Origin of the sequence: Pseudomonas urethralis, from assembly GCF_021602465.1 — a bacterium.
Lineage (GTDB): Bacteria > Pseudomonadota > Gammaproteobacteria > Pseudomonadales > Pseudomonadaceae > Aquipseudomonas > Aquipseudomonas vlassakiae.
The window spans coordinates 1-224170 of record NZ_BQIJ01000002.1 but is presented as its reverse complement, the minus strand read 5'-3'; the positions used below and the strand labels follow the sequence as shown (position 1 = coordinate 224170).

The 224170-nt window shown below is 62.8% G+C and carries 215 protein-coding genes, 6 tRNA genes and 3 pseudogenes (1 of these 224 cut by a window edge); 92 read left to right on the top strand and 132 right to left on the bottom strand.

Annotated features, from left to right (window positions below; genetic code table 11):
• Positions 1–876, top strand: partial view of an acetyl/propionyl/methylcrotonyl-CoA carboxylase subunit alpha gene (locus L6D64_RS03830; protein WP_176507488.1) — the 3' portion only. 1077 nt of this gene lie to the left of the window's left edge; 876 of the gene's 1953 nt are visible here — the last part of the coding sequence; the start codon falls outside the window, past its left edge; it ends in the stop codon at positions 874–876.
• Positions 877–1208: 332 nt separating this feature from the next.
• Here the strand turns inward: L6D64_RS03830 and L6D64_RS03825 are convergent, their stop codons facing one another.
• Positions 1209–1916 (bottom strand): LexA family transcriptional regulator, encoded by a 708-nt coding sequence (locus L6D64_RS03825; RefSeq protein ID WP_176507487.1) that lies wholly within the window; start codon positions 1914–1916, stop codon positions 1209–1211.
• 87 nt (positions 1917–2003) lie between these two features.
• Here L6D64_RS03825 and L6D64_RS03820 point away from each other — a divergent pair, with 87 nt between their 5' ends.
• Both L6D64_RS03820 and L6D64_RS03815 read left to right on the top strand, forming a co-directional pair.
• Entirely contained in the window at positions 2004–2315 is a 312-nt protein-coding gene (locus L6D64_RS03820) for a DUF6124 family protein (RefSeq protein ID WP_176507486.1), read from the top strand.
• Positions 2316–2744: 429 nt separating this feature from the next.
• Positions 2745–3260 carry a DUF4880 domain-containing protein gene (locus L6D64_RS03815; protein WP_176507485.1) on the top strand — a complete coding sequence of 172 codons (516 nt, stop codon included), beginning with the start codon at positions 2745–2747 and terminating at the stop codon, positions 3258–3260.
• Here L6D64_RS03815 and L6D64_RS03810 read toward each other — a convergent pair.
• Positions 3234–4454, bottom strand: a complete 1221-nt coding sequence (locus tag L6D64_RS03810) for an MFS transporter (RefSeq protein ID WP_176507484.1) — start codon at positions 4452–4454, stop codon at positions 3234–3236. The two genes, L6D64_RS03815 and L6D64_RS03810, sit on opposite strands and share 27 nt — an antisense overlap.
• A gap of 254 nt (positions 4455–4708) precedes the next feature.
• Between L6D64_RS03810 and L6D64_RS03805 the strand changes: the two genes are divergently transcribed.
• Complete coding sequence (locus L6D64_RS03805; protein WP_176507483.1) at positions 4709–5857, top strand: M14 family metallopeptidase; 1149 nt, start codon at positions 4709–4711, stop codon at positions 5855–5857.
• A gap of 118 nt (positions 5858–5975) precedes the next feature.
• Here the strand turns inward: L6D64_RS03805 and L6D64_RS03800 are convergent, their stop codons facing one another.
• The 7 genes from L6D64_RS03800 to L6D64_RS03770 all read right to left on the bottom strand — a co-directional run bounded on the left by L6D64_RS03800 (position 5976) and on the right by L6D64_RS03770 (position 12305).
• On the bottom strand, positions 5976–6935 hold the full coding sequence (locus L6D64_RS03800; protein WP_176507482.1) for a Csu type fimbrial protein: 960 nt from the start codon (positions 6933–6935) through the stop codon (positions 5976–5978).
• Positions 6932–9172: a fimbria/pilus outer membrane usher protein gene (locus L6D64_RS03795; protein ID WP_371870303.1), complete on the bottom strand. Its 2241-nt coding sequence runs from the start codon at positions 9170–9172 to the stop codon at positions 6932–6934. Before L6D64_RS03795 ends, L6D64_RS03800 begins: the two co-directional genes overlap by 4 nt.
• A gap of 162 nt (positions 9173–9334) precedes the next feature.
• Positions 9335–10111, bottom strand: a complete 777-nt coding sequence (locus L6D64_RS03790) for a fimbrial biogenesis chaperone (RefSeq protein WP_176507480.1) — start codon at positions 10109–10111, stop codon at positions 9335–9337.
• A gap of 39 nt (positions 10112–10150) precedes the next feature.
• Positions 10151–10654: a Csu type fimbrial protein gene (locus L6D64_RS03785; protein ID WP_176507479.1), complete on the bottom strand. Its 504-nt coding sequence runs from the start codon at positions 10652–10654 to the stop codon at positions 10151–10153.
• 15 nt (positions 10655–10669) lie between these two features.
• Positions 10670–11203 (bottom strand): Csu type fimbrial protein, encoded by a 534-nt coding sequence (locus L6D64_RS03780; RefSeq protein WP_054886267.1) that lies wholly within the window; start codon positions 11201–11203, stop codon positions 10670–10672.
• Positions 11204–11222: 19 nt separating this feature from the next.
• Positions 11223–11759 carry a Csu type fimbrial protein gene (locus L6D64_RS03775; protein WP_176507517.1) on the bottom strand — a complete coding sequence of 179 codons (537 nt, stop codon included), beginning with the start codon at positions 11757–11759 and terminating at the stop codon, positions 11223–11225.
• Between the two features lie 18 nt (positions 11760–11777).
• Positions 11778–12305 (bottom strand): Csu type fimbrial protein, encoded by a 528-nt coding sequence (locus L6D64_RS03770; RefSeq protein WP_054886266.1) that lies wholly within the window; start codon positions 12303–12305, stop codon positions 11778–11780.
• Positions 12306–12575: 270 nt separating this feature from the next.
• Between L6D64_RS03770 and L6D64_RS03765 the strand changes: the two genes are divergently transcribed.
• Genes L6D64_RS03765 through L6D64_RS03755 form a run of 3 tightly spaced genes read left to right on the top strand, consistent with a single transcriptional unit; the run spans position 12576 to position 17703 of the window.
• On the top strand, positions 12576–14825 hold the full coding sequence (locus tag L6D64_RS03765) for an ATP-binding protein (RefSeq protein WP_176507478.1): 2250 nt from the start codon (positions 12576–12578) through the stop codon (positions 14823–14825).
• Positions 14826–14840: 15 nt separating this feature from the next.
• A complete protein-coding gene (locus L6D64_RS03760; protein ID WP_054886264.1) occupies positions 14841–15302 on the top strand; it encodes a response regulator in 462 nt (153 codons plus the stop codon).
• Positions 15303–15315: 13 nt separating this feature from the next.
• On the top strand, positions 15316–17703 hold the full coding sequence (locus L6D64_RS03755; protein WP_176507477.1) for a hybrid sensor histidine kinase/response regulator: 2388 nt from the start codon (positions 15316–15318) through the stop codon (positions 17701–17703).
• A gap of 175 nt (positions 17704–17878) precedes the next feature.
• Here the strand turns inward: L6D64_RS03755 and L6D64_RS03750 are convergent.
• A tRNA-Gln gene (locus L6D64_RS03750) sits at positions 17879–17953 on the bottom strand.
• Between the two features lie 270 nt (positions 17954–18223).
• On the opposite strand from L6D64_RS03750, the gene L6D64_RS03745 reads away from it, so the two are divergent.
• Positions 18224–18466: a hypothetical protein gene (locus L6D64_RS03745; protein ID WP_176507476.1), complete on the top strand. Its 243-nt coding sequence runs from the start codon at positions 18224–18226 to the stop codon at positions 18464–18466.
• Positions 18467–18572: 106 nt separating this feature from the next.
• Positions 18573–19661: a cell division protein ZapE gene (gene zapE / locus L6D64_RS03740; RefSeq protein WP_176507475.1), complete on the top strand. Its 1089-nt coding sequence runs from the start codon at positions 18573–18575 to the stop codon at positions 19659–19661.
• Positions 19662–19756: 95 nt separating this feature from the next.
• Here the strand turns inward: zapE and L6D64_RS03735 are convergent, their stop codons facing one another.
• Positions 19757–21646, bottom strand: a complete 1890-nt coding sequence (locus L6D64_RS03735) for a propionyl-CoA synthetase (RefSeq protein ID WP_176507516.1) — start codon at positions 21644–21646, stop codon at positions 19757–19759.
• A gap of 180 nt (positions 21647–21826) precedes the next feature.
• Between L6D64_RS03735 and L6D64_RS03730 the strand changes: the two genes are divergently transcribed.
• The gene (locus L6D64_RS03730; RefSeq protein ID WP_176507474.1) at positions 21827–22693 is read left to right on the top strand and encodes a LysR family transcriptional regulator; all 867 of its coding nucleotides are present in this window, start codon (positions 21827–21829) and stop codon (positions 22691–22693) included.
• Here L6D64_RS03730 and L6D64_RS03725 read toward each other — a convergent pair.
• The 5 genes from L6D64_RS03725 to L6D64_RS03705 all read right to left on the bottom strand — a co-directional run bounded on the left by L6D64_RS03725 (position 22667) and on the right by L6D64_RS03705 (position 26589).
• On the bottom strand, positions 22667–23824 hold the full coding sequence (locus L6D64_RS03725; protein WP_176507473.1) for an HPP family protein: 1158 nt from the start codon (positions 23822–23824) through the stop codon (positions 22667–22669). The two genes, L6D64_RS03730 and L6D64_RS03725, sit on opposite strands and share 27 nt — an antisense overlap.
• Positions 23825–23980: 156 nt before the next feature.
• Positions 23981–25300: an ATP-binding protein gene (locus tag L6D64_RS03720; RefSeq protein WP_176507472.1), complete on the bottom strand. Its 1320-nt coding sequence runs from the start codon at positions 25298–25300 to the stop codon at positions 23981–23983.
• Entirely contained in the window at positions 25297–25965 is a 669-nt protein-coding gene (locus L6D64_RS03715) for a response regulator transcription factor (RefSeq protein ID WP_176507471.1), read from the bottom strand. The genes L6D64_RS03720 and L6D64_RS03715 overlap by 4 nt, the downstream gene beginning before the upstream one ends.
• A 1-nt stretch (position 25966) precedes the next feature.
• A complete protein-coding gene (locus tag L6D64_RS03710; RefSeq protein ID WP_176507470.1) occupies positions 25967–26281 on the bottom strand; it encodes a PepSY domain-containing protein in 315 nt (104 codons plus the stop codon).
• Positions 26281–26589, bottom strand: a complete 309-nt coding sequence (locus tag L6D64_RS03705; protein ID WP_176507469.1) for a PepSY domain-containing protein — start codon at positions 26587–26589, stop codon at positions 26281–26283. Before L6D64_RS03705 ends, L6D64_RS03710 begins: the two co-directional genes overlap by 1 nt.
• Before the next feature lie 151 nt (positions 26590–26740).
• Here L6D64_RS03705 and L6D64_RS03700 point away from each other — a divergent pair, with 151 nt between their 5' ends.
• Positions 26741–27820: a patatin-like phospholipase domain-containing protein gene (locus L6D64_RS03700; RefSeq protein ID WP_176507468.1), complete on the top strand. Its 1080-nt coding sequence runs from the start codon at positions 26741–26743 to the stop codon at positions 27818–27820.
• A 53-nt stretch (positions 27821–27873) separates the two neighbouring features.
• Positions 27874–28230 carry a 6-carboxytetrahydropterin synthase QueD gene (gene queD, locus L6D64_RS03695; RefSeq protein ID WP_176507467.1) on the top strand — a complete coding sequence of 119 codons (357 nt, stop codon included), beginning with the start codon at positions 27874–27876 and terminating at the stop codon, positions 28228–28230.
• 51 nt (positions 28231–28281) lie between these two features.
• Here the strand turns inward: queD and L6D64_RS03690 are convergent, their stop codons facing one another.
• Positions 28282–28929, bottom strand: a complete 648-nt coding sequence (locus tag L6D64_RS03690) for a hypothetical protein (protein ID WP_176507466.1) — start codon at positions 28927–28929, stop codon at positions 28282–28284.
• A gap of 74 nt (positions 28930–29003) precedes the next feature.
• Positions 29004–29471 (bottom strand): DUF1289 domain-containing protein, encoded by a 468-nt coding sequence (locus tag L6D64_RS03685; RefSeq protein WP_176507515.1) that lies wholly within the window; start codon positions 29469–29471, stop codon positions 29004–29006.
• A gap of 403 nt (positions 29472–29874) precedes the next feature.
• Here L6D64_RS03685 and acnB point away from each other — a divergent pair, with 403 nt between their 5' ends.
• The gene (gene acnB, locus L6D64_RS03680) at positions 29875–32484 is read left to right on the top strand and encodes a bifunctional aconitate hydratase 2/2-methylisocitrate dehydratase (protein WP_054883583.1); all 2610 of its coding nucleotides are present in this window, start codon (positions 29875–29877) and stop codon (positions 32482–32484) included.
• Between the two features lie 174 nt (positions 32485–32658).
• Here the strand turns inward: acnB and prpD are convergent, their stop codons facing one another.
• The 6 genes from prpD to L6D64_RS03650 form a co-directional block, all read right to left on the bottom strand.
• Positions 32659–34143 carry a 2-methylcitrate dehydratase gene (gene prpD / locus L6D64_RS03675; protein WP_176507465.1) on the bottom strand — a complete coding sequence of 495 codons (1485 nt, stop codon included), beginning with the start codon at positions 34141–34143 and terminating at the stop codon, positions 32659–32661.
• A 68-nt stretch (positions 34144–34211) separates the two neighbouring features.
• Positions 34212–35402, bottom strand: a complete 1191-nt coding sequence (gene prpF, locus L6D64_RS03670) for a 2-methylaconitate cis-trans isomerase PrpF (RefSeq protein ID WP_176507464.1) — start codon at positions 35400–35402, stop codon at positions 34212–34214.
• A gap of 13 nt (positions 35403–35415) precedes the next feature.
• Complete coding sequence (gene acnD, locus L6D64_RS03665) at positions 35416–38004, bottom strand: Fe/S-dependent 2-methylisocitrate dehydratase AcnD (RefSeq protein ID WP_176507463.1); 2589 nt, start codon at positions 38002–38004, stop codon at positions 35416–35418.
• A gap of 165 nt (positions 38005–38169) precedes the next feature.
• The gene (gene prpC / locus L6D64_RS03660; protein WP_060483892.1) at positions 38170–39297 is read right to left on the bottom strand and encodes a bifunctional 2-methylcitrate synthase/citrate synthase; all 1128 of its coding nucleotides are present in this window, start codon (positions 39295–39297) and stop codon (positions 38170–38172) included.
• 61 nt (positions 39298–39358) lie between these two features.
• Positions 39359–40249, bottom strand: coding sequence for a methylisocitrate lyase (prpB, locus tag L6D64_RS03655; RefSeq protein ID WP_176507462.1), 891 nt, complete (start codon positions 40247–40249; stop codon positions 39359–39361).
• Complete coding sequence (locus L6D64_RS03650; protein ID WP_054883577.1) at positions 40246–40962, bottom strand: GntR family transcriptional regulator; 717 nt, start codon at positions 40960–40962, stop codon at positions 40246–40248. The genes prpB and L6D64_RS03650 overlap by 4 nt, the downstream gene beginning before the upstream one ends.
• A gap of 299 nt (positions 40963–41261) precedes the next feature.
• On the opposite strand from L6D64_RS03650, the gene rloA reads away from it, so the two are divergent.
• From rloA to L6D64_RS03625, 5 genes are all read left to right on the top strand, one after another.
• On the top strand, positions 41262–41798 hold the full coding sequence (gene rloA, locus L6D64_RS03645) for a retropepsin-like aspartic peptidase RloA (protein WP_176507461.1): 537 nt from the start codon (positions 41262–41264) through the stop codon (positions 41796–41798).
• Between the two features lie 5 nt (positions 41799–41803).
• Positions 41804–43339, top strand: a complete 1536-nt coding sequence (gene rloB, locus L6D64_RS03640; RefSeq protein ID WP_176507460.1) for an osmotic stress tolerance membrane protein RloB — start codon at positions 41804–41806, stop codon at positions 43337–43339.
• Positions 43339–44319, top strand: coding sequence for an alpha-L-glutamate ligase-like protein (locus L6D64_RS03635; protein WP_176507459.1), 981 nt, complete (start codon positions 43339–43341; stop codon positions 44317–44319). Before rloB ends, L6D64_RS03635 begins: the two co-directional genes overlap by 1 nt.
• 222 nt (positions 44320–44541) lie before the next feature.
• Complete coding sequence (pabB, locus tag L6D64_RS03630) at positions 44542–45885, top strand: aminodeoxychorismate synthase component I (RefSeq protein ID WP_176507458.1); 1344 nt, start codon at positions 44542–44544, stop codon at positions 45883–45885.
• Positions 45886–45974: 89 nt separating this feature from the next.
• On the top strand, positions 45975–46709 hold the full coding sequence (locus L6D64_RS03625; protein ID WP_176507457.1) for a phosphoadenylyl-sulfate reductase: 735 nt from the start codon (positions 45975–45977) through the stop codon (positions 46707–46709).
• 54 nt (positions 46710–46763) lie between these two features.
• Here the strand turns inward: L6D64_RS03625 and cysB are convergent, their stop codons facing one another.
• The 3 genes from cysB to L6D64_RS03610 all read right to left on the bottom strand — a co-directional run bounded on the left by cysB (position 46764) and on the right by L6D64_RS03610 (position 49416).
• The gene (gene cysB / locus L6D64_RS03620) at positions 46764–47738 is read right to left on the bottom strand and encodes an HTH-type transcriptional regulator CysB (protein ID WP_176507456.1); all 975 of its coding nucleotides are present in this window, start codon (positions 47736–47738) and stop codon (positions 46764–46766) included.
• A 129-nt stretch (positions 47739–47867) separates the two neighbouring features.
• Positions 47868–48365, bottom strand: a complete 498-nt coding sequence (locus L6D64_RS03615; protein WP_176507455.1) for a universal stress protein — start codon at positions 48363–48365, stop codon at positions 47868–47870.
• A 103-nt stretch (positions 48366–48468) separates the two neighbouring features.
• Positions 48469–49416, bottom strand: a complete 948-nt coding sequence (locus L6D64_RS03610; protein ID WP_176507454.1) for a putative 2-dehydropantoate 2-reductase — start codon at positions 49414–49416, stop codon at positions 48469–48471.
• 202 nt (positions 49417–49618) lie between these two features.
• On the opposite strand from L6D64_RS03610, the gene L6D64_RS03605 reads away from it, so the two are divergent.
• Positions 49619–50695 carry a 3-deoxy-7-phosphoheptulonate synthase gene (locus tag L6D64_RS03605; RefSeq protein ID WP_054883569.1) on the top strand — a complete coding sequence of 359 codons (1077 nt, stop codon included), beginning with the start codon at positions 49619–49621 and terminating at the stop codon, positions 50693–50695.
• A gap of 64 nt (positions 50696–50759) precedes the next feature.
• Here the strand turns inward: L6D64_RS03605 and L6D64_RS03600 are convergent, their stop codons facing one another.
• Positions 50760–51041, bottom strand: a complete 282-nt coding sequence (locus L6D64_RS03600; RefSeq protein WP_008095521.1) for a GNAT family N-acetyltransferase — start codon at positions 51039–51041, stop codon at positions 50760–50762.
• A 520-nt stretch (positions 51042–51561) separates the two neighbouring features.
• On the opposite strand from L6D64_RS03600, the gene oprI reads away from it, so the two are divergent.
• On the top strand, positions 51562–51813 hold the full coding sequence (oprI, locus tag L6D64_RS03595) for an outer membrane lipoprotei OprI (protein WP_003259780.1): 252 nt from the start codon (positions 51562–51564) through the stop codon (positions 51811–51813).
• A 138-nt stretch (positions 51814–51951) separates the two neighbouring features.
• Here the strand turns inward: oprI and L6D64_RS03590 are convergent, their stop codons facing one another.
• From L6D64_RS03590 to L6D64_RS03580, 3 genes are all read right to left on the bottom strand, one after another.
• On the bottom strand, positions 51952–52929 hold the full coding sequence (locus L6D64_RS03590; RefSeq protein WP_054883568.1) for a L,D-transpeptidase family protein: 978 nt from the start codon (positions 52927–52929) through the stop codon (positions 51952–51954).
• A 131-nt stretch (positions 52930–53060) separates the two neighbouring features.
• A complete protein-coding gene (locus tag L6D64_RS03585; RefSeq protein ID WP_054883567.1) occupies positions 53061–53342 on the bottom strand; it encodes a hypothetical protein in 282 nt (93 codons plus the stop codon).
• A gap of 58 nt (positions 53343–53400) precedes the next feature.
• Entirely contained in the window at positions 53401–54006 is a 606-nt protein-coding gene (locus tag L6D64_RS03580) for an arylesterase (RefSeq protein WP_176507453.1), read from the bottom strand.
• A gap of 10 nt (positions 54007–54016) precedes the next feature.
• Here L6D64_RS03580 and L6D64_RS03575 point away from each other — a divergent pair, with 10 nt between their 5' ends.
• Positions 54017–54700: an ABC transporter ATP-binding protein gene (locus tag L6D64_RS03575; protein ID WP_176507452.1), complete on the top strand. Its 684-nt coding sequence runs from the start codon at positions 54017–54019 to the stop codon at positions 54698–54700.
• Positions 54700–57207: an ABC transporter permease gene (locus tag L6D64_RS03570; RefSeq protein WP_176507451.1), complete on the top strand. Its 2508-nt coding sequence runs from the start codon at positions 54700–54702 to the stop codon at positions 57205–57207. Before L6D64_RS03575 ends, L6D64_RS03570 begins: the two co-directional genes overlap by 1 nt.
• A gap of 67 nt (positions 57208–57274) precedes the next feature.
• Here L6D64_RS03570 and greB read toward each other — a convergent pair whose 3' ends face one another.
• The 3 genes from greB to L6D64_RS03555 all read right to left on the bottom strand — a co-directional run bounded on the left by greB (position 57275) and on the right by L6D64_RS03555 (position 59680).
• Positions 57275–57748, bottom strand: coding sequence for a transcription elongation factor GreB (greB, locus tag L6D64_RS03565; protein ID WP_176507450.1), 474 nt, complete (start codon positions 57746–57748; stop codon positions 57275–57277).
• 11 nt (positions 57749–57759) lie between these two features.
• Entirely contained in the window at positions 57760–58068 is a 309-nt protein-coding gene (locus tag L6D64_RS03560) for a hypothetical protein (RefSeq protein ID WP_176507449.1), read from the bottom strand.
• A gap of 205 nt (positions 58069–58273) precedes the next feature.
• A complete protein-coding gene (locus tag L6D64_RS03555; RefSeq protein WP_176507448.1) occupies positions 58274–59680 on the bottom strand; it encodes an MltF family protein in 1407 nt (468 codons plus the stop codon).
• A 158-nt stretch (positions 59681–59838) separates the two neighbouring features.
• Between L6D64_RS03555 and L6D64_RS03550 the strand changes: the two genes are divergently transcribed.
• From L6D64_RS03550 to L6D64_RS03540, 3 genes are all read left to right on the top strand, one after another.
• The gene (locus L6D64_RS03550) at positions 59839–60636 is read left to right on the top strand and encodes a TatD family hydrolase (RefSeq protein WP_176507447.1); all 798 of its coding nucleotides are present in this window, start codon (positions 59839–59841) and stop codon (positions 60634–60636) included.
• Between the two features lie 88 nt (positions 60637–60724).
• Positions 60725–62203, top strand: a complete 1479-nt coding sequence (locus tag L6D64_RS03545) for a methyl-accepting chemotaxis protein (protein WP_176507446.1) — start codon at positions 60725–60727, stop codon at positions 62201–62203.
• Between the two features lie 87 nt (positions 62204–62290).
• Positions 62291–62659: an Mpo1-like protein gene (locus L6D64_RS03540; RefSeq protein ID WP_176507445.1), complete on the top strand. Its 369-nt coding sequence runs from the start codon at positions 62291–62293 to the stop codon at positions 62657–62659.
• A gap of 3 nt (positions 62660–62662) precedes the next feature.
• On the opposite strand, the gene L6D64_RS03535 is transcribed toward L6D64_RS03540, so the two are convergent.
• From L6D64_RS03535 to L6D64_RS03525, 3 genes are all read right to left on the bottom strand, one after another.
• Positions 62663–63460, bottom strand: coding sequence for an acyl-CoA thioesterase (locus L6D64_RS03535; protein ID WP_176507444.1), 798 nt, complete (start codon positions 63458–63460; stop codon positions 62663–62665).
• An 87-nt stretch (positions 63461–63547) separates the two neighbouring features.
• Positions 63548–64315 carry a CHAD domain-containing protein gene (locus L6D64_RS03530; RefSeq protein WP_176507443.1) on the bottom strand — a complete coding sequence of 256 codons (768 nt, stop codon included), beginning with the start codon at positions 64313–64315 and terminating at the stop codon, positions 63548–63550.
• Between the two features lie 14 nt (positions 64316–64329).
• The gene (locus tag L6D64_RS03525) at positions 64330–64608 is read right to left on the bottom strand and encodes a hypothetical protein (RefSeq protein ID WP_054883555.1); all 279 of its coding nucleotides are present in this window, start codon (positions 64606–64608) and stop codon (positions 64330–64332) included.
• 167 nt (positions 64609–64775) lie between these two features.
• Between L6D64_RS03525 and L6D64_RS03520 the strand changes: the two genes are divergently transcribed.
• Entirely contained in the window at positions 64776–65816 is a 1041-nt protein-coding gene (locus L6D64_RS03520; RefSeq protein ID WP_176507442.1) for a patatin-like phospholipase family protein, read from the top strand.
• 74 nt (positions 65817–65890) lie between these two features.
• Here the strand turns inward: L6D64_RS03520 and L6D64_RS03515 are convergent, their stop codons facing one another.
• The 11 genes from L6D64_RS03515 to L6D64_RS03465 form a co-directional block, all read right to left on the bottom strand.
• Positions 65891–67762: a SurA N-terminal domain-containing protein gene (locus tag L6D64_RS03515; protein ID WP_176507441.1), complete on the bottom strand. Its 1872-nt coding sequence runs from the start codon at positions 67760–67762 to the stop codon at positions 65891–65893.
• Between the two features lie 181 nt (positions 67763–67943).
• Positions 67944–68216: a nucleoid-associated protein HU-beta gene (gene hupB, locus L6D64_RS03510; protein WP_003250246.1), complete on the bottom strand. Its 273-nt coding sequence runs from the start codon at positions 68214–68216 to the stop codon at positions 67944–67946.
• Between the two features lie 152 nt (positions 68217–68368).
• A complete protein-coding gene (lon, locus tag L6D64_RS03505; RefSeq protein ID WP_176507440.1) occupies positions 68369–70765 on the bottom strand; it encodes an endopeptidase La in 2397 nt (798 codons plus the stop codon).
• Positions 70766–70931: 166 nt separating this feature from the next.
• Positions 70932–72215: an ATP-dependent Clp protease ATP-binding subunit ClpX gene (clpX, locus tag L6D64_RS03500; RefSeq protein WP_054883550.1), complete on the bottom strand. Its 1284-nt coding sequence runs from the start codon at positions 72213–72215 to the stop codon at positions 70932–70934.
• Positions 72216–72323: 108 nt separating this feature from the next.
• Complete coding sequence (gene clpP / locus L6D64_RS03495; RefSeq protein WP_003259400.1) at positions 72324–72965, bottom strand: ATP-dependent Clp endopeptidase proteolytic subunit ClpP; 642 nt, start codon at positions 72963–72965, stop codon at positions 72324–72326.
• Positions 72966–73056: 91 nt separating this feature from the next.
• Positions 73057–74370, bottom strand: coding sequence for a trigger factor (gene tig, locus L6D64_RS03490; RefSeq protein WP_176507439.1), 1314 nt, complete (start codon positions 74368–74370; stop codon positions 73057–73059).
• A 248-nt stretch (positions 74371–74618) separates the two neighbouring features.
• On the bottom strand, positions 74619–74918 hold the full coding sequence (locus tag L6D64_RS03485; RefSeq protein ID WP_176507438.1) for a DUF6388 family protein: 300 nt from the start codon (positions 74916–74918) through the stop codon (positions 74619–74621).
• Between the two features lie 270 nt (positions 74919–75188).
• Positions 75189–75264, bottom strand: a tRNA-His gene (locus L6D64_RS03480).
• A gap of 36 nt (positions 75265–75300) precedes the next feature.
• A tRNA-Leu gene (locus tag L6D64_RS03475) sits at positions 75301–75385 on the bottom strand.
• A gap of 57 nt (positions 75386–75442) precedes the next feature.
• Positions 75443–75518: transfer RNA gene (locus L6D64_RS03470), tRNA-His, on the bottom strand.
• A gap of 43 nt (positions 75519–75561) precedes the next feature.
• Positions 75562–75638, bottom strand: a tRNA-Arg gene (locus L6D64_RS03465).
• 270 nt (positions 75639–75908) lie between these two features.
• Between L6D64_RS03465 and folD the strand changes: the two genes are divergently transcribed.
• From folD to L6D64_RS03425, 8 genes are all read left to right on the top strand, one after another.
• Complete coding sequence (folD, locus tag L6D64_RS03460) at positions 75909–76763, top strand: bifunctional methylenetetrahydrofolate dehydrogenase/methenyltetrahydrofolate cyclohydrolase FolD (RefSeq protein ID WP_054883547.1); 855 nt, start codon at positions 75909–75911, stop codon at positions 76761–76763.
• Positions 76764–76964: 201 nt separating this feature from the next.
• Positions 76965–78029, top strand: a complete 1065-nt coding sequence (locus tag L6D64_RS03455) for an ornithine cyclodeaminase (RefSeq protein ID WP_176507437.1) — start codon at positions 76965–76967, stop codon at positions 78027–78029.
• A 75-nt stretch (positions 78030–78104) separates the two neighbouring features.
• Complete coding sequence (locus tag L6D64_RS03450) at positions 78105–78596, top strand: Lrp/AsnC family transcriptional regulator (protein ID WP_176507436.1); 492 nt, start codon at positions 78105–78107, stop codon at positions 78594–78596.
• Between the two features lie 66 nt (positions 78597–78662).
• On the top strand, positions 78663–83465 hold the full coding sequence (locus L6D64_RS03445) for a dermonecrotic toxin domain-containing protein (RefSeq protein ID WP_176507435.1): 4803 nt from the start codon (positions 78663–78665) through the stop codon (positions 83463–83465).
• 336 nt (positions 83466–83801) lie between these two features.
• Positions 83802–85112: a C4-dicarboxylate transporter DctA gene (locus L6D64_RS03440; protein ID WP_099815308.1), complete on the top strand. Its 1311-nt coding sequence runs from the start codon at positions 83802–83804 to the stop codon at positions 85110–85112.
• A gap of 44 nt (positions 85113–85156) precedes the next feature.
• The gene (locus L6D64_RS03435; RefSeq protein ID WP_176507434.1) at positions 85157–85861 is read left to right on the top strand and encodes a FadR/GntR family transcriptional regulator; all 705 of its coding nucleotides are present in this window, start codon (positions 85157–85159) and stop codon (positions 85859–85861) included.
• 16 nt (positions 85862–85877) lie between these two features.
• Positions 85878–86558, top strand: coding sequence for a GntR family transcriptional regulator (locus tag L6D64_RS03430; protein WP_176507433.1), 681 nt, complete (start codon positions 85878–85880; stop codon positions 86556–86558).
• An 88-nt stretch (positions 86559–86646) separates the two neighbouring features.
• On the top strand, positions 86647–87711 hold the full coding sequence (locus tag L6D64_RS03425) for a hypothetical protein (RefSeq protein ID WP_176507432.1): 1065 nt from the start codon (positions 86647–86649) through the stop codon (positions 87709–87711).
• A gap of 19 nt (positions 87712–87730) precedes the next feature.
• On the opposite strand, the gene L6D64_RS03420 is transcribed toward L6D64_RS03425, so the two are convergent.
• On the bottom strand, positions 87731–88159 hold the full coding sequence (locus L6D64_RS03420; RefSeq protein WP_176507431.1) for a PACE efflux transporter: 429 nt from the start codon (positions 88157–88159) through the stop codon (positions 87731–87733).
• Positions 88160–88256: 97 nt separating this feature from the next.
• On the opposite strand from L6D64_RS03420, the gene L6D64_RS03415 reads away from it, so the two are divergent.
• The 4 genes and pseudogenes from L6D64_RS03415 (at position 88257) to L6D64_RS03405 (ending at position 92168) form a co-directional block, all read left to right on the top strand.
• On the top strand, positions 88257–89135 hold the full coding sequence (locus L6D64_RS03415) for a LysR family transcriptional regulator (RefSeq protein WP_236192330.1): 879 nt from the start codon (positions 88257–88259) through the stop codon (positions 89133–89135).
• A gap of 144 nt (positions 89136–89279) precedes the next feature.
• Positions 89280–90308 (top strand): annotated as a pseudogene (gene mcpA / locus L6D64_RS28420) (methyl-accepting chemotaxis protein McpA); the annotation flags it as partial.
• Between the two features lie 117 nt (positions 90309–90425).
• Entirely contained in the window at positions 90426–91166 is a 741-nt protein-coding gene (locus tag L6D64_RS28415; protein WP_371263233.1) for a methyl-accepting chemotaxis protein, read from the top strand.
• 216 nt (positions 91167–91382) lie between these two features.
• Complete coding sequence (locus L6D64_RS03405) at positions 91383–92168, top strand: sulfite exporter TauE/SafE family protein (RefSeq protein ID WP_176506190.1); 786 nt, start codon at positions 91383–91385, stop codon at positions 92166–92168.
• A 19-nt stretch (positions 92169–92187) separates the two neighbouring features.
• On the opposite strand, the gene L6D64_RS03400 is transcribed toward L6D64_RS03405, so the two are convergent.
• Positions 92188–92727, bottom strand: coding sequence for a histidine phosphatase family protein (locus L6D64_RS03400; protein WP_176506198.1), 540 nt, complete (start codon positions 92725–92727; stop codon positions 92188–92190).
• 140 nt (positions 92728–92867) lie between these two features.
• Between L6D64_RS03400 and L6D64_RS03395 the strand changes: the two genes are divergently transcribed.
• From L6D64_RS03395 to L6D64_RS28360, 3 genes and pseudogenes are all read left to right on the top strand, one after another.
• Positions 92868–93443: a biliverdin-producing heme oxygenase gene (locus L6D64_RS03395; protein ID WP_176506189.1), complete on the top strand. Its 576-nt coding sequence runs from the start codon at positions 92868–92870 to the stop codon at positions 93441–93443.
• A gap of 155 nt (positions 93444–93598) precedes the next feature.
• Positions 93599–94882, top strand: a complete 1284-nt coding sequence (locus tag L6D64_RS03390) for an arsenic transporter (protein WP_176506188.1) — start codon at positions 93599–93601, stop codon at positions 94880–94882.
• A 339-nt stretch (positions 94883–95221) separates the two neighbouring features.
• Positions 95222–95308: pseudogene (locus L6D64_RS28360) on the top strand (helix-turn-helix domain-containing protein); the annotation flags it as partial.
• Between the two features lie 174 nt (positions 95309–95482).
• On the opposite strand, the gene L6D64_RS03385 reads toward L6D64_RS28360, so the two are convergent.
• Entirely contained in the window at positions 95483–96769 is a 1287-nt protein-coding gene (locus L6D64_RS03385; protein WP_371870287.1) for a Y-family DNA polymerase, read from the bottom strand.
• A 127-nt stretch (positions 96770–96896) separates the two neighbouring features.
• Here L6D64_RS03385 and L6D64_RS03380 point away from each other — a divergent pair, with 127 nt between their 5' ends.
• Positions 96897–98099: an MFS transporter gene (locus L6D64_RS03380; RefSeq protein ID WP_176506186.1), complete on the top strand. Its 1203-nt coding sequence runs from the start codon at positions 96897–96899 to the stop codon at positions 98097–98099.
• On the opposite strand, the gene L6D64_RS03375 is transcribed toward L6D64_RS03380, so the two are convergent.
• Complete coding sequence (locus L6D64_RS03375; protein WP_176506185.1) at positions 98096–98524, bottom strand: LexA family protein; 429 nt, start codon at positions 98522–98524, stop codon at positions 98096–98098. The two genes, L6D64_RS03380 and L6D64_RS03375, sit on opposite strands and share 4 nt — an antisense overlap.
• Positions 98525–98626: 102 nt before the next feature.
• Between L6D64_RS03375 and L6D64_RS03370 the strand changes: the two genes are divergently transcribed.
• Complete coding sequence (locus L6D64_RS03370) at positions 98627–99331, top strand: SOS response-associated peptidase family protein (RefSeq protein WP_176506184.1); 705 nt, start codon at positions 98627–98629, stop codon at positions 99329–99331.
• 76 nt (positions 99332–99407) lie between these two features.
• Here the strand turns inward: L6D64_RS03370 and L6D64_RS03365 are convergent, their stop codons facing one another.
• The 9 genes from L6D64_RS03365 to L6D64_RS03325 form a co-directional block, all read right to left on the bottom strand.
• The gene (locus L6D64_RS03365) at positions 99408–101213 is read right to left on the bottom strand and encodes an ABC transporter ATP-binding protein/permease (RefSeq protein ID WP_176506183.1); all 1806 of its coding nucleotides are present in this window, start codon (positions 101211–101213) and stop codon (positions 99408–99410) included.
• Positions 101214–101414: 201 nt separating this feature from the next.
• Positions 101415–101618, bottom strand: coding sequence for a formate dehydrogenase subunit delta (locus L6D64_RS03360; protein ID WP_176506182.1), 204 nt, complete (start codon positions 101616–101618; stop codon positions 101415–101417).
• A complete protein-coding gene (gene fdhF / locus L6D64_RS03355) occupies positions 101615–104485 on the bottom strand; it encodes a formate dehydrogenase subunit alpha (protein ID WP_176506181.1) in 2871 nt (956 codons plus the stop codon). The genes L6D64_RS03360 and fdhF overlap by 4 nt, the downstream gene beginning before the upstream one ends.
• Complete coding sequence (locus tag L6D64_RS03350; protein ID WP_176506180.1) at positions 104482–106041, bottom strand: formate dehydrogenase beta subunit; 1560 nt, start codon at positions 106039–106041, stop codon at positions 104482–104484. The genes fdhF and L6D64_RS03350 overlap by 4 nt, the downstream gene beginning before the upstream one ends.
• Positions 106035–106517 (bottom strand): formate dehydrogenase subunit gamma, encoded by a 483-nt coding sequence (locus L6D64_RS03345; RefSeq protein ID WP_176506179.1) that lies wholly within the window; start codon positions 106515–106517, stop codon positions 106035–106037. The genes L6D64_RS03350 and L6D64_RS03345 overlap by 7 nt, the downstream gene beginning before the upstream one ends.
• Before the next feature lie 256 nt (positions 106518–106773).
• The gene (locus L6D64_RS03340; RefSeq protein ID WP_176506178.1) at positions 106774–107931 is read right to left on the bottom strand and encodes a glutathionylspermidine synthase family protein; all 1158 of its coding nucleotides are present in this window, start codon (positions 107929–107931) and stop codon (positions 106774–106776) included.
• A gap of 2 nt (positions 107932–107933) precedes the next feature.
• On the bottom strand, positions 107934–108665 hold the full coding sequence (locus L6D64_RS03335) for a DUF1190 domain-containing protein (protein ID WP_176506177.1): 732 nt from the start codon (positions 108663–108665) through the stop codon (positions 107934–107936).
• 16 nt (positions 108666–108681) lie between these two features.
• Entirely contained in the window at positions 108682–109107 is a 426-nt protein-coding gene (locus L6D64_RS03330; protein WP_054883523.1) for a DUF350 domain-containing protein, read from the bottom strand.
• 12 nt (positions 109108–109119) lie between these two features.
• Entirely contained in the window at positions 109120–109719 is a 600-nt protein-coding gene (locus L6D64_RS03325; protein WP_176506176.1) for a DUF2491 family protein, read from the bottom strand.
• A 357-nt stretch (positions 109720–110076) separates the two neighbouring features.
• On the opposite strand from L6D64_RS03325, the gene L6D64_RS03320 reads away from it, so the two are divergent.
• Entirely contained in the window at positions 110077–111831 is a 1755-nt protein-coding gene (locus L6D64_RS03320) for a phosphoethanolamine transferase CptA (protein WP_176506175.1), read from the top strand.
• Positions 111832–111899: 68 nt separating this feature from the next.
• Here the strand turns inward: L6D64_RS03320 and L6D64_RS03315 are convergent, their stop codons facing one another.
• On the bottom strand, positions 111900–112559 hold the full coding sequence (locus L6D64_RS03315; RefSeq protein ID WP_176506174.1) for a hypothetical protein: 660 nt from the start codon (positions 112557–112559) through the stop codon (positions 111900–111902).
• 1547 nt (positions 112560–114106) lie between these two features.
• On the opposite strand from L6D64_RS03315, the gene L6D64_RS03310 reads away from it, so the two are divergent.
• Positions 114107–115216 carry a two-component system sensor histidine kinase NtrB gene (locus L6D64_RS03310; RefSeq protein ID WP_176506197.1) on the top strand — a complete coding sequence of 370 codons (1110 nt, stop codon included), beginning with the start codon at positions 114107–114109 and terminating at the stop codon, positions 115214–115216.
• A 158-nt stretch (positions 115217–115374) separates the two neighbouring features.
• Here the strand turns inward: L6D64_RS03310 and L6D64_RS03305 are convergent, their stop codons facing one another.
• The 5 genes from L6D64_RS03305 to L6D64_RS03285 form a co-directional block, all read right to left on the bottom strand.
• Positions 115375–115833 (bottom strand): GNAT family N-acetyltransferase, encoded by a 459-nt coding sequence (locus L6D64_RS03305; RefSeq protein WP_176506173.1) that lies wholly within the window; start codon positions 115831–115833, stop codon positions 115375–115377.
• Positions 115834–116335: 502 nt separating this feature from the next.
• Positions 116336–116770 carry a hypothetical protein gene (locus tag L6D64_RS03300; RefSeq protein WP_176506172.1) on the bottom strand — a complete coding sequence of 145 codons (435 nt, stop codon included), beginning with the start codon at positions 116768–116770 and terminating at the stop codon, positions 116336–116338.
• Between the two features lie 884 nt (positions 116771–117654).
• A complete protein-coding gene (locus L6D64_RS03295) occupies positions 117655–118776 on the bottom strand; it encodes a site-specific integrase (protein WP_176506171.1) in 1122 nt (373 codons plus the stop codon).
• Between the two features lie 342 nt (positions 118777–119118).
• Positions 119119–119352 carry a hypothetical protein gene (locus tag L6D64_RS03290; RefSeq protein ID WP_236192329.1) on the bottom strand — a complete coding sequence of 78 codons (234 nt, stop codon included), beginning with the start codon at positions 119350–119352 and terminating at the stop codon, positions 119119–119121.
• Positions 119353–119454: 102 nt separating this feature from the next.
• The gene (locus tag L6D64_RS03285; RefSeq protein WP_158238184.1) at positions 119455–119598 is read right to left on the bottom strand and encodes a hypothetical protein; all 144 of its coding nucleotides are present in this window, start codon (positions 119596–119598) and stop codon (positions 119455–119457) included.
• Between the two features lie 51 nt (positions 119599–119649).
• Here L6D64_RS03285 and L6D64_RS03280 point away from each other — a divergent pair, with 51 nt between their 5' ends.
• Entirely contained in the window at positions 119650–120837 is a 1188-nt protein-coding gene (locus L6D64_RS03280; protein WP_176506170.1) for a hypothetical protein, read from the top strand.
• Positions 120838–120898: 61 nt separating this feature from the next.
• Here L6D64_RS03280 and L6D64_RS03275 read toward each other — a convergent pair whose 3' ends face one another.
• The 32 genes from L6D64_RS03275 to L6D64_RS03120 all read right to left on the bottom strand — a co-directional run bounded on the left by L6D64_RS03275 (position 120899) and on the right by L6D64_RS03120 (position 147988).
• Positions 120899–123349: a hypothetical protein gene (locus L6D64_RS03275; protein ID WP_176506169.1), complete on the bottom strand. Its 2451-nt coding sequence runs from the start codon at positions 123347–123349 to the stop codon at positions 120899–120901.
• Positions 123350–123415: 66 nt separating this feature from the next.
• Positions 123416–125971 (bottom strand): hypothetical protein, encoded by a 2556-nt coding sequence (locus tag L6D64_RS03270; RefSeq protein ID WP_176506168.1) that lies wholly within the window; start codon positions 125969–125971, stop codon positions 123416–123418.
• Positions 125971–127938: a hypothetical protein gene (locus L6D64_RS03265; protein WP_176506167.1), complete on the bottom strand. Its 1968-nt coding sequence runs from the start codon at positions 127936–127938 to the stop codon at positions 125971–125973. Before L6D64_RS03265 ends, L6D64_RS03270 begins: the two co-directional genes overlap by 1 nt.
• Positions 127935–129974: a hypothetical protein gene (locus tag L6D64_RS03260; protein ID WP_176506166.1), complete on the bottom strand. Its 2040-nt coding sequence runs from the start codon at positions 129972–129974 to the stop codon at positions 127935–127937. Before L6D64_RS03260 ends, L6D64_RS03265 begins: the two co-directional genes overlap by 4 nt.
• 2 nt (positions 129975–129976) lie before the next feature.
• Positions 129977–130438 (bottom strand): hypothetical protein, encoded by a 462-nt coding sequence (locus L6D64_RS03255; protein WP_176506165.1) that lies wholly within the window; start codon positions 130436–130438, stop codon positions 129977–129979.
• The gene (locus L6D64_RS03250) at positions 130438–130881 is read right to left on the bottom strand and encodes a hypothetical protein (RefSeq protein WP_236192328.1); all 444 of its coding nucleotides are present in this window, start codon (positions 130879–130881) and stop codon (positions 130438–130440) included. The genes L6D64_RS03255 and L6D64_RS03250 overlap by 1 nt, the downstream gene beginning before the upstream one ends.
• Before the next feature lies 1 nt (position 130882).
• Complete coding sequence (locus L6D64_RS03245; protein WP_176506163.1) at positions 130883–133207, bottom strand: phage tail protein; 2325 nt, start codon at positions 133205–133207, stop codon at positions 130883–130885.
• The gene (locus tag L6D64_RS03240) at positions 133204–133839 is read right to left on the bottom strand and encodes a phage connector family protein (RefSeq protein ID WP_176506162.1); all 636 of its coding nucleotides are present in this window, start codon (positions 133837–133839) and stop codon (positions 133204–133206) included. The genes L6D64_RS03245 and L6D64_RS03240 overlap by 4 nt, the downstream gene beginning before the upstream one ends.
• A gap of 54 nt (positions 133840–133893) precedes the next feature.
• The gene (locus L6D64_RS03235) at positions 133894–134337 is read right to left on the bottom strand and encodes a hypothetical protein (RefSeq protein ID WP_176506161.1); all 444 of its coding nucleotides are present in this window, start codon (positions 134335–134337) and stop codon (positions 133894–133896) included.
• A 9-nt stretch (positions 134338–134346) separates the two neighbouring features.
• Positions 134347–134793, bottom strand: a complete 447-nt coding sequence (locus L6D64_RS03230; RefSeq protein ID WP_176506160.1) for a Bbp16 family capsid cement protein — start codon at positions 134791–134793, stop codon at positions 134347–134349.
• Between the two features lie 37 nt (positions 134794–134830).
• Positions 134831–135829, bottom strand: coding sequence for a major capsid protein (locus L6D64_RS03225; protein WP_176506159.1), 999 nt, complete (start codon positions 135827–135829; stop codon positions 134831–134833).
• A 10-nt stretch (positions 135830–135839) separates the two neighbouring features.
• Complete coding sequence (locus L6D64_RS03220) at positions 135840–136544, bottom strand: hypothetical protein (protein ID WP_176506158.1); 705 nt, start codon at positions 136542–136544, stop codon at positions 135840–135842.
• Positions 136541–136846 (bottom strand): Bbp19 family protein, encoded by a 306-nt coding sequence (locus L6D64_RS03215; protein ID WP_176506157.1) that lies wholly within the window; start codon positions 136844–136846, stop codon positions 136541–136543. Before L6D64_RS03215 ends, L6D64_RS03220 begins: the two co-directional genes overlap by 4 nt.
• Positions 136847–138541 (bottom strand): portal protein, encoded by a 1695-nt coding sequence (locus tag L6D64_RS03210; RefSeq protein ID WP_176506156.1) that lies wholly within the window; start codon positions 138539–138541, stop codon positions 136847–136849. It lies immediately after the preceding gene.
• Between the two features lie 2 nt (positions 138542–138543).
• Positions 138544–138807 (bottom strand): hypothetical protein, encoded by a 264-nt coding sequence (locus tag L6D64_RS03205; protein ID WP_176506155.1) that lies wholly within the window; start codon positions 138805–138807, stop codon positions 138544–138546.
• Between the two features lie 10 nt (positions 138808–138817).
• Positions 138818–140320 carry a terminase gene (locus L6D64_RS03200; protein WP_236192327.1) on the bottom strand — a complete coding sequence of 501 codons (1503 nt, stop codon included), beginning with the start codon at positions 140318–140320 and terminating at the stop codon, positions 138818–138820.
• The gene (locus L6D64_RS03195) at positions 140292–140834 is read right to left on the bottom strand and encodes a terminase small subunit (RefSeq protein ID WP_176506154.1); all 543 of its coding nucleotides are present in this window, start codon (positions 140832–140834) and stop codon (positions 140292–140294) included. The genes L6D64_RS03200 and L6D64_RS03195 overlap by 29 nt, the downstream gene beginning before the upstream one ends.
• Positions 140835–140841: 7 nt before the next feature.
• Positions 140842–141102: a hypothetical protein gene (locus L6D64_RS03190; protein ID WP_176506153.1), complete on the bottom strand. Its 261-nt coding sequence runs from the start codon at positions 141100–141102 to the stop codon at positions 140842–140844.
• Complete coding sequence (locus L6D64_RS03185) at positions 141099–141551, bottom strand: lysis system i-spanin subunit Rz (protein WP_176506152.1); 453 nt, start codon at positions 141549–141551, stop codon at positions 141099–141101. Before L6D64_RS03185 ends, L6D64_RS03190 begins: the two co-directional genes overlap by 4 nt.
• 11 nt (positions 141552–141562) lie before the next feature.
• Complete coding sequence (locus L6D64_RS03180) at positions 141563–142027, bottom strand: crAss001_48 related protein (RefSeq protein WP_236192326.1); 465 nt, start codon at positions 142025–142027, stop codon at positions 141563–141565.
• Positions 142024–142251: a hypothetical protein gene (locus tag L6D64_RS03175; RefSeq protein WP_176506151.1), complete on the bottom strand. Its 228-nt coding sequence runs from the start codon at positions 142249–142251 to the stop codon at positions 142024–142026. Before L6D64_RS03175 ends, L6D64_RS03180 begins: the two co-directional genes overlap by 4 nt.
• Positions 142248–142757, bottom strand: a complete 510-nt coding sequence (locus L6D64_RS03170; RefSeq protein WP_176506150.1) for a glycoside hydrolase family protein — start codon at positions 142755–142757, stop codon at positions 142248–142250. The genes L6D64_RS03175 and L6D64_RS03170 overlap by 4 nt, the downstream gene beginning before the upstream one ends.
• Entirely contained in the window at positions 142744–143031 is a 288-nt protein-coding gene (locus L6D64_RS03165) for a holin (RefSeq protein ID WP_099815487.1), read from the bottom strand. The genes L6D64_RS03170 and L6D64_RS03165 overlap by 14 nt, the downstream gene beginning before the upstream one ends.
• 175 nt (positions 143032–143206) lie before the next feature.
• Positions 143207–143605 carry a hypothetical protein gene (locus tag L6D64_RS03160; RefSeq protein ID WP_099815486.1) on the bottom strand — a complete coding sequence of 133 codons (399 nt, stop codon included), beginning with the start codon at positions 143603–143605 and terminating at the stop codon, positions 143207–143209.
• Positions 143606–143751: 146 nt separating this feature from the next.
• Positions 143752–144420, bottom strand: a complete 669-nt coding sequence (locus L6D64_RS03155; protein ID WP_099815485.1) for a HEPN domain-containing protein — start codon at positions 144418–144420, stop codon at positions 143752–143754.
• Positions 144421–144457: 37 nt separating this feature from the next.
• Positions 144458–145087 (bottom strand): hypothetical protein, encoded by a 630-nt coding sequence (locus tag L6D64_RS03150; protein WP_236192325.1) that lies wholly within the window; start codon positions 145085–145087, stop codon positions 144458–144460.
• 43 nt (positions 145088–145130) lie between these two features.
• On the bottom strand, positions 145131–145571 hold the full coding sequence (locus L6D64_RS03145) for a RusA family crossover junction endodeoxyribonuclease (protein ID WP_099815483.1): 441 nt from the start codon (positions 145569–145571) through the stop codon (positions 145131–145133).
• Positions 145564–145941 (bottom strand): hypothetical protein, encoded by a 378-nt coding sequence (locus L6D64_RS03140; RefSeq protein ID WP_099815482.1) that lies wholly within the window; start codon positions 145939–145941, stop codon positions 145564–145566. Before L6D64_RS03140 ends, L6D64_RS03145 begins: the two co-directional genes overlap by 8 nt.
• Entirely contained in the window at positions 145934–146458 is a 525-nt protein-coding gene (locus L6D64_RS03135) for a hypothetical protein (RefSeq protein WP_236192324.1), read from the bottom strand. The genes L6D64_RS03140 and L6D64_RS03135 overlap by 8 nt, the downstream gene beginning before the upstream one ends.
• The gene (locus L6D64_RS03130) at positions 146448–147431 is read right to left on the bottom strand and encodes a DnaT-like ssDNA-binding domain-containing protein (protein WP_143524250.1); all 984 of its coding nucleotides are present in this window, start codon (positions 147429–147431) and stop codon (positions 146448–146450) included. Before L6D64_RS03130 ends, L6D64_RS03135 begins: the two co-directional genes overlap by 11 nt.
• Before the next feature lie 3 nt (positions 147432–147434).
• Positions 147435–147695 carry a CII family transcriptional regulator gene (locus L6D64_RS03125; protein WP_256239398.1) on the bottom strand — a complete coding sequence of 87 codons (261 nt, stop codon included), beginning with the start codon at positions 147693–147695 and terminating at the stop codon, positions 147435–147437.
• A 53-nt stretch (positions 147696–147748) separates the two neighbouring features.
• Positions 147749–147988, bottom strand: a complete 240-nt coding sequence (locus tag L6D64_RS03120) for a helix-turn-helix domain-containing protein (RefSeq protein WP_099815480.1) — start codon at positions 147986–147988, stop codon at positions 147749–147751.
• On the opposite strand from L6D64_RS03120, the gene L6D64_RS03115 reads away from it, so the two are divergent.
• The 21 genes from L6D64_RS03115 (at position 147967) to L6D64_RS03015 (ending at position 160877) form a co-directional block, all read left to right on the top strand.
• The gene (locus L6D64_RS03115; protein WP_236192323.1) at positions 147967–148743 is read left to right on the top strand and encodes a LexA family protein; all 777 of its coding nucleotides are present in this window, start codon (positions 147967–147969) and stop codon (positions 148741–148743) included. The genes L6D64_RS03120 and L6D64_RS03115 overlap by 22 nt on opposite strands.
• 2 nt (positions 148744–148745) lie before the next feature.
• Positions 148746–149090, top strand: a complete 345-nt coding sequence (locus L6D64_RS03110; RefSeq protein WP_099815478.1) for a Rap1a/Tai family immunity protein — start codon at positions 148746–148748, stop codon at positions 149088–149090.
• A gap of 386 nt (positions 149091–149476) precedes the next feature.
• Positions 149477–149809, top strand: a complete 333-nt coding sequence (locus L6D64_RS03105; protein WP_099815477.1) for a hypothetical protein — start codon at positions 149477–149479, stop codon at positions 149807–149809.
• Between the two features lie 189 nt (positions 149810–149998).
• Positions 149999–150418: a hypothetical protein gene (locus L6D64_RS03100; RefSeq protein ID WP_099815476.1), complete on the top strand. Its 420-nt coding sequence runs from the start codon at positions 149999–150001 to the stop codon at positions 150416–150418.
• Positions 150415–150618, top strand: a complete 204-nt coding sequence (locus L6D64_RS03095) for a hypothetical protein (RefSeq protein ID WP_099815475.1) — start codon at positions 150415–150417, stop codon at positions 150616–150618. The genes L6D64_RS03100 and L6D64_RS03095 overlap by 4 nt, the downstream gene beginning before the upstream one ends.
• Complete coding sequence (locus L6D64_RS03090; RefSeq protein WP_176506149.1) at positions 150615–150764, top strand: hypothetical protein; 150 nt, start codon at positions 150615–150617, stop codon at positions 150762–150764. The genes L6D64_RS03095 and L6D64_RS03090 overlap by 4 nt, the downstream gene beginning before the upstream one ends.
• On the top strand, positions 150761–151111 hold the full coding sequence (locus L6D64_RS03085; RefSeq protein WP_143524248.1) for a hypothetical protein: 351 nt from the start codon (positions 150761–150763) through the stop codon (positions 151109–151111). The genes L6D64_RS03090 and L6D64_RS03085 overlap by 4 nt, the downstream gene beginning before the upstream one ends.
• 122 nt (positions 151112–151233) lie before the next feature.
• Positions 151234–151995, top strand: a complete 762-nt coding sequence (locus tag L6D64_RS03080) for a recombinase family protein (protein WP_099815473.1) — start codon at positions 151234–151236, stop codon at positions 151993–151995.
• The gene (locus tag L6D64_RS03075; protein WP_176506148.1) at positions 151982–153631 is read left to right on the top strand and encodes a YqaJ viral recombinase family protein; all 1650 of its coding nucleotides are present in this window, start codon (positions 151982–151984) and stop codon (positions 153629–153631) included. The genes L6D64_RS03080 and L6D64_RS03075 overlap by 14 nt, the downstream gene beginning before the upstream one ends.
• The gene (locus tag L6D64_RS03070; protein WP_099815471.1) at positions 153631–153831 is read left to right on the top strand and encodes a hypothetical protein; all 201 of its coding nucleotides are present in this window, start codon (positions 153631–153633) and stop codon (positions 153829–153831) included. Before L6D64_RS03075 ends, L6D64_RS03070 begins: the two co-directional genes overlap by 1 nt.
• A 9-nt stretch (positions 153832–153840) precedes the next feature.
• The gene (locus L6D64_RS28290) at positions 153841–154839 is read left to right on the top strand and encodes a DNA translocase FtsK (RefSeq protein ID WP_099815470.1); all 999 of its coding nucleotides are present in this window, start codon (positions 153841–153843) and stop codon (positions 154837–154839) included.
• A gap of 91 nt (positions 154840–154930) precedes the next feature.
• Positions 154931–156724 (top strand): DNA cytosine methyltransferase, encoded by a 1794-nt coding sequence (locus L6D64_RS03060; RefSeq protein WP_236192321.1) that lies wholly within the window; start codon positions 154931–154933, stop codon positions 156722–156724.
• Positions 156725–156764: 40 nt separating this feature from the next.
• A complete protein-coding gene (locus L6D64_RS03055) occupies positions 156765–157400 on the top strand; it encodes a hypothetical protein (protein ID WP_099815469.1) in 636 nt (211 codons plus the stop codon).
• Positions 157401–157551: 151 nt separating this feature from the next.
• On the top strand, positions 157552–158115 hold the full coding sequence (locus tag L6D64_RS03050) for a hypothetical protein (RefSeq protein ID WP_099815468.1): 564 nt from the start codon (positions 157552–157554) through the stop codon (positions 158113–158115).
• Between the two features lie 84 nt (positions 158116–158199).
• Entirely contained in the window at positions 158200–158829 is a 630-nt protein-coding gene (locus L6D64_RS28410; RefSeq protein WP_096010127.1) for a hypothetical protein, read from the top strand.
• Positions 158826–159047 carry a hypothetical protein gene (locus L6D64_RS03040; protein ID WP_099815467.1) on the top strand — a complete coding sequence of 74 codons (222 nt, stop codon included), beginning with the start codon at positions 158826–158828 and terminating at the stop codon, positions 159045–159047. Before L6D64_RS28410 ends, L6D64_RS03040 begins: the two co-directional genes overlap by 4 nt.
• Positions 159044–159355 (top strand): DUF551 domain-containing protein, encoded by a 312-nt coding sequence (locus L6D64_RS03035; RefSeq protein WP_099815466.1) that lies wholly within the window; start codon positions 159044–159046, stop codon positions 159353–159355. Before L6D64_RS03040 ends, L6D64_RS03035 begins: the two co-directional genes overlap by 4 nt.
• A complete protein-coding gene (locus L6D64_RS03030; RefSeq protein ID WP_176506146.1) occupies positions 159352–159771 on the top strand; it encodes a DUF2591 domain-containing protein in 420 nt (139 codons plus the stop codon). Before L6D64_RS03035 ends, L6D64_RS03030 begins: the two co-directional genes overlap by 4 nt.
• A 43-nt stretch (positions 159772–159814) precedes the next feature.
• Positions 159815–160033, top strand: a complete 219-nt coding sequence (locus tag L6D64_RS03025; protein WP_099815464.1) for a hypothetical protein — start codon at positions 159815–159817, stop codon at positions 160031–160033.
• 51 nt (positions 160034–160084) lie between these two features.
• Entirely contained in the window at positions 160085–160561 is a 477-nt protein-coding gene (locus L6D64_RS03020; protein WP_099815463.1) for a hypothetical protein, read from the top strand.
• A gap of 37 nt (positions 160562–160598) precedes the next feature.
• Positions 160599–160877: a pyocin activator PrtN family protein gene (locus L6D64_RS03015; protein WP_099815462.1), complete on the top strand. Its 279-nt coding sequence runs from the start codon at positions 160599–160601 to the stop codon at positions 160875–160877.
• On the opposite strand, the gene L6D64_RS03010 is transcribed toward L6D64_RS03015, so the two are convergent.
• Positions 160846–161988 carry a site-specific integrase gene (locus L6D64_RS03010; protein ID WP_099815461.1) on the bottom strand — a complete coding sequence of 381 codons (1143 nt, stop codon included), beginning with the start codon at positions 161986–161988 and terminating at the stop codon, positions 160846–160848. The two genes, L6D64_RS03015 and L6D64_RS03010, sit on opposite strands and share 32 nt — an antisense overlap.
• Positions 161989–162087: 99 nt before the next feature.
• On the opposite strand from L6D64_RS03010, the gene dusA reads away from it, so the two are divergent.
• From dusA to L6D64_RS02995, 3 genes are all read left to right on the top strand, one after another.
• The gene (gene dusA / locus L6D64_RS03005) at positions 162088–163098 is read left to right on the top strand and encodes a tRNA dihydrouridine(20/20a) synthase DusA (protein WP_176506145.1); all 1011 of its coding nucleotides are present in this window, start codon (positions 162088–162090) and stop codon (positions 163096–163098) included.
• A 295-nt stretch (positions 163099–163393) separates the two neighbouring features.
• Positions 163394–164320 carry a transaldolase gene (gene tal / locus L6D64_RS03000; protein ID WP_176506144.1) on the top strand — a complete coding sequence of 309 codons (927 nt, stop codon included), beginning with the start codon at positions 163394–163396 and terminating at the stop codon, positions 164318–164320.
• A gap of 96 nt (positions 164321–164416) precedes the next feature.
• Positions 164417–166258 carry an alkaline phosphatase D family protein gene (locus L6D64_RS02995; RefSeq protein WP_176506143.1) on the top strand — a complete coding sequence of 614 codons (1842 nt, stop codon included), beginning with the start codon at positions 164417–164419 and terminating at the stop codon, positions 166256–166258.
• 139 nt (positions 166259–166397) lie between these two features.
• On the opposite strand, the gene rssC is transcribed toward L6D64_RS02995, so the two are convergent.
• Positions 166398–166880, bottom strand: a complete 483-nt coding sequence (rssC, locus tag L6D64_RS02990; protein WP_027919583.1) for an anti-sigma factor antagonist RssC — start codon at positions 166878–166880, stop codon at positions 166398–166400.
• Positions 166877–168061: a two-component system response regulator RssB gene (gene rssB / locus L6D64_RS02985; RefSeq protein WP_176506193.1), complete on the bottom strand. Its 1185-nt coding sequence runs from the start codon at positions 168059–168061 to the stop codon at positions 166877–166879. Before rssB ends, rssC begins: the two co-directional genes overlap by 4 nt.
• 270 nt (positions 168062–168331) lie before the next feature.
• Between rssB and L6D64_RS02980 the strand changes: the two genes are divergently transcribed.
• Complete coding sequence (locus L6D64_RS02980) at positions 168332–168631, top strand: PilZ domain-containing protein (RefSeq protein WP_176506142.1); 300 nt, start codon at positions 168332–168334, stop codon at positions 168629–168631.
• Between the two features lie 51 nt (positions 168632–168682).
• Here L6D64_RS02980 and L6D64_RS02975 read toward each other — a convergent pair whose 3' ends face one another.
• Positions 168683–169390, bottom strand: coding sequence for an MlaA family lipoprotein (locus tag L6D64_RS02975; protein WP_054883510.1), 708 nt, complete (start codon positions 169388–169390; stop codon positions 168683–168685).
• A 189-nt stretch (positions 169391–169579) separates the two neighbouring features.
• On the opposite strand from L6D64_RS02975, the gene L6D64_RS02970 reads away from it, so the two are divergent.
• Together L6D64_RS02970 and L6D64_RS02965 are read left to right on the top strand one after the other, a co-directional pair.
• Positions 169580–170143 carry an HAD superfamily inactivated hydrolase PcrP gene (locus L6D64_RS02970; RefSeq protein ID WP_176506141.1) on the top strand — a complete coding sequence of 188 codons (564 nt, stop codon included), beginning with the start codon at positions 169580–169582 and terminating at the stop codon, positions 170141–170143.
• A gap of 123 nt (positions 170144–170266) precedes the next feature.
• On the top strand, positions 170267–170530 hold the full coding sequence (locus L6D64_RS02965; RefSeq protein WP_054883508.1) for a DUF4404 family protein: 264 nt from the start codon (positions 170267–170269) through the stop codon (positions 170528–170530).
• 39 nt (positions 170531–170569) lie between these two features.
• Here the strand turns inward: L6D64_RS02965 and queF are convergent, their stop codons facing one another.
• Both queF and L6D64_RS02955 read right to left on the bottom strand, forming a co-directional pair.
• On the bottom strand, positions 170570–171400 hold the full coding sequence (gene queF, locus L6D64_RS02960) for an NADPH-dependent 7-cyano-7-deazaguanine reductase QueF (RefSeq protein WP_176506140.1): 831 nt from the start codon (positions 171398–171400) through the stop codon (positions 170570–170572).
• 68 nt (positions 171401–171468) lie between these two features.
• Complete coding sequence (locus L6D64_RS02955; protein WP_176506139.1) at positions 171469–171996, bottom strand: cupredoxin domain-containing protein; 528 nt, start codon at positions 171994–171996, stop codon at positions 171469–171471.
• Positions 171997–172147: 151 nt separating this feature from the next.
• Here L6D64_RS02955 and cinR point away from each other — a divergent pair, with 151 nt between their 5' ends.
• Positions 172148–172828, top strand: a complete 681-nt coding sequence (gene cinR, locus L6D64_RS02950) for a two-component system response regulator CinR (protein ID WP_176506138.1) — start codon at positions 172148–172150, stop codon at positions 172826–172828.
• The gene (locus L6D64_RS02945) at positions 172828–174171 is read left to right on the top strand and encodes a heavy metal sensor histidine kinase (protein WP_176506137.1); all 1344 of its coding nucleotides are present in this window, start codon (positions 172828–172830) and stop codon (positions 174169–174171) included. The genes cinR and L6D64_RS02945 overlap by 1 nt, the downstream gene beginning before the upstream one ends.
• A gap of 40 nt (positions 174172–174211) precedes the next feature.
• Here L6D64_RS02945 and L6D64_RS02940 read toward each other — a convergent pair whose 3' ends face one another.
• The 3 genes from L6D64_RS02940 to L6D64_RS02930 are packed head-to-tail and all read right to left on the bottom strand — an operon-like array spanning position 174212 to position 177454.
• On the bottom strand, positions 174212–175453 hold the full coding sequence (locus tag L6D64_RS02940; RefSeq protein ID WP_176506136.1) for a lipoprotein-releasing ABC transporter permease subunit: 1242 nt from the start codon (positions 175451–175453) through the stop codon (positions 174212–174214).
• Between the two features lie 59 nt (positions 175454–175512).
• The gene (lolD, locus tag L6D64_RS02935; RefSeq protein WP_176506135.1) at positions 175513–176196 is read right to left on the bottom strand and encodes a lipoprotein-releasing ABC transporter ATP-binding protein LolD; all 684 of its coding nucleotides are present in this window, start codon (positions 176194–176196) and stop codon (positions 175513–175515) included.
• A gap of 7 nt (positions 176197–176203) precedes the next feature.
• Positions 176204–177454: a lipoprotein-releasing ABC transporter permease subunit gene (locus tag L6D64_RS02930; RefSeq protein ID WP_054883502.1), complete on the bottom strand. Its 1251-nt coding sequence runs from the start codon at positions 177452–177454 to the stop codon at positions 176204–176206.
• A 93-nt stretch (positions 177455–177547) separates the two neighbouring features.
• Here L6D64_RS02930 and L6D64_RS02925 point away from each other — a divergent pair, with 93 nt between their 5' ends.
• Together L6D64_RS02925 and L6D64_RS02920 are read left to right on the top strand one after the other, a co-directional pair.
• Positions 177548–178132: a PilZ domain-containing protein gene (locus L6D64_RS02925; protein WP_176506134.1), complete on the top strand. Its 585-nt coding sequence runs from the start codon at positions 177548–177550 to the stop codon at positions 178130–178132.
• A 30-nt stretch (positions 178133–178162) separates the two neighbouring features.
• Positions 178163–178879, top strand: a complete 717-nt coding sequence (locus L6D64_RS02920; RefSeq protein ID WP_176506133.1) for a glycerophosphodiester phosphodiesterase — start codon at positions 178163–178165, stop codon at positions 178877–178879.
• Positions 178880–178927: 48 nt separating this feature from the next.
• On the opposite strand, the gene sthA is transcribed toward L6D64_RS02920, so the two are convergent.
• From sthA to L6D64_RS02905, 3 genes are all read right to left on the bottom strand, one after another.
• On the bottom strand, positions 178928–180322 hold the full coding sequence (sthA, locus tag L6D64_RS02915) for a Si-specific NAD(P)(+) transhydrogenase (protein ID WP_054883499.1): 1395 nt from the start codon (positions 180320–180322) through the stop codon (positions 178928–178930).
• A gap of 201 nt (positions 180323–180523) precedes the next feature.
• Positions 180524–181522 carry an FAD:protein FMN transferase gene (locus tag L6D64_RS02910; RefSeq protein ID WP_176506132.1) on the bottom strand — a complete coding sequence of 333 codons (999 nt, stop codon included), beginning with the start codon at positions 181520–181522 and terminating at the stop codon, positions 180524–180526.
• Positions 181523–181699: 177 nt separating this feature from the next.
• Positions 181700–183163, bottom strand: coding sequence for a glyceraldehyde-3-phosphate dehydrogenase (locus L6D64_RS02905; protein ID WP_099815453.1), 1464 nt, complete (start codon positions 183161–183163; stop codon positions 181700–181702).
• A 168-nt stretch (positions 183164–183331) separates the two neighbouring features.
• Here L6D64_RS02905 and mfd point away from each other — a divergent pair, with 168 nt between their 5' ends.
• The 3 genes from mfd to L6D64_RS02890 are packed head-to-tail and all read left to right on the top strand — an operon-like array spanning position 183332 to position 190676.
• Entirely contained in the window at positions 183332–186781 is a 3450-nt protein-coding gene (gene mfd, locus L6D64_RS02900; RefSeq protein ID WP_176506131.1) for a transcription-repair coupling factor, read from the top strand.
• Between the two features lie 9 nt (positions 186782–186790).
• Positions 186791–187363 (top strand): CsiV family protein, encoded by a 573-nt coding sequence (locus L6D64_RS02895; protein ID WP_176506130.1) that lies wholly within the window; start codon positions 186791–186793, stop codon positions 187361–187363.
• Positions 187364–187367: 4 nt separating this feature from the next.
• A complete protein-coding gene (locus L6D64_RS02890) occupies positions 187368–190676 on the top strand; it encodes a DEAD/DEAH box helicase (protein ID WP_176506129.1) in 3309 nt (1102 codons plus the stop codon).
• 109 nt (positions 190677–190785) lie between these two features.
• Here the strand turns inward: L6D64_RS02890 and nagZ are convergent, their stop codons facing one another.
• Genes nagZ through L6D64_RS02875 form a run of 3 tightly spaced genes read right to left on the bottom strand, consistent with a single transcriptional unit; the run spans position 190786 to position 193079 of the window.
• On the bottom strand, positions 190786–191784 hold the full coding sequence (nagZ, locus tag L6D64_RS02885) for a beta-N-acetylhexosaminidase (RefSeq protein ID WP_176506192.1): 999 nt from the start codon (positions 191782–191784) through the stop codon (positions 190786–190788).
• 25 nt (positions 191785–191809) lie between these two features.
• On the bottom strand, positions 191810–192331 hold the full coding sequence (locus L6D64_RS02880; protein ID WP_176506128.1) for a L,D-transpeptidase: 522 nt from the start codon (positions 192329–192331) through the stop codon (positions 191810–191812).
• A 40-nt stretch (positions 192332–192371) separates the two neighbouring features.
• Entirely contained in the window at positions 192372–193079 is a 708-nt protein-coding gene (locus L6D64_RS02875) for a TetR/AcrR family transcriptional regulator (RefSeq protein WP_176506127.1), read from the bottom strand.
• A gap of 212 nt (positions 193080–193291) precedes the next feature.
• Between L6D64_RS02875 and lexA the strand changes: the two genes are divergently transcribed.
• Together lexA and sulA are read left to right on the top strand one after the other, a co-directional pair.
• The gene (gene lexA, locus L6D64_RS02870) at positions 193292–193900 is read left to right on the top strand and encodes a transcriptional repressor LexA (protein WP_176506126.1); all 609 of its coding nucleotides are present in this window, start codon (positions 193292–193294) and stop codon (positions 193898–193900) included.
• A 13-nt stretch (positions 193901–193913) separates the two neighbouring features.
• A complete protein-coding gene (gene sulA, locus L6D64_RS02865; RefSeq protein WP_099815448.1) occupies positions 193914–194390 on the top strand; it encodes an SOS-induced cell division inhibitor SulA in 477 nt (158 codons plus the stop codon).
• Between the two features lie 39 nt (positions 194391–194429).
• On the opposite strand, the gene L6D64_RS02860 is transcribed toward sulA, so the two are convergent.
• From L6D64_RS02860 to L6D64_RS02830, 7 genes are all read right to left on the bottom strand, one after another.
• Positions 194430–194663 carry a hypothetical protein gene (locus tag L6D64_RS02860; protein ID WP_054883489.1) on the bottom strand — a complete coding sequence of 78 codons (234 nt, stop codon included), beginning with the start codon at positions 194661–194663 and terminating at the stop codon, positions 194430–194432.
• A gap of 50 nt (positions 194664–194713) precedes the next feature.
• Complete coding sequence (locus L6D64_RS02855; RefSeq protein ID WP_176506125.1) at positions 194714–195229, bottom strand: DUF6586 family protein; 516 nt, start codon at positions 195227–195229, stop codon at positions 194714–194716.
• 188 nt (positions 195230–195417) lie between these two features.
• Positions 195418–198030: a type I DNA topoisomerase gene (gene topA / locus L6D64_RS02850; protein WP_176506124.1), complete on the bottom strand. Its 2613-nt coding sequence runs from the start codon at positions 198028–198030 to the stop codon at positions 195418–195420.
• 100 nt (positions 198031–198130) lie between these two features.
• On the bottom strand, positions 198131–198382 hold the full coding sequence (locus tag L6D64_RS02845) for a DUF1653 domain-containing protein (protein WP_054883486.1): 252 nt from the start codon (positions 198380–198382) through the stop codon (positions 198131–198133).
• A 79-nt stretch (positions 198383–198461) separates the two neighbouring features.
• A complete protein-coding gene (fadA, locus tag L6D64_RS02840; RefSeq protein WP_054883485.1) occupies positions 198462–199637 on the bottom strand; it encodes an acetyl-CoA C-acyltransferase FadA in 1176 nt (391 codons plus the stop codon).
• A gap of 31 nt (positions 199638–199668) precedes the next feature.
• On the bottom strand, positions 199669–201816 hold the full coding sequence (gene fadB, locus L6D64_RS02835; protein ID WP_176506123.1) for a fatty acid oxidation complex subunit alpha FadB: 2148 nt from the start codon (positions 201814–201816) through the stop codon (positions 199669–199671).
• Between the two features lie 470 nt (positions 201817–202286).
• On the bottom strand, positions 202287–202724 hold the full coding sequence (locus tag L6D64_RS02830; RefSeq protein WP_176506122.1) for a hypothetical protein: 438 nt from the start codon (positions 202722–202724) through the stop codon (positions 202287–202289).
• Between the two features lie 110 nt (positions 202725–202834).
• Here L6D64_RS02830 and L6D64_RS02825 point away from each other — a divergent pair, with 110 nt between their 5' ends.
• On the top strand, positions 202835–203275 hold the full coding sequence (locus L6D64_RS02825; RefSeq protein ID WP_110631251.1) for a universal stress protein: 441 nt from the start codon (positions 202835–202837) through the stop codon (positions 203273–203275).
• A gap of 57 nt (positions 203276–203332) precedes the next feature.
• On the opposite strand, the gene L6D64_RS02820 is transcribed toward L6D64_RS02825, so the two are convergent.
• A complete protein-coding gene (locus L6D64_RS02820) occupies positions 203333–205261 on the bottom strand; it encodes an ATP-binding cassette domain-containing protein (protein ID WP_176506121.1) in 1929 nt (642 codons plus the stop codon).
• A 222-nt stretch (positions 205262–205483) separates the two neighbouring features.
• Between L6D64_RS02820 and L6D64_RS02815 the strand changes: the two genes are divergently transcribed.
• The gene (locus tag L6D64_RS02815; protein WP_176506120.1) at positions 205484–207412 is read left to right on the top strand and encodes a transglycosylase SLT domain-containing protein; all 1929 of its coding nucleotides are present in this window, start codon (positions 205484–205486) and stop codon (positions 207410–207412) included.
• Between the two features lie 121 nt (positions 207413–207533).
• On the opposite strand, the gene L6D64_RS02810 is transcribed toward L6D64_RS02815, so the two are convergent.
• Both L6D64_RS02810 and L6D64_RS02805 read right to left on the bottom strand, forming a co-directional pair.
• Positions 207534–208337: an MOSC domain-containing protein gene (locus L6D64_RS02810; protein ID WP_176506119.1), complete on the bottom strand. Its 804-nt coding sequence runs from the start codon at positions 208335–208337 to the stop codon at positions 207534–207536.
• Between the two features lie 56 nt (positions 208338–208393).
• Positions 208394–209329: a chemotaxis protein CheV gene (locus L6D64_RS02805; protein ID WP_176506118.1), complete on the bottom strand. Its 936-nt coding sequence runs from the start codon at positions 209327–209329 to the stop codon at positions 208394–208396.
• Between the two features lie 349 nt (positions 209330–209678).
• On the opposite strand from L6D64_RS02805, the gene L6D64_RS02800 reads away from it, so the two are divergent.
• From L6D64_RS02800 to L6D64_RS02790, 3 genes are all read left to right on the top strand, one after another.
• Positions 209679–210188 (top strand): histidine kinase, encoded by a 510-nt coding sequence (locus L6D64_RS02800; RefSeq protein WP_176506117.1) that lies wholly within the window; start codon positions 209679–209681, stop codon positions 210186–210188.
• A 367-nt stretch (positions 210189–210555) separates the two neighbouring features.
• The gene (locus L6D64_RS02795; RefSeq protein ID WP_176506116.1) at positions 210556–211446 is read left to right on the top strand and encodes a sensor histidine kinase; all 891 of its coding nucleotides are present in this window, start codon (positions 210556–210558) and stop codon (positions 211444–211446) included.
• The gene (locus L6D64_RS02790; protein ID WP_176506115.1) at positions 211443–212102 is read left to right on the top strand and encodes a response regulator; all 660 of its coding nucleotides are present in this window, start codon (positions 211443–211445) and stop codon (positions 212100–212102) included. Before L6D64_RS02795 ends, L6D64_RS02790 begins: the two co-directional genes overlap by 4 nt.
• Here L6D64_RS02790 and yegS read toward each other — a convergent pair.
• Positions 212086–212973 carry a lipid kinase YegS gene (gene yegS, locus L6D64_RS02785; protein WP_176506114.1) on the bottom strand — a complete coding sequence of 296 codons (888 nt, stop codon included), beginning with the start codon at positions 212971–212973 and terminating at the stop codon, positions 212086–212088. The genes L6D64_RS02790 and yegS overlap by 17 nt on opposite strands.
• 308 nt (positions 212974–213281) lie before the next feature.
• Here yegS and L6D64_RS02780 point away from each other — a divergent pair, with 308 nt between their 5' ends.
• Together L6D64_RS02780 and L6D64_RS02775 are read left to right on the top strand one after the other, a co-directional pair.
• Positions 213282–214736, top strand: a complete 1455-nt coding sequence (locus tag L6D64_RS02780; RefSeq protein WP_176506113.1) for a mannose-1-phosphate guanylyltransferase/mannose-6-phosphate isomerase — start codon at positions 213282–213284, stop codon at positions 214734–214736.
• 51 nt (positions 214737–214787) lie between these two features.
• Positions 214788–216035, top strand: coding sequence for a glycosyltransferase family 4 protein (locus tag L6D64_RS02775; protein ID WP_176506112.1), 1248 nt, complete (start codon positions 214788–214790; stop codon positions 216033–216035).
• Here the strand turns inward: L6D64_RS02775 and L6D64_RS02770 are convergent.
• Both L6D64_RS02770 and moaB read right to left on the bottom strand, forming a co-directional pair.
• The gene (locus L6D64_RS02770) at positions 216024–217250 is read right to left on the bottom strand and encodes a molybdopterin molybdotransferase MoeA (protein ID WP_176506111.1); all 1227 of its coding nucleotides are present in this window, start codon (positions 217248–217250) and stop codon (positions 216024–216026) included. The two genes, L6D64_RS02775 and L6D64_RS02770, sit on opposite strands and share 12 nt — an antisense overlap.
• Positions 217234–217773 (bottom strand): molybdenum cofactor biosynthesis protein B, encoded by a 540-nt coding sequence (gene moaB, locus L6D64_RS02765; protein ID WP_176506110.1) that lies wholly within the window; start codon positions 217771–217773, stop codon positions 217234–217236. The genes L6D64_RS02770 and moaB overlap by 17 nt, the downstream gene beginning before the upstream one ends.
• Before the next feature lie 168 nt (positions 217774–217941).
• Between moaB and L6D64_RS02760 the strand changes: the two genes are divergently transcribed.
• Together L6D64_RS02760 and L6D64_RS02755 are read left to right on the top strand one after the other, a co-directional pair.
• Entirely contained in the window at positions 217942–218163 is a 222-nt protein-coding gene (locus L6D64_RS02760; RefSeq protein ID WP_027596642.1) for a YgdI/YgdR family lipoprotein, read from the top strand.
• A gap of 80 nt (positions 218164–218243) precedes the next feature.
• Positions 218244–218320: transfer RNA gene (locus L6D64_RS02755), tRNA-Pro, on the top strand.
• A 120-nt stretch (positions 218321–218440) separates the two neighbouring features.
• Here L6D64_RS02755 and L6D64_RS28405 read toward each other — a convergent pair.
• The 3 genes and pseudogenes from L6D64_RS28405 to L6D64_RS02745 all read right to left on the bottom strand — a co-directional run bounded on the left by L6D64_RS28405 (position 218441) and on the right by L6D64_RS02745 (position 222010).
• Positions 218441–219145 carry a methyl-accepting chemotaxis protein gene (locus L6D64_RS28405; protein WP_371263232.1) on the bottom strand — a complete coding sequence of 235 codons (705 nt, stop codon included), beginning with the start codon at positions 219143–219145 and terminating at the stop codon, positions 218441–218443.
• Positions 219146–219373: 228 nt separating this feature from the next.
• Positions 219374–219484, bottom strand: a pseudogene (locus tag L6D64_RS28400) (hypothetical protein); the annotation flags it as partial.
• Positions 219485–220246: 762 nt separating this feature from the next.
• Positions 220247–222010: an ABC transporter transmembrane domain-containing protein gene (locus L6D64_RS02745; protein WP_176506108.1), complete on the bottom strand. Its 1764-nt coding sequence runs from the start codon at positions 222008–222010 to the stop codon at positions 220247–220249.
• A 203-nt stretch (positions 222011–222213) separates the two neighbouring features.
• On the opposite strand from L6D64_RS02745, the gene L6D64_RS02740 reads away from it, so the two are divergent.
• A complete protein-coding gene (locus L6D64_RS02740) occupies positions 222214–222387 on the top strand; it encodes a PA1571 family protein (RefSeq protein ID WP_176506107.1) in 174 nt (57 codons plus the stop codon).
• A 56-nt stretch (positions 222388–222443) separates the two neighbouring features.
• On the opposite strand, the gene pdxB is transcribed toward L6D64_RS02740, so the two are convergent.
• Together pdxB and tusA are read right to left on the bottom strand one after the other, a co-directional pair.
• A complete protein-coding gene (gene pdxB / locus L6D64_RS02735) occupies positions 222444–223586 on the bottom strand; it encodes a 4-phosphoerythronate dehydrogenase PdxB (protein ID WP_176506106.1) in 1143 nt (380 codons plus the stop codon).
• A 60-nt stretch (positions 223587–223646) separates the two neighbouring features.
• The gene (tusA, locus tag L6D64_RS02730; RefSeq protein ID WP_054883466.1) at positions 223647–223889 is read right to left on the bottom strand and encodes a sulfurtransferase TusA; all 243 of its coding nucleotides are present in this window, start codon (positions 223887–223889) and stop codon (positions 223647–223649) included.
• Between the last annotated feature and the right edge of the window lie 281 nt (positions 223890–224170).

Sequence of the window (224170 nt, the reverse complement as noted above, 5' to 3'; positions counted from 1 at the left end):
ACGCTGTACCGCGAGTCGGCACCGGGCGAAGGTCGCCGGGTGGACAGCGGGGTCAGCGAAGGCGACGTGGTGTCGCCGTTCTACGACCCGATGCTGGGCAAGCTGATCGCCTGGGGCCAGGACCGCGAGCAGGCGCGCCTGCGCTTGCTGGCCATGCTCGACGAGTTCGCCATCGGCGGGCTGAAGACCAATATCACCTTCCTGCGCCGCATCCTGGCCCACCCGTCCTTTGCCGCCGCCGAGCTGGATACCGGTTTCATTCCCCGGCATCAGGACGTGCTGCTGCCTGCCCCCCAGGCACTGCCTGCGGGCTTCTGGGAGGCTGCAGCAGAAGCCTGGCTACAAGGCCAGTCGCCACACCAGCGGGCCGACGATGGGCGTTCGCCGTGGGCCGCGCGCAATGGCCTGCGCCTGGGGCTGCCGGCGCGCAGCAGCCTGCACCTGGTCAGCGGCGGTGAAAGCCAGGCGGTTGCCCTGGAGTGCAGTGCCGCGTCGATCTGGCAGCTGGAGGGCGAACAGCTGGGCCATGACCAGGGCGGTATCCGTCGCCGCTATCTGGCGGTACGTCGCGGGGGCACGCTGTTCCTGCGTTGGGATGGCGAGGTACATGCCGTCGAAGCCTTCGACCCGATCGCCGAGGCCGAGGCCAGCCACAGCCATCAGGGTGGGCTGGGTGCGCCCATGAACGGCAGCATCGTGCGGGTTTTGGTGGAGCCTGGGCAAGTGGTGGAGGCTGGAACGGCACTGGTGGTGCTGGAAGCCATGAAGATGGAGCACAGCATCCGTGCGCCCCATGGCGGGACCGTGAAGGCGCTGTTCTGTCAGGAAGGGGATATGGTCAGCGAAGGGACGGTGCTGGTCGAACTGGTGGAGTGAGGTGGTGGGTTGGATTGCGGCCGACGGGTGTGGGTCGCAGCATTTTTAGCGCCTGTAAGATCGAGCGCCGCCCGCGCGGCGCATCGCGGATAAATCCTACATCTGTTTCGGGCCAATCATTCCTGTGCCGCCAACAGGGACCGCCTTGGTGCCCACCTCGATATCGAAGGGAACAAACAAGGCGAACAGCGATGACCTCGCAGGAGAGACTGGCCCGAAACAAACTGTAGGAGCGGATTTATCCGCGATGCGCCGCGCGGGCGGCGCTCGATCTTACAGGCGCTAAAAATGCTGCGGCATGCACCTGCCAGCCCTCAATCGAATGCCACGCCCTAAAAGACCCCATGCACCCGCACGACCACCCCGAGAAACTCGCACCCCTCTTCACACACCAGCGTCGGATAACTGCGGTTCAGCGCCTTCAGGTACTGCTGCCCACCCTCCTCGGTCAGCTCACGCAGGATCGCCGTCTTCCCCGGCTGCCGGGCAATCACCAAGCGCCCCGGCTCCGCTTCCAGCCCCGGATCCACCAGTATCCGCATGCCCTGCGGCACACTGCGGCCACTGGCTGAGCTCATCGTGTCGTTTTCCACCGTCAACCAGAACGCCTTGCCCTGGGCCAGGTAGTCCGTCTGTTCGAATACGCCAGGCTCGACAACCTCTGCGGCACCTAGCTCATCCCACGCCAAAACGGGGTAGCGAAAACACACGATGTATTGCATGAGATCAAGTTCGTCATCGTCGTCATCCACCTCGTAGCTGCCACGCTCCTCACCCACTTGCCCCTGAATGCGCAACTGCAGGCTGACGCTGTAATGAGGCATGCCAATCTCGACGAACGTGCGGTTCATCGACTCGATCTTCGGCTGGCGCCGCTTGTTCACCCAATGCCCCACGCTGCCTTGAGACACGCCAACGCGCTCGGCAAGCTGCTCTTGAGTGAGCTTCAACTCCTCCATCCTGTCACGGACGAGGGCAATCCATTTATCCATATTCATCGCTGGCACGATACGGACTGCCTTCTGGCGCTCAATAAACATTCAGTATTATTTCTAGAAAAGCACATAAATACCCAAGGTATTAAACTCAGGCAGAACCCTTTCCCATTGGCCTGCGCAGGTATCAGGATGAAACCACCGAAAGACGACGTAACAGATCTCGACAGCGAAGCGGCCCGCCGCGCGCTCGATTACTACCTCAATCCGAACCCCACGCGCCCTAGCGCGAACAACCGGATCTGGACCCTGCACGAAGGCGTCACCGTCGAGCAGGCCCAGGATCACGCCACCGAGCTGCTGCGCTGCGCCGCCGCCACAGCCCACGAAACCGCCACCCATCAGGAAGGCAGCACCCGCGAATTGACGTTTGCGCTGATGCACATGATCGACATGGCCAGGGCCCTGCTGGAGCACAGACGCGCCCTGCAGAACGGCTTATAGGCAAAAAAGACGGGAGAAACGTGATGGCCGGATCTCGGCAAAAGGCCCCATTTGCCGGGATCAGGAAGCGCGCCGGTAAAATCTTTTTACCGGATAACTGAAAATTCATTTGACTGGCAAATGATAACGATTATTATTGCACTCAGCTGATCGCAAGATCTGCTGGATAACCCGGAGCTTAGGTCGCTCCAGATTATCTCCTCATCAGGCTAATCACGGTTTTGACCCGGCTTTTGTCGGGTCATTTTTTTTGGCTCTTCAGGCTAATGAAGATCGTTGATGGCGCGCATGATAGCAAAAGTGTTTCAGAGCGTGAACGCTCATTACAAATCTTTGCGGAATCAGCACTTGAGAATCAATCTCGTTTTGACTAGGCTGATTCTGCATCAAGGACGATGCCCCCACCCTACCCCGAGCAAGGAGCTGTCCATGAGCCGTCTGCTGCTGCCCCTCGAGCACCCTACGCCCTCCAGCGACCATGCTGCCGAACATGAGCTGCTGTTCGCACTCAAGCGCCTGCCCCGGCGCGTGCAGCAAGTGTTCCTGCTCAACCGCCTCGATCAACTGGACTTCGCCAGTATCGCCACCCGCCTCGACCTTCCGCTGCTCAGCATCGAACGCCACATGAACCAGGCGCTGCAAGTGCTGCAACCACGCGGGGATGCGTTGGCCAGTGTGGCCGGGCAATGGTATGTACGCCTGCAGAGCCCGGACGTGACGTCGTGCGAGCGTATCGACTTTCGCCGCTGGCTGGATGCAGCACCTGCGCATCTGCAGGCGTTTCATGATACCGAGCTGCGCTGGCGCAGCCTGCTCGCCCCGGCCCGGGAGCTGGGGCAGGATGGCTGGTATCGGCAAGGGCGTGCGGCGATTTCGGTGGGTGGGTGTTCGGTGGCGGTTGGTTTGGGCTTGGCTGCGCTACTGTTGTTTGGGTATTGGGCCTGAGTCACAAACCCGCTGGCGCCGCTCCAAACCTTTCAGATAGATAAGCAAGCACCAGCCCGCAAGGCTGCAGGCGACAAAGCCCAGTGCCAGGCTCATCGGCAAGCTACTCCTCATGGATGCCACCAGCATGCTGGCGCCCCCACCGAATGCAAACAGCATCGTATTGTTGAGCGACGCCGCAGCACCAGCACGCTCCGGGTGCAACCCCAGCGCATGACTCGTTGCAGCTGGCCGCACAATGGTTGTACCGATGGTACAGAGCACCAATGGAAGCATAAGGCTGAAAACCCCAAGCTCATGCAGGGTGACAACCAGGCAAAGAGCTAGCCCAGCCAGACCGATGAGTGCAAATCCCCACCCCACCTGCGCATGCATCGCGATGCGGCAATTCAGCCAACTGGCAATGAAGCCGCCGATCAGGTAAGCCAGCCCATATCCGATAAAGACCATGGAAAAGGCGAACTCCGTCAGGCCAAGTTGCTCGATGAGCAACAATGGGGAAACGACCACAAATGAAAAATGGCAAGCGAACGCCAAGCATGAAAATAGCGAACCGACGAGAAAAGCGCGGTCCTTGAGTAAAACCTGATAACTATCTAAAACGCCTGCACTGCCAGATGATGTCGGCTTCTCTTGCAGTAACTTCAACACAAGCGCCAGCACAACAATGGCCAGCACTACAAAGACCTGAAAGCTGCCTGCCCACCCCAGATACTGCTGGAGCACGCTGCCTGCAAGCGGTGACAACGAAATAAACAAGCCACTTGCACTGGTCATCAGGATTCGCATCGCATTGCGTTCATGGCCACTGAACTTGTCCTGCACCAGCGCCTGGCCAAGTACGAAGCACCCGCAGCCCACCGCCTGTAGAAAACGAAAGGCCATGAAGCCTTCGTAACTGGTTGCGAAGATGCACCCCACGGCCCCTGTAATGGAAACCATCAGACCAGCGATCAGCAGTCGTTTTCGCCCCATTCGATCAGAAAGCGGACCGATGATGCTTTGCGAAATGGCGACACCGACCGCGAAAAGGCTGATCGAATACGCAATGTAGTGCGCATCAACATCAAAGTCCCGGGCCAGCAACGGCACGGAGGGCAAAATCACATCGAGCGGAAACACCCCGAGGAGGCTGATGAGGAGGAGCAATAAAACATAACAACGGGTGGACCGCGAAGCGTCTCGCCTATTCATCGTGCCAACCTTTTTTCTCAAACCCTATAAATAGGATGCAATCGAACCCGACCACTTCATTTAGCAGCGCGCCATTGCAACGCCAGATAATTCGCCGTTAAAGCAAGAAGCACAAGATGCAACTTTGAAGGAAAAGCCATTAGTACTTGTAGGAAACTTCCCGCACCTCAGACACGCGCACCCGATAGTCCACCCACACGCCCACCTTCAAGCGGTGTACAGTACGCCCACAACAAATCCCAAGGAGCCCGCCCATGACCGTGACGCTGTCCCCCCTGCAAATCGACTGCGATTTCGACTCCGGCAACATCCAGGTCCTGGATGCCAGCAACCCGGCCCAGGTGCACCTGGCCATCCGCCCGGACACGAACAGCGGCCACTTCCAGTGGTTTCACTTCAAGGTCAGCGGCCTCACCGTGGGCCAGGTCCACCGCTTCAGCCTGGACAACGCCGGCGAGTCTTCCTACAAGAACGCCTGGAGCGGCTACAACGCCGTGGCCTCCTACGACCAGCAGCGCTGGTTCCGCGTGCCAAGCCAGTTCGATGGCAAGGCGTTGTCGTTCGAACTCAAGGCCGAACATGCGCAGGTCTGGTTCGCCTACTTCCAACCTTACCCGCGTGCCCGCCACAACCAGTTGATCGAACGGGCGCAGCAGATCCCTGGCGTCGAACTGCTGGCCCACGGCCGCAGCGTGCAAGGCCGGGATATCCCACTGCTGCGCGCCGGCAATGGCGCGGCAGGCAAGCGCAAGCTGTGGCTGATTGCCCAGCAACACCCGGGCGAGCACATGGCCGAGTGGTTCATGGAGGGGGTGATCGACCGGCTGCAAGCCAATGACCCGACCGTTCAGGAACTGCTGGCAAAGGCCGACCTGTACCTGATCCCGAACATGAACCCGGACGGTGCGTTCCTCGGCCACTTGCGGACCAACTTCAAGGGCAAGGACCTGAACCGTGCCTGGCAGGATGCCAGTGTCGAGCTCAGCCCGGAGGTGTTCTTTGCCCAGGCACAGATGAAGCAGTACGGGGTGGATGCATTCATCGATGTGCATGGGGATGAGGAAATCCCCCATGTGTTCACGGCGGCCTGCGAGGGTAACCCGGGGTACACGCCGCGGCTGGCCAAGCTGGAAGAGCAGTTCCGTACGACCTTGTGCAGCATGACCAGGGACTTCCAGACGGTGCATGGCTACACGCGGGACGAGCCGGGGCAGGCGAATACCACGCTGGCGTGCAATGCCGTGGGGATGGCGTATGACTGCCTGTCGTTGACCCTCGAGATGCCATTCAAGGACCATGATGATGCACCGGAGCCGCTGGCCCAGTGGTCTGGGGCGCGGTCCAAGGCGTTGGCCGGGGCGGTGCTGGAGACGTTGCTGACGATGATCGACGACTTGCGCTGAGCAGGATCGGCCTCTTCGCGGGCAAGCCCGCTCCCACAGGAAAGCACCACACTCAAGACCTGTATTTCACCTGTGGGAGCGGGCGTGCCCGCGAAGAGGCCGGTGCAGGACTACACCATCAGAACTGCACATCCAGAATCACATTGTCGATGTAACTGGCCGCTGGCGGTGTGGCCTGGTCGGTGTAGACCTTGGCGTTGTAGTTGAATAACTGGCTTCCGGTCCCGGTACCGTTACCGGGGTTCACATCGGCATCGCTGCTCGCTCGCCGGGCGGTGGTCAGCGAGCCCCAGCGCACGGTGCCTGCGCTCTTGAAGATGTCATAGGCCAGGTAGTTGCCCGCCGAGGACTTCATCCGCCGCCGCCCGCCGGACACATTCTCCCCATCATTCAAGCCCACCGTATAGGCACTGCCCTTGGTGCACGACAGGCTCACGCTCTGGCTCACGGTGCCAAACCCGGCCACCACCGGGGCGCTGCCGAAGCTGATACTGGGGGTGGTGATCTGGCAGTCGTTGCTCACCGTCAGGTTGACGGTCATCGTCTGGGTGCCGGAGCCGATATCCCGCCCCAGGCAGAGGCTGCCGGCACCGATCCCGGAGCAGTAGTTCCAGCTCCAGGCGATGGTCAGGGTTTCCTGGTACAACCCCGCCGCGACATTGCTGCCGACCTGGGTCTTCATGTAAAGCGGCACCGCCTTGGGCGTGGTGCCATTCAACAACCCCAGTAGATCGAGGATGCCATTTCGGGCGAAATCGAAAGCGACACCGCGGGTGATCGGATAGCTGGTGCTGTTGTCTGCATACAGGGTGTACGCAATGACGTCGCCCGTTGGGCCAACCAGCCCACTGGTGGACGAGGTGATGGTCGCATAGAAATGGTCGCTGGCACTGAGCAGGCTCAGCAGCGAACCGGTGCATTGCAGCCCGGAATTGGTGCTCGATGCGCTCTGTATCGTGGTACGTACCAGGGTCGAGTTGATCGTGCCGAACGCCGCCGGCGTGGTGGCCACCGACGAGCACAGCGCCCAGGCCGAACCTGCCGGCAACAGCATCAAGGCACACGACAGCCGCTTCATCGGCACACCAGTGGGCCGATCAGCGGAACACTGCCTGGCGAATCGGGCAAATCGAATTCCACCTGGCACTGCCCTCCTCCTTCCACCGTCACGCGCAGGCGGTTGTGCGCCGACAGGTTCTCCAGGTAGACCAGCCCGTCCCAGCCCACCACAGCCTGGCTGCCGCTTTCCTGATGGCTGACCTTGCTGCCGAGCTTCAGCGGTTGCTGATCGGCGTCGACCAGCTCGATGCTCGCCGCCAGCACACGCTTGAGCGCAAACTCCAGCAGGTAGCCGCTGCCACGGCGCACCGCCACCCGCTGCTCGACCTCGGCGGCCAGCACGTCGGGCGGCAGGTTCATCGGGTCGATTTCGTACTTGCCGCGGTAGTAGCCGCTGCTGTACGGCACCAGCAGGTGGCCGCTACGGTCGGTGCGGCCGATTTCCTGGTTCTCGTAACGCACCGGCACATCGGCGTAGCCATTGGTGCTGACCACCACGAAGGCATCATCGATGCGGTTGGCGGCGTATACGCCGGAATCCATCCACACCAGCGAACCACTGGCGTCCGCCCAGCGGGTCATCTCACCGCTGCTGCCGTAAACGCCGGCCTGCAATTGCACCGATTGCAGGCGCCAGGTGACGTCAGCCTGGCGATAGGCATCGCGGTCGCTGCCGCTGGCATAGCCGAGGTTGTAGCCGACGCCGCCGCCCACCGGCACGGCGCGGCTGTAATTGACCCGTTGCAGGCGCTCGCCATCCTTGCTGCGTTCAGTACCCACCGCCAGGGTGCCGCCGAAGTCGAACGGCATCACCACCTGCGCCTGCACCGCCCAGTTGCTGTCGCCGACCTCGCGGTTGGCCGACAGGTACAGGCTGCTGTTGCCCCACAGCGGCTTGCTCCAGCTCAGGTTGATCAGCCGGGTGCGCGTGTCGTCGCCAGCACGGACATCGAAATAGCCGGCGCCGAGGCTGCCGTACTGGTCGAGGTTGACGCTCAGGGTCACCTGCTCGCTGCGCTGGCTCAGTTGCATGTCAGGGGTGTCGACCCGGGTCAGGTCCGAATACTCGCCATGGCGCTGCAGGCGCTGGTAATTGAAGCCCAAGCGCTGGCTGTTGTACTGGTAGCCGAGGGCGACCTGGTGGCCATTCTCGCCCTCGAACTGGCTCTGTGCCAAGGCGGCATTGAGCACGCCGAAGTTACCCAGGCGCATGTTGCCGCCCAGGCCGCCGAGCAGCAGCGATTGCGCGGTTTCAACATGGGTTTCCAGGGTGATGCTGTCGCTGAGGCCATGGCGCAGGCTGGCCGAGGCAACGCCGTTACCGTAGCTGAAATCTTCCACGGCGTAGTCGCGGCGCAGGCTGCCGGCGGCCACCGAGAAGTCCGACAGGCCTTTCTGCAGCAGGCTGCTGGTGACGTAGAACGGCAAGGTCGTGGACACCTGCCGGCCCAGGGCATCGGTGGTCACCACCACGGCCTCGCCGGCACCGTTGATGAACGGCACGTTGGTCAGCGTGTAGGGGCCTGGCTGCAATTCGGTGGTGCTGGACTTGTAGCCATTGATGAACAGGTCCAGCGAGGTCGGCACCGCGGCTTCACCAGCGAAGGCCGGCAACGGGTAGGTCACCAGATCCGGGCGGGCGCCAAAGTCACGCGACAGCTGCACGCCCCCCACCCGCACCGAACTGGTCCAGGGCAAGGCGCCGGTCACGAAGTCACCGGCTTCGTACGTGAGCAGGCGCTGTTCATCGGTGAACCGCCAGGTGGTGTCATAGCGCAGAAAGCCCTGGCGATTGGCATCGCTCTGCGCACCATTGAACGACTGGCGCCACTGGCCGGTGGTCGAGAACGTGCCCCAGCTGTCGAACACGCGCAGCTCGTTCCAGGCTGCCAGGTAGGAACCGCCATCGTCGGTGTCATTGAGGTACAGGTCGTAGTTGAACAAGGCGCCGAAACTGCTGCGCGCCTCGGTGGCCGGGTACAGCCCGCGATCACCGACCTGCTGGTCCGGCAGCCAGGCCGGCGGCACCTGCAGCAGCAGGCGCTGGTTCTGGCTGTCGTAATCGCTGTGCAGGCCCGGCACATCGTCCAGCGAAATTTCACCCTGCGGATCGCCCGGCAGCTGAATGCCCAGGTTGCGCAGCACATCGCTGTCCAGGTACAGGCGCCCGGCACGTTGCTGCACGGCCACCAGCTCAGCCCTGGGCATCTGGTTCACCAGCAAGTCGAGGTACAGCGTAGCGTCGGCAACGGCCATGGTTTCGCTGGGCGGGGGTGGCAGGTCGTCGGCCAGCGCCAGCCAGGGGCCGAACAAGGTCAGCCCCAGGCACCAGCGGCGCGAAGCCCGCGACAGCCATTTCACACACGGATTCCGACCATTGCCACGTCCTCCATGGCGCTTGCCGCTCATTCAGCGGGCTCATTGCCCTTGCCGGATCGCTTCGGCCACCTCCTGGCCGTTCACCCTCCCCTTGATCACGCTGCCCGCGTTCGGCACCACAGGCGCCGGCCAACGCATGCTGGCCCCGGGTAGCACATAGCCAAGCAGGCCTTCGGCCAAGGGTTTGCCCTGACCACCCTGCTGCACCACCACATCGGTCAGGCGCGCATGCACCGGGCCGGTATTGCGCATTTCCACATAGGGTTTGCCCTGCACCGTCACCGCGCGCCAGCTGAGCTGCGGCTTGCCGACGCTGTCGGCGTTGCGCTTGCCTTGCGGGTCGGGCTTGCCCCACAAGCCTTCGCCATAGACGAACAACGGCACCGAATAGCGCATCTGCAGGCGGATCGCTGCGGTGGTGCCCTGGCTGGCAGTGTCGGTGGGCATCGGCGAGGGGATCTCGTCGATGATGATGCGGTAGGCCTGCTCCTGGCCGGCCGGCGAACTGCCCGTGCGGGTCAGGCGGATCAGCTGCTTTTGCCCGGGGGGGATAGTGGCCACCGGCGGGCTGCCGATGATCTCGCGCTGGGCCTGGAACTGCTCCTGATAGTCACCCTGGCGCCAGGCGAACACCCGTACCTGCAGGCTGGCCGGCGCCGTGCCGCGATTCTCCAGCCACAGGGCGCCGGCCTTCTGGTCAGCCTCCAGCACCGGGTCGATCGGCCAGATCAGCACCGAGGTGGCCGCCCCTGCCGGCAGGCTCGCCAACAGCAACAGACCGACCGCACCTTGCGCCCACTTCGCGCCTCCCCCCATGCCACTCTCCTTGGTCTTTTTTCTTGGGTGCTGGTGTGCTCACCAGGTCACCGATACCTGCACCACATCGGTGTAGGTCCCGGCCGGCAAAGTGCCGGGCAACTGGGTGCGGCCATACACCGGCAACTTGATGGCCGTGGCGTCGGTGTAGCTCACCGTCACGCTCTGGCCGATGCCCAGGACCTGGCTGTAGGCCGCGTCCCGGTACAACTGGTAGGCCAGCACCTGGGTGCCGCCCGAACGCTTGAGGTTGCGCGTACCACTGGTGCTGTTCTGGCCGCCGTCCAGGCTCATGCTCATGGTCACCCCCGGGGTGCACTGGAAGGTCACCGTGGCACCGCCCAGCGAGGTACTGAGAAGGCCGGTGGACAGTGCCGACTGGGTGCCGTAATCGAGCGCGCCGTAGCTGGTCACCCCGCCCACCACCAGGCAGCCGGCAACGACCTGCGCGCTGACCTGGAAGGTACTGCTGGTCGCGGCATCCAGGGGCACGGGCAGCCCCATGCCGAGCCCCGTCAGGCAACCCGTGAGCCAGTAACGCATGGCGCTGAGCATGGTTCAGAACGACAACTCGACTGCCACGGTGTCGGTGTACGTCCCGGCAGGAAGGCCCGCCTTGCCCCGCGCCTGGCCATACAGGTTGACGGTCTGCGCCACGCCAGTGCTGGTCGGCAAGGTGATGGTGCCGTCGATGGCCAGCAGCGTGGTGCGCCCGGCATCGGTGTAGAAGTCGTAGGGCACGAAATTGCCAGCGCCGTCAGCCAGCGCACGCGTGCCGCCGGTCGACTGGCCATCATGTGACCCGGCACGCACACGGATCGCCGGCACCGTGCCGGCCGAGCAGAGGATGCTCATGGCGCCACCGCCACCGCCCAGCACCTGGGCATTGGCGGTGGTGAACAGGGCTTCCTGGGTGCCAAAGTTCAGGGTACCGAAGTTCAGCCCCGAGGTACCGCCGGCGCCGTTGACCTGGCACGCCGAGGTCAGGGTCAGGGTCGAGGAGATGGTCCCGGTCACCGTAGCGGCCTGGGTGTGAGCTGCCATGGCCAGGCCGAGGCCGGCGAGCATGCAACGGGAAAAAGTCGTGCGCATCGGAGTCTCCTTGCGTCGTTTACCAGTCCAGGGTCACTCTCAGGGTGTCGCGGTACAGCCCAGCCGGCAGTGCGCGCGGCTGCGCCACTACCACACCGTAGATGGGAATAGGGATCTGCTCGGAACTGCTGACGGTAAAGGCACGGGCCTGGCCGATGCCGTAGCGGCTGTTGCCACCCGGATCGACTGCCAGTTGATAGGGGATCATTTCTCGGCCATTGCTGAGACGACGGACGCCATCGTCGCCATTGAGGCCACCATTGATGCGCACATTGAACGCCCGCACCTCTGGCGTGCAACTGATCCGCAAACTGCCCTCGCCACCCGCCTCGTCGACCCGACTGCGCAGCGGCGTGTCCCAGTTCGGGCCGCGCTCGCCGAAATCCATCAGGCCTGGATTGCCCAGCGTGGCTGGCGGCTGGTCACCGCTGTTGATCTGGCAGGCAGCGCTGATCACCAGCCGCGCCTGGATGAACCCTGTGGTGGTGCCATGTGCCGCGCTACTGGGCAACAGCAACGGGCCAAGGCTGAGCAGCAGGATCGAGGTACGGTTCAACATGTGCCGGGTGCCTCGCTACCAGGTGACCGTGACTTTGAGCCGGTCGGCGTACTGGCCGGCGCGTGGCACCCAGGCCAGCTTGTCGATGCGGGCGTAGAGCGGCAGCTCGACCGACCCGGTATCCGGCACACGCGCGGCATGCGCTTCACCGACAACCACCGGCTCGCGCCAGGCAGCATCACGGAATAGCCGATAAGGGATCGGTCTGGCCTTGGTGTCGTCGCTGGCGAGAAAGCGCAGCTCGCCGACGCCGCCATGCTGGCCACCGTCGACGCGCACTTGGTAAGCTGTGTCAGGGTTGCACTCGAGCCGTGGCGGGCGCTGGCTGAGCAATACGCCACTCAATGGCGCATCCGGGCCGTCCAGGCGTGCGGCAGCACCCAGGTCGATCCGACCCAAGGCCTGGGCGCCCGCGTCACGCTGCTGGGTAATCAGCATGCAGCCGCGCTGCACCAGTACCCGCACCTCGACCAGGAAGTCCGCCGCTACGGCACTGCCGCTCAACAACAGGCCAAACAGCGCGGCCAGAAAGCGTTCCGTCACTGGATGTTCCTTGTTTCTCTCGTGTGATTCTGAGCGTAGCAGCAGGTGACAGAACCGTGATGGCTGGGTGCCATTCTTTTGTGCTAACGCCAAAGCGGTAGCAGGCCAGCAAGAAATTTCCCAATCCCGGCGAACCCCGGGCCATCCCATGCCTCCAATGGCCATGGGCCGACAAAGCGATCGGCATTCTGCTAGGGTGGCCGGTAGCCAACCGCCCGCGTCCGTTGCCGGCGGCATGCATGGAAGAACTTCACAGGAGCGTTTCCACCAATGACTGCAGACAAAGCGCTCGACGCCGCCGTGGAGCGCTGCGCCGAAGAGCCGATCCAGGTGCCCGGCAGTATCCAGCCGCACGGCTTTCTGCTGGTGCTGGATGAACACGACCTGCGTATCCTCCAGGCCAGCGAGAACATCGAGCGCTGGTTGGGTGTACCGGCCAGGGAGCTGATCGGCTGTACCTTCGCTGACTTGGTCAGCGAGCGCTTCGACCTCCGCGCCCAGCTCGAACGCCTGCCGGACGACGAAGCGTTCCCGTTCCACATCGGCGATGTGCGCTTGCGCGAGGGCGCGCCGTGCAGCGACACACTGCGCCTGCTGACCCACCGTCACGACCAGGTGCTGATCGCCGAGTTCGAACCCTTCCGCCTGCCTGCGGACGTGACCGACCAGGGCGACTACTACCCACTGGTGCGCGGGTTCGTCAGCAGCCTGCACAACGCCGACAGCCTCGAAGAGCTGCTCCAGCAATGCGTGGTGCAAGTCAAGCGCATCACCGGCTTCGGCCGGGTCCTGGCCTACCGCTTCGACGTCGAGGGCAATGGCCAGGTGCTCGCCGAACTGGCCGACGCCGGTTACCCGAGTTACCTTGGCCTGCGCTTCCCTGCGACGGACATCCCGCGCCAGGCCCGCGACCTGTACCGGGTCAATCGCATCCGCGTGATCGAAGATGCCAACTACCGCGCCTCCCCCCTCCTGCCGGCGAACAACCCGCGCACTGGCAAGCCTCTGGACATGAGCTTCGCCGCCCTGCGCAGCGTGTCGCCGGTGCACCTGCAATACATGCGCAACATGGGCACCCTGGCTTCGATGTCATTGTCGATCGTGGTCGATGGCCAGCTCTGGGGCCTGATCTCCTGCCACCACGCCCAGCCGCGCGCGGTCGAGTTCCGCACCCGCACGGCCTGCGAACTGCTGGCCAGCGTGCTGTCGCTGCAGATCGAGAGCCGCGAATCGCACGCCAAGACCCGCCAGTTGCTCGAGCTGCGCCAGCACATCGTGCGCATGATCTCGTCGATGGCCGACCACGACAGCGTCAGCGATGGCCTGTGCGACTTGCCCGAGGTGCTGCTGGCATTCGCTGGCGCCAGCGGCGCGGCGATCATCTCCGCCGAGCGCTGCGAGCTGGTCGGCCAGACCCCGCCTGCGGCGCAGGTCACGGCCCTGGTGCACTGGCTGGAACAGCGCGGCGAAGAAACGGTATTCCACAGCGACAACCTGCGCCGTGACATCGATGAACTGCCAGAACTGGCCGCCTATGCCGGCGGCGTGCTGGCCGTGGCCATCTCGCAGATCCACTCGCACTACCTGCTATGGTTCCGCCCCGAGCAGGTGCGTACCGTCGACTGGGCCGGGCGCCCCGACAAGCAGATCGACGCCCAGGGTACGCTCAACCCGCGGCACAGTTTCGAGCGCTGGCGAGAACAGATCAGCGGCTACAGCGCCCCCTGGGACCCGCTGGTCATCGAAGGCGTGCTCGAATTGCGCACGGCAGTGCTGGGTATCGTGCTGCGCAAAGCCGAGGAGCTGGCGCAACTGGCCAACGAGCTGCGCCGCTCGAACAAGGAACTCGAAGCCTTCTCCTACAGTGTGTCCCATGACCTGCGCGCCCCGTTGCGCCACATCGCCGGCTACACCGAGCTGCTCGGCGAGATCGAGGGCCAGGGCTTGAGCGAGCGCGGTAAACGCTTCCTGCAGCACATCGAGGAAGCCGCGCGCTTTGCCGGCAGCCTGGTCGACAACCTGCTCAATTTCTCGCAGATGGGCCGCTCGGCCCTGCGCCTGTCGGATGTCGACCTCAATGCGCTGGTCGACGCCATCCGCCAGGACCTGGCCCCGGACTATGCAGGCCGCGAAATCGTCTGGGATATCGCGCCGCTGCCCAAGGTCATCGCCGACCCGGCGTTCATCAACCTGGCCTTGCACAACCTGATCGCCAACGCCATCAAGTACACCCGTGGCCGTGAACCCGCCCACATCGCCATCGGGTCCGAGCAAAACCACGACGAGACGCAGATCTACATCCGCGACAATGGTGTAGGCTTCGATATGGCCTACGCCAACAAGCTGTTCGGGGTGTTCCAGCGCCTGCACCGCATGGAAGACTTCGAAGGCACCGGGATCGGCCTGGCCAGTGTGCGGCGGATCATCGAGCGTCATGACGGGCGAGTCTGGGCCGAAGGCCATGTCGACCAGGGTGCCTGCTTCTACTTCACCCTGCCCCGTCACCCCGCAACCACCTGAGGTACCCGTATCACCATGCTCAAACCAATCTTGCTGGTCGAAGACAACCCCCGGGACCTGGAGCTGACGCTCCTGGCCCTGGAACGCAGCCAGCTGGCCAACGAAGTGATCGTCCTGCGCGACGGCGCCGATGCCCTCGACTACCTGTTGCGCCGCAACACTTACCACGAGCGTGCCGACGGCAACCCGGCCGTCCTGCTGCTGGACCTCAAGCTGCCGAAAGTCGACGGCCTGGAAGTGCTCAAGGTGGTGCGTACCACGCCCGAGCTGCGCAGCATCCCCACAGTGATGCTGACCTCCTCGCGGGAAGAGCCCGACCTGCTGCGCGCCTACGAGCTTGGGGTCAACGCCTATGTGGTCAAGCCCGTGGAGTTCAAGGAGTTCGTCGCGGCGATTTCCGACCTTGGCGTGTTCTGGGCGGTGCTCAACGAACCGCCTCCCGGTTCGCTGCGCCTGAACCGCCGTGGCAGCCACTGAGGCCCCCGCAGAGATGTTGCCCACACCACTCAAGTTGCTGATGGTCGAAGACAGCTCGATGGACGCCGAGCTGACCCTGATGCGCCTGGAGCGCAGCGGATTGCAGGTGCAATCGCAGCTGGTTTTCGACCATGTCGGGGTCGAGCACGCCCTGCTTGAAGGCAGTTTCGACCTGATCCTGTGCGACTGCGTGCTGCCCGGGTCGTCCGGTACCGAAGTGCTGGCCATCGCCCAGCGCCTGGCGCCAGACACGCCGTTCATCTTCCTCTCGGGCATCTATGGCGAAGAGCATGCGGTCGAGATGATTCGCCTGGGCGCCACCGATTATGTGCTGAAGAAGAACCTGCCGCTGTTGCCCAAGGCCGTACGCAGGGCCTTGTCCGAAGTGCAGGAACGCCAGCGTCGGCGCCGGGCCGAGGAAGCCCTGGCTGATGTCGAGGCACGCGCGCGCATCGCCATCGATGCCGCCGGCATGGGCACCTGGGACTTCCGGCCGCAACAAGGCCACCTGGTGTGGGACGTGCGCTGCAAGACCCTCTTCGGCCTGCCGGCCGAGACCGAGATGAGCCTTGAGGTGTTCTACGCCGGCATCTACCCCGACGACCGCGCCAAGGTGCGCGAGGCCGTCGAGCAGGCCATGCGCCCGGACAGCGACGGCCTGTACCGGGTCGAGTTCCGCATTGCCCAACCTCATGGCCTGGAACCGCGCTGGCTGCTCAGCAGCGGCCAGTGCCAGTTCGTCGATGGCCAGTGCACGCGGTTTACCGGTGTATTGCAGGACATCCATACCCAACGCCAGGCGACCCTGGCGCTCAAGCAGCTCAACGAGATGCTCGGCGAACGGGTCGAGCGCCGTACCCGTGAGCGCGACCGCGCCTGGGAGCTGTCCCAGGACTTGCTCGCCGTGCTCAACAAGGACCTGACCCCGGTGGCCCTCAACCCGGCCTGGGAGGCCAGCCTGGGCTTTTCCCGCGAGCGTCTGAGCCAGGCTTCGCTGCTGCACCTGCTGCCTGAGGCGGATCAGGAAGCGCTGCTGACCGAACTGGCCGCCCTCGCCCATGGCCGCACCAGTGCGCGCTTCGTCGGCCGCATCCAGCACGCGGGCGGCCAGTTGCGCTGGCTGTCCTGGGTCGTGGTACCGGAAGATACCCTGCTCTACGTGGTGGCGCGGGACATCACCAGCGAACGGGAAACCGCCCTGGGCCTGGCCGAAGCCAACAACCGCCTGCGCGAACAGATCGCCGAGCGCGAACGCATCGAGGCGGCACTGCAGCAAATGCAGCGGCTGGAGGCCGTCGGCCAGCTCACTGCCGGGGTCGCCCACGATTTCAACAACCTGCTCACGGTCATCCTCACCGGCGCCAGCTTCCTGGAGCGCGACCTGGCCAAGGGGGACCTGGCCAAGGCCCGCAGCCGCCTCACGCATATCCGCGAAGCCGGTGACCGCGGCGCCAAGCTGACCTCGCAACTGCTCGCGTTCTCCCGTCGCCAGCGCCTGGAGCCGGTGCCGCTGAACCTGAACCGCACCCTTACCGGCCTGGAAGAACTGCTGCGCCGCACCCTCGGCGGCAATATCCGCGTGCGCCTGGACCTGGACCATAGCCTGTGGCAGGCGCTGACCGACCCGACCCAGACCGAGATGATCATCCTCAACCTGGCGATCAACGCCCGCGACGCCATGCCTGAAGGCGGCCAGTTGACCCTGTCGACCCGCAACACGCGCATCAATGCCCGCCCGCAGCGCCCGGAAGACCCGGAGCCCGGCGAGTACGTGATGCTGAGCATTCGCGACACCGGCTGTGGCATGAACGAAGAGGTGCTGGCCAAGGTGTTCGAGCCGTTCTTCACCACCAAGGACATCGGCAAGGGCTCTGGCCTGGGCCTGGCCCAGGTGTTCGGCTTCGCCAAGCAGTCCGGTGGCGGTGTGCGCATCGATACCGAGCCTGGGCATGGCACCCTGGTGGCGGTGTACTTGCCGGCAGTGAAGCAGGAGGTGGCCATCGATCCCGTCGCGCCGATCGCCGCACTGACCATCGACGACAGTGGCAGGGACCGCACGGTGCTGCTGGTGGATGACGATCACCTGGTGCGCGACCTGCTCGGTGACGTGCTGCGCCAGTACGGCTACCAGGTGCGCCAAGCGCACAGCGGGGAGCAGGCGCTGGCCTTGCTGGACGACGATATCGACCTGCTACTGACCGACTTTGCCATGCCCGAATTCAACGGCGGGCAACTGGCCATGGCGGCGCGCGACCGCTACCCGCAATTACCGGTGGTGTTCCTGACCGGGTATGCGGAACTGCAAGGGCTGGAATTACCGGGGAGCCTGGTGATGCAGAAGCCGGTGCAGGCCGATGAGCTGGCCAGGATGTTGAATGAACTGCTGCGCGCAACCGGTTAGATTCGCTTTGCCTGCACCGGCCTCTTCGCAGGCACGCCCGCTCCCACAGATACCGCGCTGTAATCACTGTGGGAGCGGGTTTACCCGCGAATAGGCCGGAGCAGGAAACAGAAACGACAAAACCAGCGCTGACGATCGTCTGCACTGACTGGGAAATTTCTGACTGAAGAGAAAATGGCAGGGGCGGCTGGATTCGAACCAACGCATGGCAGGATCAAAACCTGCTGCCTTACCGCTTGGCGACGCCCCTGTATCGGATGCAGCTGACGCTGACCTGACAATTCCAACTGAGTGACAACCGGGTTGTTGTCTTGGAATGCGCGGCACTTTAACACATTGATTCAGCCTGTAAACCCCCTTCGTGAAAAAAAATGCCTTAAAACAGCAAGTTAGTGTTCACGAGCCGATTCTGCAGGCCGCTCCGGCAACCATTCGTCGTATTTATACCGCTGCGCTTCAACGCAATCGCATTCCTCCCTTCCAATCAGTTAAGTGAATTGAACCGACCAAGGAGGACCCCATGCCCGTTTCCCACGACCTTTACCAGGACCTGCACTACCCCCGCGAAATCGTCCAGCAGCGGCGCCAGCAGGACAAGACCCTGGACCGGCTGCTCGACGAGTATGTGGATATCGACAACCAGGTGCTGGCCGCCGAATCGATCTCGGCCGGCAACTTCGTCGACGAAGACCTGCGACACCTGAAGGAGCGCCGGTTGGCCGTGAAGTACATGATCGAGCGCCAGCTGGAGCGCAAGGCCTGAACACATCGTGCCAGGCGATAGATGCCTGGCACTTTTTGTATTGGTCAAAACCGCTCGCCTCGGGCAAGCTGCGCGCAGCCCCGCATTTGCCCAAGGAGGCTTCACCTTGCCCGCCTGGATCCCTGCACCCTTGCGCCAGCTCAGCCAGCGCCTGCGCACTGCCGCGCCTCAACAGAGCGAATTGCTCAGCTGGTTCGAAGACAAGGCCGCCAGCCGCGGCTATCAGCTCAGCGATGGCCAGCGCCGGGTCATCGACAGCATGGCCGCGCAGATTGCGCGTCTGCTGGAGGGAGGCCAGCCTCGCAGCCTGTACCTGTACGGCTCGGTCGGCCGTGGCAAGAGCTGGCTGCTCGATGGCTTTTTCCAGGCGGTGCCGGTAGCGGCCAAGCGGCGCCTGCACTTCCACGACTTTTTTGCCCGCCTGCACCAAGGCATGCACCAGCACCGCCTGCTGGACGATGCGTTGGGCGCCACCCTGGACGAGCTGCTGGGCGGCTGCCAGGTGCTGTGCTTCGATGAGTTTCACGTGCATGACATCGGCGATGCCATGCTGCTCACCCGACTGTTCAACGCCTTGTTCGCCCGCGGTATCTTCCTGTTGGTGACCTCCAACTACGCGCCTGAAGGGCTGCTGCCCAACCCGCTGTACCACGAACGCTTCCTGCCGGTGATCCGCCTGATCAACGGTTCGATGGAGGTGCTCGAAGTGGGCGGCGACACGGACTTCCGCAGCCTGCCAGCCAACCGTGAGCAGCAGCGCTTTACCCAAGGGCACTATGTGTGGCCGGGGGATGCGGCGCAGCGCCAGGCGCTGAACGTACCCGATGAGCAACCGGTGGTGCTGGAGGTGAACAAACGCCCGCTGCGCGCCCTGGCTATCGATGGCCAGCGCGTGGTGCTGGCCTTTGACGACCTGTGCGAGAAGGCCACGGCGGTGATCGACTACCTGGTGCTGGCCGGGCAATACGACGAGTGGATCATCGATGGGCTGGATGATCTGTCGGAATGTTCGCTGGCGGCGCAGCAGCGCTTCGTCAACCTGGTTGACGTGCTGTATGACCAGGATCGGCAAGTGACCGTGATCGGCAAGCGGCCGCTGGAAGAAAGCCTTGGCGGGCCACTGGCCGACCTGATGCGGACCCGGAGCCGGCTGGGGCAGCTACATCAGGCTGGCCCCGAAAGCTTTATTGCCTGACCCGGCCTCTTCGCGGCTAAAGCCGCTCCTACAGGGTCAGCGCCGTCCCTGTAGGAGCGGATTTATCCGCGATGAGGCCGTAACAGGTCAACCCATCAGCCAGCCCTGGGCAGATCCGCCAACACCACCTCGATCTCCCCCAACACCGCCGGATCATCCAGGGTCGAAGGCGGTACATAAGCCTGCCCATCGGCAATCTTGCGCAGTACCGCCCGCAGGATTTTCCCCGAACGGGTCTTGGGCAAACGCTTCACCAGGCGCACCCGGTTGAAACACGCCAGCGCGCCGATTTCCTCACGCACCCTGCCGACCAATTCCACCAGCAACTGCGCTTCGGCTATGCCCTCGCCATCCTTGAGCACCACCAGCGCCAGCGGCACCTGGCCCTTGATCTCGTCATGCACACCGATCACCGCACACTCGGCCACCGCCGGGTGACGGGCGACCAGGTCTTCCATCTCCCCCGTGGACAGCCGATGCCCGGAGACGTTTATCACGTCGTCGGTGCGGCCCATGATGTAGACGAAGCCCTCCTCATCGAGGTAACCGCCGTCACCCGTGTGGTAATAGCCAGGGTAGGTCTGCAGGTAGGCTTGCAGGTAACGTTCATGGTCGCCCCACAAGGTCTGGCTGCACCCGGGCGGCAGTGGCAGGGCAATGACGATGGAGCCCTGTTGGTCGGGCCCCAGCAGATGCCCGTCGTCATCCAGCACGCGCACGTGATAACCCGGCACCGCACGGTTGCTCGAACCCGGCCGCGCCGCACTGCCTTCCAGCCCCACGCAAGGCGCGGTGACCGGCCAGCCAGTCTCGGTCTGCCACCAGTGGTCGTGCACCGGTTTGCCGGTGACTTGCTCCAGCCACTGGTGCGTACTGGAATCGAGTTTTTCCCCGGCCAGGAACAGCTGGCGCAACGAGCTCAGGTCATGCTTGCCGATCAGCTCGCCTTCCGGGTCTTCCTTGCGGATCGCCCGCATGGCCGTCGGCGCGCAGAACAAGGCATTGACCTGGTACTGCTCGACCACCCGCCAGTACGCCGAGGCGTCCGGCGTGCGGATCGGCTTGCCCTCGTAGAACACCGTGGTGCAACCGCTCATCAGTGGCCCGTAGACGATCAGCGAATGGCCAACCACCCAGCCGACATCGGAAATGCCCCACCATACATCCCCGGCCTGCATGCCGTAGATATGACGCATCGCATAGCAAAGCGCGACCGCGTTGCCACCATTTTCGCGGACGATGCCCTTGGGTTTGCCGGTGGTACCGGAGGTGTACATGATGTACAGCGGGGCGCCGGCCTCCAGCTCGACGGGCGCCACCGGCTCGGCACCGGCCAAGGCCTGCTGCCAGTCCAGGTCACGGCCTGCCAGCAACTGCGCACGGGCCTGGGGCCGTTGCAGCACCAGCACATTACGGGGCTGATGGCGGGCCAGCTGCAGGGCGCGGTCGACCAGCGGCTTGTATTCGATTACCCGGTCGAACTCCAGGCCACAGGACGCGGTGAGCACCAGCGTGGGCCGGGCATCATCGATGCGCAGCGCCAGCTCGTTGGCGGCAAAGCCACCGAACACCACCGAATGCACCGCGCCGATTCGCGCACAGGCGAGCATGGCCATCGCGGCCTGCGGCACCATCGGCATGTAGATGATCACCCCGTCGCCCTGGCCCACGCCCAACTGCCGCAGCAGGCCGGCCAGGCGCGCCACTTCGTCGCGCAGCTGGTGGTAGGTGAAGGACTGTTGCACACCGGTCACGGGGGAGTCGTAGATCAGCGCCAGCTGCTCACCCCGGCCCAGTTCGATCTGCCGGTCCAGGGCCAGGTAACAGCTATTCAGGCGACCGTCGGCGAACCAGCGGTGGGTACCGTCAGGGTTGTTCTGCAAGGTCTGCGAGGGTTGCCGATACCAGGCCAGGGCTTTGGCCTGCTCGGCCCAGAAAGCCGCAGGGTCGGCAATGGATTGGGCGTAGCTGTGCTGGTAGGTCATGTCGATGAAAACCCGGTACTTGTTGTTATTGAAGGGCGGATAGTGAGTATGGCCTGCCACACCGGGGCCGCCAGGGGACTAAAGTCACAACGGACCTGCAAATTTGCAGACCTGACAGAAATGCCCCACGACGGTGCCAAGCCTCTAGAATAGGCCGCCACTCCCGCCACAGAGCAGCTCATGGACATCGATCAGGCCCGAACCTTCCTGGAAATCGTGCGTTGCGGCAGCCTGGTCGCCGCTGCCGAACGCCTCTTCGTTTCGCAGACCGCGATCACCGCCCGTGTGCAGCGCCTGGAGCGGCAACTGGGCTGCCAGCTCTTTGTGCGCAGCCGCAACGGCGCCACCCTGACCAGTGATGGCGAAGCCTTCGTCAGCTATGCCAACCAGCTGGTGCAGACCTGGGAAGCGGCACGCCGCGACCTGCCGCTGCCCGCAGGCTGCCGGCAGGTGCTGCATGTGGGCGCGGAGGTGAGCCTGGGCAACCCGATGCTGCTCGACTGGGTCGGCGCCTTGTACCGCGAGCTGCCCAGCCATGCCATCCGCAGCGAGGTGAGCGATGGCGAGTCGTTGCTGCACAAGGTGGAGATGGGCCTGCTCGACGCCGCACTGGTCTACCAGCCGACCTACGGCCCGGGGCTGCAGGTGGAGCAACTGATGGAGGAAAAGCTGATCCGCGTGCGCCGGGTCTCGCAACCCGAGCCCTATATCTACATTGACTGGGGCGAAGCCTTCCGCCGCCAACATGACGCCGCCCTGCCCGACTGCGCACGCCCGGCGCTGAGTTTCAACCTCGGGCCGTTGGCCCTGCAGTTCATCCTCGAGCAAGGTGGCAGCGGCTACTTCCGCACCCGCGTGGTCCAGGCCTACCTGGAGAGTGGTGTGTTCGAGCGGGTGCCACAGGCGCCGGAATTTACCTACCCGACCTACCTGGTCTACTCGCGCAAACGCGACAGCGAAGCCCTGCAGCAGGCCTTCACGGTGCTGCGCCGGCAGTTGGCAGCCGGCGCCAGCGACTGGTCACAACGCTGGGACCCGGCTATCTGAGGTATCGCCGGCCGCACTGAGCAACTGGCGCTTGAGGCCGGCGATCAGGTCGGTCTGGGTGACCACGCCAACCAATTGCTCGCCATCGAGCACCGGCAGGCAGTGCAAACCCTGCTCGCACAGCAGCGGCAACAGGCGCTCCAGCGGGTGCTGGCTGCTGACGCTGACCACCCGCCGGCTCATCACCTGCTCCATGCGCACGGCCTTGCGACCGAACAGGCCGCGCCAGCTGAATTGGCCACGCTGCATGGCCGCGCCCGCCAGGTCACTGAGGCTGACAATGCCCACCAGCTTGCCCTGCTGCAACACCGGCAAGGTTTTCAGGTGATGGTCAGCGAGCATTGTCCAGGCCTGCTCCAAGGAGGTGTCCGGCGTAGCGAACTGCACGTCGCGGGACATGACCGCGCCGGCAGTGATGCCGCCCAGGCTACGCTGCAGCGCGTGCTGTTCCGTGGCAAGAATGATGCGCTCCAGTTCGTCGCGGGTGACATCGACAAACTCACCCAACTCTTCCAGGGCCTGGTCCAGGTCAGCGCCACTGATACCCACGCGCTCGCTGGGCAGCGGGTCGTGGGTGTGGTGCATGTCCTTGCGCGGCGCCCCGGCTTTCGGGTACTGCACACCGGTGAGCCGGTTGTAGATCACGGCCACGGCCACCAGGATCAGCACATTGAGCAGTACCGGTTCGAGCAGGTGATCGCCCATGGCCGTCAGGCCCGGGTCGGCCAGGACCGCGCTCACCGCCACCCCACCTCCCGGCGGGTGCAGGCAACGCAGCAGGCACATCACCAGGATCGAAAGCCCCAAGGCAACGGCCGCTACCCAGAGCTCTGGGCCAAACCCCTGGCGCAGGGCCAGACCGACTGCACCGGCCAAGGCATAGCTGCCGAGCACTGGCCAAGGCTGCGCCAAGGGCCCGGAATGCACGGCGAACACCAGCACTGCCGAGGCCGCCAACGGGCCGAGCAGGTGCAGGGCAATGCCCGGCCCATAGGCCAGGCTGGTCAGCCAGCCGGCGAGGAACAGGCCGAGCAACGCACCGATAGCGGCACGCAAGCCTTGTTTGGGAGGGATGTTCAGGGGGGCTGGCAACAGCCGCTGAAGACGACTTTCAGAACGCATGGCAGACATTCAAGTAATCGGGATCTGTAGTTTTCTGTTTAAAAACAAGGGCATTGTGCCGGCAGGAGGAAGACAGGGCTAATTCAAAAAAATGCGCCTGTACTGCAATTTTTTTGCAGTACTGAACGGGCACCGGGGCATCGGGGCACGCGGCGTGCCCTGGCACTACCGAACCTTGCGCGGCAACTCGATGCTCACCCGCAGCCCGCCCAAGGGGCTATCCAGCAACGCCAGTTGCCCGCCCCAAGCCTCGACGATGTCGCGCACGATGCCGAGCCCCAGCCCGTGCCCGTCGACCTGTTCATCCAGCCGCGAGCCGCGCTCCAGCACCTGCAGGCGCTGGTTTTGCGGAATCCCCGGGCCATCGTCATCGACCCATAACCGATAGCCCCCGGCTGTCGGCGCGATCTTCAGCCGCACTTCGCTGTCGGCCCATTTGCAGGCGTTGTCCAGCAGGTTGCCGAGGAGCTCCAGCACGTCTTCGCGATCCCAGGGCAGCAGCAGGCCCGGTGGGGCATCGTGCTCGAGCAGCAAGCCCTCGCCATGGATCATGGCCAAGGTCGAGAGCAAGCCAGGCAGTTCGGCATCACAGTCGAACTGCGCCCCAGGCAAGGCATCACCGGCCAGGCGGGCGCGGTTCAGCTCACGGGCCAGGCGCTGCTGGATCTGCTCCAGCTGTTCACGCAACTGCGCCTGCACCTCAGGCAGGCCCTGCAAGCGCTCACTGGATGCCAGGCTGAGCAGCACCGCCAGCGGCGTCTTCAGTGCATGGCCGAGGTTGCCCAGGGCATTGCGCGAGCGGCGCAGGCTGTCTTCGGTATGGCTGAGCAAGTGGTTGATCTGGTCCACCAGCGGCGCCAGCTCGCTGGGCACCTCGGCATCGAGTTGCGAGCGTTGGCCTTGCTGCAGCTGGGCGATCTGCTGGCGTGCGCGCTCCAGCGGGCGCAACGAGCGGGTGACGGTGATGCGCTGCAGCACCAGCACGATCAGCAATGCCACCAGCCCCATCCCCAGGCCGATCTGCTGCAAGCGGCGGAAACCGTCGCGAACCGGCGAGTAGTCCTGTGCCACGCTGATCGAGATGTCTTGGCCCAGGCGCCGGTAATCGGCGCGCAAGGCCAACAGTTGCTGGCCTTCCGGGCCCAGCTCGTGACTATCGGACAAGCCCGGCGTGGCCGGCTTGGGCATGTCCAGGTCCCACAGCGAGCGCGAACGCCAGGTGCCCTGGTCTAGATCGATGCGGAAGTAGTACCCCGAAAAAGGCCGCTGATAGGCAGCGGAAATGCGCCGCTCATCCAGCTGCAGGCCATTCGGCCCGCGCACCAATGCCACCAGCAGGTTCTTGCTTTCCTTGCGCAGGCCGTTTTCCAGGTAGCGTTGCAAGCCTGCCTCGAACAGCCACAGGGTCAATTGCGCCAGTACCACCCCGACCAGCACCAGCACGGCGACCAGGCCCAGGCTCAGGCGCGCCTGGATGGACTTCACCCGGCGCTCCCGGCATAGATGTAGCCTTGCCCGCGACGGGTCTCGATGACGCTGCGACCCAGCTTGCGCCGCAGGTGGTTGACGTGCACCTCCAGCACATTGGAATCGCGCTCGGTCTCGCCGTCGTAAAGGTGCTCGGCCAGGTGGCTCTTGGACAGGATCTGCTGGGGGTGCAGCATGAAGTAGCGCAACAGGCGGAACTCCGCAGCGGTGAGCTGGATGTCGACGCCCTCGCGGCTCACGCACTGACGGCTTTCATCCAGTTGCAGGCCTGCAGCTTCCAGTGTCGGCTGGTTGGCCAGGCCGCGGGCACGGCGCAGCAGGGCCTGGATGCGCAGCTGCAGTTCCTCGGGGTGAAAGGGCTTGCTCAGGTAGTCGTCCGCCCCGGTCTTCAAGCCCTCGATACGTTCCGCCCACGACCCGCGCGCCGTGAGGATCAGCACCGGCGTGGCGAGACCGCCGGCACGCCATTGCGCCAGCACCTCCAGGCCCGGCAAGCCCGGCAAGCCGAGGTCGAGGATGATCAGGTCATAGGGTTCGCTCTGGCCCTGGTACACCGCGTCGCGGCCATCGGCCAGCCAGTCCACGGCATAACCCTGGCGCTGCAGGCTGGTGGTCAGTTCGTCGGCCAAGGGCACGTTGTCTTCGACAAGCAGCAAGCGCATGTCAGTCGTCTTCCTCGTCTTTGAGCAGGGCGCCGCTGCTGGCATCGAGCTTGACCTCGCGCACCACGCCGTCCTGGGTCAGCAGCTCGACTTCATATTCGTAGCGGCCGTCGTCTTCTTCCAGCTCGGCCTCCAGCAGGCGCGCCCCGGGGTAACGCCCCAGGGCGGTATCCAGCAATTGCTCGAGCGGCAGGATGATGCCCTTCTGCCGTAGCTTCAGGGCTTCGTCCTGGTCCAGGTCGCGGGCAACGGCCAAGGAGCACACGGCCAGCAACGACAGCGCCAGGTATCGCGCCGGCCGGAGTAAGTGGATCATCAGCGGTCCTGCTCGTCCTTCAGCACTTCACCGGTCTTGGCATCCAGGTCGACGTCCCACTCGACGTTCTGCGTGTCGCGCAGTTCGACCTTGTAGATGTAGCGGCCATATTCGTTTTCCAGCTCCGAGTCGGTGACGGTGGCGCCTGGGTGCTTGGCCACGGCAGCGGCCTTGAGTTCATCGAGCGACTTGATGGTCTTGGCATTGACCAGCTTGACCACTTCGTCAGGCTGGACGTCCTTGGCGAAGGCGGCATTGGCGCCCAGGGCAAGGGCGGCGGCGGTGAACAGGGCAGTCAAAGTTTTCATGAGGCTCTCCTGAGCGAGGTTCAAGTTGTCTACGGGGCTAAGACTAACCAGCGGTCCTTAATTCAACCTGAAAACAGCTGGCGCCATGATAGCGCAGCTGTAACGGTCTCAAGCCCCTATAATGACCGCCTTGTTACCTGCGAGATCCGTCATGAGCGCCATTCACATCAAATACCCTGCACTCACCTTCAAGGCTGGCCAGCGCGCTATACGCCAGATTCGCGAAAAGGGACTGCAGGCAAGCGATGTCGGTGTGCTGCCAGGCGCGGCAGGTGGCCCAAAGCCGCTGGGCATCCAGGGCCTGGACCTGGCACTGTTCGGTGAATGGCTGCCCTCGGCACCTCGACAACGCGCGCTGATCGGCGCCTCGATCGGCTCCTGGCGTTTCGCCAGTGCCTGCCTGGACGACCCGGTCGCCGGCATCCGCCGCCTGGGCGAGCTTTATACCGAGCAGGACTTCGCCAAAGGCGTCACCCCCGCCGAGATCAGCCGCAGTTGCCAGCGCATGCTCGACGACCTGCTGCAGGGCCGCGACGGGCAGATCCTCGCCAACCCGCACTACCGCCTGAACATCCTGGTAGTAAAGAGCCACGGCCAGCTCGCGCATGACCATCGCGGCCGCCTGAGCATGGGCCTGGGCTCGGTGATCGCCAGCAACCTGCTGGGGCGCTCGCGCCTGGCGCGGCATTTTGAAAGGATCATCCTGCATGATGAGCGCAGCGCGCCGCCGCTCGATGCGCTGACCGACTTCCCCTCGCGCTGCCTGCCACTGGACCTGGCCAACCTGCGCCAGGCCCTGCTCGCCTCGGGTTCGATCCCGATGGTGATGGAAGGCGTGCGCGACATCCCCGGTGCTGGCGCCGGCACCTATCGCGACGGCGGCCTGCTCGACTACCACCTGGACCTCCCCTACCGCGGAGATGACCTGGTGCTTTACCCGCATTTCACCGACAAGGTGGTACCCGGCTGGTTCGACAAGGCGCTGCCCTGGCGCCGGGGTGATGCCACGCGCTTGCAGAACGTGCTGCTGATGACGCCTTCGCCGCAGTACCTGGCCGCCCTGCCCTTCGGCAAGCTGCCCGACCGCAACGACTTCAAGCGTTTCATGGGTGATGCGCCGAGCCGCAAGCGTTACTGGTACAAAGCGATCGCCGAAAGCCAGCGCCTGGGCGACGAATTGCTCGAACTGATCGCCACCGGGCGGTTGCACGAACGCCTGCAAGCCTTGTAGCGGGCATGCTGGTAGACTGCGCGCATTATTGATTCATACAGAGTTACGATAGCGTGGAAATCTTCAAGGAATTTACCTTCGAATCGGCTCACCGCCTGCCTAACGTCCCTGCCGGGCACAAGTGCGGCCGCCTGCATGGCCACTCGTTCAAGGTCGGCCTGCACCTGACCGGTCCGCTCGACCCGCACACTGGCTGGATCCGTGACTTCGCCGAGGTCAAGGCGATCTTCAAGCCGATCTACGATCAGCTGGACCACAACTACCTGAACGACATCCCTGGCCTGGAGAACCCGACCAGCGAAGTGATCGCCAAGTGGATCTGGGACCAGGTCAAGCCGCTGATGCCGGAGCTGTCCAAAGTCCGCATCCACGAGACCTGCACCAGCGGCTGCGAATACAGCGGCGACTGATCCGCCCTTGGCCAGCCTTCGGCCCTGGCGGACCGAGGGCTGGCCATGCACTCAGAGCTCTTCGAAATGGTGAGGCATGCTGAGGATCTGCATCGACACCAGGCCGGCCTCGCCTTTTCGGCTATTGAAGAAGCGGTCACTGTAGCGGGTGTAACGCAGGATCTTCTCACCGCCCGGGGTGAGCAGCTGAAGATTGAAGAGCTGGTCGCCCTCGCCGATCTTCTCCTGATCGAAACCCTCGATCCGCCACAGCCGCGCGTCACCTGCCTTGGACTGCACGCCCTGGGCTTCGCTGGCTTCCCAGATGCCGACATAACCTGAGAACACGCTGGCGTTGTAATCCAGCACCCAGTCGGAAACCTTGTGGGCGCGGTCAGCCGGCCGTATCTCGTAGAACAGTGGCTTGTCGGCGGCATAGCTGCCCTTGGCGTAGGCGCCAAACCAGAACAGCTCGTAATAGCGCTGGCCAGGGTTGGCATAATCAGAACGGTCCAGGGGCTTCTCCAGCACGCCGTCCGGTTCGGCCTGCAGATACCGGTCATAGTGCCCGTTGGCGCCGCGGCTGCCTGTCTGCACCCAGATCGCCCCCAGCTGGCGCTCGCGTGCTGGCGTCGCCGCTGTCACGCTGCGCACACCGGAGCCCTGCCACCAGCAGCGGGCCAGAAAGGTAAAGCGGGGATTGAATACATAATGGCTCATGCTGACTCTCCTGGTCAGACTGAAAGAGCCGCTACGCTAGTGAAGTTGCGCTCACCCGAGCAGCAGGAAGCCGCTCACTGCATGCCCTGCTTGAGGAAGGCTGGCGCGATGTAGCGCTGGTAGTGCGCCTCGGACAACAGGAAGAACTCGCGGTCGATGGCATCGCGCAGTTGCGGCAGCTCCCAGCCACGAAACTCCGGCAGCAGCACCATGCCGTAGGCTTCCAGGTCGCGGATCATGCGGGCGCCACGGGCAATCAGCTGGTACGCCCAGCAATATTCCGACTGCTGCTCGACGAAGCGGATCGAACGCTGCTGCAACTGCTGGCGCAGGAGGTTTTTATCGAAAACTTCGAGCTTGGCCATCATCACCTGTACCAACAGTTGTTCCAGGCGCAGCCAGACGGCGCGCTTCTGCTCGTCGTCGTAGCCGTTCCAGTTGATCACCTCGTGGTGGAAGCGCTTGCAGCCACGGCAAACGGTGTCCCCATAGACGGTGGAACAGAGGCCGACACACGGGGTCTTGATGGACTGGTTGGACATTGAAAACAACGGCTTGGCGGTGGAACACGGGGTCATGTTAGCCCTTTGTCTAACCAGGGTCACCCGTTAAAGTCATGATCGCTGCCTTACCTTCGGGCTTTTTTTGCCGTAGAATCATCCCGCCTTTTCAAGGCAACAATGTCCGTTGGAAGCTGTTTTCAAAGCGTCACGAGCACAGTTCATCCGGTAGAACGGCGTTGGCCCGGGCCATGCACCCTCGCATGCCCGTGCCAGCCCTCATCAGCTCCCGTTCTGCAGGCGTAAAACTTTGAAAGCAGCTTCTGTAAGGATTCTTTGCGACTCTGGCTGGGCGGCCCACAAAGCCGTGGCAGCGCATGGGTGCATCGAATGCTGGATGAGCGTCCCGGACCCCCTTTAGGGACCACTGATGAGGGTAATAACTGTGCTTGAAGCCTACCGCAAACACATCGAAGAGCGTGCCGCCCTGGGTATCGTGCCCCAGCCGCTGAACGCCGAACAAACTGCAGGCCTGGTCGAGCTGCTGAAAAACCCGCCGGCCGGCGAAGAAGCCTTCCTCGTAGACCTGATCACCAACCGCGTTCCGCCAGGGGTCGACGAAGCTGCCTACGTCAAGGCCGCTTTCCTCTCCGCCGTCGCCAAGGGCGAAGCCAAATCGCCACTGATCGACCGCAAGCACGCTGCTGAACTGCTGGGCACCATGCAGGGCGGCTACAACATCGAGACGCTGGTCGCGCTGCTCGACGACGCCGAACTGGGCGCCGTCGCGGCCGAACAGCTCAAGCACACCCTGCTGATGTTCGATGCCTTCCACGATGTGGCCGAAAAAGCCAAGGCCGGCAACGTTCACGCCAAGGCCGTGCTGGAATCCTGGGCTGCAGGCGAGTGGTTCACCTCGCGTCCGGCCATCGCCGACAAGTACACCCTGACCGTGTTCAAGGTGCCTGGCGAAACCAACACCGACGACCTGTCCCCTGCCCCGGACGCCTGGTCGCGCCCTGACATCCCGCTGCACGCCCTGGCCATGCTGAAAATGGCCCGTGATGGCATCGAACCACAGCAGCCTGGTTCGGTCGGCCCGCTGGCACAGATCGAAGCGGTCAAGGCCAAGGGCTTCCCGGTTGCCTACGTCGGTGACGTGGTCGGTACCGGTTCTTCGCGTAAATCCGCCACCAACTCGGTGCTGTGGTTCTTCGGCGACGACATCCCGTACGTGCCGAACAAGCGCGCCGGTGGCTTCTGCTTCGGCACCAAGATCGCCCCGATCTTCTACAACACCATGGAAGACGCCGGCGCCCTGCCGATCGAATTCGACTGCACCAACCTGGCCATGGGCGACGTCATCGACGTCTACCCGTTCAAAGGTGAAGTGCGCCGTCACGGCAGCGACGAGCTGGTCACCGAGTTCGCGCTGAAAACCGAAGTACTGCTGGACGAAGTCCGCGCTGGCGGCCGTATCCCGCTGATCGTTGGCCGTGGCCTGACCGAAAAGGCCCGAGCCGAACTGGGCCTGGGCCCTTCCGACCTGTTCAAGAAGCCAGAGCAGCCTGCCGACACCGGCAAAGGCTTCACCCTGGCGCAGAAGATGGTTGGCCGCGCCTGTGGCCTGCCAGAAGGCCAGGGCGTGCGCCCGGGTGCCTACTGCGAGCCGAAGATGACCACCGTCGGTTCCCAGGACACCACTGGCCCGATGACTCGCGACGAACTGAAAGACCTGGCGTGCCTGGGCTTCTCCGCTGACCTGGTGATGCAGTCGTTCTGCCACACCGCAGCCTATCCGAAGCCGATCGACGTCAACACCCACCACACCCTGCCAGACTTCATCCGCACCCGTGGCGGCGTGTCGCTGCGCCCAGGCGATGGCATCATCCACAGCTGGCTGAACCGCATGCTGATGCCTGACACCGTAGGTACCGGTGGTGACTCGCACACCCGCTTCCCGATCGGCATCTCGTTCCCGGCCGGTTCCGGCCTGGTGGCCTTCGCCGCCGCCACCGGCGTCATGCCGCTGGACATGCCAGAATCGATCCTGGTGCGCTTCAAGGGCAAACTGCAACCTGGCATCACCCTGCGTGACCTGGTTCATGCCATCCCTTACTACGCGATCCAGAAGGGCCTGCTGACCGTCGAGAAGAAAGGCAAGAAGAACGCCTTCTCCGGCCGCATCCTGGAAATCGAAGGCCTGGACGACCTGACCGTCGAGCAAGCCTTCGAGCTGTCCGACGCCTCGGCCGAGCGTTCCGCCGCAGGCTGCACCATCAAGCTGCCGGAAAAGGCCATCGCCGAGTACCTGCAGTCCAACATCACCCTGCTGCGCTGGATGATCGGCGAAGGCTACGGCGATGCCCGCACCCTGGAGCGTCGTGCCCAGGCCATGGAAGCCTGGCTGGCCAAGCCTGAGCTGCTGTCGGCCGACGCCGATGCCGAATACGCCGAAATCATCGAAATCGACCTGGCCGACGTCAAGGAGCCTGTGCTCTGCGCGCCGAACGACCCGGACGATGCCCGCCTGCTGTCCTCGGTACAGGGCGAGAAGATCGACGAAGTGTTCATCGGTTCGTGCATGACCAACATCGGTCACTTCCGCGCTGCCGGCAAGCTGCTGGACAAGGTCAAGGGCGGTATCCCGACCCGTCTGTGGCTGGCCCCGCCGACCAAGATGGACGCCCACCAGCTGACCGAAGAAGGCTACTACGGCATCTACGGCAAGGCCGGTGCACGCATGGAAATGCCAGGCTGCTCGCTGTGCATGGGTAACCAGGCACGTGTGCAGACCGGTTCGACCGTGGTTTCCACCTCGACCCGTAACTTCCCGAACCGTCTGGGCGACGCCACCAATGTGTACCTGGCCTCGGCCGAGCTGGCTGCGGTCGCATCGATCCTCGGCAAGCTGCCGACCGTCGAAGAGTACATGCAGTACGCCAAAGACATCGACAGCATGGCTGCCGACGTCTACCGCTACCTGAGCTTCGACCAGATCGCCGAGTTCCGTGAAGCGGCTGCCAACGCCAAGATCCCGGTGGTTCAGGCGTAAGCTGAGTTGTAAGCAGTAAAACAAAGCCCCGGCAGCGATGCCGGGGCTTTTTTGTGCCTCCTGTACAGGCCTCTTCGCGGCTAAAGCCGCTCCCACAGGGACCCCACAGTTTTCAGGACCTGTGGAGAACCTGTGGGAGCGGCTTTAGCCGCGAAGAGGCCGACGCAGGCAACCTCAGATCACGAACAGATCCACAAACCTGTGCACCGCCATCTGCTCCAGCTTCTGCTGGTCCTTGCACAGCTCGAAAATCTGCTGACACCGCTGCCGCACAAAGCGCGTTGCCAGGTTGCTCCTGAACTTGGCCTCCAGCAGCGGTATCCCCTCCTCACGCCGCCGCCGATGCCCGATCGGGTACTCCACCAGCACCTGCTCGGTACAGCTGCCATCCTTGAAGAACACCTGCACGGCATTGGCGATCGAGCGCTTGTCGGCTTCCAGATACTCGCGACTGAAGCGCGGGTCTTCAACCACCTCCATTTTCTCGCGCAGGCGATCGATGCTCGGGTGATTGGCATGGAAGGCATCTTCATAATGCTCGGCCACCAGGTGGCCGAAGATCAGCGGCACCGCCACCATGTATTGCAGGCAATGGTCACGGTCAGCGGCATTGGCCAACGGGCCGCTCTTGGAAATGATACGGATCGCCGATTCCTGGGTGGTGATGACGATGCGGTCGATCTCATGCAGGCGGTTACGCACCAGAGGGTGCAGGGTGACCGCCGCCTCACAGGCGGTCTGGGCGTGGAATTCGGCCGGGAAGCTGACCTTGAACAGCACATTCTCCATCACGTAACTGCCCAGGGGTTGCGGCAGACGCAGCTCATACTGGCCGGAGGGCTTCACCGCCAGGTCCTTGTTGGTGTGGCTGAACGAGACGTCATGAAACCCCCACTGCGGCGCAGTCAGCACGCCCGGCACGCCCATCTCGCCACGCAGCGCGATATCGGCCAGGCGCACGCCGCGGCTGGAAGCGTCCCCGGCCGCCCAGGACTTGCGCGAGCCGGCATTGGGGGCATGGCGATAGGTGCGCAGCGCCTGGCCATCGACGAAGGCATGGGACAAGGCCGATAACATCTGCTCGCGGTTGGCACCCATCAGCCGGGCGCACACGGCGGTGGAGGCTACCTTGACCAGAATCACGTGATCCAGGCCGACGCGGTTGAATGAGTTTTCCAGCGCCAGCACGCCTTGGATCTCGTGGGCCATGACCATCGCTTGCAGCACCTCACGCATCAGCAGCGGCGCCTCACCAGCAGCCACGCGCTTCTGTGACAGGTGATCGGCAACGGCGAGGATGCCGCCAAGATTGTCCGAAGGATGCGCCCACTCGGCAGCCAGCCAGGTGTCGTTATAGTCCAGCCAGCGCACGGTGCAGCCGATGTCCCAGGCGGCCTTGACCGGGTCGAGGCGATAGGCGGTACCCGGTACGCGCGCACCATTGGGCACCACGGTGCCTTCCACCAGCGGGCCAAGGAGCTTGGTGCACTCGGGGAAGCGCAAGGCCAGCAGGCCGCAGCCGAGGGTGTCCATCAGGCAGTTGCGTGCGGTGTCCAGGGCTTCAGGGGATTCGACGCGGTAGCCGAGGGCGTAGTCGGCGAGGGTTTGCAGCACCCGGTCGTAGTCCGGGCGGTCGTTCAGGTCCACGTTGGCGCTCATAGCCAGCTCCTGTGAAGTTGGGGCCGCTTTGCGGCCCTACTCATCCCAAGCCGAGCGCCAGTGGTGCGTTAGAAGCTGTCGCCAGGCACGCGAACCCAGCCCTCCATCAGCACGCGAGCACTGCGGCTCATGATTGCCTTGGTCACCGTCCATTCGCCATCCACCTGGCGCGCCTCGGCACCAACCCGCAGCGTGCCGGACGGATGGCCAAACCGCACGGCACTGCGCTCGCCCCCGCCCGCGGCGAGATTGACCAGCGTGCCCGGAATGGCAGCAGCGGTGCCGATGGCCACGGCTGCGGTCCCCATCATCGCGTGGTGCAGCTTGCCCATCGACAGCGCACGCACCAGCAGGTCGATGTCACCGGCCGCAACCGCCTTGCCACTGGACGCAGTGTAGGTGCTCGGCGGCGCAACGAAAGCCACCTTCGGCGTGTGCTGACGCCCGGCAGCCTGGTCGACATGCTCGATCAGGCCCATGCGCACGGCTCCGTAGGCACGAATGGTCTCGAAGCGCTGCAGCGCCTGGGGGTCGCCATTGATCGCATCCTGCAACTCGGTACCGGTGTAACCGATGTCGGCGGCATTGACGAACACGGTCGGGATGCCAGCGTTGATCAAGGTCGCCTTGAAGGTGCCCACCCCCGGCACTTCCAGGTCGTCCACCAGGTTGCCGGTGGGGAACATTGCCCCACCGTCGCCATCCTCGTCGGCGGCCGGATCGAGGAACTCCAATTGCACTTCGGCGGCCGGGAAGGTCACGCCGTCGAGTTCGAAGTCGCCGGTTTCCTGCACTTCACCTTCGGTGATCGGCACATGGGCGATGATGGTCTTGCCGATGTTGGCCTGCCAGATGCGCACAGTGGCGATGCCATTGCGCGGAATGCGCGCCGGGTCGACCAGGCCGTTGCTGATGGCGAACGAGCCGACCGCCGCAGACAGGTTGCCGCAGTTGCCGCTCCAGTCGACGAAAGCCTTGTCGATGGCGACCTGGCCGAACAGGTAGTCGACATCGTGCCCGGGCTTGATGCTCTTCGACAGGATGACCGTCTTGCTGGTGCTCGAAGTGGCGCCGCCCATGCCGTCGATCTGTTTGGCATAAGGGTCGGGGCTGCCGATTACCCGCAGCAGCAAGGCGTCGCGGGCCGGGCCCGGGACCTGGGCCGTTTCCGGCAGGTCTTGCAGGCGGAAGAACACGCCCTTGCTGGTGCCGCCACGGATGTAAGTGGCGGGGATTTTCACTTGCGCTACATGTGCCATGTTCAAGTCCTGTTCAAGCGGTCGCTTCGAGGAAGTCCTGGGCAAAGCGCTGCAGCACCCCGCCCGCCTCATAGATCGACACTTCCTCGGCAGTGTCCAGGCGGCAGGTCACTGGCACTTCGACACGCTCGCCATTGCGTCGCGTCACCACCAGGGTCAACGTCGCCCGTGGCTTGCGCTCGCCGAGCACGTCATAGGTCTCGCTGCCATCCAGGCCCAGGGTCTTGCGGTCGGTGCCCGGCTTGAATTCCAGTGGCAAAACGCCCATGCCCACCAGGTTGGTGCGGTGAATGCGCTCGAAGCCCTCGGCGACGATCGCCTCGACACCCGCCAGGCGCACGCCCTTGGCCGCCCAGTCGCGGGACGAGCCCTGGCCATAGTCGCCACCGGCCACGATGATCAGCGGCTGCTTGCGCGCCATGTAGGTCTCGATGGCTTCCCACATGCGGGTCACCTTGCCTTCCGGCTCGATGCGCGCCAGCGAGCCTTGCTTCACGCTGCCGTCTTCGTTGCGCACCATTTCGTTGAACAGCTTGGGGTTGGCGAAGGTGGCGCGCTGGGCGGTCAGGTGGTCGCCGCGGTGGGTGGCATAGGAATTGAAGTCCTCTTCCGGCAGGCCCATCTTCGCCAGGTACTCACCGGCGGCACTGTCGAGGAGGATGGCGTTGGATGGCGACAGGTGGTCGGTGGTGATGTTGTCCGGCAGTACCGCCAGCGGGCGCATGCCGCGCAGGGTACGCTCGCCAGCCAGGGCGCCTTCCCAGTACGGCGGGCGGCGGATATAGGTGCTCATCGGGCGCCAGTCGTAGAGTGGCGCGACTTTCGGCCCGCGCTCTTCCTCGATGGCGAACATCGGGATATAGACCTTGCGGAACTGCTCCGGCTTGACCGCCGCACGCACTACCGCGTCGATTTCCTCGTCGCTCGGCCAGATGTCCTTGAGGCGGATTTCCTTGCCGTCGACCACGCCCAGCACGTCCTTTTCGATGTCGAAACGGATGGTGCCGGCAATCGCATAGGCCACCACCAGCGGCGGCGAAGCAAGGAACGCTTGCTTGGCATACGGGTGGATACGCCCATCGAAGTTGCGGTTGCCCGACAGCACGGCGGTGGCGTACAGGTCCCGGTCGATGATTTCCTGCTGGATCACCGGGTCCAGTGCGCCGGACATGCCGTTGCAGGTGGTGCAGGCGAAGGCGACGATGCCAAAGCCCAGTTGCTCCAGTTCCTTTTCCAGCCCCGCTTCTTCCAGGTACAGCTGCACGGCCTTGGAGCCGGGTGCCAGCGACGACTTGACCCACGGCTTGCGGTTGAGGCCGAGCTTGTTGGCGTTGCGCGCCAGCAGGCCTGCGGCAATCACGTTGCGCGGGTTGCTGGTGTTGGTGCAGCTGGTGATGGCGGCGATGATCACCGCACCGTCAGGCATCTGCCCCGGTACTTCTTCCCAGGCGCCAGCGATGCCCTTGGCCGCCAGGTCGCTGGTAGCGACGCGGGCATGCGGGTTGGACGGGCCGGCCATGTTGCGCACCACGCTCGACAGGTCGAAGCTCAGGCTGCGTTCGTATTCGGCCTTGGCCAGGCTGTCGGCCCACAGCCCGGCGACCTTGGCATAGATTTCCACCAACTGCACCTGCTGGTCATCACGGCCGGTCAGCTTGAGGTAGTCGATGGTCTGCTGGTCGATGGCGAACATCGCAGCGGTGGCGCCGTACTCCGGGGCCATGTTGGAAATGGTCGCACGGTCGCCCAGGGTCAGGGCACGTGCGCCTTCGCCATGGAACTCGAGGTAGGCGCCAACCACTTTCTGCTTGCGCAGGAACTCGGTAAGGGCCAATACCAGGTCGGTGGCGGTGATGTTCGGCGCCAGCTTGCCGGTCAGCTCGACGCCGATGATTTCCGGCAGGCGCATCCACGAGGCACGGCCAAGCATGACGTTTTCGGCTTCAAGGCCACCGACACCGATGGCGATAACGCCCAGGGCATCGACATGCGGGGTGTGGCTGTCGGTGCCGACGCAGGTGTCCGGGTAGGCCACGCCGCGGTCGCTGTGAATGACCGGCGACATTTTCTCCAGGTTGATCTGGTGCATGATGCCGTTGCCGGGCTGGATCACGTCGACGTTCTTGAACGCCTTCTTGGTCCAGTTGATGAAATGGAAACGGTCTTCGTTACGGCGGTCTTCGATGGCGCGATTCTTCTCGAACGCCTGCGGGTCGAAGCCACCGCACTCCACGGCCAGGGAGTGATCGACGATCAACTGCACCGGCACCACCGGGTTGACCTGAGCCGGGTCGCCGCCTTTGTCGGCGATCGCATCACGCAGGCCGGCGAGGTCGACCAGAGCGGTCTGGCCAAGGATGTCATGGCACACCACGCGCGCCGGGAACCAGGGGAAGTCGAGGTCGCGCTTGCGCTCGATCAGCTGGCCTAGCGAGGCGTCGAGGCTGGCCGGGTCGCAGCGGCGCACCAGGTTTTCGGCCAGTACGCGGGAGGTATACGGCAGGCTGTCGTAGGCACCGGGCTTGATGGCCTCGACGGCGGCGCGGGCATCGAAGTAGTCCAGGGCGGTGCCTGGCAGGTTCTTGCGAAATGCAGTATTCATACGTTATCAGGCTCGGTCACGGTATTCGGGTGTGCAGGTCTGGCCCTTGGGGGCGCTGCGCGCCCCTTTCGCGACGCAAGGCCGCTCCCACAGGGACTGCGCCGCACCTGTGGGAGCGGCCTTGCGTCGCGAAAGGGCTGCGCAGCAGCCCCGGCACTCTAGGGTTCAGCGCTGCTCGATCGGTACGAACTGGCGCTGTTCGACGCCGACATACTCGGCGCTCGGGCGGATGATGCGGTTGTTGGCGCGCTGTTCGAACACGTGCGCGGCCCAGCCGGTCAGGCGCGAGCAGACGAAGATCGGGGTGAACAGCTTGGTCGGGATGCCCATGAAGTGGTACGCCGAGGCATGGTAGAAGTCGGCGTTGGGGAACAGGCGCTTCTGCTCCCACATGGTCTTGTCGATGGCTTCGGAGACCGGATACAGGACCGTGTCACCGACCTGGTCGGCAAGCTGCTTCGACCAGCCCTTGATCACCTCGTTGCGCGGGTCGGACTCTTTGTAGATCGCGTGGCCGAAGCCCATGATCTTGTCCTTGCGCTCGAGCATGCGCAGCAGTTCGGCGGTGGCCTCCTGCGGGCTCTGGAAGCGCTCGATCAGCTCCATCGCCGCTTCGTTGGCACCACCGTGCAGCGGACCGCGCAGCGAGCCGATGGCGGCGGTGACGCAGGAGTACAGGTCGGACAGGGTCGACGCGCAAACCCGCGCAGTGAAGGTCGAGGCATTGAACTCATGCTCGGCGTAGAGGATCAGCGACACGTTCATCACCTTGACGTGCAGCTCGCTTGGCTTCTTGCCATGCAGCAGGTGCAGGAAGTGGCCGCCGAGGGTGTCTTCGTCGCTGGTGCAGTCGATGCGCACGCCATGGTGGGTGAAGCGGTACCAGTAGCACATCACCGCAGGGAACAGCGCCAGCAGGCGGTCGGTCTTCTCGCGCTGGGCGTCGAAGGTCAGCTCCGGCTCCAGGGTGCCGAGCACCGAGCAACCGGTGCGCATCACATCCATCGGATGGGCGTCGCGGGGGATGCGTTCGAGCACCTCTTTCAGCGCCTGGGGCAGGTCACGCAGGCCCTTGAGCTTGCGTTTGTAGTCGGCCAGCTCCGCCTTGCTCGGCAGCTCGCCGTACAGCAGCAGGTAGGCGACTTCCTCGAACTCGGCACCGGCGGCCAGGTCACGGACGTCGTAGCCACGGTAGGTCAGGCCTGCGCCGGCCTGGCCCACGGTCGACAGAGCAGTCTGGCCGGCCACCTGGCCGCGCAGGCCAGCGCCACTGAGTACTTTTGCTTCGGCCATGGTGTTTCTCCTTTCTTGAACTTGTTATGGAAGCGATCTGGCTGATTCGGGAGCGGTGCGCTCAACCTCTCTTCTGGGCAAACAGCGCGTCGAGGCTCTGCTCGAAAGCGTGGTAGCCAATGGCGTCGTAAAGCTCCATGCGGGTCTGCATGGTGTCGATCACGTTCTTCTGGGTACCGTCGCGGCGCAGTGCGGTATAGACGTTTTCAGCCGCCTTGTTCATGGCCCGGAACGCCGACAGCGGGTACAGCACCAGCGACACGTCGACCGAGGCCAGTTCTTCGGTGGTGTACAGCGGCGTGGCGCCAAACTCGGTGATGTTGGCCAGGATCGGTGCCTGCACGCGGTCGGCGAAGGTCTTGTACATCGACAGTTCGGTGATGGCTTCCGGGAAGATCATGTCGGCGCCGGCCTCGATGCAGGCAGCAGCCCGGTCCAGGGCGGCGTTCAGACCTTCCACCGCCAGGGCGTCGGTGCGCGCCATGATCACGAAGCTGTGATCGGTGCGGGCATCCACTGCCGCCTTGATGCGGTCGACCATCTCCTGCTGGCTGACGATTTCTTTGTTCGGGCGGTGGCCGCAGCGTTTGGCGCCAACCTGGTCCTCGATGTGGATGGCCGCAGCGCCGAACTTGCACATCGAACGCACGGTGCGGGCGACGTTGAAGGCCGAAGCGCCGAAACCGGTGTCGACATCCACCAGCAAGGGCACGTCGCAGACATCGGTGATGCGGCGCACATCGGTCAGCACATCATCCAGGCCACTGATGCCCAGGTCAGGCAGGCCCAGTGAGCCGGCAGCAACACCGCCACCCGACAGGTAGATGGCTTTGAAACCGGCACGCTTGGCCAGCAGTGCATGGTTGGCGTTGATCGCGCCGACCACTTGCAGCGGGTGTTCGGCGGCAACGGCGTCGCGGAAACGCTGACCGGGGGTGCTGTTCACAGTCATTTCTCACCTCGTGGGCTGTTGTTGTTGGCGTCCAGATAGTGACGCTCGATGTTGCGCTTGGACGCGCCGATATGGCGGCGCATCAGGAGTTCGGCCAGTTCGCCGTCACGGTCGGCAATGGCATCGAGAATGCGGTGGTGTTCGGCAAAGGCCTGACGCGGCCGGTTGGGCGTGGCGGAAAACTGGATGCGGTACATGCGCACCAGTTGATACAGCTCGCCGCAGAGCATCTTGACCAGGGTCTGGTTGCCGCTGCCCTGGATGATGCGGTAATGGAAGTCGTAGTCGCCTTCCTGCTGGTAGTAGCCAAGCCCGGCCTGGAACGCGGCATCGCGCTCATGGGTATCGAGCACCCGGCGCAGCTCGTCGATGTCGGCCTGGCTCATGCGCTCGGCTGCCAGGCGGCAGGCCATGCCTTCCAGCGACTCGCGGATTTCGTACAGCTCGATCAGTTCGGCGTGGTTGAGCGAAACCACCCGCGCGCCGACATGCGGTACCCGCACCAGCAGGCGCTGCCCCTCCAGCCGATGGATGGCCTCGCGCAGCGGGCCGCGGCTGATGCCATAGGTGCGTGCCAGCTCGGGCTCGGAGATCTTGCTGCCGGGGGCAATGTCGCCCTTGACGATCGCCGCCTGGATACGCCGGAAGACATTCTCGGACAAGGTTTCCGTTTCGTCTGCTTCAGCAGGGCTTGGGGTGGTGATGTCCAGCATATTGTCGACACCTTGCTAATCACTTGAGCAGAAACTAGCGAATCAGCGGCCCACAGTCAAAGACAAAATCAACATTGTCGACAATCGTCTAAGAACGAACTTACCCAGTGATGGCGTTGTCAGATCGCTTCACGCTGGCGTCAAGACGTCGGCGTGATAGAATGCCGCGCCTCCAAGGGGGTATCGATAGTGTATTTGTCATCAATTCATGTTGTTGACAGATGAACGAGGAAGCTTGTGCAGCCGTTGCCAGTCACCGTTGCCCCGCACCCTGCACAGCTCAGCATCGCGCCAGGACTATGAGACTTACACCCGTATTATTGCTGTTATGCCTCGCCCTGCTGCCGGCCCTTGGCCAGGCGGCGGGCAAGACCGTGTACGGTCTGAACGAATACGCCCGGCTTGGCGACCTCGACCTGGAAGTGGCCGCCAAGCTCGACACCGGGGCCAAGACTGCGTCGCTCAGTGCCCGTGACATCAAACGCTTCAAGCGCAACGGCGAAAGCTGGGTGCGCTTCTACCTGGCCATCGACGCCGCCCATTCGCACCCCATCGAGCGCCCCCTGGCCCGCGTGAGCAAGATCAAACGCCGCGCCGGCGACTATGATGCGGAATCCGGCAAGGCCTACACCGCCCGCCCGGTCATCGAACTGGAAATCTGCATGGGCCAGGCCCGGCGCACCATCGAAGTCAACCTCACCGACCGCAGCGCCTTCCAGTTCCCGTTGCTGATCGGCTCCGAGGCGCTCAAGCACTTCGACGCGCTGGTCGACCCAAGCCTTAAATACGCGGCCGGCAAACCTGCCTGTGCCACCGACGCTACCAAAGCAGAGTAATCCCGATGCGCTCTCTTACCCTCCATCTGAAAGTCCTGATCACCGTGCTGGTGTTGCTCGGCGTGGCGGTCACGGCCTATCAGATCTTCGTGCTCGGCATCCCGGTGACCGAAGACGAGACCGATGACCTGTGGAACATCGACGCCAAGGTCGAGTTCATCGCCAGCTCCAAGGACCCGGTCAAGATCCAGATGTTCGTGCCGCCGCTGAACCGCGACTACGTCAGCCTCAACGAGAGCTTCATCTCCAACAACTATGGGGTGAGCGTCAACCGCGCCGACGGCAACCGCAAGGTGACCTGGTCAGCGCGCCGTGTCAGCGGTAATCAGACCCTGTACTACCGGCTGGTGCTGACCAAGCGCTACAGCAACGAAAAGTCCGCCATCAAAGGCCCGACCTTCCGTGACAGCCTGGCCATCGAAGGCCCGGAAAAAATCGCCGCCGAAGCCCTGATGGCCCCTATCCGCCAGCACTCGGCCGACGTCGAGACCTTTGTCAGCGAGACCATCAAGCGGGTCAACAACCTCAACGACGACAACGTCAAGCTGCTGCTGGCCGGTGACACCTCGCCAATGAAGAAAGCCCAGGTCATCGACCTGCTGCTGTCGATCGCCCATGTGCCGATGGAAAAGGTCCACACCATCCGGCTGGTTGCCGATACGCCCCAGACCCCGGAGCTGTGGCTGCGCAGCTTCAACGGCAACGACTGGCTGTACTTCAACCCGGACACCGGCGAACAGGGCCTGCCGGCCGACCGCCTGCTGTGGTGGACCGGGGATGACAACCTGATCACCGTCGATGGCGGCAAGAAAGCCAACGTCACCTTCAGCATGAACAACAGCGAGATGAACGCCATCCGCCTGGCCAAGCTGACTGACGAGAACACCGACGCCGACTTCCTCGAATACTCGCTGTACGGCTTGCCGCTGCAGACCCAGCAGACCTTCATGATCATGGTCATGATCCCGATCGGGGTGCTGGTGATCCTGATCCTGCGCAACCTGATCGGCATCCAGACCCTGGGTACCTTTACCCCGGTGCTGATCGCCCTGGCGTTCCGTGAGACCCAGCTGGGCTTCGGCATCATGCTGTTCACGGTGATCACCGCCCTGGGCCTGTCGCTACGTTCGTACCTGGAACACCTGAAGCTGCAGATGCTGCCGCGCCTGTCGGTGGTGCTGACCTTTGTCGTGGTATTGATCGCCGCCATCAGCCTGTTCAGCCACAAGCTGGGCCTGGAGCGCGGCCTGTCGGTGGCACTGTTCCCGATGGTGATCCTGACCATGACCATCGAGCGCCTGTCGATCACCTGGGAAGAGCGCGGCGGTGGCCATGCCATGAAAGTGGCGATCGGCACCCTGTTCGCGGCCTCCCTGGCGCACTTGCTGATGATGGTGCCGGAGCTGGTGTACTTCGTCTTCACCTTCCCGGCCGTGTTGTTGATCCTGGTGGGCTTCATGCTGGCGATGGGTCGCTACCGCGGCTACCGCCTGACCGAGCTGGTGCGTTTCAAGGCATTCCTGAAGAAGGCTGACGCCTGATGTTTGGCCTGATCAAGACATGGAAAGCCCTGGAGGCCCGGGGCATCATGGGGATCAACCGGCGCAACGCGGACTACGTGCTGAAGTACAACAAGCGGCACTTGTACCCGATCGTCGACGACAAGATCATCACCAAGGAGCGTGCGCTCGCAGCCGGCATCCATGTGCCGGAAATGTACGGCATCATCGAGACCGAGAAGCAGATCGAAAAGCTTCACGAGATCATCGGCGGGCGCAACGACTTCGTCATCAAGCCAGCGCAAGGCGCTGGCGGTGACGGCATCCTGGTGATCGCCGACCGCTTCGAGGACCGCTACCGCACGGTGTCGGGCAAGATCATCAGCCACGAGGAAATCGAGCACCAGGTGTCGAGCATCCTCACCGGGCTGTACTCGCTTGGCGGCCACCGAGACCGGGCGCTGATCGAGTATCGGGTGACCCCCGACCAGATCTTCAAGAGCATCAGCTACGAGGGTGTGCCGGACATCCGCATCATCGTGCTGATGGGCTACCCGGTGATGGCCATGCTGCGCCTGCCGACCCGCCAGTCCGGCGGCAAGGCCAACCTGCACCAGGGCGCCATCGGTGTGGGTGTCGACCTGGCCACCGGCGTGACCCTGCGCGGCACCTGGCTGAACAACATCATCAGCAAGCACCCCGACACCACCAACGCGGTGGACGGCGTACAGCTGCCGAACTGGGACGGCTTCATGAAACTGGCCGCCGGCTGCTATGAGCTGTGCGGGCTGGGCTATATCGGCGTGGACATGGTGCTGGACCAGGACAAGGGGCCGCTGATTCTCGAACTCAATGCCCGCCCTGGCCTGAACATCCAGATCGCCAACGATACCGGGCTGACTCAGCGCACCCATGCCATCGAAGCGCACATCGAAGCGCTGGCCAAGGACGGCATTACCGAAGACGCCGAGCAGCGTGTGCGGGTGGCCCAGAACCTGTTCGGGCACGTGCATCCGCGCTGACCCTCAAGGGCCTCCCCGCCGGCAAGCCGGCTCCCACAGGTACCGCACTGCCCTCAGGGCCTGCGCTCCCTGTGGGAGCGGGTTTACCCGCGAAGCAGCCACCGCAGTGGATGGCACCGGCTTCGCCGATGTTCGCGGGCAAGCCCGCTCCTACAGGGCTAGGCGCTTTTTCTGCACAGGTCTACAATCGCCCTCCTTGCTTTTTCATCGCCGTCCACACTGATGCCGACCTGTACGCTCCACCCCCTGCCCTACCAGCCTGACCCCGCTGCCTATTTCGCCCGCCTGCGCCAGGCCCCCGGCGCGATCCTGCTCGACAGCGCCCGCCCCGGCGCCGAGCGCGGCCGCTTCGACCTGCTCAGCGCCTGGCCCGTGCAGCACCTGCAGGCCCAGCCCGACGAGGATGGCCGCGCCTTCCTTGAACGCCTGCGCGCCAGCCTGGCACAACTGGGTGAAGCACAGCTGCCCGCCGGCATCGAACTGCCCTTCGTCGGCGGCCTGATCGGCTACCTGAGCTACGACTTCGGCCGCCGCCTGGAACAGCTGCCGCAGCTGTCGACTGACGACCTGGGCTTGGCCGATTCGCAACTGGGCCTGTACGCCTGGGCACTGCTGACCGACCACCAGCTTGGCACCAGCCAGCTGGTGTTCCACCCGAGCCTGGCCCCAGAAGAGCGGGCTCGCCTGGCGGCGCTGTTCGAGACTGTCGACACTTCGACGTGCGGTGATTTCCAGCTGCTCGCGCCCATGCAGGGTGACCTGCAGCCGGAACAGTACAAGGCCGCCTTCGACCAGGTGCAGCGCTACATCCAGGCAGGCGACTGCTACCAGATCAACCTCACCCAGCGCTTCCGCGCCCCTTGCCAGGGTGACCCGTGGCAAGCCTACCAGGCCTTGCGCAAAGCCTGCCCGACGCCATTTTCCGGTTACCAGCAACTGGCTGATGGCAGTGCGCTGCTGAGCTTCTCCCCGGAACGCTTCATCCGTGTCGGCCGAGGCCAGGTGGAAACCCGCCCGATCAAGGGCACCCGCCCGCGCTCGGCCGACCCCGCCGAGGACGCCCGCAATGCCGAGGAGCTGCGCCACAGCGCCAAGGATCGCTCGGAAAACCTGATGATCGTCGACCTGCTGCGCAACGACCTGGGGCGCACCTGCGAAATCGGCTCGGTGAAGGTGCCGGAGCTGTTCAGCCTGGAAAGCTACCCCAACGTCCATCACCTGGTCAGTAGCGTCACCGGCCGGCTGGCCCGCAACAAGGACGCCCTGGACCTGATCGGCGACAGCTTCCCGGGTGGTTCGATCACCGGCGCACCGAAAATCCGCGCCATGCAGATCATCGACGAGCTGGAACCGACACGTCGCGCGCTGTACTGCGGCTCGCTGCTGTACGTGGACGTGCGCGGCGAGATGGACAGCTCCATCGCCATTCGCAGCTTGCTGGTCAAGGATGGCCAGGCCAGTTGCTGGGGCGGCGGCGCAGTGGTAGCCGACTCGAACTGGCAGGCCGAATACGAAGAATCGATTGCCAAGGTGCGGGTACTGATGGAAACGCTGCAGAGCCTTTGAGGCTCTCGCCAGGCGTCTGCCCGGCCATTTTTTGTTACCATCACTCGATTACGAGCGCACAGCGCCACAGCCAAGATGGAAACCGCCTGATGAGCCAACCCTTCGACGTCGCCGCCCTGGCCGCGACCTATGCCAACAAGTCCCCGCAGGACATCCTCAAGCTCGCCTTCGAGCACTTTGGCGATGACCTGTGGATCTCCTTCAGCGGCGCCGAGGATGTGGTGCTGGTCGACATGGCCTGGAAGCTGAACAAGCAGGTCAAGGTGTTCAGCCTCGACACCGGCCGCCTGCATCCGGAGACCTACCGCTTCATCGACCAGGTGCGCGAGCATTACAACCTGCCGATCGAAATCCTCAGCCCGGATCGCGCCAAGCTCGACCCGTTCGTCAAGGAAAAAGGCCTGTTCAGCTTCTACAAGGATGGCCACGGCGAATGCTGTGGCATCCGCAAGATCGAACCGCTGCGGCGCAAGCTTGCCACCGTCAGCGCCTGGGCCACCGGTCAGCGCCGTGACCAGAGCCCGGGCACCCGCAGCCAGGTGGCAGCACTGGAGATCGACGCTGCCTTCTCCACCCCTGAACGCCCCCTCTACAAGTTCAACCCGCTGGCGCAGATGACCAGCGAGGAAGTGTGGGGTTACATCCGCATGCTCGAATTGCCGTACAACAGCCTGCATGAGCGCGGCTTCATCAGCATCGGTTGCGAGCCTTGCACGCGCCCGGTGCTGCCAAACCAGCACGAGCGCGAAGGCCGCTGGTGGTGGGAAGAGTCGACCCAGAAGGAATGCGGGCTGCATGCCGGCAACCTGATCAGCAAGGCCTGATTCGCAGGTAAAGAAAAACCGGCCATTGGGCCGGTTTTTTCATGCCTGGTGCACTCAGTGCACCGGCAGTTCGACGCCTTCGAACAGCTCTTCGAGTTCCTGCTTGTTGTGGCACTGAATGGCCTTGGCCATCACTTCACGGGTCAGGTGCGGTGCGAACTTCTCGATGAAGTCGCACATGAAGCCGCGCAGGAAGGTGCCACGACGGAAGCCGATCTTGGTGATGCTGGCTTCGAACAGCTCGCTGGCATCCAATGCCACCAGGTCGCTGTCGAGCTTGGTGTCGACCGCCATTTTGGCCACGATGCCCACGCCCAGCCCAAGGCGCACATAAGTCTTGATCACGTCGGCGTCAGCCGCGGTGAACACCACCTTCGGCGTCAGGCCACGGTGATTGAAGGCTTCGTCCAGCTTCGAACGGCCGGTGAAGCCGAACACATAGGTGACAATCGGGTATTCGGCAACCGCTTCCAGGGTCAGCTTCGGCAGCTTGGCCAGCGGGTGACCTTGCGGTACGACCACGCAACGGTTCCACTTGTAGCACGGCATCATGATCAGGTCGCCGAACAACTCCAGCGCCTCGGTGGCAATGGCGAAATCGACGGTGCCGTCGGCGGCCATTTCCGCGATCTGCATCGGCGAGCCCTGGTGCATGTGCAGGGCGACTTCCGGGTACTGCTTGATGAAGCTGCTGATCACCGGCGGCAACGCATAGCGGGCCTGGGTGTGGGTGGTCGCGATGGACAGCGTGCCCTTCTTCTCGTTGGAGAATTCCTGGGCGATCTGCTTGATGCTCTCGACCTTGCGCAAGATCTCACCAGCGGTGTTGATGATGCGCTCACCGGCCGGGGTCACCCGGGTCAGGTGCTTGCCGCTGCGGGCAAAGACTTCAACACCCAATTCGTCCTCGAGCAGGCGGATCTGCTTGCTGATGCCCGGCTGTGAGGTATACAGGCTCTGCGCCGTCGCGGAGACGTTGAGGTCATGGTGCGCCACTTCCCAGATGTAGCGCAGTTGTTGAAGCTTCATAGGTTTCCCTCGAATCGGCGGTAAGTCAGCGGCAGCAGGCAGCGACGAGATATAACTATATTAGTGGTTCTCGAAATAAAACTAGAACTATTTTGTTACACGCGCCTCCGAAACAGACTACAGCCAGCTTCACGATTTCCTACGCCCTAAGTGCTGCGAGAGCGGTACCATGTACACCGGCACCGGCGACAGTTGCAGCAGGCGCACCGCCGTCCGCCCAATCGGCACATCCACCCCGGCACCGGCACTGTGGCTGCCGAAGATCAACAGGTCGACGCTCAGCCGCTGCGCCTGGTCAAGGATGACCTGTGCCGGGTCACCCTGACGCACCCGCACCGCCCTGATCAGCGCCAAGTCAGCGTCCTCGCCCAATTCGTCACGGAAGGTCTCCAGCACCCGCTGTTCGATATTGGCCATCACCGTGTTGACGCCTTCACTGTGCAATGCATCCAGCGTCTGCTCATCGAGGTAACTCTGCAGCAGCGACTCAGCGAACTGGCCCATGGGCTCCACCGCGTGAATCACATAGAGTTCTGCGTTGAAGGCCCGAGCCAGGGTCAGGGCGTGCTGCATGACAAAAGGTGCGTAGACACCGAGGTCGGTGGCGTACAGCATGGAGCGGATCATTCGACCTCCTCGACTGCCGTGGCGGCAGAGCAAGCTTCAGCTTAGCAGTGCACCGGACCCGCGCTCTGCCGTCCGGCGCACTGCCGATGCGGCCTGCAGAGCATCAGCCAGCTCGGTTGGCGCGATCGATGAAGGCCAGGGCCTGATACAACATTTGCATCCGCGGCAGACTGCAGCCGGCCGCCCCGGCACGGGCAATCGGCTCGGCATAGATCGCCTGCAGTTCCAGCGGGCGTTGCTGGGCATGGTCGTGGTACATGCTCGGCCAGTAATCAGGCATCTGCTCGGTCATGCGGAACAGTTGCTCAGCATAGCCCGCTGGCAGCTCATACCCGCACGCGGCAGCGCCTTGCACCACTTCAGCCATCAGCGTCTGGATCAGGTCGCGACTCTCGTCAGCGGCCATCAGCGGCGCGGTGCTGGCCCCCAACAATACCGAAAGGCCGTTGTACGGCACGTTCCATACCAGTTTCTGCCAGCGCGCCTGAGCCAGGTTGGCCATCGGCTGGGATTCGACGCCCGCCGCACGGAACAGCCCGGCGCCCGCCGCCACGATCGCCGCACCGCCATCTTCGGCCGGCCCACTGTGGTAACCGAGGTTGACCGCTCCCAGCGCCTGGTGGCGGATCACCCCCGGGGCCTGGCGGTTGACGCAGATGAAACACAAGCCGCCGAGCAGGTGCAGGTTACCCGGCAAGGCCACCCTCAACTGCTCCTCCACGCCCAGGCCATTCTGCAACAGCACCACCTTGGCATCGGCTGTGGCGGCCTGGACGATCAGCGGTGCGAGCTCGACGTTGCTGGTTGACTTGGCACCCACCAGCAGCCAGTCGCAGGGCGGCATGTCGGCAGCGCTGGCGTAGGCATTGACCGGCATCTGCAACATGCCATGCACGGCATGCTCCAGCTTCAGGCCCCGTTCGCGCACCACGTCATATTCGCTGCGCAGCAGAAAATGCACATCGAAACCAGCGCGCGCCAGCATCAGCCCATAGAAGCCACCGATAGCACCGCTGCCAATGATGCCGATGCGTGGTTTACGAATAGCCATGGAAATCTCCTGAGTAGGTTGGTTGGCTTTTTTACACCCTTCAGGGCCTTGCAGGCGCACACAAGTGTGTCAGCGCGTACCAAATCCCATTGTCGCGCCCCCTGTAACGCGCTAAGGTTCGGCTCCCCGCTGCGAACATTATTGCTGCTGGGCCGCACGGGGATTGCTGGCGGCCGGCACCCGTGACCTGACGAGTAACACGATGGCTGATTTACCGATCGACGACCTTAACGTTGCCTCCAACGAGACCTTGATCACCCCCGATCAGCTCAAGAAGGAGATCCCCCTCAGCGCCAAGGCCCTGCAGACTGTGACTGCCGGCCGCGAAGTGGTGCGCAATATCCTCGACGGCAAGGACCATCGCCTGTTCGTGGTAGTCGGCCCCTGCTCCATCCATGACATCAAGGCCGCTCATGAATATGCCGAGCGCCTGAAGGTGCTGGCCGAGGAAGTGTCCGACACGCTGTACCTGGTCATGCGCGTGTACTTTGAAAAGCCACGCACCACCGTTGGCTGGAAAGGCCTGATCAACGATCCCTACCTGGATGACTCGTTCAAGATCCAGGACGGCCTGCACATTGGCCGCCAGCTGCTGCTGGACCTGGCCGAAATGGGCCTGCCGACCGCTACCGAAGCACTCGACCCGATCTCCCCGCAGTACCTGCAGGACCTGATCAGCTGGTCGGCCATCGGCGCCCGCACCACCGAATCGCAAACCCACCGCGAGATGGCCTCGGGCCTGTCATCGGCGGTCGGCTTCAAGAACGGCACCGATGGCGGTTTGACCGTGGCCATCAACGCCCTGCAGTCGGTGTCCAAACCGCACCGCTTCCTCGGTATCAACCAGGAAGGTGGCGTATCGATCGTCACCACCAAGGGCAACCCGTATGGCCACGTGGTGCTGCGTGGCGGCAATGGCAAGCCGAACTACGATTCGGTGAGTGTCGCCCTGTGCGAACAGGACCTGGCCAAGGCCAGGATCAAGGCCAACATCATGGTCGACTGCAGCCACGCCAACTCCAACAAGGACCCGGCCCTGCAGCCGCTGGTCATGGAGAACGTCGCCAACCAGATCCTCGAAGGCAACCAGTCGATCATCGGCCTGATGGTCGAGAGCCACCTGAACTGGGGCTGCCAGTCGATCCCGAAAAACCTCGACGAACTGCAGTATGGGGTGTCGATCACCGATGCCTGCATCGACTGGTCGACTACTGAAAAGACCCTGCGCAGCATGCACGCCAAGCTCAAGGACGTGCTGCCGCAGCGCAAGCGCGGTTGAGTCAAGCGCGATGAAAAACGCCGGGCATTGCCCGGCGTTTTTGTAACAGGTGTCGCTGGCCCGTTCAGGCCTTGCTCGAATGGCGCTGCTGGCGCTCCATGTAGCGCTCCACATACGAGCAGGAAGGAATCACCGTGTAGCCCATCTGGTCTGCATACTCGAGGGCTTTCTCGGTCAATGCTGCTGCGATCCCGCGGCCACGCAGAGCGTTGGGCACAAAAGTGCGATAGATGTCCAGTGTCTGCTTGCCCAGGTCCATGTAGGTCAGGTAGGCACGATGACCGTCCACGTTGGTTTCGAACTGATGACCGGCCTGGTCATGGTGGATGGTCAGCGCTTCACTCATCACTACTCCTCGCAGGCCTTTCTGGCAGACCCTTACCTTAACCGTGTGGTTTATCCGGCGGAGGAACCTCAACGCCACCTCATGCCCCTTGGACCACCCGCCGACAGCAATTGTTCGACCGGGTCGGGCACTCACAAATAGTAGGCGCCGCAAGCGGGATTGCTCAAGGTGGTCAGCGTTAAAAAGTAGCAGCAGGCCACCCCTGGAGCTTGCACACCCTGCAACAGCAATCACGCCCTGAACAGCAACCGGATGTTGTTGTGCTTAAGACGCTAGGAGACAGTTAAAGTCACCGCTAGTTCAGCAAAAAAGTTCCTGTAGCACAATCGCTTGCACCGGCTGTACGGTTTTTTCACAAAACCCCGGCAAATCTTGTCGGCGTGACCCATAGCAACATTTTTTTTGCAGTTCTTGCGCTCAGTCAGTTTACTTACTACAAGTAATGGGTACTATGTACGCCGGCCAGTTTCTCTTTTCCGAGAGATGGCTATTTAATAGAAAGTCCTTGAAGGGGAACACGATGAACAACGTTCTGAAATTCTCTGCTCTGGCTCTGGCCGCAGTTCTGGCTACCGGTTGCAGCAGCGTATCCAAAGAAACCGAAGCTCGTCTGACTGCGACTGAAGACGCAGCAGCTCGCGCTCAAGCTCGTGCTGACGAAGCCTACCGTAAGGCTGACGACGCACTGGCAGCCGCTCAGAAGGCTCAGCAGACCGCTGACGAAGCCAACGAGCGCGCTCTGCGTATGCTGGACAAAGCCAGCCGCAAGTAATAATCCTCACGGATTGTTATGGAGCCGACCCACTTGTGGGTCGGCTTTTTTATTGCCTGAAGGAAAGGTCTCCAGCGGAAAGCAAAAGGCCCGCATCAGGCTGTTAACCCGAGCGGGCCCGAAGGTGTTACAAAAGCGTTACTGCAGTTCGGGTGGGATGCTCGACACCATCGGTGCGGCACCCTGGTTATTGACCGGTACGGCAATTTCCACCGGCATGCCGTCTTCTGCAGCCACCACGTCACGTACCATGTCCCAGTTCATGCGCAGGTTGTTGGCCAGGTCTTCACGCTTGAGCAAGGCATTGATGACTGCCGTGTGCTTGTCGACCACGGACGGGTTGCCATGATCGTCCAGCGGCGTATGGGCCTCGAGATAAACCTTGCCGCCACTGATGCCGAACTTGTAAGGCTCGTTGATGATGCGCACCGGCGTGCCCACCGGGACCATCTTCGACAGTTCCAGCACGTTGTTGTTGAGCATGCGGAAGCAGCCATGGCTGGTGCGCATGCCGATACCGAACTTCTTGTTCGAACCATGGATGAGGTAGCCCGGCACACCCAGGGTGAACTTGAACGGCCCCAGCGGGTTGTCAGGGCCGGCCGGCACCACGGTCGGCAGGATGTCACCGTCTGCGGCGTGCTCGGCACGGATCGAGGCGGGAGGCGTCCAGGTCGGGTTCGGCGTCTTCGCGGTGATCTTGGTCATGGCCACCGGGGAACCCCAGCCTTCGCGCCCGATGCCCAGCGGGAAGGTATGCACCACGTTCTGCCCTTTCGGGTAGTAGTACATACGGTACTCGGCCAGGTTGATGACGATGCCTTCACGCGGGCCCGGCGGCAGGATATAGCGGGTCGGCAGGATGATTTCGGTGCCAGCGCCCGGCAGCCACGGGTCGACACCCGGGTTGGCAGCGATCATTTCCAGGTAGCCGAGGTCGTTGGCAGTGCCGATGTCGGCAAAGGTGTCTTCGTACTTGGCCTTGATCGTCTGGACCTGGCCAACGACGTCTTCACCGGGCGGTGGCAGTGGCAATTCCAGCGCAGCAGCGGGGCCCGCTACCAGCAGGGCGGCCAGGGACAGGCAACGGGTGACGGCGGGAAAGCGCGGCAACATCCGGTAAATCCTTCGAAAGGTAGTCAAGAAGCACGATTGTACACCCGCCTCGCTGCAAGCGGGAGGCATTGGCGTCTTACATGCGTTTCAGATGATGAAAGGTGCGCGCAGTTTCGTACCTGCCCTTCACCTCAGAGTTCGGGCCAGACCGGCCGCATGCCGCGGCGCTGGGCATCGAGGATCGCCCGGCACAGGTCGCACAGGCGTCCGTCACGGTAAATGCTGCGCGACACACCGGACCAGCGCGGTTGCGCCGGCAGCAGGCCACCGCACAAGGTACGGTCGACCGGCACGCCGAGTTCGAGCTGACGGGCCACGAGGTGGACGCGGATTTCCTGGCAAGCGAACAGGTCGAGCTGCTCATCAGGCTCGATCAGTTGATAGGCAAACAAGGACCAGGCAGGGCGCGGCATCGGGGGCTCTCGAAACGGGGGGCGCAACATTAGCCGAAAGCCGGCCCCGTTTAAAGCGTCACAGCAAGGGTTTTATCTTGGGCCAGGCATTTTCCAGCAACCGCTGCTGCGCAGCCTGTGCCGGATGGATGCCATCGGCCTGCATCATCCCCGGCACACCGCCGACCCCTTCGAGGAAGAACGGCACCAGCGCCACCTGCTTTTCCGTCGCCAGCTGTTCATAGACGTTGGCGAAGGCCGTGGTATAGCGCACGCCATAGTTCGGTGGCAGGCGCATGCCCAGCAGCAGCACCTTGGCCCCTGCCTGATGGGCATTCTCGATCATCGAGGCAAGATTTTGTTGCAATTGCTGCGGAGGCTGACCGCGCAGGCCATCGTTACCCCCCAACTCCAGCACCACCAGGCTCGGCTTGTGCGCTGCAAGCAGCGCCGGCAGCCGGGCCTGGCCGCCTGCACTGGTGTCGCCACTGATCGACGCGTTGACCACCTGATCGTCGAAACCTTCGTCCTTGAGCCGGGTCTGCAACAGAGAGACCCACCCCTGGCGGGTATCCAGGCCAAAACCGGCGCTGATACTATCGCCGACGACCAGCAATGTTCCCGCCGCCGCGCTCTGGGCCAGGCAATACAGGGCTAGACCGGCACTCAACCACCACATTCGCATCGGATTCTCCATGGGCCCCAGCATTCTCGTTGCGCAGAACCTTAGCAAAGTGGTCCCCAGCGCGGAAGGTGACCTGACCATCCTCCACGCCCTTTCCGTCGACCTTGCCCAGGGCGACAGCCTGGCCATCGTCGGTGCCTCCGGCTCGGGCAAGTCGACCCTGCTCGGGCTGCTCGCCGGCCTCGATCGCCCCAGCGCCGGCCAGGTCATTCTAGCCGGGCACGACCTCGGCCCGCTGGACGAGGACCAACGCGCCAGGGTACGCGCCGAGCATGTCGGTTTCGTCTTTCAGTCGTTCCAGCTGCTCGACAGCCTCAACGCCCTGGAGAACGTGATGTTGCCGCTGGAGCTGGACGGCCGGCGCGACGCCCGCGAGCATGCCCGCACCCTGCTGGAGCGGGTCGGCCTGGGCAAGCGCCTGGCCCACACCCCACGCCAGCTTTCCGGTGGCGAGCAGCAGCGTGTCGCCATCGCTCGCGCCTTCGCCGCACAACCGGCAGTGCTGTTCGCCGACGAACCTACCGGCAACCTCGACAGCCACACCGGCGAGCGCATCAGCGACCTGCTGTTCGAGCTGAACAAGGAGCGCGGCACCACCCTGGTGCTGGTCACCCATGACGAGCGCCTGGCCCGGCGCTGCCGCCGCCAGATCCGCCTGGACGCAGGCCGCCTGGTGGCGCCGGTGGAGGCCTGATGAAGCACATGCCACTGTCTCGCCTGTGCGGCCTGGCCCTGCGCCAGCTGCTGCGCGACATCCGCGCCAGCGAAGTGCGGGTGCTGTTCTTTGCCCTGCTGGTGGCCGTCGCCGCCAGTACCGCCATCGGTTATTTCGGCGCCCGCCTGAATGGCGCGATGCAACTGCGCGCCAGTGAATTCCTCGGTGCCGACCTGGTACTGCAAGGCAGCACGGCGGCCCGTGAAGACCAGCTCAGCGCGGGCCGGGCGCTGGGCCTGCGGCATGCCCAGGTCGTCGAGTTCACCAGCGTGGTGGGCGGCGATACCGGCATCCAGCTTTCCAGCATCAAGGCGGTCGATGGCGCCTACCCGTTGCGCGGGCAGGTACGCAGTGCCGCAGCCCCGTATGCCGAGGAAACCCCGGGAGGCGGCCCCGCCCCTGGAGAAGCCTGGGTCGAACCTCGCCTGCTCGCGGCGCTGGGGCTGAAAGTCGGCGACCGCATCGACGTCGGCATGAAGACCCTGCGCATGAGCCGCGTGCTGACTTACGAGCCGGACCGCGCCAACAACTTCTATAGCCTGACGCCCCGGCTGATGATGAACCTGGCCGACCTGCAAGCGACCGGGGTCATTCAGCCCGGCAGCCGGGTTACCTACCGCGACCTCTGGCGCGGCGATGCCGAAGCCCTCGTGCAGTACCACAAGCACGTGGCAAAGCACCTTGCTGCCAACCAGCGCCTGCTCGACACCCGCGATGGCAACCGCCAGATCGGCGGTGCCCTGGGCAAAGCCGAGCGCTACCTGAACATGGCTAGCCTGGTGGCCGTGCTGCTGGCAGGCGTCGCCGTGGCGCTGTCCGCCAGCCGCTACGCTGCGCGGCGCCTGGACGCCAGCGCCTTGCTGCGTTGCCTGGGGCTGTCGCGGCACCAGGCATTGGGGCTGTATTGCCTGCAACTGGCGATGCTCGGGCTGGTCGCTGCACTGGCTGGCGCCCTGCTCGGCTGGCTGGCGCAACTGGGCCTGTTCCGCCTGCTGCATGGCCTGTTGCCCAGCGAAGTGCCGGCCGGGGGCATGCTTCCGGCACTGGCCGGCATCGCCACCGGCCTGGTCGCCCTGGCCGGTTTTGCCTTGCCGCCGCTGGCCGCGCTCGGCCAGGTGCCACCGCTGCGCGTGCTGCGCCGTGATCTGCTGCCCGTGCCACCGAGCAGCTGGCTGGTGTATGGCGCCGCCCTGCTCGCCCTGGGCCTGATCATGTGGCGCCTGAGCCTCGACCTGCTATTGACCTTCGCCCTGCTCGGCGGTGGCCTGATCGCCGCACTGCTGCTGGGCGGGCTGCTGTTGCTCGGTTTGCAGAGCCTGCGCAAGGCACTCGCCGGCGCGCCACTGGCCTGGCGCCTGGGCCTTGGCCAGTTGCTGCGCCACCCCATGGCCGCTGCCGGGCAAGCCCTGGCATTTGGCCTGATTCTTCTGGCAATGGCAGTGGTGGCGCTGTTGCGGGCAGAACTGCTCGACAACTGGCAGGCACAACTGCCCAAGGACGCACCCAACCACTTTGCCCTGAACATCCTGCCCACCGATCGCGAACCGTTCGCCCAACGCCTGCGCGAGGTGAACGCCAGCTCGGCACCGCTGTATCCGGTGACACCGGGCCGGCTGATTCAGATCAACGATCAACCGGTGCAGCAGGTCGTCAGCAAGGATTCCGCCGGCGAGCGGGCGGTACAACGCGACCTCAGCCTGACCTGGGCTGCCGACCTGCCCGAGGGCAATGCGCTGAGTGCAGGCAGCTGGTGGCAGGCGTTGCCTGCTGGCGACGAAACCCCCGGCGTGTCGGTCGAGGCCGAACTGGCTGCCAGCCTGAAGCTGCAACTGGGCGACCTGCTGACCTTCGACATTGGTGGCGAGCAGCGCCAGGCGCGCGTCAGCAGCCTGCGCAGCGTGCACTGGGACAGCTTTCAGCCGAACTTCTACATGATCTTCCAGCCGGGCACCCTGCAGGGGCTGCCAACCACGTACCTGACCAGCTTCTACCTCGCCCCCGGCCATGATCTGGACGTGGTGGCACTGTCGCGGGCGTTCCCGGCAGTGACCATCCTGCAGGTCGATGCCTTGCTCGAGCAACTGCGCAGCATCCTCGCCCAGGTCACCCTGGCGGTCGAGTATGTGTTGCTGTTCGTGCTGGCGGCAGGGCTTGCCGTTTTGTTCGCCGGGTTGCAGGCAACGCTGGACGAGCGGATTCGCCAAGGCGCCTTGCTGCGGGCACTGGGCGCCGCGCGCCCCTTGCTGGTCAAGGCGCGGCGCATCGAGTTCGGTTTGCTGGGGGCGGCCAGTGGTGCCTTGGCGGCGCTGGGGTGCGAGCTGATCACCCTGGTGCTTTATCGTTATGCGTTCGACTTGCAGTGGAGCCCGCATCCGTGGCTGCTGCTGTTGCCGCTGATCGGGGCGATGCTGGTGGGCGGGGCCGGGGTACTCGGGACTCAGCGAGCCCTGAATGCCAGCCCATTGGCGGTTTTACGGGAAAGTTGATGTCGACAGTGCCGGTCTCTTCGCGGCGGTTCGACGCCTCGAAGAGGCCGGCACAGGCAATACTGATTCATTGCCCGTAATGGATACTGTTCACGTACCAGGTCGCTTGACCGGTGGGGGTGTTCACCAGCACTTCGTCGCCCTCCTCCTTCTTGAGCAGGGCCCGGGCCATTGGCGAGTCGATGGAGATATAGTCGTTGCGCCCATGGATCTCGTCATACCCGACAATACGAAACTTCTTGGTCTCGCCGTCATCGTTTTCGATTTCGACCCAGGCACCGAAGAAGACCTTGCCTTCCTGCTGCGGCGAGTAGGCGACCACCTTTACATCCTCGAGGCGCTTGCGCAGATAGCGGACCCGGCGGTCGATTTCGCGCAGCAGCTTCTTGTTGTACTGGTAGTCGGCGTTCTCGCTGCGATCGCCGAGCGAAGCGGCCCAGGCCACTTTCTGGGTGATTTCCGGGCGGTACACCCGCCACAGATGATCCAGCTCCTTCTTGAGGGCCTCGTGACCTTCCGTGGTGATGATATTGGTGCTCAACGGCGCGCTCCTCAGCGTCGGGTAATCAGGCCCTGGCGCGCGATGCGGGTCAGCTGGCCAATCACTTCGGCCGCGTCCTCGCGGGTTGGCGCCTGGATCACCGCCAGGTCGAAGCGATCGTTGCCGAACTGCTCCAGGCAGCATGCGTCTTCGGCGAACTGGATGAGAAAAGCGCGGGCCTGCCCCTTGCGGCGCGACAAGCCTTCAAGTTGGCGCAAGAGCGTTGGCTGATGCTGGCCACCGAGCAGAATGCGCGGTGTGCGGGAAGCCTGGCCGGCAGGCAACGGGCTCAAACAGACACTGGTACGTGGACAACTCATGGAGTTTCTCTCCGCCTCGCGACTCCCGCTGGGCAGCGGTGGGAGGCGTCACCGAACCAGCGCTTTAGCGGTATTTCGGACGACCCGGTGAGCGTGCCAGTCCCGCGCCCCGCAAGTAGCTGTTTAAATCGGCGCAGGCGGTATGCTAGAGCGACCAGCCGCAAGCTGCAAGCCCCAAGCTGAAATGCGTTCGGCTGGCGGTTGGTCAGCGACTGACCACACGCTCCAGCGCCGTGCGCTCGCGGCTGAACGCCAGGAAGTACTTGTTGACGCTGTTGACGAAATTGACCGGCCCCATGCCGACCTGCTCCATGGCGATGCGCTCGGTCTGGAAGAACCATTGGTTACCGTTGAGGCCGCGCTTGCGGGCCTCGGCGCGCATGGCCTGGACCCGCTCCGGGCCGAGGTTGTAGGCCGCCAGCACAAACGCCATGCGCTCGCGCTCGTTGATCTGCGGGCTGGCGAAGAACTTGCGGCGGAGCAACGCCAGGTAGCGCGCACTGGCCTGGACATTGCCATCGACCGAGCCAGTGTCGCTGACCCCCACCCGTTGCGCAGCCGACGGGGTGATCTGCATCAGCCCGTGCGCCCCGCCGCTGCCGCGCGCCGCAGGGTTCAGGGTGGATTCCTTGAAGGCCAGGGCCGCCAGGTTCAGCCAGTCGATCTGCTGCGCCTCGGCATGCTTCTGCAACACCGGGCGCAATGAGTTCAGGCGCTGGCGGTCTTTGCCGGCCAACGGGTTGTGTACCCGGTACTGGCGTCGGTAGATGCGTTCGAAGGCCGCATCCTGGTTTTCCGGCGCATGGTACCCCTGGAGAAAGCGATCAACCGTGGCCAACAGCATCGTCGCATCACGCCGCACATACCAGCGCATGGCCTGCGCCTGCCCCAGTTGCACGCGGGTGTCCAGGCGCAGGTTCGGCATGACCCTGGCCCAGCGCTGGGCGATCGGGCGCTCCACCATGGTCAACGGATAGATGCCGGCCTGGACCATCTCCAGCACGTCTTCCACCGCCAGCGTCGCATCGACCCATTCGATCTTGATCGGCGCCCGTTTACGCAGCGCCAGCTGCTGGTTGAGCTGCTGTATCACCGCCCCTGCCGCGCTGGCGCTGGTCAAGGCCACCGTACGGCCGGAGAGCTGTTCGGCGCGGGTATAGCTGCGCTCCCCCTTGCGCCCGACCAGCAGCAGCGGCACCTGGTCGAGCACCGGCGCACTGCTGTTGACACCGCCGGTCAGGGCCGGGTCGAGCAACTCGCCTGGTGCGGCCAGGTCACCTTCACCGCGCTGCAGAGCACCCAGCAGCTGCTCCTTGGCCCGCGGAATGATCTTCAGGCTGATCTGCTGGCCATCACCGGCCCGGGCATTGAGGTAGTGCTCGAGGCCACGCAGCCGGTAATACTCGATACCCACCGGTTCACCCTTGATCTCACCGGAGCTGTTGCGGCTCTGGTTGACCAGCACCCGCAGCACCTTGGTACTGCGGATCTGCTGCAAGTCTCGGGCACCGTTCACCGGCACGTGCTGCTGTGGCCCTGGCAGCCGTGCGTAGGCCGGACCGACCGCGGTCAGCCCGAGCATCAGCATCAGGGTCAGCAGGTATCGCAGCATGCGAAATCGTGTCCGTGGTCGGTGGGCAGCAGCCATGGCGGAACGTGCGGTCGTAAGAAATGACGCTAGAAGACCACGACAACTGCCTGAAGTTCTTGGTTTTTTCCGAATATCACGCTTTTTGCTATGCTGGCCGCCCCGCGGCACGAGGTAGCACCATGCAACTGATCGATATCGGCGTCAACCTGACCAACAGCAGTTTCCACGACCAGCAGGCCGCCATCGTCGAGCGCGCCATCGAAGCCGGCGTGCTACAGATGGTCCTGACCGGCACCAGCCTGGAGGTCAGCGAGCAGGCGCTGGAGCTGTGTCAGCAGCTCGATGGCGACGGCCAGCACCTGTTCGCCACGGCTGGCGTGCACCCACACGACGCCAAGTCATGGGATGGCGACAGCGAGCGGAAGCTGCGCCAGCTGCTGGCTGAATCCCGGGTGCGCGCCGTGGGTGAATGCGGGCTGGATTTCAACCGTGACTTCTCCCCTCGCCCCCTCCAGGAAAAGGCCCTGGAAGCCCAGCTGGCCCTGGCAGCGGAACTGCGCTTGCCGGTGTTTCTGCATGAGCGCGATGCCAGCGAGCGCCTGCTGGCCATCCTCAAGGATTACCGCGACCACCTTCCGGCTGCCGTGGTGCATTGCTTTACCGGCGCGCGCGAAGCCTTGTTCGCCTACCTGGACATGGACCTGCACATCGGCATCACCGGCTGGATCTGCGACGAGCGTCGCGGCACCCACCTGCATCCGCTGGTGGGCAACATCGCCGAAGGCCGGCTGATGCTGGAGAGCGACGCGCCCTACCTGCTACCACGCAGCCTGCGGCCAAAGCCGAAAAACGGCCGCAATGAGCCGGCATTCCTGACCGAGGTGTTGCGTGAAGTGGCGCTGCATCGCAACGAGCGCATCGAGCACTGCGCCCAACACACCACTGCCACGGCCAAAGCCTTCTTCCAGCTTCCTTGACGCATGTCATGAACGTTTCTCGAGTGCGCGGGCACAATGATGGCATCTTGCCAATAATGTTTCCGCTCAATTCAGAGAAGACCTACCCATGGGTGCCTGGCTTAGCAATATTTCCCTGAAGTACAAATTCTGGGCCGTCAACGCGGTGGCCTTTGTCACGACATTGCTGCTGGTGCTCTATGCGGTGCACCTTGAGCAACGCGCCCGTGCCGAGGCCGCGCAGGCCCAGGCGCAAGCCCAGGCCGAACTGCTGGCGGCCTGGCCTACCGGTCAGGCCCTGCCGCGCCAAGCCAACCTGATTACCTGGCAGCCCGGCCAGACCCCTTCTCATGCGGGTGAAAGCCTCGAAGCCTTGACCACTGCACAAGGCTGGGTAGCCTTGCCGACGGCCTGGATCCTCGGCGACAACCCGCTGCGCGGCGCTCAGGTGCTGCGCCATGGTTCGCAGCAACTGGCCGTACTGGCCATAGCGCCAAGCCTGCGCCAGGTGTTTTTCGACCGCTTCAGCAACTACGCCTTCTGCGTGCTGATCCTGATGCTGGCGATGCTCGGCGCATCGCAGCTGCTGATCCGCTTCCTGCTCAGCCAGCTCAACACCCTCAAGGACGTGATGCTGCACGTGGAAAAGACCGGCGACCTGTCGGCCCGCGTCCCGCTGGCCTGTGGCGACGAAGTCGGCCAGATGGCCGGTGCCTTCAATGCCATGCAGGCCACCTACCACCGTGTGGTCAGCACCGTCGCCCAGACTGCGGCGCAGCTGGACTCCGGTGCCGCACGCCTGGCCGCAAGCATGAGCGAAGTGCGCCATGGCATGCTCGGCCAACAGAGCGAGACCGACCAGGCGGCCACGGCAATCAATGAAATGTCGGCCACCGTGCACCACATTGCCCAGCATGCTGGCGCCACCCGTGACCTGTCGCAGACCGCCGACACCCTCGCCGGCAGTGGCAAGGACGTGGTCAGCCGGGTGCAGGACTCGATCTCCGGGCTTTCCAGTGGCGTTCAGCAAACCGCCGAGATGATTCGTCAGCTCGCCGACGACAGCCAGAAGATCAACAGCGTGGTCGGGGTCATTCACAGTATCGCCGAGCAGACCAACCTGCTGGCACTCAACGCCGCCATCGAGGCCGCCCGCGCAGGTGACCTGGGCCGTGGATTTGCCGTGGTTGCCGACGAGGTGCGCAACCTGGCCAAGCGCGTGCAGACCTCCACTGACGAAATCACCCGCATGGTCGCCGACCTGCAGGCTGGCACCCGTGACGCCGTGGAGTTCATGCAGGAGAGTTCGTTCAAGGCCGACGACTGCGTCCGCCAGGCCCAGGAGGCTGGCGCGGCGTTGGCCGAGATTACCGGCGCGGTTGCCCAGATGCGCGAGAGCAATACACAGATTGCCGTCGCCGCGGAGCAGCAAAGCCAAGTGGCCGAAGAGATGAACCGCGCGGTGGTGAGCATCCGCGATGTCACCGAAGAGACCGTCCAGCAGACCATCGACTCGGCCACCACCAGCAGCCACCTGGCGACCCTGGCCGGTGAGCTGAGCAAGGCGATTGGCCAGCTCAAGCTATAGTCGCCATAGCCAGCCTCGATTGGCCCCGTAACCGGGGCCACACTAAGCTTTGGGCATGCCTGCAAGAAAAAGCGCGAGGAGCTGACCATGAGCAAACGACTGCCCAACCTGCACGCCTGGCAATGGCGTGGCTACCACCACAATCACCGGCACCCGACCAATCTGGTGTTGCACCTGATTGCCGTGCCGCTGTTCATCCTCGGTGCGCTTCTGGTGTTGTCAGGCCTGTTCGGCCTGGACCTGGGCCAGATCGCCGTCGGCGTCATTGCCGTGATTGCCGGCCTGGGCCTGCAGCGCCAGGGGCATCGCCTGGAAGCCGAGCAGCCTGAACCGTTCGCCAATCGCAAGGACGCGGTGCAGCGGCTGCTGACCGAGCAGTTCGTCACCTTTCCACGCTTCGTGCTCAGCGGCGCCTGGTGGAGAGCCTGGCGCGAGCGGCACAAGCACCGGCGCTGATGATCAGGCGAACACCGTGACCGTCTGCCGGCTCAGCGCCAGCAACTCCCCTTCGGCACTCCACAATGCTGCCGCCGCATGGCCATAGCCATCGCGCGCATGTTCGGTCTCGACACGGTAATAGCACCAATCCAGCGTTGACAGTTTCACCGTCGGCTGGATGAATTCGATGGTCCAGGTCAAGGTACTGCCCGCGGCAGGCTGCTTGAGAAACGGCATCAGGCTCGGTGGCCAGGCGTCCACCAGCGCCAACAGGTGCGCCTCGTTGACCTGCTCTTCAGCAACATCGCGCAGGCGCACCCAGCCGCCCATGTGGCGCGACGGGTTGCCACTGAACGGCAGGCCTCCGACCGTCCAGCGCAACGCAACATGGCGCATGAACTCCGGGGTGACGCCCTTGATGTAGGGTAACTCCGGAGCCGCTTGCTCAAGCGGTGTCATCGCCACGGCGGGCGCAGCGGCAACATTGATCACCGATGATCGGCCCGCACCAAAATTACCCTGCACCAGCGTCACCACCTGGCCATTCTGAATGGCACGGCCCAGCAAGGTGCTGACTGCCTTGCCCTCACGCAGCACTTCTACCTCGAAACGGATGGGCACATCCGCTGCCGCCGGGCTGACGAAGCTGATGGCCAACGAGCGCACCGGGCGATCGTCGGCGAGCTTCAAACGCATACGCTCATAAACCATGGCCGCCATCAGGCCGCCGAACACGGCGCGCCCCTGGGCCCAGCTGGGCGGAATGCTGACCGTCTCGGGGTTTTCCCGCACCGCGTCGAGCAATTGGTTGAAATTCATCGGCCGGCTCCTGCCTACAGCGAAAGGTTTGCCAATACTAGCCAGCAATCGCCGACCGATCAGCCCGCATATCGGTCATTTGCCGGGCTAACGTCGCTTGAGCGAAGCCTGCAGCGCATCGAGGGTGAGGTCGGCGTTGCGCTCTGCGTCGCGCAGTTGCCGCTCCCAGCCTTCCTTGCAAGGCGCCAGGTCCGGGTGATCCTTGGCCTGCAGCAACCACTGCAGGTGGTCATGCCAATCACCCAGATCGCCCTGGGCCTTCTTCAACAGACGCTGCAGCTTCTTGCCGGCATGGTCGAGCTGCGGATAAGCCTCGTCGCCGTACCGCACCCGCTTGATCAGCAGGCGCAAACGATGGCGATCATGGCCTGGGTCCTGCAGGGCTTCGTGCAGCTTGTGCCATTGCTTGACCAGGCGCTTGTCGACCCGCTTGACCAGCGACCTGGCCAGCCCCTCGCGCTCCGCTGCCCGCAGAAACAGCGGGAACACATCGACTATCGCCAGCACCCGGGTCAGCTGCGGGCTGGCGGCAACACTGGCGAATGCACTGTCCCACCTTGCCAGGCGCCGTTGCCCGGCTTCGGCATAGCCGCGCGCGATGAGCTCGCCAGCCAGCACCTCTCGATCCCGCAGGGGCGTGGTCAGCGCCCCCAACGACCGCGCCGCCGCCTCCAGCTGCTCCACTCCTGGCAGCCCCCGCAGCGGCCGCAACAGGCTGCGCAGGCGCCGCAAGCTGGTCCGCAAGTCGTGCAGCGCCTCGCTGTCAGTATTGGCAGCCAGGCGCTCACGGCAGGCCAGCAGACGCACCTGCAAGGTCAGCAACTGGGCAACGATATGATCGAGCATGGCTGACATGTGACACTCCTTGATCAACGCCCGGCGCGCGACTCACGAATGTAGAAGCGGGCCTTCTCGGACTTGTGGGTGCACCCTTCGTACCCCTCGAACTGCTGCTGCGTCTTGGCACCCGTCAGCAACGACAGCGCCTTGGAATAGCTGACGGTGCCGGCGAAGCCCTCGGCCTTGGCCAGGTCCAGCTCCTTCCAGGCGGCATCGAGCTGAGTCGCGCAGCTCTCACGGTAGGCCGTCTTGCCCGCGCAGCCTGCAAGGGCCAGGGCAATCAGTGGAAGGCAGATCCAGGCTTTCATCGGTAGTACCTCAAAGGTCAAAAAACAGTGGCTGTTCGACGCCAGTGCAACTGAAAAGTGCCCGGCTCGATATGCTTTGCTTAGCGTAGTTCAGCGCCGTCTGGATTGAAGCACAGGCAGCGATGAGTGCATTGTAGAACCATGGTGGCACAAGCCGGGGATCGCTCATGAGCAAACGCGTGGCATTGGTGTTGGGATCGGGAGGCGCTCGTGGGTATGCCCATATCGGCGTGATCGAGGAAATCGAACGGCGCGGCTACGACATCGCCTGCATTGCTGGCTGCTCCATGGGCGCAGTGATTGGCGGTATCTACGCGGCAGGCAAACTGGAGGAATACCGCAACTGGATCGAAAGCCTGGACTACCTGGACGTACTGCGCCTGGTCGATGTCAGTTTCCGCCTTGGCGCCATCCGCGGTGACAAGGTGTTCGGCCAGATCCGCAAGATCGTCGGCGACATGAACATCGAGCAGCTGCGCATCCCTTACACGGCAGTGGCGGCCGACCTGACCAACCAGCAGGAAATCTGGTTCCAGGAAGGCTGCCTGCATCAGGCCATGCGTGCCTCGGCGGCGATACCGAGCCTTTTCACACCGGTGATGCAGGGCAATCGCATGCTGGTCGACGGTGGCATTCTCAACCCTCTGCCGATCGTACCGGTGGTGTCCAGCCACTGTGACCTGATTATCGCGGTCAACCTTAACGCGACCAACCAGAAGCAATACCAGCTGCCGGTGATCGAGCGGCCCGCCGCTTTCAAAATGCGCTTCGATGCCCTGCTCAGCTCACTGGGCTCGCGCCTGCCGTTTCGGCGCAAGCCTGCCGAAGAGCTGATTCGCATCGAGCAGGAGATCGTCGCCGAGGGGCTGGCACCGCCCAACCCGTGGCTGGCCGACACGGCCGACCCCGAGGCCCAGCAACCCGCCGCAGCGCCCGAGGGTGAAGGCGCACCCAAGTCAGCGACCGGCTCGTTCATCATCGACAACGTCGGGCCGGCCTCGCTGCTCGACCTGATCAACCAGAGCTTCGAGGTGATGCAGACGTCACTGGCGCAGTACAAGATCGCCGGGTATCCACCGGATGTGCTGATCAACGTGCCAAAGCGGGTCTGCCGCTTCTTCGAGTTCTACAAAGCGCCGGAGCTCATTGCGCTGGGGCGGGAGATTGCGCGGGATACGCTGGATAACTACGAAGGGATCAAGCGCTAGGTATCGGCCCCTTCGCGAAGGGTAGAAATGAAACAGGCCGCATCGCGCGGCCTGTTTCGTCATGCTTCCATCACTCAGTAACGGGTGATGTCGGCAGTGCCTTCCAGTTGCTTGCGGTAGGCCGCAAAGTCCTGCTGGCCAGCACGCGATGCGAGGTAGCGGCGGATCTGCTGCTTCTCGTCGTCGCTGGCGGCGGCACCTTCGTTGACGCCCTTGAGCTGCAGCACGACCAGGCTGCCGTCGGCCAGGACCACGCTGCCGTACACCGGCTTGTCCTTGGCTTGCGGCTTGGCCAGGCGGAACAGCGCCTGCAGCTCGGCCGGATCGATACCGTCCTGACCACGGGTCACGGCTTCGTGAGCCTTCCACTGCTGACCATCGTGTGCACCAGCGGCAGCGATGGAACCGTCACGCAGGCCGGCAATCAGCTTGTCCGCCTTGGCCTTGAGTTCGGCAGTCGCCTTCTCCTTGGCCAGGTGCTCGCTGATGTTCTTGGCAACGGCTTCCAGAGGCAGTTGCTCCGGCTTGCGGTGTTCCCTGACGCGCAGCACCACGGTGGTTTCCGGGTCGAGTTCGATGGCGGTGCTGTTGGCACCTTCATCCATCACCTCTTCGGAGAACGCCGCCTGAATCACGCCACGGTTGGCCGTGATGCCCTCGCCGCCTTCGCGGCCGAACGGTGCGGACGTCTGCACCTTGAGGTTCAGGTCCTGAGCCGGCTGGGCCAGGTCGGAAGCCTCGTAGGCAGCATCCTGCAGCTGCTTGCTGGCGTCGACATAACGCTGCTCGACCAGAGGGGTCTTCAGGTCGCGGGTCAGCTTGTCCTTCAGGCTGGCAAAACTCGGTACTTCCGGCGCTTGCTTGCCCAGCAGCTTGATCAGGTGGTAGCCGAACTCGGTACGTACCGGGGCCGACACCTGGCCGTCGTTGAGCTTGTACAGCGCGTCTTCGAAGGCCGGGTCATACACGCCTGGGCCTGCGAAGCCCAGATCACCGCCATTGCTGGCAGAACCTGGGTCCTGGGAGAACTCCTTGGCCAGCTTGGCGAAGTCTTCACCCTTGGCCAGGCGCTGCTCGATCTCTTCGGCCTTGGCCTTGGCCTGGGCGTCGGTGACCTTGTCGTTGACCTCGATGAGGATATGCGCGGCATGGCGCTGCTCGGCGAGGTTGGCGACCTCCTTCTCGTACTGGGCCTTGAGTTCGTCGTCGGTGACCTTGACCTGATCGAAGAATGCCGACTTCTTCAGCTCGATGTAGTCGATGACCACCTGGTCCGGCGTCATGAACTCTTTGGCGTGCTGGTCGTAATGCGCCTTGACCTCGTCATCGCTGACCTTCACCGCGGCCGGGTCGGCCTTGAAGGTCAGAGAAGCGAAATCGCGCGTCTGGTTTTCCAGGCGGGCAAAGGCGTCGACCTGCTGGTCGGTGACGAAGCTGCTGCCGGCGATACCGGTACGCAGCTGGCCGATCAGCATCTCTTCCGCGAGCATGTCGCGGAACTGCATGCGGCCATAGCCCAGCTGGCGGATGACCTGATCGAAACGATCGGCATTGAACTTGCCATCGACCTGGAATTCCGGCGTCTGCAGGATCACCTGGTCCAGCGCGGCTTCGGAGAAGGCGAACTTGGCGTCTCTGGCACCCTGCAGCAGCAGTTTGCGATCGATCAGACCTTTGAGCGCGGCGTCGCGCAGGCGCTTTTCATCCAGCACCGCTGGGTCAAAATCCTTGCCCAACTGTTGCATCAGCTGGCGGCGCTGCATGTCGGCGGCCTGGCTCAGCTCATTCTGGCTAATGGTGTCGCCGTTTACCTTGGCCGCGTCCTGGCTGTGGGTGGCGGCCTTGAAAATGGCTTCGAAACCGGTCAACGCCATCAACACGACGATGAGGCCGATGATGGTCTTGGCAATCCAACCTTGTGAATTGTCCCTGATATTTTGCAGCATGCGTCCCCCAGAAACGGCTGTACCACTGCGTCGACAACCGCGGAGCGTGGGTAGAATCCTGATAAAAGAAAGGCGCATCCGAGGATGCGCCTTTTCTTAGCAAACGTGTCAGGCGGGAACGTTTGCGACCCGCCATCAGCGTGCTCGGACCCGGCCAGGCCTGGTCCGATTGAAAGACGACTTAGTTGACGGCGTCTTTCAGGCCTTTGCCAGCCTTGAAGCCTGGAACCTTGGCGGCTTCGATCTTGATCGCCTTGCCAGTCTGAGGGTTACGGCCGGTGCGCTCGGCGCGCTCCTTGACCGAGAAGGTACCGAAGCCAACCAGTACCACATCGTCACCTTGCTTCAGGGCGCCGGTGACGGATTCGATGACTGCGTCCAGCGCACGGCCGGCTACAGCTTTCGGGATGTCTGCAGATGCGGCGATAGCGTCAATCAGTTCCGACTTGTTCACTCTAAGTCCCCTTATTTCTCTATTGAGTTTGTTTCTAAGTATGTAATGAAAAGCTGATGAAACCTGTACCAGGAGGCCGTTTGACAATAGCGTGCCGCTTTATAGCAAGGCCCCGAAAAAACTGTCAAGAAAAGCCCCCCAGCCAAAAACTACTAATGCGTGCTGATTCTTTCCTTAGCATCGCCGTCGCGTTTGTCATCTTTCGCGACAATCTCCGGAGCCACATCTGGCAAGGGCTCCGGGGCGTATTGCAGCGCAATTTGCAGGACTTCGTCAATCCATTTGACCGGTTTGATCTGCAGATCCTGTTTGATATTTTCCGGAATTTCCTTCAAATCGCGAACATTCTCCTCGGGAATGATCACCGTCTTGATCCCGCCCCGGTGTGCTGCCAGCAGTTTTTCCTTCAACCCGCCAATCGCCAGGACCTGGCCGCGCAGGGTGATTTCGCCGGTCATGGCCACGTCAGCGCGCACCGGAATCTGCGTCAGCGCCGATACCAGCGCGGTACACATGCCGATACCCGCGCTCGGGCCGTCCTTCGGCGTGGCGCCCTCGGGCATGTGGATATGCACGTCGTGCTTCTCGTGGAAATCGGCGGCAATACCCAGGCTGCGGGCACGGCTGCGGACCACGGTTTGCGCGGCAGTGATCGACTCGACCATGACATCGCCCAGCGAGCCGGTCTTGATCAGCTGGCCCTTGCCAGGGATCACCACCGACTCGATGGTCAGCAATTCGCCGCCCACCTGGGTCCAGGCAAGGCCGGTAACCTGGCCGATCTGGTCCTGCTGCTCGGCCAGGCCGTAGCGGAACTTGCGAACGCCGAGCAGGTGCTCGAGCTGTTCACCGGTAACCTTGACCTTGACCTGCTTCTGCCCGGTATGTTCCTTGACCACCTTGCGGCAGACCTTGGCGATCTGGCGCTCCAGGCCACGCACACCCGCTTCGCGGGTGTAGTAACGGATGATGTCGCGAATCGCCGAGACGTCGATCTCCAGCTCTTCGACCTTCAGGCCGTTGGCCTTGACCTGCTTGGGCGTCAGGTACTTGACCGCGATGTTGATCTTCTCGTCTTCGGTGTAACCGGGCAGGCGGATGACTTCCATCCGGTCCAGCAGCGCCGGTGGGATGTTCATCGAGTTCGAGGTGCACAGGAACATCACGTCCGAGAGGTCGTAGTCGACTTCCAGGTAGTGGTCGTTGAAATTGTGATTCTGCTCGGGGTCGAGCACTTCCAGCAGCGCCGAGGCCGGGTCGCCACGCATGTCGCTGCCCATCTTGTCGATCTCGTCGAGCAGGAACAGCGGGTTGCGTACACCCACCTTGGTCATCTTCTGGATCAGGCGGCCAGGCATCGAACCGATGTAGGTACGACGGTGACCCCGAATCTCGGCCTCGTCACGCACGCCACCCAGGGCCATGCGCACGAACTTGCGGTTGGTCGCGGCAGCGATCGACTCGGCCAGCGAGGTCTTGCCCACGCCGGGCGGGCCGACCAGGCACAGCACCGGGCCGCGGATCTTCTTCACCCGCTTCTGCACGGCGAGGTACTCGAGAATCCGCTCCTTGACCTCTTCCAGGCCATAGTGGTCGGCATCGAGGATCTCTTCGGCCTTGGCCAGATCCAGGCGTACCTTGCTCTGGGCCTTCCACGGCACCTGCACGAGCCAGTCAAGGTACGAGCGCACCACGGTGGCCTCGGCGGACATCGGCGACATCTGCTTGAGCTTGTTCAGCTCGGCCTGGGCCTTGGTCAGGGCGTCTTTCGGCAGGCCAGCGCCTTCGATGCGCTTTTTCAGCTCTTCGACTTCGTTGTGGCCCTCGTCACCGTCGCCAAGTTCCTTCTGAATGGCCTTCATCTGCTCATTCAGGTAGTACTCGCGCTGGCTGCGCTCCATCTGTTTCTTCACCCGGCCACGGATACGCTTCTCGACCTGCAGCAGGTCGATTTCGGCATCCAGCAGGGCCAGCACGTGCTCGACCCGGGCCGCCAGGTCGACGATCTCGAGGATTTCCTGCTTCTGCTCGATCTTCAGCGCCATGTGCGCGGCCATGGTATCGACCAGGCGACCAGGCTCTTCAATGCTGTTCAGCGACGACAGCACTTCGGCGGGGACTTTCTTGCCCAATTGCACGTACTGCTCGAATTGCGAGAGCAGCGTGCGCACGAAGACTTCCGACTCGCGCTCGGCGGCGTCGGTTTCATCGATCAGGGAAACTTCGGCACGGATGTGCCCTTCTACTTCGGTGAAACGCTCGACCGCACCGCGCTGCTCGCCCTCGACCAACACCTTGACAGTGCCATCGGGCAGCTTCAGCAGTTGCAATACGGTAGCGACGGTACCGACCCGATACAGGGCGTCTTCGCCTGGATCGTCATCGGCAGGGTTTTTCTGGGCCAGCAGCAGGATCTGCTTCTCGCCCGTCATCGCCGCCTCAAGGGCTTCGATAGACTTCTCACGCCCCACGAACAGTGGGATGACCATGTGCGGATAGACGACGACATCGCGCAATGGCAAAAGAGGCAAGTCGAGGGTGGTCTTCATGATTTCGCCTCTACAGCGGCCTTATGGCCGGAAACCGGTGGAAATGATGCTTGGACCTAATGTGGGGGCACGCTTGGGAAATTACAAGCGCTTGCATAGGAAAAGCAGAAAGGGGCCCGTAGGCCCCCTCCTTGCTTTGCGGCTATCACCCGGTATTCACCTGCAATCAGGCGTCGGGTGCGGCCTTGGCTTGCGGCTCGCTGTTCTCGTAGATCATCAGCGGCTGCGAGGTGCCTTCGATGACGCTCTCGTCGATCACCACCTTGCTGACATCCTTCTGCGAAGGAATCTCGTACATGGTGTCGAGCAGCACGCCTTCGAGGATCGAACGCAGGCCACGAGCGCCCGTCTTGCGCTCCAGGGCCTTGCGTGCGACGGCCTTGAGGGCGTCGGTGCGGAACTCGAGGTCCACGCTTTCCATCTCGAACAGCTTGGCGTACTGCTTGGTCAGGGCATTCTTCGGCTCGGTGAGGATTTGCATCAGTGCAGCCTCGTCAAGCTCGTCGAGGGTCGCCAGAACCGGCAGGCGACCCACGAACTCGGGGATCAGGCCAAACTTGACCAGATCGTCCGGCTCGACTTCGCGCAGCGATTCGCCGACCTTCTTGCCCTCTTCCTTGCTGCGTACTTCGGCGCCAAAACCGATGCCACCCTTGGTGGAGCGGTTCTGGATGACCTTTTCCAGGCCAGAGAAGGCGCCACCGCAGATGAACAGGATGTTGCGGGTATCAACCTGCAGGAATTCCTGTTGCGGGTGCTTGCGGCCGCCCTGCGGCGGAACCGAAGCAACGGTGCCCTCGATCAGCTTCAGCAGTGCCTGCTGCACGCCTTCACCCGAAACGTCGCGGGTGATGGACGGGTTGTCCGACTTGCGCGAGATCTTGTCGATCTCGTCGATGTAGACAATGCCCATCTGGGCCTTTTCCACGTCGTAATCGCACTTCTGCAGCAGTTTCTGAATGATGTTCTCGACGTCCTCACCCACATAACCGGCTTCGGTCAAGGTGGTGGCGTCTGCGATGGTAAACGGTACGTTCAACAGTCGCGCAAGGGTTTCGGCGAGCAGGGTCTTGCCCGAGCCGGTAGGCCCGATGAGCAGGATGTTGCTTTTGCCGAGTTCGACTTCGTCGCCCTTCTTGTCACGCTGGTTCAGGCGCTTGTAGTGGTTGTACACCGCTACCGAGAGCACCTTCTTCGCGCGCTCCTGACCGATGACGTACTGGTCCAGGATGCCGCTGATTTCTTTCGGCGAAGGCAATTTGTGCGCGCTGCTTTCGGCCTGGGCTTCCTGCACCTCCTCACGGATGATGTCGTTGCACAGGTCGACGCACTCGTCGCAGATAAATACCGAGGGCCCGGCAATCAGTTTGCGCACTTCGTGCTGGCTTTTGCCGCAGAAGGAGCAATAAAGCAATTTGCCGCTGTCCTCGCCGTTACGGGTGTCAGTCATTCGATCGATCCAATCCGGTAGGCTTGCAACACAAGATGAAGGCAATTGCGGGCTTTTTCAAGTCCGCAGGTAGGCGCTTTGCGCACCTACCTGCTCTGGCACCTGGGTTCAGGAGGCCAGTTGCCGCTTGTCGTATACCGAGTCGATCAGGCCGTACTCGGCCGCGCGCGAGGCGCTCATGAAATTGTCACGCTCGGTGTCACGCTTGATGGTCTCGAGGTCCTGACCGGTGTGGTAGGCCAGCAGCTCGTTCAGGCGTGCCTTGATATTGAGGATTTCCTGGGCGTGAATCTCGATATCGGTGGCCTGCCCCTGGAAACCGCCCAGTGGCTGGTGGATCATCACGCGCGAGTTCGGCAGGCAGTGACGCTTGCCCTTGGCACCTGCGGCCAGCAGGAACGCACCCATGCTGCAGGCCTGGCCGATGCAGATGGTCGAGACGTCCGGCTTGATGAACTGCATGGTGTCGTAGATCGACATGCCAGCAGTCACCGAACCGCCTGGGGAGTTGATGTACAGATGGATATCCTTGTCCGGGTTTTCCGCTTCAAGGAACAGCAGCTGCGCCACAACCAGGTTGGCCATGTAATCCTCTACCGGGCCAACCAGGAAGATCACTCGCTCCTTCAACAGGCGCGAGTAGATGTCGTAGGCACGTTCGCCACGGGCGGACTGCTCGATAACCATCGGGACCAGGCCGCCTGCGGCCTGGATGTCAGAGCTCTGCTGAATATAAGAATTGCGGGACATGTCCTGCGCTCACTCCCAAATAGTCATGGCTTGATAACGCACAAGCCAGCTCGAAGGCTGGCTTGTGGGGGTTTCCTACGAGAGAAGCCTGTTACTCAGCGGCGGCAGGGGCCTGGGCTGGCTTTACGGCGTCTTCGTACGAGACCGACTTGTCGGTCACAGTCGCTTTCTGCAGAACAGTATCTACAACTTGTTCTTCCAGCACAACCGAACGGACTTCGTTCAGTTGCTGGTCGTTCTTGTAGTACCAGGAAATGACCTGCTCAGGCTCCTGGTAAGCCGAGGCCATTTCTTCGATCATTTCGCGAACCTTGCCTTCGTCCGGCTTCAGCTCGAACTGCTTGACCACTTCGGCGACGATCAGGCCCAGCACCACGCGGCGCTTGGCTTGCTCTTCGAACAGCTCGGCCGGCAGTTGCTCAGGCTTGATGTTGCCACCGAACTGCTGAACAGCCTGCACGCGCAGACGGTTGACTTCGTTTTCCAGCAGCGCCTTTGGCACTTCGATCGGGTTGGCGGCCAGCAGACCGTCCATGACCTGGTTCTTGACCTTGGTCTTGATCGCCTGACGCAGTTCACGCTCCATGTTCTTGCGAACTTCGCTGCGGAAGCCTTCCAGGGTCGACTCCTTGATGCCGAACTGGGCGAAGAACTCTTCGTTCAGCTCTGGCAGCACTGGGGCCGACACGCTGTTGACGGTGATGGTGAACTCGGCGGCCTTGCCGGCCAGGTCCAGGTTCTGGTAGTCCTCGGGGAAGGTCACGTTGACAACGCGCTCTTCACCCGCCTTGGCGCCAACCAGGCCGTCTTCGAAGCCAGGGATCATGCGACCGGAACCCAGTACCAGCTGAGTGCCTTTGGCGGAACCGCCGGCGAACACTTCACCGTCGACCTTGCCGACGAAGTCGATGTTGACCTGGTCGTCGTTCTGCGCAGCGCGCTCGACAGCTTCGAAACGGGTGTTCTGCTTGCGCAGCACTTCCAGCATGTTGTCCAGGTCGGCGTCAGCCACTTCGGCGCTCAGGCGCTCGACGTTGATCGACTCGAAGCCGGCAACGGTGAACTCCGGGAATACTTCGAAGACCGCAACGAACTCCAGGTCCTTGCCCTTCTCGAAGGACTTCGGCTCGACGGCCGGAGCGCCAGCAGGGTTCAGCTTCTGCTCGACGATGGCTTCGTAGAAGGAAGCCTGGACCAGGTCACCGAAGGCCTCTTGACGGGCATCGGCTTCGAAACGCTGACGGATCACGCTCATCGGCACCTTGCCTGGGCGGAAGCCCGCGACCTTGGCGCGCTTGGCAGTCTGTTGCAGACGCTTGTTGACTTCGTTCTCGACGCGCTCGGCCGGAACGGCGATGGTCATGCGGCGCTCGAGAGCGGAAGTGTTTTCAACAGAAACTTGCATGGATATTCCTCGTTGCACAGACGTTAGCCGGCGATAGCCCGACTCCAGAATCAAGGGCGAACATTCTAGTGAGTCACGCACCAGAAGTCACCCCACCCGGGACGACGGGAAACCACGCCGGTCGATTAACTTGCATGGCCCGCACGGTGAAGTGCCGAGCCTCTTTATATAGAAGGCCGCATACCAGCCAACGCCGGCACACAACCGAAATACCTTGTCAAACATCCGCCAGCTTGAGAGCGACCCGTTTATTCAGGATCGATCTCGTTGAACTGGCAGTACTCCTCCCACTCCATGCCCAACGCCTCGGCCACTTCGCGATGGGTCTCCAGGCGCATGGCCCGCAGCTGCTCGGGGCTTTCGGCAATCAGCTGCAACGCCAGCTCCCAAGGCTGCAGCCCCTGCTCATCGGCAGCATCCTCGAATGCCCACTCGATCTGCTGGGCCTGCTCACGCGCATCCAGCTCACGAATTTCTTCGAGCAGTTGCGGATTGGCTTCGGCAAAGCGCTGCAACGCCAGGGCCTGGCGGGCTTCTTTTGCAATCATCAGGGGTATTCCTCTGCCGGCCAAATGGACCGGTGTTTCAACCGGCTGAAATCTAACAGCTTTTATTGGGGTGCCACCAGAGGATTGCAAGGGGGATTGAGTAATGGCTGCGAAGTCCTGGCTTGAGAGCTGTGGCGCCTGCAATATCGAGCGCCGCCCGCCCGGCGCATCGCGGATGAATCCGCTCCTACAGGCGCCAAATCCCTCAAGGCAGGCACCCCGAAAACAACAAAGGCGCCCGATCTCACGATCAAGGCGCCTTCGAAAATATGGGGTGGACGATGGGAATCGAACCCACGACAACTGGAATCACAATCCAGCGCTCTACCAACTGAGCTACGCCCACCATATTGCGGTGTTGCGATACAACCTTACAGAAGCATGGTGCGGACGAAGAGACTCGAACTCTTACAGCTTGCGCCGCTGGAACCTAAATCCAGTGTGTCTACCAATTTCACCACGTCCGCGTAACGCTTAAAAACAAAGGCGCCAGATCATTCAATCAACGGCGCCTTCGTCGAATATGGGGTGGACGATGGGAATCGAACCCACGACAACCGGAATCACAATCCGGCGCTCTACCAACTGAGCTACGCCCACCATATTGCATTACAGCCTTACTTGCTTGCCCAAGCTGCCTAAATGGCGCACCCGGCAGGACTCGAACCTGCGACCATCCGCTTAGAAGGCGGATGCTCTATCCAGCTGAGCTACGGGCGCTTAAGCTTGAAGCCTAACCGAACAAGCCGTTAACAGATAACTGCCAAACCACTCATTCTGCCCGACCTCGCCAACCAGTGCTAGGCTGTGCCCGACAAGTGCGGCGAATCTTATAGGCGAGCCTACAGGTCGTCAACACCTTTCTAGAAAAAATTTAAATTATTTAAGGGGTTAGAGGATTTGCCCGACCACCCGCCTTTGCCCTAGGGCGATGTCGTGCGAGAATGCGCCCTCTTTATTGTTACTTTCTCGATGGTTAATCACGCGTCTATGACTGCACACCTAATCGATGGCAAGGCGATCGCCGCCAACCTGCGCAAGCAGATCGCTCAACGTGTCGAGGAGCGTCGCCAGCAAGGCCTGCGCACGCCGGGCCTGGCGGTGATCCTGGTCGGCACCGACCCCGCCTCCCAAGTCTATGTCTCGCACAAGCGCAAGGACTGCGAAGAGGTCGGCTTCATCTCCCAGGCATTCGACCTGCCCAGCGAGACTACGCAGCAAGCGCTGACCGAGCTGATCGACCGCCTCAATGACGACCCGGCCGTCGACGGCATCCTGCTGCAGCTGCCGCTGCCGGCGCACCTGGACGCCTCGCTGCTGCTCGAACGCATCCGCCCCGACAAAGACGTCGACGGCTTCCACCCTTACAACATCGGCCGCCTGGCCCAGCGTATCCCGCTGCTGCGCCCGTGCACGCCAAAAGGCATCATGACCCTGCTGGAAAGCACCGGTCAGGACCTGTACGGCATGAACGCGGTCATCGTCGGCGCGTCCAACATCGTTGGCCGCCCGATGGCCATGGAGCTGCTGCTGGGCGGTTGCACCGTGACCGTCTGCCACCGCTTCACCAAGGATCTGGCCGGCCACGTCGGCCGCGCCGACCTGGTGGTCGTGGCCGCCGGCAAGCCGGGCCTGGTCAAGGGTGAGTGGATCAAGGAAGGCGCCATCGTCATCGACGTCGGCATCAACCGCCAGGAAGATGGCAAGCTGGTCGGCGACGTGGTCTACGAGACCGCCCTGCCGCGCGCCGGCTGGATCACGCCGGTGCCAGGCGGCGTCGGGCCGATGACCCGCGCCTGCCTGCTGGAGAATACGCTGTATGCGGCTGAAGAGCTGCACAAGTAACAGCGCCTGACATGAAGACGGCACCTCTGGCAGGTGCCGTTTTTTTTGCTTGCGCCACAGCGCAGCCGATTCGGCTGCCGGTTGCGCAAATTCAGCCGCTCCCGCTGCCAGCACCCCCTGCTTCAGCCAGCATCGCCACGCTCCGCGCCCGACAATATTTCCAGAGACCTCACTGGAAGCGTCGCCGCAAGGAGACCCGTCATGACCCGCTATATCGATGTGCAAGACCTGGCCCGCCTGGTCAACCGCAAAGGCCTGGCCACTTGCCTGGTAGAGATGGCCGAGTACATTCGCCAGGACTACCTGCGCTGGCCGGCCTTCGAGAAGTGCGCCCGGGTGGCCAACCATTCGCCCGGCGGGGTCATCGAGCTGATGCCGGTGTCCGATGCCAGCCTGTACGCCTTCAAGTACGTCAACGGCCATCCGAAGAACACGCAACACGGCCTGCCCACGGTGATGGCCTTCGGTACCCTGGCCGATGTCGACACCGGCACCCCCCTGCTGCTCAGCGAGATGACCCTGACCACGGCGATCCGTACCGCTGCCACCTCGGCACTGGCAGCTCGCTACCTGGCACGGGAGGACAGCCGCTGCATGGCACTGATCGGCAACGGCTCGCAAAGCGAGTTCCAGGCCATCGCCTTCAATACCCTGGTGGGCATCGACGAGATCCGCCTGTACGACATCGACCCGGCGGCCTCGGCCAAGCTGGTCGCCAACCTGGCCTGCCGTCCCGGCCTGAAGCTGAGCATCGCCAACTCCGTCGCCGAAGCGGTACGTGGTGCCGATATTGTCACCACCGTCACGGCTGACAAGGCCTACGCGACCATCCTTACCCCAGAGATGATCGAGCCGGGCATGCACCTGAACGCCGTGGGTGGCGACTGCCCGGGCAAGACCGAGCTGCACCGTGACATCGTCGAGCAGGCGCGAGTGATCGTCGAGTACGAGCCGCAGAGCCGGGTCGAAGGCGAGATTCAGCAGATGCCTGAAAATTCGCCGGTAGTCGAGTTCTGGCAGGTGCTCGCCGGGCTTGTTCACGGCCGCGAGCATGCCGAACAGGTCACGCTGTTCGACTCGGTCGGCTTTGCCCTGGAGGACTACTCGGCCCTGAGCTATGTGCTGGACACCGCGCGCATGCTGGGCATTGGCCAGGACATCGCGCTGGTGCCGAAGCTGGAGAACCCGAAAGACCTCTACTCACTGCTGCAACCACGCGTGGTTGGCGTACGCTCGACGCGCAAGGCAGACACGGCCTGCGCCTGATGCACCCTGGGGCTGCGCAGCGGCCCCGGTTTACGCCTACCCTGTCCATGCCCCCTACCGAAAGAAACCCTGCGCATGGACACCAAGGACGCCAACACCCCACCGCTGGACCGCATCGACGAAGCCATCATCGATGTGCTGCGCCACGATGGCCGCATCACCTTCGAAAAGCTCTCGAACCTTGTCCACCTCACCCCCCGCCCGTGCCTGGAACGCGTGCGCAAGCTTGAACGACGCGGCGTGATCCGCGGCTACGGCGCCATCATCGACCTGCAAAAGCTCGCCCCGGGCCTGTCACTGCTGGTGCTGGTGGCCCTGTCCAACCAGAGCGGGCGCGCTGCACAAAAAGCCTTCGAAGCCACCATGCTGGCTTGCCCGGAGGTCTACGAATGCCAACTGATCAGCGGCCACTTCGACTACAGCCTGCGCCTGCGCTGCCGGGACATGGAACACTATCGGGTGCTGAGCGAAAGCTGGATGAATGACGACGCGTTGCACATCGACAAGCTGGTGGCCCATCCTGAGCTGGCGTCAATCAAGTGCATGGCGCCACAGATCGGGCAGTAACCCGGTAACTACAGTGCTTCGCTGCATTCAATAGGCTGGCCGTTTCCTTGCAATGGAGCACGGCCCATGCCTCAAACCCCCTCGCCCCACCTGGCATTCATCCAGCAACGCATGCCCCAGTGGCTGAAGTCCTGCAGCGCCAGCCAGCGCAAGCAGCTTGAGCTGCGCCTGCGCGACAGCCATCGCGCCAGCAAACGACTGCGCCAGCAACTGGCCCCCCTGCAGACGCCCGAAGCGTTCTGCCGCTCACGGCTGGATGACGCGCTGTCTTACTGGTTTGCAGACCAGGATCTCCCTGACGTCGACCAGGGCTGGTTGTGGCATGCAAGCCAACGGCGCGGCATGTCCTGGCTGGAAGCGGCCATGCAGAACTTCGATGAAGCTGACCAGGTACGGCTGTACCTGCGCAAGGATGCACCGGCAGCCAGCGACCTCGATGCCGGGCGTTTCGTGAAGGCTATTCGCAACCTCGACCTCGGCCGCCTCTACCACGATCATCTGGCCGATCTGCTCGATACCGAGCTCACGTCACGGCTACAGCAAGATCAGGACCGTGCAGCCTTCGCCGCCGAGTTGAGCCTGGCACTGCTGCGCGGCGACATCGACAGCCGTGGCGCGTCCCTGGGTGAGGCGGCATTGGCGGGTACCATGCAGCTTGCCCGCCCCGACGGCAGCCAGCAAGCGCTTGAGTGCAGCTATCTGAGCCTGCTCGACTGCCCGTTGAACGGGCCGTTGATGGTCAGCCTGCAGGCAGGCACAGGCCCTGCACCCTGCCTGCTTTACCTGCCTGGGCACCCGAGCAAAGCCATGCGCCAGTATTCCTCCCGGGCGGAACTGGGCCGCGGCCTCACCCAGATGCTCTGGCACGATGATGAACGGCGTTCATTTCTGCGTTACGTTAGCCATGAGCAACACCCCCGGTTTGCCGCAAGGCTTCGCGAAACGCTGTTCCCCCGTTATCCCTACGCCGTCGTACAGCCAGCCACGCCGGTACTGGAGAAAGGCCAGCAGGTCAGCTGGATTACCCGACTTTTCCCTAGCCCCCATCACCTCTGGCAGGAGACGCTGGACAAGAATGCGCGGCTGGCCTGGAGCGCTACAGCCTGGCGCAAGGACTGCTTTGCCGAGCGCACGCGCACCCAGATCGAGCGCAGGCTGGAGGACGCCAGCAGCATCGTGGTGCCAACCGAACAACACGACGCGGCGGCACTGCGCGCGCGAATAGAGAGCTGGTTGCAGGCCGGCCTCAACCTGCTCAATGTCGCCAGTTTCTTCGTTCCGGGCCTGGCCGAAGTCATGCTGGTGGTGGGCGGTGCGCAGCTGGTCGACGAGTTCCTCGAGGGTGTCCACGCCGCCAATGAACACGACACCGACGCAGCAGTCGCCCATTTGTTCGCCGTGTTCGAGAATCTGGCGCAAGTCGCCGTACTGGGTGCTGCCGGTCATTTTGTCGAACCTCAAGGCCCATTGCAGCAATGGCACAGGATTGGTCATGGCGAGGCCGAGCGCTTGTGGCACGGCGACGTTACAGCGTTCGCCCAGCCTCGCCCGTGGCCTGTGGATACACCGCCAACCGCAGACGGCCTGTACGTGTGGCAGGAGCGGCACTGGTGGCAGCACGAGGGCCAGGCGCTGGCACTGGAGCGCGAAGCAAAGGGTGGCTGGCGCCTGGCGCCGGGCGCTGGCCATCGCCACCAGCCCAGGTTGTTCGGCAACGGTGACGGCACCTGGCTGCTGGAGCACGAGCGGCCACTGGCCTGGCGCAGTCCGCAACTGGCGCGGCGCCTTGGCCCTGCGTGCGACGGCCTGGACGACACCGCCATGGCTAACGCTCTGCGCAGCAGCGGCTACGACGACGCGGCATTGCGCCGGCTGCTGCTCGATCACCGCCCCCTGCCTGCACTGTTGCTGGACAACCTCGAAGCATTTGGCGCCACACCCCTGCCATTCATCGAAAGGAGTGATACCGCTGTGCTGGCCAGGGACTTCCCCCGGCTCAGCCCACGCGCGCGCAACGAGATCCTGAACACGGCCTCCTCACGGGACGTGGCGCAACTCAGGCAAACCGGTCGACTCCCTCTGGCCATGGCTGAGCAGGCCAGGTTGCGCCTGCGCGAGGCCCGTCTCGACCGGGCACTGCGGCAACTGCGACAGGTTTCATCGCGCAGCAACGACCGCGATGCGCTGGTTTTTGCCAACCTGTCACGCTTGCCGGGCTGGACCGGCACCCTACGCCTGGAGCTTATTGAAGAAGGCAACCTGGTGACAGCGGTTGGCGAGCAAGGCGCCGAGCTGAAGCGTGTCCTGCGCAGCAAGCAGGGCTACGAGCCGGTCGACGCTTCAGGGCAAACGCTTGGCAACAAGGACGAGCTACTGAATGCCATCCTGCACGCACTGCCTGACAGTGAGCGCGATGCGCTGGGGCTGGCCATTCACGACGCGCCCCGCTTGCGCGATGCCCTGTTCGACCTGGCCTGTGGCGACCGCGAAGCAACCGCACGCGACCTCGGCATGGCCCCGGTGCGCCCGCTGTACAACCCGCCCAGGCGGCTGCCTGGCAGCCAGCGCCTGGGCTATCAGCTCAGCGGCCGCGGCCAGGGCGTACTGACGCACGACGAACTGTTCGACCAACTCTACCCTGCCGGCAACCGCCAGGATCGTCAGCTGTTGCGCCAGCGCCTGCGCCATGAAGCAGGCCCAGGGTCGGCCGCTTTCATGCGCTCGCTGGAACGCCTGCATAACGACTATCGGCGCCTGGACAACGACTTGCAGGACTGGGTCGAACATGCCCAGGGGCAGCAGCGCGCTGCCCGTGAACGCCAGGCCCAGCGCATACGCCATGCGTGGCGGCGGGAAAACCCCGATGACCCCAGCGCAACGATCGACTTCGTGACCCTTGAAATCGATGCGGCGCAGCTGGACTCATTACCCACAATGCCGGTGCCCCTTCCCCACGTTCGCCAGCTGCGCATCAGCGGCCTGGCCGACCATGCCCATACCCGTCTGGACAGTTTTCTCAGCGCCTTCCCCCAGGTGCGCCATCTGGACCTTGAAGACAATGCCCTTCGCGTCCTGCCTCCAGCATTGGCCGAACTCGGCGAAGTGCAATCGCTCGATCTCTCGCACAATCTGCTCGATCTGTCCCGGGAGGCCGACATCACGATCCTGACGCGCCTGACCAACCTCCAGCGCCTCAACCTGTCGCAGTGCCTTCAGCACCTGCCGGTCAACGCGCTGCAACGGCTCGCCAGCCTGCCAGCCCTTACGTTCTTCCAGGCCGACCTGAACACCTTGAGCCTCAGTGCGGAGCATTTCCAGGCATTGCAAAGCTGGCCAAGCCTCACCCACCTCGAACTGGGCCGCAACGAAATCGTCCTGACCGAAGCAAGCCGCGCGGCGCTGGCGGGGCTGAATCGGCTGCGCCTGCTATCACTGCGCTGGAACTCTCTGGAACTGGCGCCCGACCTGACCGGCTGGACCGCACTCGAACAGCTCGACCTGGAGCGTACCTTGATCGCCGAATGGCCCAATGGGCTGACCACCCTGATGAACCAGCAGCCGCTCAACCTGCACGCCATCGACCTGAGCCTGAACGAGCTGAGCGACGCTCCAGCCTTGCGTGACACCGCGTTCGCTCGCCGGGTGCGGGAGCACGACCAGGAACTGACCTACTCCTTCGACGACAACCCGTTCAACGATCTGGCCTTGCAACGCCTGGAGGAAGCCGGGCTGCCTGTCGACCAGGAAGGGTCGGACATAGATGACTGGTCAGCCGGCTGGCCAGCTCCCCTGCGCGCGCACCTGGCGCAGTTCTGGACGGACGCGAACTGGCAGCCGCTGTTCGACCTGTACCAGCGGCTACCCAACACTGAGGCCTACCGCGTCAGCGCAGCAGCGATGGACGAACGCATGCGTCAGGTGCTGCAGACCCTGGTCGATGGCGCCCGGCAAGATCAGGCCGGCACCGGTTTTGCCCAGCTGCAACAGCAGATCAACGACCTGCTGCTGGACGCCGGCCAGGAGTGTGTCGACCAGACCAGCCTGCTGTTCCAGCAGGTCGAGACGCAAGTGACGCTGTGGCAGTCGGTGGCGCATGCCACACCCGGCGCCAGCCATGAACAGGTTGCCATCGACAGCGTGGCGGGCCTGATGCGCCAACGTCTGCTCGATGAGCATATCGGCACATTGTTCAACGCCCGGCGCGCCAGGCGCCGGGCCCTGGCCGAAGCGCGCAGTACTGCGGAACGCGAAGCTGCCCCCGCCCTGTCGAGGCATGACGACCTCAGCGATACGCAACTGACCGAAGCGAATTTCCTCCTCGATGAACTGGAAATGGCCTTGTATGCACGCATTCGTCTGCAACAACGACTGCGGCTACCTGCGCAGCCGGACGGCATGCGTTTCGCATATCTGGCGCGCCTGAGCGATACCACCTTGCAACGGTTGGAGCAGGCGGTGTGGAGCGAGGCGACTGCGACGCACCTGAATGCCTGGGCCGGCGCTGAGCCCTTCTGGCAGCGCTGGCTGCAGCGCCTGCATCCTCAAGCCTTCCAACAGTTCGACCTACAATGGGAAGGGGCTTCGGAGTATTTCGATACACTCAATGACAGCACCACCGCAGTCGGCGCCTACACCGGCCCAGAGGTCCCACAGGCCTACATCGCCAGCCTGGAACAGCACATCGGGCATATTGCCTGGCGCCACGCAGGGGTGCTGCAACGCGTTGACCTGTCCAATGACGGAGCGCTGTACCTGCGAGCCTCGGAGCTGTTGCTGGAAAGTCGACAACACGCCCGTGAAACGCTATTGGCGACCCTGACAGCGGCCATGAGCGAAGCCAACCCGCAAGCCTTCGTGCCCGATAATTGAGGCGCCCGCCCCGTGCTGACCAGCTACACGGGGCCCACCCCCTCCCGTGGACTTGGCAAGCTGCTTGCACCGACCAAGGAGACGCCCGCCAGGTCCCGACCTGTTGCGCCGTTGCGCTTGGGCAACCACACAGCCCCATGCACCGAACTAGAGCCCTGCCGGCGTCAATGCCCCACAACTGGTCAGACCGGTAAGGCCAAAATTCCTTGCCAAGTCGGTCTTTTCGCGGTTTTATGACTCCGCGCTGAACAAACCGGTAAGACCACAATAATTAAGTCCTGCGCTCTTTCGCCCCGTGCGGCACCGAAGCAAGGACACCGATCTGAGATCTCTCCCATGCTCAAATGGTGCTCGCGTTCGATCTTCCTGCAAGTTGTGCTCGGCCTCGCCCTCGGCATCGCCTGCGGCCTCAGCTTCCCCGACCTGTCCCTGCAGCTCAAACCCCTCGGCGACGGCTTCATCAAGCTGATCAAGATGCTCATCGGCCTGATCGTGTTCTGCGTGGTGGTCAGCGGCATTTCTGGCGCCGGCGACCTGAAGAAGGTCGGGCGCATCGGCCTGAAATCGGTGATCTACTTCGAAGTGCTGACCACCATTGCCCTGGTCATCGGCCTGGTGTTCGCCTTCAGCAGCGGCATCGGTAGCGGCGCCAACATCCACCTCGACCAGCTGTCCAGCGCCGATGCCAGCAGCCTGGCCGAGCGCGGCCAGCACATCCATGGGGCCACGGCGTTCTTCATGGACCTGATCCCGACGTCAGTGGTGGGCGCCTTCGCCGACAACAATATCCTTCAGGTGCTGCTGTTCTCGGTACTGTTCGGCAGTGCCTTGAACCTGGTGGGCGACTCGGCCGCCGGCATCTCGCGGCTGATCAACGAACTGAGCCACGTCATCTTCCGCATCATGGGCATGATCGTGCGTCTGGCACCGATCGGCGTGTTCGGCGCCATCGCCTTCACCACCAGCAAGTACGGCCTGGAATCGCTGCAGCACCTGGGCGGCCTGGTGGCATTGTTCTACCTGACCTGCGCCGGCTTCGTGCTGATTGTGCTGGGTACCGTGATGCGCGTGTCCGGCCTGAAGCTGTTGCCGTTCATCAAGTACCTGCGTGAAGAGCTGACCATCGTCCTCGGCACCGCTTCGTCCGACGCCGTGCTGCCGCAGATCATGCGCAAGCTGGAACACCTGGGCATCGGCAGCTCCACCGTCGGCCTGGTCATTCCCACCGGCTATTCGTTCAACCTCGACGGTTTTTCCATCTACCTGACCCTGGCCATCGTGTTCATTGCCAACGCCACCGGCACACCGCTGGAGATGACCGACCTGCTGACCATTCTGCTGGTGTCACTGGTGACCTCCAAGGGGGCTCACGGCATCCCAGGCTCGGCGCTGGTGATCCTTGCCGCCACCCTGACCGCCGTGCCGGCGATCCCGGTGGTGGGCCTGGTGCTGGTACTGGCGGTGGACTGGTTCATGGGCATTGGCCGGGCGCTGACCAACCTGATCGGCAACTGCGTGGCCACCGTCGCCATAGCCCGTTGGGAAAAGGACATCGACCTGGAACGTGCGCATAACGTGCTCGATGGCAAACCCGGCTTCGCCCCTGCGCCACGCAAGCAAGCCAACCCCCATCAACAGCAATTCTGAGCGAACGTGGCCGGCGCTGACGCCGGCCCTTGCAGGAGCGAACCGTGATCAGCTCATCGACCGTCGTTAACTCAGTGGTGGAAAAACTGCGCCAGGCCCTGGCCCGCGGCCAGTGGCGCTCCGGCGACATGCTGCCCGGGCAGCGCGAACTGGCCGAGCAACTGGGCATCAGCCGCCCCAGCCTGCGCGAAGCGGTGACTGTGCTGGAAACCCTGGGCCTGGTGCGTGCGTTGCCAGGCAAGGGTGTGCTGGTACTGGATGCCGATGCCGTGCCCCAGGACCCAGCCAGCGAAAGCGCCGCAGCGGCCAGCCTGGCCGATGTGCTGGAACTGCGCTACACCCTCGAACCGTTCATCGTCGGGCTGGTCGCGCAATCGGCCAACAGCCAGGACATCGGCCAGCTGCGCCTGACCCTGATGGACATGCGCGAAGCCCTGGAAGCCGATGACAGCGAAGCCGGGGCCAAGGCTTACATCGCGTTCCACGAGGCGCTATTCGCCCTGACCACCAACCCGATCTTCCAGAGCGTGGTGCAGCAGACCGGCAACGCCCTCAAGCAGAGCGCCAGCATGCTGCGCAACTCGCCCGAGCACTTGGCCGCACGGCTCAAGGAGAATGAAGCGGTGGTGCGCGCCATCCGCGAACGCAACAGTGCCCTGGCCAGCGCCCAGATGCGCCAGCACATTCTCGCCGAAGGCCAGCGCATGGGCATTCAACTCAATATCCCGGACGACCAGCCCGGCCAATGACCCTTGGAGAGCGACCATGACCGCCTGCGCCCACGCCGCCCCCCGCCTGCCTGCCCTGCTCGCCGCTGGCGAGACCCGCCTGTCGGCCGAGCAGATCTACCCGCGCCTGTTCGACGCGATCCTCGAACAGCGCCTGCCGCCTGGCAGCCTGCTGCCCGAACAGGCCCTGGGGAATGCCTTTGGCGTCAGCCGCACGGTGATCCGCCGGGTGCTCGGGCGCCTGTCGGACCAGCAAGTGGTGGTGCAGCGCCCCAGCCACACCGCCCACCTGGCTGCACCCGACCCTGAGCAGGCGCGCCAGGTGCTCAGCGCCCGACGCCTGGCCGAAACCACCTTGATCAGCCTGGCCGCGCAGCGGGCACGGCCCGTGCAGATCCGCCAGCTGCGCCAACTGGTCGAGCGCGAGCGCCATCACCATGAACGCGGCGAGCGCTGTGCCGCCATCCGCCTGGGCGGCGAGTTTCACCTCAAGCTCGCCCAGGTGGCGGCCAACGCTCCGCTGGCGCGCTTTCTCAACGGCCTTGTACCAATGACCTCGCTGATCATCGCCCGCTATGAATCGCCTTGCTGTGAGCACTGCGCCTGGGAGGAACATGCAGCGATCATCGATGCCGTGGAAGCCGGTGATGCAGGGGCGGCGCTGGCCTTGATGCATGATCATCTCGACCGCCTGGAAGACAAGCTCGACCTCGACTGACCAAGGCCGATGGGCTGCACGGCAGCCCCCTGAGCCCCACCCTATACTCGGATGACCACCCAGCCTCTAGCCCCCGGGAGGCAGCCGAGTGAGCCGACGACTACTGGTTCTGCTGTGCCTGTTGCTGGCCATCGCCGGCTGCGCCGGCAAACGCTCGCCGCCCCCGCCGCCTCCAGCGGTGCTCGACCCCGCCACCTGGCAGCGCATTGACCAGGAACTGATCGAGGCTTCGGTTGGTGCCGCCGGCTCGGCCAACGACTACGCACGGCGCTCGATGCGGGTGTGGAAGGAGCAGGTGCAGCAACGTACCGAACACGACTTCATCCCCTGGTTCACCGGTTACTGGACCCAGCAATGGCTGACCATGAAAGTGGCCTGGTACAAGCTCGACAGCGGCGAAGGCCGCGAGCCTGCTGAGAAGCGCCTGGCGCTGTATCTGCAGGAGCAGTATCACGAGCGGGTGATCGAACCGGTGGCCGAACAGATCAACCCCGAGGGTATCCGCGATCGTGCCTGCGAGCTGTACGTGCAACTGCTCGGCCAGCAGCTGCCGGCTATCATCCAGCGCTACAATGCCGCCCCCGAGGAGCTCAGCCAGCGCCTGAATCGCATCCCGGCGATCAACCTGGGGCCGCCACCCGCCCGCAATGCCTCGCTCTATCAATTGCTGCGGGCCAAGCCGCTCGAGCAGCAACCGGCCTGGCTGGCGTTGCGCGAGCACTTGCACAAGCAGGCCGCCAAAGGCCCGGGGAAAACCGATGTGAGCTTGTCGTCCGTGGCCACCAATGCCAGTGAGAAGCTCGGCGCCACCCTGGCGCCTCGCGGCATCGCCAGTGCCGTCGCCAGTGCCGTGGGCAAGGTGGCCGGCGCGATGATCTCGATCGCGGCGACCGGCTACGGCATCATGTCCCACAACCGTGACCAGCCGCAGATGGTCGAGCAACTGCGGGTCATCCTCAATGTCGCGCTCAACCAGGAATGGCAGGAGCTGATGGAGAACCGCCAGAGCGGCGCCCTGGCGGGGGTGTACTACTTGTCGGGGCAGGTCGAGGACAGCCTGCTGGCCACCGCGCCCCAGCCATCCATGGAGCAGCAGACACCGCAGCGGCCAGCACCAGCCGCCCAGGAATCATTGCTGATTCGCCTACCCTAGCTACTCATGCCGACCAGCATCAGGCTGCGGCCATGGCCGAAGTCGGCAAACCAAAGATCCGGTCGAACGCCCAGTTGTAGGCGAAGGTGTAGCAAGGGATCAGAATGATGAACGCCAGGTCCACCAGCAACGCCTCCACCAGGCTCATGTCCAGCCACCAGGCAATCAGCGGAATCAGGTACACCACCAAGGTCAGCTGAAAACCGATGGCATGCGCCACCCGCCGCGCCACGCTGCGCCCACGGGTGGCCTGGCGGCTCTCCCAGTACTCGAAGAGGCTGTTGTAGATCAGGTTCCAGAGCATGGCGATGGTGGTGATCATCACCGCCAGCGGCCCGGTGTGCGAAGCCTGGGTGTCGGACAGGTAGGCCAGCCCCAGCGTCGACATGCACAGGCCGATCAGTTCATAGGCGGTCACGTAGACCAGTTTGCGTTTGACGCCCTGCACGGGTTACCTCATGGGTCGATTTCAACAGCGCAAGGATGATTCACCTGGCTTGACAGGAAAAGTCAGCAGCCTTCAGATTGACTGACAGGAGGCGCACATGAACTTTTCCAGCGACAACATCCAGCTGTTTCTCGCCGTGCTCGACCGCGGCTCGTTTTCCGCCGCTGCCCGCGCCCTGCACCGGGTGCCCTCGGCGGTGAGCATGGCCATCGGCAACCTCGAAGCCGAACTGGGCTACACGCTGTTCGAGCGCGGCTCGCGCGAAGTCCGCGCCACCGCCCAGGCGTTGGCACTCGAGCCCCATGCACGGCTGATCGCCGAGCAACTGGGCTTGCTGCAGGTGCACGCGCTGGAACTGTCCCAGGGCCTGGAAAGCAGCCTTACCCTCGCCGTGGTCCCGGATATCGACCATCGCCCGTTGCTCGCCGCCATCGCCAACCTCGGTGCCCGCTACCCGTTGCTCGACATCCAGTTGCTCAGCGCTCCCCAGGAAGAAGCCCTGCAGCTGCTCGACAGCGGCCGCGTCGACCTGTGCCTGGCGTTTGCCGGCTTGCAGGTCGATGCCCGGCGCAGTTTCCAGCACATCGGCATGGAAACGCTGGTAGCCACCTTGTCACCCACCCACCCGGCCCTGCTCGAAGGCCGTATCCACTACCTCGAGGACCTGGTCAATGTGCGCCAGATCCTGGTCCGCAGCCGCGACCTGCCACTGCTCGACCCACGCCCACTGATCGGCGCCACGCACTGGTCCACCGACAGTTTCGACCTGGCCCTGCAGATGGTCGAAGCCGGCCTTGGCTGGGGCGACCTGCCACTGGCCCGGGTCGCGCCGCTGGTCGCGGCCGGGCGCCTGGTGCGCCTGCAATTTGGCAATACCCGCAACGAACTGCAGCTGCCAATCCATGTTTCCTGGCGCAAGCAGCACCCGCTGCACCAGGGCGCTCGCCTGCTGATCGAGCTGCTGGCCGCGGGCTAGCCCACCGTCCGTCGTCGGTGTGCCAGGCAAATAGCTAATTGTTTCAACCTTTTACCAAGCGCGCCGATAACACGTAGGACAGGACTCGCCTTTTCGCCACAAGCACGCGGCGCCCTTCCCATCCTTGGCTCAAGGTCTCGAAACATGAACCTGAAATTTCGCCACAAGATTCTTCTCAGCGCCTGCGGTGTCGTGGTGCTGGCCTTTGCACTGTTCACGCTCTACAACGATTACCTGCAACGCAACACCCTTCGCCAGAATATCGAATCGTCCGTGCAACAGTCTGGCGCGCTGACCGCCAGCAGCGTGCAGAACTGGATGAGCGGGCGCATCCTGGTGCTGGAAAACCTGGCGCAGGACATTGCCGAACAAGGGGCAGGAGAGACCCTGGGCGGGCTGATCGAGCAGCCTTCCTATACGCGAAATTTCCTTTTCACCTATCTGGGCCAGGCCAACGGCGCCTTCACCCAGCGCCCTGACACACAGATGCCGGCCGGCTACGACCCTCGCCAGCGGCCGTGGTACAGCAGCGCGGCCAGCGCTGGCCAGACCGTGCTCACCGCCCCCTACCAGGGCGCAGTCGGTGGCCTCATGGTCACCATCGCGGTACCGGTGAAAAGCAAGCGTAACGGCGAGCTGATCGGCGTGGTCGGCGGTGACCTGACCCTCGACACCTTGGTCGAGATCATCAACTCGGTCGACTTCGGTGGCATCGGCCACGCCTTCCTCGCCGACAGCAGTGGCCAGGTGATCGTCAGCCCGGACAAAGACCAGCTGATGAAGAACCTCAAGGACATCTACCCCGGCAGCGGCCTGCGGGTGGCCGCTGGCATGCAGGACGTCACCCTCAACGGTCAGGAACGGCTGATCTCGTTCGCCCCGGTGGCCGGCCTGCCGTCGGCGCAGTGGTACATCGGCCTGTCGATCGACAAGGACAAAGCCTACGCTGCACTCAGCCAGTTCCGAACTTCAGCGATCATCGCCATGCTCATCGCCGTGGTCGCCATCGCCGTGCTGCTGGGCCTGCTGATCCCGGTGCTGATGCGCCCGCTGACCACCATGGGCCGCGCCATGCGTGACATTGCCGAAGGTGAAGGCGACCTGACCCGCCGGCTCGAGGTGCAGCACAAGGACGAATTCGGCGAACTGGCCAGCTCGTTCAACCGCTTCGTCGAGCGTATCCACACCTCGATCAGCGAAGTCTCTTCGGCCACCCGCCTGGTGCACGACCTGTCGGAAAAAGTCGTCGACGCCTCCAACGCCTCGATCATCGGCTCCGAAGAACAGAGCATGCGCACCAACAGCGTGGCCGCGGCCATCAACCAGCTGGGCGCCGCGACCCAGGAAATCGCCCGCAATGCGGCCGACGCCTCGCAACACGCCAGCGGTGCCAGTGAACAGGCCCACGGCGGCCGTGAAGTGGTCGAGCAGGCGATCAGCGCCATGACTGCACTTTCCCAGCGCATCAGCGAATCGTGCCAGCAGATCGAAACCCTCAATGCCAGCACCGATGAGATCGGCAAGATTCTCGACGTGATCAAGGGCATTTCCCAGCAGACCAACCTGCTGGCGCTCAACGCCGCCATCGAAGCCGCCCGCGCCGGTGAGGCCGGGCGCGGCTTTGCCGTGGTCGCCGACGAGGTACGCAACCTGGCACACCGCACCCAGGAATCGGCCGAGGAAATCCACCGCATGATCACCAGCCTGCAGGTAGGCTCGCGTGAGGCGGTGCACACCATGAATACCAGCCAGGTATCGAGCGAACAGACCGTGCAGGTGGCCAACCAGGCCGGTGAACGCCTGGCCAGTGTCACCGAGCGCATCGGTGAAATCGACGGCATGAACCAATCGGTGGCCACCGCTACCGAGGAGCAGACCGCAGTGGTCGAGAGCCTGAACCTGGACATCACCCAGATCAACGCGCTGAACCAGCAAGGGGTGCAAAACCTCAACCAGACCCTGCAGCATTGCGACGCGCTCGCTCAACAGGCCGGGCGGCTGAAGCAGCTGGTGGGCAGCTTCCGCATCTGAGGGGCGCCTTTGCGTAGGGTTTGAGGCTTTTGTTGGGGCCGAAATCGAGCGCCGCCCGCGCGGCGCTCGATCTCCCAGGCGCCGGCAATCACCAGCCAGGCCCGCACAAGTCATCACGGTTATAACCTAATAACGAACAAGTCTATTTGGCTATAAAAACTCCCTATATGCTGGCACCCATCCGATAACGGGCAAAGCTGGGCAGTCGAGTAGCGTATGGATGTAGGTTCTTTCGGTTTCACCATTGCCGGACTGGTTGTGGGTTTCATCGTCGGCATGACCGGCGTCGGCGGTGGCTCACTGATGACCCCGATCCTGCTGTGGTTCGGCATCAACCCGGCGACTGCCGTGGGCACCGACTTGTTGTATGCGGCGATCACCAAGGGCAGTGGCGTCTGGGTGCATGCCCGGCAGAAGAACATCGACTGGAAGATCACCGGCCTGCTCAGCCTCGGTAGCGTACCGGCGGCAGCCCTGACCCTGTGGTTCCTCAGCACCCTGCACACCGACACCACGGCGCTGAACGCCATTATCAAGCAGGGCCTGGCGGTGGTGCTGATCCTCACCGCCCTGGCAATCCTGTTCAAGTCGCGCCTGCAAGCGTTCGCCAGCCGTCATGCAGGTGACCACTATCACCTCAGCGACCGCAGCCTGAACGTTCTCACTGTGCTGACCGGCGTACTGCTGGGCGTCATGGTCACCCTGACCTCGATCGGTGCCGGCGCCCTGGGCACCGTGGCGCTGTTCCTGCTCTACCCGTTCCTGGCCACCCGTCGCCTGGTTGGCACCGAAATCGCCCATGCCGTCCCCCTGACCCTGGTTGCCGGTATCGGCCACGCCGGCATGGGCAACATGGACTGGTCGCTGCTGGGTTACCTGCTGCTGGGCTCGCTGCCGGGCATCTACCTTGGCAGCCACCTCACCGGGCGGATCTCGGATCGCGTCCTGCGCCCTTGCCTGGCGACCATGTTGCTGCTGATCGGCTACAAGCTGGTGTTCTGACCTGGCAACCGGCGCTTGCTCAACCCAGACGCAAGCGCCACTGCCCGGCAAAGCTCAACTCGACCCGCGACAACGGCAGCACATCGATACGCTGTGCGGCAGCCAGCGGGCATTCCAGCACCGCCACCAGCGCAGCGCGGATCACCCAGGGGTGAGTCACCGCCAGCCACTCACCCGGCCTGTCGAAGGCCATCAACCATGCCTTTACACGCTCGCACACCTGGGCAAACGACTCACCGCCAGGGGGCGCACTGAGCGGGTCGTCGAGCCACAGCGCCAACGCTTCAGGCTGCTCGGCCTGCAACTGTTTGAGTGGCAAACCCTGCCAATGGCCAAGGGCGCAATCGGCCAATGCCGGTACGCTCTGCACCTGCGATGAGAGGCGCAGCGCCGTTTCCTGTGCGCGCCGCTCAGGCGCAGCCAGCAGTTGCATGCCGGGAGTAGGCGCCAAGGACTCGAGGGCCAACGGCAAAATGCCGTCGTCGGGCTGCGCCAGGCGCCCGTTTTTCTGGGTCGGGGTCAGGGCATGGCAGAGCAAGGTCAGGCGTACGGCTTTCACCAAGGCGTTCTTCATTAAAAGTCAGGCCGACTGGTTTAACATGCCAGCCACTTTTTTACCGCAACAAAGTCACGCCAGGGCGGAACGTCGAGTTAGCATCGCCACTCCTACCTAGGCAAAATGCCACCAGAGCCAGATCGATGCCCACCACTACGCCCAGCCCTTTGCTGCTCGCCCTGCGCGAAGGCACCCGTGACTGCCACAAGTCGCTGGAGGCGCGCCTGCCGTTCTTCAGCCCAAGCTTCGATAGCGCTGACTATCGGCGCCTGCTGCAGGCCTACTACGGTTTTCACCTTCCCCTGGAACATCGCTTGAGCGATTACCAGGGACGAGAGCGCCACAAGGCCCCAACCTTGGCCCGCGACCTGCTGGCCTTGGGCCTGAGTGAAGCCGACATCGGCGCCCTGCCGCTGTGCCAGGCACTGCCGGCCATCCGCGACGAGGCCAGCGCACTGGGCGTGATGTACGTGCTGGAGGGCTCGACCATGGGTGGCCAGGTGCTCAAGCGGGCGATGGCCGAGCGGCTGGGCATCGGCCACGACAGCGGTGCAGCCTTTCTCGACGTGTATGGCGAACGGACCGGCAGCTACTGGCGAAGCTTCCTGGAGCGGCTTGGCCGGGCACCGGCTGCAGAACAGGCCACTACAATGCAGGCCGCCATCGACACCTTTACCCGCTTCGAAGCGTGGCTGGACCATCGCGGTGTCTTGAACTAGTGGCTGCCGTTTGCCTTCTAGGCGTCTTCAGCATGCTCGCGAGCAACCCCGGCCATCCATTTGGCCAGTCAGATCCTTGTAGTTGAACGGTACGATTTCAGGTACAACCCACAGACGCTTCACGTCGACCCACTTCCTCAACGAATCCCTTGCCCATGCTCCCAGCCGCACTGATCTTCCTGTTCACCCTGACCCTGGTCATCTGGCAGCCCAAGGGCCTCGGCGTCGGCTGGAGCGCCACCCTTGGCGCCGTGCTGGCGCTGTTGTTCGGGGTGGTCTCAGTGCAGGACATCCCCACCGTGTGGGCGATCATCTGGAACGCCACCGGCACCTTCATCGCCCTGATCGTCATCAGCCTGTTGCTGGATGAGGCCGGTTTCTTCGAATGGACAGCGCTGCACGTGGCACGCTGGGCGCGCGGCGACGGGCGCAGGCTGTTCGCTTTCATGGTACTGCTGGGGGCTGCGGTGTCGGCATTGTTCGCCAATGACGGGGCAGCGCTGATCCTCACCCCGATCGTCATGTCGATGCTGCTGGCCCTGCGTTTCTCACCCGCAGCAACCCTCGCCTTCGTCATGGGTGCCGGTTTCATTGCCGACACAGCCAGCCTGCCGTTGGTCGTGTCGAACCTGGTGAACATTGTTTCAGCGGACTACTTCGGCCTCGGTTTCAATGCCTACGCTTCGGTGATGGTGCCGGTGAACCTGGTGGCGGTGGCGGCCACGCTGCTGGTGCTTTGGTTGTATTTTCGCCGTGACATCCCGGCCCGATACACTGCCGAGGACCTCAAGCTACCGGCCCTGGCCATCCGCGATCGCGCTACCTTCCGCGTCGGCTGGGTAGTGCTTGTAGGCCTGCTGGCCGGGTTGTTCGTGCTGGAGCCGCTTGGCATCCCGGTCAGCGCCGTTTCCGCTGCGGGGGCGCTGGTGCTGTTCGCGGTGGCTGCGCGCGGCCACGTCATCATGACCCGCCGCGTGCTGCGCGAGGCGCCGTGGCACATCGTGGTGTTCTCGCTGGGCATGTACCTGGTGGTCTACGGGCTGCGCAATGCCGGCCTGACCGACTCGCTGACCCAGGTACTGAACGGCCTGGCCGGGCATGGCCTGTGGGCTGCATCGCTGGGCACCGGGCTGATTGCCGCGCTGCTATCCTCGGTGATGAACAACCTGCCCAGCGTGCTGATCGGCGCTCTGTCGATCCACGCCAGCGAGGCGCACGGCGTGGTCCGCGAGGCGATGATCTACGCCAACGTGATCGGCTGCGACCTGGGGCCGAAGATTACGCCGATCGGCAGCCTGGCGACCTTGCTCTGGCTGCATGTGCTGGCGCGCAAGGGGGTGACGATTGGCTGGGGGTATTACTTCAAGGTCGGCGTGCTGCTGACAGTGCCCGTGCTCCTGGTAACCTTGGCGGCGCTGGCAGTGCGGCTGAGCATTTAAGATCGCCGGGGCCGCTGCGCGGCCCATCGCAGGCAAGCCAGCTCCCACAGGTACAGCGCCAGCCTCGAAAACAGCGCTGCACCTGTGGGAGCTGGCTTGCCTGCGATGGGCTGCACAGCAGCCCCGGCGATCTCAAACCAAACCACCCTCTCAGCAACCTCTCGATACAACCGCTCGCTTCTTGATCTCAGGTAGGCAAAGCAAAATATCTACGTCAAAGACGTAGGGATGCAGTAGGCTGACGATCATTGAAGCGCCACTATTCTCCTGGCAATGGCCCAACTACTGGAGCGAGGAAGAGCACGGGGCATTCATGTCCTATCTGGCCAACGACCCTGACGTATGCCGTCGGGGGCAGCGCGGTCTCTTCTGCACATTGCGGCTTCTCGCCCGGATGTGTTTCGTGAGGTTCTTCAGGCGCGCTGATTGGCTTGCGACCCTCGCCTCACCAACCCCTACAAAACCAGAACGGGCCGGGTCTGCGGCCCTATCAACAATCAGCTATCCCTTTTCCGGACCTTGGAGCACAGCCCCAGCCACGTGTGGCTTAGATAGGACTAGCAAAGCCAGCGTTTTGCCATCGCGCTGTCCAGTTTTGAGTCACCGTGCCGGAATGGTCCAAAGCTGCTCAAATATCGTGGTAAACCCCGCACTCATCAATTCCCGCCGCATCGCCCACTGCGCCGCCGCCGGCACCGCCGCACTGCGCAGCGTCCCCCTCCCCCAGCGCCCGTTGACGCCGTCGATCACCTGCATCACCCGCTCGGCCTTCACGCTCTGCGTCGGCGTAAACAGATCAGCGGTCACCTCCCCACGCTGGCACAATTCCATCAGCAACACCTCGGCCTTGCTGTAGCGAAACCCCTCGCGATACACCCGCTCCACCGCTTCCAGCGCCATGCGTGTCAGCAACCGCTCGTCATCGGTCGGGTACGGCAGCTGCACCACCACGCCGTTGGCGTAGCGCGGTTCATCGGGGTTGAACATGCCGGTGCGGATACTCACCCGCATCCGCTGCGCCAATGAGCGCTGCTTGCGCAATTTTTCCGCCGCCCGCATCACGTAGGTGGCCACGGCTTCCTTGAGCGGCGCAAGGTCGGTCAGGCGCTGGCCGAACATGCGGCTGCAGCAGATTTCCTGGCGTGGCGGGTCGACCTCCTCCAGTTGCAGGCACGGCGTGCCGGCCAGTTCGCGGGCGGTCTTTTCCACCACCACGCTGAAGGTCTTGCGCAGCAGGCCGGGGTTCGCGCGGGACAGGTCCCAGGCAGTGCGGATGCCCATCGCTTGCAGGTGTGCCGTAAGCCGTTTGCCGATGCCCCAGACTTCCGACACATCACAGCGTTTCAGCACCCGCTCGTAACGCAGCGGGTCGCGCAGATCGACCACCCAGCCGCTGTGCACCGACCAGCGCTTGGCCGCGTGGTTGGCCAGCTTGGCCAGGGTCTTGGTGCCAGCGATACCGACCCCCACCGGGATGCCGGTGTGCTTGAACACCCTGGCGCGGATGTCACGGCCGAGGCGGTCCAGATCGCCGGGCATACCGGACAGGTCAGCGAAGGCTTCGTCGATGGAATACACCTCCAGCGCCGGGACCATGCCCTCGATGACCGTCATTACCCGCTGGCTCATGTCACCGTACAACGCATAGTTGGAGGAAAACGCCACCACACCATGCCGACGCAACAGGTCTTTGACCTGGAAGTACGGTTGACCCATCTTCACCAAAGGCTTGGCCTCGGCGCTGCGAGCGACGACGCAGCCGTCATTGTTGCTGAGCACGACGATGGGCGTACGTTGCAGGTCCGGGCGAAACACCCGCTCGCAGCTGGCGTAGAAACTGTTGCAATCAATCAGGGCAAAAACTGGGGTAGGCTTCATTGCAAACATCATCAATACTGTATTTATATACAGTTAATCACAACGCCTTGCCCATGCCTCCCGCCACTCATCCGATTTGCATCCTGCGCACGCAGTCCTACAGTTTCGAACTGTGACAACCCCATCGAGGCTTCCGATGCACAGTGGCGAAAAGTCCGAACAAGGCAGCACCGCCAAGGCCCTGCCGAAGATTCCTCGCAGCGTCTGGGCGCTGGGCTTCGTGTCGATGTTCATGGACATCTCCTCGGAAATGATCCACGCCCTGCTGCCGCTGTACATGGTCACCGTGCTCGGTACGTCGGTGGTCGCCGTTGGCTTCATCGAGGGTATCGCCGAGGCCACCGCGTCGATCACCAAGGTGTTCTCCGGCGCACTCAGCGACCGCCTCGGCAAGCGCAAGCTGCTGACGGTGGTGGGCTACGGCCTGGGCGCGCTGACCAAACCGGTGTTCCCGCTGGCCTCCGGCCTGGAGTGGCTGACCGCGGCGCGCTTCGTCGACCGCATCGGCAAGGGCATCCGCGGTGCCCCGCGCGATGCGCTGGTCGCCGACGTGACGCCGGCCGAACTGCGTGGCGCGGCATTCGGCCTGCGCCAGACGCTGGACACCGTGGGGGCTTTCCTCGGCCCATTGCTGGCGATCGGGCTGATGTGGCTGACGGCGAGCCATTTCCAGACGGTGTTCTGGGTGGCGGTGATCCCGGCGTTCGTCGCCGTGTACATTCTCGTTGCCTTCGTCCGTGAGCCCGAGACAGCGCCCAGCGCGCGGCCGGTGCGCTCGCCGCTGGCATGGCACGAACTGGCGCGCCTGGGCCCGGCCTACTGGCGCCTGACCGGCCTGGCCATGCTGTTCACCCTGGCCCGGTTCAGCGAGGCGTTCCTGCTGCTGCGCGCCCAGGATATGGGCCTGGCGCCGTTGTGGGCGCCTGCGGTGCTGGTGCTCATGGCCCTGGCCTATTCGCTGTCGGCCTACCCGGCCGGCGCGCTGTCAGACCGCGTCGGCCGCCGTGGCGTGCTGATGACAGGGCTGGGCCTGCTGATCGCCGCCGACCTGTTGCTGGCCCTGATGCCAGGCTGGGCCGGGCTGGCGCTCGGGGTTGCCGCCTGGGGCCTGCACCTGGGGTTCACCCAGGGCATCTTCGCCGCGCTGATTGCCGACCGTGCACCGGCCAGCCTGCGTGGCACCGCGTTCGGCCTGTTCAACTTGCTGACTGGGGTGGCACTGCTGGGCGCCAGTGTGGTGGCCGGGCTGCTGTGGGATGGCGCCGGGTTCCAGGCGACCTTCCTGGTCGGGGCGGGTTTTGCCGGCGCCACCCTCGTCGGAGTGATGCTGCTGCGCTAAGCCGGTTCATGGCTGCGCACACTGAACGTCACCACGCCCCAGATCATGAAGTCGTCACCCTCCATGAGGTAGCGTGGCGCATAGCGCGGGTTTTCCGAGCGCAGCAGCACTTGCCCGGCGACGTACTGCAGCCGCTTGCACAGCGGCTCGCCATTGACTGCGGCAATCACGATATGGCCATGGCGCGCCTCGATCGAACGGTCGACGAGCACCAGGTCGCCATCAAAGATGCCGGCACCTTGCATGCTGTCGCCGTCTATCCTGACCAGATAGATATGGGGTGCCCGCAGGTTGAGCAGCTCGTCCAGCGAGATGGGCTGCTCCATGTGGTCGGCAGCAGGTGACGGAAAGCCCGCCGGGACACGGAACAGATAGCGCGGCACGGCAACACTGCCGCCCGTGATGGGACCCAGGATGAAAGTCATGCGACGGCCTTGATGTTTAGCTGTATGCATATACAGTAAACGCCGTAGCAGGCATCCGGTCAATTTCGCCGCAGGATATTTCGACAAGTGGGGGTAGATGCCATGTGTGGACGCTTCGCCCAGTACCAGGGCCTGGCCGACTACCTGCGTGAACTGGACGCCGAACAGGACGTGATCAGCGGGTACGACAACGTGCCGATCGGCCGCTACAACGTCGCCCCCGGCAGCCGCGTGCTGATCCTGCATCACGCCACCGATGGCCTGCGCATCGACCCCTGCCATTGGGGTTGGGCGCCGTTCTGGGCCACGGGCAAGCGGCCGGCACCGATCAACGCGCGGGTCGAGACGGTGACCTCCGGCAAGTTCTTCAAGGCCCTTTGGCCGCAAGGGCGGGCTTTGGTGATGGCTGACGGCTGGTACGAGTGGGTGGCTGACCCGCATGACCCCAAGCGTAAACAACCCTATTTCATTCGCCTGAAAAACCAGGCCCCGATGTTCATGGCGGCGCTGGCCGAGGTGCGTGCCGGGCGCGAGCCTAACGAAGGCGATGGCTTCGTGATCATCACCGCCGCCAGCGATGCGGGGATGGTCGATATCCACGACCGCCGGCCCCTGGTGCTGAGCCCGGAGCATGCCCGGGCGTGGATCGACCCAGAGGTACCTGCCGACGAGGCCGAACGCCTGGCGCGGGAACAGTGCCTGCCGGTGGAGGCGTTCGAGTGGTTTGCGGTGGGCAAGGAAGTGGGGAATGTGCGCAATGAAGGGGCTGAGCTGATCGTGATGCTGGATAGCGAGCATCAGCCCTGAGCTTCGGTTGCCAGTGCCGGCCTCTTCGCGGATAAACCTGCAAAGAGGCCGGCACTGGCAACCCATCTGCTGCACGTTAAGCCAGAACCTCCTGCTGGCGCAGCGACCAGCCGCCCTGCCCATCCACTTCCAGCCGGTGGGTATGGAAGTCGGCCAAGGTGCTGCGATGCCCCACGCTCACCAGCAAGGTCTCGGGCATCTCCTTACGCAGCAACGCATACATCGCATGCTCCAGCCCTTCGTCCATCGCCGAGGTGGATTCATCGAGGAACACCACCTGCGGCCGGTTGAACAGCACCCGGGCAAACGCCAGGCGTTGCTGCTCACCGACCGAGAGAATGTTCGACCAGTCGCAACTCACCGCCAGCCGCTCGGCCAGGTGCGCCAGGTTGACCTCGCGCAGGGCCTGCTGCATGCGCGCTTCATCCTCCGGCCGGCTGTCGGCCGGGTAGGCAATGGCGGTGCGCAAGTCGCCCAGCGGCAGGTAAGGCCGCTGCGACAGGAACAACGCCTGGGTCCCCGATGGCCGCAGGACTTCGCCCTCGGCATACGGCCACAGGCCTGCCAGGGCGCGCAGCAAGGTGGTCTTGCCGCTGCCCGACGGCCCTTTGATCAGCAGCGCCTGGCCGCCCTGCAGGCGCAGGTCGAGGTCGGCAATCAGTGCATGCCCGTCCGGGCGCAGCACCTGCAGGCCAATGATATCCAGGGCGCGTGGCTGGTCTTTGGTCAGCACCCGTGGCAGCGCACTGGCCTGGTCGTTGGCATTGAGGAAGCCGGTCAAACGGTCGAGGGTGGCGCGGTACTGGGCAAAGGTGTCGTAGGACTCACGGAAGAATGACAGCGAATCCTGCACCTGGCCGAACGCCTGGGAGGTCTGCATCACGTCACCGAGCTTGATCGCCCCGCTGAAGAAGCGTGGCGCCTGCAGGATGAACGGGAACACCACCGCCACCTGGCTGACACCGAGGTTGAAACCGCTGAACTTCAGGTTCCGGAACACCAGCGCCCAGACGTTGGCGATCAGCGCCCCGAAGCGTCCGAGCAAGGTTGCCCGTTCGACCGGCGCGCCTTGGTAGAAGGCGATGTTCTCGGCGTTCTCGCGCAGGCGCATCAGCGCATAACGGAAGTTCGCCGTGAGTTTTTCGTTGAGGAAGTTCAGGCGGATCAACGGCTGGCCGAGGCGGAAGGCAATCCAGGTGGCGATCAGCACATAAACGTACACCGCAAACACCATCGCCCGGGGTATTTCATACCCTGCGACCGTCAGCGGTGCCGACAGGCCCCAGAGGATGCCAGTAAAGGCCACCAGCGAAACCAGCGCGCTGACCGCGCCCAGGGCCAGCGACACCGAATGAGTGACGAACGCGCTGACGTCCAGTTCGATACGCTGGTCGGGGTTGTCCACCGGCTCGGCGAGGAAACGGCCGCGGTAATAGGCATCGCCTTTCATCCAGTCGCCGGTCAGGCGCTCGGTCAGCCACACCCGCCATTGAATGCTGAACGCCTGGGTCACGTAGAAGGTGAACAGCGAACGCAGCACATGGATGGTGGCCAGCACTGCGAACACCCCCAGCAGGTACCAGAAGGCCGTCTGGTCGAGAGCCTGCAGGGCGCTGTAGAAACCGTTGTACCAGAACGAAAACAGCACGTTCAGGCGCACCGAGAACAGCGTCAGCACCAGCAGCAGGCCGAACACCAGCAGCGGGCGCCAGCTGCGGCGGAAGGTGAAGTAAGGCCCCGCCAGCTGCCAGAACTGGCTGCCCCAGCGCGTGTAGCGCACGGCCAGGAAAGCTGCAGCGGTGAAGCCGATGAGGGTGATGAACGAGGCGATTGCAAGCCAGCTCAGGCTCTCTTGCAGGGCCTGGTGCCAGTTCATGTCCATAGAAGATATCCGTGACGAGGGTTTCCGCGAGCGTAGCATTGCGCTGGGATTCGTCTTGCATAAATGACGGACATTTCATTTTTCCTGTTCCGGCCTCTTCGCGGGTAAACCCGCTCCCACAGGGGTGTGCACAAGGTCTGAAACCAGTGCAGTACCTTGTGGGAGCGGGTTCACCCGCGAAAGGGCCGGTACAAGCAAGCGCTAGGCCAGGGCCTCCACCACCTTGGCATCCAGCCCTTCCTGCCCATGATCAGCAATCCACTCCCCCAGCTGCCGGCGCATCGCCGGGGTCCAGAAGCTGTTCAGGTGCTGCCTCACGCCCTGCACCGCCTGCGCCCGGTTTGGCTCGCTGTCGAAGTAGTGGGCAATCTGGTTGGCCATCTTGACCAGATTTTCACTGCTCATCGGCGCACCTCGGCTTTTTCCGCAGTGCGGCGCTCCTTGAGCAGACGCCGCTGTTCGTCACTGAAGTCCTGATAGCGCTTCTGCCATTCCGACGGCTGGAACACCTTCACCACCTCCACCGCCGTGACCTTGTATTCCGGGCAGTTGGTGGCCCAGTCGGAGTTGTCGGTGGTGATCACGTTGGCACCGGACTCGGGGAAATGGAAGGTGGTGTACACCACCCCTGAGGCTACCCGCGTGCTGACCTTGGCACGCAGCACAGTCTGCCCTGCACGGCTGCCGATACCGACCCAATCGCCGTCATGGATGCCGCGGCTTTCAGCGTCGTCGGGGTGGATCTCCAGCCGGTCGGCATCGTGCCACGCGGTGTTGCTGGTGCGTCGGGTCTGCGCGCCGACGTTGTACTGGCTGAGGATGCGCCCGGTGGTCAGCAGCAACGGGTAACGGCTGTTGACCCTCTCGTCGGTGGGCACATAACCGGTAAGCATGAAGCGCCCCTTGCCGCGCACGAACTGCTCGATGTGCATGGTCGGGGTGCCGTCCGGGGCGGCGTCGTTGCACGGCCATTGCAGGCTGCCGTGGCGGTCGATCTCGGCATAACTGACGCGGTGGAAGCTCGGGGTCAGGCGGGCGATCTCGTCCATGATCTCGGACGGGTGGCGGTAGTCCATCGGGTAGCCCAGGGCATTGGCCAAGGCCACGGTAGCCTCCCAGTCGGCCTTGCCGGCGAGCGGTTCCATGACCTTGCGCACCCGCGAGATGCGCCGCTCGGCGTTGGTGAAGGTGCCGTCCTTCTCGAGGAACGAGCTGCCCGGCAGGAACACATGGGCGAACTTGGCCGTCTCGTTGAGGAAGATGTCCTGCACCACCACACATTCCATGGCGCGCAGGGCGGCGGTGACATGCTGGGTGTTGGGATCGCTCTGGGCGATGTCCTCGCCCTGGCAGTACAGCGCCTTGAAACTGCCATCGAGCGCGGCTTCGAACATGTTGGGGATACGCAGGCCCGGATCGGGCTGCAAGGTCACGCCCCACGCCTGCTCGAACTCGGCCCGCACCTCCTCGTTGGAGATATGCCGGTAGCCCGGCAGCTCATGGGGGAACGACCCCATGTCGCAAGAGCCCTGCACGTTGTTCTGCCCACGCAGCGGGTTCACCCCTACCCCTTCGCGGCCGATGTTACCAGTGGCCATGGCCAGGTTGGCGATGCCCATGACTGCGGTGCTGCCCTGGCTGTGTTCGGTCACCCCCAGGCCGTAGTAGATCGCCGCGTTGCCACCGGTGGCGTACAACCGGGCGGCGCGGCGGATCTGCTCGGCGGGCACGCCACATACGGGGCCCAGGGTTTCCGGGGCGTTTTCAGGCAGGCTGACGAAGTCACGCCAGCGGGCAAAGTCCTCGGTTTCGCAGCGGGCGTCGATGAACGGCTGGGCCAGCAGCCCCTCGCTGACGATCACATGGGCCAGGGCATTGAGCATGGCCACGTTGGTACCGGGGCGCAGCTGCAGGTGCAGTTCGGCACGGGCGTGGGGCGAGTCGACCAGGTCGATGCGCCGTGGGTCGATGACGATCAGCCGTGCGCCTTGGCGCAGGCGGCGCTTGAGCTGCGAGCCAAATACCGGGTGGGCGTCGGTTGGGTTGGCGCCGATCACCAGGATCACATCGGCCTGCATCACTGAATCGAAGCTCTGGGTGCCAGCCGACTCACCCAGGGTCTGCTTCAGGCCATAGCCGGTCGGCGAATGGCAAACCCGGGCGCAGGTGTCCACGTTGTTGTTGCCGAACGCCGTGCGCACCAGCTTTTGCACCAGGTAGGCTTCTTCGTTGGTGCAGCGGCTGGAGGTGATGCCGCCGATGGAATCGCGCCCGTACTTGAGCTGGATGCGGCGGAACTCGCTAGCGGCGTAGGTCACCGCCTCGTCCCAGCTGACTTCCTGCCACGGGTCTTCCAGGCGCTTGCGGATCATCGGCTTGGTGATGCGATCGGGGTGGGTGGCATAGCCCCAGGCGAAGCGCCCCTTGACGCAGGCGTGGCCGTGGTTGGCGCCGCCATTCTTGTCCGGGACCATACGCACCAGCTGGTCGCCCTTCATCTCGGCGCGGAACGAGCAGCCCACGCCGCAATAGGCGCAGGTGGTGATCACCGCACGCTCGGGCTGGCCAAGCTGGACCAGGCTCTTCTCGGTGAGGGTCGCCGTCGGGCAGGCCTGCACGCAGGCGCCACACGACACGCATTCGGAGGCCAGGAAGTTGTCGCCACCGGCTGCCGCTACCCGCGACTCGAAACCGCGCCCGGTGATGGTCAGGGCGAAGGTGCCCTGGATGTCTTCGCAGGCACGCACGCAGCGGCTGCAGACGATGCATTTGCTGGGCTCGTAGTCGAAATACGGGTTGGAGGTGTCCTTCTTCTCCGCCAGGTGGTTGGCGCCGTCATAGCCGTAGCGCACCTCGCGCAGGCCGACCTGGCCGGCAACGGTCTGCAGTTCGCAGTTGCCGTTGGCCGAGCAGGTCAGGCAATCCAGCGGGTGGTCGGAGATGTACAGCTCCATCACGTTGCGGCGCAGGTCGGCCAGGCGCGGGGTTTGTGTGCGCACGACCATGCCCTCGCTGACCGGCGTGGTGCACGAGGCCGGGTAGCCACGCATGCCGTCGATTTCCACCATACACATGCGGCACGAGCCGAAGGCTTCGAGGCTGTCGGTGGCGCACAGCTTGGGGATGCTGGTGCCAAGCAGGGCGGCGGCGCGCATCACCGAGGTGCCGGCCGGCACGCTGATGCTGCGGCCATCGATATGCAGGCTGACCTGCACGTCGCTGTCACGGGCCGGCGTGCCCAGGTCGGTCTCTGGATCGAAATAGTTGATCACTGTGCGGCCTCCGTGGTGGTCAGCCCGAAATCGGCGGGGAAGTACTTGAGGGCGCTGGCCACCGGGTAGGCGGTCATGCCGCCCATGGCGCACAGCGAGCCGTACTGCAGGGTGTCGCAGAGGTCGCGCAGCAGCAGCGCCTGGTCATGGCGCTCGGTGAAGTCGCGGCTCGCAATCAGCCGGTCGACCACCTCCATGCCACGGGTCGAGCCGATCCGGCACGGGGTGCATTTGCCGCAGGATTCCTCGGCGCAGAACTGCAGGGCGAAGCGCGCCATGCTGGCCATGTTCAGGGTATCGTCGGCCACCACCACGCCACCATGGCCGAGCATCGCGCCCATGGCGGCGAAGGCCTCGTAGTCCAGCGGCGTATCGAAGTGGCTGGGCGGTACCCAAGCGCCGAGCGGGCCGCCGACCTGGGCGGCCTTGAGCGGCCGACCGCTGGCGGTGCCGCCGCCGTAGCCTTCCACCAGTTCGCGCAGGGTCAGGCCGAAAGCGCGCTCCACCAGGCCACCGTGGCGGATGTTGCCGGCCAGCTGGAACGGCATGGTGCCCAGCGAGCGGCCCATGCCGAAATCGCGGTAGAACGCCGCGCCCTCGGCGAGGATGGTCGGTACCGAGGCCAGGGTAAGCACATTGTGCACCAGGGTCGGCAGGCCGAACAGGCCTTCGAGCGCGGGCAGCGGCGGCTTGGCGCGGACGATGCCGCGTTTGCCTTCGATGGATTCGAGCAGCGCGGTTTCCTCGCCGCAGATATAGGCACCGGCCCCCACCCGTACTTCCAGGTCGAAGGCCTGGCCGCTGCCGGCCACGTCGCTGCCCAGGTAACCGGCGCCGCGGGCGATGGCGAAGGCCTGGTTGAGCACGCGGATGGCGTCGGGGTACTCCGAGCGCACATAGATGTAGCCTTTGTCGGCCCCGACAGCGAGACCGGCGATGATCATGCCTTCAATCAGCAGGAAGGGGTCGCCCTCCATCAGCATGCGGTCAGCGAAGGTGCCAGAATCGCCTTCATCGGCGTTACACACCACGTACTTTTGCGCTGCACTGGCGTCACGCACGGTGCGCCACTTGATGCCGGCCGGAAACGCCGCGCCGCCACGGCCGCGCAGGCCGGAGTCGAGCACCGTAGCGACCACGGCGGCGCCGTCCATCGCCACCGCCTTTTCCAGGCCCTTGAACCCGCCATGGGCACGGTAGTCATCCAGCGACAACGGGCGGGTGATGCCAGCGCGGGCGAACAGCAGGCGTTGCTGGGTTTTCAGGTAGGGGATTGCTTCGACCGGGCCCAGCGCCAGCGAATGCCCCGGGGGTTCACCCGTCAGGGCGTCAAGCAGCGACGGCACGTCTGCCGGGCTGACCGGGCCGAAGCCCTGGCGCCCTTCGCTGCTTTCGCACTCCAGCAGCGGCTCCAGCCAATACAGGCCACGCGAACTGGTGCGTTGAACATCGACGGGCAGTTGGCGACGCGCGGCCTCGGCCTGTATTGCATCGGCGAGCTGATCGGCACCGACTGCGCGGGCGACCGAGTCACAGGGAATGAACAACTTCAGCATGTTTCACCCTCCAGGCAACCGTTCACCAACGCCCGCAGGCGCTCAGGGGTAAGCCGCGCATGTACCTGGCCATCCAGCTCCAGCGCCGGCGAACAGGCACAAGCGCCCAGGCAGTACACCGGGCGCAGGCTGATGGCACCGTCGGCGCTGGTGCCATGGTCATCCAGCGCCAGGTGTTCACGCAGTTGCGCAGCCAGGGCTTCGCTGCCTCGGCTCTGGCACGATTCGGCGCGGCACAGGCGCAAGGTGTGACGGGCAGGCGGTGAGGTGCGGAAGTCGTGATAGAAACTGATCACCCCGCGCACCTCGGCGAGGCTGAGGTTAAGGGCATGGGCGATTTCAGGAACAGCAGCTTCGGGGATGAAACCGACAGCGTCCTGGAGAGCGTGAAGGATCGGCAACAGCGCGCCGGGAGCGTCCTTCTCGCGGGTCAGGATGTTCTGGATTACCGGCAGGTGAAGCAGTTCATCAGGCATACAGCGGACCTCGGCATCACGGACCCTGCCTGAATTATTGTGGAGGGCAGGTATCCGGCGTGTTCTGCTGCGGCACACCGGCCACGTCACGGTGGCGTGGGCGCGGTGGCCTCCTTGCCGATGGCCGTGCGTCTGCGCGCACTGGGCTCATGGGCATCCCACAAGCATGGCAGTTGTGACGCCGTTAGGTTGCGTGCGAGCGACCAGGCGCATCCTGAAACCGACCTCAGGATTCTTGCAGGTGTTTGCTGGCCTCTCAGCCAAGCACCACATGAGGCAAGAACCGTGAACTGTCCTTGGTAATCAACGAATCATCCTCGCGGATGCCGATCCCCGAAGCCCTGCCCCCAACCACCCAGGACCCGATCAGGGTATAGCTGTCGCCAAACTTCGGCAGCGGCGCAAAACCCTGCAGGATGTAAGGCGCATCATCATATGGCCCGTCTTCGAAAACCCGCTCCCCCTCGGCAGTGCGGATATCCACGTTGGCCCCTTCCCGCGAGAAATACGGCTTGCGGACCCAGCCCTTGGGCACCGGCAAGTGCGGGCTGTGATCGACAAACGCCGGGAGCAGGTTCGGATGGCCTTCATGCCATTGCCAAAGCAACGGCAGAATGCCTTTGTTGGAAATCAACGCCTTCCAGGGCGGCTCGACGAACTGCGTGTCGCACCCGGCAATCGCCTGGCCGAAGTCCTCGTGGAACATGTGCTCCCAGGCATGCAGCTTGAACAGCCGTGCAATCGCCCGCCCCTGCAGGTCGACGAAACGGCCCTCGCCGTCCAGGCCGATGTCTTCCAGGTCGATATGCCGGGTACGGATGCCTGCATGCTCGGCCATCTTGCGCAGGAAGTCGGTGGTACCACGGTCCTCCAGCGAACCGGAGATGGTCGAAAAATAAAAATCTCCCTGCCCAGGCATCGCTGCAAATGCCTGGACCAAGTCTTCGGCCAGGGTATTGAACTGGCTCGCCTCTGCGGGCAGAACACCCCGCTGAATCTGCTCCTCCAGCCAGATCAACTGGAACGCTGCGGCTTCGTACAGCGAGGTGGGCGTGTCGTAATTGGCCTCGATCAACTTCGCCGGGCCTTTGCCGTCGTAGCTGAAGTCGAAGCGCCCGTAGAGGTGCGCCTGCCCCTCCAGCCATGAGCGGCGTACCAGGTCGAAGAAGGCTGGCGGGATCGCCAGGCGCGCCATCAGCGCTTCGCTTTCGACGATACGCCCTACCGCGTCCAGGCACATCGCGTGCAGTTCTGCGGTCGGGGCGTGCAGGTCATGCATCACCTGGGCCTCACTGAACTGGTAGTACCCACGTTCATCCCAGTAGCGCTCACCGTCGATCGTGTGAAAGGCAAAGCCCTCGCGCAGGGCTGTCGTGCGCCAGTCGGGACGCTCCGCCAGTTCGACCTTGCGCATGCCTAGCCCCCGAAGAAACTGCCGGATCTGCCGCCCCAACCACTGCGTGCAGTGGCCTGGCTGCCAAAGCCACCACGCGTGACCGAGGCGGAAGTCGCCGAACGCGACTCGTTGCGGCTTGAGCCGCCGTAGCCGCCACCCCCTCCGCCACTCGATGAGCTGTTGCTCTCTTCGTCCTGCTTCACCCGCTGAATACCGCCACCCGTGGCACCGTAACGCTGGCCAAGCAAGCCGTGCCGCTGGCCTGTACCGTCGCGGTAGGCATACAACGGTTGCGCGTTGTAGTGACGGCCGGCGCTGTTGCCCATCTGCGCAAGCAGCATGCCAGCCACTGCGGCGGTGGCCACATGGCCATAGCCACCGCCCTGGGCATAGCCCGCATCGAGCTGAGACTGCGTCACCTCAGCGCTGGTCTGCAGTTCGAAGCCACTCATGCGCGGCATGTAGCGCCCACCAACGGTGATCTGGCAACCGTCCGGGGTGAACTGCGCCTCGCACTCCGCTTTGGTGAAAAATGTCGGTGCATTGCGCTGGTAATCCGCCAGCGCCCGCTTGAAGGCGTCGTTGCAGGCGGGTTCTGGCACCTGGTCGGCGACGCAGGCGGCAACGCTGTCGTAATTGCTTTGCTGGGTGACCGTGTACAGCTCTTCCTGCGGGCCGCAAGCGGTCAGCGCCAGTGGCAGCGAACCGGCCAGCACCAGCTTGACGGAGCTGCGTCGAACAGGGGGCTTCATGGGGGCTCCTTGCATGTCAGGCCGCCGGCGTCATGCAGGCCGAGTTGAGGAAGCCCACGCTGATTGCCACGCTGGCCGCGTATATGGCCGCAGCCAGTTCACCCTTGGCGATGCGCCTGGACAGGTCGCGCAGTACCAGGCTGGTGAGGCCGAAGGCGAGCAACTGCACCACGGCTGCGATCACCACCCAGGCGACGAAATCAAGAATGCTCACGCTGTAGGCGATGATGTTGCTGGCTGGCAGCGAGAAACCGATCAGCGAGCCCCCGAGGGCGATGGCCGCCGCCGGATTGTTTTCGCGGATCAGCGAGAACTCGCGGTGGGGCGTAATGCGCGTGTAGATGAACTGGAACAGCCAGAACAGCAGCAGTGCCACGCTGATATAGAGGATGAAACCGGTCACCGCCGAAGCATTGAGTGACAGGCGAAGCGCGTCGAGCATGGTGAATCCTTGTCAGGTTACGTTGAAGTCCGTGGGGAACAGGGTGACACCCAGCGAGGTGGTGAAGGTGAGCGCACCGTGCTCCTCTTCTTCGAGGGAAAACAGCAGAAATTCGCGACGGTCGAGCAGGCCCGTGTCGCGGGCATAAAGCATCGACAGGTGCTGGACGCCATAGCGCGCTTGCGGGCTGACCACCTGCTCATGGAACGGGACCAGTTCAGCCTGCCCTTGAGCCTGGCCCCATTGGCGGGAGTAGAGGCAGCCTTCGTGCGTGTAGATCGGCAGGCCGACCTTGGACAGGCAGCCAACCAGCGCCTGCCGGTGCGCATCGTCGCGCACGGCAATGGCGCTGTGGTAGCCGAACAGCACGGTATCGCCCGGCTGGCTGCCGTGCATCAGCACTTGCAGCCAGTAATCTTCGTCGTCCAGGTAATAACGCAAAAGGCGTACGGACTGGCCAAGGTCGACCTCGCCGCAGGCCCACACCGTTTCCGGGCCGGGGAGCTGAAGTTCAGAGTAACCGTCGAGCAACGGCTCGAGCGTTGGAGCAGGCGTGAAAGTACTGCCCAAACGCAGGTCGAAAGGCGGGCTGGCCCGATTGAGAAGCGACATCAATTACTCCCTGGGGTCGCGGCGTTCCTTGCTGGGGGCGACACCTTAACGGGTTTCAACACCTGGGCCAATACTGACGGTGTGAGCATTCTTTTCGCTGGAAATGTGATGTTACTGCTGGCCTCAGCGCCGGCTTGCCGGCAATGCCCCAGCGTGCTGCGCAGCCCAAGCGACAACGCCCTGAGCCTTGCACAGCGATTCGGACCATTCAAGATCCCGGTGGGCGTGGGTCTTGGGCAATGATTCGTTAAGACTTTTTCCATACTCCGTTAACGTAATTTTCACGATCGGCCCTCTAGCGTCTCTGCCTTCCCGGCAGCCCCCTTTTCTGGCTGCCGCCATGGTTACGAGGCACACGTGGCAAACACCGCATCCCCATCCACGCCCAAGCGCGTGGACTGGGCCGGCCTGGGCTGGCTCCTGCTGTTCTTCTGGTATTTCTCCGGCGTCACCCAGGCGTTGCTGCTGTTCAGCGGTACCACCGGTTTCGCTGGTTTCCGCGATGCCCTGTTCCTCAGCACCCTGTGGTTCGTCCCGGTGCTGCTGCTGCCACGCCTCACCCGCCCCCTCGCCGCCGTGATCGGCGTGGTGTTGTGGGCCGCCTCGCTGGTGGGTTTGAGCTACTTCGGCATCTACCACCAGGAATTCTCGCAAAGCGTCATCTTCGTGATGTTCGAGTCGAACACCGCCGAAGCAGGCGAATACTTCAGCCAGTACTTCAGCATTGGCCTGATGCTCGGCCTGCTGGCCTACACTGTGGGCGCCGTGCTGCTGTGGACCCGCGTGCGCCCGGTCACCCTGCGCCTGCGCAGCCGCATCCCGGTGGTGGTGCTGTTGCTGGTCGCCAACCTGGTGCTGCCGTTCTACAAGCAGATGGTCACCCAGGAACGCAATTTCGCCGACGCCGTGGAGAAAGTGCAGCAACGCATGGAGCCTGCCGTGCCCTGGCAGCTGGTGGTCGGTTACCGCCAGTACCTGCAGCAGCTGAACAACATGCAGAAACTGCTGGCCCAGAACGCCGCCCTGCCGCCCCTGCAGAACCTGCAGGACAGCAGCGGCGACGCCCCGCGCACCCTGGTGCTGGTACTTGGCGAGTCGACCACCCGCGAGCACATGCACCTGTACGGCTACAACCGCGATACCACCCCCAACCTGGATGCCCTGGCCGCCGACAAGAGCCTGACCGTATTCCGCAACGTGGTGACCCCGCGCCCCTACACCATCGAGGTGATGCAGCAAATCCTCACCTTTGGTGACGAGGAACACCCGGACCGCTTCCTCACCGACCCGTCGCTGATCAACCTGATGAAACAGGCAGGCTACAAGACCTTCTGGATCACCAACCAGCAGACCATGACCAAGCGCAACACCATGCTCACCACGTTCTCGCAACAGACGGACGAGCAGGTGTACCTGAACAACCAGCGCAACCAGAACGCCAGCCAGTACGACGAAGTGGTGCTGCCACCGTTCGATAAGGCCCTGAAAGACCCGGCGCCGAAGAAGTTCATCATCGTCCACCTGCTGGGCACGCACATGGATTACCGCTACCGGTACCCGGATGCCTACCAGCACTTCACCGATCGCAAAGGTGCGCCGGCTGCACTGACCGATGACCAGGTGGAAACCTACAACTTCTATGACAATGCCGTGCGCTACAACGATTTCGTAGTGTCGAGCCTGATCAAGCAGTATTCGGCAACCACGCCCAACGGCTTCTTGCTGTACCTGTCCGACCACGGCGAAGACGTCTACAGCTCCGGCAACCACGACCGCCTGGGCCGCAACGAAGGCGCGCCGACCCGGCCGATGTACACCGTGCCGTTCCTGCTGTGGACCTCACCGAGCTGGCAGGCCGAGCACCCGCGTGACCTGGAGTCGATGGCCAACCGCGCCTACAGCAGCTCGCACCTGATTCATACGCTGTCGGACCTGGCAGGGTTGAGCTACGACCGGTACGAGCCGGCCAAGAGCCTGGTGAGCACGCAGTTCACGCCAATGCCGCGCTGGATTGGCGACCCGTACCGCAAGGATGGGTTGCATGAGTTCGACCAGCTGCCGCAGGACACGGCGGAGCAGGCTCAACAGACTGCGGCCAATTCCCCGCAGTAACGAGCGGACGGGTATCCCCCGTTCTGAAGGCCGATGGCGAGGCCTCAGATCACGCCATCGGCCTTTCCTCAGAACGACTCAACGGGCTTGTTGGCCTCAGCCAGAACCTTATTCGCCTCTAACCGAGGAAACGTAAACCGAATAACCATCCCCGCCTCCGCACCTTGCCCCGCCATCACCAACTCGGCGGACCGGATATTTTCCGGCGCGGCAGCCAACGCACTCACCGCACTGGTTTGCCCTTCAGGGCTCAGCCCTTCGAGAAAGGTGTATGTCAGCCTCCCAGATGCCAGAGCGACCTGCTCAAAATTGGAAATCTTCGTCGTCAGTTCTTGTTTGCTTCTCGACTTTCTCGCGGTATCAAACACATCCAGGATCGATTTTTCATCGTTCATGGAAACCAGCGTGAATGAGTTGGAAAGCCCTGCGATAGCTTTGACATACGCGTTCTGATCAAACGGGCTGATCAATGAAACCATCATCAGCTTGTCACCGGAGAAGATCAGCGCGACGGTGAATTTCTCTTCCAGGAAATCGACATCGTCGATACACCTTGCGGTCCCACCGACGTCTTCGGAGCAGTCGTAGTAACCGGCAGCTTCTGTGAATTTTGCGAGCGGGGTTTGGTAGACGTAGTTCTTGAACAGCTTTTCTTCGGCGCAAGCCCCTTGGGCGGAGGCAAGCAAGGCGCCGGCAACAAGAATGGATGACGCGACTTTCTTCAGCATGGGGTTCCTTCCTTACTCTGACTGATAGCCCGATGCTATCAGCCCGTTTCATGGCTGTCTTGCGTAATCCCACCTTGGATTGGCTTGTCCCGGCGGATATCACTGAGCCCAAACGGTCATTCCTGATAAACTCCCCCACCTCCCAGCCACACCGACTCTCTAGCCACAATGTCCCCAATCTCTACCACACCCGCCCCACTTTCCCGGCGTTTTTCCGTTGCGCCGATGATGGATTAGGCGTAGTTTCTACGCAGCCCTCTAATGTCTTGGCTTACGCAGCACATACTTAACGCTTGTACCATTTTTTACCACCCACCCCTTTTCCATCTGCATGAGCTCAAGCACCAGACACTAGCTACTTGAGAATCAGTAGCTTTCACGTCCCCCAACGCATAGAGACCGTTTGGCACGCGTAACCTACTCCAAAGCCAAACCAACCTAGCCCCCGCTGCCTAAGCAACCTAAATTAACTATATGGTTTAACCTTAAAGAAGGGTATATCTCCTACTCTACGCTCTGCATGCATCTGCCGTATGTATCCTAATCCCGCCCCATTGTAATAAGCGGAGCTTTTGATTCCGCGGAGCAAGAAACTTGGCCACGATGAAGGAGAATTTGAAATAGTTTTGGCATGCATAAGGCCATCTTCCGCCTTTGCAAATTCCGACTTAGAAACAATTCGATATCGCTTGCACTCTTCATCACCTTCGCCTTCGAATATGGCAAAATTCACCACATGCCCTTCGGCAGGCCTACGATGTATAAACATATCAACAAACCGGTGTAGGTAGTTTGCCAAATCCTCATTTCCCACAAAAAGATTCGCCCGACAATTCATTAACTGGAACTCATTAAGGCTTTCTACATCCGACGATTTGCGCACCGCAAGCCATCCACCCTCGGCCGGAATGTTGTAAACAGCTGAGTCATAACCAATACAGTATATTTTTGGCGACAACGGTAGCAATATTATAGGCCCGGCGTCTTTTAAGCCGAGCGCCGAGCCTTTTGTTCGTCAATTGTGGACCGCGCTGATCTTAGTCGCTGAATAAGTTTCTACAACGATCAAATACAGTTGATCAGCAAGATGTCGTAATCGTTCTATCTCTTCACTAGGTGCCATTCCTAACCTGGCATCGCTATGAGCCCTGATCGCCTCTAAAGCATCGCGCAGACTTGGCTGCGGAGATGCTGTTACGCAGTTGAAATTCTTCCTCATATGAGCTCCGTCGTCAGATCAAGCCATCCGAGAACGATTTGCAGTTCCTCACCACCCTTTGGTCGGAAGGAACTTGAGCTGGGAGCAGTTTGCTCCCAGGCTAAAAACCACTGCTAAAAAATAGGTGATGGAAACTTATGCAGGAAATTTATTTTGTACAAGATTGAAGATGACCTGAACAATGCAAGAGAGCAAATCGAACCGATGGCCACTTAGCTTGTCAGTTATCCGCTCTAGCGTCAGCATCGGGTGCTGGCTACCTGTAAAGAGCCTACGGGATCTCGCATGAGGCTGTATGAATTCTAAAGTTGAAACTCAACGAACATCCATGCCAGCAAGCCGCTATGAACAGCTTGTGCAATCGGTTGTGGATTACGCCATCTACATGCTCGACCCCACCGGTCATATTGTGTCTTGGAACGCCGGGGCAGAGAGGATCAAAGGTTATCGTGCAACTGAAGTCATTGGTCAGCATTTCTCAATTTTCTTTACGCCGCAGGACCGAGCCCAGGGACTGCCTGAGCAGTTGGTGAACAGAGCCTTGGAGCATGGCGTGGCGCAGGATGAGGGATGGCGGTTACGGAAGGATGGTACGCAATTTTGGGCGTTGGCAGCCTTGGATGCTATACGCGACGAAGATGGCCAGATCGTTGGCCTGGCTAAGGTGACGCGGGACATTACCGATCGTCGAGAGTCTGCGCTGCAGCTCGATGCGGTCCGAGCGCAGCTTTTTCATGCTCAAAAGCTGGAAGCGCTTGGCCAGCTCACAGGGGGACTGGCCCATGACTTTAACAACATACTCTCCATCATCATAAACTCGGCGAGCCTAGCAATGGCCAGCCAAGACCCGGAACGAATAAAGCGAATGCTCGGGCTGATTCTCGATGCGGGAGAGCGAGGCACGGAACTGACACATCGACTTCTGAGCTTCGCCCGCAATCGGCAGTTGAATGCTTCACCCCAAGATCCAGCTCGGCTTCTAAAGTCCACGGTCGGTCTAGTGCGGCATGCCTTACCCTCCAACATCGTTCTTGAAGAACATTGCGAGCGGGATCTCCCCTGGGTTGAAGCGGATGCCTCCCAGCTGCAAATGGTGCTTCTTAATCTAGTCTTTAACGCACGTGACGCTATCCAAGGAAGTGGCCGGATATGCATAACGGTGAAAGCGATTGAAACAGATGATGGAGTGGAGGAACTGCACGGCCAATTCGTATGTTTTGAGGTGGAAGATACGGGGATGGGCATTGACCCAGAGTACTTGCCTAGAATCTTCGAGCCTTTTTTCACCACCAAACCCTTCGGCAAAGGTACTGGTCTTGGTCTTAGCCAGGCTTACGGATTCGCCAAGCAGAGCGGAGGTACTATTCGAGTTTATAGCAACCTTGGCAGTGGAACACGTATGAAACTGTACATTCCGGCTATTCGGCGCAGCGTGTAGTCGTGGCGGGGGTATACCATATATCTGGTAGCCGCCTCACATCTGAAGCTGCCTGGGTCATGTCACGCCTCGCCAGCTATTGGCTTAAAGTCGCCATTCATTATAATGGAGTCAAATCTAACGCACCTCACCAAGAGTGGCAACTTTCGTTAGCCAAATTAATCATTTAACTTAATTTCAAGAATATCATCTCCAAATTCATCCCTCTCCCCTGTTGGGCTCCATCCCAGATTTCGATAAAAACCATATGACCTAACATTCGGATCGCTGGAACAAGCCAAGAATAGGCGATTAAAGCCTTGATTTTTTAGTTGGTCAACCATCATCGCGAGTAGCGTTTTACCAATTCCCCGTGCTTCATATGAAGGCAGCAGGGCGAGAACAACTATCTCTCCTGTATTCCGATCTCCAAAGCAGTAGCCGATCATCCGCCCGTCATCACACGCTACGAAACCAGGACAATCGCCGTCTCGGATACCCGCACTCCAAGACTCGGCAGTAATGCCCAGTGCATGCAACTCTTCTGAAGAAAAGGAATTTTCTCGAGTCAAACCTCGGATTTTGATACATAGGGAGGCGTCATCCGGATTGGCTGGACGATAGGTCAGGTTAGCCATGAAGATACCACTGTGTTGATGGAGATATTATTTAACGGATGGAAATTTCCATAGTGGGTTCATCCACTGCTATTCGCACAATCGCCTACCCCTCTCTTAAAGTCAAACGACTCGATGTTTAAAAATGTAATCCCACTCCGTCACTACTGGCAGCTTCCGACCCATAGCAGACGCTGAAAAATAACTGGTTTCGTGAGCGCGACGCGTACTCTGTGGGAGCGGGCGTGCCCGCGAACACCGGCGCAGCCGGTGCCAGAGTCCGCGTTGGATTCTTCGCGGGCGCGCCCGCTCCCACAAAGATTACTGTCCGGCTCACCGGCAGCTACGGGTCGATAGCAGCCATCCGTGAACAGCGTTCGCTCCAGATCAGCCATTCGTGAAGGCAGTTAACCGCCCAAAATGAAGACACTCACTGGTGGCTTATCCGCCGCTGTAAGCCCTAGTATCGCCTGTCACTTGTCTGAGCCATTTGCATGTAGCGAATGACCGCACTGCAAACGCCTCAGCGGGAGAACTCTGCCAATAACGCCTTGACTTCCGCAGACCCCATCGCACTCAAAGCCAGCGCGGCAACCTCGCGCATCGGCTGCCAATGGCACCGTTGAAAGATCGATCGATCATGGCAAGGCAGGTCGGTGTCTGCCATCGATGAGTAGAGCGCCCATACGCTCTTCAATGGCACCGCAATCGAATCAGGCAAGGCATTGCCAACGTCCTGAAGCGCGTCCTGCACATGACGCATCCTTGTATTCCACACCTCACAAGCCAGGCAGCCTGGAAGCGCATGCTCCTGCTGGGCCGCGGTCATGGCAACGAACTCAAGTGCCGGAACCAGACGCGCTATCGCGTCAATTGACTCAAGTTCATCTGCGCCATACCAATGGCCAATCAGCTCGGCAAAATCAGACATCTCTTGACCTTTCAGGTTGAGGTGCATGGGCCAATCACCTGCCGACCTCTCAGGTAATGCTGCCCAGAACTCCAGTGCATCCCGCAGCGCGAGTAATTGCCATTACACCTGATGGTGCCAGATGCTGCCGGTCTATGAGTCGATGCCACCGATACTGGACGAACGATGATCGAATCACAAGGATGTGCAGCATTTTCCGCCCTGCAATGCCAGCCTGTCGACCCCTCTGACGCAGAGATGATCTGCGCGCATCGCCAGGACATGTTTCATGAGGCGGGTGAGTCATCAATTCGCTTGTTGGTGACAGCTTGTGGCAAATGTAAGCTCAGCGTCTGCTTTGGGTCGCTTGCGGTCATTCGCGAGCGACCGTTCTCGACCCGAAGCAGACGTTAAGGTGAGCTTCTGAGAATAGTCTTTAAGATGAGTAGGGAGCAAAAGTAAGCACTCTTGCTATTTGAGCATCCGCCAAGAGCGCATCTATCTGATCTTGTGGATGCGGCGATAGCTCTGGGTACTCTTCTGCGAGGTATTCGATGACCGTATCTTCTTTCCACGGGCCAAGCGAAGTCATGTAATCAGGGTACCGATTTTGGATTTCTCCCCATGTTCGGAAAGGGTGTTTGGAGACCAACATGGCTGTTCGAGTGTAGATAATATAAATGTGCACCGATCTATTTCCATATGTGACGTTGGAACACTGTTAGGCCAGTGTAATCCTTTGAGTTTGCCTTCCTGTCAGCATCTTCTGCCTAAAAAGTGATGGGCGGTGTGTCCGTTCCTGGCCGTTTGCTGCCTTCCACGAACGGCTGCTATGGATCGAAAGCAGCCGTTCGCGACTGACGGCAATCGACCCAATGCCGATGCCTACCATGAGTAAGCGCTGATAGGGGATAGCATCGTTACCCACCCGCCTACTCAACCCGGGCGCCGAGTTTAACCGGTGCCTGAATGATCTGGTCCAGCCACTTCCAGCCTTTATACCCATCCCCTCGCCCACGCAAATGGGTATACCGCCGCAGCGAGTTCCAATCACGGTGACCAGATACGCTTGAGACCCTCGGTATGTCCCAATCCATTTCAAACAACCGACTCACCCCTTCGTGACGCAAGTCGTGGAAGTGCAGATCCTCTATCCCTTTCATCTTGCATGCCTTCGACCAGGCTGTGCCGATTGAATCCGTGTTGTACGGGAATATCTCGCGACACGCTCTGGGCATGCTCTGCACGATGATCCACGCTTCATCCGGCAAGTAACACCAGACATCGTTGCCGATCTTCTGGCCAGGGTTTTTCATGTCCCGCACCTTCACTGCCTGCCGGTGCTCATCCAGATCTTCCCAACGTATGCGTGTGATCTCGTCCATTCGGCGGGTCGAAAAAATCGCGAATGCTACTACCTTGGGCATGTGGATGACGCTCGGACGCCGCTGCAGCGCCTCGAAGAAGTGCCCCATCACCTTATCGATCTCATCCAGCGTAGGACGCCGATCCCGCTCTCGGCTCTTCAGCTTGTAGCCGAACTTCTTCAGTACCAGACGCGCATCTGGCATTGCTTGCGCGTCAATCTCATACCCCCACGCGGCCCTGGCCAGGGACAGCACCGACCCCAGGTGCGCCAGGTCATTGCCGGCCGTCTGCGGTTTAATGCCTCCACCTTCAGGACTCATGCGCCACAGCGCATAGTCCACCAGCACCTGCTGGGTGAGGTCAGAATCCACCTTCTCCCCCAGGTAGCTGTTCTTGATGGCATTCAACGTGCGGCGCTTCGTCTCGCCCAACGGCCGGGCTTTCTCGGCCTCGACAAGGTAGCGGTCGATCATCTGCTTGACCGTGTGCCCTACCCGGCTGGCCCGCTCGATTGCACCAGGTTCCGCCAACTCGGTTTCCCGTCGCTTCGCCCAGGCCACCGCCGCCTGTTTGCGGGCGAACGTCTGGCTCTCTTGGTAGACTGTCACCTTATCGCGGTTGATGCGGATCTGAGCTGTGTAGCTGATGAAGCCGTCGGCCTTCTTGCGGGGTCTGATCGTTGCCATGAGAATTGGTACACGTCCTGATTCGATTGGTACATTGCACCAAGCGCTTGGTAAAAACGCCCCAAAACCCCCGAAAATCGGTACGAAACACGTTGAACGAAATCACTGCAAAATCAGGCGCTAAGCCAGATGCCACGCGCCCTGAGCCGTCCAGACGCTTCAGCGTTGCTCCCATGATGGATCGTGTCGATTAATCGAATCGGCCCAGTATTTACGGGGCCTGTAGGCATGCTGTGTTTTTGCTGTAGCAAAAATTAAGCAAGGGGGACGGGATAGCCACATAAGTGGCTATTTTTTCGACAGGAAAAAGGCAGCACTCCGGTATGGCACTGCCGGTGTTTCTCATGGCTGGGCGCCGAGCTCGGCCAGCCGTGCCTCTGCTGAACTCGCGATCATGATGTAAAGCCTCTCGATCGCAGCGGCTGGAATCGCTTTCAACACCTCCAGCGCCTCTACCAGGCTATCGGCCCGCGCCTGAGCAATCAGGCAATTGACCGCGGTGTCACTCACCTCGATATCCGCCACCCGCTTGCGCAGCAGGCCGTGGATTTCTGACGGCATGATGATCCCCGGCAAGAACTCTCCAGGTTTGGCTCTTCCGTTAGTACTGTCCACAGGTATCGCTCCCTGCGTTGAATGGCCGGTATAGGTCGGGTCGAACGTGAACAGGCCGATATGCTAGGCCTTTTCGTGCTCCATCAGCCCCCAGGCTCGGGCGGGGTCGGACAGATCCAGCATATCAGACAGCTGCAGGTCGTCGACCTGATTCGGGCCGTGGCATTCGAAAGCCATGCCAGCGAACGGCTGGTCGAGTACAATCACCGGTTAGATAGGCCTTCCCGCCAGATAAGATCAGAAGGACATGAGAATTAAATGACACGAAACATATTTCAAACTCTGGTGTTAATAATTTTTCCTGGCTATTTTCTTTATCACGGACTCAGATCGTTTATCGATATACCCTATATTGGATGGTATACGGTATCTCTAATACTAGCAGTTGTTTTTGTTCAGGCATCCAATGCCTACAGGGCAGTAACCAAACCAGTACACACAGATCTATCATCATTTATAATTTCTTCAATGTTCTGGCTTCTGGTGCTCTTGATGTCAGGAACCGTTGCCGTAAACCACGCTCTTATTAGCAATAGCTACATTACAAGCTCAGGACTGGTATGGAGCGTATCTATTATCATATGGATGATAGGATTCTACGGGCTCGGTCAACGATTTGAAGTTAGAGGCTCAAGATATGGCGGAATTCTATTTTTCGCACTAACAATAGCCTATGCCACTTTGGCCTATCTACTTTACTCCCCGGATAGCGGAACGACTGAATTCACTTCAAGCGACGAAGACTTGTCAAATCTTGCAAATTACCAAGGCGCAGCAAGATCTGTACTATATACAGGACTAATATTCATTCCATTTATTTATTCAAAAATACTGAAGTCTATTTATTTTCTTTCGTACCGCGCAATTCTTTACTTCATAGGCTCAAGATCAGATCTGTATCTGATAATAGCAGTCTTGCCATTTTTCGTAATAATTACCTACGGAATTTATTCTGTATTTGCGATTTCTTTTGCGGTGCTGCTGTGCGTCTCTTTTGCACTAATTGGGGGCTTTGAGCTAGGATCTAGATATAGTGCAGATATATCCTCTGATCCATCTCTATTAGAAAGACACTCTCTAATGGTTGCTGGATGGGAAGGTATATCCAACAATCCAATTGTAGGTGACTACCTTGGCCAGGTTCGTGACTTTGGTGACGTTGGCTACTACATTCATAATGCTCTATCTATGTGGCAAGCATTCGGAATTATCCCTTTCATAATTTACTGCTCCCTAATAACCATATCGGCAATTGTATCAATTCTTATAATAGCAAAAAACAGGAAAAGCGGTTTTGCCGAATCACTATTCTACATATCAATAACGAGCGTTATAGCGGTATCTGCAACAAAGTCGATAACTTGGGCGCTTCCTGCTTTGGCGTGGGGAATGCTACACAGATACTATCATCAAGCACGCTTAGCAAAATCTGTATCTCATCAATAAAATTACGATATAAAACAAGCCCGCCGTACGCGGGCTTGTTTTTATAACTTTGCTACTACGATCATGCCTCAGTAACTTCAACTGTCGCAGACCAGTTGTACGCTACGGAGCCGCCGGAGTTGACGAGCAGAATCATGTCAGCCCCAGATGGCTGCAGGACCAAACCACCGCCGAATCCAGCACTTGCTGCGTTGGCGATGGTAGTCACAGCCCCTTGCAGAGTTGCCACGCCTGCATTCAGATAGGCGCAGGCAAAAAGCTCTACGCTTCTGCGTTCGGTACCCGCGGCATTGCCTCCTGTTACTTTGGCCTTGATCATTACGGTCTTGCCAGCAGTCAGGGATCGCTGCCAAAGAACTACATTGGATGCCGAGGTGCTTGTAGCCTTGGTTCGCATAGGGCTTGAGCTCGTCACGTTCGCCAATCCGGTGAAATCACCATTTGTGCCCGACAGGTTACTCTCTTGCGGCCATTCTACGATTTTCCCTATGGCCCGAACGGCAGTGTCACGAGCGCCAGCGATATTGACGCTCCCGCGAACTCTGATAGTGCCACCGAGAGTTGAGTTGAAAATACCCCAGTCCATCCTGGTGGTGGCATCGCTGATCGCGGGATCTTGGATGATCATGTGACCGCTTGCGGTCTGATGAAGGATGGCTGCCTTGCCCGCCCCATTGTTCTGGTTGCACTCGCGAAGAGTGGGTCTAATGCGAACTCCGCTCGCGTTGGTGGCCGTCATTACGATGCCTTCATCGCCAACCGTTTGAGCAATCACATCAATATCAAGATCCTTGGCGCCATCGCCTTGGATGAGCACGGCGTTCGAAGTGACGTTCGTGGCAACAAGGTCACACTTGAGGTCGCGGATTGTTCCGTTGATCGCCAGCCCTACCGCACATCCGTCAACCGTTCCGCTGAGTAGCGGGCCGTTCACGCTACCAGAGCCGACACAGTTCATTTCGAACAGGTTGCTGCCGATACCGTTTGCAGTTATGCCCAGAGCGCTGAGCGATCTGATTGCAGCGTTGGAATCACCGCTTTGGAACTTCACGCCAGCGAGTCCGGTATTTGTGATGACAGCTCCATCAACGTTGAGTGCGCCGCCCTGCATGTAGAAGGCGTGCTGACCGGGAATGTCGTGGATGATCGCATTTTGGATGCTGTGAGCACGGCTGATTACCGAAGCGGCCGAGTACAGCTCGCTGAGTACTCCTTGAGCAACGCCGCTGATGTTTGCGCCTGGTACACGGAGGTTGTCGCAGATGCCGTAATCCGGTTGCGAATCTCGGATGTATAGGCCTGCCTGGAAATTCCCGAGCAATGGGATTGAATGTCCGTAGAGATGAGTGCCTTCGATTGTAGGGTGATCGATTAGGATGTTCTCTCCCCCGAAGATCGCGATGCCGGCAGATGCGCAGTTGCGGACGTGAGGCCGTATGGCACCACTGTTAGTGCACCCCCAAAGCTGAATGGCTCGGTCGTCGTGGCCTCCCATCCCGGTCCAGGTGTTGGACCAGGCCCCTTCACCAAGGATCATTGCGCCGTTCATCATCAACCACACATTGTCCTTAAGGATCGCCTTGAACGTGGTGGTGTTGGGCAGGATCTGCTGAATGCGAACCGATGGATCAGTGGCGATGCTGTTGTGCGCATTCATCAAGATCTCGCCAACTACTCGATATGGCGATGCCATTGGCGGGAAGTACACGCATGCCCAGGCGTTGAGAGCAGCTTGAATGGCTGGGCGCCAGTCCCATGTAGTTGGGCTACCACCTGGGGTGTAGCCGCCACAAAGGTGGGCATACTCCCACACGTTGCAGGGCATGCCAGAGATCACGTCCGAGATGGTTACGATGGCTTTGTCCAGGGTACGGCGCTTGTAGCCAACGCCCATGCCGCCAAGACTTGCATCACTCGGCGAAGACAGATCCTGTACGACGTGCGGCACGCCATCAGGGAATTGGTAGAACACATTGGCCGAGTTGTTGATAGGACCTTGAATTCCCCCGACAACATCTCCTACATACTGCTGCATCCAAAGCTTGTTGACTGCGTCCTGGTTATCGGTAGGGTCTGCCAGGTTCTTGATCTGGCGGCCCTCCGCATCGTAGTAGTTCTTTCCGATCGGACGCTTGAGCGCGCGCGAAATGCCAGCGAACCCTTGCTGTATGAGCATGGTCAGGCGATCGAAAACCGTTTCGTGCGTTTCAGCCAGGAACTTGCCTTGGTTGCGCAAGTCGGTTGGCTGAACCGGGTCCATGACGCGAGAAATGGTGAGCGATGCGCCGACAACACCAAGAAATCCGGCGGCATAGGCGGATGTCAGCGTGCCGCCATTCTGGGAACCTGCACCGGACAACATGTATTGCGCCCCCGTCAGGGTTTCCGAAGTCCCGTCCTGTTTGACCAGGACAGCCTCAATGTCTGTGTCCTGCAGGAACCGATACGGGATCGGGAACGCCGGGCCGCCAGATACGTACTCAACAACGCTATCAGTGGTCGATACGGTCAATTTTCAATGCTCCAGAAATGCGAAAGCCCCGCTTTTGCGGGGCTCTCTCTGGGGGTAGGCTTTTTGTCAGTATCCGGTGGCGGCACCGATGTCGAGGGCCCTGGCTGGACCTGCCTCACCAGGCTCCCACCAGTAGCTTTGGCCGAACTCACGTTGCGCCCGGCGCTGCATGCGGTTGAGGTAGCCAGGCGAGAAGTACTCTTGCAGCTGGTGGAAGATCATGTGGTCAGTCGCGGCCTTGGTGTACCAGAGGTTTGCCCCTGGGATGTGACCTTTGACGAGCTGAAGTAGGCGCGCACCGACCACATCGGCGTTACGCTCACCCAGGGCGGCATCGGCCGTGACACCGCGCAGGTTAAGCAGCGTTTCTACGTCGCCGGCCAGCGGTCCGCCGAACGCAGCCAATGCCGAGGTTCCGCCTTGCGTGGTGTTGGAAAACAGGAAGTCGCCGTACAACGACAGCGCGCCACCCTTGAGCATTGAGGCCAGGCCGAAGCGCAGACCAGGCACACCGCCGAGCTCGTCATCCAGCATGTTCTTGGGGTCACGGCCCGATGCGATCTCGTTTACTTGGGTAGCAATGGCGCCAAGCACGGTTGCTGTGGCGAACAGTGCCGCGCCGTATGCGGCCTTTCCCCATCCAGTTTCCTGAGCCATGGCCCTGCGCCAGTGCTTCATGATCATCGACACAGGGAACGACTTGAACTGCCAAAAGCTCCGCATGATCTCGCCGCTCCAAGTACCGCGCTGGTTGTTGCCGTGCATGAATGCGCGTTCGCGGGCGCCAGGCGCCGGGATCGCCATGTTGGTTTCATCCAGCACCATGCCCAGCAGCCGAGTGGCGGCCTGCTCCCGCAGTCGCGTCGGGGAAACACCGACTTGCTTGGCAAGCGGCGTAAGGGCCGCATCCGAAATCCGGTATATGCTTCCTGGGGTCAGCACTTGGTCACCGGCACCTCTCCAATCCTCTGGCTGTGCCAGGCGCCATACCGACCAATCCTGATCGGTGATACCGCGCTGCTGCATCAGCCGGCGGTCGCCCTCTTCCAGTGCCGCCAAGGAATCGTATTTACGGGTGAGGTCGCCCGTGACGTCCATCATCGTGGCGCCGAAAGCTCGGCGGTTGCCGGCATCGATGGCATTCATTCCAGATAGCTGCATGACCTTGGTGGCTGCCGCCTGCGACCACTTGGCGGCACGACCAGCAATCTCGGCATCGGTGCCAAGCCCATCCTCACCCCAGCGCGCCAGGCTACCGATCAGCTGGTCGATGCCAAGGCCCGCGCGCATTGCCAGGCGGCGGTGGCTTGCGTCGGCTGGGTTCAACATGCGCAGCTCATTGCTCAGCACCTGCATGACCGGCATACCGTTCATCTTGGCCACCAGCGCCAGCGTGCCCTGGTCGCTCAAACCGGTGATGACCGCCGAACCCAACTTGCCGGCCACGTTGGTGGCGCGGTAGGTGTCGAAGGCGTTGGCCAGCGCGGCCGATGCCGGTGGCTCGCGGGTACCGGCCACCTCGGTATACAACTGCTCCAGGCGCTTCACGCGCTTATCGATCTTGGCCTTTGCCTCGGGCTTGGCCTGGGTCATCTGCTTGGCGGCCGTCTCGGTGTGGTACCGCATGGCGTGGTTGGGGTTTGGCCCCATCGCCTCGATCAGCGCGATGTCGCGGGCGGCTCGGTCGATGTGCCCGAACATCAGGTCCATCAGGCCTTTGTCACCGTACTTGGCCTGGGCCGCAAGGTAGGCATCGGCATCGCGGTAATGGATCTGGCGCGACTCGCTGCCGCGATTGGCGCGGGCGCCGTTGCCCATGGCCCGGCCAGGCTCCAGCTTGTTCACGCCACCGGTGGCCACCGTCTCCCAGGCGTTGGTGAAGAAGTCAGCCAGCTCGGCGTCGTTCATCCGGGTGCCATCGGCCTTGAAGTACTTGGATCGGTTCGCCCACTGTACATGGTCGGCAATCCACTGGTCTTTGGCCCTGGCCACCTTCAATTGGCTGTGGCTACGCGGAATCGCCCAGTCATCGAGATAACCCACATCGCCGCCGGCTCGGTTGAAGCGCTCACGCAGGCGGTTGGCAACATCGGCGAATTGCTTGGCACCGACCTTCGCCTCTGGCACGCCGCTGTCCTGGCCGTGCAGTTCCTGCACCAAGGCACGGGCCTTGGCCTCGTCAGCGAAGAGACCGAGGAACTTGCCACGCGTCATGTCGATGGCCTCGAGCATGGATGACATGGCTTCATCCCGGATCGCGCGACTGGACGACTCGATCGACATGATGCCGGGATAGTCCGAGGCGAAGGCCAGCAGGCGGTCCAGGCCCTTGAGGGGATCGTCGGGGAACTGAGCCATGACGTTCTGTACGCGGTCATGCGCGAGGATGGTCAGGGCAACCCGCTGCTTCTTCTTGGCGGCCTCGGCCTGCAGCTCCTTGGCAGCAGCATTGGCGGCTTCGGTCAGCCGATCTGCCGAGGTCTTCATCTGCCAGGCCTGCGGGTCTGACTGGGCCAGCTGACGCATGTTGCGGCTGATGCGCCCCTCAATGTCCTTGATTTGTTCCTGGGTGAGTGCACGGCCGATGGCCTGCTGAACCGCCTGGATACATTGCTGTTTCATCAGTTACCGAACCTCAGCGCGCACAGGGCGGCAGCAAGGAAGCCTTTGGAATCGTTTGCAGCCTGGGCGATCTCGGCGTCAGCCTCGGCCAGGAGTTCACGGGCGGAGACGGTCACCGGCGTGCCGTCCTCGTTGATGGCGCCGGTAGGCACCTGCAGGTCACGCTCGCCCGCGGCTACTGCATCGAGCAGCGCCGGCAATGCTGGGTCGATTCCGTCAATGGGAGTCGAACCGGGGAGGCCTGTGACGCTCTCCGCTGTCGGTGTTGCGCTTTCTGCGCCAGGTGTTTCGGCTTGGGCCGAAACTGTTTCAGGTGCTGCGGGAGCGGAACCACTGATTTCAGCCTGCTGATTGGCCTGCGGCGCCCGTGGTTGCTGGCTTTCACCTGTGGGAGCGGAGTCGCTTGCGGGTGTGCGCGGCTCGACTGACGGCGCTGGCTCTTCGATCAGCTGGCCGCTCTCGCGCAGCATGCGCTGGATGTCCTCGGCTGCCAGTCGGTTCAGGGCCATGCCGTGATCAGGTGCCACGCTGCTGGCCAAGGCCGATCGTTTGAAGGCGCTGCCGATCTGCTCGGCGCGTTGATCCACCTGCTTTTGTAGGCGCGCTGGGGTTTCGCCGCGATCCATCGCCGCCAACTCGCCCCGGGCGCGCTCGGCAGCCCTATTGCCTTCCAGCTGCTGATTCAACTCATCGATGCGAACCCGGGTAGCCACACGCTGCTCGTCGATGGCCTGTCGCTGCTGAGCGATGCTGTCGCGGGCCGCGCGTTCGGCCTGCTTGCGGGTCATGCGCTGCTGCTGGAACTCCTTGGCAGCCTGCCGATAGGTGTTGCCAGCGGCTTCGTGCGCCTGGTCCAGTTCGCCAAGACTGCGGCGCAGACCAGTCACTTCGGCCCGAATGTCGCGAACGTTGGGCAGGCCTGCTGCCGCCACCGGCTCAAGCTCTGCCCGGGCAGTGGCGAACACCTCTTGCTGCGCCTGATCGCGCACCACCGCTTCCTCGGGGCCGACACGGTTGGAGCGGATGAAAGCGGTATCGTCCATGAGGCCGGTGACGTTGACTGGTTCGCCACGGCTCATCTGCTCGAGCGCGAGGTCCAGGGCATTCTGGTGTGCAGCGCTCGACCGGGCGTTGACCGGCGCACCAGGTGCCGTGCCGTGCTGGGCGTGCAGCCCATTGTTGCCAGCCAGCGCCGCGTCGACGGTTTCAGGTGATGCAGCGGGAGCACCCGACATGGCCCGGCCAAGTCCCCAGAAAGCGCCACCGAGCAGGCCGTCGATGGCCATGGCCTGAGCATCCAGCGCCCGATACTGCTGGGCCTGCTGGGTGTAGCCGTTGCTTTCCAGCACCTGGCCAACACCACCGCGCGCTACAGCACCGAGCGCAACGTTGGCGCCGGCAGTTGCGGCAAGGTCCGCAACAGGCTGGGCCAGCAGGCGGGCCGCCGGCAGGAATGCACCGGCAGCCAGGGTGCCGCCCTCGATCGCGCCTGCAAGCGCCGCGGTCTTGGGGTCTACACCCTCCCCGCGCAGTTCGCTGAAACGTTGCTCGCCCATGGACAGGCCGACCCCGCCGGCGGCAACCGGAAGGCCGCCAGAAGCAGCGCCGAACGCGAAGCGGGTACCGACATCGCCAAGGCCGAACAGGATCTGCGCGGCTGTGCCGTTGGTTTCGGCGTCAGGGCGCAGGCGCTCGGTCACCGCCAGGCGCTGCTGGCCGATGGCTGCGCGCCGGGCAATCTCTTCTTCATCGGTTGGCACTTCGAACAGGATGGCCTGGTCCGGGTCGTTTCCGTATTGGGCCGCCTGCAGCGCCAGCTGGGTGGCGCCCTGGGCGATACCGCTGAACAGCGCTGTGCCAGAGCCATCCCAGAAATTGGGCTCTGGCGGGGTCAACGCCGGGTTGGCCAAGGCATCCTGCTCGAGCGCCTGCTGATCGTTGAAGGCCAGGTCAGTGATAAAGCTCACTGGTCACCCCCGTTCACGTTGATCATGAGCGGCTTGCCATCGGCGCCGTACTTGTACTGGTTGCCCTGCATCACGTAATACACGCCGTCCCGGGCTTGGCGCAGGGTCAGTGCGCTGGCCGTGGCCAGGTCCTGTTCACTCATGCCCTGGGCTTTCATGGTTTCCACCAGGCGCTGCTGGGCGACCTGCTCGAACGTATCGCCCGGCATGCCCCATGGCGCGAGCGTTGACGAGCCGTTGAAGTCGACGACATCACCCACGGTGGCCTTGATGGCTTTCTTCATGAGCGCGTTATTGACCTCGCCCGACACATCGCCGGCCTCGGCCGCAGCGCCGGTGTAGTAGGACTTCACAGCCTGGGCCGCCAGCGAATACGACTGAGGCTGACCGGCGAACACCGTTCCGAGCTGCTTGCCCAGGGCTAGGTCAAAGTCGGTTTGCTTGGGGATCGGGAACCTGCCGCCGCCGTCCTGCCCCTTCTGGGCCTTGGACTTGTTCAGGATCGACTCGCCCAAAGCCATGGTCTTGGCAACATCGCCGCTTTGGACCACATCATCTGGGCGGAACCAGTGGGTGCCGGTGGTCAGCGACCGCTGCTTGCCCGCCAGCATGCCGGCCAGCGCGCGAACTGGCGAATCCGGGGCGATCTGCTGCATTGCCCCGGCATACGCCCGGTCATCGCCCATGGCGGCATGAAGCTTGCCGAACAGTTGGGACTGCTGGTCGGGGCTCATCTGATCGATCTGGGCGGAGAGTGCCTTGGCCTCCTGTGGCAGCAACGGTTTCAAGGCGACCGTGGGGCCGAACTTCTGGCGCATTCCCTGAAGCGCGGAGACACGGTCAGCCAGCACGGTCGGCAGGTTCTCCGAATTCAGGTCCAATGGCTCAATTCCGCCACCCAAGCGCTGCTGGAAGTAGTCGAGCGGCGCCTCGGCCATCATCTTGGCGTTCGTTTCAATCGCCCGGCCCAGCCTGGCAAGGTTGTTGGCCTGGGCAACGGTACCGCCATTGTTCTGCAGCTCGGCCTGCAGCTTGCCGTAGTAGGCGGCCTGTTGGTCAATAGGCTGGCGCAGCACCTGCTGGGTGGCCACCTCCTGCTTGCGCAGTTCGTTGAACTCGGCTGCGGCCGCTGTGCCCTGAACCTGTTTACCCCAGTTGTCCCACATATCGTCGGTAGCGGGGATGCCGCTGGCAATCTGAGCGCTGATCTTCCCAAGCGCCCGGTCGGCGCGGGCTTCGGCGCGCAGCTGCGCCATTTCCGCCTTCTGCTGCAGCCGTTCGACCTTGCCGTCGATCGAGCTGCCCACCTGAGTGAGGTCATCGGCAGTCAGGTACTGCTGGTACTGCTTGAGCGCAGCCTGGGCTTTATAGGGGTCCTGGGATGCCTGGCGCTTCAGGATGTCCGAATACATGCTGCTGGTGGCCTTGGTGCGGTTGGCTTCCAGCACCTCGGGGGCCCAGCCATTGCGCTGCGCCTGCAACTGCAGGATGCCGTCAATACGGGCATGACTGGACGCGATAGCGTCAGGGTCGTTGTAGTTCAGCGCAGCCGTATTCAGCGCGGTGGCAATGGCAGCCTTGTCGACCTGGTTCTTGTACTCCTGCTGCTCACCAAACTCATAGCTGCCCAGTTTCCCTTGCAGTTGGGCCCGGCGCTGAAGAGCAGCCTGCGTGAACATCTGCCGTTGCTGCTCGTTGGCCAAGCTGCTGGCGATGGCTTCGCGCTGCTGGTCGAACTGGGTCAACGTGTCATTGGTGACGTTCAGGGCGGCCTGTCCCTTCTTGGTGAAGGCGCCGGTCTCCGGGTTGAAGATGGCTTCGTTCTGCCACGTGCCGAGCTGGTTGTCCGCGTTGAGCACAGCAGTCTGGTTGGCCTCTCGCATTTCCCGCTGATGTACATCGGCCAGATCGCCGGCCAGGCTGGAAAGGCCACGAGCCAAGGCAGAAGCATCAACCGATGCCTGGGCCACGCGCGGTGCGGCGACGACTTCCGGCGCCACGCGGCGCATCTGGATCTGTGGGATTCGTGCGGCCATGCTCAACCCCTGCTGTACATGTTGTAGGCCTGACCGCCGCCGGTGAGCAGCGAGCTGAAGGCGTTGAGGCGGCGCGTGCGGAATTCGGCCTTGGCCTGCTTGATACCTTCGTTGCCCTGGGCGACCAAGCCCATGGCCTGGTTGAAGGCGTTGCGCCGCAGCTGATCGGCATCCTGCCGGGCGATATCCAAGGTGCCCTGCTCGATCCGGCCGGCAGAACCCTCGCCGACAGCAACGCCATTGGCAGCGAATCCGGTGCGCTGGCTGGCGGCCGTCTGCCGGCCCTGCTCATTGGCCAAGTCCGCGGCGAAGTCACCTTGGGTAATCACATCGCGCGCCTGATCATCCAGGTAGCGCTGCTGCCGCTTGGCGGCCTTTACCGCGTCTTTGCCCTGCTTGATCTGGGAATACGCATTGAGCAGGCCACCGCCCGCTGCTGCGCCAGCCCCTGCTGCTGCGCCCATTACAGCCCCCTCAATGTCATTGGATGGAACAGTTCGCCGTTGATCCCGTAGGGCACAGCGTCATGCATGTGGAACCCGAGCCAGCGCAGCCAGCGAAGGGCCTTCACGTAGCGGGCGTCGGTGTAATTGATCAACATCTGGTAGCGCTGGCGCATGGCGGCGACTTCGCGGTCGCACTCGATCAGGAATGCGCGGTGGTGCCGGTCGATCTCCGTGGTGCTGATCAGCCATGGCACACCGGTCTGCTCATCGAGCTTGATGTCGCCGAACATGGCGACCACCCGACCATTCACCACGTAGGCCAGGGGCCTAACGCTCCTTTCCACCGAATAGCGCAGCTCCTCCTCTACGGTCAGGCCACGGATGGCTTCGAACTCCAGCCGGTCGGCCATGCGAGCATTCGCCACCGTCATCGCGATCAGCCGGTCATCAACCGGCAGCATTTCAGCCACCCGACTGGACATTGGGCATGACCCCCAGAATTGTGAGCGGCAGCGGGTCGGACTGGCGGATGAACAGGCGCCCGTAGTTATCCCACTGGCACTGGATCTCCATTTCAGCCCGGCCGGTCAGGAGCTCGATCGGCTCGCCATAATCCTCGTCGGCGCGCTGCTTGAACTCGTCCAGGTGTTCGGCGTCCGGGCCAGCGAAGATGCCGCGGCTTTCCTGGCAGATCACCACCACCTGGTTGATGCGCTTCTTGCTGCCGAGGAAGGCCTGGTTGTTCTGCAGGGTGATATCCAGGGTTTCAAAATCTGCCGTGATCGGCAGGCCGATGTGCGCCACCAGGGTCGGGCTGTCCAGCGTAATAGCGCCGCCGGTGACTACCTGCTGCGGGATCACGTTGCCATCGCCAAGGATGCTCACGGTCTTGCCTTCGAGGTGACCGAGGCTGCTGACCACGGATGCCGCCAGGCCCCAGCGGGTCGCAGATACGCCGCGCAGCGATTCAGGCACCACAGACTGCGGCTCCACAGTGACTACCTTGGCCGAGACAAACCCGATGATCTTGACGGTCAGTACGTCGCCAATAGCGTATTCGCTACCTCCGCCGTACATGATCACGCTGCGATTGACCATGCCAGCGTCAAAGGTGTCGACGGAAACAGCCAGCGTCAGCGGGTCCGGATACTGCCAGTTGGTACCGCCGGTCAACACAGCGGTGCCAGTGCGCCGGCCATCGTAGGTCAGGCCGCAATCCACGAAGAAGGCCCGGTCGAACCAGTAATCGCCGCTGCCGAACTTGGTCAGCTGCCTGGTGGCCATGCGCTCGATGTAGCGCTTGGTCACCCCGTTTATGGTGCGTTTGACGATAAGGTACAGCGCGTCCTCATCGTTCTCGGGCACCGAAGCCACCGATTCAACCTCGCCGTCTGTGTCGTGCCAGTGCCAGGCGTAGACCTGCTGGTCTGGCAGGAAGGTGAAGCCCAGCAGCATGCCGTCATTGCGGGCCATCCACAGGATGCCATTTGGCTGTAGGGTGAAGGCCATGTCCTGGATGGTGAAGCCGCGCAGCAGGTGCGACGACAGCACGCTGACGTCCTGTGGCTGGAAGCCGTCCGACACGTAGTTGTATGCCAGGGTGGACAGCTTTCCGCCCCGGGCCTGGATGTACAGCGCCGTGTTGGCGTAGATCGCCGGCGGCACATCGCTGGTGCCGAAGTAGCTCTGCTCGATCGCAGATACGTTGGCGGCGGTGACGCCAGAATCAGTTGACCCGGTGATGGCGATCTCGGCGCCGGAGGTCATGGCCAGCAGCTCGCGCAGTGACACCAGGTGACGGATCTGGTTGACCTGCCGGCTGGCGATAACGAACTCAATGCCGTCGTCATCCTTGTTCGGGTCGGAGTAGCCGAAGTTGTGGAAGTCGCCGGTACGCGACATCCAAACGGTCTGGGGGTTGGCCTTGCTGGCTGCGAACACCATGCGCTGCTGGTAGTAGCCCACCACTGAAGGGTTGTTGCCATCGGCGAACGGGTTGTACGCGATGGGCACCGTGTTGTCGGTTTCGGGGGTGATGTTGATGTCGGTAAAGGTCGTGCCAGTGGCCTGGCCGATGAAGCCGAACACGCCCGAAGACTTGTTCTTGTAGATGTTGTAATGGTCGGCACCGGCCGACGCGGTCCAGCTCAGGCTTGCCCCTGGCTTGTTGTCGAAGCTGTTCACCGTGGCGGTGTTGCTGGCGTTCGACTCGACCGACCCCTCGGAAATGCTGCTGACGGCAGTCACCTTGTACTGGTACTCGGTGGTATCACCTGAGCCACCCGTGCGTGCAGTTGCCGACAAACCGATCGGCGCTGCAATGCTGGGCTCGAACACAATTGCCGTCAGGGTCCAGTTCGTTGGGCCGAGGCGGGAAAGCTCTCGCGGCGGATGATCCGGGTGAACAATGGTCAGTACATCGGCCGATTGGGTGAACTTCAGCGCCGACAGCTGCGCCGAGGTATATGGCGAAACGATCTCATAAGGAAGCCCGCCGCTCACAACCTGGCCGCCCATGCTGATGAAGCGGATGTACAGGTTTCCGAACTCGAGGATGTAGGTCTGCTCGGTCGAGTACTGGAACGGGATCAGGCGGGACTTTGCAGCGCTGTTCTTGGTTTCAACGATGAATCTGGTGCCGGAGCGGTTCTGTGCACCGCCCTCGGGCAACACCTGGTAGTTTCGGCAGGTCTTGAGCGCGGTGTAATAACGCCCAAGATCAACCCGGGCATAGGTGGCTGGCGATACCTCGCCTGCGCTGAATGACGGCTGGATAACTTCTGTCATGCCCCGCGCCCCGTGATAAAGGTGGATTCGCGCTGGTACTGGGTGGTGCCCTCGTTGAGGGCGGTGGCAGCGGCCTCCAGCACGGTGGACTTGTACTGGGCGTAGCAGGCGCTGGCTATGCCGGCGTCCTTCGCCAGCGGCCCGGCGATCTCTCCAGCCAGGTACCAGGCCAAGGCAGATACGAAGATCGGGTCGAACAGCTCCGGCGAAGTGACCTTCAGCGTGTACTCCAGAGTGGCCGGGCTCACGCTGGTGCTGATCAGACGCTGGCTCGATCCGTTGACCACGCGGAATGGGATGCGTGGCAGTTCGGGCATGTAGCACTCGTAGCCAACCGGGATAGCGCCCTGCGGCCAGCCAGGGTTGACGATTCGGCGTACGCGCATGCAGTCGTTCGGCACGGCGTAGGCGTACTGGTAATCTGGGTTCGGGTTGTCGGCCACCTCGGCCAGCTGGGCAAAAGCCGTGGCGAAGCCCCAGTCACAGTCGGCGCGCAGCACAAAGTCGCGGCTGCTTTCATAGAACTGCTTGCAGATTCGGGCCGGCTGGCTGTTCTCTTCCAGGTCATCGATGCGGGTGCCGTTTCCGATGCGGAAGATCGCCATGTTGCAGATGTCGATCACTGAGGACATGTGGTGCTGGCTCCATGAAAAAGGGCCCCGAAGGGCCCTTGGTGGGTGACTGACTCAGGCGTCCGGGCCGTCGTCATCATCGTCATCGGCGTTGCCATCATTGCCACCACCAGCACCGCCATCCTGGCTGCCAGTGCTGGTGGTGGTCTCTTCTGGCTTCACGTACGGCTCGCCGCCGGCATTCAGGCGATCAGCCTCGGTCTGTGCCTCTTCCTTGCTGGCACCGATGAAGTCACTGAACCACTCACCTTTGGCATCGATGACGCGCCAGCGGGTTCCACCGTTGAACTTGGCGGCATAGCCCAAGGATTGCTTGGCCTGGCTGCCGGTGCTGGTGGTGGTCGATGCCTGGGCCTTGCCGGATGGCTTCCAGCCTTGCGGCTGCATCCACTTGCCCAGGTGGTTCTCGTTGAGGATGTGGAACGGCTCACCACCGGCTTCCGGCGGCTCCTGAATCTTGCCGCCGTAAAAGCCGCGCTCGAGTGCGATAACTAACATGATCCCTCCTTACGCGATCACGAAGCCGCTGGCGTAGGTCGCGGTGTCCTGGACGTCTTTGACCAGGCCAGCCCAGAACGTGCCAGCGGTGAGTGGGCCGGTGCCAACGGTGTAGTTGACGCGGAGGTAGCGGCGAACGCCGCGCGGGACCGCCACAGCAACCGGACGCTTGCCGGCGGCCATGTCAGCCAACGCGGTGGCACCAGAGTCGAACAGGGTGACCCAGGTCGCGTTGTCGTCGCTGGTCTGCAGTTGGAAGTTCACGGTGGCAGCGCCGGCCGCAGTAGCAGCGGCCAAGACCGCGACAACCAGGTACAGCGGCTCGCCGGCGCCGATGTCGCGCCGGGTATTGCCATGCGTCAGTGGGCCGAGATCGATGACATCGGTGGATGCCGCCGTCGCGGTGACTGCCTGGCCAGTCAACCCGCTGAACAGGTTCAGCTTGTCGGTGATCATGAGGAATTCTCCTGGACTTATGGTGGTGAAACGCCGGTCAGACGACCGGCGATTCGGAGTTGAGCAAGGCGTCGACAGTGCGGAACGGCACGCCGCGCAGACTGGTGATGAACTCCCCGTCGTACTCTTGGATCTTGAGCTGGACGTTGGCTTTGTTCATCGCTTGGATGTCCAGGCACTCGCGGATGGTGCGGTTCATGTAGAACGCTGGGCGGCCCATGCGCAGGTTCGGGATGCGGTGCACTGCACGAATCATCGCTTCGATGATCTTGACGCTGGTGCCGTTGGTGTCGGCCAGCAAATCGCTGATGTCGATGTTGCAAATGCGGACCGCATAGCGCCAGTCGCGAAGCGCGATACCGCAGTCCCACTTGTAGTGGTCGCGGTAGGCGCGGAACACGCGGTTGGTGCCGGAGCCATCGTCTACCAGCTCGATGCCCATGTCGTTGTGGTCCAGGCCGGCCTTGGAACCCTTCGGGTAGATGCCGTGCACGGTCTGGTCGCCCCAGACGATGAGCCAGATCGACGCGTTGTCCGAGCCAGCGCCACCCATCTTGATGATGTTCTGCCCGTTCTTCGCGGTGCTGTCGCTGTAGCGAGGTGCCATTCCCAGGAACTTGGCAGGCTCCAGAGCGCTGTTGTTGTAGAAAAGGCCGGTGGCCATGTCCTGGTTCATGCCCTCGATGTAAGCGGCGTTCTCGGACAGGCGGAATGCGGCAGTGTTGCCGTTGAGGTTGGCCAGGGCTTCGTCAACGATGCCGAGGTTTTCCAGCATCGCGCAGGTCTCGTCCACCTGAACGGTGGTGGACTTGGTGCGCAGAATACCGGCGTTCAGCGCACGGTAGGTGCCGGTCGGCAGGCCAGTGCGGATGGTGGTCCGATGGCCAGTGGCGAGGTTGCCTTCCTGCCAAAGCATGTCGGACAGGACTTCGTTGGTCTGGCTCAGCATCTCAACGATGCGCGCCGGCTTGCTGTCGGGGTCCTGCCGTTTGGCCCAATCGGCCAGCGTCAGGGAGTTTTGGGCGATAACGGTCATGATTTACTCCTTAGGATTTGCCGTAGAAGACTTCGGCGTCGGTTTTGCGGGACTGGTTGCCGGAACCGCTATGCAGCTGGCCCTCGGCCAACTGCTGGCCGATCCGGTGGAAGAGCCGAACAACTTCGGGATGGGAGCCAAGGCCGGACTCCTTGAGCATGGTGCTCAGCTCGGGGGTGCCGAACTGGGCCAGGGCTTTCTGGGCAACGCCGACGTTGGCGTCGAAGTTGGCGCCGCCGAAGGTTGCGTCCTCGCGCAGGGACTTCTCCCAGCCGGTGACCAGGCCTTGGCGCTGCTCCAGGCCAGCCTGCTCGGCAGCCAGGGCGCGCTTGGCATCGAAGGCCATGAGCTTGTCAGCCTGCTCTTGGGTCAGGTTCAGCTCTTTGAAGAGTGGGGTGACCTCGGCCAGCTGCTGCTCACTGATCGAGTAGCCTTCGGGCAGGTCCTTGAAGGCGTAGGCCTCGGGCACGACAGGCTTCTGTGCCTGCTCGCCCTCGCCTTCCTTCTTCTCGCCGGCCTGCTGCTGGCCTTCCTGGGTTTGCTGCGCAGCATCGCCGGCCTGCTGTTGCTGCTGGCCTTGGGCGCCCTGGTCGCCGCCGAGGATGTTGCTCTGTGGCTCGCCAGTGGCAGCAGCTGCACCACCGCCCTGGCCGCCATCGGCGCCGGCTTCGTTCATGAGGAAGTGGCCGAGACGGCCGTGGATGAAGAGGTTCATGCGTTTGCCTCGTCGGGTTTGGTGGTGTTCTCCGCGACCATCACCTGATACAGGTGCGGGCACAGGGTGTTGATGCGCTCCAGCAGGCTCAGGCCGTGCTGGCGGCGACCTTCGTTGAAGGCCATCGGGATGGGTTGCGGGTCGTAGACCGGGTGGAATACGCGGGCGGCCCCAAGCTGTTTCCAGACCAGACGCCGGCCGCGTGGGTCAGCCATCAGCCACTTGAAGTCCAGGGCTGCCTGCTCTTGTTCCAGGCGCTCGGCGTCCTCCCGCTTCTGCAGGATCTCGGCGTCTTCGAACATTTAGGCCCCCAGCATCTGCCCCAGGACGTTGTCCGGGGTGACTTCGGTTTCGGACAGAAGCTTTGCGCCCTGGATTGCGGAGCCCATGGCCTGCTGGGCCTGCTCGGCCTGCTGCTGACGGGCGCGCTGCTCGCGGATAGCCGCGACCTCGTCGGCGCCTCGGACAACGGTCGGTACGACGCCGATGGCATCGGCGTATTCCTCGATGAGCTGGTCGGAGTTGACCTTGTCCAGAACCTCTGGGAATGCGCCCGACAGATTGCCAGCCAGAGTCGCGAAACGCTCCAGGCCCAGCACGTTCTGGGACTTCTGGGCCTGGGCCAGGATCGAAACGTACTCGGCCTGGATCTCGCTGTTGGCGTCAATCAGCTCCTGCGGCGGTGGCGGCAGCAGTGGGTCGCCATCGATGATGCCGGCCCAGATCGGCATGGACTGGCGCAGCATGATGTTGAAGGTGCGATCGATCAGCGGGTCGAGTAATTCATCGTTGATGCGCTCGAGCACGGGCCCGAGCATCAGCATCTTCTCTTCCTTACGGGCCGCGATCTCGGTGGCGGTGCGCACGGTGTCGAGCTGGCTGACCATCAGGAACAGGGGAACGAAGTAGGCTTCATCGATCCTGCCCTCGTGTTCTTGGATCTTGGCCTGAATCGGAGCCAGCCACGCCGCGTTGGGTTGGTAGATTGGCGCCATCTGGTTTTGGCCGCCGACCATGGGGACGTAGGTAACACCGCCAGGGATCGTGCTGCTGGGCTGACCACGCAGCTCTGCCGGCGCCTGCAAAGGTGGATTGGCGCCTGTCTCGGTCATGCGCGCAGCCTGGCGCTCGTACAGTTGCAAGGCCTTCACATCGCCCAGGCAGATTCGGCCTGGGCCGGTACCGTAGGCATCACCCGGCATCGACTCCCAGCGCACAGCCATGGCCGGGAATTCGTGATAGCCGCGGTCCTCCAGCACCATGTCGCCTGGCGCACCCGTTTCCCAGGTTAGCGCCGAGAACGGCAGGTTGCGGCTACCGGCGCGGCCTGGGTTGGCGTTCATGTTCAGCTCGACGCGCTGGGCGCAGCTGATGAACTGGTCACCGTTGTTGTTCTCGTACAGAGCCCTGGAAGCTGGACTCAGCGCCTCCAAGCCGAACTTCTGCACCAACTGGTTCACTGTCCACTTGAACTCGCGGTAGATCGCGCCTGCTCGTCCATCAGCGCCGTTCGAGATGTAGTACTCGCCCCAAGTGAAGGCCTCGCAGCGGATTACGGTGTCTGGGTGCTCATCGACCCAGATGCATCCGGTGCCGAAGGTGCCCATTTCCTGGTAGCAGGTAGGCAGCACCTGGTACAGGTTCGAGCGCAGGAACACATCGCGCATGCGCTGGGTGCACTCGTAAAACCACGACTTGACCGGGCCGAACTCCATGATCGCCCTGGCCACCGGTTGCAGGTTGAACCACGGGCGCGCCGGAGAGGTGATGCCGCTCATCATTCCCGCCGCCATGGTTCGGCTGGCCATCGTGGCCCGGTTGTTGATGATCTTGTTATTGCGGCGGTCGCCACGGTTGGTGTCGTCGCACATTGCCCGGGAGCGCATGGGCAGGATGAAGTCGGAGATCTCCTTGGCATTGGTGTCCCAGGAGGCGCGCTCGTTCTTCAGCGCTGACAGCCGCTTCTCGGCCAGCTTGCGTGGGCTGTCGGTGGCCATGGTTATTGCCCCAACAAGGTCTTGGTGGCGGTCGGTGCTGCTGCCGCGTTGGCTCCGCCCAAGATGGTGGATGTGATGCCAGCGGCCTTGGCCCGGCGGCGCTTATCAGCGGCGTTGCCCTCGGCGTCAGCGGTGGAAACGTCGGCACCCTTCACCTCTTCAGCGGTGGTGGTATTGGTCTTCGGCGTATCGAAGCTGTCGCCAAGCACGGCATCGCTAAGCCCGAGCGTTGCGACGTTGGCCGCCTGTTTGATGGCTGAACCCATGGGGATGTCCTCAGTTAAATGGGTCGTAATCGGATTGATGGCTGCCGTTGACGCCGCCATTGCCTTGGTACTGGGCCTTCATCACCGGCATGGTGAAGGTCAGGGCCAGCGCGTCACCGTCGTCCGGGCTGATGCCCAGGCGCTTCTTGATGTCTTTCTTCTTCTCCAGCGCGATCTGGTCCGACGAGTTGTGGTCGTACTCAGGGCTGGTCAGCTCGGTTTCCAACTCGGTGTCGCTTTCGATGGCCAGGCCCAACTTGATGGCCTCGCGCATGCGCCACCAGATGTAGGTCCGCATGTTGGCGTAGTGCCGGTCGGGCGCCTGGCTGGCGAAGTTCACATCGATGATCATCACGCCGGGCATCAGGCGCCGGAGCTGATCAGCAACCGGACCACCAACGCCGGTGGAGTCGACAAAGACCGCGTCTGGTCGGTGTTCCGCCACCAGGGTGCAGACCTTGGCAATGAACGGCGTGGTGTTGCGCGTCTCGCTGCCCGGGATCTTGATCGGCTTGATGCTCTTGGCATCCATGCCACGGCGGAAGCGGATCACGTTGTTGTCCATGCCCCCGCGGGCGATGTCGATGCCGCATACCAGCGCGTCGTCCAGGCCATACACGCCTTCGCGCCGCATTGCCTCGGCCACCCAGTCGGTTGGGATCAGCTGCAAGTCGGAAGCCCTCGGGAACATGCCACGTACACGGATACGGACGAAGTCGCTGTCCTCGCCGTAGTCGGCGATCCACTTGGCGATTTGCGTCTTGTTGGTGCCGTCGACAGTGCGGCTGTCAACCTGGCGGTGCCGCCAGCGGTGCTTGAACTTCGTGAAGCACTCGCGGAATCGGCCGCTGTTACGGGTCGGGTTGCCGAAGGCAGCCCAGATGATTTCGGTGTCGGCGTCCGTCAGAGCGCCCTCTGCCACTTCCCACACCAGGTCGGCGATGGCCGAGGCCTCGTCGAAGATCAGCAGGATGCGCTTGCCTTCGTTGTGCAGGCCGGCGAATGCCTCGGTGTTGGTGTCCGACCATGGCACGGCATCGATGCGCCAGTTCTTTTCGTGCCCAGGATCAGTGCTGATCAGCGCGGTGCCGGTCAGCTTGAACCAGTGGGCGGTGATCGAAAGCCGGTTCCACTTGGCCACCTCGGGCCAGGTCTTGGTCCGCAGCTGGCTTTCGGTGTTGGCCGTCACCACGCCGCGCGTGTCGATCTCGGTGTCGAGCGCCCACTTGATGACCCACGACACCAGCGCCGACTTGCCGATACCGTGGCCGCTGGCCACTGCTTCGCGGATTACCTCGCCTCGATCCTTGGCGCCGGCCCTCAGCTGCTCGCCAATCGAATCCAGAACTTCGCGCTGCCACTTGCGGGGGCCGGTCTTGTTGGCCAGCTCGCCACCCGCCTCGCCCCACGGGAACGCATACAGCACGTACCCAAGCGGATCATCCGAGAAGCTGGCGATGTCATTTGCCAGCTCCTGCTCGTAGTCAATCTCGGCCGGTGCGTTCACGGACACGCGCCTTTGCCTTGGCCATCCGGTCTGCCAGTCCGGTCACGTTGACCTCGACCTGCTCCTTGAAGGCGTTCACGTTCACGTGCTTGCCCAGCAGCTCAAGGTTGCGGACCTTATCGGGCCACTTGATCTTCTTGAGGATGCCGACCATGTCCCGGTCCTTTCCCTGGCCCTCGAACATCTCGGCGAGGTCAAAGCCCACTAGGTACTGGCGCCATGCCTTGGGCCACTGCTTCAGCGGCTTGAGCGACAGGTCATCCTCAAGGATGTCCAGCAGGTCGAGCTGGTCGATCTCTACGAGCCGTTGCAGCACGTAGTCGGCGTCCACCTTAAGCCGTTTGTTGCGGTCGCCCATGGCCGCCCTGATGGCCTCAGCCACCTCTGGCATCTGCATGAGCTGGTAGGCCTGGTCCTTGGCTCCCTTCTTGGCGTATCCAGCCCTAATCGCGGCCTGCGTAGCGTTCAGGTCAACCAGATACTCGGCCACGAACCGATGGCGCTTAACGGTCATGGCCATGAGTAAATCACTCGCCGGTGGCGGCCGGGGCTACAACCTCGCCGCTGGTGGTGGTTTCGCCGGCGCTGGTGGAGCTGGCGTAATCGGTGCCGGTCGCAGTATCAGCGACAACAGCCTGGACCTGGCGCATCCAGGCGAACTTAGGGAAGATCGCCACCACCACGCCTGCCGATGCGTACAAGGTGAGCCCGTTCGAATCGAGCACATGAGTCACGGCCTCGATGCGGTGGACCTGGCCATCGGTATCCTTGATTTCGTACTGGGTCATTGCACTACTCCTGGGCAACCGACTCGAACGGTGTCGATTAATGCGTTGAGCTGCCTGATTGCGTCGTCTCCGTCTGGTCCGACGGAGATAATTCGTTCAGCAGCCGCTGGGTTAAGTTCGGCTCTCGCTTCTGCAGCATCCACGCCGGGATCGGCATCGGCTCGCACGACGGGGCACTTGGCGAGGACTGACAGCCGCTTATTGCCAGCAGCGACATCAGCACGAAGGCTGGCATTGGTCTGGTTCGCACGTTCGCGCTCCTGGGTGTGTTGGGTGTCGAGCTCGGCCAGCAGCTTGATGGTGTTGCGGCGTGACTCGGTCGCAGCTTGCAGCGTGCTGATCTGCTGAGTCGCCTGGTCCAGCGCCAAGGACTGGGCCTCGATCTTCTGCCAGCCGGCGTAGATGACCACGCCGCAGGCGACAAGGCCGGCCACCAGATAGTTGGTCATGGCCGGGCTAATCAGGAGAACTTGGCGGCGCGGGTGTTGAGGATGCCCATGTAGAGCACCATCGCATCGGCCTGCATCTTGAGCAGCTGTTGCTCGTCACCTGGAAGGCTGGCGTACAGAGGTGTGGCCAGAAACGCCTCCAGCTTCTTGACGCGGTCAGCCAGCTGCTCCAGCTCGGCGACAACACGCTGTTGGTGTGGCGGCAGGTGACCTACATCACCAATCGCAACATAGCCCGCATCGAACTGCGCCTTTGGCGACCAGCTGATGTAGCCGGCATGGCCTGGGTGGTTTGGTGCACCACCATCGGTGTATTCGACCAGGTAGCCTTCGTCGGCTCCGTTCTCGTCTGCTGGCAGGTCCCAGCCTCGGTATTCGTTATACGCCAGGCGAGTCATCGCCAAAGCCATGACGATCTTGGTGCCGATGTAATGCTTGGTCATCTCCGGTGCCTCGGGTGTGGTGTTGGAATTCATCGCGCATACCAAGTCATCTGGAAGCAGCGTGCGTCAGCGGGGATCTCGGCTATCGGCCAGCGCAGGCAGTCCATGTGCTTACGCTCAGGCCGGTTGCGGTTCACCCGGAGCGTCTGCACCAGGTACGCGGACCCGGCAGCGGTGGTGATGAAGTCGCCCACCGCAATGCCATCGGCGCCGTCTACGTACAGCTTGCAGGGCGTGTACGGCTGCTTCCTGCTCATTGCACGCTCATGCACTTGGCGTGGCGATCGAGCTGGCGCTGCCAGACGCCCCAGCAGCGCTTGTTGCCCGGGGTGGAGCAGTCGTAGCCGGCGGCAAACTTGTACTTGAGCAGGTCGTTGCAGGCCTGGACGTAGTTGCCAGCCAGCAGGTCGCGGCGCGGGGAGCCTGCGCGCCAGGTGCCGATCCCGTACTGGCCAACAAAGTCCATGTACAGGTCGAACTCTTCCTGATGCAGCTTCACGCCAGGCAGGCTGGCGGCAAACTGCTTCTCGGCCTGGCTGTTCAGGTTGCGAGCCAGCACCTCGGCGCGCTGGCGGGTGATGGTGTCGCCTATCTTGACTGGCCTGCCGTCTTCCCACCTGGTGGATCCATGCCCAATGGTTGGAACGTCGCCCTTCGTGGGGATCACGGCCACGTCGGTGAAGCCTTCGTTGGCCTGCCATGCGGCGAAGCCTGCGGCGCTAATGCTCAGCAGGTAGACGGCTATGCGCTTACGGCCGCTCAACTTCGACGCGCTCACGGTAGAAGGCGATGCGGGCGGCGCTCTCGGCAGCCTCTCGCAGCTCGCGGGATTGGCGGTCAGCGATGTCGCGCTGCTCCTGGCGCCAACGGAACCAGGTGTTCACCAGGAAGCCAAGGGCAGCGATCAACACGCCAGAGACACCAATCCAGTTCACCTGGGTGAGCCAGCCGGCAACGCCAGTGGTGGCGCCGACGAGCATGCCCTTATTCGCCACGGAGGCGCCTACAGCTTCGATGATGCCTTCCGGTTTCGACATGGGGTTTCTCCTACCTGGGGCATTCATGGGGCCTCCAGAAACGCGAAACCCCGCTCGGTGGCGGGGTCTGAGGATGGTTTAGCAGGCAACAAAAAACCCGCTCAGTGGCGGGCTTCTTTGGTTTGGGTGCTGCTTGTCACAGTGGGGAAATCATGCCGAAACCCGCACAGTTCTGTCAAGCGAGACTGAATTGCCCAACTGAGTGACCAATTACGGCGGTCAACTCGCCACGCCACAACCCCTTCAACCCAACCTCCGCCATGCCATTGGAAGTGAGCAACTTGGCCTGCTTCAGGTGGATATGGGTGATTGGCATCTTGCCATCTAGCTCACGGAGCTGGTCGAACATACCCCGGAACGCTTCGCCTTGTCCGTTGAACCCATCAGCCAAACCTTCTGAGATCCCGTCAAGGAACTCCATTTCTGAGATCAACACACCGCTGATCAATCCTGCTGCCGTGGTTATGGTTACCCCCAGGCCTCCGTTTCCTTTTCCAGCAGTGGCAATCCAAGTCCTGAGCAGCCAATCGCCCACTGGGGCTTTCTCTTGGCTTTGGGCATTATCTTCGCTCACATCACACTCCTTCGTTATGCCGTCATGGCGATGCGATATTACAGCCCGTAGCCGCGAGAACAAAGTTCCTACGCCGTCTCGTGCTCCTCGCTCAGAACGCGCTCAACTGGGATCAAGAACAAGCCGTCGATGACTGCACATCTCTGTCAAGCCTGTACCCAAGGCGCAACCCCAGTTGCCTGATGTAAATGTTCAGCGACCTTGGCCTCGGTCCGATAAACAATCGAAATCACATGGCTCAGGTATTGGAAGCCGAGTGATTTGGCCACATTCCCTTCATCGCGAATGCGGTGAGCGATGTTGCCCCGGACCGTAATGAAGTCATCCAGTTTTTCTTCAGCTCTTGCAGGCGACATTTTCTTCCACTTCCAGCTGTTGCTTATCTTGGGGATACCAAGAAGCTCTGAGAAAAGGTCATTTACCTGGCCAGTCTTCGGAGTGTTAAATCCGCCTAACCACCTTGTCATCACCGCATCCCGGTGCAGCGCCAGAACTTCTCTCCAGCCTTGATCAGCGATATCCCAAAGTTTGCTCGGGTCTTTTTGCTTGTGAATCTCAGATACCGCAAAATTTTTGACCTTCGATGGGATGGCGGTCGAATCGGCTGCGTTCGCTAGCAGAAAATCGAAAGCCTCCCGCGCTAGGTCCTCAACGTATGACTCCCAACAGGCTGTCACGAAGACGACAACAGATCTGTTAAGCACCTCGACACCGTACTTTCTTCCCGGACCCTGACCGGCATAATCCTCATGTATCTGCCAGAGTTGCTCGATATCGTCTTGGTTGGTTTGAAAGCTAATCAGGGCGTTTGACATCTTCGGTCCTTGCTTGATGTGTTTTTGACATCATACATCAAGCCGCTTCTCTCTCTTCACTCAGCACACGACCAACTGGCCGCAGACACATGCCATCGATGATCCCGGCCTGATCGAACATCATCTGCACCAACCATCCCCATTGCCTGGCCCAGTTGCGGCTGTCTAGCTCAACGCCATGGTTATCGGCCAGCCAGCGCCGGAAGACCCATGGGTCAGCCATAGGGTCAGGGTTGGCGCCCATGCCGCCCTGCACCATGTGCCGATAGCGGACCAGGACGCCGCGGACGACCCAGTATTCGCGGCTGTACAGGAGGCAGGTGCGCTTCTCACCGCGCTCCTTCAAGGCCATGTGCACGTAGCTGGCCAGCAGCTCGACCGCTGACTCTTCCCAGTTGTTCGACACCTCGGTGCTGATCACCGGGGCGTACAGGTGGTGACCGAACACCTGGAACCTTGGATGCAGGCTGGCGATGGCATGCTGTATGCGCCCCGCCAGCGCCATGTGGGCACACTTGGCCGTGTTCTCCCAGCGCTCGGGCCGGGTTTCGTTTGCCACGTAGCCGCGCTTGGCCAGCTTCGCCCCCTCCAGGCCGTGGTGCATGACGCTGTCCCAGGGCGTGTAGTAGGCGTCGTGCCACGCCAAACGAGCGCTTCCAAGTCTCATACTGCCCCCTTGCGTAGTTCCGCGTAGATCGTTGTGTTACGGGTCAAGCTGCACTCTCCAGAGGCACGATGCGCACGTGCACGCCAGGCACTTCGCCGTAGCGTTTGCGCACGAATGCGTCGACCACTTGCACGTCGTCTTTCCAGACCACGCCGTTGAGGCCGTCGTAAATCGCCTTGATGACGTTGTCCATGTCGGGCTTCTTGGTCGGGAACAGCTCGCCGGCAACGGCCATGGCCTTCCGCTTTTTCGACATGGATTGAGGGATGGCCAGGACAATGCGCATCTCGACCATCACGGCGCCCTCCAGCAGCATGCGGCCTGCCATGGCTTCGGTACCGGCCAGGGCAATAAGCCCCTCATAGCTGGCGGTCTTCTGCGGCGTGAACATGCGGGCATGGCCGCCGACGCGACCAATACGTGGCCTGCCCTTCCCCACGGGTTCGCCTGGTACCAGGAACTGAACTGGCTTCAGCTCATCCATTGGCCACCTCCCCAGCAGCACGCTTGGCCTTCTCGATCAGCCGGCCCACGACGAACACCAGCGTATGACGCACAGGCCCCGGCACGTCCTTCGGATCGATCTTGGTATTGGCCAAGAACCACTTCACCGCCCGGAAGTACTGCGACTTCTGGCGGCGAGCGATCGATACGTCACGGGCTAGGGCTAGGCATTGCCCATGCTTCTCGTCGTGGGCGGTCTTGAAGCCCCACCAGGCGGACTGGATCATCGCGTCGACGTAAGCGCCGTCCTCGAAACGCAGGTTTGGCTCGTTGGCGCCGGCTTGCTCGTACAGGTTGAGCAGTTTTGCCTCGAAATCTCCGCGTACCGGATGTTGATTGTCGTCATGCATGGCGCTCTCTCCGAATGCCGAGCTTGGCCAGCAGCAGCGCACGTGCTGCCTTGCCATCTGTGGGGATGTTCTGTGCGGTGACCAGGTCGCGGGCTTCCTGATGGGAGCGAGCCAGCTGGGCCTTCATGCCGCTGTCGTGCTCGATGCCCTGGGCGATTCGGCCGTCGAGGGGCTGTGCGTTCTGGGCGCGGCGCTGGACGATGGCGTAGTTGCGCTCAAACCGCTGGCGCAGGCTCTTGTCGCTGTGCTTGGCCGATCTCAGGTCGAACGTGCCGGTGGCTTCTGCTGCGACCTTCACCGCTTCGTGGCTGTACTTGCCCATCAGGGCCTCGGTCCACGCTTGATCGATGGTTGGAAGGCCTTGCACATGCAGGCACATCGCACGGAAAACGTTCGCCGGCGGTGGCCAGTCGAATTCGGTTGCACGGTCCAGCAGCTGCTGCAGGCCGCTTGCGAGCTGACGGCCAGTGAGGCCGCCCAGGATCTTCGCCCAGCTGTGTTCTTGATCAGCTGACACGCCAAAATTCGCCGTCCAGCGGTGGCCGTACATCTCGGTCATCTTCAGCCACAGGCTGTCCAGCAGTTGCTGCGGCAGCTTCGGCCTGTCGTCGATCGGCGATTGCGTTGCGGACCTGGTCGACAGCGGAATTACTTTGGCTTCGGTATCCACTGCCTTGAGCACCAGCGCCTTTACGCCCGGTGCGGTGTTGATTGGCTTCTGCTTGGGGAGTTCGCGGGTGTCCATTGGCCTTGCCCTCGCTGTTGGCGGCGTACTGGAGTTGTTTTTTCAGGTAGTCGACCAGTTGGTATTCCCACTGGGCTTGGGATTGCTCTTTCTCTGGCCTGACGGACCAGTACGAGCAGAAGGCGGCCAGGCGCTCCGCGGTGAGCTCTGCCACCGGCACGGCGTTCTTGAAGGCGATGGCCTTGAAGGTTTTGGGGTTGGGGCCCCAGTCATCGAGCGGCATGGCGAAGTAGCCCGCGCGCGAGAAACAGTGAATAGGATTAACGGATATCGGAGGTAGGTTGCTGATCAGCGATTCGGCTGATTCTGATGTGGTTGCTGATCCGTTGTTGTCATCGCTAGAGGCCGCGTATTCCGTGGGTTCTGGCGTTCCATCTATTGGTTGTTGATATGGTTGCTGATCTGGTTGTTCATCGGTTGCTGATCGTTTGGACGCACCATCCCAGTCCGCGTGTGGCAGCTGGAAAACCAAGGGTCCAATGGGGGTTACAGCACCGATGTTGATCAAGCGATCAACCAGCGAGCGCACCTTTTGCCTGGTAGGGGATCCAGACTCGTGCCGCCCGCGCGTGGGAGCAATATACAGCTCTTCACGGAACATTTGCTCGCTCAATCGGCGAACGACACCAGATACACCGGTCCGGTAGTCCATAAACCGGCGGATGGCGCAGTACAGCTTGAACACGTCAGCTGGCTCATCGGCCAGCGCGCTCCACTCTGCGTCATTGATCTGGAAGGCGGGCATGCCCTATTCCTCGTCGTACAGCTGATCGACGTGCTGCACATGCTCCATCCAGCGTTTGGCCTGGTGGAGGATGGCTTCGATGTCGCTCTGGTTGAAGCAGCGCATCTCGGTCGGGACGATTTTCAGGTCAAGCACGGCGAGGATTTCGCTGAACTGCTGGAACTTCTCCGGCTTCATGCGGCTGATCGTCGCCTCATCGCAACCGACTGCAACTGCAACCGGCCCGTTTCCTACGGACGCAAGTCGCTGCATGAGGACGGCCATGTTCTTGCGTGCCCTTACGAGCTGATCCTGGCTCAATTGGGTCGTCGACATGATCAAGCCGCCACTTCATCAGTCCCGGCGAAACGCTCCGGGTACAAGATGTGGATCTCGGTCAAGTCGCCTTCAAACACCTGAACCAGCTTTTCAGCCAGGGCGGTGGAGGCCTTCTGCGCGCCGCGCTCGATACGGGAGAGGTTTCCCGAGTCAACGCGGTCGCCCAGGGCAGCCAGGCGGGCCGTTACATCGGCCAGCGTCCAGCTGCGGGAGAGTCGTGCTCGTTTCAACGGGGACATGGCATCTGCCTTCTGTAGGGATTGGTTCCGGCATCAGTTTGCGCATCACGCAAATAAAGCGCAAGAACAATTTGCGCATTGCGCTTTGCGCGTTACGCATCAGGACAGAAGAATTCACCGCCATGGAAATCGGACAGATCATCAGAAAGACGCGGAAGGCCAAGGGCTGGACGCTTGAAGAACTCGCCAACCGGATCGGGACTGATGCCGGTAACGTGTCGCGCCTGGAGCGCGGCCTGCAGGGTGCAAGCAAGGAACTGCTGGCCAAGGTACTGAAAGAGCTGGAGATCAGCTTGAGCCCATCGGGCCAGCTGGACGAAGGGACGAACATCGCCTCCACCCTGCAACCCACACGGAAACACAAGGAGTATCCGTTGATCAGCTGGGTGCAGGCCGGCGACCTCACAGAGTCGCCAAGCAACCTGGGGACAGACTACGAGTGGTTCCCCTCCCCCGAAAACGCTACCGATATCGGCTTTTGGCTCAAGGTCCAGGGTGACTCGATGACTTGCCTGGGCAACCCCAGTTTCCCCGCCGGCTCGCTGATCCTGGTCAGGCCCGAGGCTGACGTGATCAATGGCAAGTACTACGTTGTGGAAATGCTCGACAGCGGCGAGAAAACCTTCAAGCAGTACGTCGAAGACGCCGGCATCAAGTACCTACGCCCGCTCAATCCGGGCTATCGTACTATCGAGATCGACGGCAACTGCCGATTCATTGGGCGTGTGATCGATGCCAAGATGACGGGGCTCTAGGGATGGACATGATCAAGAAAATCGCAGCCTGTGCGGGCCTATCAATCGCGGCACTATCGCAGCCGGCATGGTCGATTACCGGTAACGATCTAATCGGCTGGATTCCTGATTACGAGCGTGCGACGAAGTCCACCTTTAACAGCGGTATGTTTTTGGGCTACACCGCAGGGGTTGCTGAAGCAACTGTAGGAGTATTGTTCTGTCCGCCGCCCGAGGTCACCAACGGACAGAACGCAGCGATCGTTGCCAAGTGGCTACGACAGAATCCAGAGCGCTGGGCCGAGCCTGCCTCCAATCTGGTAATCACTGCACTCCAAAAGGCCTACCCAAAATGTAAAGACGCCTGACGCGCCTATTACGCCCTCTTCCGAACAATCCCGCTATCGAGCGGGATTTTTTTTGCCCATTCACTCTGTTTTGCGCTTGACGCAAATAGAAATTTGCGCATAATGCAAACCATGACTTGCGCACTACGCAAAATTTGCGCAGGTCATGGCAGCGAGCCGGAGCCTATCCGGTACAGGGGAAGCCTCACCCCGGGTGCGCAGCGTCGAGCACCGCATAAATGAGAGCCGACAGCACGCAGCGTGGTCGGCTGTTGGGCCCAAAGGGCCCCCGAACCAAGTCATCGCCCAGTCCGCAGGTGGCGTGTAACAGCGGCCCAGCTCCACGGAACATTTCACTTCTGCACCTGGTGACGGGTGCAGCGGGAAATCGACCGAGGATCATCCACATGAACACCAACTACACCGTCATCCGCCCGGATGGCACCGAACTGAACTTGCACATGGACCTGCCGGCAGCGCCCACGCTGCAAACGCTGCGCAGCCTGATCGTGCCTCACCTCGACGGCGGCGACCTCGAGCAGGTCGGCGTGCTGCACAACGGCAAGGGCACCGACATGTTCGTCGATGAGGAAGGCCTGCTGAAGCGCTTACCGCGCAATGACAAGGCCACGGACATCTACCGCGCCCACTACCTCAAGCAGAACCCGGGCGTTGAGCCCGAGCAGCTTGGATTCATCGCTGGCACCGCGGTCATCTTCGATCGCCGCGTCTGGTTCTGATTTCCCTGACAGCCGGAACAAACGGCCCGGTGCACCTGGTTCCCCCATCGCCAGGCTGCATCGGACTGGGTTCGGATGAGCTGCAAGCAAACAGCGGGGTGGCCACCTCGACGCGGATTACCGGTCGATTGCCCAGCCTTCACGACCCCAGACCGATGCAGAACCAACACACCCAATAAGGAGACCGACATGGGCGCACTTCGCAAAGCACAGTACCTGTACGACAACGCTGAGCCTGCGCCGGATGACGGCCAGGCCGAGGCAGAACGCGTCTGGATCGAGAATATGACGGAGCAGCTGCTGGCCGGCGCCGACGCGACGTTCAAAATCGGCGACATGGCCTTCGGCATCACCTTTGAACGCTTTGCCCAGGCCGTCGACGAGCATGCCATGGGCGAACTGGGGCGCGATGACTGCAGCCAGACGGTGCTGGGCCGGCTGATGCTGGCAGCCCTGAGCAAGCTGCCCAGTGATGCCAAGGCGGCGGCCGTCGAGATCATGGCGGTGCCTGATCCCCAGCAGCTTCTGGTGCAGCTGGCCCGCGACCTGCTGGCGCCGTTCGCTCTGCCAGGCACTCAGGCTGCAGCCGAAGAGGCCCGCGAGCCATGACCCCGCACACCATCGCAGTCAGCGCAATTGAGGGAGCCATCGAAACGATGCTGCTCCCCAGCGCTGGCCCGGTCGAAGACGCCAAGGCTGAAACCCTGGTGGTGGCCTACTTCTCGCTGCAGGCCATCGATTCCGACGAATTCAAACACTACTGCGAACGCATCCGGCGCATTGCCGAACGCCGCAAGGAGGCCGCATGACCAGCAAATGCCGGGGCGTCATCGCCCCCACCTTCCCGCTCATCGTCGAAGCCCTGCACCGTCAGGGCTTTTTTCTGTTCCGCGACTTGCCACTGGGCACCACGATCCGCTTCCGCGGCGAGATGGTGGTTGTGAGGTTTCCATGAGCAATTCACTTCCTGCCGTAGGATCCACTGTCCGCATCGTGAAGATTGGCTTACCGATATGGCCCGATGCCGAGCAGTTCATCGGCGCCGACTGCACGCTCTGCGCGGTCTTCATGACCGGTGACACACGTATGGTCGCCGTTGAACACCAGGCCTATGGCATTTGCTGTTGTTTTCAGGCTGCCATGGTCCGCACGCCAGAGCAGGCCGAGGCTGAACGCCTTGAAGCCGAGATGCAGGCCATGATCGACGTAGTGCTTGTCACCCCGATGATTACCCCAACCCAAGCCCGGTATGTGGTTGATCGCTTGCAGAAAGCCGGCTACGGCAAGTTGCCAATGCCATGACCCAAGCCCAACGCCGGCGGCGCCACCTGATCTGGCGCGGCGCCCTCAATTCACTCCTTGGCTGGACCGGTTGGCTTGTGCTGATCGGGCTGGCTGATGCCATCACCCGATAGGAACCCGCCATGAGCGATCTCGCCATCAAGCCAACGTTCAGCCTTGCGCCGCAAAACATCGAAGAGGCGCTGAAATTCTCCGACTACCTGTCCAAGTCGACCATCGTGCCGAAGGACTTCGCCAACAACCCCGGCAACATCCTGGTTGCCATTCAGTGGGGCATGGAGCTGGGCCTGCAGCCCATGCAAGCCATGCAGAACATCGCGGTTATCAATGGGCGCCCAGCGCTCTGGGGTGACGCGGTAATCGCCCTGGTCCGGTCCTCGCCGCTCTGTGAGTACATCTACGAGACGGACGATGGCGAAACGGCCACCTGCCGCGTCAAGCGTCGCGGCGAAGAAGAGCAGTTCCGCACCTTCAGCCAGACCGAAGCCAAGGCGGCCGGCCTGGCCAGCAAGCAAGGCCCCTGGACGCAGTATCCCAAGCGCATGCGCCAGCTGCGCGCCCGGGCCTTCGCGCTGCGCGACGTGTTTCCCGACGTGCTGCGCGGCATGCCGATGGCCGAAGAACTGCAGGACATGCCGACTGAGCGCGAGCTGAACCAGGCGCACGTGCGCAAGGCCGACGAGCCGAAGCAGCTGCCGGCCTACCCGGACAGCAAGCTCGACGAAAGCAGTGAGCAGTGGCGCGGTTTGATCGCTGCCGGCCGCACAAGCCCTGATCACCTGATCAAGACCATCAGCAGCAAATACGTCATCACCGAAGCGCAGATCGAGCGTATTCACGCCTTGGCTGCCATTGAGGGAGAAGCCACCGATGCAAGTGCATAACGTCCAACAAGGCACGCCAGAGTGGCACGCCCTTCGCTCCAGCTACTTCACCGCTTCGGAGGCGCCCGCAATGATGGGCGCCTCGAAGTATCAGACCCGCAACGACCTGCTGGCGTTGAAGAAGACCGGCATCGTGCCGGAGGTGACTCCCCAGCAGCAGGCCATCTTCGACCGTGGCCACGTCACCGAAGAGCTTGCCCGCCCCCTGGTCGAGGAAATGCTGGGCGAAGAGCTGTACCCCATCGTCGGCACCAGCGGGAACCTGCTGGCCTCGATGGACGGGGCAACGATGCTCGGCGACACCCTCTTCGAGCACAAGCTGTGGAACGCCACCCTTGCTGCCGCAGTGATCGCTGGCGAGCTGGAGCCGCATTACTACTGGCAGCTGGAACAGCAGTTGCTGGTCAGTGGCGCTGAGCGCGTCATCTTTGTCTGCTCGGACGGCACCCGCGACAACTTCGTGCACATGGAATACCGTCCGGTGGCCGGGCGCCGCGAGCAACTGGTTGCTGGCTGGGCCCAGTTCGAGGAAGACCTGGGCGCCTTCGAGGTCAAGGAATCCAAGGTCGAGGTAATCGGCGCTGCGCCTGACCAACTGCCAGCCCTGCGCATCGAGGTGACCGGCATGGTCACCGCCAGCAATCTGGACGCCTTCAAGGCGCATGCGCTGGAGGTGTTCAGCAACATCAACACCGAGCTCAAGACCGACCAGGACTTCGCGGACGCCGAGAAAACCGTGAAGTGGTGCGGCGATGTCGAAGACCGCCTCAAGGCAGCCAAAGAGCACGCTCTCAGCCAGACCGAGAGCATCGACGCCCTGTTCAAGGCCATCGACGACATCGCCGCCGAGGCCCGCCGCAAGCGCCTGGAACTCGACAAGCTGGTCAAGTCCCGCAAGGACAGCATCCGCACCGAGATCGTCATGGACGCGGCCAAGGCCCTGCAGGCGCACATCGACCAGATCGACGCCACCTTGGGCGGCAAGATCCGCATGCCGAAGGTGCACGCGAACTTCGCCGAGGCCATCAAGGGCAAGCGCACCATCGACAGCCTGAACGAGGCGGCCGACGCCGAGCTGGCCCGGGCGAAGATCGAAGCCAGCCGCATCGGCGACCTGATCCGCCTCAACCTGGCGAGCCTCAACGAACTGGCGGCCAACCACAAGTTCCTGTTCCACGACGCGCAGGACCTGGTGCAGAAGGACAACGATGCGCTGGTGGCACTGGTCAAGGTCCGCATCAACGACCACGAGCAGGCCGAGCAGCAGAAGCGCGATGCCGAGCAGGCGTGCCAGCAAGCTCAACAGCAGGAACAGGTTCAGCAGGCGCTGCCGCGGGACGATGAGAAGCCTTTGCAGCAGGTCGCCCAAGCTGACCCAGCACCAGCAGTCACGCCGATCACTACCGCACCGGCAGCGGCCCAGCCGGCAGCCGACGCTGGCCAGCGCATCAAGCTGGGCGACATCAGCGCCCGCCTGGGCTTCACCCTCACCGCCGACTTCCTGGCTTCGCTGGGCTTCGAGGCGGTTGCGCAGGAACGCTCGGCCAAGCTGTACCGCGCCAGCGACTTCGAATCCATTTGCACCGCACTTATCCACCACATCCAGGGCGTTCGCCTCTCGAAGGCAGCTGCGTAATGGCCGCCCAGACCGTGGAGGAACTGTACGACCGGGTCGAGGAATTCACCTCGCTGCTCGCCGCCGCGGATCTCCACGCGTCGGGCGCCTGGGAACAAGAGTTCGTCGAAAACCTGCGGGCCAGCTTCAAGCGCTATGGCCCCCGCACTCACCTGACCTTTTCCCAGCAGAAGAAGCTGGAAGAGATCGCCAAGTACTGAGGAACACCAATGAAAGCTGAACACAAAGAGTTCATCGACCGCGCCTACCTGCACGGCGTTTCGCCGATGGTCCTGGCGCACGAGCTGATGGTGCACGACCTGGTCGAAGCGGCGCTGTTCGAACTGCGCAATATCAAGATGCCGTTCACCCGCCTGGGTGAAGACGACCAGCAGGAAGTGATCGACCGCATCACCGAGAAGGCCAGCGACGTTGTGCGCTCAGCCGTGAGCATCATTGCCGCTCGAGGCGCCACTACCATCGAACTGACCATGAAAGAGGTCAAGTTTGATGCCAAGAAGCTGACTGCTACCGGGATCATCGACGCCAAGGCGCCAAACCGGAAAGAGCTGATCGACAGCGCCGGCCATCTCTGCCTGCTGGTGATGGCGCCGGATGACTACCACGAGGGCACTGACTTCGTGAAGCCGGAGCGCGACCAGCATGAGCTGCCGCTAAGCGCATCGGAGATTATCGCCGGTGCTGGTCTGGACAGGCAGCAAGAGGAAGAAGAGCAGCCAGACGGACCTGACCCGCTCTATCAGGAAGCAATCATCTTCGTGCGAGAAACCCGTCGCGCTACGACCTCGGCGATCCAGCGCCACTTGAAGATCGGTTACAACCGGGCGACCCGGATGATCGAAAAGATGGAGGCCGAAGGCGTGGTTACCCCCATTGATTCCAACGGTGGCCGCGAGGTGATCACCAAGGCCGAGCAGCACCCGGTCGACAAGATCCTCGACGAGGGCAGCGCCGGTAGCACCGCTCTGGGCAAGGAGTTCGGCGACTTCGACTACGACGACGCCAAGCAGCTGATCGTGCTCAAGGCCAACGGCAAGGCGTTCAAGGCCCACTGGGTGCAGAGCCGCCTGGCGGTGAGCAGCGATCAGGCAACCACCCTGCTGCTGCGCCTGCTCGATGACCAGGTCATTGCCGTGGAAACCGAAGGCGAATCGGCCCTCGACCATAGCTACAAGGTCACCGCCACCCTGGAAGAAGTAGTCGTCTAACCCACCACAGCAACAGCCACAGGGCGCCTTCGGGCGCCCTTTTTCATGCCTGCGCCGGCCCAGCTGGCGCCACCTCTTCAAGGACGGCAGCATGCTGATCAAGAAAAAACTGACACACTTCCACTTCTGCTGCGGCCTGGGCGGCGGCGCTAAGGGTTTCAACAAGGCCAAGCCAATCGTCGGCAACATGCAGGCCGAGTGGGAATGCATTGGCGGCGTGGACGTTGACCCGGCTGGCCTGGCCGACTTCGAGCGGTTGAGCGGCGTCAAAGGCACGCTGATCGATCTGTTCACCCGCGACCAATACATCCGCTTCCACGGCAAAGAGCCGCCACCAGGCTGGCGTGAAGCAACTCCGGAGGATATCCGGCGCGCCGCCGGCGGCCGCCGTCCTCATGCAGTGTTCATCAGCTCCCCATGCAAGGGTGCCAGCGGGCTGCTGTCCGAAAGCATGAGCATGACTCCGAAGTACCAGGCCTTGAACGAGTTGACGCTGCGCTGCATCTGGCTGTTCGGCGAGGCCTGGAAGGATGATCCGGTACCGCTGCTGGTGTTCGAGAACGTCCCCCGCCTGGCCAGCCGCGGCCGGCACTTGCTGGACCAGATCGGCGCACTGCTCAGCCACTTCGGCTACGCGGTCGCCGAAACCACCCACGACTGCGGCGTCATTGGCGGCCTGGCCCAGAGCCGCAAGCGCTTCCTCCTGGTTGCCCGCCACGTCGAGAAGGTGCCGCCGTTCCTGTACGAGCCTGAGAAGAAGAGCCTGCGTGCTGTTGGCGACATCCTCGGCCGCATGCCACTGGCCGGCGATATCGAACTGGCCGGCCCAATGCACAGGGTGCCAGCCCTGCAGTGGAAGACCTGGGTTCGCCTGGCCCTGGTCGAGGCCGGCAAGGACTGGCGCAGCTTGAACGACCTGGCGATCGAGGACGGATACCTGCGCGATCTGATCATTGTCCCGCAGTTCCGCGATGGCTTCCTTGGTGTGCATGACTGGCAAGAGGCAGCCGGCACCGTGGCGGCACGCAGCGGACCAACCAACGGCAAGTTCTCGGTGGCTGATCCCCGCGCCAAGGCTGGTGCCCTGCAGTACCAGCAATACGGTGTTCGGCGTTGGCAGGACACCAGCGGCGCGGTGATCGGCGTCAAGAGCCCAGGACAAGGCACATTCAGCGTTGCGGACCCGCGTCCGAGCGGCGTTCGGCACAACAACGTGTACCGCATCGTGAAGATGGACACCCACGCGGGCGTGGTAACGGGCGGGCAGTCCCCGAGCGCCGGCGGCCAGTGTATTGCAGACCCGCGCCGGGCGGGCCAGGGCTTCGGCAAATACCTAGTCACCCCCTACACCAGCTCGGCCGGCACCGTCATTGCAGGCAGCACTACTGGCCAAGGCGCCTTCGCTGTTCAGGACCCGCGCCCAGGCATGCGACGCAGCAAGGGCGATGCCTACCTTACCGGCGGACATTACGGCGTGGTGCCATGGAATGGCCAGGCCGGCGCCGTTTCCGCCAGCGCCATGCACGACAACGGGCGTTGGAGCATCGCCGACCCTCGCCTGCCCGAGGCCAATGACCGGCTTACCTGCGTAATCGAATCGCTCGACGGCACCTGGCACCGCCCCTTCACCACCCTGGAGCTGGCCGCCCTGCAAAGCCTGGTCGAGCCCGAGGAACAGCTGGAGCTCGACGGCCTGAGCGATCAGGCCTGGCGCGAACGCATCGGCAACGCGGTGCCGCCGGCAGCCGCGGAAGCCATCGCCCACGTGATGGGCACCACCTTGCTCCTGGCCGCCCAGGGCGAAACCTTCATGCTCAGCAGCATGCCGATCTGGGTTCGCCCGGTTGCGGTGGGGTTGAGCGTTTCCCAGGTCAGCAACGCCTGACGATGCCGCGCCGGGCAGCCGGCGCTTTCCGGAGCCAACCATGAAGACCAAACCACCATTGGCCGAGCGCGCAGTTGCCGCGCTTGCCCGCTACGAGCGCGCAGCCGGCGAACTGGGCGCTATCAAGAAAGGGATCGTCGCTCACCTGGAGAAGTGCCCGATCACCATTGAGGCCTATCAAGGAAGCAGCATCCATGGCGAGTACCGGCATCAAAGCCAAGAGGACCACGACCGGCTGTGGGATGGGTCTCGTGTTCGCCATCACCTGCACCAGGTTCTGAAGATGAAAACCACTGACGGCGGCGACTGGGACAGGGAGCGCGGCTTGCATGACTACGAGATCAAAGACGAGTTGCGCGGCCTCAGCTTCGAAGATGGAGATCCGTACAAGTGCGAGCACTGCCTTGCCGCCTGGATGCTGATCGAGCGCCGGAAGCTGGTGCGCCAGGAGTTGGGACACGCCAAGCGCTTGGTCCGGGCCCTAGGCAAGATTGCCATTCAGGCAGAGCCTGCTGAGCCAGAGCGGTCCTGTGCTGCCAGGGAATGCCAGCAGCCCCGCACCGACGGGACGATGTTCTGCGGCGAGCACCGGTCGGTGAAAGACCGCAGGCCCCAGCGCGCCATCACCAACGAGCAGCTGGCTCACATGATGCAGCGGGACGGGTATCAGCAATGACCGCCCTCCGCCGCAAGACCGTTATCCGCGGCTGCCCCATGCAGCCGCTAGACCTGCCGGCCCGCTGCGACATCTGCGGCAAGGGCCGAGCCCACGGCAACCACACCAAATGCAGCGCCGAACGCCAGAGGCGGGCTCAGGAGAAGCAATCGTGAAAACTGACGGACTTATCAAGAGCATTGATGCGCTGCTATCGCTTGATGCGCGCGGTGCGCTGGTTCCACACGGCATAGGCGACTTGGCACGCGAACTGCTGGAGAAATGCGCCGAGGCGTTGACCCAGCCAGCCGAGCAGAAACAGGGCGAGCTTGAGCGGCTACGCGAACATGTCGGAGCCTATGAGGCGTCACGCGCTCGATTGCATGAATGGCTTCGGAAAGAGCAGCTGAAGAACATTGCGCTGCGCTCCCAGCTGGCCGAGCAGGTGTCCCTGTTGCGCGATATGCATGACAGTCCGTATCACTACATCAGAGACTTCAAGCCACGTATCGACGCCGCTCTATCCGCCAGCGCAGAGCCGGTAACACCTCAGAGTGAGCCAGAGAAGCCCAGCCGTTGCACCAGCTGCGACAACTGCCAAGGCTTCAACACCGGGCACGACAGCAGCCAGCAGTTGCCCTACAGCATCCGCTGTGACAACTGCCACAAAGAAGCCCGAGCGGTTGATCACTCCGGCCTGACCAGAGCCTGGAACGCGCTAAATCAGAGCGAATGACCGCAGGAGTACAAATGTACTCCACCCAGCTGTAACCCCTCTCCCCTCTATTCACTGCCGCGATATGGCGGCCAAGGCGAAGCTATGTCTCAAGCAAAGGAACGCCCGATCTTGTTCAGCGGGCCGATGGTCCGCGCCATTCTGGAAGGCCGGAAGACGGTCACCCGCCGAGCGGTAAAGATTCAGCCCCGGTCGAAGGGCGATATCGGCAGATACGGCCTTGGCCAGCCATTCATACGCCACCCAGACCCGACTAAGCGCAACCCTGAATGTCCGTACGGTCGGCCAGGTCACCGCCTGTGGGTGCGCGAGAGCTGGGTGGCAGATGCCCAACTCGACTCGATCGCGCCGCGTGACCTGAGCCAGGGCGAGCCAATCCTGTACCCAGCAGATGGAAGCGTCCGTCAGACAGGATGTGCAATGGTCTCGCAGGGCCGAGGGCGCCCATCGATCCACATGCCCCGCTGGGCCAGCCGCATCCTGCTGGAGATCACCGACGTGAGCGTCGAGCGCCTGCAGGACATCAGCGTGCAGCAGGTCCGCGAGGAAGGCTGCGAGGTCCGCGAGTTCTGGCTATTCGGTGCAGACGCCGAGAAACGTCAGCAGATAGCCGCATCCGTGTTTGGCGGCTTGTGGAAGGACATCAACGGCCAGGAAAGCTGGGACGCCAACCCATGGGTCTGGGTTGTCGAGTTCAAGAGGGTCCAGCCATGACCCGCCTCGCCCTCTGCCTCCTGCTGATGGCCACCCTGGCCGGCTGCGACTTCGAAGTCTGCATCGATGCCTCCGGCAAGAACTGCAGCCAGGCCCGCGCCAGCACCTGCGAGTTCAGCGCTGAAACACGGCGCCAGCTCTCCCCGCACGAAACACAACCCGAACCTACACCCGCACTGGCGCCTGGGCGCTGGATTGATGAGAGGTATCAGCTGTGAGCGAATGGATCAAATGCAGCGACAAGCTGCCGGAAACCGCAGTCAACTCCGACACCACCTTCATCGTCGCTGTCTACCGCAGTCGAACGGACAAGACCTACGTGTTCGCAGCGGAATGGCTGAACGAGAAGCTACTCAATACCGATGATGACGAGCAGCCTGAAGAAGGCACGCCCTTTACTGGTTGGTATTCGCTCGAGCCGCACGACGACTTCGACGAATACTGGATGCCGCTTATTGATGCTGGATCAGGGGATGAGGTGACCCACTGGCAACCCATGCCTGCCCCGCCGAGCACCCAACCATGAACGACCTGATGGAAGTGAAGACGGCAGACCTGGCCGGCGAGGCGCTTGGGTGGGCGGTCGGCAAGGCGGAGGGCCTGGACGTGTTCCTGGCCCCTCCGCAGTACGGCAACCCCTGGCGGGTGTTCGCCCGGTACCAGGCCAGCGCCACCGAGCACACCAAGCGCTACAACCCTTGGGAAGACTGGGCGCTGGGCGGGCCGCTGGCTGTGAAGTATCAGGTGTCGATAATCCCGGAGGCGCATGAAGGACCCGAGGGAACCGAGATGTCGCAGCGCTGGCGGGCCAGCGTTTATTACAGGGCCGGCGAGCACTACGGCACGGAATATTGCGACGCCGCCCTCGTTGCCACGTGCCAAGCAGTTGTTGCCACCGAGTTCGGCGATACCGTCCAGGTGCCGAAGGAGCTGCTGACATGATCGCCATCGCCTTCGTCGCCTTCCACCTTTGCAGGTGGCCACGATGACCTGCATCCGTATCGAGCACGGCTTTGTCTGCCGGTCACCGTTCTACCGCCTGCCACTGGCCGACGGAACCCGGGTGTTCATGAGCTGGCATAACTACCTCGGACCGACGTTCTTCCGCGATCGCCATGAGCAGCGCGAGATCGAGGACTGGTATGACAACCCGCTGATCTGCGACGCGCTCGACTGGTTCTGCAAGCGCGGCAATCGCGCCTAACCCCTCCCCCTACAACTCAAGCCCGCCGACATGCGCGGGCGAGGATTACCTATGTCCGCAATCAACCGATTCCACGAAGTTGCCAACGATGCGCTGGTGATGATCAGCGACAACCTGGTGCCAGAAGCCAAGCTGACCCTGGCGATCTACATACCAGGAAAGCCAGAACAAGACATCGTCTTGATGGGTCCTGGCTCGAACCCTGACGAGGTCGTGAACACCTTGCGCCGGCGCAGCGGCCTCAGCCTCGACGGCGATAACGCCTATAAGCGCGGGATTTGCGATGTGGCCGTGGGCTCCATGGCGGCCGGAAAGCAGAACAACAACCCTCCGCCAGCCGGCCACTGGGGGCAACGCTTCTGGGAAATCGGCCGGGCCGAAGGCGAGGCCCAGGAAAAACTGTTGGCAGCCCTTGAACATCTGGTCGCCGTGACAACCCCTGACGCCAATGACCAGATCGGCGCCAAGGAAGAGCACCTGGCCTCCCTCGAAAATGCACGCACGCTGATCCGCATGCACCGATCCTGACCATCAACTTGCCGCCGCCGGCGGCGCGGAGACACTTATGAATACCGCATTCCTGCTGATGGCCCAGTACAACGGCCGGGCCATCATCCCCATCGACCTGGTCTGCAAGGACTTCTTCGATATCACCCCAACCAAGCTCAAGGCCAAGGTGGCCCGCGGCGAAATCAATCTCCCGCTGGTCTGGATGGAGTCGAGCCAGAAAGGCGCACGCGGTGTGCACCTGAACGACCTGGCCGCTTACATCGATGACCAGCACGCCAAGGCCAAGGCCGAGCAGGACAAACTCATGGGGCGAGGCCAGCGGCGAGCCTCTTGACCTTCCTTGGGGCCTCGATAACGGGGCCCGTTACCACCTCTTCCAGCATCTCCCACCCTTCATAGGGGTCTCCCTTCCCCCGCAGGTGCGTATAGCGCCGCATCGAGTTCCAATCCCGGTGGCCCGACACGCTGGCCACGCGCGGAATATCCCACCCCTTTTCGAACAAGCGGCTTACGCCATCGTGGCGCAGGTCATGGAAGTGCAAGTCTTTGATCTGCAGGAAATGACAGGCCCTAGTAAACGATGCCGATATCGACCGGTGGTTGTACGGGAACACCTCGTCAGCCACCTTGGGCATGGACTGCAGAATGCGCCAGGCTTCGTCTGGCATGTGGCACCACACGTCGTTGCCGTACTTCTGACCCGGGTTTTTCATGTCTGTGATCAGCGCCGACTGCTCCTGGTCATTGAGCGCATCCCAGCGTATCCGCGTGATTTCCTCCTGGCGCCGGGTCGAGAACAGTGCGAACACCACCACGCGCACCATGTCGATCTCTTGCCGCCTGGCATCGCGCACCTTCTGGAAGTACTTGATGATGCGCTCCAGCTCGTCCCGCGTCGGCCGGCGGTTGCGCTCGACGCTCTTGGTCACGGCGCCCATCTTCTTTAATACGCGCCGGGCATCTGGCATGGCCAGCGGATCGACCTCATAGCCCCAAGCCGGCCTGGCCACCGACAGGACAGCGCCAAGGTGCGCCAGGTCGTTGCCGACCGTCTGCGGCTGGATACCGTCCTTCTCGATCCGGTCCATGGCGTAGTCCACCAGCTTCTGGCTGGTCAGGTCCTTGTCTGCCACTTCACCAAGCCAAGTTTCGCCAATCGCCTTGAGGGTTGCGCGCTTGGTCTTGCCCAGCGGCCGCAGCTTCTCGTACTCGACCAGGTACTGGTCGATCATCTGCTTGACGGTCACGCCCTTGCGGTTCGCCTTCTCAATGGCCCCAGGCTCGTACAGTTCGGCCTCGCGCTTCCTGATCCAGGCCTGCGCCGTCGCCTTCCGGTCGAACGTCTGGCTTTCCTGATAAACTGCCTTCCCTTCCTTCATGATTCGGATCTGGGCCGTAAAGCCCGAAGACCCGTCCTTGCGCTTGCGCTGCGTGATGGTTCCCATTATTTGCTACACGGCTGTTTGCGGTTGCTACATTGTAGCAAGCGCAGTAGCAAAACCAGCAAGAACCAGAATAAAGCGGCAACAAACAGAGATAGAGAAATGCAGCAGATACAAGCAGGAAACCCCGGAACCTCAAGCGATACAGTAGTTAGGAGGTTTTCTGTTGCGCCGATGATGGATTGGACTGACAGGCACTGCCGGTTCTTCCTGCGCCTGCTCTCCAAGCACACCCTGCTCTACACCGAAATGGTCACCACCGGCGCCTTGCTGCACAACGACGCCCACCGTTTCCTGCGTCACGACGTCTCCGAGCACCCGCTGGCCCTGCAACTGGGCGGCAGCGTGCCGGCCGACCTGGCCGCCTGCGCCAAGCTGGCTGAGGAAGCTGGCTACGACGAGGTCAACCTCAACGTCGGCTGCCCGAGCGACCGGGTGCAGAACAACATGATCGGCGCCTGCCTGATGGCCCACCCGGCGCTGGTAGCCGATTGCGTGAAGGCCATGCAGGATGCGGTATCCACGCCCGTGACGGTGAAGCATCGTATCGGCATCAATGGCCGTGACAGCTATGCCGAGCTGTGCGATTTCGTTGGCCAGGTGCGTGAGGCCGGCTGCCAGAGCTTTACCGTGCATGCGCGGATCGCGATTCTCGAGGGGCTGTCGCCGAAGGAAAACCGCGAGATCCCGCCGCTGCGCTACGACGTGGCTGCGCAGCTCAAGGCTGACTTCCCGGACCTGGAGATCGTGCTCAATGGCGGGATCAAGACGCTTGCGGAGTGCCAGGCTCACCTTGAGACCTTCGACGGCGTGATGCTGGGGCGCGAGGCGTACCACAACCCTTACCTGCTGGCCGAGGTGGATCAGCAGCTGTTTGCCAGCGAAGCGCCGGTGGTGAGCCGCAGCGAGGCACTGGAGCAACTGCGGCCTTATATCGTGGCGCACATGGAGAGTGGTGGCGCAATGCATCACATCACCCGGCATATTCTGGGGCTTGGCCAGGGGTTCCCTGGGGCGCGGCGGTTCCGGCAGTTGTTGTCGGCGGATATTCACAAGGCGGCGGAGCCGCTGAAGGTGTTTGATCAGGCGGCGGAGTTGATGCAGGGGCGTTGATCCTCAGGCATGACACCGACCTGTGGGAGCGGCCTTGTGTCGCGAAAGGGCTGCAAGGCAGCCCCAGCAATCTATGCATTGTCACTAAAATCGAGGGGCCGCTTTGCGGCCCTTTCGCGACACAAGGCCGCTCCCACAGAGGCCAATCGCGTCGCATACATGGGGGCCAGGGAACCTCACGCCAGCTGCCGACTCGAATCATCACCTTAGGCAATTCCGCCCGGCCCCACTGGCCTCTTGAGCGCCCGTCGGGCCTCGGGTAATGTCGAGTAAATGCACAGGACAGAGCACGCCCATGACCTCCAAGCTGGAACAACTCAAGCAGTTCACCACCGTGGTTGCCGACACCGGGGACCTGGATGCCATCACCCGCCTCAAGCCGGTCGATGCCACCACCAACCCCTCCTTGCTGCTCAAGGCCGCGGCCATCCCGGGCTACGCCGAGCTGCTCAAGCAGGTGAAGGCCGATGCCAAGGGCGATGTCGACCTGGCCTGCGACAAGTTTGCAGTGGCTGTGGGCGCGGGCATTCTCAAGGTCATTCCCGGGCGCATTTCCACCGAAGTGGATGCGCGCCTGTCGTTCGATGAGCCGGCACTGCTGAACAAGGCACGCCAGCTGGTCGGCCTGTACGAAGCCGCAGGGGTGTCGAAAGACCGCGTACTGATCAAGCTCGCTTCCACCTGGGAAGGCATCCGCGCCGCCGAGAAGCTGGAAAAGGAAGGCATCCAGACCAACCTGACCCTGCTGTTTTCCTTCGCCCAGGCCCAGGCCTGCGCCGACGCCGGGGTGTTTCTGATTTCGCCATTCGTAGGCCGCATCTACGACTGGTACAAGAAAAATACCGGCCAGGAATACGTCGGCGCCGAAGACCCGGGCGTACAGTCGGTCACTCGCATCTACAACTACTACAAGGCCAATGGTTACGACACCGTGGTCATGGGCGCCAGCTTCCGCAATCTCGGCCAGATCGAACAGTTGGCCGGCTGTGATCGCCTGACCATCAGCCCGGACCTGCTGGACAAGCTGAGCAGCGACCAAGGCGAACTGCCGCGGGTTCTCAAGCCGGGCAATGCCGGTGAAACCAAGCAGGTGCTGGACGAACGCCAGTTCCGCTGGGCGATGAACGAAGATGCCATGGGCACCGAGAAGCTGGCAGAAGGTATTCGCCAGTTTGCCCGGGACCAGGAAAAATTGGAGAAGTTGATGGCTGAAAAAGCCTGATACATCTAAGGTTTGCCAGGCGGGCGGGAAGTGTTCAGCATTTTCCGCCCGTTTCGTTTCAGCGGGCTGTGAACGCGTTCCGAACCCAAAGGCAAAATGACCTCATCCCCCTTGCCCCTCGTACTCGCCGGCCCGGTACTGCGCCGCCTTGAACCGCAAAGGCTGGCCATCTGGCTGGTCGGCAGCCAACCCCTGCAACCTGAATTCATCTTCGACGGCACCGCCAAGGTCGATTGCCAGGTCGTTGCCGTCGGCCAGCACGCCTTCGTTCACCTGTTGGACGTTCACTTCGCCGAGCCCCTGCCGCGCAACGTCGCCATCGCCTATGACCTGCTGATCGACGGCCAGGGCGTTGCCGGCTGGGCCCCGCATCTGCTCTACCCCGGCCGCCAACGCCCCAGCCTGGTGCTGCGTGACCGCCTCGATCAGTTGCTGCACGGGTCCTGTCGCAAACCGCATCACCCCGCCGCCGACGGCCTGCTCTGCGCAGACCGCCTGCTGCAGGCCTGCCCACGACCGGAAGACCGCCCCGCCGTGCTGTTGATGACCGGCGACCAAATTTATGCCGACGACGTCGCCGGCCCGATGCTACGCGCCATTCATTCGCTGATCGAACGCCTGGGGTTGTTCGACGAAGCGCTGGATGGCGCAGTCGTGACCGACAGCCAGGCGCTCTACCGGCATGCTGCCAGTTACTACCATCGTGCCGACCTGCTGCCGGCCCAAGCACGCAACGAAACCCTGCGCGAACGCTTCTTCGGCGGCAAGCGCAAACCGATATTCTCTTCCAGCAACGCCGACAACCACCTGGTGACCTTCGCCGAAGTCATGGCCATGTACTTGCTGGTATGGGCGCCCGCGCCCTGGCACCTGGTGGACCTGGCCATGCCTGCCGGCCTGAGCCAGCAAGACCAGGCACGCTACCGTACGGAACTGCCGCTGATCGAAGCTTTCGCCGCCAACCTGGGCGACGTGGCACGGGTGATGGCGCACCTGCCCTGCCTGATGATCTTCGATGATCACGACATCACCGACGACTGGAACCTCTCCGCGCAATGGGAAGAAACCGCCTATGGCCACCCCTTCTCGCGGCGAATCATCGGCAACGCGTTATTGGGCTACCTGCTGTGCCAGGCCTGGGGCAACGACCCGGATGGCTGCAACACGCTGATCGGGCAGTGCCAGGCGCTGAGCCAGCAGCAGGATAAGCTGATCGGTGAGCTCCTGCGCTTCCAGGGCTGGCAATACAGCCTGCCCAGCGAGCCGCCGCTGCTGGTGCTGGACACTCGCACCCGCCGCTGGCGCAGCGAGCGCGACCTGGACAAGCCGTCCGGCCTGCTCGACTGGGAAGCGCTGTGCGAGCTGCAACAGGCGTTGCTGGACCACCCTTCGGCGATCATCGTGTCACCGGCACCGATCTTCGGCGTCAAGCTGATCGAAACCGTGCAGCGGATATTCAGCTGGCTGGGCTACCCGTTGTTGGTGGATGCCGAGAACTGGATGGCCCACCGCGGCGCAGCGCAGGTGATCCTCAACATCTTCCGCCATTCGCGCACGCCAGGGCACTACGTGATCCTCTCGGGCGATGTGCACTATTCGTTCGTCTACGAGGTGCTGATCCGCCATCGCCAGCGCAGCCCGCATCTCTGGCAGGTGACCAGCAGCGGGATCAAGAACGAGTTCCCACGGCGCTTGCTGGACGTGCTGGACAGGCTCAACCGCTGGCTTTACTCGCCACGCTCACCGCTGAACTGGTTTACCAAGCGCCGGCAGATGGAGGTCGTGCCACGCACGCCCAGCCGCAGCAAGGCCGGGGAGCGGTTATGGAATGGCGCGGGGTTGGGGCAGGTGATCTTCGATGAGCAGGGGCGGCCGGCGCGAGTGTTCCAGCTGAGTGCGAATGGCAGTGAGGCGACCGAGTTTGCGCGGCGAGAGTGACTGACCTGGCGGAGTTGTGGAGGCTTTGCTGGCCTCTTCGCGGCTAAAGCCGCTCCCACAGGGATATCACCTCTCTTGAGGCCTGTGGTGTACCTGTGGGAGCGGCTTTAGCCGCGAAGAGGCCGGCACAGGCTGCAGATCAGGTCCGCTCCAGTGCATTCACCAGGTCGTGGAAGGCTTCGCGGTTGGAGTCATTGAGCCCCATGAGGATCTTGTGCGCCTCCAGCACCTTGGAGCGTACCACATCTTCGTTCTGATCTTGCGACGGCAGGTCGGTCAGGCACTCGGGGCGTGGCACCGGGCGATCGACGATGTTGAACACCTGGTCGAAGCCCATCGATTGCAGCAGCCGCGAAATATCCGGGTTGGTGGTGACCACGGTCGGCAACAGGCCCACCTTCTGCCGCGACAGGATCGACAGCTTGGCCAGCAGGCCCAGGGTGGTGCTGTCGATGCTTTCGGTTTCGGTCAGGTCGATGACGATGGTCGAGAAGTTCAGCGCGGTGAAAATCTTCTCGATCGTCGCATCCAGCGCCGAACACAGGGTAAGGCGCACTTCACCGACGAATTTCAGCACAAAGGTACCGCTCTGCTCGGCGAACTGGATTCTACCGGTACTCATTGAAGGTTCCTGCTCAACACCAATAGGGCGATATCATCCGGCATCTCCCCAAGCGTAGCCAATCCGAATCGTTGGCGCAGCCCATCCAGGCTACCCCCCGCCGCCCTGACGATATCCGGCAAGGCAGCTTCTTTATCTTTGAGCGTATGCCCCGGCAAAAGGTCCAGAATGCCGTCGGACATCAGGCTCAGGCTGAACTGCGGCGGCAGCTCGATCACCAGGTCCTGGTAGCTCGCTTCGTCGAACAACCCTACCGGCAGGCCTCGGCCTTCCAGATAGCGGGCTTGGCCGGGGGTAAACAGCACCGGCAGCGGCAGGTGGCCGCCCACGGCATAGGTCAGCAAGCCGGTTTCTTCGTCGATCACGCCACCGACCATGGTCACGTGCTTGCCCAGCTTGCAGTTGATCAAACCACGGTTGATGTGGCTGAGCACTTCCGAGGGCTTGAACTCGCGCAGCTTGCTGTTGCGCTTGAATTCGAACAACAGCCGTGTGGTCATGAACTTCAGCAGCACCGTGACGAACGCCGACGACGCGCCGTGCCCCGAGACATCGGCCAGGTAGAAGGCAATGCGCCGCTCATCCACGCGGAAGTAGTCGGCAAAGTCGCCCGACAGGTACAGCGATGGAATGATCTGGTGTTCGAAAGTGAATTCGCCCAGCTTCCAGGGGCTTTCCGGCAGCATGTTCATCTGCACTTGGCGACCAGCGGTCTGGTCCTCCTGCAACAGGTGCAGGCTGGCCTCCAGCTCGCGGTTGGCCGCTTCCAGCTTGTCGCGGTAGCGCTGGTTTTCCAGCACCAGGCGCGAACGGTCAAGCGCCCGGCGTACCGAGTGCTCGAGCACGGCCAAGTCTTCCAGCGGCTTGATCAGGTAGTCGGCGGCCCCCAGGCGCAAGGCCTCGACCGCGTCGCTCATCACGCCGGCACCCGAGACCACGATAACCGGCAACTGCGGCGCACGCTCGCTGATCTGGCGGATCAGTTCGAGGCCGCCCATCTGCGGCATGCGCAGATCGCAGATCACGAGGTCGGGCTGGTGTTCTTCAAAGACCTGGAGCCCCTGCTGGCCATTACCGGCCTGGAGGACGCTGAAGCCACTGTCTTCCAGATAGGCGGCGAGGCTCGCACGGACCACGTCGTCATCATCGATGATCAGCAGCGTTGCACTGATTTTCTGCATGTGGGCGAACGGCGCCGATTTGGGGTGGTGCAGGGGCGTCTGCAAGGCTGACATCCAACTGCTGGAATACTCTGTGGTAACGCTCTACTTGAGTTGTAGGCCAAGAACGCGGCCCAGGCAACCAGTCGAGCTACCTCGTAAGGCGCAGACGGTACTCCCATCCGCCAGGCGTTTCAAGCATACGTCGGTCGAGTTCGCTGCTCTTTACAGGGTAAATCACCGAGAGTTATAAAAACGCCAACCAGTACTACCTATTGGGAAGGATGCAGCATGCCTCATACGCCCTCCAGCCACAGCGAAAAACGCGATTTCATCCGCATGCGCATCGACACCGAGGTCAGCCTGCTGCATGAGGGGCAGGTCATCGCGGCGGTCTGCCTGGACCTTTCCAACGGCGGCATGCAGGTGCAGGCGCCGCAGCAATTCAAGGTGGGTGCCCCCTTGGAAGTGCGCATCGAATCCGATCACCCCGCACTCAAGGGCTTGCATGCCAGCACCGAAGTGGTGTGGATCGCCAATCAACCCGGCGGGCAGCAGAAATTTGGCCTGCGCATCCTGGCCATGCATTGAGCCGAAATGAAAACGGCGACCCGAAAGTCGCCGTTTTCATGCCTGCCAGGATCAGAAGTCGTCTTCGACTTCGCCATCCTTGACCTTGAACTCGCGGTTCTGCAGGTAGGCATTGCGGATGAAGATGTACTTGTCTCCCTGGATCAGCTTCTCGGCCGACAGCAGGCTGGCGCGCGTGTCGACCACGTTGAGGGCGAAGATCGAATTGCGCACCGGCACGTCGTTGATGTAGCGGTAGGGTTCGGTATAGGAGTCCGGGTACTTGGCCAGGCCGTCACGCACGGTGCTCGGGCCGAGTAGCGGGATCACGACGTATGGACCGCTGGGCACGCCCCAGTGACCAAGGGTCTGGCCGAAGTCTTCGTCGTTGCGCTGCAAGCCCATCTTGCTGCCGACATCGAAGAAGCCACCGATGCCGAACACGGTATTGACGATCAGCCGCGCTGTGTCGACGCCTGCCGCGTGGGGCTTGAATTGCAGCACGTCGTTGGCCAGGTTGGTGACATCGCCAACGTTGTTGAACATGTTGTGGATGCCATCCTGCAAGAACTGCGGGGTGACCCACTGGTAGCCCTTGGCCAACGGCTTGAGGCCATAGGTATCGATCGCATCGTTGAAACGGAAGATCGGGCGGTTGACCGCTTCCCAGGGATCTTCCTCGGTGGCGGCATGGGTGGCTGCCACGGGCGCCAGCAACAAGCTGGCGCAGACACAGGCCTGGGTGACTCGTTCGATCACACCGGCACCGATCCTACGCATAGATGTTTCTCCATCGAAATTCTCGGCCGCAAACGCCACGTGAGCGCTGCTGTACGGCGGCAGTATAGAGCCTTGTACGCTGATAAACAGCTTTACACATTTTTGCTCAATAATTTGTGAACAACTGTTGCCCGTCACGGCACGGTAACAATCGTCCAATAGGCTGCGGATTATTTCAGGGACGTTACCATGCTCGCTGCACCCGCCATTACCGCTGTGCTGTTCGGCCTGCGCGGTTGCCTGGTCCAGGCTACCGACGGCAACCCCCTGCCCGCCCCCGGCGCCCTCGAAACCCTGGCCGGCCTGCGCCACGCCCAGGTGCCGTGCATCTGGCTGGACGATCTCGGCAGCCTGCAAAGCAGGCGCCTTGCCAGCGTTCTCCCCGCCTGGCTGCCGGGCCACTCGGTCAATGGTGTGCACTGGCCGGCGCCAAACGCCTGCTGGCAGGCCTTGATGAGCCTGGCCAGCGAACGCCTGGAAGGTTGCGTGCTGGTCAGCAGTGAGCCAAAGCTGCTGCAATCTGGCCTCAACGCCGGCTTGTGGACGGTGGGCCTGGCGGCCTGCAGCCCCTCGTGCGACGCCTCCTCCCGGCAATGGCAGGCGATGACCCAGCAAGAGCAGGACCTGGCGCGTGGCAAGGCCACCCTGGCGTTGTTCAGCCTGGGGGTACATTCGGTGATCGACCACCTCGATGAGCTGGACGCCTGCCTTGCCGACATCGCCCTGCGTTGCAGCAAGGGCGAAAAACCCTGACACAGCGCCATTGATGCCGATCATGCAAAGCGCCAGCGAGTGGATTACGCTAGGAGACAGGCGAGAACCTTTGCCGCTTCGCTGAGGTCCATGCCTTGCCAAGCCATTGATGGAGAACAGCCAATGCCTGCCCGCGAATTGCAAGAGCGCTTGAACAGCCTGCGCGAGCAACTGGACCGCAACATACCGCTTACGGATGAAGAACTGGCCGCCTTGCACGAAGAGGCCAGGCAGATCGAAGCGCAGTTGAAGCTCGAGGAAGCCACGCCGGACAACAACGTGGTTGACGGGGTGAACCTGGCGATCGAACGTTTCGAGGCCGATCACCCGGACTTGACTGCCACGCTGCGCAGCATCGCCAACTCGCTGCACAGCATGGGGATCTGAAACATCAGGGGCCGCTTTGCGGCCCCGACTACCTGGATATTACTGCCGAACCAGTCGCCGGTTCACCGGGCTGATCGCTCCGGTGCTGCGGTACGGGTTGATATCCAGCCCACCCCGGCGCACATACCGCGCATACACGGTCAGGTGCTCAGGCTGCAGCAGGTTCTTCAAGTCCAGGTAAATCCGCTCGACGCACTGCTCATGGAAGTCGGCATGCTGGCGAAAGCTGATCAGGTAGGTCAGCAGGCTGGCATGGTCCAGCGCCCTGCCCTTGTACTCGACCACCACGCTACCCCAGTCCGGCTGGCCGGTCACCGGGCAATTGGATTTGAGCAGGTGGCTGTGCACGGTCTCTTCGACGATGCGCTCCGGGTGGCAGCTCAGCAGCTCCGGTTGCGGCTGCTCGTAGTTGTCGATCGCCACATCCAGCGCATCGATGCACTGCCCAGGCAACGCGACCACGCCTTGGGCCTCCACTTCTGCCAAGGTCCGCACCTGCACAGCGACGGGTTTGCCAGCGGCCGCCGACAGGTCTTTGACCAGGCACGCCTGGAGCTCGCCGATCGAGGCAAACACGGTCTGATTCAACGAGTTGAGGTAGAGCTTGAACGACTTCGACTCGATGATGTTCGGCGAATCGGCCGGAATGGCGAACTCGCCGATGGCCACCACCGGTTTGCCCGAGGGCAGCAGCCACGACAGCTCGAAGCAGTTCCAGTAGTCCACGCCCTGCCACGGCAAAGTCTGGGCAGTCACACCCAGCTCAGCCCACTTGGCCGTGCGCGGGATCGGGAACAGCAGCGAGGGCGTGTAGGTGGCGATGTATTCGCTGGACTTGCCCAGCGGAGAGTGTTCGGCGGCGGGATGCATGGAAACTGACCTGGAGGTTCGAAATTGCCCCTAGTCTACCGGTTTTGCACCCCGCCTTGGAGTGCCAGTCACTCGATGGTCAGCTCACCGACCATACCGGCCTGGTAATGCCCCGGCACGTTGCAGGCGAATTCGATCGGCGCCGACTTGCGGAACGTCCAGGTCAGCTCGGCGCGCTGGCCAGGCTGCAACAGCACGGTATTGCCGCCGTCGTGGCCATGGGCACCGTGGTCCATCGGCTTGGCGGGTGCATGGCCCATCTGCGAATGGTCCATGCCCTCATGCTGCATGGCAGCGTTGTACATCTTGCCCTGCATGGCGATCATTTCCTTTTGGTGTTCGGCATGCATGGCCTTGTCACCGAGGTTGAACTCATGGGGCAGCTTGCCTTCGTTGATCAGCACGAAGCGCACGGTCTCACCGGCTTTGACGTGCAGGTTCCTGGGCTCGAAGGCGATGTCCTTGAGCACCACTTCGACGGTGCGGGTGGCCTTGGCCGCCGGAGCGGGCTCACCGAAAGCGAAGGTTTGCGCCTCGCCAGCCAGGGTGGGCAGGCTGACCAGGGCCAACGCGGCGGCGACGAACAGGTGTTTCATGATGACTCCGAAAGATCACGGCGGGATGACACCACTCTAGAAAGGCACGGCTGGCGCTTGGCTGACAGGGAGATTACAACTTTGTCAGCTTGGGCGAGCAGACGCATCGTCACGTATCATTTCAGCCAACACCCGACCCTTTGGGAGCACCATGAAACTGCTGATCGTCGAAGACCAGGCCCGCACCGGCCAGTACCTGAGCCAGGGCTTGAGCGAAGCCGGGTTTGCCACCGAACTGGCCACCGACGGCGAAACCGGCCAGCACCTGGCCCTGACCGGCGACCACGACCTGCTGATCCTCGACGTGATGCTGCCCGGGCGTGACGGCTGGCAGATTCTGCACGCGGTGCGCTCTGCCGGGCTGGATACCCCGGTGCTGTTCCTTACCGCCCGCGACGCCGTCGAAGACCGCGTGCACGGCCTTGAATTGGGCGCCGATGACTATCTGATCAAGCCCTTCGCCTTCTCCGAGCTGCTGGCCCGGGTCCGCAGCCTGCTGCGCCGCGGCGCCAGCCCCAGCCAGGACACCACCCTGAGCCTGGCCGACCTGCGCCTGGACCTGATCCGCCGCCGCGCCGAACGGGCGGGCACACGCATCGACCTGACCGCCAAGGAGTTCGCCTTGCTCGAACTGCTGCTGCGCCGTCAGGGTGAGGTGCTGCCCAAATCGCTGATTGCCTCGCAAGTGTGGGACATGAATTTCGACAGCGACACCAACGTGATCGAAGTGGCGGTCCGCCGCCTGCGCCTGAAGATCGACGACCCGCACCCGAACAAGCTGATCCATACCGTGCGCGGCATGGGCTATGTGCTCGAAGAGCGTCACGACTGATGCGCAGGCTTTCCCTCGGCACGCGCCTGGCGCTGCTGTTTGCCGCCTGTACCGCCGCCGTGTCGCTGGGCGCGGGGCTGCTGTTCAACCGCGCCAGCGAGCAGCATTTCGTCGAACTGGACCAGCAACTGCTGGAGTCGCGCCTTTCTCTGTTTCGCAGCCAGCTCGCTGGCCTGCAGGGGCCGGGCGAACTGCAAGGCCGCCTGCCTGCCCTGCGCAACGAGCTGAGCCATCAGGCAGACCTGGCGCTGCGCATCGCTGGCCGCGACGGTGCGACCTGGTTCGCCAGCCGTGACAGCCTGCCTGGCACGCCGTCAACGCCGGGGCTTTCGACCCTTCACGCCGACGGCATCGATTATCGAAGCCTGTCTGTGCCGCCGGACGCTCAGACGCCTGCGCAACTGACGCTGTTTCTCGACATCACCCATCACCAGCACTTCTTGCAAGGCATGCAGCGCCTGATCTGGCTCACCGTCGGGCTGTCAGCGCTGGCCACCGCCCTGCTCGGTGCCTGGGCCGCACGCAGTGGCCTGCGCCCCTTGCGCCAGATGGGCCGGGTGGCCGCCAGCGTGTCGGCGCGCTCATTGACCACGCGCCTGCCGGTGGCGCAGATGCCCGAGGAGCTGGCAGAGCTGGCCACGACCGTCAACGCCATGCTGCAGCGCCTGGACGACGCCTTCCAGCGCCTGTCGGCGTTCTCCGCCGACATCGCCCACGAGTTGCGCACGCCGCTGTCGAACCTGCTGACCCACACCCAGGTCACCCTCACCCGCCCGCGCAGCCTGGAGGAGTACCGCGAGGCACTGCATGGCAACCTCGAGGAACTGCAGTGGATGGCGCAGATGATCAACGACATGCTGTTCCTCGCCAAGGCCGACCACGGCCTGTTGGTGCCAGGGCAAACAGCCCTGGCCCTGCACGATGACGTGGACGCACTGTTGGAGTACTACGCACCGCTGGCCGAGGACACTGACGTGCAATTGCTGCGCGAGGGTGAGGCGATCGTGCAAGGCGACCGGCCTATGCTGCGACGGGCGCTATCCAACCTGCTCGACAATGCCCTGCGCTTCACCCCGCCAGGCGGGCAGATACGGGTGACGCTGGAGCCGGGGTCGCGGATTTGCGTGGCCAATACCGGGGCAGCAATTGAACCGTCAGCGTTACCGCGCCTGTTTGATCGTTTTTACCGGGTGGACCCGGCGCGGCGGGAAGGCAGCAGCGAACATGCGGGGTTAGGGTTGGCGATTACCCGTTCGATCGTGCAGGCCCATGGCGGCAGCATTGCGGTGCAGAGCCAGGGGGGCTGGACACGCTTTGTGATCGAATTACCTGAAACCCGGTGAAAGCGGGGCTGCTTTGCAGCCCCCGCGCCTCAGGCAAACATCAAACTGCCAGGCCGATGGCCGGCTGCACCTGCGACGCCCGGTAAGCCGGGTAGATCGTTGCCATGAAGCTCATCACCAGCCCCGCCGTGCAGATCATCAGCACATCCCCACCCTGCAGCTCGGACGGCAGGCTGCTGACGAAATAAACGTCGGAAGTGAAGATGTGCTGCCCGCTCACCCGCTCCAGCCAGCCAACGATCTGGCTGACATTGAGCGCTGCAAGCACCCCGAGCACACCGCCGATCAGGGTGCCGACAATGCCGATCAAGCTGCCCTGGACCATGAACGTGCCCATGATCTGTGCCGGCGTGGCACCCAGGGTGCGCAGAATGGCGATGTCCGGGCCCTTGTCGTTCACCACCATCACCAAGGTGGCGATGATGTTGAATGCCGCCACCGCGATGATCATCAGCAGCAACAGGCCGATCATGGTCTTTTCCATCTTCATCGCGCTGAACAGGCTGCCTTGGGTGTGCGACCAGTCGTCGGCACGGTAGCGATCGCCCAAGCTGGCAGCGATCGACCTGGACACCTGTGGTGCGGCATACAGGTCATGCAGCTTCAGGCGCACACCCTGGACCTGGCCCGGCGCCCAGCGCTGCATTTCACCGGCATCGGCCACGTGAATGTAGGCCTGCGAGCCGTCCAGTTCGGCACCGACCTTGAAGATGCCGACTACGGTCAGGCGCTGCATGCGCGGGGTGATCCCACCTGGCTCCTTGCTGATTTCCGGCACGATCAGGGTCAGCTTGTCGCCCGTGTTGAGGCGGAAGCGCCGTGCGGTCAGTTCACCGATGACCACACCGTATTCACCCGGCTGCAGGTCCTGCAGGCGACCCTGGACGATGTGCTGGCCGACGATCGAGACCTTGCCTTCCTCGGCCGGGTCGATGCCGCTGACCTGGATCGGCTGCATCGCACCCTTGTAGGAGAGCATGCCTTCCATCTCGGTGATCGGCGCTGCGGCCATCACTGCCGGGTTCTGCAGCGCAGCGTCGGCCGCCTGGTGCCAGTCGTCCAACGGTTGCACGCCAAGGATCGAGGCATGCGGCACCAGGCCGAGAATGCGCGAGCTCATTTCACGCTGGAAGCCGTTCATCACCGACAGCACCACGATCATCGCCAGCACGCCCAGCGACAGGCCGATCATCGAGGTCATCGAGATGAACGAGATGAAGTGGTTGCGGCGCTTGGCCCGGGTATAGCGTGCGCCGATGAAGATGGGCAAGGGTCTGAACATGTAGGAAACACCCAATTAAAACGGGAAAACGGGGCAGCGCTGCCACCCCGTGCACTCGGTCAGATCGCCACCAGGTGGCCGTCGTCGAGCTTCAGCACGCGGTCCATCTGGCGCGCCAGGTTGAGGTCATGAGTCACCACCAGGAAGGCGGTACGCGACGCACTGGACAGCTCCTGCATCAGTTCCTGGATGCCCTGGGCGGTGTGATGGTCGAGGTTGCCGGTCGGCTCGTCGAGCATCACCAGGCCCGGGCGGTTGACCAAGGCGCGGGCGATCGCCACGCGCTGGCGCTCGCCACCGGACAGCTCGGCCGGCTTGTGGTGCAGGCGATGGCCCAGGCCGACCCGCTTGAGCAGCGCCTCGGCACGCTCACGGGCTTCCGGGATGGCGGTGCGGCCGATCAACAGCGGCATGCACACGTTCTCCATGGCGGTGAACTCTGGCAACAGGTGGTGGAACTGGTAGACGAAACCCAGCTCGCGGTTGCGCAGCAGGCCGCGGGCGCGCTCGCCAAGGGCCGACAGCTCTTCGCCGGCCAGCCATACGCTGCCCTGGGTCGGCCGGTCGAGGCCACCTAGCAGGTTGAGCAAGGTGCTCTTGCCCGAGCCCGAGCTGCCGACGATGGCCACGCGCTCACCAGCGTGCAGTTCCAGATTGAGCCCGGACAGCACCTGCACCGACTCCGGGCCCTCGTCGTAGGACTTGCCCAGGTTGCGGCAACTCAGAACGGCTTTATCACTCATGCGCGACTCACTCATAACGTAGCGCCTCTGCAGGCTGGGTGCGGGCCGCACGCCAGGCCGGGTACAGGGTGGCGAAGAAACTCAGGACCAGCGCCGCACCACAGACCATGTAAACGTCCTGGGCCTGGATCTGCGACGGCAGGTAATCGATGAAGTAGACGTCGGCGTTGAGGAACTTGTGCCCGATCAGTTTCTCGATGCCGGCGATCACTGCGCTGACATTCAGCGCAGCGACGATCCCGACCACGGCGCCGATCAGGGTGCCGATCACCCCGATCACCGTGCCCTGGACCATGAAGATCAGCATGATTTGCCCGGGCGTGGCACCCAGGGTACGCAAGATGGCGATATCGCCGCGCTTGTCGTTGACCACCATCACCAGGGTGGAAATGATGTTGAACGCCGCCACCGCGACGATCAGCAGCAACAGCAGGCCGATCATGGCCTTTTCCATGCGGATCGCCTGGTACAGGTTGCCGTGGGTGCGGGTCCAGTCGCGGCTGTAGTATTCCTGGTCGCCCAGCTGCTGGGCGATGCTCCAGGCCTCTCGCGGCGCCTGGAACAGGTCGTCGAACTTCAGGCGCAGGCCCTGCACCTGGTCCGGCTTCCAGCGGTGCAGGCGGGACAGGTCGGTGATGTGGGTCAGGCCCAGGTAGCCGTCGATCTCGCCAGCGCCGACGTGGAAGGTGCCGACCACGGTGAAGCGCTTCATGCGCGGGAACATCCCGGCCGGGGTCACGCTGACCTCGGGGGCGACGAAGGTCAGCTTGTCGCCGATGGCGACGCCCAGCTTGGCTGCGGCCTTGTCGCCGATCATGATGCCCCACTCCCCCGCCGCCAGCTTGTCGAGGCTGCCTTGCTGGATGAAGTTGTCGATGATCGACACCTCGCGCTCGCGCGCCGGGTCGATGCCATTGAGCAACACCTTCTGCACCTTGCCATCATGGGTCAGCAGGCCCTGCATCTGCGTGTACGGAGCAACCGCCAGCACGTGCGGATTCTGCTTTACTTGTTGGGCAAGGGCAGACCAGTCGTTGATCGGCTGGCCACTCTCCAGCGTGGCGTGGGGGATCATCCCCAACACGCGGGTACGCATCTCGTGGTCGAAACCGTTCATGACCGAGAGCACCACGATCATCACCACCACGCCCAGGGCGAGGCCGATCATCGAGGTCAGGGAAATGAACGAGACGAAGTGATTACGGCGCTTGGCACGGGTGTAACGCGTACCGATGAATGCGAAAAGAGGTCTGAACATGTCGGGGCTTGTTCGGATGAAAGGGAACGTCCTTGTGGCGAGGCGCCTACGGCGGCTTTACACTCGGACCACCGCCGCAACCATGGGTTCGCCATGACGACATTAGACGAAGAAGATCGCCGCGAATACTACCGCATCGAAGATCGGATCGCACTGGAAATCAGCCCCCTCAGCGCGGCCGAAGCCCTTGAAGCAGAACTGTTGCAGGATGATTCGCCGCTGTTCAACCTGCTCAGCGAATTACACCTGTCCGACTTCGAGTCGCAGCACCTGCTGCGCCAACTGAGTGAGAAGGACCGCACCCTGGCAGCTTTCCTGCGGGCGCAGAACAAGCGCCTCGACCTGCTCAGCGCCGTGGTCGCGCAAACCCTGCTCGGCGAAATCGGCCAACCACAACGGGTGATCATCTCCGAAGGGGGCATCGAATTCGCGCAACCGCAGCAGATCGCCCCCGGCACCCGGGTGAAAGTGAAGATGGTGCTGATGCCACGCGCCCACGGCCTGCTGCTACGCGGCAAGGTCACCCACTGCGACCGGCGCCCGGACGGCGATTTCGAGGTTGGCACGGAATTCACCGACATGACCGATGCCCAACGGCAACTGCTGGCCCGCTACATCCTGCAACGCCAACAGCAGCAACGGCGCCAGCAACTGGAACAAGACGGCCCCGCCTCCTGAGCCCTATCCCCCTGATTTGAAGGAACGAACGTGACCCTGATCTATGGCCACCGCGGCGCCAAGGGCGAAGCCCCCGAAAATACCCTCAAGAGTTTTCAGCAGTGCCTGTCCCACGGCGTGACCCGCTGCGAACTGGACCTGCACCTGTCGGCCGACAACGAGCTGATGGTCATTCACGACCCTACGCTCAAACGCACCACCGGCCGGCGTGGCAAGGTGGTCGAGCACCCGGCTGCCGAACTGGTCCGGATCGATGCACGCAAAGGCGGCCCGGGCCATGTGCAGCCCTGCCCGATCCCGAGACTCGAAGAACTGTTCGAGAAATGCCCGTTCGAGCACTGGCAGCTGGAGGTCAAGAGCGCCTCGCGCACCCGTGCCGCTACCACCGTGCTGGCAATTCGTGAGCTGGCGCAGCAGTACGGCTTGCTGGACAAGGTGACCATCACCTCCAGCTCACGCGAAGTGCTGGGCGCGGCCCAGGAACTGGTGCCGGATGTGAAGCGCGGGCTGGTAGCCGAATACGCCTGGCTCGACCCGTTGAAGGTCGCGCACAACTACCAGTGCGAGCTGCTGGCATTGAACTGGACACTGTGCACCCCTGAGCGCCTGCTCAAAGCCCAGGGTCAGGGCTTGCACGTGTCGGTGTGGACGGTCAACGAACCGGCACTGATGCGCCGGCTCGCTGATTTTGGCGTGGACAGCCTGATTACAGACTTTCCCGGTTTGGCCAAGACCACCCTCGGGTAGGGCTGAAATCGGTCTCCCCGACCGGCTCAGGCCACCGGCCGGAGCCGCTTAAAAAAGCCGGTTCAAGCCGTCATAGGCAGCTACCCGATAGGCTTCGGCCATGGTCGGGTAGTTGAACGTGGTGTTGACGAAGTACTTCAGATTGTTCTGCTCGCCTGGCTGGTTCATGATCGCCTGGCCGATGTGAACGATTTCCGAAGCCTGGTAGCCGAAGCAGTGCACGCCGAGGATTTCCAGGGTTTCGCGGTGGAACAGGATCTTCAGCATGCCTTGCGGCTCGCCGGCGATCTGCGCGCGCGCCATGCTCTTGAAGAACGCCTTGCCCACTTCGTACGGCACCTTGGCCTGGGTCAGCTCCTGCTCGTTCTTGCCGATCGAGCTGATCTCCGGGATGGTGTAGATGCCGGTCGGCACGTCGTTGACGAAGCGCCAGCTGCCGTTGTCGACGATGCTGCCAGAAGCCGAACGGCCCTGGTCGTGGGCAGCACTGGCCAGGCTTGGCCAGCCGATCACGTCACCGGCACCGTAGACATTCGGCACGCTGGTGCGGTAGGCCTCGTCGACCTCGATCTGGCCACGGCTGTTGACCTTGATGCCGATGTTTTCCAGGCCCAGCTTGTCGGTGTTGCCGGTACGGCCGTTGCACCACAGCAAGGCGTCGGCCTTGATCTTCTTGCCCGACTTCAGGTGCAGGATCACACCGTTGTCCAGGCCCTCGACCCGCTCGTATTCCTCGTTGTGGCGCACGGTGATGTTGTTGTTGCTGAAGTGGTAGCTCAGCGCCTGGGAAATTTCCGAATCGAGGAAGCTCAGCAGCTGGCCGCGGTTGTCGACCAGCTCGACCAGCACGCCCAGGCCACTGAAGATCGAGGCGTACTCGCAACCGATCACGCCGGCGCCGTAGACGATCAGCTTGCGCGGGGTGTGGCTCAGGCTGAGGATGGTGTCGCTGTCATAGACGCGCGGGTGGTGGAAGTCGATGTCGGCCGGGCGGTACGGGCGCGAGCCGGTGGCAATGATGATGTGCTTGGCGTTGAGCTTCTCGACCACGCCATTCGGGCACACCACTTCGACGGTCTGCTCGTCGGCGAAGCTGCCAGTACCGAAGAACAGGTCGACGCGGTTACGGGCATAGTAGCCGGTACGCGACGCAACCTGCTTGGCAATGACCTTCTCGGCGCTCTTGAGTACGTCCGGGAACGAGAACCAGCGCGGTTCACCGATGGCACGGAACATCGGGTTGGTGTTGAACTGCATGATCTGCCGCACCGAGTGACGCAGCGCCTTGGACGGGATGGTGCCCAGGTGGGTGCAGTTGCCGCCGACCTGACGGCGGCTGTCGACCATTGCCACCTTGCGCCCCGCTTTGGCGGCGTTCATTGCCGCGCCTTCACCGGCCGGGCCGGAACCCAGCACCACTACGTCGTAGTTGTAGACAGCCATGCGTACTCCTTCAGAACTGGCCCGGGGTTACGGTTACCCGCGGGGCTCGATCATGCCGCCGGGGCGTCATGAGAAAATTCGGGTGCAGTCTAATCAAGCGTGAACGCCGCGCACATTAACCCTTGGTCGCGTCGTAGGCCAATTTTGCCTGCACTACATGCATTCACCGATCCCTGGCGGCGATCATCCCTGGCAACGCTTTCAATCGCCTTTCACCGCCTGCTCGAATGCAGGGGTCGCTCGGGAGACGAAGCCACCGTCTGCCCGAGTCACCAAAACCGCAGCCAGATCATGGGCCAGGGCGAAATCCCAGCCGCGCTCTGGCCCCAGGATCAGCAACAGGGTCGAATAGCCATCGGCCTGCAGCGCCGAGGCATCGAGCACGGTGACCGCAGCCAGGTCGTGGTCGACCGGGCGCCCCAGGCGTGCGTCGAACGTGTGTGAATAGCGCCGGCCATTCTCCTCGAAATAGTGGCGATAGTCACCCGAGGTCGACACCCCCAGGCCATTGACCGGGATGATCTGGCGGGCGATCTGCCGGTCTTCGCGCGGCAATTCAAGGGCGATGCGCCAGGGGCTGCCGTCGGGCTTGCGGCCCACGGCCTTGAGCTCACCGGTGGCTTCGGCGACGAAACTGGCCACGCCCATGGCGCGCAGGCGCTCGGCGATCAGGTCGACGGCGTGGCCAGCGGCGATGCTGTTGAAATCCAGTTGCACCGCAGCGTCCTTGCACAGTGCCTGACCGTCGAGGCGCAGATGGCGGTAACCGACGCGCTGGCGGGCCTGGGCCAGGGCCAGCGGGTCGGGCACCTGCTCCTGGCGGGCTTGCGGGCCGAACCCCCAAAGGTCGAGCAATGGCTCGACGGTGAGGTCGAAAGCACCATCACTCTGTTCGGCCAGGTGCTGGCCGAATGCGGCCAGCTCAAGCATGTCGGGCGGCAAGGCCATGCACTGGTTGGCGGGCAGCCGGTTGAACTGGCTGACGGTGGAGTCGCCGCGGTAGGTCGAGTAATGCTGGTCGATGTCGTTGAGGATGGCCTCGACCGCCGCCTGGACTTGGGCCGGCGCCGGGCCGCCAGGCTCGCGGACGTACTGGATGCTGTAGCTGCTGCCCATGGTCGGGCCACCCAGGCGTTCCAGGGTCGGGCCCTGGTTGCAGGCGGTGAGGAGCATCAGGATGAACAGGAGGGCTGTGCGCAAAAGGTCGGGCTCTCGGTTGCCGTTGCGGCCTCATCGCGGATAAATCCGCGCCTACAGGACATTCACCGCTTGCGTAGGAGCGGATTTATCCGCGATGAGGCCCGCACAGACCACACAAAATCTGGAAAAAAAACGGGAACCCGAAGGTTCCCGTTTTTTCATGCGCTTACAAGCGAATCAGCGTGGAAACGCTGGCGGGTTCACACCCGACATCTCTTCCATCACGCGAACGACCTGGCAGCTGTAACCGAATTCGTTGTCGTACCAGACGTACAGGACAACGCGGTTGTCGTTGGCGATGGTCGCCTCGGCATCCACCACACCGGCGTGGCGCGATCCGACGAAGTCGGTCGAAACCACTTCTTGCGAGCTGACGTAGTCGATCTGCTTGTGCAGTTCCGAGTGCATGGCGGTCTGGCGCAGGTACTCGTTGATTTCGTCGCGGGTGGTCGGCTTCTCAAGGTTCAGGTTGAGAATGGCCATCGAAACGTTCGGCGTCGGAACGCGAATGGCGTTGCCGGTCAGCTTGCCTTTCAGCACTGGCAGTGCCTTGGCGGCAGCGGTAGCAGCGCCGGTTTCGGTGATGACCATGTTCAGCGGCGCGGCACGGCCACGGCGGCTGCCCTTGTGGAAGTTGTCGATCAGGTTCTGGTCGTTGGTGAACGAGTGAACGGTTTCGACGTGGCCGTTGACGATGCCGTACTGGTCATTGATGGCCTTGAGCACCGGCACGATGGCGTTGGTGGTGCACGAAGCTGCCGAGATGATCTTGTCATCGGCAGTGATGTCGCCGTGGTTGATGCCGTGCACGATGTTCTTCAGCGCGCCCTTGCCCGGTGCAGTGAGGATCACGCGGGCAGCGCCCGGGCAGGCCAGGTGCTGGCCCAGGCCATCGGCGTCACGCCATACACCGGTGTTGTCGACGATCAGCGCATTGTTGATGCCGTACTGGGTGTAGTCGACTTCGCTCGGGCTCTTGGCGTAGATGATCTGGATCAGGTTGCCGTTGGCAGTGATGGTGTTGTTGGCTTCATCGATGGTGATGGTGCCATCGAACGGGCCATGCACCGAGTCACGGCGCAGCAGGCTGGCACGCTTGACCAGGTCGTTCTCGGCGCCTTTGCGCACGACAATGGCACGCAGACGCAGGCCGTCGCCGCCACCGGTCTTCTCGATCAGGATGCGCGCCAGCAGGCGGCCGATGCGGCCGAAGCCGTACAGGACGACGTCGGTACCCTTGCGGGCCGAAGCGTTCTGTTGGCCAACCACGTCGGCCAGCTCTTCACGGACGAACTGCTCGGCAGTGCGGCCGTTGCCCTCCTGCTTGAACTTGTTGGCCAGCTTGCCCAGGTCGACCGAAGCGGCGCCCAGTTTCAGCTCGCTCATGGCCTTGAGCAGGGGGAATGTCTCGTGTACGGACAGTTCGGTCTCGTCGGTCTGACGGTGACGCGCAAAGCGGTGGGCTTTGAGGATCGAGATAACCGAACGGTTGATCAGGCTACGGCCATAAATCGAGCTCACCACGTTGTTGTTGCGGTAGAGCTGACCGATAAGCGGGATCATCGCTTCAGCCAGCGCTTCACGATCGATCCACTCACCAAGACACTGGTCGGGCTTCTGAGTCACGGGAACCTTCCACATGTAGGGACAGAAAAAAGGGGCTACATTATGACGCCCCAGCGCGTAACCGGCAATGAGCGCCTGTCGCCGATGGCAAAGCCCGCTGTTCATGGCCTGTGAAGCCTGACAGCAGGCACCGTCACCGGTACAATCGATCTCTTTGCCGCAACGCTTGGAGTGCAATCTCCCGTGTCAGTTCTGCGCCTTCCGCAAATGTCGGCCACGGCCGGCAAACAAACCTGGGGCAACCTGCCCGGGGCCGCCCTCAGCCTGGCCATCGCCGAGGCCGCCAGCAGCGCGGGTCGCTTCACCCTGCTGCTGACCGCCGACAGCCAGGCAGCCGATCGTCTGGAACAGGAACTTCGCTTCTTCGCCCCGGACCTGCCGGTGCTGCCGTTCCCCGATTGGGAAACCCTGCCCTACGACCTGTTCTCGCCGCACCAGGACATCATTTCCCAGCGTATCGCCAGCCTTTACCGGTTGCCGGAACTGAGCCACGGCATTCTGGTCGTGCCGATCACGACCGCCCTGCACCGCCTGGCCCCCACGCGCTTCCTGCTGGGCAGCAGCCTGGTGCTCGACGTGGGCCAGACCATTGACGTCGAGCAGATGCGCACGCGCCTGGAGGCCACTGGCTACCGCTGCGTCGACACAGTCTACGAGCATGGTGAGTTCGCCGTGCGTGGCGCGCTGATCGACTTGTTCCCGATGGGCAGCAAGCTGCCTTATCGCATCGACCTGTTCGATGACGAGATCGAGACCCTGCGCACCTTCGACCCGGAGACCCAGCGCTCGATCGACAAGGTCGACTCGATCCGCCTGCTGCCAGCGCGCGAGTTCCCCATGCAGAAGGAAGAGGTGACCCGCTTCAAGGCGCGTTTCCGTGAGCGTTTCGATGTCGACTTCCGCCGCAGCGCGATCTTCCAGGACCTGGCCAGCGGCATCATCCCCGCCGGCATCGAGTACTACCTGCCGCTGTTCTTCGAAGAAACCTCGACCCTGTTCGACTACCTGCCCGCCGACACCCAGGTGTTCTCGCTGCCAGGCGTCGAGCAGGCTGCCGAACATTTCTGGAGCGACGTGCGCGGGCGCTATGAAGAGCGCCGCGGCGACCTGACCCGCCCGCTGCTGCCGCCAGCCGAACTGTTCCTGCCGGTGGAAGACTGCTTCGCCCAACTCAAGCAGTGGCCACGGGTGGTGGTCAGCCCCGACGACATCGAAACCGGTGTCGGCCGCGAGCGCTTCCCTGCGCGCAGCCTGCCCAACCTGGCCATCGAAGCCAAGGCCAACCAGCCGCTGGCGGCGCTGGCCGAGTTCCTCGATCAGTTCAGCGGCCGCGTGCTGTTCACCGCCGAATCGGCGGGCCGCCGCGAGGTACTGCTGGAACTGCTCGAACGCCTCAAGCTGCGCCCACAGACGGTCGACAGCTGGGTCGACTTCATTACCGGCGGCGAACGCCTGGCGATCACCATCGCCCCGCTCGACGACGGCTTGCTGCTGGAAGACCCGGCCGTCGCCCTGGTTGCCGAAAGCCCGCTGTTCGGCCAGCGCGTGATGCAGCGTCGGCGCCGTGAAAAACGCGGCGAGGCCGCCAACGACGCGGTGATCAAGAACCTCACCGAACTGCGCGAAGGCGCGCCGGTGGTGCATATCGACCATGGCGTGGGCCGCTACCTGGGCCTGGCCACCCTGGAGATCGACGGCCAGGCCGCCGAATTCCTCACCCTGGAATACGCCGAGGGCGCCAAACTGTATGTGCCGGTGGCCAACCTGCACCTGATCGCCCGCTACACCGGCAGCGATGACGCCCTGGCGCCGCTGCACCGGCTGGGTTCCGAAGCCTGGCAGAAAGCCAAGCGCAAGGCCGCCGAACAGGTCCGCGACGTGGCGGCCGAGCTGCTCGACATCTACGCCCGCCGCGCCGCACGCAAGGGCTATGCCTTCGCTGACCCGGCCGCCGACTACGCCACTTTCAGCGCAGGCTTCCCGTTCGAGGAAACCCCTGACCAGCAGGCCGCGATCGAGGCGGTGCGGCTCGACATGCTGGCGCCCAAGCCGATGGACCGCCTGGTGTGCGGCGACGTCGGTTTCGGCAAGACCGAAGTGGCCATGCGCGCCGCCTTCATTGCCGTACACAGTGGCCGCCAGGTGGCGGTGCTGGTGCCCACCACCCTGCTCGCCCAGCAGCACTACAACAGCTTCCGCGACCGCTTTGCCGAATGGCCGGTGAAGGTCGAAGTGATGAGCCGCTTCAAGTCGGCCAAGGAAGTGGCCGCAGCGGCCGCCGACCTCGCCGAAGGCAAGATCGACATCCTCATCGGCACCCACAAGCTGCTGCAGGATGACGTGCGCTTCAAGGACCTGGGCCTGGCCATCATCGACGAGGAACACCGCTTCGGCGTGCGCCAGAAAGAGCAGCTCAAGGCCCTGCGCAGCGAAGTGGACATCCTCACCCTGACCGCCACACCGATCCCGCGTACGCTGAACATGGCGGTGGCGGGCATGCGTGACCTGTCGATCATCGCCACCCCGCCGGCGCGGCGCCTGTCGGTGCGCACCTTCGTCATGGAGCAGAACAAGAGCACGGTCAAGGAGGCGCTGCTGCGCGAACTGCTGCGCGGTGGCCAGGTGTACTACCTGCACAACGATGTGAAAACCATCGAAAAGTGCGCCGCCGAACTGGCCGAGCTGGTCCCGGAAGCGCGTATCGGCATCGGCCACGGGCAGATGCGCGAGCGCGAACTGGAACAGGTGATGAGCGACTTCTACCACAAGCGCTTCAACGTGCTGATCGCCTCGACCATCATCGAGACCGGTATCGACGTGCCCAGCGCCAACACCATCGTCATCGAGCGCGCCGACAAGTTCGGCCTGGCCCAGCTGCACCAGCTGCGTGGCCGGGTTGGCCGTAGCCACCACCAGGCCTACGCCTACCTGCTGACGCCGCAGCGCCAGAAGATCAGCGCCGACGCCGAAAAGCGCCTGGAAGCGATCGCCAACACCCAGGACCTCGGTGCCGGCTTCGTGCTGGCCACCAACGACCTGGAAATCCGCGGTGCCGGCGAGTTGCTGGGCGAAGGCCAGAGCGGGCAGATCCAGGCCGTGGGCTTCACCCTGTACATGGAAATGCTCGAACGTGCGGTCAAGGCCATCCGCAAAGGCACCCAGCCAAACCTCGAGCAGCCGCTGGGCGGCGGCCCGGAGATCAACCTGCGCCTGCCGGCACTGATCCCCGAGGACTACCTGCCCGATGTGCACGCTCGCCTGATCCTCTACAAGCGCATCGCCTCGGCGGCCGACGAAGAGGGCTTGAAGGACTTGCAGGTTGAGATGATCGACCGCTTCGGCCTGCTGCCCGAGCCGACCAAGAACCTCATGCGCCTGACCCTGCTCAAGCTGCAGGCGGAGAAGCTCGGCATCAAGAAAGTCGACGCCGGCCCCAATGGCGGCAAGCTCGAGTTCGAAGCCGAGACCCCGGTCGACCCACTGACCCTGATCAAGCTGATCCAGGGCCAGCCCAAACGTTACAAGTTCGAAGGCGCGACGCAGTTCCGTTTCCTGGTACCGATGGAACGCCCCGAAGAACGCTTCAATACCCTGGAGGCGCTGTTCGAGCGCCTGACCCCACAGCCTGCCTAAGGAAGATCCATGCGTGCCATCCGTTGCCTGACCCTGCTGCTTGCGCTGTTCGCGCCGGCCGCCTTTGCCGAAGGGATGTATCAGGTGGAAATGATTCTGGTGCGGCAGAACAGCGTGCCCGCCTTCACCAGCCCGTTCGCCCCGGAAGACTGGAGCGCCGGCGCCCCGCGCCTGGACAAGGGCGCCGAACGCCCACTGGCGCTGCAGGATGAGGCCACCCGCCTGCAAGCCACTGCCGACTACACCGTGCTGCTGCACAAGGCCTGGCAACAGCCGGTCAGCAGCGACACCAGCCGCATCGCCCTGAGCGCCGGCGCCGAGCAGTTCGGCCACTTCCCCATCGAGGGCAACCTGGGCATCACCGCCGGCCGCTTCATCGGCGTGGAGGCCAACTTCTGGGTCAACCAGCTGGACAGCAACGGCAACGTGCTGCAAAGCGAGCAGTTCAAGCAGAGCAACAGCAACATGAAAGGCGGCCAGCTGACCTTCCTCGACGGCGGCCACCTGGCCCTGCTGCTGAAGGTCACGCCACCGGGCACGCCGAAGATGCCGGTGATGGACCCGGAGATGATGGAGCAGTGATGCAATGAGCCGCGACGCTCTCCAGCTGCTGCGCGAATACCCGAACTGGACCCAGTCGTTCACCGGCCCGGTCCTGCAGCGCGGCGAGCGTTACGCCCGGGAAGACCGGGTAGAAGTCGAACACTGCAGCGGCCCGCTCATCGAAGCCACCTGTCGTGGCAGCGAAGGCAGCCGCTATCGTCAGAAGATCACCCTCACCGCCCTGGCTGGCCGCTGCCACGTACGCGGCCAGTGCAGCTGCCCAGTGGGGCAGAACTGCAAGCACTGCGCCGCCGTATTGCTCGCCTTGAGCGAGCCGCAGGCAGCGGCAAAACACGCTGGCGACGCCCTGCCGGCCAACCTGCAGCGCTGGCTGAAAGGCCTTGAGCAACCCGCCCCGGAAACCGCCGAAGCGCAAGATAAACGTGGGCGCATGGTTTGCTACCAGCTCAGGCTGACCGAAGAACCCGGCTGCGCCCTGCGGGTACGCAAAGGCATGCGCGAAGAGGAGGGCTTGCGCTACAGCCGCGTGCAGTCACTGTACGAATTCCTCTACGAACCACCGCGTTTCGTCAAAGAGGAAGACATCCGCATCCTGCGCCTGCTCTCGGCACTGAACCAGGCCGGTAGCCAGGATCGCGGCTACCAGCTCACAGGCCGCGAAGGCGGCGAACTGTTCCAGCGTGCGCTGGATACCGGGCGCATGCTCTGTGACGAGAACAAACCGCTGCTGCGCGAGGGCCCGGCGCTTGCCGCCGAGTTCCGCTGGGTGCGACTGGATAACGGCCACTATCGCGGCATCTGGTATCACGGCGAAACACCGCTGAACTGCGTGATTGCACTACTGCCGCTTTACTACTTCGATGTTTCGAGCAGTGAAGCAGGCAAGCTCGAGCACGGCCTCGATCCTCACATTGCCCTGCAACTGACCATTGCTCCTGACGTTCCGGAACACCTCGTCGTGCCTCTCAGCCACAAGCTCAATGCCTTGAACCACCAGCTTCCTACGCCGACCACGCTGGACGAACAACTCATCGACGACCTGCAGCCCAGGCCCCACCTGACCCTCGGCAGCCTCGAATTCAGCGCCTACACGCCCAAGACCGGGCGCATGCAACGGCAGATGCAGCACCGCGCTGCACTGGCGTTCGACTACGACGGCCTGCGCGCCAGTGGCAATGACGACAAGCCGTTGACCCGCCTGGTCGACGCCACCTGTCAGCGTATCCGCCGCCAGCCCCAGGCCGAACAGGCGCTGCGCAAGGTGCTGCGCGACTTCGGCTTCAAGCCCGCCACCCGGCAGAGCAAGGCCCTGCCCGACAGTGCTGGCGAGATGCTCCAGCTGCCCGACGACGAGGCCTGGCTGCGCTTTGCCCGCGATGGCCTGCCACGCTTGCGCGAGGCTGGCTGGGACATCGAAATCCACCGTGACTTCGCCTTCAACCTGCAGGACGTGGACGACTGGTACGCCACTATCGAGGAAGCGCCGGGGCATGAATGGTTCGACCTGGAGCTGGGCATCGTGGTCGAAGGCCAGCGCCACAGCCTGCTGCCGATCGTGCTGCAACTGTTGCGCAGCAACCCCGAGCTGCTGCGCAACAGCGAACTGGCGCGGCGCAGCGACGATGAGCATTTGTTGATCGACCTCAATCGCGGCCGCCTGGATAGCCCGGCGCTGCGCGTTGCCCTTCCTTATGGCCGCATCAAGGCAGTGATGGGCACGCTCGGCGAACTGTACCTGCACGAAGACGCGGTCGGCCCTACCCTGCGCATGGACCGTGCCGACGCCGCGCGGCTGAATGACATCGAGCACCTGCCACTGCACTGGGAAGGCGGCGCCCATGTGCGCGACCTTGGCCGGCGACTGCGCGACGCCCGCGACCTGCAGGTCGAAGTGCCGGGCGGGCTCAACGCCACCCTGCGGCCTTACCAGCAGCAAGGCCTGAACTGGCTGCAGGCCCTGCGCGAAATGGGCACCGGCGGCATCCTTGGCGACGACATGGGCCTGGGCAAGACCCTGCAGGCCCTGGCTCATCTACTGCTGGAAAAACAGTCCGGGCGCCTGACCGCCCCGGCCCTGGCGGTGATGCCAACCAGCCTGGTGCCCAATTGGCTCGATGAAGCGCGACGCTTCGCTCCCGACCTGCGCGTGCTGGCCCTGCATGGCCCCGGCCGCAGCAAGCATTTTGCCAAGCTGCACGAATACGACCTGGTGCTCAGCACTTACGCCCTGCTGCCTCGCGACCTGGAACACCTGCGCGCGCAAGCCTGGCATGTGCTGGTGCTGGACGAGGCACAGAACATCAAGAGCAGCACCAGCAAGGCCGCCCTGGCCGTCGGCGAACTGCAGGCCAACCAGCGCCTGTGCCTGACCGGCACGCCCATGGAGAACAACCTGGGCGAGCTGTGGTCGATCTTCCACTTCCTCATGCCCGGCTGGCTGGGAGACGTGAAACGCTTCAACCAGGATTACCGCACCCCAATCGAACGCCACGGCGACGCCGAACGCCTGGCCCACCTGGTCAGCCGGGTGCGCCCGTTCCTGCTGCGCCGCACCAAGGAGCAAGTGGCCACCGAGCTGCCGGCGAAAACCGAAATGGTCCACTGGGTCGAACTCAGTGACGCCCAGCGCGACACCTACGAGGCGGTGCGCGTGGCCATGGACAAGAAGGTCCGCGACGAAATCGCCCGCAATGGCGCGGCGCGCAGCCAGATCGTGATCCTCGACGCCCTGCTCAAGCTGCGCCAGGTGTGCTGCGACCTGCGCCTGGTCAAGGGGGTCGAGACCAAGGGCAACCAGGCCGACAAGGGCAAGCTCGGCGCGCTGTTGGAGATGCTCGAAGAGCTGCTCAGCGAGGGGCGCCGGGTGCTGCTGTTCTCGCAATTCACCTCGATGCTGGCGCTGATCGAGCAGGAACTGGAAAAGCGCAAGATCCGCTACAGCCTGCTCACCGGCGATACCCGCGACCGACGCACCCCGGTGCAGCAGTTCCAGCAGGGCGACAGCGAAGTGTTCCTGATCAGCCTCAAGGCCGGAGGGGTGGGGCTGAACCTCACCGCTGCGGACACCGTGATCCACTTCGACCCGTGGTGGAACCCGGCCAGCGAGAACCAGGCGACCGACCGTGCCTACCGGATCGGCCAGGACAAACCGGTGTTCGTGTTCAAGCTGATTACCCGGGGGACGGTGGAAGAAAAGATCCAGGCGCTGCAGCAGGAGAAGGCAGCGCTGGCGGCGAGCCTGCTCGATGGTGGGCAGGCGGGGCAGTGGCGGCTTGGCGATGAAGAGATCGAAGCGCTGTTTGCCCCGCTACCCGGCAAACGAAGCCGTTAGTCAGCACTGGCTTCTTCGCGGGTAAACCCGCTCCCACAGGGATATCACTGCCTTCAAGGCTTGCGATATCCCTGTGGGAGCGGGTTTACCCGCGAAGAGGCCAGCAAGGTCAATCGACCAGCTGTGCGTCCTTCAACGCTCCCAAGGCCTCCAGCCAACGCGGCTGCTGGCGATAATCGGTACGGGCAAAGCCACGCCCGCGCATCTGTGCAATACGCGGCGACGGCTTGACCTTCAAGCGCTGCGCTGCGGTCAACGCCAGCTCCGCCGCCGCCCGGTCGTTGCACACCAGGCCCATGTCGCAACCGGCGCTCAGCGCCGCCTCGATGCGATTGGCGGCATCACCCACCACATGCGCACCGGCCATCGACAGGTCGTCACTGAAGATCACCCCGTCGAAGCCCAGCTCGCCGCGCAAGATGTCCTGCAGCCAGCGGCGCGAGAACCCGGCTGGCTGGTTGTCGACCTGCGGGTAGATGACATGCGCCGGCATCACCGCCGCCAGTTGCCCGCTGAGGCGTGAGAACGGCACCAGGTCCGCCTGGCGCAGCTGCTCGAGGCTGCGCTCGTCGGCAGGAATCGCTACATGCGAATCCGCCTCGGCCCAGCCATGCCCCGGGAAATGCTTGCCGCAAGCCGCCATGCCCGCCGCATTCATGCCGCGAATGAATGCGCCAGCCAGCTGTGTGGCACGCTCAGGGTTGCCTTCGAAGGCACGGCTGCCAACCACCGCGCTGCGCTGGTGGTCGAGGTCGAGCACCGGAGCGAAGCTGAGGTCGAGGCCGACCGCAAGCACCTCGGTGGCCATCAGCCAGCCGCACTGCTCGGCCAGGTACTCGGCATTGGCATTGTCGGCGATGGCGCGCATCGCTGGCAGGCGTACGAAGCCCTGGCGCAGGCGCTGCACGCGGCCGCCTTCCTGGTCGACCGCAAGGATCAGGTCGGGACGGATGGCGCGAATCGATGCGCACAGCTCACGCACCTGGCGTGGGCTGTCGATATTGCGGGCGAAGATGATCAGGCCGGCCACTTCCGGCTGGCGCAGAAGCTGGCGATCTTCGGCAGTCAGCCATTTACCGGCGATATCCACCATCAGGGAGCCTTGCAGGCTGGCGGTCATAGGCAATCCTTCATTACAGATTCAGTGAAGCCCACTCAGGGCAAGCAGCCTCGTCGATGCGCACCGGGCAATGTGCCGGGACGCGCTCGAAAAGGCCAAGCAGGTCGATGTTGCGCAAGCGTATGCAGCCATGGGACAGCGGCACGCCCAAGGGTTCCGTGTCTGGTGTGCCATGCAGATAGATGTGGCGGCGAAAGGTGTCAACGCTACCCAGGCGGTTGACGCCCGGCTCGCAGCCACTGAGCCAGAGGATGCGGGTCAGGATCCAGTCCCGCCCGGGATGCTGCGCGTGCAGTGCCGGCGACCAGACCTCGCCCGTCCAGCGCCGGCCTTGCAGCACGGCATTGACTGGCAAGCCTGCGCCGATACGCGCACGCACCTGGTGCAGCCCGCGCGGTGTGCAGCCCGAGCCGTTGCGCTCACCTGCGCCATTGCGTGCGGTGGATACCACGATGCGCACGCGCAACCGGCCCTGGGCAAAGCCGTATAGGCGCTGGTCGGCGAGGGAGATGTGCAGGAAATCGAGGTCAGGCATGGGCGCTAGCTTAGCCGAAGCGCCCTGCTCCGCCCAGCCTTCAAGCCTTGACGGTGGCGCTGCCGGACTTGCTGCGCGGACGCAACTGGGCGCTGGCCATGGCGCTGTCGGTGACACCGCTGTCGGCACGCATGCCAGCGGCCAGGAATGGCACCATCAGGCGCATGACTTGCTCGATCGACGTGTTGATACCGAAATCGGTCTCGGCAATGGCACGCAACGCCTTGATCCCGGACATGCTGAACGCCGCGGCACCGAGCATGAAGTGTACGCGCCAGAACAATTCCAGCGGTGGAATGCGCGGTGCAGCCTCGTTGACCAACAGCATGTAGCGGCGGAACACCTTGCCGTACATGTCCTCGAGATAGCGCCGCAAATGGCCCTGGCTCTGACTGAAGGCCAGGCCCAGCAGGCGCATGAAGATCGACAGGTCGTTGTTGCTGCGTGGCTGCACGACCAATGCCTGCTCTACCAGCATTTCCAGCAGCTCTTCAAGGCTGGGCTTTTGCTCGGGCTTGGCCTGTCGCCGCTCCAGCTCACGTTCGAGGCTGGCGCAGAACGGCCCGAGGAAACGCGAAAAGACGGCCTGGATCAGGGCCTTCTTCGAGCCGAAATGATAATTGACCGCTGCGAGGTTGACCCCGGCCTTGCTGGTAATCAGCCGCAATGAGGTTTCCGCGAAGCCTCGTTCCGCGAACAGCTGCTCGGCAGCATCGAGGATGCGTTCAACGGTTTCAGATTGGGCCATCACTACTCCGCCAGACAGAGACAAACAGGTGTTTGAAACATACGTTTCAGCCCTGCTGATGTCAAGGCTCGGTGACCGGGCGGTCGCCATTTAAAAGCGCCAGACTGCAGGCTGCAAGCGTCATCCTGCGTATTTCCTGCCGCTTTGTGCTTGCAGCGAACCCAGCACTGTATATAATCCCAGTCACTGTATAAAAAGACAGAGCGCCCGCCATGTTGAAACTGACGCCACGCCAAGCCGAGATTCTGGCCTTCATCAAACGCTGCCTCGAAGACAACGGCTTCCCACCCACGCGTGCGGAAATCGCTCAGGAGCTGGGCTTCAAGTCGCCGAATGCCGCCGAGGAGCACCTCAAGGCCCTCGCCCGCAAAGGCGCGATCGAAATGACCCCGGGCGCTTCCCGTGGCATCCGTATCCCGGGCTTTGAAGCCAAGGCCGAAGAAAACGGCTTGCCGATCATTGGCCGAGTCGCTGCTGGCGCTCCTATCCTCGCCGAGCAGCACATCGAGCAATCCTGCAACATCAACCCGACCTTCTTCCACCCCCCTGCCGACTATTTGTTGCGTGTGCACGGCATGAGCATGAAGGACATCGGCATCCTCGACGGCGATCTGCTGGCGGTGCACACCTGCCGCGAGGCCCGTAATGGCCAGATCGTCGTCGCCCGCATCGGCGACGAAGTGACCGTCAAGCGCTTCAAGCGCGAAGGCAGCAAGGTCTGGCTCATCGCCGAAAACCCCGAGTTCGCCCCTATCGAAGTCGACCTGAAAGAGCAGGAACTGGTGATCGAGGGTTTGAGTGTCGGCGTCATTCGCCGCTGATTCAGGAGGCGTCATGCAGCAGTCCATCCAAGCACATCAGCAGGTCCAGCTTCCGCTGTTCGAAGCGTTCCTCGCCCAGCCGGTACTGCCAGGCCTGAAGGCCAGCGAGCAGGCACGCAAGAGCAGCCATCCGGAGCTGTTCAGCGAACTGTCCCTGCGTGGCGCCCCCGAACACTGCCAGAGCCTGTTGGCGCCGGTATTGCGTGAGCTGAGCGAAGAGGAGGAAGCGCGCTGGCTGACGCTGATCGCCCCACCGGCCAGCCTCACCCAGGCCTGGCTGCGCGATGCCGGGCTTAACCGCGAACGGATCCTGCTGCTGCATGCCCGTGGCAATCAGAGCGCACTGCAGCTGGCCTGCGAAGCGTTGCGCCTGGGCCGCAGCCACACCGTGGTCAGCTGGCTTGGCAGCGTCAACGCTACCGCTCGCCAACAACTGCTACGCGCTGCCAGTGTCGGAAACGCACAAAGCCTGAACATCCGCCTCGGCTGATGTTCAGGCTTTGCCTATGAAGCAGAGCAAGCGGACGATTCAGTGCAACACACGCGGCCCTTCGTCGCGCTCCAGCTCACCTTCTACCAGGCGGCCTGCCATCTGCACGCCAACACTCAGCATTGCCTTGGCGACCTCGACATGCTGGCCCTGCAGGAACGCCTTGGCGTCTTCCGAGAAATCCAGGGTTACCAGGGAGCCTTCATCCTCGGCGCGACGCAGCTCGATACGGCCATCAGGCAACTCGACAATTTCCAGAAACGACGTAGACATATAGGGCAGCTCTCCACGAAAGGCCGTTAGTGTACCAGCCGTTGCGGCTATCAGCACTCACTCAACGCGTCGCGGAAACGTCTCACCAAGCCTTTAAGGTTATTGCGCCAGCTTTCCAACTCTTCCCTCGACAACGCAGGATGCTCGGGCTCATCGAGATTGACGGCCTGAATCAGTGGCTGGGTGACGTTGGTTTTGGGTGCTTTTTTCGCGACCGGTGGTCGGAACAAATCGGCATAAGCACTGAGCAATTGCGCCAACCAGGTTTCACGCTGGCGAACCAGTTCAAGCATCTCCGCAACCTCAGGGATGGCAATGTTGTTCAGCGCGTCGTCGGCGAGCGCTTGCTCGACCGAAGCCACCACGGGCAGTCGGTAGAAACCACCGATTTCATGACACAGCCCCAGCAGTGCGCCGTAGAGGTGAAAGAGCGCCGACTCACGCTCAGCCTGGACCAGGCCTTGGGCATTCATGGCCTGGCTCTGTTCAGCTTTAGCCATGGATTCGAGGGCGAGGCCAGCGAAGAACAGTTTCTGGTTGGTGCGGGTGTAGAGTTCCTGGGCCATTTTCAATGCCCTCCGTATGGCTGCGAGGCGGATAGCTGCATCATAAATGATTGGGGCCGCTTTGCGCCCCTTCGCGGGCAAGCCCGCTCCCACAGGGATAGCAACAGCCTTGAGGGCGATGCCGTACCTGTGGGAGCGGGCTTGCCCGCGAAGGGCCGCGAAGCGGCCCCAATTACTGCACTGACAGATCAGCGCTTGTCTTCAACCTTCCACGCACCACCCTCGTAGAACGCCTTCCAGCCAGTCGGCTTGCCATCGACCTCGGACTGCACATACTGCTCCTTGGTCTTGCGGCTGTAACGAATCACCGCCGGGCGCCCTTCCGGGTCTTTCTGCGGCGCATCGCACAAGAAGTGATACTTCGGATCGATCTCGTGCTTGTGCGGAACGATCTCCAGCACCAACGGTGCACGGGTTTCGCGGTTTTTCGGGAACTGGCTGGCCGCCAGGAACAGGCCCGAAGCGCCGTCACGCAGCACGTAGGTGTCGTCGACCTTCTCGCACTTGAGCTCCGGCATTTCCACCTTGTCCATCTTCGGTGGTGCGGCCTCACCGCTCTTGAGCAGCTTGCGGGTGTTCTTGCACGCCGGGTTGGTGCAACCGAAAAACTTACCGAAACGGCCCGTCTTGAGCTGCATTTCACTGCCGCACTTGTCGCACTCCAGGCTCGGCCCTTCATAGCCCTTGATGCGGTAGCTGCCCTCTTCGATCTCGTAGCCGGCGCAGTCCGGGTTATTACCGCAGATGTGCAGCTTGTGCTTCTCATCCAGCAGGTAGGCATCCATCGCCGTGGCACAGATCGGGCAGCGGTGCTTGCCCAGCAGCACGCGCGATTCCGATTCACCCTCATCGTCCGCAGCAATCTCATCGCCCGGCACCAGGTTCACGGTGGCCTTGCAGCGCTCTTTCGGCGGCAGGCTGTAACCCGAGCAACCGAGAAACACACCGGTGGAAGCGGTGCGGATCATCATTGGCCGGCCACATTCCTTGCACGGAATATGGGTCATGGTCGGCTGGTTGGCACGCATGCCGCTTTCGGCAGACTCGGCGGTCAGCAGTTTCTTGCTGAAGTCACCGTAGAATTCGTCGAGCACGTTCTTCCAGTCACGTTCGCCCTGGGCCACGTCGTCGAGGTTCTCTTCCATGTCGGCGGTGAAGCCATAGTCCATCAGGTTGGAGAAGCTCTCCGACAGGCGCTCGGTGACGATATCGCCCATCTTCTCGGAGTAGAAACGACGATTGTGCAGGGTGACGTAGCCGCGGTCCTGGATGGTAGAAATGATCGCCGCATAGGTCGACGGGCGACCAATACCGCGTTTTTCCATTTCCTTGACCAGGCTCGCTTCGGTGAAGCGCGCCGGTGGCTTGGTGAAGTGCTGGCTCGGGTCGAGCTGGATCAGCTTGAGCGCTTCGCCCTGGGCCATTTCCGGCAGCACATCGTCTTCGCCCGGCTTGCTCTGCTGTGGCAGCACACGGGTGTAACCGTCGAACTTGAGGATGCGGCCCTTGGCACGCAGCTCGAAATCACCAGCGGCCACAGTGACACTGGTGGACAGATATTGCGCCGGAGGCATCTGGCAGGCCAGGAACTGGCGCCAGATCAGCTCGTACAGGCGCTCTGCATCCCGCTCCATGCCGCTGAGCTTGGTGGGGTGGGTATTGACGTCAGAGGGGCGAATCGCCTCGTGCGCCTCCTGGGCACCTTCCTTGCTGCCATACACCAGCGGGGCTTCCGGCAGGTACTGCTTGCCGAACTCGCGCTCGATGTAGCTGCGCGCCATGTCCAGGGCGTCTGCCGACAGGTTGGTCGAGTCGGTACGCATGTAGGTGATGTAACCCGCTTCGTACAGACGCTGGGCCATCATCATGGTCTTCTTCACCCCGAAGCCCAGGCGGTTGCTCGCGGCCTGCTGCAGGGTGGAGGTGATGAACGGGGCCGACGGCTTGCTGCTGGTCGGGCGGTCTTCGCGCTTGATCACGCTGTAGCTGGAGGCCTTGAGCTTGTCCAGCGCGGCCATGGCCTGGGCTTCGTTCAGCGGCTTGAAGGCCTCGCCCTTCTCGCGCGCCACTTCAAAACGCACTTTGGCGCTCTTGGCGGTGCCAAGGTCGGCGTGCACTTCCCAGTACTCTTCAGGGACGAAGGCACGGATCTCGCGCTCACGCTCGACCACCAGCTTCACCGCTACCGACTGTACGCGGCCGGCAGACAGGCCGCGGGCGATCTTGGCCCACAGCAGCGGCGAGACCATATAGCCCACCACGCGGTCGAGGAAGCGCCGCGCCTGCTGGGCGTTGACCCGGTCGATGTCCAGCTCGCCAGGCTGCGAGAACGCTTCCTGGATCGCTTTCTTGGTAATTTCGTTGAACACCACGCGCTTGTAGCGGGTGTCGTCACCACCGATGGCTTCGCGCAGGTGCCAGGCAATGGCTTCCCCTTCGCGGTCCAAGTCGGTTGCGAGATAGATGGTGTCGGCATCCTTGGCCAGGCGGCGGAGCTCTTCGATCACCTTCTCCTTGCCGGGAAGGATCTCGTACTTGGCTTTCCAGCCGTGCTCAGGGTCGACGCCCATGCGCGCCACCAGCTGGCGACGGGCCTTCTCTTTTGGCGACAGCGCCGGAGCCTCACCCGCAGCAGCCTTGCCACGCTTGGCGGCCGGCTCTTTGCTTGCGCTGGCCGAACCGCTGGTGGGGAGGTCTCGGATATGGCCGATACTCGACTTCACCACGTACTGGTTGCCCAGGTACTTGTTGATGGTCTTGGCCTTGGCCGGGGATTCCACAATGACCAGCGATTTGCCCATGGATCGGAGTATTCCTGAATCTGAAGATGAAAAACGCGTCAGGTGCCGGACGCGGCACCGCTATATATAGTGGCAAAAGAGTGAGGTCAAGCGTGGTCGATCACGCTTGCGACTTGCCAACCAGCTCCGGCAGCCCTTCTTCGACCTTGACCAAAGCAAAGCGCGGCACCTGCTCGCCGTCAACCTCGACGGACTCCTGGAACATCGCAAGGGGCCTCACCCAGAAGCTGTAATCACCATACAGGCATTGGTAGAAGACCATCCACTCTTCATTCTCCGAGTGCCGTGCAACACTGAAGACACGGTACTCAGGCCCTTTGTAATGCCGGTATACGCCTGGTTGTATCTGCATGCCGCCCTTCCTCTTGAAACAAATTCTGTAAAAAACAAAAACCGGGGCACAAGGCCCCGGCTGCTGTCCCGCTACGCGATCAGACGCGTTCGAAGACAGTGGTGATACCTTGACCGAGGCCGACGCACATGGTCGCCACCCCCAAGGTACCGCCGTTCTGCTTCATGACGTTGAGCAGGGTGCCGGAAATCCGTGCACCGGAGCAACCGAACGGGTGGCCCAAAGCGATGGCGCCGCCGTGCAGGTTAACCTTCTCATCCATCTTGTCGAGCACTTTCAAGTCTTTGAGCACTGGCAGGGCCTGTGCAGCGAAGGCTTCGTTGAGCTCGATGAAGTCGATATCGGCCATGGTCAGACCGGCGCGCTTGAGGGCTTTCTGGGTCGACGGCACCGGGCCGTAGCCCATGATTGCCGGGTCGACACCGGCCACCGCCATCGAGCGGATCACCGCCAGTGGCTGGATGCCCAGGTCCATGGCGCGCTGGCCGGACATGACGATCATGCACGATGCACCGTCGGTGATCTGCGACGAAGTACCGGCAGTCACGGTACCACCTTTCGGGTTGAACGCCGGTTTCAGCGACGCCAGGCCCTCGAGGGTGGTTTCCGGGCGAATGGTCTCGTCGAAGTCGAAGACCTTCAGGAAACCGTTCTCGTCATAGCCCTGCATCGGGATGATCTCGTCCTTGAACTTGCCTTCGACCGTCGCCTTGTGGGCGAGCTGGTGCGAACGCAGGCCGAACAGGTCCTGCTGCTCGCGGCTGATGCCATGCATCTTGCCGAGCATTTCGGCGGTCAGGCCCATCATCCCCGACGCCTTGGCCGCGTGCAGCGACAGGTGCGGGTTGGGGTCGACACCATGCATCATGCTGACGTGGCCCATGTGCTCGACGCCGCCGACCACGAACACATCGCCGTTGCCGGTCATGATCGCCTGGGCGGCGGTGTGCAGCGCGCTCATCGACGAGCCGCACAGGCGGCTGACGGTCTGGGCGGCCGAGGTGTGCGGGATCTGGGTCATCAACGACGCCATGCGGGCGATGTTCCAGCCCTGCTCCAGGGTCTGGTTCACGCAGCCCCAGATCACGTCTTCGACTTCTTTCGGGTCGACCTTGCCGTTGCGTTCCAGCAGCTTGCTGATCAGGTGCGCGGACATGTCTTCGGCGCGGGTGTTGCGGTGCATGCCACCCTTGGAGCGGCCCATGGGGGTGCGACCGAAGTCGACAATCACCACGTCTCTTGGATTCAGGCTCATATCAAATCTCTCGCTCTAGCTCGTTGACCACTCAGTTGAAGAAGCGCTGGCCGTTCTTGGCCATTTCACGCAGCTTCGCGGTCGGGTGGTACAGCGGCCCAAGGTCGGCGTACTGGTCGGCCAGGGCAACGAATTCGGCCACACCGATCGAGTCGATGTAGCGCAGCGCACCACCCCGGAAGGGAGGGAAACCGATGCCATAGACCAGGCCCATGTCGGCTTCGGCGGCGGTTTCGACGATGCCGTCTTCCAGGCAACGCACGGTCTCCAGGCACAGCGGCACCATCATCCAGTTGATGATGTCTTCGTCGCTCACTTCACGCTGCTCGAAGACGATCGGCTTGAGCACATCCAGCACGGTGGCATCGAAGACTTTCTTCGGTTTGCCGCGCTTGTCAGTCTCGTAGGCATAGAAGCCCTTGCCGTTCTTCTGGCCCAGGCGGTTGGCCTCGTACAGGGCGTCGACGGCCGAGCGGCGCTCGTCCTTCATGCGGTCCGGGAAGCCTTCGGCCATCACGTCGCGGCCATGGTGGCCGGTGTCGATGCCGACCACGTCCATCAGGTAGGCCGGGCCCATCGGCCAGCCGAACTTTTCCATGACCTTGTCGATGCGCACGAAATCGACGCCAGCGCTGACCAGCTTGGCGAAACCGCCAAAGTACGGGAACAGCACACGGTTGACCAGGAAGCCCGGGCAGTCGTTGACCACGATCGGGTTCTTGCCCATCTTCTTGGCGTAGGCCACGGTGGTCGCGACTGCTACCTCACTGGACTTCTCGCCACGGATCACTTCCACCAGCGGCATCATGTGCACCGGGTTGAAGAAGTGCATGCCGACGAAGTTTTCCGGGCGCTTGAGCGCCTTGGCCAGCAGGTTGATGGAAATGGTCGAAGTGTTGGAGGCGAGGATCGCGTCCTCTTTTACCTGGCCTTCCACTTCGGCCAGCACGGCCTGCTTGACCTTCGGGTTCTCGACCACGGCTTCGACGACGATGTCGACGTTGGCGAAGTCGCCATACGACAGGGTCGGGCGAATGGCGTTGAGCGCCTCGGCCATTTTCGCCGGAGTCAGGCGGCCTTTCTCGACGCGGTTGCCAAGCAGCTTGGAGGCCTCGTTCAGGCCCAACTGGATGGCTTCCTCGCGGATGTCCTTCATCAGGATCGGGGTGCCCTTGACCGCCGACTGGTAGGCAATGCCGCCACCCATGATGCCGGCGCCGAGCACGGCAGCCTGCTTCACGTCGTGGGCGATTTCGTCATGGGCCTTGGCCTTGCGCTTGAGCTCCTGGTCATTCAGGAACAGGCCGATCAGGCTTTCGGCAACCGAGGTCTTGGCCAGCTTGGCGAAGCCTGCAGCCTCGACTTCCAGGGCCTTGTCGCGGCCGAAGTTGGCGGCCTTCTGGATGGTCTTGATGGCCTCGACCGGTGCCGGGTAGTTCGGGCCAGCCTGGCCAGCGACGAAGCCCTTGGCGGTCTCGAAGGCCATCATCTGCTCGATGGCGTTGAGCTTGAGCTTTTCCAGCTTGGGCTGGCGCTTGGCCTTGTAGTCCAGCTCGCCACTGATGGCGCGCTTGATCAGGTCCAGCGCACCGGGCAGCAGCAGCTCAGGGGCGACCACGGCATCGACGGCGCCGACTTTCAGGGCGTCTTCGGCACGGTTTTCCTTGCCGGCAGCGATCCACTCGATGGCGTTGTCCGAACCGATCAGGCGCGGCAGGCGCACGGTACCGCCGAAGCCTGGGTAGATGCCCAGCTTGACTTCGGGCAGGCCGATCTTCGCGCTGCTGGACATGACCCGATAGTCGGCTGCCAGGCACATTTCCAGGCCGCCGCCCAGGGCGATGCCATTGATGGCCGCCACGGTCGGCACTTCGAGGTCTTCGAAGGCGTTGAAGATGCGGTTGGCTTCCAGGTTGCCGGCAACCAGTTCGGCTTCGGGCAGCTTGAAGTTGTCGACGAACTCGGTGATGTCGGCGCCGACGATGAACACGTCCTTGCCACTGCTGACGATCACGCCTTTCACCGAGGCGTCGGCCTTGATGGCGTCGACGGCCTGGCGCAGCTCGTCCAGGGTCAGGCGATTGAACTTGTTGACGGACTCACCCTTGAGGTCGAACTTCAGTTCGACGATGCCGCTTTCAAGAGCCTTAACCGTGATGGCTTTACCTTCGTAAATCATCAACTGATCTCCACGATATGGAAGCTGAACTGTACACGCCGATCGCTGGTGGAAGAGTAGGTCTTGCCGCCCTTGCCCCAGGCACACCCGTCAGCGCGCTAGTCGGGATTCTGTTTGAGCGGTATGACATACAAACGCTCAATTCATACGCCCGTTTGATTTGGGTATGCACACATTCACCGAAAAGGTCGGCGTTGTCAAATGCTCCGGAACAGGGTGAAAACGCGACTTTGCGGTCATTTTGTATCGCCGATGGGTAAAACATGATGACAGTGATTGGCGATCATTCATGTGAGCGATTGACCACACGCAAACAACGGGGGCTGCATTTATTTATGCACGCGGCCAGGGAATGGCTACACTGCGACTGGATTCAGGAATTTCCCGGCCTGCCTGGCCTTTTCTGCGCAGCAGAAACGACAAAGCGGCAACCTGGTAGCTACCGGGTTGCCGCTTTGTCGTTATGGCTATCAAGCCAGGGTGTCGAAGGCGTGGGCAATATCCTGCAATACAGATTTATCCCCGCGCTCGCTCCAGTAAAGGGCAAGCATGCGCTTGTCAGCCTCGACCTTGTAGACGGTTGCCGGCAGGCGCATGAACACTTCGTTCAGGCGCGGCTCTTCGCAGGCTTCCTTCCACTGGTTCCACCAGACACCAGGGCTGACCTGCCAGTAGCACCAGCTGTCTTCATGCCCGCGCTTGCGCCCACGGTGGTATTGCGGGCACGGGTTCGGCGGCGCCTGCTCGAACCAGTGTGGCCACTGCTGGGGGGCCAGCTGCATGGCCAGGCCCATGCGCCGCGCCTCCAGGCGCAGGCTCATCTGCTGCCCCTGTTTGCGCGACAGGCGCAGCCAGGACAGCGGACTGAGAATCAGCGCAAGGATTGACACCACTAGCCATACCGTCATATCAGTAAGTTCCATAAAGCGTTGCAAAAGAGCGGGTTACTCAGTATTCACGGATGACCTGCCGGAAAGCGACCATACTTCTACTATCGCGATTGTCAGGAGTACAGCTCATGTCCTACGAACATCTTCTGGTCGCCGTCGACCTCACCGAGGAATGCGACCCGGTGATCAAGCGTGCCATGAAGCTCGCCGAGCCCACAGGCGCCAAGGTCTCGCTGGTGCACATCGTCGAACCGATGGCGATGGCCTTTGGCGGCGATGTGCCGATGGACCTGTCGCAACTGCAACAGCAGCAGTTCGACCAGGCCAAGGAGCGCATGGACCGCCTGTTCAACAAGTACCCCGACATCAATCGTGGCGACTCGCACCTGACCTACGGCCAGCCGCGCCAGGAAATCCACCAGCTGGCCAAGGACCAGAAGTGCGACCTGATCGTGGTCGGCAGCCATGGTCGGCATGGCCTGGCCTTGCTGTTGGGATCCACCGCCAATGATGTGCTGCATGGGGCGCCATGCGATGTGCTGGCGGTGCGTTTGCAGAAGAAAGAATGATCTAGCCTGCACCAGCCTCTTCGCGGGTTTGCCCGCGAAGAGGCCAATGAAGGCTGATCAGCCTTCCAGCTCAGCCCAGCGCTCCACCAGCGCATCCAGCTCGGCTTGCAGCTTCTCGATCTTGGCCAGCACTGCCGAAGTCTCGGCAATCGGCCGCTGATAGAAGCCAGCAGCGTTCACCTCTTCCTGCGCCTCGGCCATGCGTTTTTCGACCTCGTCGATCTGCCCCGGCAGCATTTCGAGCTCGCGTTGCAGCTTGTAGCTGAGCTTTTTCTTCGACGTATCGGCAACCGGCGCAGCTGGCGCAGGCGCAGCCACTTCCACCGGCTTTTCGACCACGGCACTGTTGAGCTCGGACTTGCCGCCCTTGCTCTCGGTCACGCCGAGCAGCTTCGGCGAGCCGCCCTGGCGGATCCAGTCTTCATAGCCACCGACATACTCGCGCACCTTGCCCTCACCTTCGAATACCAAGGTGCTGGTGACGACGTTGTCGAGGAAGGCCCGGTCGTGGCTGACCATCAGCACGGTGCCCTTGTAATTGGACAGCACCTCTTCCAGCAACTCGAGGGTTTCCACATCCAGGTCGTTGGTCGGCTCGTCGAGCACCAGCAGGTTGGCCGGCTTGCTGAACAGCTTGGCCAGCAGCAGGCGCGCCCGCTCGCCTCCGGACAGCGCCTTGACCGGCGTACGGGCACGCTGCGGGCTGAACAGGAAATCGCCCAGGTAGCTCAGCACATGGCGGTTCTGACCATCGATCTCGATGAAGTCACGGCCTTCGGCGAGGTTGTCGATGACGGTCTTTTCCAGGTCGAGCTGGTGGCGCATCTGGTCGAAGTACGCCACTTCCAGCTTGGTGCCGCGCTCGACCTTGCCTGCGGTGGGTTCCAGGTCACCGAGCATCATCTTCAGCAGGGTGGTCTTGCCGGTACCGTTGGCACCCAGCAGGCCGATACGGTCCTGGCGCTGCAGGACCATGGAGAAGTCCTTGACCAGCAGCGGGCCATCGGCGTGATGGAAGCTGACGTTTTCCAGCACCATCACCTGCTTGCCGGATTTGTCCGCCGCTTCGATCTGGATGTTCGCCTTGCCCTGGCGTTCGCGGCGCTCGCTGCGCTCGACGCGCAGGGCCTTGAGTGCACGCACACGGCCTTCGTTGCGGGTACGACGGGCCTTGATGCCCTGGCGAATCCACACTTCTTCCTGGGCCAGGCGCTTGTCGAACAGCGCATTGGCGGTTTCTTCGGCGGCCAGCGCGGCTTCCTTGTGCACCAGGAAGCTGGCGTAGTCGCCGTTCCAGTCGATCAGGCCGCCGCGGTCCAGTTCGAGGATGCGCGTGGCGAGGTTCTGCAGGAAGGAACGGTCGTGGGTGATGAACAGCACAGCACCGTTGAAACCGCGCAGGGCTTCTTCGAGCCAGGCGATGGCCCCGATGTCCAGGTGGTTGGTCGGCTCGTCGAGCAGCAACAGATCAGGCTCGGACACCAGCGCCTGGGCCAGCAGCACACGGCGGCGCCAGCCACCTGAGAGCTCGGCCAGGGTCTTGTCGGCGGGCAACTGCAGGCGGCTCAAGGTGCTTTCCACCACTTGCTGCAGGCGCCAGCCGTCGCGGGCTTCCAGCTCGTGCTGAACGTGCATGAGCTTTTCCAGATCTGCATCGCTGTGGATGTTCTGGCTCAGGTGATGAAACTCGGCGAGCAACTCGCCGACGCCATCCAGGCCTGCCGCGACCACATCGAACACCGTACGCTCGTCGGCAACCGGCAGCTCCTGTGGCAGCTCGCCGATCTTCAAGCCAGGGGCGCGCCAGATCTCGCCATCGTCGCCCTTCTGCTCGCCCTTGACCAGGCGCAGCATGCTCGATTTGCCGGTGCCGTTACGGCCGATGATGCACACCCGCTCGCCACGGGCGATCTGCCAGGACACTTTGTCCAGCAGCGGCATCGCGCCGAATGCGAGGGACACATCGCTGAATTTGAGCAGGGTCATGTTCGTCTCCAGAAAGCGGGCGCGCATTCTACCTGACTTGGCCCTTGCCGGCATTAAGTACACTTGCGTGCCGGGGCTTGGCGACGCTCGGTCAGTGTTAATGCCCGGTTACAAGCACAGCGCTATCACCCGCCGCCGGCAAACGGCTAAGCTAAGGCAATCAGATTCCAACAGTGCTGGCTTCGCCGTCACTTCCCCATGGTTCAACTGCCCGGACGTATCATGCGCAGCCGCCTGTTACAGATTGCTTCCTGCCTGCTGCTCACTGCCGCCACCGCCAATGCGGCGCAGGCCATCGACCTTTCCCTGCAACGCCAGTATTACGACGAGGCCAAGCGTGCGCTGGCCAAGGGTGACAAGGGTCCTTACCTGCGTTACGCCCCACAGCTGCGCGACTACCCGCTCACGCCTTACCTGGCGTATGACGAACTGACTGCGCGCCTGAAGACGGCCAGCAACGAGGAAATCGAAGGTTTCCTGGCCAAGCACGGCGACCTGCCCCAGGCCAACTGGATGAAACTGCGCTGGCTGCGCTGGCTGGCCGAACGTGGCGAGTGGAACACCTTCGTCAAATACTACGACCCCAAGCTCAATTTCACCGAGCTGGACTGCCTCAACGGCCAGTATCAATTGAGCCACGGCCAGCGCGCCGAAGGCTTCGCCAGTGCGGAAAAACTGTGGAACGTCGGCAAGACGCAACCGGCTGCCTGCGACACCCTGTTCGGCATGTGGGCCGCAGAGGGCCAGCTGACCGAGGCCAAGCGCTGGAACCGCGCCAAGCTTGCAGCCCAGGCGCGCAACTACGCACTGGCCAACAACCTGGTGCAAGGCCTGACCACGCTCGGGCCTCAGGGCCGGCTGCTGATCGACGTGGCACAGAAGCCGGAACTGCTCAACCAGCCATCGCGCTTCACGCCAGCCACCGAGGCGATGTCCGACGTGGTCAGCCTCGGCCTGCGCCGCCTGGCCCGGCAAGACCCTGATCGGGCCATGGCGCTGCTCGACGACTACGCCCAACGCATGCATTTCTCGCGTGACGAAAAGGTGGCCATCGCCCGCGAGATCGGCCTGACCCTGGCACGCCGCTACGACCCGCGCGCGCTGGACCTGATGACCCGCTACGACCCCGAACTGCGCGACAACACGGTCAGTGAATGGCGCCTGCGCCTGCTGCTGCGCCTCGGCCGTTGGGAAGACGCCTACGAGCTGACCCGGCGCCTGCCACAGGACCTGGCCAGCAGCAACCGCTGGAAATACTGGCAGGCGCGCACCCTGGAGCTGGCCCAGCCGAACAACCCGCAAGTGCCATTGTTGTACAAGAACGTGGCACGCGAGCGTGACTTCTACGGTTTCCTCGCGGCTGACCGGGCCAAAACGCCTTACCAGTTGAACAACAGGCCACTGCTGTTGAGCCCGCAACTGGTCAACAAAGTGCGCAATACCCCCGGCATCCAGCGTGCCCTGGAGTTCCACGCGCGCGGCCAGGTGGTCGAAGGCCGCCGCGAGTGGTACCACGTCAGCCGTCACTTCAACCGCGATGAGATGGTCGCCCAGGCTCGCCTGGCCTACGACATGCGTTGGTACTTCCCGGCCATCCGCACCATCAGCCAGGCGCAGTACTGGGACGACCTGGATGTCCGCTTCCCCATGGCCTACCGCGACACCCTGGTGCGTGAAGCCAAGGTGCGTGGGCTGCATTCGAGCTGGGTATTCGCCATCACCCGCCAGGAAAGCGCCTTCATGGAGGATGCCCGCTCCAGCGTCGGTGCCAGCGGCCTGATGCAGGTGATGCCGGCCACCGCCAAGGAAACCGCACGCAAGTTCAGCATCCCGCTGGCCTCGCCGCAGCAAATGTTCAACCCGGAAAAGAACATTCAGGTCGGTGCGGCCTACCTGAGCCAGGTGCATGGCCAGTTCAACGGCAACCGGGTGTTGGCGTCGGCGGCCTACAACGCCGGCCCGGGGCGTGTGCGACAGTGGCTCAAGGGCGCCAAGCACCTGAGCTTCGACGTGTGGGTGGAGTCGATCCCGTTCGACGAAACGCGCCAATATGTGCAGAACGTGCTGTCGTACTCGGTGATCTACGGGCAGAAGCTCAACGTGCCACAGCCGCTGGTGGACTGGCATGAGCGGTATTTCGATGACATGTGATTCTTGCTGAGCCCGTTCCTGCCCTGTCGCGGGTAAACCCGCTCCCACCGGTATGGCGCTGCCCTCAGGCTTGGCGCTATCCCGGTGGAAGCGGGTTTAACCGCGAAGAGGTCGGTAACGGCTACTCCAGGACTTCAACCTCCATCCCCACTTCAAGCCAGCCACTGCCATCCACGGCCAGGTTCTGCCCGAACAGGATGTCGCCTTCCTTCTCGCGGAAAGTCTTCAGGGTGGTCAATGGCTCACGGTCAGCACTGCGCTCCCCGGTCGCCGGGTCGAGGGTGGTGAAGATGCACCGGACGCTCGGTTTGAGCACTCGAAACTCCAGCTCGCCAATGCGGATCCGCTTCCAACCATCCTCGGCAAACGGCTCGGCCCCCTGCACTACCAGGTTTGGCCGAAAACGCAGCATTTCCATGGGCCGGCCAATCCGCCGGCTCAAGTCATCCAGCGAGCCTTGCCCGATCAGCAACAACGGAAAGCCATCGGGGAACGCCGCACGGTCGCTGTTCAGGCCGTAACCATTGGGCAGGTAGCGTGCCCGCTGCTCCGGGCAATGCACCAGGCGCACCGCCTTGCCAAGCCACTGTGACAGCCAGGCAGCCGCCTCGTCGCCGGCGTCCGGCACACGCAAGGTATCGCGCCAGATGGTCACACCGCGCAGCGCATCGTCAGCGGCGGGTACCGCCACTGGCAACGGCGCCTGCCCAGGCAGCTCGAGCAGCAATTCGCCAGTCTCGCCCGCGCTGGCCTTCAGCTGGCCCAGTTGGGGCCAGGCCCGCTGAGTGAGGAAGCGTCCGTTGTCTTCCTCGACCACCATCCAGCGTCGGTCGCCCTGCAACCCTAGAAGCCCCACCGGTGAACCTTGCAAGCCTTGCGCCTGCCCCGACTTCACCGGGTATCGATACAACTCACTGAGAAACATCCCTGCCCGCCTCATGCCTTGTCAAAAGCCAAGCTTATACCTGGCTGGCCGTGGGATCACGCGTTGCCGGCATCCAGCAGCAGGCGCTGCTTGACCACATCGACCAGGCGATCGGGCTGGAACTTGGAGAGGAAATTGTCACAACCGACCTTTTTCACCATCGACTCGTTGAAACTGCCCGACAAGGAAGTGTGCAGCACCACGTAGAGCTTGCGCAGGCGCGCATCGCTACGAATTTCGGTGGTCAGCCGATAGCCGTCCATCTCGGGCATTTCCGCATCGGTGAAGACCATCAACAGCTTCTCGCAGACGTCCTCCCCCGCGTCGGCCCAACCCTTGAGCAGGCGCAAGGCTTTCAGGCCATCACTGGCAACGTGCAGCTTCACCCCGAGTTGCGAAAGGGTATCGCGCAGTTGCGCCAGTGCCACGCTGGAGTCGTCCACCAGCAGCACTTCACGGCCACGTGCGCGCACCAGCACCGGGTCGGCCAGTTTGTCGCCGGAGACCCGGGCGTTATAAGGCACGATCTCGGCGAGCACCTTCTCCACATCGATCACTTCGACCAGCTTGTCATCCACTTTGGTGATGGCGGTCAGGTAGTGCTGGCGCCCGGCACTCGAAGGCGGCGGCATGATGGATTCCCAATTCATGTTGACGATGCGATCGACGCCACCCACCAGGAACGCCTGCACCGAGCGGTTGTACTCGGTGACGATGATGGTGCTGTCCGGCCCCGGCTGCAGCGGGCGCATGCCGATCGCCTGGGACAGGTCGATCACCGGCAGGGTCTGCCCACGCAGGTTGACCACCCCACAGACGAAGGCGTGGCGCTGCGGCATCAGGGTCAGCTTTGGCAGTTGCAGTACTTCCTGCACCTTGAACACGTTGATCGCGAACAACTGGCGACCGGCAAGGCGGAACATCAGGATTTCCAGACGGTTCTCACCCACCAGCTGCGTGCGTTGGTCTACCGTGTCGAGAATGCCAGCCATTGGAAAACCCCCAGGGTTATGTCGAAAAATAGAAATGATCCGTCCTGTATCGGCGCTATTCTGCGTATCTTGACCCCGGCGAAAAAATGCCCTGTCGGGCGATTGATATCATATTAGCATCATGCTTTACTGCGGCATGACCCGCCTGGATCCATTTCAGCGCAACCTGTCGCACCCTAGACGCCCTCAGGGAATCCCCTAGGAGCAATCAGGTGCAACCTGATGTTCGCGATATCCTTTAGCCATTAATGTGACGCCATTCTCACTGCATGAATGGAGTCAGGCTTTTGCTAGCGATCGATATGGCGTGGCCATCCCCTGCTCCAGCCCAACGCGCCGGAGTGACTTGATGGACAGCAGCGTCTCCAACTTCGACACCCTGCAGGACTTCCTGCTGGATGCCCAGGTCTTGCTGACCCAGTCCCAGGAATGCCTGCAGCATCTGGAACTGATCAGCAACGACCCGGACGCCTGCCAATGCCTGAACAGCACCCTCCAGACCCTGGCCCGACGCGCCAGCGCCCTGGGCCTGCTTGAAGTCGCCCACTATGCCGGCGTCCTGCACCGACTGCTCGCCCCGGCCTGCAAGCAGCGGTGCCTGGACCACGCCGTTCTGCCAGCGCTCAATGCCTGCCTGACCTTGCTGGCCTGGCAACTGGAACTGATCGATGTGCGCACCGGCCGGCTCGCTCTCGATTCCTGCGAACAGGTAACGCTGCTGAGCGAACTGGCAGTTGCCCTGAATCAGCCGTTGCCGCAAACGTGTGCGTCCTGCAACGAAAACGCCAGCAACTGCTTGCATCCGCGCTCCACCTTGCCGGGCAGGACATCAGCCAATGCCCCCGTGCAGCGCCACTAGCCGGCTGGTTCCATTCACCCGATGACGCAGGACTTGCGGTTTTTTTCGCGCGTTCAGCCGGGTGCACTTGCGCGGTCCGTTGCTAGTTGATCGTGAAGCGGTCATCACAGGATCGGGAGGTGGCATTTTGATACTCATCTTGCCTGCCCAGCACCCCTCCCGAGCCCGGAAATGCTTAGGTTTCAAAGCATTGCCCAGCGCGACCAAATTGAACCGAAGTGTTAAGATGCGCGCACACAAATGCTGGCCGGCTCCCCAAGTTTCGCATCGGGCCGGGCTCGCCATTTGTTGCAAGCACAGCGCCAAAGCCTCTGCCAAGAGGTGTGCACAGCCCCCATCAGCAAGACTTCAGTGGCTTCCCAATTCTATGTTCCCACGCTTGAAGATAACTCTGCGCTGCCGTTCACGCGCCACCTTGCTGCGCTGGGTGACGGCAATGCTGTGCGGGGTGTCCCTGCTTGCCAACCTGGTTCTGTATGCTGGCGGGCAAGGCATGCCGGCCAGCCTGTTGTTGCTGCAACTGGTGGCCACGCTTGGCGTCTGCTGGCACCTGGGCCACGGTGCCAAGTCGATCAGCCTGCGCCCGGCGGAGCTGGCCGGGCGCATGCTCCAGGTCCAGGAGACAGAGCGCCAGCACCTGAGCCGCGAACTCCACGACGACATCGGGCAACTGCTGACCGCTGCCAAGATGCAGCTGGACTGGTTGCAACGCCGTGTACCGGGCGACTTGCAGGCACACTGTGGCAGCTTGCGCAGCACACTCGAAGACACCTTGAGCAAAGTGCGCGACGTTTCCGCCCTGCTCAACCCACGGCAACTGGCCAGCCTTGGTCTCGAGGCCAGCCTGCGGGCACACCTGGTACGCACCTTGGCAAACACCGACGTGCACTGGAGCCTGGAATGCCATCAACGCCTGGGCGGTATTTCCGAAGAAGTCGCCATGGCGGCATTTCGCATCACCCAGGAGGCGGTCACCAACATGCTGCGCCATGCCCGGGCGCGCAACTTGACCATCCGCCTGCAGCGCAGCGCAGCAGGGCTTGCCCTGTCGATCCAGGATGACGGCCAGGGCTTCATCCCGGCTGCCAATCCGGCCGAGGCCGGCCAGCGCGGCATGGCCGGCATGCAGGAACGCGCCACCGCCCTCAACGGCAGCCTGGCGATCACCAGCCAGCTCGGCCTGGGCACGACGATCGATGTGCTGTTCCCGTGGCCACCCCGTATTCAAGAACGCGCCAGGACTACCGCTTCAACATGACCTGTAGATTGCTGCTGGTGGATGACCACTCGCTGATCCGTGCCGGGGTTCGTGCCCTGGTATCCGACATCCCTGGCTACACCGTGGCCGGCGAAGCCGATGACGGCGACCAGTTGCTCGAGCAGGTTCGGCACCTGGCACCCGACATCGTCCTGCTGGACATCTCCATGCGCTCGACCAGCGGCCTCGATGCCCTCACCCAACTGCGCGCCACGGGTAACCCCTGCAAGGTGCTGATCCTGTCCATGCACACCGATCCGGACCTGATCATGCGGGCGCTGGAAAGTGGCGCCCACGGTTACCTGCTCAAGGATGCCACGGCGACCGAACTGGAGCAGGCCCTGGCCGCGCTGCGCAATGGCGAGCGCTACCTCAGCCCGGCCATCGCCCATACGGTGATCAACCAGGCACTGATGCGCTCGCAACACGGCAAGCAACCCGGGCTCGACCGCCACAACCTCACTGCACGGCAACTGGAGATCCTGCGCCTGATCGTGCGTGGCAAGTCTACCCGCGAAATCGCCGCCGGCCTGGGCCTGTCGATCAAGACCGTGGAAACCCACCGTTCGCAGATCATGAAGCGCCTGCAGATCTACGACGTGGCCGGCCTGGTACTGTTCGCCGTGCGCGAGAAAATCATCAGCCTGGACGACTGATCAGCGGTGAATTCAACGGCAAGTGCACGCGCAGCGCCCCTGGCAACGCCGCAAAGCGCAGGCTGTCGGCCTGCAGCGGCTCGCCATCAAGGTTGATGTCCAGCCCCTGCGAACAGGTGATCTCGACCCAGGGCAAACGCGCCCGCACGAACAAGCCTTCACCCGCCAGCAAATCACGAAGGGCGCCTACCATTTCCTGAGGCGCTGGCAGGATGGCGATATCGAGCAGGCCATCATCGACTTGCGCGTCCGGGCACAACACTTGTCCGCCACCGGCCTGGCGACCATTGCCGATCCCCAGCGCCAGCAGGTCGCCCTGCCAGTCGAAGCCCGGCCCTGACAGCTCGACCGAGGCGGCCTGCAGCTCGCTGAAGCGCGACAGCCCGGTGAACAGGTAGGCCGCAGCGCCGAGCATTTTCTTCAGGTCTTCAGAGGTATTGGCGGTAACCTGACTGCCGAAACCGCCTGTGGCCATGTTCAGGAACAACTGGTCGCCCACCTGGCCCAGGTCGATTGGCCGTGGCGGCAGCTCCAGCAGCGCCAGGGCCTCGGTGGGCTCAAGGGAAATGCCGGCAGCCTTGGCGAAGTCATTGGCCGTTCCCAGCGGCAGTAGCGCCAGGCTGGCTTCGCTGCGTGCCCGGCCCATGGCTTCGGCGACGTCACGCAAGGTGCCGTCCCCCCCGCCAGCAATCACATGGCTGTACCCGGCCGCCAGCGCTTCGCCTACCAGCCGCTGGGCATCACCACCTTCCCAGGTCACCCGCACATCCAGCGTCCAGCCACGTTCGCGCATGGCGCTCACGGCGTGGCGCACCGCTTCGTTCATGGCCTGCTTGCCATGCAGGATCAAGATTGCCTTGCGCTGTGGCATCACGCGTCTCCATGGGGTGGGTTCTGTCCAGATCTCGACCACAAAGTCTGCCCAAATACTGCATGCCGCCGGTAAAACAGCTCTACATCGGGGATTGACTTGGCGCAGGGTCGAACAAAAAAACCACCCGATTCACATAAATATCATTGAAAGCTTTTTTCATCCGGCGCATGATCGACAAATATTTGGCCTTCATGGACGAAGCTGTAGTGAAAAGTCGGTTTTTTGACTTTTCCGCCAAAACCGTGACAGGTCGCAACGTTTCCCTTCACTGCGCTGTAAGCAGCGCCCAGAGTCGAGGCCGTGAAATGAGCGTTCTGATCCCCTGTATCATCGCCGGCGGTGCCGGTACCCGCCTGTGGCCGGTTTCGCGCGAAGCCATGCCCAAACCCTTCATGCGTCTGCCCGATGGTCAGAGCCTGCTGCAGAAGACCTTTGCCCGCGCTGCGGCGTTGCCGGGCGTCGAAAGAATACTGACGGTGACCAACCGCGAAGTGTTCTTCCGCACCCAGGACGAATACCGCCAGGTCAACACCGACAACCTCGCCCTCGATTACCTGCTGGAAACCAACGGCCGCAACACTGCTCCCGCCATCGCTGCAGCCGCGCTGCATTGTGCCAGGCACTATGGCCAGGACAGCGTGCTGCTGGTGTTGCCCGCCGACCACCTGATCCAGGATGCCGAGGCCTTCGCCAACGCCGTCGAACACGCCCGGCTATTGGCTGACGATGGCTGGCTGGCCACCTTCGGCCTGCTGCCCAGCCGCGCCGAAACCGGCTTTGGTTACATCGAGCAAGGCGAGGCGATCGGCAAGCATGCGCATCAGGTCACCTGCTTCGTGGAGAAGCCCGATGCCCTCACCGCCCGCGAATACCTCGAAGGCGGCCGCCACTTGTGGAATGCCGGCATGTTCTGCCTGCGAGCGGGCACCGTGCTCGCCGAACTGCAGGCGCATGCCCCGGAACTGCTGGCCTGCGTGACCTGCTGCCTGGAACAGAGCGCGACCAAGGAGGGCGACAAGGCACTGCAGGTGGAACTGGACCCGAACAGCTTCGCCCTGGCCGAAGACATTTCCATCGACTACGCCTTGATGGAGCGCTCCGACAAGGTTGCCGTGGTGCCTTGCGAACTGGGCTGGAGCGATATCGGCAGCTGGGAGGCGGTGCGCGAACTGCGCCACACCGACGACGACGGCAACCACTGCAATGGTGAAGCCGTGCTGCACGATGTGACCAACTGCTACATCGACTCGCCAAAGCGCCTGGTCGGCGCGGTCGGCCTGGATAACCTCATCGTCATCGACACCCCCGACGCCCTGCTGATCGCCGACGCAGCGCGCAGCCAGGAGGTCAAGCTGATTGCCCAGCAACTCAAGCACCAAGGCCATGAGGCCTACCGCCTGCACCGCACCGTCATTCGCCCCTGGGGCATGTACACCGTGCTCGAGGAAGGACCGCGCTTCAAGATCAAGCGGATCATGGTGCGCCCTGGCGAATCGCTGTCGCTGCAGATGCACCATCATCGCAGCGAGCACTGGATCATCGTCAGCGGCATGGCCTGCGTGACCAACGGCGAAGAAGAGTTTCTGCTCGACACCAACGAGTCGACCTTCATCAAGCCAGGCCGCACCCACCGCCTGACCAACCCCGGCGTCATCGACCTGGTGATGATCGAAGTCCAGAGCGGCGAGTACCTGGGCGAAGACGACATCGTGCGCTTTACTGATATTTACGGACGCGTCCCGGCGGCAGCCATCGGCTGAGGGCTGGCGGGCGCGTTTTTTGTCCGCAGCCTTCAGCGAGGTTTCCGCTTCATGCGCATTCTCTGGACTCTGCCTTACCTGCCCTGGCCCACCACCAGTGGCAGCAAGACCCGGCAATATCACCTGCTGCGCGCGCTGGCGCAGCAGGGCCACCGGATCACCTTGCTGGTGCAGTCGAAAATCCCTTTGTGCGATGCCGCCCGCGAAGCCCTGGAACCCCTGCTCGAACGCCTGATCGTGCTGCCCCGGCGCCCCTTGCACAGCCCGCTCAATCTGCTCGCCTCGCCGATCATCGACTACCCGATGCGGGCCATCATCAATGGCCTGTCGCCAGGCTTGCGGCGCCAGTTCGAGCAGCTGCTGGACGAACCCTGGGACGTTATCCAGATCGAGCACAGCTACAGTTTCCAGCCTTTCGAAAAAGCACTGCAGGCCCGCGAGTTGCCCTACATGCTCTGCGAGCACAATCTGGAATCAGTCACCGGCGCCGCCTGCCACGACCGCCTGCCGCTATGGCTGCGCCCGCTCAACGCCTTCGACCGTTGGCGCTACCGGCGCTGGGAGCAGCGCGTGCTGCGCCAACCCACCGAGGTGGTGGCGGTGAGCCCGCATGATGCCGAGTTGATCAGCCAGGTCAGCGGCCGCCCGGTAAAGGTGGTGGTCAACGGCGTCGATTGCGACTATTACCAGAACGTCCATCCGGCCCTGCATAGCCAGCGCCTGCTGTTCGTTGGCAATTTCGAGTACGCCGCCAACGTGGAGGCGGTCGAATGGGCCCTGGAAGAAATCCTGCCCCAAGTGTGGATGAGCAATCCGGCGGTACGCCTGGCCATCGCCGGGCATGCCCTGCCAGCAAGCTGGAAACTGCGCTGGAACGATCCACGTATCGAATGGGTCGGCTATCGCCCCGACCTGCGCGAATTGCAACGCCGGTCCGCGCTGTTCTTCGCGCCCTTGCGCTATGCCGGGGGCTCCAAGGTGAAGATCCTCGAAGCCATGGCCGCCGGGCTGCCGGTGATCAGCACCGGCAAAGGCGTCTCAGGGCTGGCCGCCAACAACGGCGAACATTACCTGGGCAGTGACGACGGCGACCAGTTGGCGCTGCTGATCACGCAATTGCTCAACCAGCCGTGGCGCATGTGCCAATTGAGCGAGGCCGGCCGACAGTTCGCCCGCAATCGCCACGACTGGAGCGTGGCCGCCCAGCAACTGGAAACGGTGCACATGCGCCTTACCCAGGCAGCAACGGCCGATGCCCCCCAAGGCGCTGGCGCCTGGCTGGGTCGCTCAACCGAGTAGTTCGCTCAGCGGGATGAACGGCACGCTATCGCCAGGTTTCGGCGTGCTGCCTTCACGCACCTCCACCAACCCCTCTGCCCAGGCCGCACTGCGCAGCACACCGGAGCTCTGGTTCTTGTAGATGCGCACCTGGCCCTGGTCGATGCGCGCACGCAAGTATTCGCGGCGCGTGCCGGCCTTGGTCCATTCGAACCCGGCCGGTACATCGAAGCGCAGCGGTGTGACATCAGCCACACCCTGGCGGCGCAGCAGGTAGGGCCGCGTCAACAGGCCGAAGGTGACCAGGGTCGACGCCGGGTTACCGGGCAGGCCGAGTACCGGCACACCGCGGTAATGGCCGAATGTCAGCGGCTTGCCAGGCTTGATCGCCAGCTTCCACAAGGCCAGTTCCCCCGCTTCGCGCAGTGCGGCACCGAGGTAGTCGGCCTCGCCCACGGAGACACCGCCCGTGGAGAGGATCAGGTCGACATCGCCCAGGGCCCCCAGGCACTCGCGGGTACGTTCCAGGTTATCGGGAACAATGCCCATGTCGCGCACTTCGCAGCCCAGCCGCTGCAGCCAGCTGACCAGCAGGCGCCGGTTGCTGTTGTAGATCTGCCCCGGGCCCAGCGGTAGGCCAGGCTCGACCAGTTCATCGCCAGTGGACAGAACCGCCACCCGCACCCGTCGAACCACCTGCAGCTCGGCATGACCCAGGGTCGCCGCCAGGCCCAGTTCTATCGGCCCGAGCCGTGTGCCGGCGGCCATCACCTGCTCGCCCTTGCGGGTCTCCTGGCCCTGCGGGCGAACGTTCTGGTCAAGCGTCAGCGCTTCGAGGAAGCGCACCCGGCCATCCTCCAGCACCTCGGTGTTTTCCTGCATTTCGACGCAGTCGGCACCCGCCGGCATCGGTGCACCGGTGAAGATCCGTGCACAGGTACCGGGCTGCAGAGGTTCAGGCGCGTGCCCGGCGAAGATCCGCTGGCTAACCGGCAAAGGCTCGCCCTGCAGGTCGGCCAGGCGCAAGGCGTAGCCGTCCATGGCGCTGTTCGGCCACGGCGGCAGGTCGAGCGTGGCCACCAGCTCGGTGGCCAGCACGCGGCCTTCGGCTTCGGCCAGCGAGACGCGTTCGGTTTGCGTGATTGGCGCAGCCTCGGCCAGCGCCAGCAGGCGCTCCAAGGCTTGCTCCACCGGCATCAGTGGCCGGGCAGCGGGTGCCTCAGCCACGGCTGTCACAGGCCGCTGCCTGTTTCAGGTGGGCGACGAAATTGCAGGGACGATGGCGGGCATCCAGCTGATCGGCGAGGATGCCGTCCCAACCGGTGCGTACGGCATTGGTCGAACCCGGCAGGCAACACACCAGGGTGCCATTGGCCAGGCCAGCCAGGGCGCGCGACTGAATGGTGGAGGTGCCGATATCGGCCACGGAAATCTGCCGGAACAGCTCGCCAAAACCTTCAACCTGCTTGTCCAGCAGGCAGGTGACAGCTTCCGGAGTACTGTCACGGCCGGTAAAGCCGGTACCGCCGGTAATCAGCACCACCTGTACGCTGTCGTCGGCGATCCAGGTGGCGACCTGGGCGCGGATCTTGTACAGGTCATCCTTGAGCAGCACGCGGGCGGCCAGGTTGTGGCCAGCGGCGGTAAGGCGCTCGACAAAGGTTTGCCCGGAGGTGTCGGTTTCGAAAGTGCGGGTGTCGCTGACCGTCAGCACGGCAATGTTCAGCGCCACGAAGGGGGTATCTGCCTTGGCTTTCATGAGTGTCCGTCGCAGGTGAAGATGATGCGCGCAGTTATATCACAGGCGGCCGTGCAAGCAGGCACAGGTCAATAACCCTGGCTTGTCGCTATGCTGGAATGTAAAAGGAACTTGCGTGGACGCCCTGCGTCTTAAAGTCATCTTGCACCATCGCACTGGAGAAACACGATGATTCAACGGACCCTTCCCGCCTTCTTGCTCGCCCTGGGCCTTGGCGCCCTCGCCGGCTGTGCATCGCCGACCGTGATAACCCTGAACGACGGCCGTGAAATCCAGGCAGTGGATACCCCTTCCTTTGACGAGGACTCCGGTTTCTACGAATTCGAACAGCTCGACGGCAAGCGCACGCGCCTGAACAAGGACCAGATCCGTACCGTCAAGGAACTCTGATACGCGCGCTTTTTGGGCATAAGCCCTTTAAACTACAAGGGCTTGCACCCGAAAATGCTATGCAGTAGGATTTTGTTCATCGGAGTGTAGCGCAGCCAGGTAGCGCGTCTCGTTCGGGACGAGAAGGCCGCAGGTTCGAATCCTGTCTCTCCGACCAGATCCTCAACAAACAGCCCGCCTCGCGCGGGCTTTTTGTTGCGCGTTGAAAGCGCCTGTTCCGCCTGCACCGGCACAGGGTGGGTTGCCGCTGGGGGGCGCTTCGCCCCCCCGGCAACCATCAGGCGGTCAGCCGCGAAGTGACCTCGCCCAGCTGCCCCGACAAGCCATGCAGGCGTTGCCCCGCCTGCTCGGTATGTTGCACGGCCTCTTGGTTGGCGGTGGCAATCCGGGTGATTTCGATCAGGTTGCGCGAAATATCCTCGGCCACGCTGGTCTGCTCCTCGGCCGCCGTGGCGATCTGCCGGTTCATGTCGCGGATCGCCTCTACCGCCAAGGTGATGCGCTGCAGCATCTGCCCGGCCTGCTGCACCTGCTCGGCACCCTCCTCGCTGCGTTGCTGGCCGCTTTCGATGGCCTTCACCGCCTCCACCGCACCCGACTGCACGGCTTCGATGATCTGGTGAATTTCGGCGATCGACGCCGCAGTACGCTGGGCCAGGCTGCGCACCTCGTCGGCGACCACGGCAAAGCCACGCCCGGCCTCACCCGCGCGGGCCGCCTCGATGGCGGCATTGAGCGCCAGCAGGTTGGTCTGCTCGGCGATGCCACGGATCACCTCAAGCACTTTGCCGATGCGTGAGCTGTCGTTCTCCAGATTGCGGATCACTGCGGCGGTGCCGGCGATCTCGCGATTGACCACGCCAATGGTGTCGATGGTCTGCTGCATCACCTGTTCGCCGGCCTGGGCGCTGTGGTCGGCCTCGTCGGCGGCCCGTGCAGCATCCGCTGCGTGGCGCGCCACTTCCTGGGCGGTGGCAGACATCTCGTGCATGGCCGTGGCCACCTGGTCGGTGCGTTGGAACTGGTCGTGGGTGCCACGGGCCATGTCACCGGCAATGGTGCGCAGCTGGCCACTGGCGCCCTCCAGCTCCTGGGCATTGTCCTTGAGGCGGCCAACGGTGTCGGCGAGGAAGTCGCGCAGGGTATTGGCTGCACGCGCCAGGCGGCCCAGTTCGTCCTCGCGACGGCTGTCAACGCGGGCGGCGAAGTGGCCCTGGCTGAGTTGCGCCACGTATTCGATCAGTTGGCGGATCGGCTCGATCAGGCTACGGTTGAGCAGCCACAGGCTGAGCAGGCCGACCAGTAATGCCGACCCCAGCATGACCAACACACCCAGCCACACGGTGCGTTCGGCACTGGCATTGATCTGGGCTGCGCGATCACGAGCCTCGGCGCGCAACTGCTCGACCAGCGCGCTCATCTGCTCACTGGCCGCCCGGTCGACCCCCTTCACCGCCTGGTCACCGGCTACCGGGTCCCCCCCGGCCGCCAGAAAGGCCTGACGCCCTTGTGCGTAGGCCTGGCCGAGCTGGCGATGGCTATCACGCAGCTGCTGCAGCGGTGCCTTCAGCTTTTCCTCGCTGCTGTCGATCAGTTGCCCGAGCAGTTGCTGAACCTGCTGCTCACGGGCCTGGAACTGCTGCCAGTACTTGTCCAGCTCGGCAGGTTGGCGGCCGCGCAGCAGCACGTTTTTCCACTCCTGCACCTGGATCTTGAACTGCAGGTTGGCTTCATCGATCAATTGCGAAGCCCGCAGCGGCCCGTCCACCAGTTCACCATAGCCACGCACGCTGGAGGACAGGAACTGGAAGCACACCAGGGCGATCAGCAGCATCGCCGCCAGGCTGCTGCCCAGCAGGGTAAGAATTTGCACTCGAAGTGATTTGCGCAACATCGCGGATCTCGGGAACAAGAAATAAGGGAACGGCGCGCCGTTGCAGCGCCGCGACAGACATCCTTGTCCTCGTTCGCAGGCCAAAAAAAAGCTGCCATCAATCGATAGCAGCCAGGTCGAGCACTTACGCAACAGTTGCGATGCATACTCTCAGGCAATTGCTACAGAAATGTTACAGCCACACGACGCCTAGCCCGTGGTGAACTGCAACTCGGCCAGGCGAGCGTACAACGGGCTTTCCTCGATCAGCTGCCGATGGGTGCCGACCGCGACCACACGCCCCTTGTCGATCACCGCGATGCGGTCGGCGTGCTGCACCGTGGCCAGGCGATGGGCGATGACCAGCGTGGTCCGCCCGGCCATCAGGCGCGGCAAGGCCTGCTGGATCAAGTGTTCGCTCTGCGCATCGAGGGCGCTGGTGGCTTCGTCGAGCAGCAGGATCGGCGCATCCACCAGCAGCGCCCGGGCGATTGCCAGGCGTTGCTTCTGGCCACCGGAAAGGCCAATGCCGCCCTCGCCCAGCGGCGTCTGGTAACCCTGCGGCAGTTGCCGGATGAACTCGTCGGCATGGGCGCCATGGGCCGCCGCCTCGACCTCGGCCAGTGTCGCTTCGGGCCGGCCGTAGCGGATGTTGGCCTCGACCGTGCCACGGAACAGCGACGGGTTCTGCGCCACCAGGGCGAACTGGCGGCGCAGGTCGTCCGGGGCCAGCGCCGTGATGGGTTGGCCGTCGAGCACGATGCGCCCCTGTTGCGGGTCGTAGAAGCGCAAAAGCAGGTCGAACAATGTCGACTTACCCGCCCCCGACGGCCCCACCAGCGCCACGGTCTGGCCGGGTTCGATGGTCAGGTTGAGCTGGTCGATGGCAGCCACCGAGGGCCGCGAGGGATAGGCAAAGGTCACGTGCTGCAGTTCGATGCGTCCACTGGCGCGCTGCTGTGTCAGCATCACGGGGGCCTCCGGGGCCAGGATCGTGCTATTCGCCGCCAGCAGCTCGGCGATGCGCTCGGCGGCCCCTGCGGCGCGCTGCAGCTCGCCGATCACTTCACTGAGTGTGCCAACGGCACTGCCGACGATCAGGCTGTAGAACACGAACGCCGCCAACTCGCCTGCAGAAATGCGCCCGGCGATCACATCCATGCCGCCCACCCAGAGCATCACGCCCACTGCCCCCAACACCAGCACGATCACCAGCGTGATCAGCCAGGCACGTTGGGCAATACGTTGCCGGGCCACGGCAAACGCAGCCTCCACCGTACCGGCGAACAGTTCACGGTCGCGTGCCTGGTGGTTGTATGCCTGCACGGTCTTGATCTGCCCCAGGGTCTCCGACACATAGCTGCCTACATCGGCCACCCGGTCCTGGCTCTGCCGCGACAGGCTGCGCACCCGTCGGCCAAACAACAGGATCGGTGCCAGCACCAGTGGCAATGCCACCACCACGATGCTGGTGAGCTTGGGGTTGGTGATGAACAGCAGCACCACGCCACCGATCACCATCAGCGCATTGCGCAGGAACATTGACAGCGACGAGCCGATCACCGACTGCAACAAGGTCGTGTCGGCAGTCAGCCGCGACTGGATCTCAGCGCTGCGGTTGTCTTCGAAAAAGCCTGGATGCAAACCCACCAGGTGGTCGAACACCGCGCGGCGGATGTCGGCAACGCAGCGCTCGCCAATCCACGACACCAGGTAGAAGCGGCTGAACGTGCCTGTCGCCAGGGCCAGCACCAGCACCATGAACAGGCCGATGGTCTGGTTCAACTGGTGTGCCGAACGGGTCATGAAACCCTGGTCGACCAGCAGGCGGATACCCTGGCCCATGGACAGGGTGATGCCGGCGGTGACGATGAGCGCCAGCAGGGCCAACAGCGCCTGGCGACGGTAAGGATGCATGAACTGCCAGGCCAGGCGCAGGGCACGGCGTTGGCGAAAGGAAGCCGAATCGGGCATGACATGAACCAGCAAAGCAGGAATATGAAGACTACCACTCATCCACCCAGGCAGTGCCTATAGCCCATCGTTCTAACGGGCCTCTGGAGCTTTGCTGCGCTTTCTGCTGGACTGTGCAGGCCTTGGTGCACACGATAACTTTTGTAACAGGCCAGTCACGGCGCAGGTTTAACCTGAGCCTGAACCTGATGAGGAGATATTCAATGAGCTTGCAACATGGCAGCGACACTGTGAAACCGCAGAACAAGCCACAACCCAAGGCCTGTGGTTCGATCATCGACGCCCAGGGCCGCGAGATCGAGATCACCGAGCAGATGATCCAGCAGGCCTGCAAGGACCTGGAAGACAGCCGCGTGAAAAAACTTCACCACGGCTGAAGTGCGGACTTTTAGAAACCCGGCTTTAGGCCGGGTTTTTTATGTGTTGGCCGTGCTCAGGCCAGCACGCCACCCAGGGCATTGACCAGCTGCGCCAGCTGCGGCGCTTCGCCCCGCACGCGCACCGCCAGCCCTTCGATCTCCCGGCGCGGTGGATACTGCCTGCGCAGCTGGTCGAACGCCGCCCGCTGCTCGGCCACGTCGTCACTCAAGCTGCGACGGAAATCGGCATCGTCACGGCGCGGGTCATAGACCGCCCGGCACAGTGTCGCCAAGGCCCAGGCAGGCTCTGCAGTGCCGTCCAGCTCGATCTGCGCCAACGGCGCAGGCGGCAGCAGGTCGGCCAGCTGGACCTTTTCGGCCTCGCCCAGGTGGCGGCACAAGGCCTGATAGATCTGCGCCGTGCCACGCTGGCGGCCATCCAGGCTATAACCGGCAATATGTGGCGTGGCCAGGGTGCACAGGTCTGCCAGTTGCAGGTCGACCTGCGGCTCGCCTTCCCAGACATCGAGCACTGCGTGCACGTCTTCGCGATCCAGCAGCAGCTCGCGCAGCGCTGCGTTGTCCACCACCGGCCCGCGGCTGGCGTTGATCAGCCAGGCACCGGGGCGCAGCTGCGCCAGCTGGGCTGCACCGAGCAGGTGCCAGGTTGGATACTCACCGCCGCGCAGCAACGGGGTGTGCAGGCTGATCACGTCGCACTGCTCAAGGATGGTCGCGAGGCTGACGAAGTCGCCGCCCTCGGTGGCCTGGCGCAGCGGGTCGCAGACCAGCACCTTCCAGCCCAGGCCGTGCAGCACGCGCACCAGGCGGCCACCGACTTCGCCGGCGCCGACCACCCCATAGGTGCGTTGCGCCAGTACCGCGCCGTCCAGGTCGGCCAGGGTCAGCAGGCTACCCAGTACGTAGTCGACCACGCCACGGGCATTGCAGCCCGGCGCGCTGCTCCAGTGAATACCGGCTTCGGCGAAGTAGTCGAGGTCCAGGTGGTCGGTGCCAATGGTGCAGGTGCCGACGAAGCGCACCTTGCTGCCTTCGAGCAGTTGCCGGTCGACCTTGGTCACCGAGCGCACCAGCAGCACATCGGCGTCCCTGACGCTGGCGGCGTCGAGGCTGCGGCCGGGATAACGGCGGATCTCGCCGAAGCCTGCGAAAAAGGCATCGAGCAGCGGGATATTCTCGTCGGCAACTATCAGCATGGCGCTCTCCTGTCTGGGGAGCGCAGTGTAGGCGCTACGTGAGGTGTGTTCCAGCGCGGTTCAGTCGGCTTTCTTGCGGATCCAGTACAGGTAGGTGCCGGCTTCCTCCTGCTGCCCGAGCAATTCGTGGCCGAGGAAGTTGCAGAACTTGGGGATGTCGCGGCGGGTCGACGGGTCGGTGGCGATGACCTTGAGCAGGCCGCCGGCGGCCAGGTTGCGTACGTGCTGGTGCAGCATCATCACCGGCTCCGGGCAGTTCAGGCCGGTGGCGTCGAGAATGGCATCGGGGGTGAAATCGGTCATGGGGGGCTCCGCAAATGATCGCTATTGTGGCGCATCGCGCCACAAGGACCAATAGCCATTCATGAGGGCCACCTCTGAGTGCTCCTGCTCTGCTTTTGCTTCCGCTCTGCTTTTGCTTCCGCTCTGCTTTTGCTTCCGCTCTGCCTTTGCTTTCGCTCTGCTTTTGCTCTGCTTTTGCTTCTAAGCGCGCGGTAGTTCAGCAAACGCCGAATGCGACTTCAGGAGGCCGAGCGCAGGTCTTGCGGAGGGAGGTGACGGGCATGGATGCCCGTCAAGCGCTG

Excerpts from the sequence above, each read along its gene's own strand:
- L6D64_RS03825 (WP_176507487.1), bottom strand. The coding sequence starts at position 1,916 with ATGTTTATTGAGCGCCAGAAGGCAGTCCGTATCGTGCCAGCGATGAAT.
- L6D64_RS03820 (WP_176507486.1), top strand. The coding sequence starts at position 2,004 with ATGAAACCACCGAAAGACGACGTAACAGATCTCGACAGCGAAGCGGCC.
- L6D64_RS03815 (WP_176507485.1), top strand. The coding sequence starts at position 2,745 with ATGAGCCGTCTGCTGCTGCCCCTCGAGCACCCTACGCCCTCCAGCGAC.
- L6D64_RS03810 (WP_176507484.1), bottom strand. The coding sequence starts at position 4,454 with ATGAATAGGCGAGACGCTTCGCGGTCCACCCGTTGTTATGTTTTATTG.
- L6D64_RS03805 (WP_176507483.1), top strand. The coding sequence starts at position 4,709 with ATGACCGTGACGCTGTCCCCCCTGCAAATCGACTGCGATTTCGACTCC.
- L6D64_RS03800 (WP_176507482.1), bottom strand. The coding sequence starts at position 6,935 with ATGAAGCGGCTGTCGTGTGCCTTGATGCTGTTGCCGGCAGGTTCGGCC.
- L6D64_RS03795 (WP_371870303.1), bottom strand. The coding sequence starts at position 9,172 with ATGGCCGTTGCCGACGCTACGCTGTACCTCGACTTGCTGGTGAACCAG.
- L6D64_RS03790 (WP_176507480.1), bottom strand. The coding sequence starts at position 10,111 with ATGGGGGGAGGCGCGAAGTGGGCGCAAGGTGCGGTCGGTCTGTTGCTG.
- L6D64_RS03785 (WP_176507479.1), bottom strand. The coding sequence starts at position 10,654 with ATGCGTTACTGGCTCACGGGTTGCCTGACGGGGCTCGGCATGGGGCTG.
- L6D64_RS03780 (WP_054886267.1), bottom strand. The coding sequence starts at position 11,203 with ATGCGCACGACTTTTTCCCGTTGCATGCTCGCCGGCCTCGGCCTGGCC.
- L6D64_RS03765 (WP_176507478.1), top strand. The coding sequence starts at position 12,576 with ATGACTGCAGACAAAGCGCTCGACGCCGCCGTGGAGCGCTGCGCCGAA.
- L6D64_RS03760 (WP_054886264.1), top strand. The coding sequence starts at position 14,841 with ATGCTCAAACCAATCTTGCTGGTCGAAGACAACCCCCGGGACCTGGAG.
- L6D64_RS03755 (WP_176507477.1), top strand. The coding sequence starts at position 15,316 with ATGTTGCCCACACCACTCAAGTTGCTGATGGTCGAAGACAGCTCGATG.
- L6D64_RS03745 (WP_176507476.1), top strand. The coding sequence starts at position 18,224 with ATGCCCGTTTCCCACGACCTTTACCAGGACCTGCACTACCCCCGCGAA.
- L6D64_RS03735 (WP_176507516.1), bottom strand. The coding sequence starts at position 21,646 with ATGACCTACCAGCACAGCTACGCCCAATCCATTGCCGACCCTGCGGCT.
- L6D64_RS03730 (WP_176507474.1), top strand. The coding sequence starts at position 21,827 with ATGGACATCGATCAGGCCCGAACCTTCCTGGAAATCGTGCGTTGCGGC.
- L6D64_RS03725 (WP_176507473.1), bottom strand. The coding sequence starts at position 23,824 with ATGTCTGCCATGCGTTCTGAAAGTCGTCTTCAGCGGCTGTTGCCAGCC.
- L6D64_RS03715 (WP_176507471.1), bottom strand. The coding sequence starts at position 25,965 with ATGCGCTTGCTGCTTGTCGAAGACAACGTGCCCTTGGCCGACGAACTG.
- L6D64_RS03710 (WP_176507470.1), bottom strand. The coding sequence starts at position 26,281 with ATGATCCACTTACTCCGGCCGGCGCGATACCTGGCGCTGTCGTTGCTG.
- L6D64_RS03705 (WP_176507469.1), bottom strand. The coding sequence starts at position 26,589 with ATGAAAACTTTGACTGCCCTGTTCACCGCCGCCGCCCTTGCCCTGGGC.
- L6D64_RS03700 (WP_176507468.1), top strand. The coding sequence starts at position 26,741 with ATGAGCGCCATTCACATCAAATACCCTGCACTCACCTTCAAGGCTGGC.
- L6D64_RS03690 (WP_176507466.1), bottom strand. The coding sequence starts at position 28,929 with ATGAGCCATTATGTATTCAATCCCCGCTTTACCTTTCTGGCCCGCTGC.
- L6D64_RS03685 (WP_176507515.1), bottom strand. The coding sequence starts at position 29,471 with ATGTCCAACCAGTCCATCAAGACCCCGTGTGTCGGCCTCTGTTCCACC.
- prpD (WP_176507465.1), bottom strand. The coding sequence starts at position 34,143 with ATGAGCGCCAACGTGGACCTGAACGACCGCCCGGACTACGACCGGGTG.
- prpF (WP_176507464.1), bottom strand. The coding sequence starts at position 35,402 with ATGGCACATGTAGCGCAAGTGAAAATCCCCGCCACTTACATCCGTGGC.
- acnD (WP_176507463.1), bottom strand. The coding sequence starts at position 38,004 with ATGAATACTGCATTTCGCAAGAACCTGCCAGGCACCGCCCTGGACTAC.
- prpC (WP_060483892.1), bottom strand. The coding sequence starts at position 39,297 with ATGGCCGAAGCAAAAGTACTCAGTGGCGCTGGCCTGCGCGGCCAGGTG.
- prpB (WP_176507462.1), bottom strand. The coding sequence starts at position 40,249 with ATGACTGTGAACAGCACCCCCGGTCAGCGTTTCCGCGACGCCGTTGCC.
- L6D64_RS03650 (WP_054883577.1), bottom strand. The coding sequence starts at position 40,962 with ATGCTGGACATCACCACCCCAAGCCCTGCTGAAGCAGACGAAACGGAA.
- rloA (WP_176507461.1), top strand. The coding sequence starts at position 41,262 with ATGAGACTTACACCCGTATTATTGCTGTTATGCCTCGCCCTGCTGCCG.
- rloB (WP_176507460.1), top strand. The coding sequence starts at position 41,804 with ATGCGCTCTCTTACCCTCCATCTGAAAGTCCTGATCACCGTGCTGGTG.
- L6D64_RS03635 (WP_176507459.1), top strand. The coding sequence starts at position 43,339 with ATGTTTGGCCTGATCAAGACATGGAAAGCCCTGGAGGCCCGGGGCATC.
- pabB (WP_176507458.1), top strand. The coding sequence starts at position 44,542 with ATGCCGACCTGTACGCTCCACCCCCTGCCCTACCAGCCTGACCCCGCT.
- L6D64_RS03625 (WP_176507457.1), top strand. The coding sequence starts at position 45,975 with ATGAGCCAACCCTTCGACGTCGCCGCCCTGGCCGCGACCTATGCCAAC.
- cysB (WP_176507456.1), bottom strand. The coding sequence starts at position 47,738 with ATGAAGCTTCAACAACTGCGCTACATCTGGGAAGTGGCGCACCATGAC.
- L6D64_RS03615 (WP_176507455.1), bottom strand. The coding sequence starts at position 48,365 with ATGATCCGCTCCATGCTGTACGCCACCGACCTCGGTGTCTACGCACCT.
- L6D64_RS03610 (WP_176507454.1), bottom strand. The coding sequence starts at position 49,416 with ATGGCTATTCGTAAACCACGCATCGGCATCATTGGCAGCGGTGCTATC.
- L6D64_RS03605 (WP_054883569.1), top strand. The coding sequence starts at position 49,619 with ATGGCTGATTTACCGATCGACGACCTTAACGTTGCCTCCAACGAGACC.
- L6D64_RS03600 (WP_008095521.1), bottom strand. The coding sequence starts at position 51,041 with ATGAGTGAAGCGCTGACCATCCACCATGACCAGGCCGGTCATCAGTTC.
- oprI (WP_003259780.1), top strand. The coding sequence starts at position 51,562 with ATGAACAACGTTCTGAAATTCTCTGCTCTGGCTCTGGCCGCAGTTCTG.
- L6D64_RS03590 (WP_054883568.1), bottom strand. The coding sequence starts at position 52,929 with ATGTTGCCGCGCTTTCCCGCCGTCACCCGTTGCCTGTCCCTGGCCGCC.
- L6D64_RS03585 (WP_054883567.1), bottom strand. The coding sequence starts at position 53,342 with ATGCCGCGCCCTGCCTGGTCCTTGTTTGCCTATCAACTGATCGAGCCT.
- L6D64_RS03580 (WP_176507453.1), bottom strand. The coding sequence starts at position 54,006 with ATGCGAATGTGGTGGTTGAGTGCCGGTCTAGCCCTGTATTGCCTGGCC.
- L6D64_RS03575 (WP_176507452.1), top strand. The coding sequence starts at position 54,017 with ATGGGCCCCAGCATTCTCGTTGCGCAGAACCTTAGCAAAGTGGTCCCC.
- L6D64_RS03570 (WP_176507451.1), top strand. The coding sequence starts at position 54,700 with ATGAAGCACATGCCACTGTCTCGCCTGTGCGGCCTGGCCCTGCGCCAG.
- L6D64_RS03560 (WP_176507449.1), bottom strand. The coding sequence starts at position 58,068 with ATGAGTTGTCCACGTACCAGTGTCTGTTTGAGCCCGTTGCCTGCCGGC.
- L6D64_RS03555 (WP_176507448.1), bottom strand. The coding sequence starts at position 59,680 with ATGCTGCGATACCTGCTGACCCTGATGCTGATGCTCGGGCTGACCGCG.
- L6D64_RS03550 (WP_176507447.1), top strand. The coding sequence starts at position 59,839 with ATGCAACTGATCGATATCGGCGTCAACCTGACCAACAGCAGTTTCCAC.
- L6D64_RS03545 (WP_176507446.1), top strand. The coding sequence starts at position 60,725 with ATGGGTGCCTGGCTTAGCAATATTTCCCTGAAGTACAAATTCTGGGCC.
- L6D64_RS03540 (WP_176507445.1), top strand. The coding sequence starts at position 62,291 with ATGAGCAAACGACTGCCCAACCTGCACGCCTGGCAATGGCGTGGCTAC.
- L6D64_RS03535 (WP_176507444.1), bottom strand. The coding sequence starts at position 63,460 with ATGAATTTCAACCAATTGCTCGACGCGGTGCGGGAAAACCCCGAGACG.
- L6D64_RS03530 (WP_176507443.1), bottom strand. The coding sequence starts at position 64,315 with ATGTCAGCCATGCTCGATCATATCGTTGCCCAGTTGCTGACCTTGCAG.
- L6D64_RS03525 (WP_054883555.1), bottom strand. The coding sequence starts at position 64,608 with ATGAAAGCCTGGATCTGCCTTCCACTGATTGCCCTGGCCCTTGCAGGC.
- L6D64_RS03520 (WP_176507442.1), top strand. The coding sequence starts at position 64,776 with ATGAGCAAACGCGTGGCATTGGTGTTGGGATCGGGAGGCGCTCGTGGG.
- L6D64_RS03515 (WP_176507441.1), bottom strand. The coding sequence starts at position 67,762 with ATGCTGCAAAATATCAGGGACAATTCACAAGGTTGGATTGCCAAGACC.
- lon (WP_176507440.1), bottom strand. The coding sequence starts at position 70,765 with ATGAAGACCACCCTCGACTTGCCTCTTTTGCCATTGCGCGATGTCGTC.
- clpX (WP_054883550.1), bottom strand. The coding sequence starts at position 72,215 with ATGACTGACACCCGTAACGGCGAGGACAGCGGCAAATTGCTTTATTGC.
- clpP (WP_003259400.1), bottom strand. The coding sequence starts at position 72,965 with ATGTCCCGCAATTCTTATATTCAGCAGAGCTCTGACATCCAGGCCGCA.
- tig (WP_176507439.1), bottom strand. The coding sequence starts at position 74,370 with ATGCAAGTTTCTGTTGAAAACACTTCCGCTCTCGAGCGCCGCATGACC.
- L6D64_RS03485 (WP_176507438.1), bottom strand. The coding sequence starts at position 74,918 with ATGATTGCAAAAGAAGCCCGCCAGGCCCTGGCGTTGCAGCGCTTTGCC.
- folD (WP_054883547.1), top strand. The coding sequence starts at position 75,909 with ATGACTGCACACCTAATCGATGGCAAGGCGATCGCCGCCAACCTGCGC.
- L6D64_RS03455 (WP_176507437.1), top strand. The coding sequence starts at position 76,965 with ATGACCCGCTATATCGATGTGCAAGACCTGGCCCGCCTGGTCAACCGC.
- L6D64_RS03450 (WP_176507436.1), top strand. The coding sequence starts at position 78,105 with ATGGACACCAAGGACGCCAACACCCCACCGCTGGACCGCATCGACGAA.
- L6D64_RS03445 (WP_176507435.1), top strand. The coding sequence starts at position 78,663 with ATGCCTCAAACCCCCTCGCCCCACCTGGCATTCATCCAGCAACGCATG.
- L6D64_RS03440 (WP_099815308.1), top strand. The coding sequence starts at position 83,802 with ATGCTCAAATGGTGCTCGCGTTCGATCTTCCTGCAAGTTGTGCTCGGC.
- L6D64_RS03430 (WP_176507433.1), top strand. The coding sequence starts at position 85,878 with ATGACCGCCTGCGCCCACGCCGCCCCCCGCCTGCCTGCCCTGCTCGCC.
- L6D64_RS03415 (WP_236192330.1), top strand. The coding sequence starts at position 88,257 with ATGAACTTTTCCAGCGACAACATCCAGCTGTTTCTCGCCGTGCTCGAC.
- L6D64_RS28415 (WP_371263233.1), top strand. The coding sequence starts at position 90,426 with ATGCGCACCAACAGCGTGGCCGCGGCCATCAACCAGCTGGGCGCCGCG.
- L6D64_RS03405 (WP_176506190.1), top strand. The coding sequence starts at position 91,383 with ATGGATGTAGGTTCTTTCGGTTTCACCATTGCCGGACTGGTTGTGGGT.
- L6D64_RS03395 (WP_176506189.1), top strand. The coding sequence starts at position 92,868 with ATGCCCACCACTACGCCCAGCCCTTTGCTGCTCGCCCTGCGCGAAGGC.
- L6D64_RS03390 (WP_176506188.1), top strand. The coding sequence starts at position 93,599 with ATGCTCCCAGCCGCACTGATCTTCCTGTTCACCCTGACCCTGGTCATC.
- L6D64_RS03385 (WP_371870287.1), bottom strand. The coding sequence starts at position 96,769 with ATGTTTGCAATGAAGCCTACCCCAGTTTTTGCCCTGATTGATTGCAAC.
- L6D64_RS03380 (WP_176506186.1), top strand. The coding sequence starts at position 96,897 with ATGCACAGTGGCGAAAAGTCCGAACAAGGCAGCACCGCCAAGGCCCTG.
- L6D64_RS03375 (WP_176506185.1), bottom strand. The coding sequence starts at position 98,524 with ATGACTTTCATCCTGGGTCCCATCACGGGCGGCAGTGTTGCCGTGCCG.
- L6D64_RS03370 (WP_176506184.1), top strand. The coding sequence starts at position 98,627 with ATGTGTGGACGCTTCGCCCAGTACCAGGGCCTGGCCGACTACCTGCGT.
- L6D64_RS03365 (WP_176506183.1), bottom strand. The coding sequence starts at position 101,213 with ATGGACATGAACTGGCACCAGGCCCTGCAAGAGAGCCTGAGCTGGCTT.
- L6D64_RS03360 (WP_176506182.1), bottom strand. The coding sequence starts at position 101,618 with ATGAGCAGTGAAAATCTGGTCAAGATGGCCAACCAGATTGCCCACTAC.
- L6D64_RS03350 (WP_176506180.1), bottom strand. The coding sequence starts at position 106,041 with ATGCTGAAGTTGTTCATTCCCTGTGACTCGGTCGCCCGCGCAGTCGGT.
- L6D64_RS03345 (WP_176506179.1), bottom strand. The coding sequence starts at position 106,517 with ATGCCTGATGAACTGCTTCACCTGCCGGTAATCCAGAACATCCTGACC.
- L6D64_RS03340 (WP_176506178.1), bottom strand. The coding sequence starts at position 107,931 with ATGCGCAAGGTCGAACTGGCGGAGCGTCCCGACTGGCGCACGACAGCC.
- L6D64_RS03335 (WP_176506177.1), bottom strand. The coding sequence starts at position 108,665 with ATGAAGCCCCCTGTTCGACGCAGCTCCGTCAAGCTGGTGCTGGCCGGT.
- L6D64_RS03330 (WP_054883523.1), bottom strand. The coding sequence starts at position 109,107 with ATGCTCGACGCGCTTCGCCTGTCACTCAATGCTTCGGCGGTGACCGGT.
- L6D64_RS03325 (WP_176506176.1), bottom strand. The coding sequence starts at position 109,719 with ATGTCGCTTCTCAATCGGGCCAGCCCGCCTTTCGACCTGCGTTTGGGC.
- L6D64_RS03315 (WP_176506174.1), bottom strand. The coding sequence starts at position 112,559 with ATGCTGAAGAAAGTCGCGTCATCCATTCTTGTTGCCGGCGCCTTGCTT.
- L6D64_RS03310 (WP_176506197.1), top strand. The coding sequence starts at position 114,107 with ATGCCAGCAAGCCGCTATGAACAGCTTGTGCAATCGGTTGTGGATTAC.
- L6D64_RS03305 (WP_176506173.1), bottom strand. The coding sequence starts at position 115,833 with ATGGCTAACCTGACCTATCGTCCAGCCAATCCGGATGACGCCTCCCTA.
- L6D64_RS03300 (WP_176506172.1), bottom strand. The coding sequence starts at position 116,770 with ATGCACCTCAACCTGAAAGGTCAAGAGATGTCTGATTTTGCCGAGCTG.
- L6D64_RS03295 (WP_176506171.1), bottom strand. The coding sequence starts at position 118,776 with ATGGCAACGATCAGACCCCGCAAGAAGGCCGACGGCTTCATCAGCTAC.
- L6D64_RS03280 (WP_176506170.1), top strand. The coding sequence starts at position 119,650 with ATGACACGAAACATATTTCAAACTCTGGTGTTAATAATTTTTCCTGGC.
- L6D64_RS03270 (WP_176506168.1), bottom strand. The coding sequence starts at position 125,971 with ATGAAACAGCAATGTATCCAGGCGGTTCAGCAGGCCATCGGCCGTGCA.
- L6D64_RS03260 (WP_176506166.1), bottom strand. The coding sequence starts at position 129,974 with ATGGCCGCACGAATCCCACAGATCCAGATGCGCCGCGTGGCGCCGGAA.
- L6D64_RS03255 (WP_176506165.1), bottom strand. The coding sequence starts at position 130,438 with ATGGGCGCAGCAGCAGGGGCTGGCGCAGCAGCGGGCGGTGGCCTGCTC.
- L6D64_RS03250 (WP_236192328.1), bottom strand. The coding sequence starts at position 130,881 with ATGCTGCCGGTTGATGACCGGCTGATCGCGATGACGGTGGCGAATGCT.
- L6D64_RS03245 (WP_176506163.1), bottom strand. The coding sequence starts at position 133,207 with ATGACAGAAGTTATCCAGCCGTCATTCAGCGCAGGCGAGGTATCGCCA.
- L6D64_RS03240 (WP_176506162.1), bottom strand. The coding sequence starts at position 133,839 with ATGTCCTCAGTGATCGACATCTGCAACATGGCGATCTTCCGCATCGGA.
- L6D64_RS03235 (WP_176506161.1), bottom strand. The coding sequence starts at position 134,337 with ATGTTAGTTATCGCACTCGAGCGCGGCTTTTACGGCGGCAAGATTCAG.
- L6D64_RS03230 (WP_176506160.1), bottom strand. The coding sequence starts at position 134,793 with ATGATCACCGACAAGCTGAACCTGTTCAGCGGGTTGACTGGCCAGGCA.
- L6D64_RS03225 (WP_176506159.1), bottom strand. The coding sequence starts at position 135,829 with ATGACCGTTATCGCCCAAAACTCCCTGACGCTGGCCGATTGGGCCAAA.
- L6D64_RS03220 (WP_176506158.1), bottom strand. The coding sequence starts at position 136,544 with ATGAACCTCTTCATCCACGGCCGTCTCGGCCACTTCCTCATGAACGAA.
- L6D64_RS03215 (WP_176506157.1), bottom strand. The coding sequence starts at position 136,846 with ATGTTCGAAGACGCCGAGATCCTGCAGAAGCGGGAGGACGCCGAGCGC.
- L6D64_RS03210 (WP_176506156.1), bottom strand. The coding sequence starts at position 138,541 with ATGGCCACCGACAGCCCACGCAAGCTGGCCGAGAAGCGGCTGTCAGCG.
- L6D64_RS03205 (WP_176506155.1), bottom strand. The coding sequence starts at position 138,807 with ATGGGTTCAGCCATCAAACAGGCGGCCAACGTCGCAACGCTCGGGCTT.
- L6D64_RS03195 (WP_176506154.1), bottom strand. The coding sequence starts at position 140,834 with ATGGCCATGACCGTTAAGCGCCATCGGTTCGTGGCCGAGTATCTGGTT.
- L6D64_RS03190 (WP_176506153.1), bottom strand. The coding sequence starts at position 141,102 with ATGACCCAGTACGAAATCAAGGATACCGATGGCCAGGTCCACCGCATC.
- L6D64_RS03185 (WP_176506152.1), bottom strand. The coding sequence starts at position 141,551 with ATGACCAACTATCTGGTGGCCGGCCTTGTCGCCTGCGGCGTGGTCATC.
- L6D64_RS03180 (WP_236192326.1), bottom strand. The coding sequence starts at position 142,027 with ATGAATTCCAACACCACACCCGAGGCACCGGAGATGACCAAGCATTAC.
- L6D64_RS03175 (WP_176506151.1), bottom strand. The coding sequence starts at position 142,251 with ATGAGCAGGAAGCAGCCGTACACGCCCTGCAAGCTGTACGTAGACGGC.
- L6D64_RS03165 (WP_099815487.1), bottom strand. The coding sequence starts at position 143,031 with ATGTCGAAACCGGAAGGCATCATCGAAGCTGTAGGCGCCTCCGTGGCG.
- L6D64_RS03155 (WP_099815485.1), bottom strand. The coding sequence starts at position 144,420 with ATGTCAAACGCCCTGATTAGCTTTCAAACCAACCAAGACGATATCGAG.
- L6D64_RS03150 (WP_236192325.1), bottom strand. The coding sequence starts at position 145,087 with ATGAGACTTGGAAGCGCTCGTTTGGCGTGGCACGACGCCTACTACACG.
- L6D64_RS03145 (WP_099815483.1), bottom strand. The coding sequence starts at position 145,571 with ATGGATGAGCTGAAGCCAGTTCAGTTCCTGGTACCAGGCGAACCCGTG.
- L6D64_RS03140 (WP_099815482.1), bottom strand. The coding sequence starts at position 145,941 with ATGCATGACGACAATCAACATCCGGTACGCGGAGATTTCGAGGCAAAA.
- L6D64_RS03130 (WP_143524250.1), bottom strand. The coding sequence starts at position 147,431 with ATGCCCGCCTTCCAGATCAATGACGCAGAGTGGAGCGCGCTGGCCGAT.
- L6D64_RS03125 (WP_256239398.1), bottom strand. The coding sequence starts at position 147,695 with ATGGCCGTCCTCATGCAGCGACTTGCGTCCGTAGGAAACGGGCCGGTT.
- L6D64_RS03120 (WP_099815480.1), bottom strand. The coding sequence starts at position 147,988 with ATGTCCCCGTTGAAACGAGCACGACTCTCCCGCAGCTGGACGCTGGCC.
- L6D64_RS03110 (WP_099815478.1), top strand. The coding sequence starts at position 148,746 with ATGGACATGATCAAGAAAATCGCAGCCTGTGCGGGCCTATCAATCGCG.
- L6D64_RS03105 (WP_099815477.1), top strand. The coding sequence starts at position 149,477 with ATGAACACCAACTACACCGTCATCCGCCCGGATGGCACCGAACTGAAC.
- L6D64_RS03100 (WP_099815476.1), top strand. The coding sequence starts at position 149,999 with ATGGGCGCACTTCGCAAAGCACAGTACCTGTACGACAACGCTGAGCCT.
- L6D64_RS03095 (WP_099815475.1), top strand. The coding sequence starts at position 150,415 with ATGACCCCGCACACCATCGCAGTCAGCGCAATTGAGGGAGCCATCGAA.
- L6D64_RS03090 (WP_176506149.1), top strand. The coding sequence starts at position 150,615 with ATGACCAGCAAATGCCGGGGCGTCATCGCCCCCACCTTCCCGCTCATC.
- L6D64_RS03085 (WP_143524248.1), top strand. The coding sequence starts at position 150,761 with ATGAGCAATTCACTTCCTGCCGTAGGATCCACTGTCCGCATCGTGAAG.
- L6D64_RS03080 (WP_099815473.1), top strand. The coding sequence starts at position 151,234 with ATGAGCGATCTCGCCATCAAGCCAACGTTCAGCCTTGCGCCGCAAAAC.
- L6D64_RS03075 (WP_176506148.1), top strand. The coding sequence starts at position 151,982 with ATGCAAGTGCATAACGTCCAACAAGGCACGCCAGAGTGGCACGCCCTT.
- L6D64_RS03070 (WP_099815471.1), top strand. The coding sequence starts at position 153,631 with ATGGCCGCCCAGACCGTGGAGGAACTGTACGACCGGGTCGAGGAATTC.
- L6D64_RS28290 (WP_099815470.1), top strand. The coding sequence starts at position 153,841 with ATGAAAGCTGAACACAAAGAGTTCATCGACCGCGCCTACCTGCACGGC.
- L6D64_RS03060 (WP_236192321.1), top strand. The coding sequence starts at position 154,931 with ATGCTGATCAAGAAAAAACTGACACACTTCCACTTCTGCTGCGGCCTG.
- L6D64_RS03055 (WP_099815469.1), top strand. The coding sequence starts at position 156,765 with ATGAAGACCAAACCACCATTGGCCGAGCGCGCAGTTGCCGCGCTTGCC.
- L6D64_RS28410 (WP_096010127.1), top strand. The coding sequence starts at position 158,200 with ATGTCTCAAGCAAAGGAACGCCCGATCTTGTTCAGCGGGCCGATGGTC.
- L6D64_RS03040 (WP_099815467.1), top strand. The coding sequence starts at position 158,826 with ATGACCCGCCTCGCCCTCTGCCTCCTGCTGATGGCCACCCTGGCCGGC.
- L6D64_RS03030 (WP_176506146.1), top strand. The coding sequence starts at position 159,352 with ATGAACGACCTGATGGAAGTGAAGACGGCAGACCTGGCCGGCGAGGCG.
- L6D64_RS03025 (WP_099815464.1), top strand. The coding sequence starts at position 159,815 with ATGACCTGCATCCGTATCGAGCACGGCTTTGTCTGCCGGTCACCGTTC.
- L6D64_RS03020 (WP_099815463.1), top strand. The coding sequence starts at position 160,085 with ATGTCCGCAATCAACCGATTCCACGAAGTTGCCAACGATGCGCTGGTG.
- L6D64_RS03015 (WP_099815462.1), top strand. The coding sequence starts at position 160,599 with ATGAATACCGCATTCCTGCTGATGGCCCAGTACAACGGCCGGGCCATC.
- L6D64_RS03010 (WP_099815461.1), bottom strand. The coding sequence starts at position 161,988 with ATGGGAACCATCACGCAGCGCAAGCGCAAGGACGGGTCTTCGGGCTTT.
- dusA (WP_176506145.1), top strand. The coding sequence starts at position 162,088 with ATGCAGCAGATACAAGCAGGAAACCCCGGAACCTCAAGCGATACAGTA.
- tal (WP_176506144.1), top strand. The coding sequence starts at position 163,394 with ATGACCTCCAAGCTGGAACAACTCAAGCAGTTCACCACCGTGGTTGCC.
- L6D64_RS02995 (WP_176506143.1), top strand. The coding sequence starts at position 164,417 with ATGACCTCATCCCCCTTGCCCCTCGTACTCGCCGGCCCGGTACTGCGC.
- rssC (WP_027919583.1), bottom strand. The coding sequence starts at position 166,880 with ATGAGTACCGGTAGAATCCAGTTCGCCGAGCAGAGCGGTACCTTTGTG.
- rssB (WP_176506193.1), bottom strand. The coding sequence starts at position 168,061 with ATGCAGAAAATCAGTGCAACGCTGCTGATCATCGATGATGACGACGTG.
- L6D64_RS02980 (WP_176506142.1), top strand. The coding sequence starts at position 168,332 with ATGCCTCATACGCCCTCCAGCCACAGCGAAAAACGCGATTTCATCCGC.
- L6D64_RS02975 (WP_054883510.1), bottom strand. The coding sequence starts at position 169,390 with ATGCGTAGGATCGGTGCCGGTGTGATCGAACGAGTCACCCAGGCCTGT.
- L6D64_RS02970 (WP_176506141.1), top strand. The coding sequence starts at position 169,580 with ATGCTCGCTGCACCCGCCATTACCGCTGTGCTGTTCGGCCTGCGCGGT.
- L6D64_RS02965 (WP_054883508.1), top strand. The coding sequence starts at position 170,267 with ATGCCTGCCCGCGAATTGCAAGAGCGCTTGAACAGCCTGCGCGAGCAA.
- queF (WP_176506140.1), bottom strand. The coding sequence starts at position 171,400 with ATGCATCCCGCCGCCGAACACTCTCCGCTGGGCAAGTCCAGCGAATAC.
- L6D64_RS02955 (WP_176506139.1), bottom strand. The coding sequence starts at position 171,996 with ATGAAACACCTGTTCGTCGCCGCCGCGTTGGCCCTGGTCAGCCTGCCC.
- cinR (WP_176506138.1), top strand. The coding sequence starts at position 172,148 with ATGAAACTGCTGATCGTCGAAGACCAGGCCCGCACCGGCCAGTACCTG.
- L6D64_RS02945 (WP_176506137.1), top strand. The coding sequence starts at position 172,828 with ATGCGCAGGCTTTCCCTCGGCACGCGCCTGGCGCTGCTGTTTGCCGCC.
- L6D64_RS02940 (WP_176506136.1), bottom strand. The coding sequence starts at position 175,453 with ATGTTCAGACCCTTGCCCATCTTCATCGGCGCACGCTATACCCGGGCC.
- lolD (WP_176506135.1), bottom strand. The coding sequence starts at position 176,196 with ATGAGTGATAAAGCCGTTCTGAGTTGCCGCAACCTGGGCAAGTCCTAC.
- L6D64_RS02930 (WP_054883502.1), bottom strand. The coding sequence starts at position 177,454 with ATGTTCAGACCTCTTTTCGCATTCATCGGTACGCGTTACACCCGTGCC.
- L6D64_RS02925 (WP_176506134.1), top strand. The coding sequence starts at position 177,548 with ATGACGACATTAGACGAAGAAGATCGCCGCGAATACTACCGCATCGAA.
- sthA (WP_054883499.1), bottom strand. The coding sequence starts at position 180,322 with ATGGCTGTCTACAACTACGACGTAGTGGTGCTGGGTTCCGGCCCGGCC.
- L6D64_RS02905 (WP_099815453.1), bottom strand. The coding sequence starts at position 183,163 with ATGTGGAAGGTTCCCGTGACTCAGAAGCCCGACCAGTGTCTTGGTGAG.
- L6D64_RS02895 (WP_176506130.1), top strand. The coding sequence starts at position 186,791 with ATGCGTGCCATCCGTTGCCTGACCCTGCTGCTTGCGCTGTTCGCGCCG.
- L6D64_RS02890 (WP_176506129.1), top strand. The coding sequence starts at position 187,368 with ATGAGCCGCGACGCTCTCCAGCTGCTGCGCGAATACCCGAACTGGACC.
- L6D64_RS02880 (WP_176506128.1), bottom strand. The coding sequence starts at position 192,331 with ATGCCTGACCTCGATTTCCTGCACATCTCCCTCGCCGACCAGCGCCTA.
- L6D64_RS02875 (WP_176506127.1), bottom strand. The coding sequence starts at position 193,079 with ATGGCCCAATCTGAAACCGTTGAACGCATCCTCGATGCTGCCGAGCAG.
- lexA (WP_176506126.1), top strand. The coding sequence starts at position 193,292 with ATGTTGAAACTGACGCCACGCCAAGCCGAGATTCTGGCCTTCATCAAA.
- sulA (WP_099815448.1), top strand. The coding sequence starts at position 193,914 with ATGCAGCAGTCCATCCAAGCACATCAGCAGGTCCAGCTTCCGCTGTTC.
- L6D64_RS02860 (WP_054883489.1), bottom strand. The coding sequence starts at position 194,663 with ATGTCTACGTCGTTTCTGGAAATTGTCGAGTTGCCTGATGGCCGTATC.
- L6D64_RS02855 (WP_176506125.1), bottom strand. The coding sequence starts at position 195,229 with ATGGCCCAGGAACTCTACACCCGCACCAACCAGAAACTGTTCTTCGCT.
- topA (WP_176506124.1), bottom strand. The coding sequence starts at position 198,030 with ATGGGCAAATCGCTGGTCATTGTGGAATCCCCGGCCAAGGCCAAGACC.
- L6D64_RS02845 (WP_054883486.1), bottom strand. The coding sequence starts at position 198,382 with ATGCAGATACAACCAGGCGTATACCGGCATTACAAAGGGCCTGAGTAC.
- fadA (WP_054883485.1), bottom strand. The coding sequence starts at position 199,637 with ATGAGCCTGAATCCAAGAGACGTGGTGATTGTCGACTTCGGTCGCACC.
- fadB (WP_176506123.1), bottom strand. The coding sequence starts at position 201,816 with ATGATTTACGAAGGTAAAGCCATCACGGTTAAGGCTCTTGAAAGCGGC.
- L6D64_RS02830 (WP_176506122.1), bottom strand. The coding sequence starts at position 202,724 with ATGACGGTATGGCTAGTGGTGTCAATCCTTGCGCTGATTCTCAGTCCG.
- L6D64_RS02825 (WP_110631251.1), top strand. The coding sequence starts at position 202,835 with ATGTCCTACGAACATCTTCTGGTCGCCGTCGACCTCACCGAGGAATGC.
- L6D64_RS02820 (WP_176506121.1), bottom strand. The coding sequence starts at position 205,261 with ATGACCCTGCTCAAATTCAGCGATGTGTCCCTCGCATTCGGCGCGATG.
- L6D64_RS02815 (WP_176506120.1), top strand. The coding sequence starts at position 205,484 with ATGCGCAGCCGCCTGTTACAGATTGCTTCCTGCCTGCTGCTCACTGCC.
- L6D64_RS02810 (WP_176506119.1), bottom strand. The coding sequence starts at position 208,337 with ATGTTTCTCAGTGAGTTGTATCGATACCCGGTGAAGTCGGGGCAGGCG.
- L6D64_RS02805 (WP_176506118.1), bottom strand. The coding sequence starts at position 209,329 with ATGGCTGGCATTCTCGACACGGTAGACCAACGCACGCAGCTGGTGGGT.
- L6D64_RS02800 (WP_176506117.1), top strand. The coding sequence starts at position 209,679 with ATGGACAGCAGCGTCTCCAACTTCGACACCCTGCAGGACTTCCTGCTG.
- L6D64_RS02795 (WP_176506116.1), top strand. The coding sequence starts at position 210,556 with ATGTTCCCACGCTTGAAGATAACTCTGCGCTGCCGTTCACGCGCCACC.
- L6D64_RS02790 (WP_176506115.1), top strand. The coding sequence starts at position 211,443 with ATGACCTGTAGATTGCTGCTGGTGGATGACCACTCGCTGATCCGTGCC.
- yegS (WP_176506114.1), bottom strand. The coding sequence starts at position 212,973 with ATGCCACAGCGCAAGGCAATCTTGATCCTGCATGGCAAGCAGGCCATG.
- L6D64_RS02780 (WP_176506113.1), top strand. The coding sequence starts at position 213,282 with ATGAGCGTTCTGATCCCCTGTATCATCGCCGGCGGTGCCGGTACCCGC.
- L6D64_RS02775 (WP_176506112.1), top strand. The coding sequence starts at position 214,788 with ATGCGCATTCTCTGGACTCTGCCTTACCTGCCCTGGCCCACCACCAGT.
- moaB (WP_176506110.1), bottom strand. The coding sequence starts at position 217,773 with ATGAAAGCCAAGGCAGATACCCCCTTCGTGGCGCTGAACATTGCCGTG.
- L6D64_RS02760 (WP_027596642.1), top strand. The coding sequence starts at position 217,942 with ATGATTCAACGGACCCTTCCCGCCTTCTTGCTCGCCCTGGGCCTTGGC.
- L6D64_RS28405 (WP_371263232.1), bottom strand. The coding sequence starts at position 219,145 with ATGTCTGCCACCGCCCAGGAAGTGGCGCGCCACGCAGCGGATGCTGCA.
- L6D64_RS02745 (WP_176506108.1), bottom strand. The coding sequence starts at position 222,010 with ATGCCCGATTCGGCTTCCTTTCGCCAACGCCGTGCCCTGCGCCTGGCC.
- L6D64_RS02740 (WP_176506107.1), top strand. The coding sequence starts at position 222,214 with ATGAGCTTGCAACATGGCAGCGACACTGTGAAACCGCAGAACAAGCCA.
- pdxB (WP_176506106.1), bottom strand. The coding sequence starts at position 223,586 with ATGCTGATAGTTGCCGACGAGAATATCCCGCTGCTCGATGCCTTTTTC.
- tusA (WP_054883466.1), bottom strand. The coding sequence starts at position 223,889 with ATGACCGATTTCACCCCCGATGCCATTCTCGACGCCACCGGCCTGAAC.